Genomic DNA, 167,966 nt, shown 5'->3' on the forward strand with positions numbered 1-167,966 from the left:
TTAGCCGTGGGAGTCTCAAATTGGCGTATTTGGAAAGGGGAGAGGAAATGTCCACGATCGAACAGATTACCGAGCATATCTTGATTATGCATGCAAGTCATGACACGGATCGCCCCATCCTAGCAGCCATTACGGGGGCAAGAAAAACCCTCTTGATCGATGCTGGAAATTCACCAGCGCATGCCGCGTTGTTTCGTCAGGAGTTGCAAAGGCTAGGCGTTCGTCTTCCAGATCTGCTCATACTGACTCATTGGCACTGGGATCATACATTCGGAATGTCAGCATGGGATCTACCTACCATCGCGCAGGCAAAAACCGCACATTCATTGAGCAAACTGATGGGGCTGGAATGGTCGGATGAAGTCATGGAACAGCTCTGTAAGGAGAAGATCATCAATGCCAGCACGATGGCGAACATCAAAAAAGAGTACGGAATGAACCGGGACTTGATCCGAATAGTCGAGCCGGATATCCTATTCGATGAATCGATCACGATCGACCTTGGTGGCGTGACATGTCAGGTGAACCGTGTCGGAGGAGATCATTCGGAAGATTCGTGCTATGTGTACGTAAAAGAGGATCAGACGCTGTTCCTAGGAGATGCCTTGGGTCCCTCTGTCTATGGCGGACCGCGCAGTTATACAGCCTCCCGTTTTCTGCGCGTGTTGAAGCAAGCGTACCAGTCTGAAGCAATCCTATTCGTGGAATCGCACGGTCGGCCATTGGATCGAGCTGCCTTTCAAAAGGAGCTCAGTGATTGGGAGCAGCTAGCTCTGCTCACAGAGCAATATGGGCAAAACAGAGAACGGATCGTAAGCGAGATGTGTACCTTCCTCCAGGTGTCAGAGCTTCCTCATGAATTTTCAGAAGCTCTCGAATGGTTCATGGTAGGGGCTGCCTACCAATGAACCGATTCATCGGGTTGGTACATTCAAGGAATACTCGTAAACAAGCGAAAAGTAGGAATACTGGATTTGACCAGCAACATTTCAGGGCCCAGCGTCATATACGACGAAGGGCTATTTTTTATATGACGAGGTTTTGTAATGAATATTTTTTATATTCAGATTTATATATTGTCGTTTTCCAATCCTACGCTTATAATTCTCCTAGTGCAACAACTTCATATCTTTGGTTATTTTGAAGTGTATACTTCGGAATCGAAACCGAAATTGCTTTCCTGTTTGTAAGTAATGAACCCAAGGAGGCATGACATGAAAAGGAATGAGTGGGAAGCATCGTTTGAAGCATACGTTCAAAGGTTGCTGGATGATTTTCAGGTTCCCGGTGCAATTATTGCCGTGGCCAAAGACGGGGAACTCACTTATGAAAAAGCGTTTGGTTATCGGGACCGAGAAACGCAAGCTCCCATCGATCTGGATACGGTATTTGGCATCGGGTCGATCACGAAGTCGTTTACCTGTATGGCGATCTTGCAGCTTCAGGAAGAAGGGCAGCTTTCCGTACATGATCCGATTATCACCTATTTACCTGAGTTTCGCACACCGAACGAAGCCCAAACAAAGAGCATTACCATACATCATTTCATGACGCACTCCCTCGGGTTTCCACCACTTCCATCTCTCATTCCCGCAATGCTACCCAGCTTACAAGCCGATCCGACAGCAGAACTGTTACTCCAGCATTTTGAAGCAGAATGTCAATATCCGATCGTTTCCTTTGACGCCCTCATGGCATACATGGAAAAGTTCCCCTTTGAGTTGTTAGGGCCTGCGGGGACAGAATTCAGCTATTCGAACGAGGCTTTTGGCTTGCTTGGGGCGATTATTGAGCGTGTCAGCGGCAAAACATACGAAGCTTATGTACAAGAACATCTTTTACAGCCGCTTGGCATGGAAAGAACGGTTTTTCATGTGGAGGAATTAGGCGAGGGTGACAATACGACCATGCTGTACACACCCCGCATGAATGATGGCGTTCGTGAAGTAGTACGTGCCCCCGGTTGGTGGGATGCTCCCTCCATGCGTGCAGCAGGCTTCCTCAAATCGTCCGCACGTGACATGCTTCGGTATGCGGATGTCTATCGGACAGGCGGGCTTTCAAATGGGACGAAAATCATCTCGGATGATAGCGCAGCGCAAATGACTGCCCCGCATGTCCGCATTGATCTGAGTCGCAGCTATGGTTACGGACTTGGCGTGATTCCATTTTCAGAAGATTACACCTTACTGACCCATACCGGCGGCTTAAAAGGGATCACCGCGCAAATGTTCATTGTCCCAGAGGCGGGAGTAACTGGCATTCTTTTGACCAACATGGATGATGCCCCCATTACCAATCTGACATTAGTATTGTTGAACAGCATGTTCGGTCGCCCGCTCGAGACGCAGTTCGCCACGTTCGGCGAATTTGAAGTGCCGCTTGCTTACTTGCAACAATGTCCCGGTACATATAAATCCGGAGAAGGAGACGTAGCAGCGGTCAGATTCGATGAAGCAAATAGACAACTCGAACTCGTCCTAGGCAGTGATGTGTTCCCACTACGTGCCGTTGGCGGTGATACGTTTCTGTTCACGCGCCACAACGTCGATTCGCTCATCCGTTTTGTTCGCAATTCAGACGGTGAAATCAAGCGCTTGGCGATGGGATCGCGGCAATTACCGAAAGCAACCTAACCACAGACAAGGAGGCAGTTCTCATGAAAGTGTTTATTTCTTTGGACATGGAAGGGATCTCCGGACTAAGCGAATGGGAGGATGTCATCCCCGGTCGCAAACATTATGAAGCGGGAAGGCGACTGTTGACACAAGATGTAAATGCGGCCATTGAGGGTGCACTGGAAGCAGGAGCTACCCAAATTATCGTCAATGAATCTCATGGACCGATGAACAATATCATTCTGGAAGAATTGCACCCACAGGCAGATGTCATCCGTGGTTTTTTCAAACCCCTCTGTATGATGCAGGGGATCGACAGCAGCTGCGATGCCGCATTTTTCATCGGTTATCATGGAAAAGCAGGTACAGGAGATGCGGTACTCAATCATACGTTGTCTGGCCTTGCTATCCATCGACTAACCTTAAATGGCAAAGAGGTGGGCGAAGCAGGTTTAAATGCAGCAATCGCAGGAGCCTTTGGTGTCCCTGTCGTACTAGTTACCGGAGATTCCCAAACAGCGAAAGAAGTGGAAGGAGATATCCCTGGAGTCTTTACGGTCGCCGTGAAAACAGGGATAACGGGCCTCTCGTCGCAAGCGATGCATCCTGTTCGTGCGAGAGAGTTGATCCGACAGCAAGCAAAAGAGGCCTTGCTCCATCGCAGTAAAGTTAAACCGCTTGAGCAAAGAGTAGAGAATACGATAGAAGTCGAGTTTACGAAATCACAATTTGCTACAGCTGTCAGCTGGATGCCAGGAATTGAACTCATCGAAGGACGTACGGTACGCTTCCATTCGCATGATCTTGTCAGCATGATGCCCGTCTTGCAAGCGATGCTGTTGATTACTGGGCAAGTGAATCGGATGATTACTGGATAAATAAACAAAAAATGCAGCCCCTCATCACGAGGATGTGCTGCATTTTTTTGTTCGATTTAGGTCAGAGGCTTATGGTTCTTCAAATACGCAAGGGCATGATAAATCATTTCAGCTGCCTCTTCACGCGTGATGGCCTTTTGCGGATGGAGCTTGTTTTCCTTATCCAAGTGGATAATCCCTCTAGACAGAGCTCGTTGAATGGAGCCTTGGTAATCAACGGTGAGCTCATGATTATCTTGGATTTCTACCGGCACTAGTTTGATCATGGGCAAATTACCCTTGGTCTCCATGACTCTCATTAGCTGGTGAATGAACTGTTCTTTTGTCCATTCTGCATTCGGATCGAGATCAGCTGGTAACTCCAATTCGTTCACAGCCGCTATGATCAGACTCTCTGCATACCAAGCATCGTTATCCGCTTTGGAAAAAAAGTCAGTTGCCTGAGGAGCCTTTACAAAACGGATCGCTGCCAGACTCAAGTCAAAAGCATTTACGATCAGTTGAACACCTTGAGCAGCCGTTATCTTTTCGTCAGGTGCAAATTTGCCATCATCTACGCCTTTGATCACACCTTGTTGCTGTAAGGCGAGAATTTTATCTTTCGCTCCCGATTGGGTAAGATCCGTAAAAGGAGTCGTTGCAGCAAAGCTTGGTTGGGCAAATGACACGGTTAACAAAGCAATGATGGAAAGAGACATCATATTTTGTCTGACATTCATGGTATCCACCTCATCAATTTTTGAAGTTTCACTCCATTAGACGAGGAACAATTGGCAACGTTTCCTCTTTCCTTTTACCTGCTTTTGAGCAATCACATCCTATGATAATATTGAGATAATGATAATCGTTATCAAAGAAGGGATTACTTATGTTCAATGCACCCGACAGCATATGCAGTACTAGCAAAGAGAGAACAGATCAATCAGTGACGATTTCTTTCGTACTTCTATCAACTTACAAAGGACCACTGCCTTCTCATGTTGGTACCAAAACATCGAATACACATCTTCTCTTGTTTGTCGAATCTGGAAAAGGTTCTATCTGCATAGGAGAACAAGAGTACCGATTATTCCCTGGGCGATGCTTTCTTAAACCGCCGGGCATGACCATACAAACGGTGGCAGATGAAGGAGAAGAACTGACCGTTTCTGAACTTGAGTTCAGCGGATACAAAGTAACATCCGTTTGTGAGGATGAAAATGTTCATGTGGTAACAGAGCCTTTCTGCTTGCCCGTTTCGGGAGAGTTGAATGAAAGCGAACTAGGACAAGCGATCCGCAACTTATGTGAACGGCATGAAAATCCAGGAGATCGCGATCTATTTTCGTCCCATTGTCAGTTACTATCCATGGTGGAACGAATCTGGGAAGCAAATGAAAGATGGCGGGGCAACGAAAATTTGAAAGCGGTACAGCATACGATCCGCCTTATGGAACAAGACTTTTTCAAGCCTCTCAGTCGTGAAATGCTGTCAAAAGAGGCCGGAATGAGCCCAAGTCATTATTCGACTGTATTTCGCAAAGTGACAGGCAAAAGCCCGATGGAATATTTGGCTGAGATTCGTATCGAGAAAGCAAAGGACAAGCTGTTGACATCAAACGCGCGGATTCGCGATATCGCTCTGGGCGTTGGATATGCCAGCGAGTTTTATTTTAGTAACAAGTTCAAGAAGATGACAGGCATTTCCCCCAGAGAATTTATCAACCAGAACCTCGGGAAAAAGCTGCTAGTGTCGCACCCTGAGGCATTTAGCATGACGCAAACAGTGCCGAGTCGTGTGATTGGACTTTTTGTGGAGGATTACTTGAAAGTGTTTGGGATCAAGCCTTTGGTTCAATTCGCTTCTGGAGGATTTCAACAACGCTATCTGGGATCATTTTTGCGTGAGGTACGACATTTTGACCCCTATGAATCTGATTTTCAAGCCATTCAACAGGAGAAGCCGGATATCATTTTGCTGGGGATTCCACAATTTGCCGAAGAGGGACGATTCGATCGGTTGGCAAACATTGCTCCCACATACCTGTTTGAAAACCCCGTTGATGATTGGCGACAAACGCTGCGCACTGTCGGCAAATTACTAGGCAAAGCATCCGAGGCTGAGCGAGCCATCCATGAATATAACCAGAAGGCTGAAGTAGCGAGAAGTATCCTCAAACATTCGATTGGAGATCGATCGGTCGCATTAGTTCGCGTCTATGCAGATGGGGACATTCGTCTGTATGGAGGACCAAACGGCTATTCCGGGTCTGTACTCTATGGCGACCTCGGTTTACGCCCACCGCCCCTAGTACGTGACCTCATCTGGGGTTCTTCCGAATGGATGAAAAAAATCACGTTCGACATGCTAAGCGAATTGGATGTACAATGTTTGCTAATTGTTGTAGACGAGGCTGGGAGGCAGGAGGCATGGAAAATGACGAGCAGTGAACAGTGGAAAAGCGTTCCTGCCGTACGCGAAGGAAACGTGTATGAAGTGAGATCGGACATATGGATGACGTACGGCCTGCATGCGCATTGCGCAAAAATTGATAACGTACTGGCAGCATTGACAAGTGAGGGAACATACCGAACAAAAGTGTAAAAAACATCGAACATTTCAGCATGTCACTTCTATTGATGGCATGCTAAAATTCTCTTTGTTAATGAGAATCACTATCAACAACAGGGGGATTTATATGCAGAGCCAATCGAAAAGATGGTTGTTCAGCTTTGGTTTCGTTCTGTCCGTTTTACTTGCTGGTTGCGGAGGTGGTTCCGGCAACATAGCCACCACGGAGCCGACTCTCTCATCGGACGCAAGTGCCCAATCCGCTTCAACGGTACGCAAGTTCACACACATGATGGGTGAGATCGAAGTGCCAGCAGAGCCGAAGCAAATTATCGGGTTGTATATGGAGGATTTTCTTGTCTCCTTGGGGATTAAACCTGCAGCGCAGACCACAATTGGCGCTTTCACCTTGAAATATTTGCATGAAAACATCGGAGATCTTCCGAAGCTTGATACGAGTGCGATGAATTTCGAAGCGATCCTGGAGATGGAGCCGGACCTGATATTACTTGGTCTCCCCAATTATGCGCAAAATGACAATTATGCAAAGTATGCCAAGATCGCTCCAACTTATGTATTCGAGGCCGAGGCAGCCAATGATTGGCGAAATACACTGCGCAAGGTCGGGGACTTAATCGGCAAGCGTGAAACTGCGGAGAAAGTGCTGACGGACTATGAACAAAAAATCACTGAGGGAAAACAAAAGCTTGAAAAAGCGATTGGGAAACAAACCGTGGCGTTAGTCCGCGTACGCAGCAATAAAGAAATTCGATTATACGGTGGCCCACAGGGTTATGCTGGGTCGGTACTCTATCAAGATCTTGGGCTCGAGCCTCCAGCTTTGGTGAAAGAGCTTGCCTGGGGCGATAATGCTGGGCATGCGACCATTTCCGCTGAGGTACTGCCAAAGCTTGATGTCGATCATTTGTTTGTCGTAGTGGATGACGGTGGGAAAGAGCTTGCTGAGGAGCTATTCTCGACTAATATATGGAAATCGCTGCCAGCCGTACGTTCTGGTCACGTTTACAAAGTGGCGCCAGATCATTGGATGACCTTTGGACCTATCGCTTACGATCGCAAAGTTGAAGATGTGTTAAATGCACTAGTGAAATAAGTAGCAGAGGAGTGCTGGATTCATGAGTCAAGGAATCGTATCGGATATGACAGCAACGATCCGGAATCGCAGGACGATCCGGGATTTTAATGGGGAGCCAATGAAGGAAGAAACGGTCGTCGAACTATTGCAAGACGCGGCTTGGGCACCGTTTCACTCAGCAAAAGAGCCTTGGCGGTTTATCTTGTTTATGGAAGAAGGGCGCCGAACCTTTGCTGAGGCTGTCATGTTGGCTTACTCGAAGGAAGAGGTTGAAAAGTGGGGCGAAAAGATGATGCATCAATATTGCGAGCTCATGCAAGCGCATCTTTTGATTGTCATCGAAGCAGATCCGCGTCAAAAACAGTTCGAAGATGCTTTCTCGGCGGCAGCAGCGTTCATACAAAATTTGCAGTTGCTAGCTTGGGAGAGAAAGGTCGGCGTAGTCTGGAAGACGAACGATTACAATTGGCATCCGAAGTTTCTGCAAGCCGTTGGTGTTAAGCAGGGAGAGAGAGTTGTGGGCACGTTGCATCTCGGTTATTTCAACGACAACAAAGTTCCGCGGCCGAAGATGCGTACACCGATTCGCGAGCTGCTTACTGTCCATCACGAATAGCTCCTATCCCAATACTTGATAGAAAAAACAATCGGTCCTCCACGTGAGATTGGTTGTTTTTTCTATTTGTTTACAATTAAATGATTTAAGGAAAACTTTATCTTTTGATTACTATTTCATTTAACATTACCTATTATCATTATCATCAGATTGAAAAAGAGCAACGTGCGTTCGAACCATGGAGGAAATGGAAATGAAAAAGCGATTTCTCTTACTAGGTATCCTTTTATTGCTACTGAGTTATCCATACTTGCGACCGCTCGTAGAGGATGTATGGCAAGAAAAAGAGGCAAATGCTGCAGTTGTCCCAAAATACCAAACGATTCGGGTTGAACAAGACCAGATATATCAGGGAGATCTGTTATTGGTCAGCAAATACGATGCATTCCATTCAGAGGGAGTGCCATCCGATGTGATCAATTTGTCTTCGCACAATTATTTGGTTGAGGGTTATCGCTTGCAAGACAATTCCATTGAATTGTCTGAGAAGGCAGCGGAGGCGTTCAACGAAATGGTCAAAACAGCAAGCAGTGACAACGTAAAGCATTTTATGATCAAGAGCGGCTACCAAGGATTGGAAAAGGGACATAACGATACTTTGCCAGATTGTTTTAGCGAACATCATCTGGGTACAGCCTTGGACGTTGCATCCACACAAATGAAAATGGACCAAGCCCCTGAAGGGAAGTGGCTACAAGAAAACGCATGGAAATACGGGTTCATTCTGCGCTATCCGAAGGAAAAGGTCACAATTACTGGCATTCCTTACAATCCTGGGCATTACCGATTTGTAGGTTTGCCGCACAGCGCCATTATGCAAGAGCGTCAATTATCTTTGGAGGAGTACGTGAATTACTTGCGGGAGGCAAAGGAAGTGTCAGGGACGATAAATGGTGGCGACTACAAAATTTATTATTATCCAGTGGCCACTAGCATCATGGTTCAAGTACCGACCAATGGGAAGTATGTGCTTTCAGGCGACAATCAAGAAGGTGTCATTTTGACAGAGTTCCTGTAAATAGAACAGGGAGACAATCATTCCACATCAGAAAAATAAAGACGATTCCGCTATTTAAAGGCCATAAATGCAAAAGGCTGCTGAAGCGCTCAGCAGCCTTTTTTGCCTCTTCCAAGAAGATATTTAAATCACACGTCTTCCAAGCTCAAAGCGTTTTTCCCAGGAAGTCCCTTTGAATTTTGTTGTCGTAACTCCCGGCTTACCGTACGTATGCATTAGCTTATTGTCTCCTGCGTAGATGGCTACATGGGTAATGCGAGAAGAAGAGCTGCCATAGCTACGGAAGAAAACGAGGTCTCCTTTTTGCAGCTGATTTTTCGAGACTTTTTGACCGACTTTGGACTGTTGACGTGAATCTCGCGGCAGATTTACGCCGACCTCTTTAAACACTCGCTGTGTAAAGGAAGAGCAATCGAATGTACGCGTTGTTTTTTTGCTCGATCCGTATTTATAAGGTACACCTTTATACTTCAATCCTTTTGAAATGACCTGATCGGCAATTTGGGAAGAGGAAGCGGAAGTAGTCGTAGCCTCATTTTTATCCTCAGTGTTTGGATCAGAAATAGTTGATGATGAATCAGTTGCATTTGGATCGAATGGAGCAGCGTTATTTTCCGTCTGTTTATTCTGACTATTATCGGTAGTACTTTCCTCAGTGGCTGTCAGGTCGATGTTAGTACCATTTTGCTCATTTGCTGCCTGTTGATTGTTCTGATCGTCAACTGACTGTTTATCCAGATTATGTGTAGTTGTGGTGGTGAGACTTGTCTCTGAAGCCGCGTAGGCTTGTCCGTTCATGAGAAGAGAAGTTCCCATTAAAATAGCTACGACCGTAGTAGTTGTACCTTTCCAGTTTCGCTTTGTCATGATGTTCCTCCTTCTGAATGGTTGATCTTGTTGTGTATTTCTCATCCACGCTCTTATCGTACAGAACAAAACTAAGATTCCCGGTAGAATTTCATGAGAGTTTCCTGAGAAAACTGTTGGTAAGATATTCAAACGGAGATGATTCGTATGCCCACGCCAGATGGAAAAGGCTATTTGTTGCTCGTTGAAGATGAGCATAACTTCGCAAGATACTTACAGTTGGAGTTGGAGAATGAAGGATTTTCGACAGATATTGAATACGATGGGCTTTCAGGATTAGAAAAGGCACTGACGGTTGAGTACGACCTCATCCTCCTCGATGTCATGCTGCCCGAATTATCGGGGATAGAATTATGCCGACGAATTCGGGAAACCAAAGACGTCCCCATTATCATGATCACGGCTCGCGGAGAGGTTCCGGATATCGTCACGGGATTAGACAGTGGAGCCAATGACTACTTGGCTAAGCCGTTTGCAATCGAAGAGTTGTTTGCCCGGATTCGGGCCTTATTGCGTCAGCGGGAATCAAAAGCGAATCAGGAAATACGGATTGACCGATTGCGTATCCAGCCCAACGCTCGGCGTGTGTTCATCGATGAAGAGGAAATTATGTTAACGCCACGCGAGTATGATTTGCTTCATTATCTGGTTCAAAACAAGGAGCAAGCAGTCTCCCGAGAGCAAATTCTCACAGCTGTTTGGGGTTTTGACTTTATGGGGAATACCAACATCGTGGATGTGTATATCCGATATTTGCGGAACAAAATTGAAAGTGATCCATCCGTCAAACTGATTCATACCGTTCGAGGTATTGGATATACACTACGAGATTAGAAGGAGAACGCAGTGCTTACTCATCGCAGATACTCACTCAAATGGAGACTCACGCTGTTATTTAGCTCTGGTATGCTGGTTTTGCTTCTCTTTTTGTCCATTTTTATTTTTTTCAGCACCTCTAATCTCGTCCATCAACATGAGCAAAAATTGCTCAATCAGAAGGCGACAGCTATCGCAGCCGATTTGAAAACGGAAATCACCGAAGAAGCATCACTAACGATTACCTATTTGACTCGTTTGTTAACCAATTACGCTGACGTCAATCAATTCATAAACATTAGCGACCAAAACGGCAAGGAAATCGCTTCGATACAGGGAGCCAATTGGAGAACAGAGCCTGAAGTCTATTATGAAAGGACCTTGGTCGCAAAAGAACCTGTACAACTGCCGTTCACATCGGAGATTCTATATGTGCAAATTTCTACGACGACGGAAGCGCTTGAATGGTATTTTTCCATCTTGCTGACGATTCTTTTTCTCTCATCCTTTTTTACCTTGCTTCTTTCGGCGATCGGTGGCTATTGGTTGAGTAACTGGGGACTCAAGCCTCTCGATCATCTTATCCAGCAAATCCATTCCATTTTCCCTCAACGTCTTTCCCAAAGAATTCATCATCATCACGTAGAGACCGAAATCTACGAGCTGATCCACGCCTTTAATCTGCTGTTAGATCGCATGGAAGAAGCAATAGTCTATCAGCAGCGATTCGTCACAGATGCATCACACGAGTTGCGTACACCGCTTTCTATTATTGAAGGGTATGTGAGTCTTCTGCAAAGATGGGGGCAGCACAAGCCCGAAGTAAGGGACGAAGCACTCGCTGCTGTTCAACAGGAGTGTAAACGACTTTTCAAACTCATTGATGACCTGCTGTCTCTAGCCAAAATGCAGCATACCTCTCAGCTAGGGTCAACGAAACTCGTACAGCCATTAACTCCTCTGCTCCTTGAAGTAAAGCAAGCTTGGGTACCCATTTTCCCTCCACAAATTAAGCTGCTTTTTGAATGGGAAGAATCTCTTGTTCTTTTTATGGATCGGGAGCGGATTCGACAGTTATTGGACATCCTTTTGGACAATGCAAGGAAATACACAGATGAAGGACAAGTGAAGGTGCGAGCATATGGCGATGAAGAGGCTGTGCACATTGTAGTAGAGGATACCGGGATCGGTATTCAAGCAAAAGAGATTCCCCACCTTTTTAAGCGATTCTACCGAGTGGACAAATCCCGTGCTCGAAAAAGGGGAGGAAGCGGGATCGGTCTGGCCATCGCCCAAGCGATTGTCGCAGATCACGAGGGGAGCATCACGATTTCTCCTTCGGCGGAAAGAGGCTTGATTGTTCATATTTTGTTGAAAAAAGCGGGGATGATTTGACTACATGGATGAATATCGATAGGGCTCTGTGCGCGTTTTCCAAGAAACCGGTCATCAGATCGGGAGTGCATTCCAGAGCCTTTGTTTCTCATAGATTTGTGGAGGAATATCACAAAAGCAGCTTGCGGGTACTTGACTTTTCTGGGGAGGATAATCCCGTATCCGCTGCCAAAGCGTGGGCGGAAGCTGCATCCGACGAGACGAACAAGCGTAAGCAACAATTCCAGGGGCCGTGTACGATACGCTTCATTCTTTTGCCTCCATAATCTTATTGACTCGTACAGAAGCTTTTCTCATAATCAGAAAAAGGGATTAATTTCCTTATATGAAAAGATCTTCTCTTGTATTTCATTAAAAAATGTGAGGTTGATGTCGAAATGTTAACCATCGACAGCATCGAGGCAGTCATTCAAAGATCGTTTGACCAAACGAAAGTCCCGGGGTTTGCCATAGCCGTTGTCAAGGGTGAGGAAATCGTCTATGCCAAAGGCTTCGGCAGCACCAATCTGGAGGAAGGCGGTGCACCTGTCACTCCTGATACGATTTTTCGAATCGGTTCTGTTAGCAAGCCGCTTACGGGAAGCGCTATCATGCGGCTGGTGGAGGCGGGAAAGGTAGACCTGGATGAGCCTATCTTAAGCTACATACCCGAATTTTGCCTCAGTGATCCGGAGGCAACCGACAAAGTCACACTGCGGATGCTGCTGAATCACACGACCGGGTTGCCAGATGGAGGCGACATGGTCGGCAAGAGAGACCAAGGGGCACTGGAAGAGTATGTCCGGGAAGTCATTCCTCAGCTATCTCTGATTGCTCCCCCCGGATTTTTGCACTCTTACAGCAACCACCATCTGAATCTTGCTGGTTATGTAGCCGAACGCGTGACAGTCACGCCTTTTTCCCAATTCATGAAAGAGTGGCTTTTCGACCCACTCAATATGAGTCGGACCATGTACGATCCTCTGATAGCGATGACGTATCCGTTGGCGCTCTCCCATGATCGCCATCCGGACGGAACTTTACGCGTCCAGCACAACTTTCCGGAAAACGCGGCGAACTACCCGTCCTATTTCGGAATGTCCAGCGTTCTTGATATGGCTAAATTTTCAATCATGCACCTGAATAATGGCCGCTTTGGTGATGTGCAAGTTTTGTCTCCTGAATCCATTGAGGAAATGCATTCGTTTCAGGCGGATCGTTTCACTTTGTCAGGACTAGCGAGCGGGCTGACCTTTTTCACGGATACCTACAAGGGGGTTCCCATTATCAAGCACGCGGGCGCCATCAGTACGTACAACAGCACGCTTCTGCTTCAACCAGAGCATAGACTCGGTATCGTTACACTCTCGTCCCAAGATTACGGCTGGGAGGAGGCACATGAGATTCTCAGTCTGCTGCTCGAACTGCATGAAGAGAAACCACAGGTGTTCGCGGCAGCGAGCTTCCATGAGTCATCCATTGATGAATCAGGATGGCAAAGCTGTGAGGGAGCATATATCGGTTCTCTCCGGGGAGCGGCCATCGTCTCCATATCTGACAACCAGTTATTTTTGAAATTGAATGGGGAAGAAAGACCACTGAATTACGTCAGAGACCATTTCTTCGTCACCTGCGATGGCGAGAATAACCCGCTTGACAATGTCGGATTTATTAGCGGTGAAGGAGAAGCTGCGCCATTCATTATGATCAATGGTTCGCCATGCCAGCGAACGATCGAGACGTTGTTTCAGTCCGATCCGTCCGCATGGCAAGCGTTTGAAGGAAATTATACAAACGAGGTCCTCCATTTTTCGTTCATTCTTAGGGACGAAACACCCGTATTTATCGACGAGGATACGGAAATCACCTGCGTTCCAATTAGAGACAACCTGTTTTTCGCAGATGGATTTGGGCTACTGGAGTTTACGGAAGAAAACGGTGTCATCCTCCTGACGATTCAGGGCACATGGCGTTTTTTCAAAGGGTGATTGCGTAAAGGAATAACACGAACGCTACTATAAGTGTTTCTAGCAATTATTATTGAGACAATAGATTGATAATAGAAACGAGGGGCTGTCTAAAAAAGTAAAGAAGGTGAGGAAAATCATTTCGTTTTCCTCACCTTCCCTTTTGGTTTGAGAAAAGTGGTTGACCCAGTACCAGCGTAGCTGACACAGAACGCAAAGTAGGTTGATAACACCACAGAAATACCCTGTAGCCACGACAAAAACGGTGGTGTTCGGTATGTACAAAGGCAGGATTGGCGGATTATATTGAACGAAATATGGACGGAAATGTTTTTCTTATCGACAGATACGATAGTGCAATAAACCAAAAACAGTCTAACACTTTATTTTCGTGTTATTGACTGGTTTTTGGTTTATAAAGCCCGATTAGTCTACATTGGAGTTAAGATAATAACCGCGTTTTGCTGGCGGTACCCCTTGGTTGAAGTGTTCAAAGGTTTCATTACTCGTGATCCCATGTAACCTGCGAACTCCTTAGGCAAATTCAATCATCGAGTTTCCCTATGATAACCATAGGGGATTTGTAATTGTTCCGAAAGATAGTCGATCCTATAATCAAATACGTAGCAATGCTACATAAAATCAATAGGAGCTGATTCCAAATGTTAAAAGCCATTTTTTATCATGCAGGTTGCCCAGTATGTGTAGATGCGGAGCAAGTTGTCCTAGACTACCTGGATCAAACAAAGCTCGAAATCGAAATTGTCCACCTTGGTACAGAGCGGAATCGAACTGAGGAAGCAGAGCAGGCTGGTATTCAATCCGTACCTGCTCTCGTGCTTGGCGGGAACGTCTACCACATCAACTTTGGGGCAAGCCTGGAAGATGTGAAAAACGGCTAAGTTTGAAAAAGGGGGTGCTTTTGAGGGCCTCCTTTTTCCTATGCTTTTACACGACCATATTTCCATTTACAATGGATAGAAAAATGGAACATGGAAGGTAAGAAAAAACATGATGTTTGATCCCCAACAACGTAAGGAAAATCGCTCAGCCCGTATCATGATGGCTCTCTTTCGGATGTCCCAGGCGATAAAAAAAGTGACGCAGGCAGAGAGTGATGAACAGGGATTGTCACCCGTACAAATTCAAGCGCTGCTGTTCACTTTCTATACGAGAAGCGACATGGCTTCCATTGGAAACTTTGCCAAGGCAATCGGAACGACGCATGTGACAGCCGTAAAGATTATCAATGGACTCGTAAAGAAAGGGCACATGACAAAAGCACCTAAAACAGAAGATCGTCGAGTGACCCTGCTTCAATTGACTGAAAAGGGAAAAGAAGCTGCATCGAGGCTTGAAAAATGGGGGTACACACTGGAGGAAGCCCTTCATTCGATTCCAGATGAGATACTAGAAGATTTCGAGCTCGCGCTCGGCTCCGTTATCACAGCGATGCAAAGACATTGCCATCTGGTGGTAGCAGAGCCCTGTCTTGGCTGCATCCATTTTCGGCCGAATACAGGTGATTCCCATACACCCCATTATTGCGCGTTCATTGAAAAGTATCTCACGCACGAAGCATCCTTGAAAGAATGCCCCGAGCATATTTCCTCTGGGAAAGACTAGATAATCATAGGTAATACCTATCGAAATGATAACAATAACGCTATTGAACAATCATTTGCCTCATCATAAACTGATCTTGATTCCCGCATCATTGAACATCAGCACGTTTAACCGTAGTGATTAATTGCTCCATAAAAACTCGGCTTGCTGCACATAAATACTTGTTTTTCCGGTAAACAATACCGATTTGCGCCGTGATATTGGGCTGTTGTATCGGAATCGTACGGATCCGTTTATCATCGATATAGTCGAGGTAGCCTTTCGAAAGTACCGTGACACCTACACCTTGTCCGACCATATTCGTAATGGATTCCATAGTGGTCATCTCCAAGACAGGCTGTGGCGTGAATCCAAGCTGACGACACTTTTCGTCGATCAACTGACGTAAAAAGTACGTGTTGGGCAATAAAATGGAGGGGGTTTCTTTTAAAATCGCAAGCGGAACAAATGGTTCCTTCGCGATCGGATGCTCCACAGGTACCCCTAGGGCCAGATTTTCTGTAAGGAGCGGAATAGTTTCCAGATCGTCATGCTCCATAGGCAAGAAGACAATGCCTACATCCAACTCGTTTTTCAAAAGTCCTTCATAAATATCGCCGGTTCTCATCCCGAAAATAGATAATTCGACCTTCGGATAACGCTGGTGAAACTCGATAACAGTAGGCGGAAGCAAGTAATTGACGACCGTCAGCAGTACGCCAATTTTTAATGCGCCTCTGCTTAAACCTTGCAGCTCGCTTATCGCTGCACGTGCCTGGGACAACTCATGAAATACATTATAGCTATGGTGAAGCAATGTTTTGCCTGCTTCCGTCATAACCGTTCGTTTGCCGACACGATCAAACAATGGCATACCGATTTCATGCTCAAGCAGACGGATTTGCTGACTGAGTGAAGGCTGCGTAATGCCCAATTTCTCGGCTGCGCGAGTAAAATTCAACTCCTGGCACAGTGCCATAAAGTACTCTAATTGCTTGAGCTCCAACGACCATCCCTCCGGTGATTCATGATCTAACAATAGGTTTTTCCTATTATTATAGAGCAAACCATTATCAATTTATATGAATGTCGTGCACAATGCACATTTCCATGAAAGAATGAGGTGATCTCTTGTGAATATCGAAATCCTTTCAATAAATGTAGGGAAGCCCAAACAGGTACAGTATCAAAACAAAGAGGTTTCTACTGGTATTTACAAAACTCCGACGACAAAAGCTCTTTATTTATCCTTTTTGAACTTGGAGGGGGATGGGCAAGCAGATCTTGTCCACCATGGAGGGAAGGAAAAGGCTGTATGCGTCTATCCCTATGAGCACTATCCATTCTGGGAAGCTGAATTACAAAGAGAACTGGCAATCGGTGCATTCGGAGAAAATCTGACGATCAGGGGATTAGTAGAAACAGACGTTTGTATCGGTGACACCTTTCAGCTAGGGGAAGCAGTCGTACAAGTCAGTCAACCGAGACAGCCCTGTTACAAATTGTCTGTGCGATACGGTGTACCTGAAATGTTGATTAAGGTCCAAGAGACCGGCTATACTGGCTTTTATTTTCGCGTGCTAAAAGAAGGGCTTGTGTCTCATACGGATGGATTGACAAGACTCTCTTCGCATCCAAAATCGATAACGGTCTCTTATGCAAACCGAATCATGCATCAAGAGAAAGACAATATCGACGGCATGAAAAAGCTGTTGGAAGTAGAGGAACTGTCCTCAAATTGGCGAACGACCTTTACCAAACGATTATCCGGCATAGAAATTGATACCCGTAAAAGGATGACCGGCAACCAATCATAACTACAGTATAGGCAAGGAAGAACGTGGAATATCCTCACCCATTATCCACAACGCAACTGCATATGATGAACCATCTGAATTTGCTCTTCAGAATAGTTACCTGTTATTACGTAGCCACATAGGCTAAAGGGTAAATCCTTTACACTGGAGAGGAGATTGAGATGTACAACAGCTATTACCATCACTATCAATGGTATTATCCCGTGCTTGCCAGCTGGAATAACAACCATTTTCACTATGGTTGGAGCCCTCATTATTACAACTGGAGCCATGCGAATGGGAATCGAAACTGGAATCGTTATCAGAATACCATCGAATTGAGAGATTATGGGCCAAAGCCATTTGTCGTGAATATTGAGCAAGCCACAAAGCAAAACAACACATTCCGTATGGCATTATGGACAGGGAAGCACTTGCAGGTGACGCTGATGAGTATAAATGTTGGAGACGACATCGGTTTAGAAAATCATCCAAATACGGATCAATTCATCCGAGTAGAAGAAGGTCAAGGACTTGTTCGGATGGGGGATCGACAAGATCATTTAGATTTTGAACAAAGAGTCAACGATAATGATGCCATCATGGTCCCTGCGGGCACATGGCACAATCTCATCAATACAGGTAATAAGCCGCTAAAAGTATATTCCATCTACGCGCCACCTCATCATCCATTTGGCACCGTTCATGAGACGAAAGCCAGTGCCATGGCTTCTGAGCAAAGCCCTCAATAAGAATCGAGTCGATAGGAAATGGTTCCAGACATCATAGAAACCACCTCTAGAAATGGTCAGGTGGTTTTTCTTGTTTGGACTCCAGCTTTTCTTACATAATCCGACCTGTATTAAGGCAGCGACTTAAAAAGATAGGGGAAGGCATCCCGCTCTTATTTAAGGGGCGGTATCTTTTTAGTGGGATAGATATTTTTTCAAGGATATTTTCGACAAACATAGAATATTAACGTTATTCACAATCTTTGTTTAAGGAAGGTATAAACCTATGGATAAAGAAGCTCTGCGAATCAACCTTAGACAAGAACAGATCAACACGAAAGAGCTGCTTCAGTCACTTGTTGAAACGACTACAGACGCCATTTCAATTAGGGACATGCAGGGTAATATACTTTTTGTGAATAGTGCTTTTGAAAAAATCTATGGTTGGACATATCAAGATCTCCTGAATGACCCGTACTGTCTCGTACCTGAAGATCTCATAAACGAAACAAAAGAAATTTTTCACGAGATTAAATTTGAAGGAAAAAATATTACGGGCTATGAGACCGTGCGTCAACGAAAAAATGGTCAAATCGTTCAGGTTGGTCTAACTGCTTCTCCTATAAGAGATACAGAAGGTAGTATCGTAGGCACTTCAGTCATCGCCAGAGATATTACGGACCGCAAAATGGCTGAAGAAGCACTCGTGAATAGCGAGGCAAAGTACCGCATCCTTGTAGAAAATACCAGCGATGTTATTTGTCAACATGATGTACACATGAATAATCTTTTTGTATCTCCTTCTATCGAGCAGCACTTGGGATATACACCGGATGAATTTCTTCAAACGAATAGTTTTGAACTCATCCACCCCGAGGATGTAAAAATCGTGAACGATCTGCGTTCTTTTATCTCTACGCATCCCCAAAATGTTCAAATGGAGATCAGATTACGCCATAAAAATGGATCTTGGGTGTATTGGGAGTCACGCTGTGTTCCGATCATGTCTGAGAACAAAGAGGTTGATAGCTTTCTGTTCGTTTCACGTAATATCACAGAGCGAAAACAGTCTGAAGAAGCTCTGCGCAAGAGCGAAGAACAGTATAGATTCATTGCCGAACACACAGCAGACTTCATATCTGTGATTGATAAGGACGGTCACGTATCGTATAGTTCACCTTCACATCTGAAGAAATTAGGCACGAGCCAAATTATCATTCAAAACATACATCCAGAAGATGCATCACTCGTCTATGAGCGCTTTTCGACTATGCTTCAATTCCATATACCCATTACATGTGAGTATCGATACAAACTGGAAAACGAGAAATGGATCTACCTCGAATCAAGAGGGATGCCTTTTTTTAGCTCGGATGGCGAAAGTCAGTACTTCATCAACGTTACACGTGATATTACGGAAAGGAAGCAAAACGAAGAACTTCTCAGGAGAACAGAGAAGCTGTCAGTAGTCGGGGAATTGGCTGCAAGTATCGCGCATGAAATAAGGAATCCTCTCACGTCATTAAAAGGCTTCATTCAGTATTTACAGCCTACACTGTCGGAGGTCTCTACTTATACAGACATTATGTTGTCAGAGCTGGATCGAATCAACTTTATCGTGAGTGAGCTGCTTGTACTGGCCAAACCGCAAACTCTTCATGTGAAGCGGATTCTTTTACACCCCCTCATTGAAAGTGTGGTAAAGTTTCTCGAATCAGAAGCGAATCTAAACAACATCACGATCCACACAATATTTAGCCATATACCGATAGCGATCAATGGGGAAGAAAATCAAATAAAACAAGTCTTTATCAATATACTGAAGAATTCCCTTGACGCTATCACGGCGAATGGCGAAATCCGCATAGAAACCACATGTCTACATAGTAATCACGTGCTGATTCGCTTTACCGATAATGGATGTGGCATTTCCCAGGAGTTGCTGTCCAGGCTCGGCGAACCATTTTATACCACGAAGGATAAAGGAACAGGCTTAGGTTTACTTGTCAGCAATAAAATAATGAAAGATCATCAAGGCAGCATCACCATTTCAAGTGAGATCAACAAAGGTACCATCGTGGATATCATGTTACCCATTTCGAAATAAGAAGGTGATCCTAGTGAATTTGCAACTATTGGCGCTTGATGGGGTTTGGCATTGGCATGATGATTGAGGCTCATTTAGGCGTAGCCACGTTATGGTAGTAACAGCTCTACTATTCCGTCTACAGATCTTACAGGATAGTTTCACATCTTGACTCCATTTTGGGGCTGCCTTCGGGTAGCTTCTTTTTGTGGGGATGTTACTAGTCTATTTCGAGAAGGAATCGTTAGTTTTTAAGACTAGCATTTATTTTTTCCATAAATTTACAATCCGTTCTCGTCTTGTTCTGGTTCACTTCAAGAAAACAACTGGTTATAATTGGAAAAAATAGCGAAGGAGGGTAAGGAAATGAGAGCTACATATAAGTTTGCTCGTAATATTCTCATGCCTGATCGTCAAAACGTTTCTTGCTCAGGCAACGCTAGATGGAAACTGTTTACTTTTGGACATGCCTGCTGACTATTTGGATGTAAGATTTTGGGAACATACTAACTAGACGTACCTATCCAGTACTTTAGTAACGGTGATCGCTCATTCAACTTGCAACGGTTGTGTTCGATTTGTTCACGTTTCAGCGAGTCTGGTTTTTTTTAAACACATACTTCAATATTTTGGTAATCAATCAGACTTGACATTACTAAATAATAGGAGTGTTGTAAAAATGAACAGTAAAGTTAAAAGCTCAACAAACCCTAATAGTTTGTATTACAAAGTAGATGACGTCGTTATGGAACGAGGCGAAGGAATCTATCTCTATGATCAAGATGGAAAAAAATATTTTGACTGCGCATCAGCTACGTTTAATTTGAATTTAGGTTACAGCAATCAGGAAGTGATTAATGTAGTAAAAGATCAAATGGACAAGCTTATTCATGTCACTTCTTCTTATCAGACAGAGGAGGTAAATGCATTAGCACAAAAACTTGTTGAAATTGCTCCTAGTAATCTTACAAGAGCACACCCAAAAGTTGGCGGTGGTTCAGAAGCGAATGAGGGTGCTATAAAAATTGCACAGTACAATACTGGAAAGCGTGATGTCATATCTTTGTTCCGCAGTCATTTGGGACAAACATATATGATGTCGGCCCTTTCAGGAAATTCTTTTCGAAGAGAACCGTTTCCACCTCAAATTTCATTTGGACTGCAAGTTCCAGATCCTTATTGCCTACGTTGTTTTTATAATCAGAAATCTGAGTCTTGTGCAATGTTATGCGTGGAGAGAATTAACGATTTTATTGAGTATGCGAGTACGGGGAATGTTGCGGCTATTATGGTTGAGCCAATATCAGGAAATGGGGGCAACATCGTTCCACCTAAGGGATATTTCAAGGCATTGAAAAAATTATGTGATGAGCACGATATTGCATTAATTTTTGATGAAATACAAACGGGGTTTGGTAGAACAGGTAAAATGTTTGCTGCCGAATATTTTGATGTACAACCGAATATGATGACAGTTGCTAAAGGGTTAGGTGGAACTGGCTTCCAAGTTGCAGCGATTCTTACTGAAGAGAAGTATGTAGGTATGCCTGGTCACCATCATTCTTTTACTTATGGCTCGAACGTCATGGCATCTGCAGCAGCCTGTGCTACGATTGATATTTTACGAAGACCTGGATTTTTAGAAAATGTAACCGTGGTCGGAGATTATATTATGAGTCGTTTAGAAGAAATGAAAGAAAGATTTCAGTTTATTGGAGATGTAAGAGGCGTAGGTTTAATGATTGGCGTCGAAATCGTAAAAGATAATTTTGAACCTGATGTCGAGCTTACCAATCATATTGCAAAACGTGCTATGGATCATGGCATCATTCTGAGAACATCTAGATATGGCTACGGAAATGTCTTCAAGATTCGTCCACCTCTTACTATCACTTTAAGCGAGGCAGAAGAACTATGCTATAAATTAACTCGCCTATTGGAGGAAATTTAATGAAAGACTATATTATAGAGTTGGGTAAATATGTATATCAAAAAGTAAAAAATCAAAAAGGGACTTTGAAGAACCGCATCGTTAATGGGTATTCTCCAGGTGGAGACGCACAGTTTAATATTGATACTGCAGCAGAAAATGCGGTTCTTGATTATATCTCTAATCAGAAAGAGCCTGTCGCATTTTATACGGAAGATGGTGGGTTTAAAGTTTTTGGAGATGACCCAAATTATATTTTAATTGTAGACCCAATTGATGGTACTCGTCCTGCCGCTGCGGGGCTTGAAATGTCTTGTATTTCAATTGCTCTCGCAAAATATAAGGACAATTGTAAAATCAAAGATATTGAATATGCTTTTTTAATGGAACTAAAAACAGGAAACTATATGTATAGCGATATTTTTTCAAGTTCTATCGAGTTCGAAGGTTATAATAGTGAGTTACCAAACTTAAGTCATGGAAAAGACATTAAGAACATGTTCTGGAGTTTTGAGTTTAACGGTCATCCGACCAAGTTAATGATTGAATCTTACGGGCATTTGATTGATAATTCCGCCAATAACGGTGGTGTATTTATATTTAATAGCGCTTCCTACTCTATCTCACGAATTATTACAGGTCAGATGGACGCCTATGTGGATATTGGAAATAGACTATTGAAAGACTATCCGGAATTGCTTTCAGATTTTCAAAGAGTAGGGAATGGACAAGTGTTACATCTCTTTCCATATGATATAGCTGCCAGTGTGTTTTTAGCAAAAAAGGCAGGAGTTATTATTACTGACGCATATGGTAATGATTTGGATGAAACTTTATTAACCGACCTTAGCTATAACAACCAACAGTCGTGTATAGCAGCTTCAACCAAAGAATTACACCAAAATATATTGGAACAAATTATTTGGAAACGGAGCGAAGAACAGTATGAAAGCATTGGTATGGACCGATAATGAAATTTTAGAATATAGAGAAGTGGAAGAACCTCAAATCAAAAAGAACAATGATGTGAAAATTAAAATTTATGGAACTGGCATATGTGGAACGGATTTGAACGTATTCAAGGGAAAGTTGCGCGCTGTTCCAAATATGATTATGGGACATGAATCAGTTGGAGTCGTGGTAGAAATAGGGGAAGATGTGAAAAATGTAAGTGTAGGAGATCGTGTGGTAATCGATCCTACCCAATTTTGCGGAAAATGTTATTACTGCAGGAAGGGTTTAACGTGCTATTGTGAAGATTTTGATGCGTGGCAGTTGGGTATCGGTTCTCATGGGACTTTTGGAGAATATTACGTTGGAGAAGATAGATTCGTTTATAAATTACCTGATTCAATGGAATGGGAGAGAGCTACTTTAATTGAGCCTCTTTCATGTGTACTTAGCGTTATTGAAAAAGCGAATATAAAACCAGAAGATTCCGTTCTAGTTTTAGGGTGTGGGCCAATTGGATTGTTGGTTCAGATGATTGCTCGAAAACTGGCTAGAATTACAGTTGCCACAGAAATTAGTTCTTTTAGAACAGAAGCTGCTCGCAAAATAACCAATTATGTATATCATCCTCAAGAACTTACCTTAGAAGAAATTTACCGAATTAACCAAGGAAGAAAATTCGATGTTATTTTTGATGCCATAGGTAATCAATTGGATTGGGCCTATCCACTTATTGAAAAAGGTGGACGACTTGTTCCGATGGGTTTTGATGATACTTATGAGTTTAAGATTAAACCTTTTGAATTATTATCAAAAGGTATTACGATTATAGGAACAGGGGAAGCGCATCATATGATGGAAAAAGCGTTATCGTGCGCGATAGACCTTCCAGAATTATCTAGCTTGATAACAGAGAAAGTATTACTTGAAAATTTTGATACAGCTATTAACAACTTAATGGGATTTGATCCAGCTACGAACGAAAGAAAAGAGATTACGTCTATTAAAACTATTTTGGTCTCAGCACCTTCCGGTATATAAGAAAGGCTCGTGAGAATATAACAAGGACCTTTTGCGAGGTTCTTGTTATATTCTATATCAGGCTTATTGGGTAACCAATATAAGGAAAAGGAGGAGAGATTGTTGGCAAAACGTTTACTTTGGATAAGCTTCTTCTCGTATATGTTAATTGCTTTTACGTTAGTGATTATCGGTGCAATCCTTCCTGAGATTCTCGATCACTATAAGCAAAATTATAGCAATGGCGGTTTACTCGTCTTTGGTCAATTTGTAGGTTTTTTACTTGGTGTACTTAGCATGCCTCTCTTAGTAAAGAAACTAGGGCGCAAAAATGTGGTTGTCCTTGGCTTAATTATGATTAGTCTTGAGTTTTTTGCATTCTTTTTACCGAATTGGTATTTGTTATTTCCGTTAGTTGGAATAGCTGGATTTGGAGCTGGATTAGCTGAATCTTGTATTGGTGCAATTATTTTAGTTACGTTTCAAGAGAAACAAGCAAACGCAATGGGGAAATTAGAAGTTGCTTTTGGACTCGGAGCGTTATTCATGCCTCTTTTCTCTAGTGCACTTATAAGTAAGGGTATTTGGGAATATGCATTTATCATTTTAGGATTGAGTTCATTTTTAGTTATGCTTGGTTGGCGATTAATGTCTTTTGGTGAACTTGATGAATATTTAATAAAGGAGAATGAAACTAGTATAGCAGTTAATAAAGAAAAGGGTTCTTATACGAAAAAGACCTTTTTCATTATTGCGTTTTCGGCAATATATTTCTTCTGTTATGGTGGGAGCGAAGTCTCTATTGTTCATTTTTTACCTTCAATTTTTATGGAAGAATGGGGAGTTTCGAACTCTCTTGCGACAATAACGGTAACGATTTATTGGCTGGCTATGGTAATAGGACGTGCGTTAACTGGTTATATCTCTGAAAAGCTTACTTTTAACATGTTTTTACTTATAATTAATGTTGGAAGTCTAGTTGTACTTGTATTGTTCACTCTCAGTGAGAGTGTCTGGTTTAGCTTCGTTCTCTGTTTTTTCCTTGGTTTATTTATGGCGGCGATGTTTGCGATTGCTTTAATTATTACCAACTTGTATTTTCCTGGGCAAACTGAAAAGACAACGAGCATATTATTAGCCGCAAATGGACTTGGGGGATCATTAATTCCAATTGTTATCGGACAGAGTATGGATAAGTATCCTGCTCAAGTTACTTTTTGGCTATTTGCCAGCATCATGTTAATCATGTTGATGTTGATCATTGGAATTAAGATTTTGGGAAATGCTCATGTATCAGTGATACGAGAAGAGGATCATAAAGCTTAGAGCGACTCCTGGCAAAACCGTATGGAAGGCTTTAGACCAAAAACAAAAGAAAAAGGGTGCTCAAATTGAGTACCCTTTTTGACTTTGTTGCACCTTGCGTTCAGCTATATACGAACCGATTCCCAAAATTAAGCCCAGTCCTACGAGCAGGGCACCGACCCACGGGAGGGAGGTAATATCCAGATGAGTAATCACCCACCCTCCAATGAAAGCTCCAGCTGCATTTCCTAGATTTCCGGCAGAATGACTGGAGGTAGAAGCAAGCGCTGGGGCATTCTGAGCGAGGTTCATCACACGCACTTGCAACCCTGGAAATACAGCGAAAGAAGCAGCTCCCCATAGAAAAATGGTAATTACGGCAGAGATCGGACTATTTACGGTAAACGTAAACAGCGTGAGAATGATGCATATGGTCAAGTAAAGTCCGAGTATGGAAGGCATCAGCTTCCAATCGGCAAGCTTTCCGCCGACGATATTGCCGATGGTCACACCACAGCCGAAGAGAACAAGAATCCACGTTACATGATACTCAGCAAAACCGGTAATTTGCGTCAGCAGTGGCGTAATATACGTAAATACGGTGAATAGACCTGCGTTGCCTAGTGCTCCGATCAGGAGGTACAAAAGGAGCTTAGGCTTGAGAAGAGCAGTAATTTGCCCAGTGATACTCCCCGTGTTTTCTTGCCGCATGTTTGGGACGAAAATAAGTATTCCAATCAGTGCTATGATTCCCATAATCGCAATAGAGCCAAATGAGGATCGCCACCCCATGTGTTGACCGATGAAAGTCCCCAGAGGGACACCAATAATATTGGCGATCGTTAGACCTGCCATCATAATGGAAACGGCTGCGGCACGTTTGTCAGGACTTACGAGACTGGAGGCTACAACAGCCCCGACTCCAAAGAATGTCCCATGCGTCAAAGCGGTTATCATGCGTGCCGCCATCAATATTGCATAGTTTGGAGCAAAAACAGAGATTCCGTTTCCGAGAATAAATAGAACCATAAGTAGACAGAGTAGCTTCTTTTGGGGAATTCGGTGGGTGAGGACTGTCAGTATTGGTGCACCGACTGCTACTCCAAGCGCATACATGGTAATGAGCTGACCCGCAGATGAGATACTGACATCCAAATCCTCTGCAACATTCGGCAGCAGACCCATGATGACAAATTCCGTCATTCCGATTGCAAAAGAACCCGCGGTAAGAGAGAGCAAAGAGATAGAAGACTTTTCTTTGTTGACCTGTTTCTTGGTGGTACGTTGAGATAACGCCATGATGTCAATACAACCTTTCTGCAGAATAAAATCCGGTTTCCATTGTCGTTTGATAGTTGCGGGTAAAGATTACCTGTTCTCTATTGTTTAGTCAAGGTATTCTTCTTCGGTATATATGTAAAAACCTTTACCAGACGAAGGTGTTGACAGAGAACCAAATGCTGGTTATTATTTACTCATTGTTAATCGTAATCGTTACGGTTTATTTTTTTTGATACAAATCGTAATGATTTCGTTTTGAACGAGGATATTTAGCTGCACATCAAAATTGGTAAGAGGGTAGATTGTGATGAAACGGGAAATCGATTTTATAAAGTTTAATCCCACACAAAATATGACCATTCTTGTGAAAAACAATCATCCAGCAGAAGAGTATACGCACATCGCTTCAAAAATTATGTCCTACGATAGTGTCCATGCTGAACAAGTGGGGTTTATCGAAAAACCGAATAAATATGGAGCGGCAGCACTTCTGCAAATGGCTGGGGGCGAGTTTTGCGGCAATGCATGCATGGCATTAGCGTCGTTTATTGCGCATGAAAATGGTCTACAGCATAATGCTTTGACCGAAATTGTTTTAGAAGCTTCAGGTACAGATCATCTCGTTGCTTGTCGAGTAAAAAGAATCGAAGACGAATATTACTGCCAAGTTTCGATGCCTCTTCCTAAAAAGATCGAGCAGCAGTCAATCAACTATGATGGCGATGAAATGAAAGTAGCGATTGTGAGGTATGCTGATTTCTTTCACATCGTGATTGAAGTAGACCAATTCAATGAGGCTGTGAGAAAAAGTGCGCAATCTTTAGCCAAGCTGCTTGGAGTAACTGTAGGGGCAAATCTGATCGGGATGCTATTGTATCAGCCAGATTCGAATGAATTGGCTCCGCTTATCTTTGTTCCGCCATTAGATAGCATGATCTGGGAAAGAGGTTGTGGGTCAGGTACTGCTTCACTGGGAGCCTATCTGGCTTGGAAAAAGCAAGGCAATATCGATGCTCGAATCAGGCAACCAGGAGGCACAATTCATGTGACGGCCAATTGGCAAAGAGAAGAAGTAACAAGCCTGAAAATTGAGGGGGCAGTCGGAATCGTGGCACGAGGCAAAGCATTCATCGAGATACAAGATACTGTTTGAGGTGTCACCATTTATGAAGCAAGGGGAGAACGGAATGAATAGCCCAGAACAGTTGCAACAACATTTGACTGCATTTCTTGAAAGGTTCAACCATTTAGCAGATCGATATGACGGCACCATCCAGCACAGCTCGAAGTTAGAAAAGATCATAGATGAGTATTCTACATTCATAACGGATGAAAGAAACAGTGACGCTTGGGAGAAGCTTGAACAGTTAAAAGTAAGTCAGTTGTACCAGCTGGTGGAGGATGTAAGGAAATCGTCGGCGATTTGCGTTGCGATTATGGAGAAATATCGTGCACTGAAGCTGCTGGATGGGATTGCCGATAAGACCGACTACTTTCAAAACATAGAATCTTGCATTGAAGAAGAATTTGGGAGTTTCCAAGTTACTGTTGATTCTAAGGTGTTGATGGTTGGTTCAGGATCATTTCCCATGACACCATTGTTGATTGCGAAGCGAACTGGAGCGGAAGTGGTTGGTATCGACATTGATGGCGAGGCAATCGAATTAGGACGGAGTGTTGTAGAAAGGCTGGGAAGTGGATTGCCTATCCGCTTGGAGAAAGAATTTGTGGAACGACTTGATGTGACGAAGGATGCAACCCATATCATTTTTAGTTCGACAGTTGCAAATAAATATGACCTGCTGGAACAATTGCATCCATTGACAAATGACCAAGTGATCGTCGCGATGAGATACGGCAATAACATGAAGTCCCTGTTTAACTACCCCATGAGAGAGGTAGATGTGCGGAAATGGAGACTGATTGAAACCATCTTGCGTCCCAACCATGTGTTTGATATTGCTTTGTATCAAAAAGAATCGGCTGCATGCTGATCGTAAAAGGAGGTTTCTATGGGTGCTTTGAAACGAGTTTTGCTATTGGGAACAGGTCCTGCTTCCATTCAAATGGCTGTCCTGCTAAAAAAACAAGGGGATTGCTGCATTGGGATCGTTGGGCGTGAATCTGTTCGTTCCGAATCATTCTTTACGGCACTAAAACAAAGTAGCGAGCAAATTTTCGTAGATATTCAAAATGAAAAACATCAAAATCTGAAAGGCGAATGCCAGATCGATCATGTATTCCACGGATATGAGACCGTTACAGGGGAATGGGATACCTTCCTATTATCTGTTACAACAGATGCTTATATAGAGGTTTTACAACAAATCCATGATCAGGTTTTACAGCAAATAAAGTGCATCGTTTTAGTTTCTCCGACCTTTGGTTCCAACAGTTTACTACGCCATTATCTAAACAGTATTCATTCAAATGCGGAGATTATCAGTTTTTCTACATACCTTGGTGATACACGCTGGTTCCATGATAAACCCTCCAATCGTGTCATAACGACAGGGGTTAAGAAAAAAGTTTATATTGGCTCGACGTACTCTCCCTCCCAGTATATAAAAAGATTTTGTGAGTTATATGAGCAAGTAGGTATCGATTTGGAAGTCATGGACTCTCCGTTCGAGGCGGAAACGAGAAACATATCACTGTATGTGCATCCGCCACTATTTATGAATGATTTCTCTCTTCGCGTGATATTTGGAGAGGAAACAAACAAAAAGTATGTATACAAAATGTTTCCAGAGGGTCCCATCACGCAATATCTCATTCGCGATATGCTGGCCCAATGGAAAGAGATCACAAATGTGGTGGAAAAGCTCAATATGAAAGGGGTCAATTTGTTGAAGTTCATGACAGATGATAACTATCCGGTGAGACTGGAGAGCCTATCACGTGATGATATCGAAAATTTCGTTCATTTTGAAACGATTCAGCAAGAGTATTTATTGTTCATTCGGTATACCTCGCTGCTGATCGATCCTTTTTCGGAGCCAGATTCAGATGGAAGATACTTCGATTTTTCTGCTGTCCCGATCAGGAAAATGTTTGTCAATAGAGAAGGGTATTGGGATATCCCGCGCATGCCAAAGGAAGATTACTATCGGATAAAAATCATACAGGGCATTGCAAGATTTATAGATGTCAGTTGCCCGACCATCGATACATTCATTGATACTTACGAGCGTAAAATTTCGGAAGTTGCGCGAACACGTGAGGGCGAACGGTTATCGGATGCATTCGTGGTGCAAAGTTATGAGGAAGACTTGAAGATGATAGGCAGTGAGATTGGGAAGGGCATAGGCTCAAAGAAACCACACTAGCACGTATTTTTAGGAGGAAATGATATGACAAGAAGAATGAGATTTTTAGTAAGGACTTTCATGGTCTCAATCGTACTGCTGGTTGGCTGCAGTAACAGTGATGCGGCAAAAACAGAGTCAACCGATACAGGGAAAGAGATTGTATATGCCACCTCGAAAGATATTAACGATATGAACCCCCATTTTTACTCCGGCTCCATGCCAGCACAAGGGATGGTATACGAGTCGTTAGTAGAAAATACAGCAGATGGGATCAAACCATCATTAGCTGAATCTTGGGAAATTTCAGGTGATGGAAAGGTGTACACGTTTCATTTGAGAAAAAACGTGATGTTTCATGATGGAGAGCCGTTTAATGCGGAAGCAGTGAAAAAGAATATAGAAGCGGTGCAAAGCAATGCAAGCAAGCATTCCTGGATCAAGCTATCAACAAAGATCATGGACTGCAAGGTACTTGATGAGTATACCGTTGAACTGGTCTTATCCGAACCGTATTACCCGACGCTGGTCGAATTGTCGATGACGAGACCTTATGTATTCATCTCGCCCAAAAACTTTGTGAACGGGGGAACCAAAGATGGCGTCAATGGTTATAACGGAACAGGCCCCTATAAGCTCGCTCTGCATAAAGTCGATCAGTATGCTGTATTTGAAGCGAATGAAAATTACTGGGGCGGCGCGCCCAAAGTAAAGAAAATCACAGCCAAAGTACTTCCCGCAGGAGAATCTACGTTCTTGGCACTGCAAAAGGGAGAAGTCAACTTTGTATTTACGGATGATCGGGGCGCCAATAGTCTCGATGTAGAAGCCATGAATCAATTCGCTGCATCTGGTGAACACCAAATCATTCGCAGTCAACCCATGAATACAGGCATAATTGTTGCCAATAGCAGTAAATCGGAGAGCCCTGTACATGAAACGGCTGTGCGTGAAGCGTTTTGGCACGCGATCGACAGAGAAACCATCAGCAAACAAATATTTGAAGGTACTGAACAAGCAGCCTATACCCTATTCTCTTCTAATGTTCATTACGCCAATGTGAAATTAGAGAAGCGGGGATACGATTTGGAAAAAGCGAAGAAGATTTTGGAGGAGGCAGGCTGGGTTATCGGCAATGTGGGCGAAATCAGAACGAAAGACGGAAAGCCATTAGTCATGAAGCTTTATTATGATGTGAATTCGTCCACGCAAAAAACGCAGGCTGAACTGATTCAAAATACGGGAAAAAAGATTGGGATCGATCTGGAGATTATTGGCGAGGAGTCTTCTTCGATTGCGAAGAGAAGGTCTACAGGTGACTATGACCTGCTTTTCAATCAAACATGGGGACTCGCGTATGATCCACAGAGCACAATCGCTGCTTTTACTTCCAAGTCTTCCTATTACCATACGACAAGAGGCATCTCACAAGCTGATGAGCTCTATAAAAAAATCGAACAAGTAATGGTTTCGACTGATGAGGAAAAGAGAAAATCGTTATATGCCGATATTTTGACCATTGTCCATGAGGAAGCCGTATTTATTCCGATTACGAATGGAAGAGTCACGATCATGGCTCCGAAAAACTTGCAGGGCATCTCGTTTAAGCAAACGCAATTCGAGCTTCCATTTGAGCGGATGTACTTTGAATAAATACACAAAAGGAGCTTGCTATGGGCAGTTATATCACCAAAAGGTTATTGATATCGATTCCTTTGGTCCTGGTCATATCGTTTGTAACGTTTGGCTTCATTCATCTATCTCCCTTGGACCCCGCCGAAGTGGTGCTGCATTCGCAAGGCATACCCACCATAACAGATGAGTTACTTGCGCAAACAAGGGCAAAACTGGGCATGGACCAACCCTTTCTGACTCGTTACCTTAACTGGGTTGTCTCATGCTTGCAGCTAGATTTTGGAGATTCATATGTAACGGGAAAACCCGTGTGGTCTATGCTAGGACCAGCCTTTCTCCATACCTTAAAGCTGACGTTGGTTTCGACATTTGCCATTGTAGTACTGTCCATCGTATTGGGAGTGGCATGCGCGTTGAATGCAGGCAAATGGGTGGACAAATCAGTTAGAGGCATTTCGTTTTGCCTGACATCTATGCCGTCCTATTGGCTCGCAGCTCTACTGATCTGGTATTTTTCCGTCAAGCTGGATTTGCTTCCAACAAGCGGAATGGAGTCGTACAAAAGCTATATATTGCCCGTGATTGTGATAACCATCAGCTATGCTGGCATTTATTTTCGAATGATCAGAAGTTCCATGTTAAGCAACATGAATGAAGACTATGTTCTATACGCCAGGGCATCAGGTTTAACGGAGAAGAAAATCACGATGCACATTCTCAGAAATTCATTGCAGGTGTCTATTTCCGTATTTTGCATGGCGGTTCCTATTATTTTGGGAAGCACAGTCGTTGTGGAAAACATCTTTGCTTGGCCGGGACTTGGAACTTTAAGTGTCAAATCCATTTTAAGCAGAGATTTCCCGATCATCCAAGCCTATGTTCTTGTGCTGGCAGTCTCTTTTATTCTGTTCAACACGGTTTCTGACATCATCAATGCAGCGTTGAACCCCAAATTAAGGGATGGTCTCTAGATGAAGCAATTACAAAATGTGTGGCAAGACAAGGTAGCAGTCTTATCTTTATCCATTATTACGGTGACGACAGTAGCAGGGATATTTGCGCCTTTCGTTGCGCCGCATGATCCCGAAGAAGTACATATGGAGCTTCGGTTTGCATCCGCATCATGGGAATATCTTTTGGGCAACGACCACCTGGGGCGCTGCATTTTATCCAGACTGATTTACGGCATTCGTCCCAGCATGCTATGGGTCTTCGCTGCCCTGCTCCTATCCGTATCGATTGGCTCGATTGTAGGCGTTCTTGCAGGCTACTTCCGAGGAAAAACAGATGCTTTCTTGATGCGCGTTTGCGATGTGATCCTTTCCTTTCCAGGATATGTAATGACTTTGGCTATCATTGGCATTTTGGGCGTAGGGTTTGAAAATATTATCATCGCCTTTGTATTGATAAAATGGGCGTGGTTTGCTCGAATCATCAGAACGTCTGTCATGCAATATGCGGAAGCGGACTATGTAAAATTCTCAAAGGCTATCGGTGCAAGCAATTTGGGCATCATGATCAGGCACATTGTTCCGGTTACACTACCCGACATTGCAGTCATTTCAAGCAGTTCATTTGGTTCGATGATTTTGCAAATATCGGGGTTCTCCTTCCTCGGTTTAGGTATTCAAGCCCCGGAAGCAGAGTGGGGGATGATGTTAAATGAAGCGAGGGAAGTCATGTTTTCACGCCCGGAAATGATGTTAGTTCCTGGCTTGACCATCGTGATCGTAGTATCGGCCATTAACTATTTGTCCGACACGCTTCAAGTAGTTTTAGATCCCAAATTAATGACTTCGAGCCATAAGCTGCAAGGATTAGAAACAGCCTCTGTCGTTAAGCTCGAAGGAAAGGCGGGAGCATAACGGATGACGAACATTTTAGAGGTAAAAAACCTGAAAATCTGGGATAGTCGCAATGAACGAGTGATTGTTCCAAATAGTTCATTCCATGTAAAGCAGGGAAGCTGCTTGGCTATTGTAGGAGAAAGCGGAAGCGGGAAGTCGGTGACTTGCAAGGCCATCATGAGATTAAATAAAGCCGGGATTCGCCAATCGGGAGACATTCTGCTCCGAGGAATAAACCTGATGGAGCTTTCAGAACAAGAGATGAGGAAAAAGAGGGGAAAACAGCTTTGCATGATTTTGCAGAGCAGCATGCGTGCCTTTGATCCCTCTTGTGTGGTGGGCGTTCATCTACAGGAGACGCTTGTGGAACATTTTGGCTGGAGCCGTGAAGAAATCACAACCAAAATGAAAAATGCCATGGAAAGCGTAAGGCTGAAAAACCCGATCGAGGTGATGAATACGTATCCTCATCAGTTGTCAGGTGGGATGCTGCAACGAGTCATGATTGCGCTCACCATCGTATTGGAGCCTGACATCATTATTGCTGATGAACCGACGACAGCACTCGATACAGTCTCGCAGTTCGAAGTCGTTGAACAGTTCCGGCAATTACGCGAACGAATGGGCTGCTCGATGATCTTCATTTCTCACGATTTAGGGATCGTCAAATTAATGGCAGATGACGTTCTCGTGATGAAAGAAGGAGAAATTGTTGAGAACGGGACGACCCAAGCCATCTTCTCTGAACCTCAGCATACCTATACCCGTTACTTACTCTCCACGAAGCTTGCGCTGAATCAACATTTTAAGAGAATTATGGGGGGAGTTAGCGTTGCTGAAGGTTGATCACGTTGAGAAATCATACGAAAAAGGTGGATTGTTCTTAAGGAAAAGAGAGCATGTGTTGAAAAACATTAGCTTCGAATGCAAGCCTGGAGAATGTCTCGGCATTATCGGAGAAAGCGGAAGCGGTAAATCAACATTAGGACGATTGCTATTGGGAGTTGAAAGGCCAGATCGAGGTACCATCTTGTTTGCGGGCAAAAAAGTAGAGGACCGAAGAGTGAGAACAGGGAACATCAGTGCTGTATTTCAAGATTACACTTCCTCGATTAATCCATTTTATACGGTTGAGGACGCGATTCGGGAGCCTTTGCAAATGAAAAGAAAGGGACGAGAAGATGTTCGGAGTGAGATTGACCATTTATTAAGTCAAGTGGGGTTAGATCCTTCCTATCGAAAGAAATATCCTCATGAGTTATCAGGGGGGGAGGCTCAGCGGGTATGTATAGCGAGAGCCATTTCAACAGAACCGAAATGCATTCTATTCGATGAAGCAATCAGTTCACTGGACGGGTCTGTGCAAATGCAAGTGCTTGAATTATTGAAAAACTTGAGAAAACGTTACGACATGAGCTATATCTTCATCACCCATGATATACAGGCTGCTGCCTATATTTGCGATAGAGTGATCATCATTCGAAATGGTGAGATCGAAGAAATCGTGAAGGTTGAACAATTAAAAGATGTTCAGTCCACATATACAAAGAAACTGCTGCAGATGATTATTGCTTAAAATCAGAGGAAGGAGCAAGAGCTATGAGAGGGGCTCTGTCTTGGCCATTTTTACGATTATATATGTTGACTCTGTTGTATTTTAGCGCGAACTCTATTCTGAATGTCATTATTCCCTTGAAGGGTGCTGAGTTGGGCGCGACCAATACAACGATTGGGCTCGTTATGGGAGCGTATCTGTTTACAACCATGTTTTTCCGGCCGTGGGCAGGCCATATCATCCAGAAACATGGACCAATCAAAGTGCTCCGCACGATTCTTATTTTCAATGGAGCAGCTCTCATTTTATATACGTTTACGGAATTAGAGGGCTTTATCGTTGCCCGTATTCTGCAAGGCGTGTGTACCGCTTTTTTCTCCATGGCTTTACAGCTAGGGATTATTGATGCGTTGCCAGAAAAGGATCGTTCACAAGGGATTTCCATGTATTCCTTATGCGCTTATTTGCCTGGTATTCTGGGGCCACTACTCGCTTTAGGCATCTGGCAAGCGGGGGACAGTTATTATTTTACAGTTGCTATGGTCACCATTGCGATCCTTACAGGAGTGGTGGGATATAGTGCCAAAATGGACCAAAAAGTGGCCGAGCCTGCTCCGGGTCAGACAGAACAAGGAGCAACCATGTTTGGTTCCGTGAGCCAATTAGTCAAAAACCCGATATTATGTAAATGCAGCGTCCTGATGTTGGCGGCATCTATTATATTTGGCGCTGTCACAACCTTTATACCGCTATACGCTGTACAAATCAACTACGGGAATGCGGGAATTTTCCTGATGCTTCAGGCAGGAACCGTCGTATTATCGCGGCTTGTATGGAGAAAGAAAATCCCGTCAGACGGCACGTGGCGTTCATCTTTTATGGTGGGAATTATGCTCACTCTTGCAACAGCGGCGTTAAGTGTAAGCCTTTCTATCGTGGGTGGAGCAGTCTTTTTCTACGTAGGAGCCATATTAATGGGAATTGCTCAAGCACTTCTCTATCCTACGTTAACTACGTATTTAACCTTTGTTCTGCCGAAAACGGATCGTAACGTGTTAATCGGGTTATTCATCGCGATGGCCGATTTGGGTGTTTCTCTGGGAGGAGTCATCATGGGGCCAGTCGCCGATTTTTTCTCTTATTCATTTATGTATATGATTTGCGCAATTGTAGGCGTGACGATGATCATTTTTGCCTATGAACGAAGCAAAACTTCTGTTGAGTTACGATAACTGTTATCTGTAAATCGTCGTTGGACACGTTGGAGAATATTCAGGTGGCAAGCCGAGTACATGCTAGGGGATGATACCTAGCCGTTACTCGGCTTTTTCATACGCAGATGTAGTCAAAACGCAGTATCTATTTGATCATCATTTAGCGTCACATAAGATAGGGGAAGGTACCTATTTGAAAGGTGCTCCCCGTCTCTTACGATTGAATCATTGAAGAAATACGAGCAAAGATAGATGACAGAAATGATCTCTAGAAACTATTCAGTATGGAGGACCTACTATGAATCTATGTCCCACTTTATTTGAACGGTATGGTGATGAAGGGAAGACGATGGATAACGGTTATCTGAAGCAAATCTTCGACCACTTGCAGGACGGGATTATTCTCATGGATCAGGAACGAAAAATTATGGTGATGAATCCATCCGCCGAGAAAATGACTGGCTGGAAACGAGGAGAAAAGGTGCCGTACTGCTCCTACTGCCAAAACAGGAGGCTGGAAGAGGGAGAGGATCGTTGTTATTTGCTCGCCAAACGGGAGGTTCCCTACTTTCTTTCTGCGATGCCCACGTATGAAGGGCGGTACGTCGACATGGAGATGAGCACGGCTGTCATCTATGAAAATGGCGAACAAAGCAAGCAGGATGTCCTCTTGGTCTTGAAAGATATGACGGTCAAGAAAAAAGAAGAGGAGGTCAGAATATCCAAGCAGGTTCTGCAAAAAACGCTAGAAGCCCAAGAAAACGAACACAAGCGCCTGGCCCAGGAGCTGCATGATGGCGTAGGACAATCCTTGTATTCCGTTTCGGTAGGCATTCAAGCCATTCAAGCGCGGATCAACCAGGAAGGACAATTCCGCGAATTCATGCAAGAGATCGTGAATGAATTGGAAAAAGCGATACAAGACGTCAAGCTCTATTCTTTACAGCTGCGTCCACATAGTCTCGATCAACTGGGGCTGATTCCTACGGTTCGGCATCTTGTTTCTAACTTAAACAAAGCACATCAGGATGTCTCTATAACCTTTTCCTATAGCAATGTCAGTGATCATTTTCAGCCAATCTTGGAAATTAATCTGTACCGTGTCATCCAAGAAGCCCTACATAATGCACTGAAATACGCGAAGGCGACACTCATTGAAGTCATCCTGTACAAGGAAGACGACCAACTGACTTTGCTGATTCAGGACAATGGAATCGGATTTGCTCGCGATCAGGTTCAGGTCGGTCTGGGACTCAAACATATGGAAGAACGAGTGGATCAGATGGAGGGGAGTCTTCAGATTCAATCCGTACTCCACGAAGGTACATCGATCAAGGTAACGGTACTGGGACAAGGAGGGAGAGCAGTGTGATACGGGTGCTTTTGGTTGATGACCACACCATGATTCGGAAGGGATTGCGTGTCCTTCTCGAAAGTTACTCTCAAATAAAAATAGTCGGAGAAAGTCATACTGGCAACGACGCCATCCTTAAGGCCAATCAGTTGGAACCTGATGTGGTACTGATGGATTTGTCGTTGCCGAATGGGTTGGATGGGTTTACAGCGAGCAATGAAATTCGCAAGTCGAATCCTTTCGTGAAGATTGTCATATTAACCATGCATGACGAGGAGATTTTTGTCCAGAAGGCCATTAACGTCGGAGTCCATGGGTACATTTTAAAAAACAGCCATGGCGAGCTGCTGTTTCAAGCCATTATGGAGGTGTACAGGGGCAAGCGCTTTTACAAAACTTCCGTGTCGCAAGAGATCATCAAACGATGGCTGAAATCAGATGCAAAAAAATTGCCTTCTGTCTTAACAGTACGTGAAAAGGAGCTTGTCAGACTCACTGTGCTTGGCTATACCAATAAGGAAATCGCAGATAAGCTGTTGATCAGCGTCAAAACCGTGGAGAACCACAAGACGAATATCATGCAGAAGCTACAGCTCGATACCAAGCATCAATTGATCCAATATGCTATTAAAAATAGATATCTCGATCTGGCGTTTTAATAGCCTAATTCAAAAAGTAGGGGACTTCCCCTATATGGAAAAAATGAAAGAGGAATAAACTGAATGATAGAGATTGCACCTCTTGAACAATCATCATACGAATGGAAACGATATCGTCGTCGAAGGAGGAAGCATGGCAAAACAAGTTCATTATTCCATTGTCATTGTGGGAGCAGGCTCAGCCGGTATCTCTGTTGCTGCTCGTATCGTCCGGGCTTCCAAAAGGCTCAAGGGACAAGTCGCCATCATCGATCCCGCATCCAAGCATTACTATCAGCCATTGTGGACATTAGTTGGAGGTGGTGCCGCAAAAAAAGAAGAATCCGAGCGTGACCTATCCTCTCTAATCCCCGCAGGCGTCGACTGGATTTGTGATGCGGTCACGATGTTTCAACCGGAACAACACAAGCTCAGTACGGAGCAGGGAAGCATCTTTTCCTATGACTATCTCGTAGTGGCTGCTGGTCTGCAAATAGATTGGGATGGGGTGAAGGGCCTAAAGGATGCCGTTGGCAAGAACGGCGTTTGTAGCAACTACGCATATCACACGGTAGATAGTACATGGGAAGCCATCCGGAGTTTTAAAGGCGGCACTGCCATTTTTACACACCCGAATACACCCGTAAAGTGCGGCGGAGCTCCTCAGAAAATCATGTATCTGGCCGATGAGTATTTCCGTAAGCTACAGGTTCGCAACCAATCAGAGATCATTTTTGCATCGGCGAAAGGAAGTATTTTTGACGTTCCCACGTATGCAAATACCCTCAATGACGTCATTCGGCGCAAAAACATCGAAACCAGGTACAAGCAAAACCTCATAGAAGTGCGGGCGGATACCAAAGAAGCCGTATTCGAGAATCTGGACACCAAAGAACAGGCAGTATGGAAGTATGACATACTTCATGTGACCCCTCCCATGAAAGCACCTGATTTCATTAAAAACAGTACATTGGCAGACGCAGGAGGTTGGGTCGATGTCGATCCATACACGCTTGTGCACAAAAGATTCCCTACTATTTTTGGCATTGGCGATTGCGCGAATCTTCCCACTTCCAAAACCGGAGCTGCTATTCGCAAACAGGCGCCAGTCGTCGTGAAAAACCTGCTCGCCCTGATCAATGGTTATCCATTGGAGGCAAAGTACGACGGTTATACATCCTGCCCGCTCGTAACGGGGTACAACAAGCTGGTACTGGCCGAATTTGATTACAACCAGATGCCGTGTGAAACCTTTCCTTTTGACCAGTCTGAAGAGAGATTCAGTATGTACCTGATGAAAAGAGAACTGCTTCCCATTCTTTATTGGAATGGCATGTTAAAAGGTTTGATGTAAGGCGGCGTTGAAAGAGAGGGGGAGAGCAACATTTTAAACGATAGGAAGGAACAGAGCAGCTCTGACATGTTTTTGGAGGATTTGTCTGATCCAGAAGTTCAGGAAGCGATCACTGTATTGATCCGAAAGCTCCCGAAAATAAAAGATACCGTCCTGGCAGCTGAAGAGGGACTTGAAGTAGCCACATCGATCTTACGCGATCAGGAATCACTACGGTATCTGTTTGAACGAGTGGATGGTCAACTGTCCCGTTTCTTTGTGGAAAAAGAATCGATAGACGCCCTGTTCACTTTGCTTGAAAAGATGCCCAAGCTCGTTAAGTATGTCAGCGTTCTCGAACAAGCTGCTGATTTTTTGGAGAGCCTCGGAAAGGATAAACAATCACAGCAATATGTGCTTGCTGGTATGAAAGCGTATATCGCTCCTGTATCCTCCCAAGTGGAGCACGGGGTGGCTGTCATCCGGGAAGCAAAGGTGCGAGCTGAAGGTAACAGCGAACCGGTTTCCGTATTTCGTCTTTTCAAGCTCATGAAGGATCCCACCGTCCAAAAAACACTTCGATTTACCCAATCGCTCCTCGAAGTACTCGCGGAAAAATCAAAGAAATAAGATACGTGTAAAAGGAGGAATGAACCAATGCTGTTGCGTTACTTTTATGATGAAAAGCTGGCACATGCATCTTATCTCGTCGGTTGCCAAAAAACCGGTGAGGCCATTGTCATCGATCCCAGCCGGAATCTAGCTCCATATTTTCAAGTTGCCAAGGCAGAAGGGGTTTCCATTGTAGCCGCCACCGAAACACACATTCACGCTGATTTTGTATCGGGTGCCCGCGAACTGGGCGCAGTTTATCAAGCGAAGCTGTTTTTATCCAATGAGGGCGATGAAGATTGGAAATATCAATACTTGGAAGGTTTGAACCATCAGCTTGTTCACGATGGGGATCGCTTTTTTATCGGAAACTTGCTGTTTGAAGTCATGCATACCCCTGGCCATACACCCGAAAGCATCTCCTTCCTTTTGACGGACCTCGGTGGTCATGCAGATCGGCCCATTGGGATCTTCACGGGAGATTTCGTCTTTGTCGGCGATATCGGCAGACCGGACTTGCTCGAAAAAGCGGCGGGAATAAAGGGGACGTCCGATTCAGGTGCAAGAGACATGTTTCAGTCTCTCCAAAAATTCAAGCAATTGCCGGATTATATGCAGGTATGGCCAGCTCATGGCGCAGGAAGTGCTTGCGGGAAAGCATTGGGGGCCGTACCGTCTTCCACCGTCGGTTATGAAAAGCTCTTTAACTGGGCAATGTCACACACCAATGAAGAGGAATTCGTCCATGCACTTCTGGATGGACAACCAGAGCCGCCAAAGTATTTTGCAGTGATGAAACGCGTGAATAAAGAAGGCCCTGCGTTGCTCAAGGAACTCCCTGTGGTCCAAGAGTTCAACTCACTTGAACCGGTAGAGGATTTCCTGGAAAACGGACAGATTCTCGATACGCGTCCTTTCCAGCAATTTGCGAAGGGGCATCTGGCGGGAACACTCCACATTCCTTTTAACAAGTCATTTGCCAATTGGGCGGGATGGATTGTCGATTACAATCGAGCGGTTCATGTCTTGGCTACCCCTGATGAGCTGAACGAGATTTTGCAAGCCTTACATTCCGTAGGGATTGATAATGTCGAGAGCTTTATCGACAGCGGCAAGCTAATGGAAAGGGAAGCGTCTTCGCTCGAGACAATCGATGAGGTTACACCGTTGGAGATTGCAGAAAGGGTGGAAAAGGGAGAGCTTCACGTAGTAGATGTACGTAATCTCACTGAGTGGAACGAAGGGCACATTCGGGATGCACAGCACATCATGCTCGGTACGCTCACAATGCGGCTGGATGAGATTCCTCACGATAAGCCGCTTCTTGTACAGTGCCGTTCCGGTGCCCGCTCTGCCATTGGGGCAAGCATTCTGAAGGCAAACGGATTCAAGGATGTAATGAATTTGAGCGGCGGAATCTTGAAATGGCAAATAGACGGTCTGGCCCTCGCAGATCGAGGATAATACCAGGCGAGGTATTGCAAAGGGTGAGCGTATGACTATCGACCTTATGATCACACTGTTTGTTATCGGTTTCACGGGATCGTTTATCTCTGGTCTCGTCGGAATCGGGGGATCCATCATCAAGTATCCGATGCTCCTGTACATTCCGCCCGCCCTTGGATTCGTTGCTTACACAGCTCACGAAGTATCTGGAATAAGTGCAGTCCAAGTATTTTTTGCCACTCTAGCTGCTGTTTGGGCTCTGCGCAAAGATAAGCTTATTCATTACCAGCTCGTTCTGTACATGGGAAGTGCCATTATTGTCGGGAGTTTGCTTGGAGGATATGGAGGAAAATATCTGTCCGCAGATGCCATTAATATCGTTTACGCCATTCTGGCTACCATTGCTGTAACCATAATGTTCCTGCCAAAAAAGCGGATTGACGAACAAGAACAGTCTGAAGTTACTTTTCACAAACCAACAGCCGTTTTATCCGCTTTGATTGTCGGAGTCTCTTCCGGAATTGTCGGGGCAGCTGGGGCTTTTATTTTGGTTCCCATCATGCTGGTGATCCTCAAGATTCCGACAAGAGTTACGATTGCTTCTTCTCTTGCCATCACCTTTCTTTCTTCCATCGGTTCGACTGTAGGGAAATGGATGGCGGGGGACATATTGCTGTGGCCATCTGTGGTTATGGTAATCGCTAGCATCATGGCAGCGCCCATCGGTACGAAGGTCAGCAAACGGTTGAACACCCGGATTCTCCAGACCATTCTTGCCTTGCTGATCCTTGGTACCACGATTAAGATTTGGGTTGACATCCTCCTACAAAAATAAAGAAAAATCAATTGTCATGGAACAGCGTTGACATATCCGAGTAAAGTGATAAGATAAAAAATAATTTTACGATGAAATTAAATTTCATAGAATATTCTTATCAAGAGTGGTGGAGGGACTGGCCCGATGAAACCCGGCAACCTTGGTTTAATTGACCTTACGGTGCCAATTCCTGCGGATGTATTCTGCGAGATAAGAAGGTGGGAACCGTGCAATCGCCCCTCTTCTTTTCGGAGAGGGGATTTTTATATTTATAATCCGTAGTATTCATATCTTTTTACTTTGTGTTATGTAAGGAGGAAACAACATGCTTCATTATGCGGTCAAGCGTGGCTTTCTCATGATCGTTACGCTGTGGATTATTGTCACGGTGACGTTTGTGACCATGCACCTGATTCCGGGTGACCCGTTCGCGTCTGACGCCAAAATGCTTCCGGAAGAAGTGGTGAAGAATATGCGGGCGGAGTACAACTTGGATCAGCCAATCACGGTACAGTACCTGCTCTATCTGAAAGGATTGTTGCAATTTGACCTGGGGCCCTCTATCCAGTCCAAGACGAGGGATGTGAACACGCTGATTGCGGAGGGCTTTCCCGCCTCGGCTATTCTGGGAATCCAGTCGTTTATTGTAGCGTTGGCGGGTGGAATCACACTAGGAATCGTAGCGGCGCTCTATCACAATCGGACATTGGATTTCATGTCTATGTTTGCAGCCATCATCGGAATCTCCGTCCCCAGTTTTATTCTGGCACCACTATTGATCAAGTACATGGCAGTCAAATGGGAGTTATTGCCCGTCGCTGCGTGGGGGAGCTGGGAGCACTCGATTCTTCCTACGCTTGCGCTCGCCATCGGTCCGCTTGCCATTATCGCCCGCTTCGTACGAGCCAGCATGCTTGAAGTTTGGCAGCAGGAATACATAAGCACGGCGGAGGCGAAAGGGCTTGGCACCTTTTCCATCGTCGTCAGACATGGGATGCGCAATGCCATGTTGCCAGTGCTTACCTTTGTCGGACCGCTGTTTGCCAACCTGCTGACTGGAACCTTCGTAGTGGAAAAGATTTTCGCCATTCCTGGGCTCGGCAAATACTTCGTGGAAAGCATTTTTAACCGCGATTATCCCGTGATTTTGGGAATGACAGTGTTTTACAGCTTTGTACTCATTTTTACTTTGTACATCATCGACCTGTTGTATCGGGTGATTGACCCGCGCATCAGATTGACGAGTGGAGGGAAGTAGCAAGATGGCCAATCAAGCAACACAACTGGATTCCCTGTTTCGACCGGTCGACCGGAACCGACTTTCCGAAGAAAATCGGGAACGTCCCAGTCTTGGGTATTGGCAGGAGATATTGCAGCGGATAAGCCGCAATAAGTTGGCGATGCTCGGGTTCTTCCTGCTCATGGCAGTGGTGACCCTGTCGATCATCGGTCCGATGCTAGTTCCCCACAGCCCGCATGAACAGTCGTTGACGAATGGAAATCTGCCGCTGTCGAGCGAGCATTGGTTTGGAACGGATGACCTGGGCCGCGACATGTGGGCACGTACTTGGATGGGAGGCCGTATCTCTTTGTTTATTGGTGTGGCGGCAGCAGCCATCGACCTAGTGATCGGAGTATGCATCGGCGGGATATCCGGTTACATGGCTGGAAGGAACAAGCTAGGCGACCGTGTGGACAACATCCTGATGCGGTTGGCTGAAATACTCTACAGCATTCCGTATCTGCTGGTGGTAATTCTGCTGATGGTGGTTCTGGAGCCTGGACTCACAACGATTATTATTGCCCTTTCGCTAACCGGCTGGGTCGGCATGGCCCGCCTGGTCAGAGGACAAATCATGCAGATCAAACGGCAGGAATTTGTGCTAGCCGCAGAAAAGCTGGGAACCTCCCATGCCAAGATCATCATTAAACATCTGCTGCCGAATACGCTCGGCGTCATCATCGTCAACCTGACCTTTACGATTCCGCACGCGATTTTCGCCGAGTCGTTTCTCAGCTTTCTTGGACTGGGTGTGCAAGCACCAACTGCCAGCTGGGGAACGATGGCCAACGACGCGCTGGCTGTTATGCTTGGCGGGCAGTGGTGGCGGCTGTTTTTTCCGGGATTCATGATTTCTCTAACCATGTTCGCGTGCAACGCGCTCGGGGACGGTTTGCAGGACGCACTGGACCCGCGGATCAGAAAATGAGGGGGAGTACATCATGAAGCCATTGTTGGAAGTAGATCAGTTGCACGTCTCCTTTCGCACGTACGGCGGAGAGGTGCAGGCAGTAAGAGGCGTTTCTTTTTCTGTGAAGGAGGGAGAGACGCTGGCAATTGTCGGGGAAAGCGGCTGTGGAAAAAGTGTGACCGCTCGGGCGTTGATGGGGATGATTCCTCCGCGATCCGGTCAGGTAAAAAGCGGCAGCATTCGGTTTCGTGGGCGTGAGCTGACTGGGCTGACGAAGCTGGAATGGCAACAGGTTCGCGGCTCGCAGATCGGCATGATCTTCCAGGATCCGATGACCTCGCTGAACCCCACGATGAAGATTGGTCTGCAGATTGCTGAAGGGCTGATCAAGCATCGAAAGCAGACGAAGGCGCAAGCAAAAGAAGAGACGCTGAAACTGCTTGCGAGAGTCGGCATTCCGGAGGTGGCGAGACGGTTTGAACAGTATCCACACGAGCTAAGCGGAGGCATGAGGCAGCGTGTCGGAATCGCCATGGCACTTGCCTGCCATCCGCAGCTGATTATTGCCGACGAACCGACGACGGCGCTGGACGTGACCATTCAGGCACAGATCCTTCGTCTGATGAAGGACTTGCAGCAGCAGTTGAATACCTCGATCATTCTGATCACCCACGATCTGGGCGTAGTCGCAGAGGTGGCCGACCATGTAGCGGTCATGTACGCAGGTGTAGTGGTGGAGAGCGGCCCAGTGGGAGAAATCTTTGACAACCCGCGCCATCCATACACGCAAGGGCTGTTGCAGTCTGTACCGCGTCTCGTTGCAGGTAAAAAAGAGCGGCTGATCCCCATCGATGGGACCCCACCGGATCTGTTTCGTCCTCCTGCTGGTTGTCCATTCGCTGCCCGTTGCCCGTTTACGATGGAAATTTGCCTGGATCATATGCCACAAGCGAAAACGTATTTCGATCGGCATGAAGCGAGCTGCTGGCTGAACGACCCGCGTGCCCAAAGAGCAGAATCGTGGATGGTAGCAGGGAGGGAGACACATGTTTGACAACATTGTGAGAGTGGAGAATCTCGCCAAGTCGTTTGAGATTGGCGGCGGCCAACGTGTTCGGGCTGTTGACCGTGTCTCTTTTGAAATCAGGCGAGGAGAGACGCTCGGAATCGTCGGAGAAAGCGGCTGCGGCAAGTCTACACTGGGCAGGACTATTGTGGGACTGTACCCGGCTACTGCGGGGCACATCCTGTTTCAAGGCAAAGACATTGCCAGGATGGATAGACGTGAGCGACGGGAAGCAAACCGCCACATGCAGCTGATCTTCCAAGATCCGCAAGCCTCGCTTAATCCGCGTTTACGGGTGGGCGACATCATCGCCGAAGGAATAGACTCCTATGGACTGGCAAAAGGAAAAGCCCGGGAAGAACGCATCTATAAGCTGCTGGAGCTGGTAGGACTGCACCCAAGCCACGCAAAGCGCTTTCCGCATGAATTCAGCGGTGGTCAGCGACAACGTATCGGAATTGCCCGCGCGCTTGCGGTGGAGCCCAGCTTTATCGTGGCAGACGAGTCCATTTCCGCTCTGGATGTGTCCATTCAGGCGCAAATCGTCAATCTGCTGGCCGATCTTCAGGCAGAGCGGTACATCACCTATCTGTTTATCGCCCATGACTTGTCGATGGTGAAGCACATCAGCGACAGGATCGGCGTGATGTACCTGGGGAAGATGATGGAGCTGGCACCGAGCGAGGAGTTGTTTGCCGCGCCGCTACATCCGTACACGCAGGCCTTGATCTCGGCCATGCCGGTCTCCCATCCTGCCCAGCGAGAAGAGCGGGAGCAGATTGTACTGACCGGAGAACCGCCCAGCCCGATTCATCCGCCAAGCGGTTGCCCGTTTCGCACCAGATGTCCGGTGGCCCAAAGCGTATGCGCCGAAACAGCGCCGGACTGGAAGGAGGTGAGGCAGGGACACTGGATCGCTTGCCATCTTGTACAGTAGACAGAGGAGAACAAGGAGGAAACCATCAATGAAAAAGGGATTGCTTACTTTTGCCACACTACTGGCGCTCGCTGTGCCTGCGCTTTCTGCGTGCGGCAGCGATAAACCGGCTGCTTCTTCCAATCAACAGACGAGTGCAGCCGTCAAACAAGTCATTACCGCTAACCTTCGGGGTGAACCGTACACATTAGACCCGGCATTCGCTTCCGATACCACCTCGTACTGGGTGATCGACCATCTGTACGAAGGATTGTATCGATACAGCCAAAATGGAGACATCAGCGAAGGCGCAGCCGAAAAGGTGCAAGTCTCTCCGGACGGCAAAACCTACACGTTTACCCTCCGCCCCGAGATGAAATGGTCCAACGGCGATCCGTTGACGGCGCATGACTACGAATACTCTTGGAAGCGCGTGCTGAACCCGCAGACTGCCGCCTATGAACCATCCGCGCTCTACTACATACAAGGCGCAGAAGCGTACAACACGGGAAAAGGCAGCGCGGATGACGTTCAGATCAAAGCAAAGGATGACCGCACACTCATCGTCGGACTGAAAGACCCCATCACCTATTTCCCGAAAATCATGATGAGTCGCGCCTATCTGCCGGTGAACAAAAAAGTCGCGAATGCGGACAAAAACTGGGCGGCGGAAGCGAAAGGTATCGTGACCAATGGCGCGTACACCGTGGAGAGCTGGGACCACAATAGTCAGCTGACAATCGCCAAAAGCCAGAACTACTGGGAGAAAGACAAAGTAACGATGGACACCGTCCACTTCAAGATGGTGAACGAAGCGACTACCTACTACCAGATGTTTAAAACGGGAGCACTTGACCTGATTGACTCCTTGCCGATCGACGTGATTGAGCAGGAAAAAGAAAAAGAAGAGTACAAATCATTCCCGGACTACAGCATTTATACGTACACGTTCAACGTAGAGGAAAAACCATTCACCAATGCGAAAGTTCGTCAGGCCTTTTCCTACGCAATCGACCGGGATATCCTGACGAAAAACGTGACCAAGGGAGGTCAGCTCCCAGCGTACGGTTATACGCCATTCGGGGTGAAAACTCCTTCGGGCAAGGACTTCCGAGAAGAAGTTGCACCTTACTATCAGTTTGATCCGGCAAAGGCGAAGCAGCTCCTAGCTGAAGGCTTGAAGGAAGAAGGTTGGACAGAGCTTCCGCCGATTACACTGAAATACAGCACAGCGGAGAACCACAAGAAGATCGCCGAGGCCTTACAGGAAATGTTCAAGCAGAACTTGGGCGTACAGGTGAAGCTGGAAAATCAGGAGTGGAAAACATACATCGATACATTCAAGCAGAAAAACTTCCAAATTGCGCGCATGGGCTGGGGCGGCGATTACCTCGATCCGCTCGCGATGCTGGAGTTGTACACGGGGAAAAGCTCCCGGAACTTCACCAACTGGGCCAACCCAACGTTTGACGAACTGATCGAAAAAGCAAAGGTCGAACAAAACGAGGAAGCACGTATGAAGCTTCTGCACGACGCTGAAACTATTTTGATGCAGGACATGCCAGTGATCCCGATATTTTTCAATAACGAAAACTACCTCAACAGCAAAAAGATCGAAGGCATCCGCTTTAGTGTAACCGGCACACCGGACCTGCGCTGGGCGAAAAGAGTAACCGAGTAACCTCAACAAGGAGCAGTTTACCTAGAGTAACTGCTCTTTGTTTATGGACTCAATAAAAGGCTTATTGCGGAAGTCGTTTCCCAAATGATGAAAGTATTCTAAAATCTAGAATAAAGGAGGATACATGACGATCTAACGAAAGTGTTTTAGGGCATATTACTGGCATTTCTCGATTGCAGGTTTAAAGAGTTTGATGTCTTACCGGATTTCATCTGTTGCAATCCTAATATGGATTGGTTTTTTCGACTGAAAATTGCCAGATTATACTGAACTTGATTCACCTAACACGAACGAAGAGGTGGAAATAAATGACGATAACGATACATTCAAAAGAGTTCATCAATCGCCGTCAAAGACTCGCGGAAAAAATGCCTGATCACAGCGCACTTGTACTGTTTTCAGGGGTTGTCAAGACACGCAGCCATGACGATAAATATCCGTTTTCACCGGACCGCAACTTCTATTATCTAACCGGCATTTCGCGCAGCAACCTCATTCTCATGATCACGAAACGCGCTGGCACCGTGACCGAAACGTTATTTCTTCAGCGCCCAAATGAACTGGAAGCGAAATGGACAGGGGCCGTCTTATCGGATCAAGAGGCCAAAGAGCAGTCTGGTATCGAACACTTTGACTATCTCGATGAGTGGCCCGAGTCATTTGGAACCTTTGTGAGGCGCTGCGAAGGTAAAGGCTCGCTCTATCTTGACTTGTATCGCTGTCTGTGGAACGATGAGCTGACCCCTGCGGAGACTTTTGCCGAAGACGCGCAGAAGAAATACCGGACCCTGCCGATTCACGATGCGGGCTCATGGCTGAAAGAACTGCGAATGGTGAAGAGCCCGGCAGAGATCGAAGAAATCAGACGTGCGATTGCGATCACGGATAAAGCAATCCGGCGCATGTGGTCGCATGCACGTCCTGGAATCATGGAATATGAGCTAGAGGCGCACTATGATTTCACGTTGAAGTCGCATGGTGTTCGCGAGCTTCCTTATTTACCCATTATTGCTAGCGGAATCAATGCTACTGTCTTGCACTATGAAGCGAATAATCAGCCTGCGGAAGATGGTGACTTGGTCCTCCTCGACCTCGGTGCTGCATCGAGCTACTATGCCGCTGATATTTCGCGAACGTTTCCCGTGAATGGTCGCTTTACAGAACGTCAGAAAGCGATCTATCAACTCGTACTCGAAGCAGAAATCAAAACCATCGAAGCAGTGAAGCCTGGTGTCACACTTCCACAACTAAATGATGTCACGAAACAAGTCTTGACAGATGGCCTGCTACGTCTCGGTCTCATCCAAGAGAGCAGTGAGCTGTCCAAATACTACTATCATTCCGTGTCTCATCACCTTGGACTGGATACGCACGATATCCCGGATTACAGTACTGCCATGCAACCCGGTATGGTGATCACGATTGAACCTGGTCTGTACATAGAGGAAGAAGCGATTGGCATTCGGATTGAAGATAATGTGCTAGTAACTGAAGAAGGCTGCGAGGTGCTCTCATCGCAGATCCCGAAGAAGATCGAAGAAGTGGAATTGTTGATCGGGAAAAAGGAATAGTGAACGTTTCGGATCTAACCATAACAGTCTCTGTTATGGTTATTTGCAAGGGAGCCCCTTTGCAAAAACTATTAAAATGATAAAGAAATGTTTCGGGCACCTTCCATAATAAACCATTTGATTGTAAAATAAAGGAAAAACAAGAGGGTGATCCATTATGGGGGGACTGGTAGGGACATTGCACCAGTCGCTGCGGTCAGAAATCGAACAACATCGGAGAGCGCGCGGTTATACATTGAGCAAACTGGGTGATTTAACTGGTATTAATCCTGGAACATTGAGCGAGATTCTAAATGGAAATCCGCCTCGTGCTATCACCATAGGTCAATTAGACGCTCTAGCTGCGGTGTTTGGCCATGAGCCAGGCTGGTTGTATGAACTATACCCCGATGAATGTTTATATGAAAGGAAAATCTCACGCCCTCGATTGATACCTTACTTGATACGAAGCGCTGAGAATGGGCGAAAGGATTGCATTGAAGCTGTCGCCTCCCAATTGCTGGAGAATCCCAAAAATATCTCCATCCTTTTTACTGTTGCAGAGCAATTATACGAGGATGGGAAACTAGAAAAGGCGGTGCCATTCTATGAGTACGTGATTGAGAACGAGAAAGACAGCTACTCTACCCAGTTTGTGACGAGTCATTATCGGTTATTTCAGGCAATACTCGGGACAAATGCTGATGAAAATGAGAAGGCTGTTATTTGCTTTTCTCCCTATCGAAAGCGATTACCAGAAACTGATCAGTTAGACGCCTTATTAAATTTGGCGAAGGTTAGTTTCACGTTACAAAAATGGAGTGAGGCGGAAACTTACGCAGATGAGCTAAGAGCGCTCTCCAAAATTATCTATCAAGATGAGCTGCAAAAACGAAGAAAAAATCGATCGGCAGAGTTGATAAAAACAGAACGTCCGCTCGTTTACTATTACGGAATGGGCTATCTATATAAAGGATTGGTCCTAGAGATGCAAGGGGGTTATACGCAATCAAAAGAATATGTACAAGCATACGCTGATTTGCATTGGTTTGAACTTCTTGACGATGAGGGGAGAAGAATCGTTGAGCGGTTTGCTGTCTTTGCAAAGGCGAATTTTTACACACTAGAAGTATTAATGGGGAATGAAGAAATCATTAAGGATTATACCGACTACCTGGCAGAACAGCCAGTTGAAATACTGCCGGGCCTCGTTACGATTATGGAAGCTGCGAATAAATACCATTTTTGTGTGGATGAGGTTTTAGTACGCCTCTCTGAAGATATTGCTAGATTCCATGAACGTACCTTGTTGGTGAATATGGTTCAGCACCTTCAATATCGATATCACAAAGCAAAATATGATTTTGCAAAGGGACGCATGGAAAGTGGACTCAATGAAATCCTCCACTGTTTAGTTCTATCGGATTTGATGAATCGACATCATGATGCACTATTATGTGTACAGTTATTTGAGAAATATCGACATCTTGCTTCGCCATCACAAATCATCCAATATCAAGCAATTGTAATAGGAGAAAAGAAGGCCGAAGCTACATTCTTAAACTAGTATGGAAGACGATGTATCCTTAGGGATGCAAAAAAATGAGATAAGTAGAGAGGATGTATAAAAAATGAAATATGTATTACTAGCACTCCTTCTAGCGTTTGGATTTAGCAGTGGTATCGTTCACGAACCCCAAAAGTCTGACGCGCCACACGTTATTAATTATCAACATGGTGCAGATTTTTAGGAAAAGTTGATCAGACACAAAAAAACATCCTTTCGATAGGATGTTTTTTTCTATTCAATTTTTTCTTAGTTGGTGAATTCTTGCATATTGATTTATAGTTATTAATGTCATAATTTGTAAATCATAGGAGGTGCTTAACATAAAAACTATCGCAAGTTCATTAGAAAGGGACGTCCCTGTGCCCCCAGGAATAACCCCGAAAAGAGAAGCAGAAGGTGCCTCTAAAAGCAAGTGTACGATCTGGGGTGCTGGAAAAGAAGCAAGTCGCCATCACTTAGATTTAGAAAAAAGCATCGAACAACTCCGACAGCAAATGATTGAAATGGCAGGAAAACATGGTCTTTCAAGTGACGCCGTTTTGGGTGTGAGCCAACAATTGGACAAATATATTATGATGGCGCAAAACAACCATAAAACGTTTAGCATTTGGTGAAGGATTCATGATAAGCCAACTAAAATAGGATTGCAAAAGAGGAACCCTTGGAAAAGTGGGTTCTTTTTTCTTTCCTATTACCGCTGGGTCGAATGCTATCCGCTACTGCGCAGGAACCACCGAAGGATGAAAAATCCAGTACGGTGGTTCTTTTTTTCTATCGTCTTCCATGCCATCATTATAGACGGGGGCGATGAAGGATGTTCCAGGATTTCAAGCTTGTTGGTGACCGTCCAGTTGCGATACAAGTGAAAGAATACGTCAAACGTTTAATAATCAAAGGCGCGCTTCAGGCGGATCAGAGGCTGCCCTCCACACGAGAAATGAGCGGCCTGTTAAAGGTGAGCCGTAATACAGTCATAGCCGCCTATGAAGGGCTAGAGGATGACGGGTTTACGTATGCGATTCCCGGCAAAGGCAGCTATGTTACCGCTATGGTAGGCCATTTAGCTGCAGATAACGGAGGAGCTGACGGCTCCATCGTCTGGCAAATCGACTGGGAAGCACGAATGAACGAATATGCTGTATCGGCTGTAGAGCTGGATAGAATGAAGCAGGGTATTCGCGCCAATAAAGGAACCATCTCGTTCACAAGCATTGCCCCGGATGAACAGTTGTTTGATCTGGGGGATGTAAAGCGAGCCTTTATGGATCGAATGGCAATCGAAGGGCAGGTGCTGCTCAACTACGGCTATGCCAAGGGCTACAAGCCACTGATCGATTACTTGATGCGATATATGGAGAATAAGGGCGTCGATTTAAGCGGCAAAGACATGCTGATTACAAGCGGGTTTACGGAAGGCTTTGACATTATGTTGTCGGCACTGCGCCCTTCTGCGCGCCGTGGAGCAGCCATTTGTGAAAATCCGACTCATCATACAGCAATCAAGAATTTGAAGCTGCACGGATTTGAGATTACAGGCATCCCGATGGAGAGTGATGGTATTGATGTGGAGCAGCTTGAGGCGGTGTTGCAGAAGCAGACAAACGGCTTCGATTTAGCCTACTTGACACCTTCCTATCACAATCCTACAGGCATTGTCATGTCGCCGGCGAAGCGCAGTGCTGTCATGAAATTAATGATGCGCTATCAGATTCCGGTGATTGAGGATGGATTCAACGAGGAGCTGCGCTATTCTGGAGCACATGTTGCGCCATTAATCGCGACAGCAGGGCAAGGAAACGGAGTCATCTATATTGGTAGCTTCTCCAAGGTATTGTTCCCTGGTTTGCGAGTGGGCTGGGTACTTGGAGACATGGCGCTGATCGACAATCTGGAAAGCATTAAGCGTGCTCGTACCATTCATACATCCACCATTGATCAATCGATCTTATATCAATATTTGCTTAATGGAAATTTCGATAAGTATGTAAAAAAAGCCCGTATGGAATATAAGCGCAAATATGAACTGACGAAGGCATGCTGTGAAGCACATCTCCCTCTGGCGCATCTGTCTGGCGACGGAGGCTTGCATTTGTTTCTTACCTTTCCATCAGGCGTAGATACACGCCAGCTGCTAGAAGCTTGCACAGAACAGGGTGTCATTTTTACACCAGGAGACAAATTTTTTATTCAAGAAGGAACAGGGACAAATACGTTGCGACTTGGTTTTTCACGAGTAACGGATGCAAATATTGAGCGAGGTATTCAGATCATCGGCAAACAGGTACGTCGCTTTCTAAAGGCATAACGATTACAAAAGACACAACCATTTAAATGAAAAAAGAGGTGTCATCATGAAGATAGGCGTTATTATGGGTGGTATTTCTTCTGAGCGTGAGGTTTCTCTACAGACAGGTCAAGAGATGATCAATCATTTGGATCGCAGTCGCTATGAGGCAGTTCCCATTGTCGTCAAGCAGCGAGCGGATGTAATTACACAGGTTCAGCAGGCAGGCATCGATTGCGTGCTATTGGCACTGCATGGCCAGTATGGCGAGGATGGCACGGTACAGGGAGCGCTGGAGACACTGGGCATTCCATATACAGGAAGTGGTGTCCTGGCAAGCAGCCTATGTATGAATAAGCAACTGTCCAAGATGCTGCTGAACACGGCGGGTATGCATACGCCTGCAGGTCTTTACTGGCAGGATGTCTATGATCCGCAGGCGGTGGAGCAAATGGGTTACCCGGTTATTGTGAAGCCAAACATGGGCGGATCCAGCATCGGTACCCAGCTCGTGCATAATGAGAGGGAGCTGCTGTCTGCTGTTCAGGAGGCAAGCCATTTGGATCAAGGGATCTTGATTGAGCCCTATTTGAAAGGGACAGAGCTTACCTGCGCGATTTTGGATGGGGAGGTATTACCGATTATCGGCATTCACTCCGCGCATTCAGAGTGGTTCGACTACAGAGCGAAATATGAGGACGGCGGCGCGGAGGAGAAGGTTATCCACCTTCCTCCCGATATTGAACAGCGTGTGCGCGAAGCGGCGCTTACCAGCTACCGATTGCTGCAGTGTAAGGTCTATGCTAGAGTCGATGTGATTTTATGTCAGGATATACCTTATGTGCTAGAAGTGAACACATTACCGGGGATGACTGCCAACAGCCTGTTTCCCAAAAGTGCAGCAGCAGCAGGGATGACCTTTGCACAGCTGCTGGACCGGATTATTGCTAGCTCGCTCCACGAGCGGAAACAGGAATGGGGAATGGTGATCTAACGGAAGAGAAACCCTACATGTAGTAGGGTTTCTCTTTGCTTTTAAAAAGGAGAGACATTTTTCTCGTTCTTTTCATTGACTTGAATAATGAATGACTATGGAACACTTTACCATTCGATCTCCAATGTTCCTATAAATGTGCGGCCTGTCTGCTTTAAAAATAAGAGTATCCTCAGGTTCCACTACATAAACCTGTTCATTGACAACAACCTCTAGCGTGCCTTCATTTACGAGAATAAATTCCTCAACCCCTGTTGAATGCGGATCTGCTATATGCTCACATCCTGGTTCAAGGGTTACTGAGAAGATCTCAAACTGTTGTTCAGGATTATACGGTACCAGTGGATACACACGATACTGCCCATTATTTTCAACAATTGGATTTACTTCCTTCTTTTTCACAATCGTAACAGACGGCTTGTATTGACTAACGAGTGAAGAAAAGGATAAGCGTAGCCCGCTCGCTATTTTCCAAAGAGTTGTGATTGTTGGAGCAGACTTCCCTCTTTCAATTTGTCCTAACATCGTTTTGCTAACTCCTGTGATTTCAGCAGTTTTATCCAAGCTCAAGTTTCTTTCTTTCCGAATACGCTTTATGTTCTCGCCAATATTTGTGTGAAATTCTTCCATCAAAATGCCCCCCAAATAATTCAGACGTTATATTGCACGTGTGTGCTTTATATTTTACAATCAGGCTATATATAGTTTGAAGCGTGCACTATATAGTCCAAAATATACGAAAAGAGGCGCTATGTCTATGGAGAATACGATTTTAGCAGGCGTTCATCAAGCGATTGGTAACACTCCCATGGTCCATCTTTCTAGGCTTACAGAAAATCTCGATGGAAATATTTTCGCCAAACTGGAATATCTAAATCCGGGCTTTAGCAAAAAGGATAGAATCGCTTTGCAGATCATTGAAGAGGCTGAGAAGACCGGAATATTAAAACCAAATGACACCGTTGTGGAATTAACGAGTGGCAATACAGGGACTGGGTTGGCTATTGTTTGCGGAGTCAAGGGATATAAATTCGTTGCTGTCATGTCAAAAGGCAATTCATTGGAGCGAGCGAGGATGATGAGAGCACTGGGAGCAGAAGTTGTTTTAGTAGACCAAGCGCCTGGTTCCCCTATCGGGCAAGTCTCAGGAGAAGACCTTGCGAAAGTAGAAGAAGTAGCACAGCAACTAACAAAAGAAAGAAATGCATTTCGTGCAGACCAATTTCATCACAGTGGCAATATTCATGCTCATGAATATCACACGGGGGAAGAAATATGGAAACAGACGAATGGAAAAGTAGATGTTTTCCTTGATTTTGCGGGTTCCGGTGGTACTTTTACAGGTTGTGCAAAAGCGTTAAAAAAGAATAATCCCAACATTCGGTGTTATTTAATTGAACCGTATACCGCTCCCTTTTACTCTGGTAAAACCGCTACTAACCTCAATCACAAGATCCAAGGTGGGGGATACTCCATGGATTTACCTCTTTTGGATAAAAGCTTAGTTACAGACTACCTCCATGTTACAGATGAAGAAGCGACACAAGTTACTAGAGAACTGGCAAAAAAAGAAGGAATATTTGCAGGTTTTTCTTCAGGAGCAAATGTGGCGGCTGCCTTACAACTTTTGAAAGGGAACGAAAAAGGGGCAAATATTGTGCTAACGATTAATGATTCAGGCCTTAAATATCTAAGCACGGATCTATATGAATAAGTGCAAACTGTCCAATCATGTGAGTATGCAACAGGGCGTTCATTCTGTTCATAGATTACCGCTGGATTGTTTTGTCTGATGAGTCGAAAAATGAAACACTGGACTGTCTCTGGCAAAATTCCGGCTCAGTCATTTTTTACGATAAACGTATGATCATGACTCATATTGCCCCTTGAATCTCAAGTTACTTGAGGTTTTATAATTGACTAGGAGGTGTTGTAACGTGTACGCAAATGCAAGGAACAGATTAGACACCACACAAAATCAAAAGTTCTTCATAGGACAAGTGGCGAAAATCACAGGATCTTCTGTACCCACTGTTCGTTATTATGACGAGATCGGCCTGCTTTCACCTGCTGAGATAACTCCTGGAGGTCATCGTATGTATACGGCAGAGGAAATATGGCGGTTAAAACTGATCCTAACCCTTCGCTATCTAAACTTTGGCATTGATGAGATTAAGAGAATGTTAGCTGGGGATATACCTGTTGATATGGCGATAGAATGGCAAATTGAAGCTTTGGACATCCAAATGCGTACGCTTGCCAGCATGAAATCCATTTTGGAACAAACAAAGCAGAATAAGGGGGGAAATGATTCTCTGAGCTATATGCACGAGCTAATTGAATCAATTTCTTCTGATGCATTGGAACGGGAAAAGTTTATTTTGGAAAAAATGTTCTCGTCCGTTTTTCCTGAACAATTTCCGATAGAATGGCGAGAAATATTTTTACTAGGAGTGAACGTCTCTTCATTGCTGGAAGGCAAGCTTTCGGCAGCACAAACGGCAGCATTAGATGAGTTGGAGGAAATGTTTAATGATCCACAGATTGTCCGGGAGATGAAGCATGATGTTATGTCCTTCTTGGAGGTAGTTCACCTGCCTAAAATCAGTGTTGAGATGTGGAGCGCCAGAATGCTTACCAACCATAAGCAGTTGTTGAAGGCAGCGGAGCAACATGCAACGCCAGACAGTCCTGTCGTACAGGAGAATATTCAAGAGTATGTCGTGATGTTTGCCGATGTTGACGAACTCCCTGTCTCGCATTCATTTTTCCGTCGGTTTGCTGAAAGGATGCTTGCAAGCCAATCAGAAAATCTCGAACGTTTCAGAAGAATTTGTTCTATCCTGTATCCTAGTCTGCAATCGTATATGAAAACAAATGAATTGTTCTACCAAGCATTACAGTGGAAGCTTCAACAACTGGATAAAGAGTAAATGTACTCTTTGCTCCAGCTTGCGAAGGAGGTGAAATCATCTGTCATCGGTCAAAAAGAAAAGTGAAGGAGGTGGTATGCTGACATATGAAGAAAAACAAACGAAAAAAGTACAATGTCTTTTTGGGGGGATTGGTCACTCTATCTATGGCCCTTGTGACTGGTTGCAGCACGCAAACGACTGCGCCAGCCGACCAACAAGAGAGTGCCAAACCAAAAACGGGCGGAACCATTACAGTAGCTTACCCTTATGAACCGGATACGTTAGACGCTCACATGTCTGTTGGATCTGCTGGGGTCTATACCTGGTTGCTCGGTGGATCACTACTATATAAGGATCCTGCCACAAACGAATACAAGCCTTCTCTCGCAAGTGACTATAATATTTCTGAGGATGGAAAAACATGGACCTTCACGATCCGTTCTGGGATTACTTTTCACGATGGGACACCTTTGACTGCAAAAAGTTTTAAAGACGCCTTCGATCGTGTTCTCAATCCGCAGACAAAAGCAAAAACAGCCGCTGAAGTAATGGCTCCCATAAAAAGTGTGAAAGCGCCAGACGATCAGACTCTCATTCTGGAACTACATGAACCCAATGCTGCCTTTCGCGATGCGCTAGCGAATTCTATCACGCAGCCGTTATCGTTGAAAGCGATTGAAAAGGCTGGAGAGGATTACGGCCGGAATCCTGTAGGAGTAGGGCCGTGGAAGTTTGAGAGCTGGAAAACGGGCGAAGGTGTCACCTATGTTAGAAATGAAGCTTTTCAGTGGGGAGAGCCCTATTATGAAAATCAAGGTCCTCCTAGAGTCGGCAAACTTGTCATAAAAGCGATTGCTGACAGCCAGCTCAGAATGTCAGCGCTAGAGAGTGGTGCTATCGATGTAGCAACGGAAGTACCTGTAAAAGACGCGAATCATTATCGGAATAATCCGAACTATCAAGTTGTAGAGCGCTTACGTCCTGGAGTTGGCTTACTTCTGGAGATGAATCTGACGAGACCGGAGTTCCAAGATATTCAGGTACGTAAAGCATTTAATATGCTCGTCAATAAAGAAGCCATTGTCCAAGCTGTTACGCAGGGAGAAGGCGAAGTCGCCCATACGCCGTTATCTCCAACTACGCTAGGGTATGACAAATCCGTAGAGAAGTACGGGTACCAGTATAATGTGGACGAAGCAAAGAAACTGTTGGACGACGCTGGTTGGAAAGTAAACGGAAGTGGTGTGAGAGAAAAGGACGGAAAAACACTTAGTCTGAATTTGCTGAGTACTGCAGATTTAGATAAGGAAGCCCAATTGCTCCAATCCATGCTAGGAGAAGCGGGTATCCACATGATGATTCAGAATCTAGAAATAGCAGGGTATATGCAGGAAGTCGTCAAAGGAAATTTTGATGTAACGCTGATATCGGGCGCCTATGATGACCCTGATATTTTATATTTTTATTTTCACTCCAGCGGTGCTTACAACCTGTCTGGGGTAAAAGATGATAAGCTGGATGCTCTCCTTTTGAAAGGGCGAACAACCATACAGATTGATGCCAGAAAGCAAGTGTATATGGATGTACAAAAGCATCTGATTGAGCAAGCGTATGTTGTCCCTATCTATTACGATAAGGCCTTTACTGTCATTAATTCTCGAGTAAAAGGAGTAAAGTGGGCATCTGTCATGCCGACATATAATGATAGCTGGATCGAGAACTAATTTCATGTCAACAAAGGAGAGAAGCGCATGCAAAATAACGGATGGATAGATTCTTTTGAAAAGTATGCTCAAAACATGGTAACAGAGAGCCAGGTTCCTGGTGTTTGTATGGGATTAGCAAAAGATGGTCAAATCTTCTATGATAACGGATTTGGCTTCCGTGATGTGGAACGGCAGTTAGGAGTTACGCTCGATACGGTATTTGGAATTGGATCCATAACAAAATCCTTTACCTGTGTGGCGATCATGCAATTACAGGAAGCTGGTAAGTTATCCGTACATGACCCTGTTGTCAAATATTTGCCGGAGTTCCGTCTGAAAAATCTTGATGTGGGGCAAATCACGATTCATCATTTTATGACGAATACGAGTGGGATTCCTCCCTTGTCAACGTTTTTTGCAAGTGTGATGCGAAGCTTGGAAGAGAGCGAAGTAGAAGACTTTCCATTATTGCATGACCAGACAGATGATACGCTACCAATCGATACGTACGAAGACCTGATGAGTGTTATTTCTACATTAGATTTAGAGCTTTTAGGGCCACCAGGTACAGAGTTCAGTTATTCCAATGATTGTTTCGCCTTGCTGGGAGCGATCATTACACGCGTCAGCGGGAAGTCGTATGAGGCCTATGTCAAGGAGCATATCATTGATCCAATCGGGATGGAGCACACGAGCTTTTTCCTAGAAGAGCTAAGTGGGTATGAAAATATTACAAATCTGTATATCAAGCGAGACAGAGGCGATCACAAGGAAGTGATCCCATCGCCAAATTGGTGGGATACTCCCGCTTCCCGGGCGGCCGGATTCCTAAAATCAACGGTGCGGGATATGCTGCGATATACGGACATGTTCTGCAAAAGTGGGCTTACAGCAGGGGGAAAACGTATCCTGTCACCTGAAAGTGTACAACAAATGATGACCCCTTATTTTCCGACTGATATGGTACCTGGTCAATTTTACGGGTATGGCTTGGTCATAACCTCTGACTACTACGGAAAAAAATTAGTTGAACATAGTGGTGGTATTAAAGGGGTTGCGGCTCAAATGTGCTTCTTTCCCGAAACAGGACTAGCCGGAGTCGCACTGTCCAATCTAGAATTGTCGCCGGTTTTGGCGGTGATGTCCGGTGCGCTAAATAGTCTGGAAAACCGCCCTCCAGAATCCTCTCATCTGGAGAGCAAGCATGATTTCCTATCCGAGGAAGCTATGCATCCATTCGTAGGGGATTATCAATCTAGTGAGTTTGGTACATTGCCGATTAGATTGGAAAATGGTCAACTGGTGCTCTCTTTTTTGGGAGAAAACTACGTAATGAGACCATTTGCTGAAGATATTTTTGTCATCCGGGGATTTGGAACAGATTTCTCCGCACGGTTTATCAGGAGTGAAAATCATGAGATTGTTCGAATGGCATTTGGGGGGAGACAATTTCATATTCATGATAAAAAAACGAGTGGGGGAAACGACAAATGACACAGCGAGCCAACGTAAGTGATGCGAGATGCCGCCAGCTTGATGAGCTTTTTTCTACGCTTGCCGAACAAAACAATTGGAACGGCAACATCTTGATTTTGGAAGAAGGGAAACCTTATTATCAAAATTCCATAGGAATGGCCAATCTGGAAACGGCTGAAAGATTGTCACCAGATTCGGTATTTGAACTCGCATCAGTTTCAAAGGCATTTACAGCAATGAGCATCATGATCTTGCAAGAGCAAGGAAAGCTCGACTATACAGATAAAGTTGACGACCTCCTTCCAAATTTTCCTTATGCCGATATTACGGTAGAGAATCTACTCGTACACACATCCGGTTTGCCTGATTACATGGAGTTGTTTTCTGAATGTTGGGATAAAACGCGAGTGGCTACGAATCAAGACATACTCGATCAGCTAATCAAGCATCAACCCGCTGTGTTGTTTCAACCCAATGAAAAGCATACGTACAGTAATACCGGCTATGCTTTATTGGCTTCTATCGTAGAACACGTAGCTGAAACACGATTTGCCGATTTCTTGCAGCAACAGATATTTCAACCACTAGGTATGCAAAACACGAAAGTGTACAACCGAAGATATTCTCCTGAGTTGATCCAGCATTACGCCTATGGATACGTGTATTCTGCTCAATCTGAAGCATTTATGTTACCGGATGAATCAAGTGAGCATGATTTTGTTATTTATCTGGATGGCATTCAGGGAGACGGTGCGATCAGTTCAACACTGGATGACTTGCGTAAGTGGGACAGAGCACTTTACACAGAAAAGCTGGTAAAAAAAGAAACGCTAGAGAGAGCGTTTTCCCCTGTGCAGCTTACTGACAACAGTTTTTCTCATTATGGTTATGGCTGGCGGCTGCGTGAAAATCAGGTGACAGGAAAAGTCGTGCATCACAGTGGAGGCTGGCCGGGGTATCGAAGCTACTTGATACGATATATTCAAGCAGATAAAACGATTATTTATCTCACAAACGTGGATCAGGAACGTGAGTTGACGGAAATGGCTGTAGGGACAATCGAGAATATTTTATTTGAACGACCGTATGACATTCCGTAGCCATTAGCAGATAGTTAAAAGAGGAGCCGCCATCGACGGTTCCTCTTTTTCTTCTTACACAAGCATTTTTTTCACCAATTGTGTCCGGTTGCTGACATCCATCTTGTCAAAGATCGATTTCAAATGCTTTTTTACCGTGACTTCGCTCAAATACAAGCGGCCAGCGATTTCCGCGTTCGTCAATCCCTCCAGAACAAGGGCGGCCACTTCCTGTTCTCGTGCCGTCAGCATGCTAATGTCCAACGTTGTGACTATACCCGGTGATGCAGTTGGAGTAGGAGCTGGAATCGCTTCTTCCTCCAGGCGCAAATCCGCATCCAGTCCGGACCGTTTTAGTAGCTTTTGCAAATAAGCGGGTAGATGTTCGCCTTGCGTATCACGGAAAAATACGAGGGAGGGTGTTACTCCGTCATAGTTGGTGTGGGTAGCAAATTCGGCAATATCAAATCCCAAACTTTCGTGGGCGGCTTTGAAAAAAGGAAATGGTGCAGGTGAACACAACAAAAATTCTCCGGTGAACATCAAACCGTGCAGCATATGGCCAATGGCTGTATGTTGGGAAACATCCTCGTAATCGTCTTGATGAATCGTGTGAATAAACCAGCCTGCCCGTGTGTCTTCCGGCACGCTGAAGCGTTCTAGCGCTTGTTTGGATAGAGCGGTGAAATAGGAACGAGAGCCGGAGTGTTCCATCAGGTAAGGAAGGGTTTTTTCGTTGATAGGAACAACTGCGGCAAGTGCCGAGATCGCTCCATTTTCCTTGCGCAGAACGCGAAGCACGTCATATCCCAGCGAGAATAAGCGGTCAAGATCAAGCCAATTCAACGGGTACAACGTTTGCTCCGCTGTCAGGTGAAAATCAAAATGGCGGTTTGTATGCGGATCGAACAGCTTGATCGTTTTAGGGGAGGGACAGCGCCGCTGATTGCGGATATACTCCAGTAGTTCTTCCCGATGACCAGTGTGGATCGATTCGAATGGTTTGGGTAATGGATCGAACCAATTTAAAAAGGCGCGGATGAGTGCGTCACCTAAAAAGAAGGTAAGCTCCAAAGCCTCTGGTGTGCGGACCGAATGAGCTGACTTGGTGAACTTCTCATAATAATAGTGAACGGCCCGCTTCTGCAAATCTGCAAAATGAAGCGGTGTCCGTGACCTCATATCCTGGGCGATGGATTCTCTCATCAAGGAATGAATCGTCCAGCTACTGTCCACTTTCCGTACAAACGAAAATCGGATCAATTGGAAAAACTCGGACGCCGTGATTTCCCTTTTCAATAAAAACGACACATTATCCTGATTGAAGTGCCGCAATACGGCGGCTGCTTCCACGAGAGGACGCAAATGCTCCCCGGGAACTTCGCGCAGCCATTGGCTTACGACGAAGGGTAGAGTATCCATCTCCTCGTAAAAAGTACCGTTTCCTTCCTGATCTTTAGGCTGCAAGGTAAAGGACAGCAATGAAAGGGTAAGGGGATGCCCTTTGGAACGCCGCCACATTTCTTGGATGATACTTGGTTCAAAAATATGACAGTAATGGGCATACCGCTCGACAGCATCGTAAGGAAGATGGGGTATGGGGACCCTGCTGATGAAGTGCCTCCAACCGGGCGATAGAAGCCAAGCTTCAGACAGCGGATGCCGCCCTGCGATCACGATCAGAATATTGGCGCTTAATCGTTTGAAAAAATATTCGCGCAGCCAATGGTCCAAGCCGTCCAAGTTCTCGTAAATGTCGAGAAAGAGGACAAGTCTCTGATCAGCTGCTTTTTCATTCAGCTTCGAAACGCATTCCTCCAACAATTGGGAAGGATGCTGCTCATCTCCCTTGTGATAAACGTGCAATGCCTGCAAAATATGCAGGCAAAAATCAGAAGGCGTGTGCCAAAATTGCTCACTGTCCAAAGAGAGAGTAGCTGCTTGACGCAGATGAGCTTGCCGCCTGAGCTCGTCGAGCAAATAGCTTTTTCCTACACCTGCGGTCCCGAAGAGATTCATGATTTTTTTGGAGCGCCGCTCATCCGCAAGCAACTTCAAAAAATGAAGGATTTCCTCGGTTCGTCCTACCAACAGACGACTTTCCAGCTCTTCAAGGCTATCCTGATAATTCATAGCATCACCCGCTCCATCACAAGGTTTTCCTATTTCTTCCTACGATTTTACTACGCTTCTTTTATGCTGGGTACTCATATTTATCGCAAGGGTATCCTTTTGGATACATCCTTTCGAGTAATATCGAGACCAGTATTCTCGGTGTTAGGATGAAACAGGCGAGTCAATACGAAAGGATGGAGGGAACATGTCAAAGCTAAGCCGCTTGGGTCACATTTCCTTATATGCACATGATGTTCGCAGATTGGCCTCATTTTATGAAACCGCACTTGAACTGGCAGTGGTGAACCCTGGCGACGAAACGGCATGCTTGGCGATTGATCCGCAATCGGGCAGGCACGATTTGCTCATCCTGAACAATCCACATCATGTGCATCTGGCATTTTGGGTAGATACGCTGGATGACTTCAAGGAAGTGTGGGCGAGGCTTACGAAACACGGTATTTTGGCACATGGTCCGTATGTGGAGAGCGAAAATGCACGTTTTTCTTTTCTTGATCCAGAAGGCAATCATGTGGAAATCATATGGGCACATCAACGACAGACACCACATCCCCAACGAAGAAAAATCAGCTTTCGGGAGTTAGAGGAATTCGGCGTTTGCGAAGAATGATCGTCCGTGCAATGGAGACTGGCTCGCACAAACTATTTCATTCATTGTGATAAAGGAGAGGAAAAAAGAATGTCATCTTCTACAAGCACTTTCACTTCAGGGGGAAATACGCTCGGGATCACGACCATGGCCGTAAATCCGGCATCCTTCCAAGCAGCACCCCAAATGGTTCAAGATCGAATGACGTATCACAAAGCGGTGCTAGAGTCCTTCGGGGTTACGTCTCTGTCCAGTCTGGGGTCGCTCAAGATCAGGGGGACAATAGTACCTCAGTCGGGATTGACGAAACCAAGCCCCACTCTCGTCAGTGGGAATACCATGATTCAGTCTGCGTATCGAATCGACGCTGCCAAATCTACACCAACGTTGCAAATGTTGAGCGGAAAAGCGGAACTGTTGCAAACCATCCCGTTTCCGAAAAAAATGACGGCTACATTAGCTGCTCCGTCTCCGGCTTCGGCCTTGAATATATCGGTGGACACCGCCTATTGGGCCGCATCGGAAATTTATATCGAGGATGGAACCAATGTTATTTTGAAATATCCGCAACGCTACTTGATCATCATCGCCGAAAAGTTGACAGTCGGACAGAATGTTACGTTTACATGGGAGCGTCCTTATCGCTATGTTCCAGCCAAACGCCAAAAACCAATAACACCGTCAGATGCACCGATGTCTTCGACACTTGCAGGCATTCCGGGGACATCTGGAACACATGGATTGCCCGGAGACCGTGGATTCGACGGCGCTGCTGCTCCTGAACTCGAATTGTGGGTCCTCAATATGGCAGGACGTCCTCATTTTGACTTGAAAGGGCAAGATGGCACACAAGGTGGGCCTGGGCAAGACGGAGAAGATGGTGGTAGAGGAGGAAAAGGCAAGCCAGCTGAATTGGATTGGGCAGGATTTTGCAAAGCCGGAGCAGGAGCCGGTGGAAACGGCGGGCGCGGCGGTGCTGCGGGATACGGAGGTCCGGGAGGCAATGGCGGCGCTGGCGGGCGATTGACCTTGTACGCGCCACAAACCATCATCCAAAATTATTCGCAAGGCTTTGCGATTACGATTGAGGGGGGCAGCCCGGGGGCAGGCGGAATCCCTGGCAATCCAGGAGCAGGCGGACCGGGTGGCGCTGTGGGTGACACCAAGAATGGAAAATTCGGTACGGCATGTGGTCCCGGGCCGAGAACGGCAGGTCAACCAGGAGCGCAGGGTTCATACGCCGATGCCGGTCGTACCGGATATGCGGGAGGCAGATTATCTGATCCTGTCAGCTTTCGAGCCATTGACGCAGATGAATTCAGACGCAAGCTCTTGGAGCCGTCGATCAGCCATGTATCCCCGCTCTATGCATTCGCAGGTGATACAGTGACGCTGGAAGGAAGTCGTTATACCAAAACCGATGTCGTACTGATCGATGGTACGGAAACCAAAACCCAGGTCGTAAGTGATACCAGGCTCCATTTTGTCTTGCCTTTTGTGACAGGAGGCTCCCATACCCTTCAGGTTCGACAATCAGATATGACTCTCTCCAGCAAGGCATCCGTCTACGTGAAGCCACAAGTCATTTCCGCCCAGCAGGAAAATCAAGTGAAAACACGGGTGAGACCTGGACAAAAAATGATCGTGAACGGAAGCGGTTTTTCCGAAGGGACACTCGTCTTGGTAAACAACCAAGAAATGCCCGATGTACAGATGTTAAGTTCGACGCAAATGGAATTTACCTTGATTCGACCAGCGGATGTTGAGAGCAATCCAGCGGGTGAGCAGGTGACCCTGAAAGTGCGGCTTTCCGATGGGACACCTTCCAATGAAATTCCACTGACCCTAGAAACCTTCCATATGCTCGTGATGGGCGATTCCGTGAGCTGGGGGCAAGGCTTGCAAGAGCATGAGAAGTTTTATTCCATCGTGGGTGCTGCCGTTCAAGCGAGAGAAGGAAATATCAAGCAATATACACAAGTACTCGCTCATTCCGGCGCCATTATTGGAGTTGGTAAAGATGAAGTTCATGCACCTGTTGACGGCGAGGTTCCTACCTCTTATCCGACGATCCTGCAGCAATGCGCTGATTTCTCCGGTGAGCCTGACATGGTTGACTTGATCCTTTTAGACGGGGGCATGAACGATGTCGATGTTCGGACAGTTCTGAATCCTTTCCATCCAGCAGATTTAACACAGTTGTTCGAAGACCATTTGTATAAGGGAATGAAAAGATTGCTGGAGGACGTTACGAATAAATTCACGAACGCCAAAATTATCGTCACCGGGTACTATGCACCTGTTTCGGAAAAAAGCGATATGACAGCGGTGGAAGCACTGCTGATCGGCGTAGGGGCCATTGTCGGAGGAGTCGGTGGTGGTGCAGCCGGAGGAATTCTCGGTGCGGCTGAGTTGGAAAAGGTATACAAGCGCAGCGCCCAGCTTGAAGCAGAATCGAAGGTCTTCCTGCGTAAAGCCATCGATGAGAGAAATGCACAGCTTGGTAAACAGCGTATCTTTTTCGCTGATCCGAATTTTGGTCCCGAGCACGCGGCTCTGACGGATGACCCCTATGTATTTGGCATCAATTTGGACCTGACTCCTCAAGACCTGATCGCAGCCGAGCGCCTCGTCTCCTGCACAGAAGCAGGGTGCACGGGCTTGGATTTCGAGATTTGCAAGCGCGCCTCTATTGGTCATCCCAATCAAAAGGGTGCACAGGCGTACGCGAACGCAATTTTGCCTTTACTGTAAGCAAGCAAAATTATTGTTGCAGTGATACTGAAATGCTGTTGGAGGAACTGATGTTCCCTGACAGCTTTTTCATTTGTATGGCGGGGTGTACTCATTTGACACCCCCAGATCCGATAAGATCGATGTTCACCTTGATATTCCAATCGAGCCTGGGATAAATGTCTTTCCATTTTTCCCAATCTTTATCCCCATGGTAATGAGTGGCCCGATAGCGTAATCCGAAACCGATAGGATCGACTTTAAGAGACTGGAGTTTTCGAAGCACGTGAAGATAGCGTTTCGCTGTTTCTGTTTCCGCTTCCTCCTTATAACGGTTCCATTGTGAATGATAGAAAGACTGCTTCGACTCCTCTGATATTCCTCTTATTCGAACATTCATCGTAAGTTTAGGCGCAGAATCATTTCGTTCATCGAAGTCGTACGAATATCCAAAAGAAGACACATTCAAAGCAAATTGGGCCTTATCCGTCTTGGTTTCGATATCAAAGTTCCGGATTTTCTTGGATAATTCATTAAATATCCGCGTTTCTTCCGGATTTAATATCGCTTTGATTTTCTCCTTGTCAAAGATGGCCACTTGATCAATCAAGTACGTATCTTTCAGCGGACGAATAATCGGCAAATATGGATCCAATCCTTTTTCACTTAACCGCCGGTGAAAATCAAACAAAAATTCGGTTACGATATAAGACGATTCGGTTCCCTCCTGGTCGAAGCTCATGATCAGACTGTCTGCAGGTAGCCGCTCGGACTTGGGTCTCACATTCAACACCTGCTCCGCCGACGGGTAGCCTAGCGCCATGAATGCAATCCCTTGGATCTCTGGTCTCCGTAGAAACCAATCGATCGTGACCTTATCCAGTCGTTCCTCGCCCAGTTTTTTTCCGAATACAATCATTTTGGTCTGCGAAAAATCGAGCTCTTTATCCACCTTAGATTTTAAGTGCCGAACCGCTTCTGTCATGGTGGACGCATCGTCGCTGATAAGATGAAACGTATTTGATTGGCCTGGTTGTATTTGCGAAGTCGGAATGGCGAGCTTCAACGATACGTGATAAGGCTTTTCTTTTATTTCCGACTTATCGACGCCGATCGCCATGACTAAATAACGTTTATCAATGTCTTTGAATCCGCAGCCCGTAAGCAAATACAATACCGACAGCCAAACCAAGACGTGTTTCACAAAGTCTTCCTCCACTTGCTAAGCATGAAAACCGAAAGGACGATAACAATATCAATTGGTGAACGTATCATCATCCAATAAGAAGATACCGTGAATAGATCGTCTTCCCCCAACCAATTTCCAACAATCACTGTACCTATGCCAAATACTGCACAGCATATCGCGTTAGGAAGCACGGAGTTGACCGCTGATGTATTGGCGTGATGCCCCGGGAGACAACCGCTAATCATTTCAGATCCAACATGCCAAGTGGTCATGGCGAATAAATAGGAGATACCTAAATAAATGAGCAAAAAGATATAAACGACACGTTCGATAAATGCATACTTCATCCGAACCGCATCCGCCGTAGCAACCCATGTGAAAATATAATCATTCACGCCGTCCGTACCCAAAATGCCAATAGGCACAAAAAATGCTGTCAGCAGTATGCAAAAGCCAAGACAGGGTACCGCCCAGCGATGCTGAATCGTTTGTACACCGGTAAACGCGCGATTAAAGATGGCCAAGCTGATATATCCTGTTACCGCATAAGTCGAGACGGATAAGCTTTTCCAGCTGGGAAGAATCCACGTGTAATCGATCATTGCTCTTACTTCATCGAAGTTCATATTTTGGTTCGTATACGCTTTGAAAATCGAAAACAAGAGTAACGGCAAACTCAGAACCAGAATCAGTTCCGTGCTGTACAGAACCGTTTTGGTTGATTGCAAGGCACCGAAGCTCGCTACCATGACGAAAAGAATCAACGGTATATAGATCGGTGTTTTGGGGATGAGATATCTGGATACGATGAAAGAATAATTGATTAAGACAAGCGCTCCCGAAATAAACGACACGCTGCCCAGAAGCAGTAACAACGGAATAGAAATGGTCTTGGGTAACGATTGCTTCAGGATTTCTGGCAACCCCTGACCGCGAAACTTCAACATAGAGCTGGTGAAGATGTACATGAAAATGCCCCCGATGATCGGACCGAGTATCATGGACAGAATCGCGCCGTCATAACGCTCGTCCATCAGAATACGCGGTACAAAAAGGATGGCATTGATCAGCATGGACAGTGTCACAAAATAAAAAAAATAACGGGACAACCCTTTCACCTGCTCTTTTTGGCTTCTCCTATGAAAAGCTTCAAATAGGGTCGACCGAAGCTTCGCAAACTAACTGCATAAATAAGGAAACAAAATAATCCTGTCAACACCCCAGTCAATCCAAAAAAAATGGCCATCACGACAAGTGGAAATTTAATCACCCGCAAAGCAAAGTTCATGGTATTGATTGGAATCATGAAATTGGAAATCGCAACCACCGAGGCCACGATGATCATAATACTGCTTACCAATCCCGCCATTTGTGCGGCTTGTCCCAAAATCAGACCTCCTACTGTGGTGGCCATAGAACCTATGTATTTTGGCAGACGAATGCTTGCTTCGGTGAGAGCCTCGATTAAAAAAAGCATGAAGAACACTTCATAAAAGGATGGATAAGGAACAGCCGCACGACTACCTGCGATCTCGATCGCCAATTGCGCACGAAATATTTCGGGATTATACGATACAGTCGCTACGTACAAAGCTGGAAGAGAGGTGGTGAGGAACGCTCCGATATATCTCAATATCATAAGTGGTCTGGCGAACCATGGGATATCATAAATGTCATCCATCGATGCCATGAAATCGTAAAAAACCGCAGGCACTATGATGGCAAAAGGGGTTCCGTTAAGAATCAGTACGACTTTTCCTTTGCTTAGATTAAATACAACTCTGTCTGGCCTCTCCGAGACCATGGCAGTCGGCAACAAATTAAATCTTTTCGTGATCAGCATTTGAACTTGATTCGAAGCCTGCACCACTTCCGCGTCAATTTGCATCAATTTGTTCTCCAGGCGCAAAAGAACGTCGTCATCCACCTTGGATTTATCATAGATCATTGCTAATTGGGTTTGGCTCACGGTACCGATTTTCATGTATGCGACCTGTAAATCCTGTAACGGGTAACGGGTTCGAATCATTTGAATGTTCGTTGCGATATCCTCGGAAAAGGCAATTTGAGGTCCCTGTAATACGTATTCGATTGTCGCTTCTTGCGGTTTGGAAGTGGGGGGATTTTTAACTTCGATTGCACAGGTTTCATGAGGGAGAAACAGCAAGGCATAACCTTGAATGAGCTTGTCTGCCAATCGATCGTTGTCTTGAATATGCACATACCCAGGCATTGTCTTCAATACCGCTTTAAACGCTGATAAATTATGGCTTTCGATAAAGGAATGTACGATTGTGCGGTGAATCTTGGCAGAATCACACATCGTGGACAAATAGACCAAATGAGCCGTTTCTTCATTTAGGTTGAGCTTCCTGGTTACGAGATCTCCTGCATGAGCTAGCCCTTGAATATAGTTCTTCAGGTTGAAGTCTTGCATGAGATTCGCTCCCTTATCCATTACATCCTGAATATAGGCTTCCATCCTCATAGAAAATTATGCATAGAGTGGAATACGGCCCCATTACTTGCTACACAAAAAATGTATATCCTTTCATATTTTCGGCAGAATAAGTTCGAATACAAGGAGGGAGAAAGAATGGCAGGGCGATCATACTCGATTCAAATCAACGATCAAACGTACGAGGCAGAGCAAGGACAAAGTATTTTGGATGTTGCAGCTTCCCATGATTGTTATATCCCTCACATCTGTAAACATCCCAATCTTCAGCCGATTCAGACATGCGATACCTGTTTGGTGGAAGTGAATGGCCAGTTAGTTCGATCCTGCGCCACGACGAGTGAACCAGGAATGATCGTGAATACAAAGTCAGACTTCGTCAAAGAAGCACAGCTGGAGGCTATGTCGCGCATTTTAAGAAATCATGAACTGTATTGTACAGTCTGTGACAATAACAACGGGAACTGTGTGGTTCATAACACGGCAGAATACCTGGAAATTGAGCATCAGAAGTATGAATTTAAACCGAAACCGTATCCACCCGATCTTTCCCATCCGATGTACCGCTATGAACCGGATCAATGCATACTTTGCGGTCGATGTGTGGAAGCCTGTCAGGATCTTCAGGTCAGCGAAGTGCTTTCTATTGACTGGAACCGTGAGAATCCTCGTGTGATCTGGGACAACGATGTGCCCATTGATCAATCTTCCTGTGTTTCCTGCGGGCATTGTGTATCTGTATGCCCATGCAATGCGTTAATGGAAAAATCGATGCTCGGTGAAGCTGGCTACATGACTGGTATCCCAGCAAACGTTCTGGAGCCTATGATCAATATCACCAAAGAAGTGGAGCCTGGATACAAAGAAATTTTTGCCGTATCTGAAATAGAGGCAAGCATGCGAAAAAGCCGGATCAAGCGAACGAAAACAGTCTGTACCTTTTGCGGCGTTGGCTGTAGTTTTGAAGTTTGGACCAAAGGTCGTAAAATCTTGAAAATTGAACCACAAGTAGAAGCTCCCGTAAATGGCGTCTCTACTTGTGTAAAAGGAAAATGGGGATGGGATTTCGTAAACAGCGAAGAGCGCTTGACCAAGCCGCTTATTCGCAGCGGGGATACGTTCGTAGAAACAACCTGGGAAGAAGCTCTTACCTTTATCAGCAATAAGCTTACAGAGATAAAAGGAAAATACGGGCCAGACTCAATTGGCCTCATCGCCTCATCTAAATGCACCAATGAGGAAAATTACATATTCCAAAAATTTGCCCGTGCAGTAATCCAAACAAATAACGTAGACAATTGCTCCCGGTATTGTCAGTCGCCTGCTTCCATGGCCTTGATGCGGACGGTGGGCTATTCTGGTGATTCTGGAACCATTCAAGACATCGCAAGTGCTGGTTTCGTACTCGTAATTGGGGCTAATCCGGCTGAATCTCATCCCGTGCTGACAACCCGTGTAAAAAGAGCTCATAAGCTGTTTGGACAAAAGCTGGCGGTCGCCGATTTGCGGAAAAACGAATTGGCTCAAAAAGCGGATTTGTATCTACACCCAAAACCAGGCTCAGATCTCGTATGGATTTCGGCTATTACCAAGTACATCATCGATCAGGGCTGGCAAGCAATGGATTTTCTTGAAACCAGAGTAAACGGTTATGAAGAATACGTCCAATCGTTGCAGAAATTCACGCTCGATTATGCAGAAGAAGTAACCGGGTTAAGTAAGGAAGAGATGATCAAGCTGGCTACAATGATTCATGAAGCGGACGGTACGTGTATCCTGTGGGCGATGGGTGTCACCCAGCATGTTGCCGGAACGGATACCAGTACAGCAATCTGCAACCTGCTGTTGGTTACAGGGAACTTCGGTCGAGCTGGCGCAGGAGCATATCCACTGCGTGGACATAACAATGTGCAAGGAGCCTGTGATTTCGGCACGATGCCCGCATGGTACCCCGGTTACCAGCCTGTGCAGGACACCGGGGCAAGAGCTCGTTTCGAAAAGGCTTGGGGTGTGACATTACCAAAAGATCCAGGGTTTAATAACCATCAAATGGTAGAGGGAATATTTGACGGGAAATTGAAGGCTATGTATTTGTTCGGGGAAGATATGGCTGTCATTGACTCCAATATCAATCACGTCGACTCCGCCTTTGAGAAGCTAGAGCTATTCGTTGTTCAAGATATCTTTTTCACCAAAACGGCCCATTTTGCCGATGTCGTGTTACCTGCCTCACCCAGCTTGGAGAAAGACGGCACCTTCGTTAACACAGAGCGGCGGATTCAACGGTTACACAAAGTGTTTGAGCCGTTGGGAGAATCAAAACCAGACTGGGTAATCATTCGAGATCTTGCTAACAAGATGGGAGCCAACTGGAACTATATGCATCCAAGTGAAATTATGGCGGAAGCTGCTAGCTTGTCTCCGATGTTTGCAGGTGTCAGTTACGAGCGACTCGACGGCTGGAACAGCCAATTATGGCCTGTAAAGCCTGATGGAGAAGGAACTCCTTTACTCTACACAGAGCGCTTCCCATTTCCAGATGGAAAGGCAAGATTGATTCAGCTTGATTGGACCCCGCCGATGTTTACACTAACCAAGGAATTCGATTTGCATCTGAACAATGGCCGTTTACTGGAACATTTCCATGAAGGAAATATGACATATAAGTCAGAGGGAATCTCACACAAGGTTCCCAATCCGTGGCTTGAAGTTTCTCCAGACCTGGCCGTCGAGAGAGGAATCAAGGATGGTGCTCTGGTCCGCCTTTCTTCTCCGTATGGACAAGTCGAAGTACGCGTATTAGTAACAGATCGTGTGAAAGGAAACGAGTTGTATTTGACGATGAATACGTCAAAAGACAAACAATCTGTCAATCGACTTACCAGCAGTTATCACGACAAAATGACACATACGCCAAACTACAAAGAAATGGGAGTGAAAATGGACATCCTAGAACGAGAAGGAGAACCACCGCTTCCGCGAGTGAATTATCGTTTCGGAAACCGACAACCACAATTTGGCGTTCGAGTAGAAGAGAAATGGAAGCGCGACGATTGGATTTCAATCCCCGACTTACTTGGAACAGGAGGACAAGCCGATGGCCAAAGCGATTTCAAACATTGAACGATATATGCCAAGTCCAGAGGAAGAACGACATCAGGCCATACAGCAGGTGCTTGATGCCGTGAGTGAAAACCATCAGGCATTGATTACTCTTTTGGACATTGTAAAAGAATTACAAGAGATTGGTGTGTTGGATATCCTCCAAGGGGCTTTAAAGAACCGGCATGATATTGGGGTGATCGCAGTGTCGCAGCTCAATAAACCGGGTATGCATCACATGATGAAAAACGGGATGAACGCACTCCAGTTCGTAGGCAAGTTGCAACCTGACAAACTACAGAACATCTTGAACGCCGTCGATCATGGACTAGACAGGATGACGGATACCAAAAACGATAAACCGATGGGCTTGTTAGGAATGAGTAAGGCCATGATGGAGCCGAATGTCACATTGGCCCTCAGTTCTATGATCAATTTCCTGCGAGGAATGGGCGAGGGAATGAATCATGCAGAGAAGCAGGTTCATTAAGCGTGACAACAAGGAGACCTAACCATGCATACAGACAGAATCTCTGTTAAGGGAATGAAGGATGAAAATGATGCGGAAAAAGTGAGCAAAACCCTGCACAGCGTATGGGGCATACAGCAGGTAGAGGTGAGCCTACTAAAAGGAGAAGCACTCGTTTCCTATGATGAAAAAGCAGCGTCATTTGTTGATTTTCAACAGGCAATTCGCGATTTGGGATATGAAGTGGCTTTTTCTGATGCCCCCTTTCATGCGGATTTGAAATAAGAAGGTATTTTGGAGGCAGATATCATGTCAAGAGTATGTGAAGTATGTGGACGGGTAGAAGACAATCCTTCACTAGAAAAGGAGACGGAGACACACTCTACGCAGCAGATAAGCATTTTGCATGTATGTGAAAGCTGCATAGCAGATCGGCAGCATCTACATTTTTAATAGGGGTGGTACTGCCGAAATGAAAATCTGCATGTGAACAATCCTTCCATAAAAAAAGTTGGCTTTCCATGGAGATCCGGTGATATAATGTAGACGTAAATGATCATTGATGGTTAGTAATGACGAATTGCTCAATCATCCTGATCTCACTCATATGTACGTTGGGACGGATAACGAGTATCTTTGGATGCTTAGGAATTAGCCCACCATTAAACAATTTGCGCATGTTCATGCCCAGGTTGTTTGATGGTGGGCTTTTATTATTTTCTTGGAGGTCTTAGAGGGTATGAAAAAAATCAGTTTTGAATTAAATGGAGTGAAGCATGAAGCAGAGGAAGGAACCCGGATTCTGGATTATCTACTGCAGCAAGAAATAGAGCATCCTCACATCTGTTATTCACCCATTTTAGGGCCTATTCAAACTTGCGATACGTGCATGTGTGAGATTGACGGGAAAATTATGCGAGCGTGCTCGACTCCTATCGAGGAAGGCATGCACATCCTTACCTCCTCCGAACTGGCAAAAGGCGCACAGGCAGAAGCAATGGACCGGATCCTGGAAAACCACATGCTGTATTGTACCGTCTGCGACAACAACAACGGAAATTGTCGGGTGCACAATACGGCAGAGCTGCTCGAAATTGACCATCAAACACGCCCGTTCCGAGAAAAAAAGGAAGAAGTAGATATGTCGCATCCCTTCTATCGTTATGATCCCGATCAATGCATTCTCTGTGGACGTTGCACGGAGGTTTGTCAGGATTTACAGGTAAATGAGACGCTCACCATCGATTGGGAACGAGAGATTCCAAGAGTGATCTGGGATGACAATAAATCGATTAATGACTCTTCTTGTGTGTCTTGCGGTCAGTGTGTGACGGTCTGTCCATGCAATGCACTGATGGAGAAATCCATGCTCGGGGAAGCTGGCTTTCTATCAGGGATTAAAAAAGACCTGTTGAATCCGATGATCGATCTCATTAAAGAAGTCGAGCCTGGCTACAGCAGCATTTTCGCTATCTCTGAAGTGGAGGCGGCCATGCGGGAAACGCGGACCAAGAAAACCAAAACCGTTTGTACGTTCTGCGGCGTAGGCTGTTCGTTTGAGGTATGGACCAAAGGTCGCCACATTCTAAAAGTGGAACCAACGGAAGACTCTCCAGTCAACAGTGTCTCTACTTGTGTTAAGGGCAAGTTCGGTTGGGATTTTGTTAACAGTGATCAGCGCTTGACTACACCATTGATTCGAAAAGGAGACGCATTTGTACCAGCTACATGGGATGAGGCACTCTCAATGATTGCCGAGCGAATGAGTTCCATCAAGCAAAACTACGGAGGCAACGCGCTGGGATTCGTAAGCTCATCCAAAACAACCAATGAAGATGCGTACCTCATGCAAAAACTGGCGCGCCAGGTGTTCGAATCAAACAATATTGACAACTGCTCAAGGTATTGCCAGTCACCAGCTACTGATGGCTTGCTGGCAACGGTAGGACACGGTGGGGACTCAGGTACCATTCAAGATATTGCAAGTGCCGGGCTAGTCATCATCGTCGGAGCGAATCCAACAGAAGGCCATCCTGTGTTGGCAACACGGGTCAAACGGGCAAAGAAATTATACGGTCAAAAACTGATTGTCTCTGATCTGCGCAAGCATGAAATGGCAGAACGATCCGATCTTTTCCTTCATCCAACACAAGGAACCGATTTTGTCTGGCTGACGGCCGTCGCGAAGTACATCATCGATCAAGACTGGCATGACAAAGCCTTTATCCAAAAGCGGGTAAACGATTTTGATGATTATCGTAAAATGCTTGAAACTTATACGCTGGATTACGCAGTGGAAGTAACGGGGCTGTCTAGAGAACAGTTGATTCAAACAGCCAAAATGATTCACGAAGCAGATGGCACTTGCATCCTGTGGGGAATGGGCGTAACTCAAAATATCGCGGGTTCGCATACGTCTGCGGCTATCTCCAACCTCTTGCTAGTCACAGGAAACTACGGCCGATCAGGAGCAGGAGCCTATCCATTGCGTGGACACAACAACGTACAAGGCGCTTGCGACATGGGGACACTCCCTACCTGGCTTCCAGGGTATCAGCCTATTACGGCTGATGCGGCGAGAGCCAAATTTGAAAAGGCGTATGGCGTAACGATCTCTAACAAGCCGGGCCTAACCAATATCGAAATGCTGGAAGCGGTAGAGAAAGGCGAACTAAAAGCCATGTACCTGATGGGTGAAGACATGGCTTGGGTCGATTCCAACGCCAACCACGTGCATGATACTCTCAGCAAGCTTGAATTCTTTGTCGTACAAGACGTATTCCTGACCAAAACCGCTCAATTTGCAGATATTGTGCTACCTGCGTCTCCATCCCTGGAAAAAGAGGGTACCTTTGTGAATACCGAGAGACGTATCCAGCGGTTGTATCAAGTATTGGAACCACTGGGAGATTCAAAACCAGACTGGTCGATCATCCAACTGATCGCACAGCGTATGGGTGCAAACTGGAATTACCAACACCCTGGTGAGATCATGGACGAAATTGCGAGCCTGGCACCGATTTATGCTGGAGTTTCGTACGATCGTTTAGAAGGATGGAACAGCTTGCTATGGCCCGTACAACAAGATGGTACTGACGAGCCGCTTCTGTACAAAGAACAATTCAACTTCCCAGACAAAAAAGCAAGATTTTCGCTCGTTGAATATGTCCGGCCTATGGAGTATTCATCGGAATTTGATCTTACCTTGAACAACGGACGACTACTGGAGCATTTCCATGAAGGAAATATGACGAACAAATCAAAGGGCATCCAATATAAGCTACCGGAAGTGTTTGTGGAGGTTTCCCCTGAGCTTGCCAGTGAGCGGGGGCTAAAAGACGGTTCCTTAGTTCGACTCGTCTCTCCATACGGTGCGATTAAGCTTCGTGTCCTCGTGACAGATCGAGTAAGCGGTAAAGAATTGTATGTACCCATGCACTCTGTCAGCCATGAAAATGCCATTAACCTTTTGACTGGCAGCGTCGGGGACGTTCGCACGCAAACCCCTGCATACAAGCAAACAAAGGTATGCATGGAGTTTCTCAAAGAAAAAGGAATGACTCCACTGCCTATGTATAATCCCCGTTATGCCAAGCGAAACCCTCAGATGGGTGTCCAAGTAGAACGCAAATGGGCCAGAGAAGATTATGAACCGATTGCAGATGTAAACTTTGTGGGAGGTAAAAAATAATGGCAAGACCGATTACGAAAGTGGTTGAACCCGTTCTTACCGAAAAGGAAAAACAAGATCAAACAGTGGAAAGTGTCATACAAGCACTCGCCAAAAATCCGGAAGGGATCCAAGCAACGATCAAACTGCTCCAAGAACTCCATGAAAGTGGAATTCTTGGAGCGCTCAACGCCGCCGTCGAGGCGAAGGAAGATATTGCGAAGATTGTAGTAGGGCAAATGGTGCGTCCTCCTGTCACCAATATGATGAACAATGCGATGGCTGCCGCAGGTGGGTTAACCGAGCTAGATCCTGAAATGACAAAAAAACTGATGAGCGGTGTTACAAAGGGGCTTCAAAGGGCTGATGATGCTCTTCGCTCTGGAGAAAAGGTTGGGATTTTCGATTTGATGAAAGCTCTTCGCGATCCTGACATCAATCGAGCGATGGGTTTTGGTATTAACCTGCTGAAAGGATTAGGAGAGGGCTTAAAGGAATGATGAAAGAGACATTGATTGTGCACTTCTATCAACGGATGCTAAATATTTCACTCATCATTCTGGGACTGGTCTTGAGCTTCTATCTTGTACGCGAACTGTATTTCATTGTGACCGCTGCACTTCTTGGTAATACTAACGTTCATGATATTTTAGAGGAAGTCTTAGCCTTTTTCCTATACTTTGTTTTTGTTTCTATGATCATCAAATATTTCAAGGAAGAGTATCACTTTCCGCTACAATACCTCATCTATATCGGCATTACTGGCACGATACGTTTTATCATCGTCAATCGTGATGAGGCAATGAATAATCTAATTCTATCGCTAGTGATTCTTATCCTGATCATTTGTTACATGTTGTTGGCTCCTCGTAAAAACAAACTAGCGGATGAAAGGAGAACATCGAATGACGAAAAACCTCGAACATCAATTCAGCATGCTGGTTCGTGAGATACGAAAAGAATACGTCGGTAACGGTCCAAAAGAAATCGTTACACGTTTTTGTGGTCCATGGGTGATCTGTGAGATGAAAGGGAACCTGACCAATGTAGAAAAGTTTATGATTCTATCTGAAGAAGGCAGACGAATGGTTCACGATGCGCGCACAAAGCTCGTGAAGAACATTTACAATGACCCTGCGGTAGTAGCAAAACTCGAGGATATCATCCATGCAAAGATTTTGCGGATTTTTTCAGATATCAGTATCGAAGAGGATATTGCGATGACTGTCTATGTATTAGATAGATCAATTTCTTGATCAGTATAGGAGGGAAGGAGAGAAACGCTCGTGATTCAACCGGTGTGCGTTTTATCACATGTCCTGCACTATGAAAATGGTACGATGAATCGCAGAAGTAGAAAGGGGGAAGGCCAGTGAAGCCAAGTGAATTGGTGGACGCTTTTGGTCGTGTCCATGACTATTTACGCATTTCGGTAACGGATCGTTGCAACTTGCGGTGTGTCTACTGCATGCCTGCTGATGGAATGGTATTTGAACCAGATGAAAATATCCTGTCATTGGACGAAATCACCGAGATTGTGAGGGTTTTGGCCGAAATGGGTGTCAAAAAAGTAAGGCTGACAGGTGGAGAACCATTGGTCCGCAAAGGAATCGAAAATTTGGTATCCGCGATAGCGGGCATTCCAGGCATCGAAGATATTGCGTTGACTACCAATGGTATTTTCTTGGCGAAAAAGGCCGAAAAATTGAAAGCAGCAGGCTTGAACCGTGTGAATATCAGTCTGGATACACTGAGAGCGGATCGTTTTTCGCTCATTACCCGCGGTGGAGATGTCCACAGAGTAATGGAAAGCATAGCAGCATGCCAACAAGTAGGGATTGATCCTATTAAATTGAATGTTGTTCTTATGAAGGATATCAACGATGACGAAATTGAAGATTTTCTTCGTCTTACGATAGATAGCCATATACAAGTTCGATTTATAGAGTACATGCCGATCGGCCACAACGACATGAGATGGAAGCAATCTTATCTGCCATTGTCCACCGTATTGGAACGCTGTCATCAATTGGGTTGGAAAGTGACCGAGAGTCATAATGTGCAGGGCAACGGACCCGCACAGACTTTTCGAATGGAAGGCACGAAGGGGAGTTTTGGACTTATTCATCCCGTGAGTGATCATTTCTGCGAAACTTGTAACCGGCTTCGTTTGACAGCGGATGGAAACATAAAGCCCTGCTTATATTGGTCGGATGAGTTTAACGTTCGTAAGTGCATTGGAGATGATGAAGCGGTACGACAGCTCTTTTTCCGAGCATTGAATATCAAACCAAAGAATCACGAAATGGCTAAGGCTTTAGTTGATGAGAGTCAGTCACATGTACCAACAGGTAGGCGCATGTCTCAAATTGGAGGGTAGTGTAAACGAACATGGACAGAGTAGAAAACGTGAATCGATTTCGCCGAAATGCAGTTCAAGTCGTGGAAGCGCAGCACAGAATTGAGCAGCATTTGAACCTTCTGGGTGTGGAAGAAGTCTCATTGGAAAATGCCTACAGTCGTACGTTGGCGGAAGATATGATTGCGCCTGACAACATGCCTCATTTCCGGCGTTCCGGGATGGATGGTTTCGCGATCATGTCCAGTTCTACTCGTGGAGCATCACCTGAATCTCCTGTTCTTTTGGAAGTGATCGACAATATTCCGTGTGGCGCGCTTCCTACAAAAGAAATATCGCCAACTACTGCCTCGCGAATCATGACGGGTGCCATGGTACCTGTAAGAGCAGACGCAGTCATCATGTTGGAAATGACAGAAGATTTCGAGGAGCAGGGCAAAACATACATTTCGATAAGAAAAGAGATCCTTCCTGGGCAGAATCTGACTCCGATTGGCCACGAAATCACAGAGGGCGAATGTGTCCTTCAAAAAGGTACAGAAATACTCGCTGGTGAGACCGCATTGTTGGCTACATTCGGTTTCTCTCGCGTCAAAGTATACAGGCGCCCAACCATCGCGATTTTTGCGACAGGTTCAGAGCTTTTACCTGTAGATGCGTCACTTTGCCCAGGTAAAATTCGAAACAGTAACTCTTACATGCTGGCGGCACTAATTCGGGAGGCAGGAGGGATTCCGCTACTGATGGGCTCCATCCCAGACGATCCGGACCAAGCACAAACTCTTATTCTTAAAGCTTTTTCCGCTGCGGATTTCGTGATCACAACAGGTGGAGTATCGGTAGGAGACTACGATATTCTCGTAGATATATTTGAAAAATGGGAAGGGAAGGTCTTGTTTAACAAAGTAGCGATGCGACCCGGAAGCCCTACGTCCGCAGGGGTTTGGAATGATCAATTTTTGTTTGCCTTGTCAGGTAATCCAGGAGCGTGCTTTGTTGGTTTTGAGCTGTTCGTTCGTCCCGTTATCTTGGGTATGCAGGGTATTCAACATCGTTACATGCGGGAAATTACTGCTTTCTTAGGCGAAGACTTTAAAAAGGTAAATGCGTATCCTCGCTATGTTCGCGGAAAGTCGTATGTAATCGATGGCAAGGTGTTCGTAAAGCCTGTCGGGATGGATCAATCAAGCGTTACGGTATCCATTAGAGATTCCGATTGCTTGATCAAGATTCCACCTGGAGGAAAGGGAATGCTACAGGGTGAACTTGTCTGTGCCTTGATGCTTAGAGGATAATACTCACCTTGCGGGTGCTTTGGTGAAAGTAACGGCTGTCCATTGGAAATAATAGGTAGGGGAAGCGTATGTTGTAAGCGTGAACAGCCAGAAGCGAAGATATCCTTCTGAATGGTACAATGTAAAGATAAGTAGAAATGAATACTATCGGAAGGATGTTTGGCATGAGCGAATCTAATCAGGAGTATATCGTAATCTCCGGTGCGAGGGAAAACAATCTCAAGAATGTATCCTTGCGCATTCCCAAGCGGAAAATTACGATCTTCACCGGTGTATCTGGATCTGGCAAGTCATCGATCGTCTTCGATACGATCGCAGCAGAATCCACGCGATTGCTGAATGAGAACTTCAGCATGTTCGTGCGCAATTTCCTGCCCCGTTATCCGCAGCCGGATACGGACGCGATCGAGAACCTAAGCATGGCGGTTATCGTGGACCAGAAGCGGCTGGGCGGCGGTTCCCATTCCACGATGGGCACGATTACCGATATTTCTCCCATTCTTCGCCTGTTCTTCTCCCGAATAGGTCAACCCAATGTTGGACAAGCGCATATGTTCTCCTTTAATGACCCCCAAGGCATGTGTCCCGAATGCAACGGGATCGGTCGCAGTCTGAGCGTCGACATGAGCAAGGCGCTGGATATGGAAAAGTCGTTGAATGAAGGGGCAATCATGCTGCCGGACTATAAGGTAGACGGCATGGAATGGAATATGCTTGTGCAGACGGGCTTCGATCCCGCCAAGAAGCTGAGCGATTATTCGGATGAAGAGCTTGAGCAGCTGTTGTACGCCAAGGCGAGGAAAGTGGAGATGCAATTCGCTGGGAAAGCCGTGAATATTACAGTAGAAGGCGTCATTGAGAAGTTCACCAACAAATACATCAAGCAGGATCTAAAGGCGAAATCTGAGCGTACACAAAAAGCGGTTGCGCCGTTCATTTCCGAAGGTTCTTGCTCCAGCTGTCATGGGGCAAGACTCAATCAGGCCGCACTGAACTGCAAAATCAATGGCCTCAACATTGCAGAGATGTCTTCTATGGAGGTCGGTCGGCTCATCCGCGTCATTCAGGAGATTGACGATTCGGTCGCCGCACCGATGGTCAAGTCGCTGACGGAACGGTTGCAGCATCTAGTGGATATCGGACTAGACTACTTGACGCTAGATCGTGAGACGGATACCTTGTCCGGCGGCGAATCGCAGCGTGTCAAGATGGTGAAGCATCTGAGCGGCAGTCTGGTGGATGTTACTTACATTTTTGATGAGCCCAGCGTTGGTTTACACCCCCGTGATGTGCACCGGTTAAATGAATTGCTTCAGAAGCTGCGCGACAAAGGCAATACCGTCATTGTCGTCGAGCATGATCCCGATGTGATCAAGGTGGCAGATTATATCGTCGACGTCGGGCCGCATGCCGGCAGCCACGGTGGTACCATCGTGTATGAAGGTAGCTTCGAAGGTCTGCTGGACTCAGGGACACTGACAGGCACCCATATGAAGCGGCCGCTCCAACTGAAGGAAGATTCCAGGAAGCCGTCCGGCAAGCTGTCCATCGAGGATGCCACACTGCACAACTTGCGGAACGTGAGTGTTGATATTCCAACCGGAGTGCTGACCGTAGTTACGGGTGTCGCCGGCTCAGGCAAGAGTACGCTGATTAACGAAGTATTCCTTAGCAACCATCCAGATGCGATCGTCATCGACCAATCGGCGGTAGGCGTATCAACACGCTCGAATCCCGCGACCTACACAGGGATCATGGATGATGTACGCAAGGCGTTTGCTTCCGCGAACAAGGTCAACCAAGGCTTGTTCAGCTTCAACTCCAAGGGGGCTTGCGAGAACTGCCAAGGGCTGGGTGTTGTGTATACAGACCTTGCATTCCTGGAAAGCGTCAAGCTGCCATGCGAAATATGCGGAGGTAGACGGTTCAAGGAAGAGGTACTTGCATACAAGCTAAACGGCAAGTCAATTGCAGAAGTGCTGGAGATGACGGTGGAGCAGGCATTGGAATTTTTTGAGCTAAAAGAGGTTGTGCGGAAGCTTCAGGCGATGAGTGATGTGGGGCTGAACTATATTACACTCGGCCAGCCACTCAGCACACTTTCAGGCGGGGAATGCCAGCGCATCAAGCTGGCAAGCGAACTGCATAAGAAGGGCAGCATCTACGTGATGGACGAGCCAACAACTGGCCTACATATGTCAGATATCGGTCACCTTCTGGGGATCATGAACCGCCTCGTGGATGCCGGCAATACGGTAATCGTCATCGAGCACAACCTTGATGTGATCAGCCAAGCGGATTGGATTATCGATATGGGACCGGACGGAGGCAGCAACGGCGGTCAGGTGGTCTTCGAGGGCACACCTCCGCAAATCATCCATGCGGAACAGTCGATCACTGGAAGATATTTGAAGTAATGCATCAAATCCACTTAACGAATTCAGATCTCCTCATGGGAAACCGGAGGAGATTTTTGTTATGCCAGAAACAAATGTCAGAAAATAAAAAATAATCTTGACATTGAATCGGATGATTAGTAAATTGGTGATTACAAGTAACCTATCGATCGATCGATCGACAAAACCCAAAAAGCAGATGGGTAGCCGCTACAACTAACTGGACTTGTGAGACTCTAGTTTCCTGCAATCATCAGTAGAAAGGAGCGCGCTTTTTTGACGAAAGAAAAAATATTTCAAGCAGCATTACGGCTATTCGCAAGAAAAGGTTTTGAAGCAACCAGCATACGTGATATTGCTCTAGAAGCAGAGGTAACCTCCTCCACCCTCTATCATTACATGAAAACAAAAGAGGATCTGCTCGTTGCCATCATGCAAGAAGGGTTACAGACCCTTCTTGGAAATGCAAAGGAAGTGCTCGCTGAGCTTGAAGCGCCCGAACAACAATTGGCAGCGTTTGTACAGCTTCATGTTACCAGCCATGCCATTAACAAGCTAACAGCGCTAGTAGTAGATACCGAGTTCCGTGCGCTGACAGGAAATACGCGCGTAGAAATTGCCAGGTTGCGCAGTGAATATGAGCTCCTCTGGCAGCGTATTTTAACGGGCGGATTAGAGGGGGGCGTATTTGCGATAGAAAATACCAAGCTTGCCGTCCTGGCTTTGCTTCAAATGTGCACGGGTGTCGCCCATTGGTACTCGCCCGATGGCCCAAATTCATTGGAAGAAATCAGCTTGAATTTTTCCGATATGGCGCTTGCACTCGTTCAGGCAAAGCGAAACGGTCAGCAACTGACTGTCTCCGATTTGGATCTGCCTGAACCCGCTCGTTTTTTTACGAAACCATGGCTGGGGGCTGCTGCGCATGAACATTCTTGATGCCCGTGTCCGCTTGCCACAGCAGTTCCGCGAGGCACGCATAGGTGAAATGCGAAATGAGTACGTCGCTCAATATGATGCGGTGTTACAAGTAAGCTCGACTATCGCGAAAACGCTCGACGATTTGATTCAAGAAATGAAAGAATCAGGAGTAGACCACGCCATTATGCATGCAGAATACGAATTCGGCGAGGATGGGGATGCACTGAATGAAGCATTGGCAAAAGTCATATCAGATCACACCGAGCTCTTCTCAGGATTCGGTACGATTTCAATGGAGCATTTCAGACCGATGCGCGCTGTCCAACAAGTGAGCCGCATCAGAGAGCTGGGCTTTCTGGGAGTAAACATCCAGCCTGCATTTTTTGAGATGCCGATCGATGATCGCAAATTATATCCCGTATACGCAAAGGCTGCCGAGTTAGGCTTGGCAGTAGCCATTCATACGGGAATTAATTATTCGATGATTCATCCCATCCGGAATGAACACCCGCTGTTGCTGGATCAAGTCGCCTGTGATTTTTCAGAATTAACATTGATCGCGTGTCATGGGGGGTGGCCCTGGGTGCCTGAAATGGTTGCCGTAGCGCGCAAGCACCCCAATGTTCTGATAGATTTGGGCGGGCTTTCTCCAAAGTATTTGGGGGTGCATGGAGCAGGGTGGGAGATGATGTACAGGTTAGCAAACAACCTCTTGCAAGATCAAATCCTCTTTGCAACAGACTGGCCTGTGTTTCCTCTGAAACGCGCGATTGCAGAATGGAAGGAATTAAGCATAAAGCCCGAGGTGCTAGAAAAGGTGCTCGGTTCGAATGCAAAAGCATTGTTTTCCAAAATAAAGGCGGAGGTAAAAAAGAATGACAACACGTAAGGCGGTGGTAGAGTGTGAGATCCATCAAGAGATAGGCTGGATTTACCTGAATCGCCCCGAGCGGTTAAATGCGGTGATTCCACAATTGGTAGAGGAGCTGTATGGATCGCTCGATAAGTTGGAACGGGCAGGAGTAAGGGCAGCAATCCTGGCTGGCCGCGGGAATGCATTTTGTGCAGGACATGATTTGCGTCATGAAGAAAAGCCTGCAAATGAGGCTGAGCTCCGTTATAATATACAGAAAATTCAGGATATAACACGAAAGATCCAGCGTGTTCCTTTCCCGGTGATCGCTGCGGTCCATGGTTATGCATTAGGAGCAGGGTGTGAGTTTGCGCTCGGATGCGATTTGATCATCGCCGCTCAAGATGCCGAATTCGGCTTTCCGGAAGTGAGTGTGGGACTTAGTGTTACCGGAGGAATCTCGCATATCCTTCCCATCGCGATTGGACTGGTCCGGGCGAAAGAATTGCTGTTTTCGGGCGAAAGGTTTGGTGCATCGCAAGCACTGCATCTAGGACTCATCAACAAGGTAGTGGATCATAAAGTGTTAGCTGAAGAAGCTGACAAGTGTGCGAAACGGTTAGCTGAGCTCCCGCAAGTAGCGCTTGCAAAAGCCAAATTTGCGCTAAATCGCGGGGCACAATGCGATCTGGAGGCGGCTTTTGAATTGGAGATCGAGCATGCGCTGGCAACTGTGCAAACGATCGAATCCAAGCAGGCGGCTGAATGGTTCCGAAAAAAAGGATCGGTATAGAGAAGGAGGGCTGAAACCTTTTGGACATGCAAGAAATCAAGTCTTTGACGGCACGGGCGGCCAAACGATGGGGAGAAAAAATCGGGCTTGTCTTTGATGAATGGAATGAACAACTGTCATTTAAGGAGATAGAAGACCGTTCCAACCAGATCGCCAACATGCTCCAAGTGCTGGGCGTAGGCTATGGGGATCGGGTAGCCGTCATGCTGAGGAACCAGCCGGAATTCCCGCTTACCTGGCTGGCGTTGGCAAAACTGGGCGCGACTATAGTGCCGATAAATGTAAATTACAAAGAGTACGATGCACAGTATATCCTCCACCACTCCGAAGCAATCGTTATTGTAACTTCACAAGAGTTTATATCCCTGCTACAGAAGATCAGACCTTCCTTACAAACCCTCAAAACAATCCTCTCAGTAGACCAATCAGACGATCCCAACATTGTCGATTTCAGAACGATGTGTGAAACAGCGCCCACGACTCCAACAGCGCTTACCGTTTTTCCTGAAACTTTAGTCAACATCCAATATACATCCGGCACGACAGGCTTCCCCAAGGGGTGTATGCTTTCACATGAATATTGGCTCACCATAGCAAGAAAGATGGTCGAGCAGCATCCCAATTTGACCAATTCAGATGTACTGTTAACGGCGCAGCCCTTTTATTATATGGACCCGCAATGGAATTTGCTGGGTGCGATCGCTGTGGGGGCACAGCTTGTGGTTCTCGATCGATTTCATCCCTCTACATTTTGGAAGAAAGTACGACAATATGGCGTTACCTTTTTCTACTGCCTGGGGATCATGCCCACGCTAATGGTCAAAGCACCACGCTCGCCATTAGACAGGGAAAATAACGTTCGCACCATCCTTTGCTCGGCCATTCCCCCGCATCTGCACCGCGAATTGGAAGAGCGATGGGGCGCGCCATGGTATGAGGTTTTTGGCATGACAGAAACAGGTGGAGATATTTCGGTAAAACCACAAGATCATGACCGATTGCTCGGAACAGGCTGCATCGGAAACCCGGATAAAGACCGGACTGTCCGCATTGTTGATATTCACAACCGCCCCGTTTCGAGGGGCGAGGTAGGCGAGCTTCTCCTACGGGGCTTGGGGATGATGGATGGCTACTATAAAGATCCTGATGCGACTTGCGCTGCCTTTCAGGGCGGCTGGTTCCACACCGGAGATTTGGTGCGAATGGACGAAGACGGATACATCTATTATGTCGGCAGAAAAAAGGAGATGATTCGCCGGAGCGGGGAAAATATTTCGGCTGCTGAGGTTGAGGAAGTCATGAAAATGCATCCGGCTGTGCAATTTGCTGCCTGCCTTCCAGTGAAAGACGAAATACGCGGGGAAGAAATCAAGGCATACGTGGTAGTGAAAGCGGGCCAAACGGTGCCTCCTCATGAATTGATCTCTTATTGCACCGAGCATCTTGCTTACTACAAGGTTCCACGATATTGGGAATACCGCAGTGAATTGCCTCGTACCCCATCTGAGCGTATAGCCAAGCATGTACTGGCGAACGAAAAAGCAGATCTTCGCATCGGTTCCTATGATCGCATGGATGATAGCTGGAGATAACAGGCAAATGGAGAGGAAGATATGGATGAATAGTTGGGTAAAGGTACTGAAAGAGCTGACAGAGGCTTCCGGAGTTCCCGGACAAGAACAGGAAGTGCGAGAATTAATGCACACGTACTTGGAACCGCTTACAGAAGAAGTGTTCACAGATAATCTGGGAAGCATCATCGGGCGGAAAACAGGCCTGGCCAATGGACCCAAAATCATGATGATGGGCCATATGGATGAAGTGGGGTTCATGGTAACACGTGTCATGAAGGATGGATTCGTCGCCTTCCAGCCGCTTGGTGGCTGGTGGTCGCAGGTGATGCTGGCACAGCGCGTGAACATTAAAACACGCAAAGGGGATATTGTCGGCGTAATCGGGTCAAAACCGCCACATCTGCTGTCTTCGGAAGAACGAAAGAAAGTGGTTGAGATCGAGCGGATGTTCATCGATATCGGAGCATCCAGTGCAGAACAGGCAAAGGAGCTGGGAATTCGCCCAGGTGATCCGATTGTGCCGATCTGCCCTTTCACGGTGATGGCGAATGACAAGATGTATATGGCAAAAGCGCTCGATAATCGCGGGGGGTGCCTGACAGCCATTGAAGTAATGAAACAGTTACAACAAACGGATCACCCCAACATCGTATTTAGCGGCGCTACTGCACAAGAAGAAGTGGGATGCCGCGGCGCATTCACGAGCACATATATGGTGCAGCCAGATATATTCATTGCATTGGAGACGGGGATAACGTTTGACACGCCGGGAAGCGCTGACTCTCCTAATTTGCCTGATATCAAGTGCGGTGGCGGGCCTACGATTGGTCTATTCGACGGCTCGCTCGTGCCCAATCGGAAATTGCGGGATCTGTTATTTGATACGGCTGAAGAGGAAGGCATCCCGTATCAATATGCTGCTATTGCAGGTGCGGGTACGGACGCAGGAGCTGCTCATATGGTTGGCAAAGGGGCTCCATCCATCGTCATTGCAATCCCTGCGCGCTACATTCACAGTCACGCTTCGATTCTCCATCATGATGATGTGGAAAATACGGTGAAATTGCTGACGGCTCTCGTCAAAAAGCTGGATCAAAAAACGGTTGATTGGCTCAGATCGTAGGAGGCAAGGATATGTCCCAAACAAGGGAGAGTGGTGTCATTCATGGGGAGAAGAAAGCAGGAAACCGCCACGTTTGTGAGCATTGTCCTTTCCTGTTTCGTACTGCTGGCAAGCGTGGCCGGCTGCGGGACGCTTGCTACGAAACCAGATACTGATGAAGGAAAAAAAGATGCCAATATATCCGAGAAAAAGGGCGGGACGATCACCGTTGCGATTCCCAGTGAACCAGATACACTGGATGTCCACAAATCGACAGCGTTAAGCACAGAGGGGGTCGCGCTCAATCTAGGGGGGGCTCTCCTTTATAGAGATCCCCAAACAAACGAGGTCAAGCCCCATCTGGCCGAATCGTACTCCATTTCGGAAGATGGGAAGACATGGACATTTCGCATTCGCCAAGGCGTTACCTTTCATGATGGGACACTGCTTACTGCACAGACGTACAAGCGAACGTTTGAGCGGGCCATGTCTCCGGAAATCGCTCCGAAAGGCGTAGGGATGGTTCTTGGCATCATCAAATCGATCAAAACACCAGATGATCAGACCCTTATTTTGGAGTTGAATGAACCGTCTGCCACGCTCCTCACCTATTTCACTTCCGCGAGCTGGATGCAGCCGCTCTCGGTGGACGCGGTGCAAAAGTTTGGGGATCAATACGGAAGGAATCCGGTCGGTGTCGGTCCATGGAAGATGGAGAGCTGGAAATCAGGAGATTCTATCACGCTGATTCAAAATGATGCGTATCGCTGGGCAACCCCCTTCTTTAAAAATCAAGGACCACCGAGGCCGGACAAATTAGTTCTGAAATTGATTCGAAATCCGCAAACGGCTGTCGCTGCTTTGGAAAGTGGAACCATCGACATCGCTGATCTGCCTGCGAAAGACGCGAAGAAATTCAAGAACAACAATCGTTTTACAGTACTTGAGCAGACAAAGCGCGGCTTGGGGCTGTTTGTCGAGCTGAACTTGAATAACGAGATTTTACAAGATAAAAACGTACGCAAAGCGTTGCAAATGGCAGTAAAGAAAGATGCTATCGTGCAGTCGCATCTGCAAGGCGAAGGAATTGTTGCAGATGGTCCGCTGCCAGCAAATTTGTTCGGATACGATCAATCCATTGCCCAATATGCATACAAATACAACCCCGAGGATGCGGTGAAGCTCTTGGAAGAAGCCGGATGGAAACTGAATGCACAAGGGATAAGGGAGAAAGCAGGAAAACCGCTTCATCTCGAATTGTTGAGTATGGAAGTATGGTCTCAACCTGCCCAGTTGATGCAAGGAATGTTCAAAGCGATTGGGGTAGACGTGAAAATCATTACTCTAGAAGGCAGCGCAGTCGACCAGTTAACTGCTGCCGGCACATTTGACTTGGCTCTAGATGGATACGTCGCTGATGACCCTGATATCTTGTTTCCGTTCATGCATTCAACTCAGATCGGTGGGATGAATCGTTCAGCTATCCATGACAAAACGATCGATTCCTTGCTGGAAAAGGGACAGGTGACGATGAAGAGCGACGATAGAGCGAAAATCTATGAAGATCTTCAGAAGCGAGCTGTGGAGGAGGCGTTTTGGATTCCCATTTACACGGAAAAACGGTTTGTCGTGTTAAACAACCGTGTTCAGGGACTGATGCTTGATCCATCCGGACTGAAATTGTATCAGGACGTGTGGGTTAAGTAAGCGAGGAAACAAAAAACAAGGAGAACAGGTGATGAACAATCAGGAATGGATCGAAAGTTATGAGGAGTTTGTTCAAGGAACAATGATGGGAAGCAAGGTGCCTGGAGCTGCAATTGGAGTGGCAAAAAACGGACAGCTCGTTTATGCCAAAGGCTTCGGCTATCGTGATGCCGAGCAAGGTCAGATAGCGACAGTGGATACTTTGTTCGGAATCGCTTCGATTACGAAATCGTTCACCGCCATTGCGATCATGCAGCTACAGGAAGCGGGAAAACTGACGGTTGCCGATCCTGTTTCCCGTTTATTGCCAGAGTTTCATGTAAAAACGGGAAGTGGAACAGAAGCAATCACGATTCACAACTTTCTAACCCATTCCTCTGGTTTGCCGCCATTATCTTGCGTCGATGAAGCACTCAAGCGTGGGATAAACACCTATGAGGAATTAATGACCTATATGGCACAACTGGAATTTCCTTTATTGGGCGCACCAGGTACGGAGTTCAGTTATTCCAATGATTGCTATACGCTACTGGGAGCAATTGTTGAGCGGGCAAGCGGCAAGCCATATTCGAGGTATGTGAAGGAGCATATTCTCCAACCAGCGGGAATGCAGCATAGTTGCTTTTCTTTGGTGGAGCTGCACGGGTACGAGGATAGGACACCGCTATTTGAGACACCGCCGTTTCAATCATCCGGCGGATTAAAATCAACGCTCACCGACATGATGAGATACACCGAGCTGTTTCGAACGAAAGGTTTGATTGGCAAGGAACGAATTCTTCGCACGGAAAGTGTGCAGCAGATGACCACCCCTTATTTCCGATGCGAACATAACCAATATTACGGGTATGGTGTAGCGATTACACCCAATTTCTACGGTGCTGCGATGCTCGGCCATAGCGGCAGAGAGAAAGGGATTCAAGCCTACATGAGCATCATCCCCGAGAACGGATTGGCTGCCGTGGCGCTCACCAATCTCAGCGGTTCGCCGGCTGCCGCATTGGCACATGGCACGTTTCACTGCATCGAGAATCGTCCGGCGAAATCAACGCATGTCACGTATAAGGAATATGACCTCCCGACAGATCGTCTGCTTGAATATGCGGGCGAGTACGGCTCTATGGAAGGAATTCATCTTCAGGTAAGCGTGGAGGCAGGCACCCTGATCGTAACGGTCGATCATTCGGACTCATTCTCTTTAAAAGCTATCGACGAAGACGTTTTTCTCGCGAACGTTGAAGGGTCGGATCAAACCGTACGCTTTATACGAGACGGAAGTCAAACGGTAATTCGCATGATGGGCTCCTATCGCCAAATTCCCAAGCGAGTTTAGCCGTAACAATGAATACGCATTCTGGAAGAGAGGAGTGAACGAATCATGAAACAGTATTTGTTGAATCGGATGCTATCAGGAGTGATTGTCCTCCTCGGCATTTCCATCTTTTCGTTTGCGCTCGTTCATTTTATTCCTGGAGATCCGGTACGGATCATGTTAGGGGAAAAGGCTACAAAAGCACAAGTGGAACAGTTACGTGAACAAATGGGACTAAATCAGCCCCTTCCTCATCAGTACCTGACCTACATCGAAAAGGTCATTCAAGGGGATTTCGGAACTTCCTTACAAACAGAAAGACCTGTCATCGTGGAAATAATGGAACGGTTTCCGGCAACGGTCAAGCTAGCCTTCGCTGGGATTGGAATCGCGGTCGTGATTGGCTTAACGATGGGAATTATCGCTGCGAAATACAAGAATACGCTCTTGGACTTTATGCTGATGGCGGCAGCTTCGATCGGATTATCGCTGCCGAGCTTCTGGCTGGGGTTAATCATTATCATGTTATTTTCCGTTCAATTAGGCTGGTTTCCAATCGCGGGCGGTACGGGATGGAAGGATCTTGTTTTGCCTGCTTGTACCTTGGGCGTTTTGTCTTCCGCGATGATCAGCAGACTGACGCGTTCAGGTATGGTCGAAGTGCTTTCCCATGATTACATTCGAACGGCACGGGCCAAGGGATTGAGGGAGTCGATAATCCTATTCCGACACGCCTTGTGCAATGTCATGATTCCTGTTGTTACGGTGGTAGGCTTGCAAATCGCGACTCTGCTGGGCGGGGCGGTTATAATCGAACAAGTGTTCAACTGGCCTGGAATCGGCACATTGGCTATTCGTGCGATTTCAGCCCGTGATATTCCGATGATTCAGGGCATTGTGCTGCTTATGGGCTTCGTCTATGTCGTGGTAAATATGATGGTCGACCTCCTCTATGGTTTGATTGATCCGCGTGTCGACCTCATAACGGAAAAGGAGGGGCGGTAACTTGAATGAGGTGACCAAAACCGTCGCACATGGGGCGACGCAAGCCAAATCCCCGATTTTTCCCAAGCTTGCCTTTTGGGGAAAAATCAAGCAACAGCGAGCAGCAAAACTAAGCTTGATGGTGCTTTTACTCATTTCTGTGATCGGAATCATCGGGCCTTGGATCGCTCCTTATGACCCTACTGAAAGTAATTACGAAGCCTTTTTGCAAGGCCCGTCTGCCAAGCATGTTCTCGGAACGGATGCGATCGGCCGCGATTTGTTTTCCCGTATATTATACGGAACGCGCGTTACGCTTGTGGTTGCTGTCATGGCGGTCGGCATCACAGTAGCGGCAGGAACGATGATTGGTGTCATCAGTGCGTATGTGGGAGGATTCATTGATCACCTGCTCATGCGGATTATGGATATTTTGCTCGCCTTGCCGGGGATCATTTTGGCCTTGGCCATTGTCGCGGCGCTTGGACCGAGTCAAACCAATGCGATGATCGCAATCGGTATTTCTTCGATTCCCAGCTTTGCGCGTCTGATCAGGGCAGCGACGCTCGTCATCATGTCGTCTGGATATGTGGAAGCCAGCAGATCGATCGGGACGCCGAGCTGGTGGATCATTCTTTTCCAGGTTCTCCCCAATATTACGAATGTATTGTTCGTTTACATGACACTGTTCGTCGGGGGAGCGATTCTCGATACGGCTGCATTGGGCTTTATCGGCTTGGGTGCGCAGCCGCCGACTCCCGAATGGGGGACCATGTTGAATGAAGGAAAAGATTATTTGTCCGATGCCTGGTGGCTTGCGACATACCCGGGATTGGCCATCACCATTGTCGTGTTGGCAGTAAACCGGTTGGGAGATGCCTTGCGTGATATTTTTGATCCTCGTACGCAAAAGTAAAGGGCAATAAGAGGATTGGAGAGGGGATTTCATTTATGGACAATGTATTGGAAGTGACAGGGCTAACAACCCGGTTCTCGAAAGAGTCGGGTACGATTACGGTTGTTGATCAGCTTGATTTACATGTGAAAAGAGGGGAGACGCTGGGAATTGTCGGAGAATCGGGGTGCGGCAAGAGCGCCACTTCGCTCTCGCTCATGCGACTGTTGGACAATAATGCCACTTTGACTGGAAGCATTCGATTCAACGGGAAAGAAGTACTTACGCTGAGTGAAGCCGAGATGCGCAGTCTCAGAGGCAAGGAAATGGCGATGATTTTTCAGGAACCGATGCATTCGTTAAATCCGGTGTTGACGATCGGCCGACAAATCAGTGAGGTACTGCACGAGCATGAGGGTGATAGCAAAGCGGCGGTAAAGCAACGGGTACTGGATTTGCTTACCGTGGTGGGCATCTCCCGAGCGGAAGAGATTTACAGGGATTACCCGCACCGTTTGTCAGGAGGAATGAGGCAGCGGGTGATGATTGCCATGGCGATCGCATGCAATCCGTCATTACTTATCGCTGATGAACCGACGACCGCATTGGATGTGACCATTCAAGCGCAAATCTTGAATCTGATCAAAAAAATCAGAAAGGATATCGGCATGTCAGTGATCATGATTACGCATGATTTAGGGGTGGTCGCTGAAGTGTGCGACCGCGTCATGGTGATGTATGCGGGACAAGCGATTGAAACAGCGGACGTACGGTCGCTGCTGCGCAATCCGAAGCACCCGTACACCGTAGGATTACTCCAATCGACACCAAGACAACGCGCAAAGAGGCTTCACAGCATAAAAGGTAGTGTGCCGACATCGGAAAACAAACCCAATGGGTGCCGGTTTGCCCCGCGATGCGATAGAGTGATGACGATATGTTGGGAGCGAAATCCTGTGTTCCATCCAGTGGATCAGCATTCATCTTGTCGATGCTGGTTATTTACCCAAGACAAGGATCATGACCAGGAAAGCTCGGTGGTAGGAGGATGACGACTCCAATCCTGGAAGTGAAAGGGCTATGCAAGCTGTTTCGCATGAAAAAAGGGTGGCTTCAACAACCGCATTATGTTCATGCTCTAAACGGGATTGATGTGAGCGTCTATGAAGGAGAAACGCTGGGGATTGTCGGGGAGTCAGGCTGCGGAAAGTCTACATTGGGAAAATGTATTCTGCGTTTGCTGGATCCGGTCCAAGGCGAAATTCGTTTCCAAGGTAACGAAATAGGAAAAATGAACAAAAATGAAGTGCGTGCAGTAAGGCGAAATATGCAAATGGTTTTTCAAAATCCATTTGAAACATTGAACCCGAAACTAACGATCGGGCACATCTTGACGGAGCCGCTGATTGCGCACTGTGTTCCCCGAGAGCAGCGACAAGCGCTACTGGAAGAAACGATAGAGATTGTCGGCATGAGCAAGCAGCATCTATCTCGCTATCCTCACGAATTTTCTGGAGGGCAAAGACAACGAATTGGCATCGCCCGCGCCCTGATTCTTCGGCCAAAACTGATTATCGCAGATGAGCCTGTCTCCGCACTAGATGTGTCGATTCAATCGCAAATCCTTAATTTGCTGCAGGATTTGCAAGAACAATTTTCCTTGACCTATGTCTTCATTTCGCATGATTTGAGCGTAGTCGAGCACATTGCCGATAAAGTGGCGGTCATGTATTTAGGTGAAATCATCGAGTTTGCTGAGAAAGAGAAGCTGTTTGGACGACCGCTGCATCCTTATACACAAGCATTGCTTTCAGCCAAACCCATTACCGATCCTGATGATACGCGAGAGCAAATTGTGTTGTCGGGCGATCTCCCGTCTCCGTCTAATCCCCCGGAAGGATGTAAATTCCATCCGCGCTGCCGTTCCCGCATGGAAATATGCAAAGTCGAGTTGCCAAAGCTGAGTGAAAAAGAAGGGCACTCGGTCGCTTGTCATCTCTATCAATCATTTGCCGCAATCGATTCTTCTTAAAGCAAGGTGACTGCTCCCCAGTCCATCCTGTGGAGCAGTCGCTTGGATGAAATAAGGAACTGATCATTCATGCTTATGCCAAGGCAGGTAATTTGATCGATGCGAATTTGGATAATCCCGGAACCTTTGGTTTGCACAGTAAATCGGATAAAAGGAGGAGCGAAATGTTTGATCTTGGGATCCCGTTTAAAAAAATGAATGGCTGTGGCAATGACTTTATTGTAGTAGATAATCGCAATGGCCTGTTGAACGAGGTTGCGCTTTCAGGCTTTGTCCAAAATGTTTGCAGGCGAGGCACTTCAATTGGTGCCGATGGGTTCATGCTGCTGGAGAACTCCAACATCGCTGATTTTAAGATGAGGTATTTTAACGCAGATGGCAGTGAAGGAGAAATGTGCGGCAACGGTGCAAGGTGCATATCGCGCTTTGCTTACCACATCGGAGCAGCCAAGACGAAGATGAGTTTCGAAACGATGGCCGGCATCTATCAGGCAGAGCTCAATCAAAACGGCGTGAAGGTCAAGTTCCCCGACGTTCAATTGCAAGCGCTGAAGCTGAATCAACCATATGAGTGGGACGGACCGAGCGGCGTCTACCACTACGGTGTTGTCGGAGTTCCCCACACGGTCTGGTTTGTCGAAAATGTTTTCGCGATAGCGGACAACCAGCTCAGAGAATGGGGACGAATGGTCAGAAATGATCAGCAGCAGTTTCCCTATGGTACCAATGTAAATTTTGTGGAACTGATTGATAGGCAAACGCTTAGCATCAGAACCTATGAGCGAGGAGTAGAGGCAGAGACCTACGCGTGCGGTTCCGGATCGACTGCTGCAGCAATCATTGCCGGTATTTTAGGACATGTAGACGCCTCTGTGAACCTGCTTACTCGAGGGGGACTACTTAAAATTTCTTACCATCTCACAGATTATGCTGCCGAATCCGTTTACTTGGAAGGCAACTCAAAGCTGGTAGCAGAAGGACAGTTGTTGCCCGATGCATGGACATGAGAACGCCCCACAACATTGAGATTCATATAGAGATATCAACTAGCCAACACCGGAGCTTCCGATTCCCTTTTTAGCTTGAGCATGATCAAAACCAGAATGCTAGCCATCCCCATTGTTCATTTTATGAGGATGGAGATCACTTCGTTGATTTCATTACTTTGCAGTTATATAACTAAATGGTAATATAATAACCAATAAAAGTAAATTTGATTACTCGGAGGGATTGTATGGACGGAAAGATTCTACAGATGGATGAGTGCCGTATCGTTAGCTTCCAGCGTTATTTGAAACATCCGGTAGAAAAAGTATGGAGAGCGATCACGAGCCCAGAGCAAATTGCCAAATGGTTAACTGCGCAGGCAGAGTTGGATTTGCATGTGGACGGCAAACTTGCATTTCGGTGGGAGAATGGAGATCTCGTACATGGCAATTTCACCAAAGTCGATCCCCCGTACGGGTTGGAGTACACATGGCTAGAGCAAACTTCGGGACACTCCATAGTGCGATGGAGTTTAAAGGAAGAAGGGGACGGCTGCCTTCTTCATCTCACACACACATTTTACGGACCCGCTATTGTTCCCGATTTTTTGGCGGGCTGGCATGTGCATCTTGATGTGTTGGATATCGTCCTTCTTGAACAGTTTCGTCAGTTTCCTTGGGAACGAATGAAGGAAATACGCGAGAAATACGCTTCTCACTTCGGTTAAAAGGGAGGGTTATAATAAGATGGAGACCCTTACTATTCATCATCGAACGTATATAAACGCTTCGCCATTAAAAGTGTTTAGGTTGGGGTGAGGCATTGACTGTACTCAAATTCGTCCCCCATCATGATTTGGCGATACCGATGACAGAGCAGTACGCAAAACGAACGGACAACTTCACGAAATTACAACAATAAAAGCAGGGATTAGAATGAAAACTATGAGTATATTTGAGATTTTGGCTGAGCCGCACAGACGGACTATGCTTGATTTACTGCGTATCCGTGAACGCTCAGTTGGGGAGCTCGTAGACAAGTGCCAATTAAGTCAACCGGGCGTTTCCAAACATCTGCGAATCATGCGGGAAGCTGGTTTGGTTACGGTGCGATCGGTTTCTCAAAAAAGCATCTATTCGATACGGCCGGAACCTCTTCAAGAAATCGATAAATGGCTGGAGTCGTATCGTCACTTCTGGTCGAGCAAGCTGGATGAGCTTGAGGCATTCCTTGACCATGAGAAAGAATAATTGCACAAATATATAGCCCACTCCTCCCGTTGCAAAGAGCAGAGTGGGCTATTTGTGTGCTTCTCCCAAGAAGGTTGGAATTCAATCGAGCAGTTGAGGATCACTCTAAAATTGTAGTAAATGATAGACGCTAAATTTAAGATCGTGGTAGAATTTGTCACGAGATCGTCTCTTTCTTGAATAGGTTTGGTAGTACACGTGCTTCTTCCTATAACGATTGTATTGGAGCTGAGATAGACCATGAAAACGGAGATCATAAATAGATTCATCTCTTACGCACAAGTTGACACACAGTCCAATGAGAGCAGCGAGACTTGTCCCTCAACACCAGGGCAGCTCGTGTTGGCCCAAATGCTCGTAGACGAGCTGAAAGCCATAGGTATGCAGGAAGTGACGATGGATTCGAACGGCTATGTAATGGCAACCCTTCCGGCCAATACAGACAAAGAGATTCCAACAATCGGTTTTCTTGCTCATATGGATACGGCCACCGATTTTACCGGCGCTGGCGTGAAGCCGCAAATCATAGAAAATTATAACGGACAAGACATAGTCTTGAATGAAGCACTGAATATTGTCCTTTCGCCTCGCGATTTTTCAGAGCTGGCTGGCTACAGAGGGCACACGTTAATCACGACAGACGGTACCACATTACTTGGCGCTGACGATAAAGCCGGTATTGCCGAAATCATGACCGCTATGGCTTATCTGATTCGACATCCAGAACTGAAACACGGGAAAGTAAGAGTGGCTTTCACCCCGGATGAAGAAATCGGCAGAGGCCCAGACAAGTTTGATGTGCCCGCCTTCGACGCAGTATATGCCTATACGATGGATGGCGGCCCTCTTGGCGGGATCGAGTACGAGAGCTTTAACGCTGCATCAGCCATCATTACTTGCAAAGGGAAGAACGTTCACCCCGGCACGGCCAAAGATAAAATGGTCAACGCTGCTAAAATAGCCATGGAGCTGCATGGAAGGCTGCCGGCAGATGAAACTCCTGAAATGACGGAAGGCTACGAAGGCTTCTATCATCTAACTTCCATTCAAGGCGACGTCGAGCAAGCACGGCTTCATTATTTGATCCGGGATCACGATCGTAATCGGTTTATGGAGAGAAAGTCCGAGCTGGCTCGTATCGTAGAAGAATTACAGAAAAAGTACGGAGATCAGCGAATTGAGCTCGAAATCAAAGACGAATACTTCAACATGAGGGAAAAGATTGAACCTGTAATGGAAGTAGTGGACGTCGCTAGACAAGCACTAGAAAACCTCGGAATCGTGCCGATTATTCAGCCGATACGCGGTGGCACTGATGGCTCCCAGCTATCCTACATGGGGTTGCCAACACCGAATATTTTCACAGGCGGGGAAAACTACCATGGGCGATTCGAGTATGTTTCAGTAGACAACATGGTCAAGGCTGTGAACACCATCATTGAAATCGTTAAGCTGTACGAGCAAAGATCCTGATGGCGGGGTATCCTTATTAAAACTCATCTTCCTATCAAGGGGTAGAATTTGCTTAGGGGATGTTGTCAGGAGGGAGGGCGCTCATGATGAAAAATCAAAAAAACTTCCGTAAGGGTGGAGACAATCGTACTCATCAGATTCATGCTTTCCAGTATGATCATATTCGAGAAATTGAAAGACACCTCAACATGAAGTGAAAACGATAGAAATAGCAAAGGGCGGATGTCTAGTAGAGACGATTCGCCCTTTGTCATGATTCATTTCAATCTCTTCACCATGTAACTCCATTTTTTCTCTTTGAATAAAATATGTGATAGAAAGCTGCTTTCTCGCAATTGCGTATGGAACGATAATCGCTGGTAAAGTTGCTCTGCCCGGGGGTTTTTGCCTGCGACGTACAAACTTAACTTGTCTAGGCTTGGCTGCGTTTGCGCGAAATTGTGCGCCCACTGCAATAGTAGGTTTCCAATTCCTTTGCCTTGATGATCCGGATGGACAACAACGTCTGTAATATAACATTCTCCAGCCTGTGGTTTATGGTCTAATAAAGATAACCCAATGAACATTTTCAGGAGGTTCCATTTTCCAAAACGACGAAAGTTTTTCCACGAAGGAAGCTGTTGATTCCTCTCAGATTCGGACTTCCACTTGATGGATATCGAACCAATAACTTCTCCATCTTGTAGAGCGACCATTCGCTGACTCGCTGGATCAGCAGGGGAATAGTCAAACATCTTTTCGAAAAAAAGAGCGAGTTCGCCATCATTGAGATTCGTAAGGGCCTGGAATTTACCACGAAATCCGTGAACAAGAAGTTGACCAGTCTGTTGATTGTACATGGAATGCATAGGCTCTATCGTTATCGGTGTTACAGTCATGTTCCGTTACCCCTTTCAGAATTGGTATGCGGCTCGATCAAAGCTTGCAGTTCATAGTGCAGCTGGCTTTGACTAAATAGGGATAAGTAAGATCTTTCAATGAGAATCAAGGGTTCCTGGATAACATAAGACTGTGCTGCAGCATAGGCGTAAAACTGTTCAATCACTTGTTCAAGCTCATCATCTTCATTGATCAGCCTCTGGGTAGAAAGATATTTGCCGCTGGGTAATGAAAAGTCTCCAGGCGCTTCTGTCTCCGTGTATAAAGTTATGGTACTGGAACCATCCTCGATATAATGGATGTCCGATTCGAACAAATTCGGGACAGACTTGGCCCGTTCAGCCAACAGTTTGGCGCTTAGCTTCGTTTGTGAATCCATTTCCAACCAACGTGCCAAATAGGTGGTGTCCCGCCACTTTATTTGGTAGGGATTGGTATGTGATTGAAAATTCTTTTGTTCATGCAAAACCTTTGTTATGAAATGCTGAAGCTCTTGAAGGCGAAGCAATTCTGTATTTATTTCTCTCAAAGAACGATTGAGTAGCTGCCCGTATTGATCTGCAGAATAGGAAGTCATGCATTCTTTAATCGACTGGACAGGCACTCCCAATTTGCGAAGCAACAAAATATGTGCTAGCTGGTAAACTTGATCCATGCTGTACATCCTGTACTGATTGTTATCTAAGTAAGCAGGTAGAAGAACCCCTTTCTCTTCAAAATAACGAATCTGATGAACAGACACATTCATAAGCTTGGCTAATTCGCTAATAGTGATTTCACTCTTCATAAACGTTACTCCTATGGGTGTGGTGGAATATCTCAACCATATACCTTAGGTCAGACCTAAGGTCAATAGGTACGTTCAAAGAAAGGCTCTTTTGTAGGTGATGCCGATCTGTCATTGACCTTGACACACCATCGTTTTCGGAGATATTATAGATATAACAACTCCTTGATAGTGGAGTAAAACAACCAAGCTTTCATATCCAACAACAAGAAGGCGAACACCATGATTACATTTGGCAATAGTGAAATGACAGGAGGCCGGAGAGTATGGAGAATATTTGGAATGAGAAGTTTCATTCGGAAGAATATTATTACGGGGAAGAACCTAACGTTTTTATTCAACAACAAGCGTTTCGGCTAGAACAAGGTCAAAAAGTGATCGCGTTTGCAGAGGGTGAAGGCCGGAATGCAGTTTTTTTAGCAAAAAGGAATCATGAAGTGACAGCGATTGACTATGCGGAAAGCGGATTGCAAAAAACGAAAAAACTGGCTCTGAAGCATTCCGTTGACGTACATACCCAAAAAATTGACCTTTTGGAAGAGGATGTGCCGAGCGAGGAATATGATGCCGCTATTATGGTATATGGACATTTTCATAAAAATGCTCAGATCACGGTTCTGAATAAAATGAAAAAGGCAATAAAGTCGAAAGGGATTATAATGCTTGAGGTATTCTCGGAGGAACAATTAAAGTATGGTACGGGCGGCCCCCGGGAACTTGAAATGCTTTATGATCCAAAAGAAATTCTTGCTTGGTGCAAAGGTCATGAGGTGATCCATTTCTTTTATGGCGAACAAGAGCGTGTGGCAGGAAAGGCGCACACCGGTTTAGCCCATGTCATTCAACTAGTCGTAAGGAAATGATGGGAATCCGCGCCACTGAATAGCCTTCCAATCAGAGGCAGTTTAGGACTTTATTTTCTCTTCCGTACTGCCTCTTCTTCGAATGAGGGGGGAACCAAGAGAGGAGTGAAAAATGTACAGTTATTCCTCACCATTCATTTGAAACCTGTAATCTGCCAAGAAGAGACGACCTTTTTTTATACCTAGAGCAGCGAGCTCTCCGTTTAGCTCTAGAGCAAAGGTTTTGCCAACCTCATTTCCGGAGTTGGATGCCTTCATGACTTTCGCGATGATATTATTTTCACTGTCGAAAACGTGGGCATCTTGCATTTTTAATGATACCAAGTCAAAAACCTCTTTCTAAGATCAAATTACAATCCTCTGACCTTTCAGGCGGCAGCAAGGATAAATGATCACACCCTTTGAAGACTTAACATGGCTATAATAACTCCTTTTGAATACCCGTTCAATCTACCTTATATTTTCACACTCCTTGTATTTGCGTTTATCATTCCATTACTTGACCTTAGGTCTGACCTAAGGTGTATGGTTAAGATATTCACTTTGAAATTTTTTCACAAGGAGAAGAATAGATGAAAAAGAAAATAATGATTTCCATGATGATCATCGTCTTGCTATTAGGCGGTGCAGGACTTTACATATTGGAGCAAAACAGCTTTGAAATGGTTGAGCAAGCCATTGAAATTCAGACATCGGAAGGCAAATTGACCGGTACATTCGTACTGCCTAAAAACTACACGAACAAATTGGGCTTAGTCTTGTTTATACACGGTGATGGACCTATTGATGCCACGCATGACGATGGCTATAAGCCGCTATGGGAGCGGTTAGCCTCACTTGGTTACGCCTCCCTGTCCCTTAACAAGAGAGAAATGAACGGTTCCGAAGGCAATTGGTTACACCAGAGTATAGATGACCGCGTGGACGAAGCGCGTCAGGCTATTGCTTGGGCCAAAGAGCAGCCGATGATTGACGAGAAACAGATTGGGGTTTGGGGAGCAAGCCAGGCAGGCTGGGTCATTCCAAAGCTCGCCAAGAAGGAACCGCTCGCATTCAGCCTTCTTCTTTCGCCTGCTATTAATTGGGTAAGTCAAGGGCAATACCATACACGCAAAAAGATGGTGAAAGAAGGGTACTCAGAAGCGGAAATGCAAGACAAAGAGGCGTATAACCGGCAAGTACTCACACTTTTGGAAAAACAGGCTTCCTATGAGGAGTATGTAAAAATCGCTCGCGAAAATAGTTTGATGTCAACAGACAGGTGGACATTTGTGAGCAAAAACTTCTTGTCAGATGCCACTGATGACCTTCGCAATTTCAATTCGCCTGTGCTCCTGATTCTGGGTGAAGAAGATATACATGTTGATGTAAAGGATACGGAGAGGGTATATCGCGATATCGTAAAACCCGAGCTGCTAACCGTAGCGGTCTTTCCTGACGCTGATCACTCCATGTTAAGCAAACAAACGGCTAATTCAAATATGCGGGCAGTACTCATTAGTCTCTTCGCTCCGAGACAAATTACGATACCTGGATATATGGATGAAATCGAGCAATTTCTAAAGAAGCTTCCAGAAAGAAGGTGATTTGCTGGTGGCCATGACACTAGGTCAAGGTACAGAATGTGTTCCATGTAAGTCTAATGGATAAGGAAGTGTACATAATGGCAGATCAAGTAAGTAGTGTACCTGTATTTTCTCAAACGATCACTGACTTTTGGCGCGAGCAATTTTTAAACGGTGACGTCCTCTATAGCGATGAAGCTTTTACTGTTGTCAAAAACCCTGCACTTGACGAAGATAGTCGGGTCATGGTGCTGGAAACCTCCGACGGACGTGTTATGGCGGTTTTGACACCTGCGCTGGCTGATAAAATAGGCCTTTCTCAACAACAATCCTTGTCTGAGTCGACCTTTCGCCAGAAATTAAATGAAGCGGGCGTCACACTGCATGGCGCAGATTATCTTTTTTATTTTTCAAAAGCTGATAAGAACGTATTGCTGCAAGAAAACCTCGAAGGTGAATTGCGCCGCCTAACCGAGCAAGATGATACGGTTTTCTCCGCGTTCAGATCTTCCGCATCGGAACAAGACTTGTATGACGCTTATGTGGAATTGGATCACTGGGCGGTGTTCGGCTCTTTTGAAGAAAATCGCCTGGTCAGCGCTGCAAGTATGTATCCATGGGAGGAAGATGCGCAAATTGCAGATCTCGGCGTACTGACTCTGACGTCCTATCGAGGAAAAGGGCACGCCCGCAAAGTGGTGCGTTCCATCTGCAAATACGCCTATGGCCAGGGATACGAACCGCAGTACCGATGCCAACTCGATAACCATGCGTCTACTGCCTTGGCGAAAGCAGCGGGTTTTACACTGTTTGGAAAATGGGAAGTGATTTCTCCGGACTCTACTGACTGAGAATTCCATGTCATGTCTCATAGTGCTCGAACCATTCTTTTTGATCACATGGCAAGAGAACATGATTAACATAAACAAGGATGCGAAGTTGAAACGATTACGCAAAAAAAGCCCACACATTCCGTTATGAGGAGAATAGTGGGCTTTTTGTGATGGAATAGAGGCTAATGAACTGGTGACAAGATCATAATCTAGCCAGTCCCTGCATACGTTAGAATCAGCATTTCGGAAATGAAAGAGTTCATATATTTTATCGTGTTCTTACGATTCCCACTCTGCTGCGATACGATGCCAATCGCAACTGTCCATAAATCCTTAAGCTGAAAAGAGCAAAAAAATGTTGATTTCTCTTATCAACTGCTATATAAATTATTTAGAAGTATTATTATTTAATACTTAATTTAAATGACGGGAGAGGGACAAATGGACTCTATGGCAACCGCTAACACTGGAAAGTGCCCGTTTTCGCACGGTAGCACTACGAATCACAACCCTAGTGCTACGTCGAATAAACACTGGTGGCCCAACCAGTTGAACTTGAACATCCTGCATCAACACGACAGAAAATCTAACCCTATGAGCGAAGACTTCAATTATGCAGAAGAGTTCAAAAAGTTGGACTACCAGGCTCTTAAGCAGGATCTTTATGATCTAATGACAGACAGCCAAGAATGGTGGCCTGCCGACTATGGACATTACGGTCCATTATTTATCCGTATGGCTTGGCACTCCGCTGGTACATATCGTACAGGAGACGGCCGTGGTGGTGCTGGAACTGGCACACAGCGTTTTGCACCACTTAACAGCTGGCCAGACAATGCCAACCTTGATAAAGCCCGTCGACTGCTATGGCCGATCAAACAAAAATATGGCAACAAGATCTCTTGGGCCGACTTGTACATTCTAGCAGGCAATGCTGCAATTGAATCCATGGGCGGTAAGACAATCGGTTTTGGAGGCGGACGCGCGGACGTTTGGCATCCAGAAGAAGATATTTACTGGGGTGCTGAAAAGGAATGGTTAGGAGATAAGCGTTACACCGGCGATCGTGAGCTCGAGAATCCGCTTGCTGCTGTTCAGATGGGGCTTATTTATGTGAACCCGGAAGGTCCGAACGGGAATCCCGATCCGCTTGCAAGCGCTCGCGACATTCGCGAAACCTTCAAACGCATGGGAATGAACGATGAGGAAACCGTTGCACTCGTAGCAGGTGGCCATACGTTTGGTAAGGCACATGGTGCGGGAGATGCTGCTCATGTTGGCCCAGAGCCGGAAGCTGCTCCTGTGGAAACAATGGGCTTAGGATGGCAGAGCTCACACGGTTCCGGTAAAGGTCGCGACTCCATCAGCAGCGGTATTGAAGGTGCTTGGACGGCAAATCCGACACAATGGGATAACGGTTTCTTTGAACTATTGTTTGGCTATGAATGGGAGCTTACCAAGAGCCCGGCAGGCGCACACCAGTGGGCTGCTATAAATCCTGCTGATGAACATCTTGCACCAGATGCAGAAGATGCATCCGTTCGTGTTCCAACGATGATGACCACTGCGGATATGGCATTGCGTGTGGATCCAGCATACGAAAAGATATCTCGGCGCTACTATGAGAATCCAGAGGAGTTTGCAAATGCATTTGCTCTTGCATGGTTCAAACTTACACACCGCGACATGGGTCCTCGTGCAAGATATCTCGGCCCAGAAGTTCCAGCAGAAGATTTTATCTGGCAAGATCCTGTACCCGCTGCTGAATATGAATTAACAGATGCAGATGTAGCAGAACTGAAAACAAGGATCTTAGACTCGGGTCTTACCATAAGCGATCTGGTAACAACTGCTTGGGCTTCTGCTTGTACCTTTCGTGGCTCAGACATGCGTGGCGGCGCCAATGGTGCTCGGGTCCGTCTTGCTCCACAGAAGGAGTGGGAAGTAAATGAGCCCAAACAACTCGAAAAAGTGCTGACGATCCTGGGAGTCATTCAAGAGGACTTTGGTAAGAAAGTCAGCATGGCCGATTTAATTGTACTAGGCGGTAGTGCCGCAGTTGAAAAAGCTGCTCAAGATGCTGGCTTTGATGTAACGGTTCCTTTTACTCCTGGACGTGGCGATGCAACACAAGAGCAAACAGATGCAGAAAACTTTGCCGTACTCGAACCAATCGCTGATGGTTTCCGGAACTATCAGAAGAAGCAGTATAGTGTAAGTCCTGCAGAGCTCCTGGTAGACAAGGCACAGCTACTAAACCTTACGGCACCAGAAATGACTGCGCTTGTTGGCGGTATGCGAGTGATAGGTACAAACCACGGTGACACACAACACGGTGTATTCACGGATCGTGTAGGCGCACTCACGAACGACTTCTTTATTAACTTGCTAGACATGGGAATACAGTGGAAGCCTGTAGATGGAGGCGTATTTGAAGGACGTGATCACAAAACAGGTGAAGTCGTGCGTACAGCGACTGTTGTTGACCTCGTGTTCGGTTCAAACTCTGTTCTGCGTGCCATTGCAGAAGTTTATGCCCAAGACGATAACAAAGAAAAGTTTGTGCGTGACTTCATAGCTGCATGGGTGAAGGTAATGAATGCCGATCGTTTCGAACTCCATAAAAGCGTAATCTGAAAATGTAAAGCAAAGAACCGTATTCATACGGTTCTTTTTGTTTTCCTATAGTAATTTCTTGAGACGATTTCTTTATTACGAGAGACAAGCCATGTTTCATTGGAGTTTTTTCAATGAGATATGGTTTTTTCTGTTCAAAAAAACGTTAAGCTTAAAAATATAAAAAAACTCTAAAAATTTTTAAAAAATACCCTTTACTGGAAATTATTTCTAATTTATTATTGTAAGCGTAACCAAGCACTTACAAACGCGCGTGAAGTTCTGGCTACGAACAAAAAAATAGAGGAGGAACAAAAAATGCAAAAAGATCTATTTGATTTGGATGTTCAAGTAAAAGAGGTAAATCAAGTTCAATCAGATTCAGTGTTGAGCGACCTCATTTGCACTATAGGCTGCTCAGTTACTTGGTGCCAAAGCAACTGCTGCTAATTTAGGTTGACGCTGGAGGAGCATCGCGATAAGCGATGTTCTTCCTTTATAGTCTCACTTCATGCATGGGAAAGAGGGGTATGAATGGCCAAGCAAATTTTAGAAAGGGAGCTGACTACTCGCTACCGTGAGAACAAGAAGGAGGGAAACCTATATGCCTCAGCAGACTTTTTTATGCTACGGGTACCACTGTATCCTATAGAAATCTTCTATGAATTAAATAAAACCAGTGATTATCTGGCTGCTATAAAGGAATATGCGAGGGATGAAAAGGTACGAGAAGCTATTCTCATCTCTAGTCCATCTCTGTACGAAGCATTGCCGAATTTAGAAGGCGATCCGACTTCTCGAAAGACCAAGCAGGCACTATCTAGTTTTGTTCGTTTTTTGTTAAGGATGAGTACCCGTTCTACCCCATATGGCTTATTCGCTGGTGTTGCTATGGGCTCATTCACTGACAAGACAAACGTCTCGTTGAAAGACTCACATTTTCATCAAAAACGCACACGTCCAGATATGGAGTGGTTGCTTGCAATCATTCAGAGAGTAGAGCAACGACTTGATGTAGTAAAACAGTTGAAAGTACAACGAAATCACGCTTCGGTGCAGCTCGGTGGGCGAATGGAGCTTACTTTTGCCACTGAATACGGTCAAATGAAACGGTTAGATGGTAAACAAAAAGAGAGAATTTCAATCCGTGCTACAGAAGTTGTGCATGCCGTGTTTGATCTGGCAAAACAGCCGATCCGATTTGAACAATTAATTGCTAGGTTGATGGAAAAGTACCCTGAGGCGGGGGAACAGAAAGTAACCGGACTCCTGTGGCAATTATTTTCTCAAGAATTTTTGATTAGTGAATTACGTCCACCACTCACAGTAGCCACTCCATTTGATTATGTGATGGAGCGCCTTGCGTTACTTGATGGTGTACAGGATATATATTCGGAATTAACTGCGATTCAAGCAAAAATGAACCAATACGATAGACATCCTATAGGTACTGGTATACAAGACTTTCAAGAATTGATTGCGCAGATGAAGGATCTTGAAGCCAGCATGATGCCCGTACAAGTAGACCTCCATATAGGTAATCACAACGCATCTTTACACAAGGGTATAGGTGAAGAAGTAGCAAAAGCGGTGGAATGTCTGTGGCGAATGTCTTTACCACAACGAGGAGCGTCCCATCTAAGAAGCTACCATAGGGACTTTTTAGAGAAATACGGAACATCGAGAGAAGTCCCCGTTTTGGAGCTTCTTAGTGATGAGGTTGGTCTAGGAGCACCCGCAGGATATATGTTTCCACAAAGTAGTCGAAGAGAGCCAGTATCGCCTCTCAAGTATTCTGATAAGCGTGAAGCTAGATTGATGAGAAAAGTAGTTCATGCGATTGCAACAAAAACGAGAGAAATAGAAATTACGAATGATCTTCTCGACCAACTAGATACAGAGCTAGTCGATACGAAATACGCACCAGATTCCTTGGAAATGTACGTGGAGGTCATCGCACCCTCACAGGAAGCAATCGATCAAGGAGACTATCTACTAGAGGTAGCACCCATGCCTGGTTCAGCTAAGGTGGGCCAATCGTTTGGTAGATTCCTCGATATACTCGGACCAGAAGCGATAGAGAAACATGAACAGATTCATAATCAAGTACAGGGACAGCATGAAGATGTGATCTTTGTTGATGCCAATTATCTTTCACCCGTTGGACGACATGCCAATATCGTTCTCCATCCATCCCTCAGCCGATATGAACTGGCCATTGGCACGAATTGTTCTGAGAAGGCTCAGCATATCCTTCAGCTTGAGGATATTGTAGTAGGCGCCACAATAGAGCATTTCTATCTGAAATCCCGTACACATGGAAAGAAACTAGTTATCTCATCGGATAATATGCTTAATTTCAAGAATGCTCCAAATATTTATCGTTTCTTGCGTGAAGTCTCTATGGAAAATGAACGTCTTTGGAACCCATTCTCTTGGGGGAATATGGATGCTTCCCCGTATTTGCCACGTGTTCGATATGGAAAAACCATCTTATCCCCTGCTATATGGAAGCTGATACCAGATTCTCTGGGACTGAAGGGAGATCCGAAAGAAGACAAGATCTGGAATGAGGCTTTTACTAAGTGGAGAATGGAGTGGGATCTACCACGATATGTGTACATGGCATTCGGTGACAACCGTATTTTGTTAGATTTGGATAATCCTTATCATGTAGAAGAGTTGCGTACAGAATTGTTCAAGTCAAATAACATTCAACTCCGTGAAAAAATCGGGGGTACAGAAGAATATTGGGTCACTGGACCAGATGGGCATTTTTCCATGGAATGTGTAGTTCCATTACTGAGGAGACCACCTATAGAGAAGAAAATAAATATCCCCTCGTATCGAAATGAAAATGTTCTATCTAAGGAGCAATACTTAAAATTCCCTGGAAGTGATTGGCTGTTTTTAAAACTGTATGGGGGCCACCAGAGACAGGATGAATTTATCGTTGATCAGATCCATGCGTTTGCGGATTCCATGGTTAAAAAAGGAGTAGCAGACGAATGGTTTTTCATGCGATATGTAGACCCGGACCATCATATTCGCCTCCGTTTTCACGGCAAGCCCGAAAAGCTTATGCAGGAGATTTTCGCAGAACTTTACCCTTGGATTCAAGAGTGTCAACGAGAGGGATTTATTCAAAGAATGGTCATTGATACGTATGATCGCGAAGTAGAAAGATACGGTGGACCATCGATCATGGCTGATGCGGAGCGAGTATTTGCTAAAGATAGCCAGACGACTGCGAATCTTTTGAGATTCTTGCGGTTGCATCAAACGTATCTACCTGACTATGTTTTGGCAACGATTAGTATCATTGACATGATGACTAGATTCGGACTTCGTTTTGAACAGCAACTGGCTTGGATGGAAATGCGTGTGAAAAAGGATGCCCAGAGAGAAGAGTTCCGAAAATGGCGTAAACCATTGCTTACTCTCGCTGATCCGCGGAACGATTGGCAAGGATTGCGTAGTCATCCAAGCGGGGAAGCCATTCGTGAAGCGATGGCCTTGAGAGCGGATGTATTGGAGGATTTCGGAAGGCTTGTAGTTGAGTGTGAACAAAACCATTCATTGTGGAGTTCTCCATCGATGGTCATGGGTAGCTTGATCCATTTGCATTGCAATCGCTTATTTGGAGTAAGGCGAGAGATGGAAGATAAATCCATGGCCTTTGTACGCCATACTTTACACAGCCAGCTTCACTGGAGGGAGAATGCTGGTGACTCCATTTAAGGAAAACAGCAATCGATTAGACACGATTCGAAATGTATTTGCTTCCTTCTCTCATTGGCCGAGTGTTTTTCGTTTACTGTATCAAACAAATCCTCGGTACTTTGCGAATGTTATGATATTGACGATTCTAAGTAGCTTGATTCCTGTAGGCGTGATTATTGCCACGCAATCATTAATTGATGCGGCCGTAGCCATCTCTTCGGGAGGGGGAATCGTTCCGCTTTTCATCGCGTTTGGTCTTTTCGCGTTTCTAGCCGTGATCCGCGATATTCTCAAACATGTTGATCTGGTCTACAAAACGTTGTATCAAGAACTGCTATCCAATCATGTCAATCTGTTGATCATGCAAAAAGCTACACGACTTCCTTATTCCAGTTTTGAGGATGCAGGAATCTATGACCAGCTTCAACGGGCAAAGCAAGATTCCACGTTTCGCCCCTATCAGTTATTTCAACAGGTGATAAGTATTATTAGTAATGTGATTGTATTACTGTCTGTTTCCGCTATGCTGATCACTTGGAAGTGGTGGCTAGCTCTTATTTTGCTCTTGCTACCTATCTGTTCGACTTTCTCTTTTATTCGATTGGGACAAGAGGAATTCATGATTGATCACAACCGCGCTTCTGATCGTCGTAAGCAATATTATCTGATGCATTTATTGACCAGCGATTCATCAGTAAAAGAACTAAAAACCTTTCAGCTAGGCCCATTTCTGGTCGATAGATATCGGAAGTATTACGAGCGATTTTTTAATCAAGACAAAGCAATGGTGATTAAAAGGACAAAGGTGGCGCTTGGGTTTCAGGCCCTGTCTCTCATTGCTGTAGTAGCGATGCAGTCGTATGTCGTATGGGAAACGATGTTAGGTACGATTGCAGTTGGCAGCTTAATCGCGTTTATCCAGGCGATTTCTTACACTCAAACAACGTCCACAGATCTTATGCAAACGATCTTTAACATGTATCAAAACAATCTGTACATTAGTCAGTTATTCACATTTTTATCTGTGCCAGATGAGAAAAGATTAGCAGTAGCAGAAAGCGTTCCTTTTGAGAAGGACGCGTCTGGTTTAGAGTTTCGCAATGTCTCGTTCAAATATCAAGGTGTGGATGCCTACGCGTTACGGAATGTAAGCTTCGCCATTCGTCCAGGAGAAACGCTGGCATTAGTAGGAGAGAACGGATCAGGAAAATCGACAATCGTAAAATTAATTACGCAATTGTATCAACCGACAGAAGGCGAAATATTGTTTGATGGTAAGCCGATTTCCCATTATGAGGAGAATGAATGGCGCCAAAAAATTAGCGCCTTGTTCCAAGATTTTATTAAATATGAGATGGCAGTCAATGAAAACATCGGCTTTGGTAACTATCGAAAAGCTGATGATGAAGCAGCCATTATCGATGCAAGCAAACAGGCCGGAGCAGATGAAATGATTAAACGTTTTCCACAACAATTTCATACACAGCTTGGCAAATGGTTTGCGGAGGGGTATCAGATTTCGGGAGGGCAGTGGCAGCGTATCGCCATCTCCCGCGCTTACATGCGTGATGCTGCTTTATACATTCTTGACGAGCCAACAGCAGCACTAGATCCTCAAGCAGAGCAAGAAGTATTCACTCGGTTCCGTGAATTGACCCAGAATAAAATGGGCTTATTTATTTCCCATCGATTCTCAACTGTTCGATATGCCAACCAGATTCTTGTCCTAAAACAAGGAGAGATCATTGAAGCGGGTACGCATAAGGAACTACTGGCAGAAGACGGCGTTTATGCATCTCTTTTTCATATACAGGCTTCTTTTTATTTGGAAGAAACGGATGAATCGACAAGACAGATGGTCGGACAAATGTAAAAGAGAGAGGGAGAGTATGGAGACAAATAAACCGGTGGTTACGACTAAGCATGCATGGGAAGGGATTCAAAATGAAGAGCTAAGAACAAAGGCTTTATCTACTGCACTAAAGGTAGCCGCGCGTTTGAGAGATCCCATTCAGGTAGAAAAAGTCGTGATGAACAAAGATAACATAAGTGTCGCAGGACCGATTCATCAACATCCTTGGGGGGCTGCTACTCTTTCTCACGGATATCCTGGCACGATACTCTTTTTCGCTGAGTTAGATCGACATTTCCCTGATAAAGGCTGGAATCTTATAGCTCATGATCATCTTCTTGCTCTTCAAGAGAAAATTAAGGCAGTAGGGATTTCTAGTGAGTCCATGTGTGGTGGAGTAGCAGGTATTTGCTTTGCTACGCTGGTAGCTTCACGCAATCGAGAGCATTATCAACGCTTTCTTGGACAACTGGATCAATTGCTCGCTACACGAACAGCGGTCATCCTTGAAGAAGAGTATGTCCTTGATAAAAAAAGAGGGGGAAGTAATCCTCATATCTATGATGCTATTAAAGGTGTAGCAGGCATTGGACGGTACTTACTAGCAAGTAAACAGATTGATGTTCTTCACTCTGCGTTACAGGATGTTTTGCGATATCTCGTATATCTAAGCCAACCTAGAGAATATGAAGATGGTATAAAAATACCAGGGTGGTACTTGACTCAAGAGATGCAATATTTAGACAAGGATAAACAGATGTATCCGAAAGGCAATTTTAACGTAGGTCTTGCTCATGGAATTCCTGGACCACTAGCTTTATTATCACTTGCTCTAAGAGAAGGAGTAGAAGTATCTGGTCAGAGGGAGGCAATACGTAACATAGCTGAATGGCTCGTGCGGTGGAAGGAACAGGACGCTAGTGGGATTATGTGGAGAGGTAGAGTGAAATTAGAGGAAGAGCTAGGGGAAGAAGTACTTTCCCAACACTCGTTTCGACGTGATGCATGGTGCTATGGCACACCAGGGGTAGCTCGTTCACTCTATCTAGCCGGTGAAGCTTTGCAAGATTCAGCTTATTGTAATCTGGCTATTCAAGCTTACGAGGATGTTTTCAAGAGATCAGAAAGCGATTGGAATCTCTACGCAGATACGTTTTGTCATGGAAAAGCGGGACTTTTGCAAATGACGCTTAGAATGGCAACAACTACAGATGACGAACGCTATCAACCACATATCGCGTATTTAGCTAAGTGCCTAGTCGATAATTTTAATCCGTCGCTTCCTTTTGGTTATCAAGATATAGAACCAAATGGTGATGGAAAAGTAGGGCTTAATAAGGCAGGTGCCCTTGAAGGTGCAGCTGGTATTGGTCTTGCTCTTCTTTCTGCAAGCAGTGATCAAGAGCCATTATGGGATCAGCCATTCCTGTTGGCCTAGAAGAGGAGAAATCGAGAGATGACACACGATCCATTTCTAAAGGAGAAGAACCTTTTGGTCGGCATATCAGGCTCGATTGCCGTTATAGGAGTGTCTGCTTATCTTAGTATGTTTCGATCCCTGTTCAAAGAGGTAAAAGTAGTAATGACAGAACAGGCCGAAACGCTCGTCCCACCGTCTACGATTTTGTTTTTCTGTGACGAGATATTTACAGATGAAGAGCCTGGTCTTGAGAAAAAAATGAACCACGTTGAGTTAGCACGTTGGGCAGATCTGTTCGTTGTTTTGCCAGCGACGACGAATGTCATTGGACAAGCTGCTAACGGAATTGCCCCAAACTTGCTAACCTCCACTATTCTAGCGCATCCAAAACCAGTTATGTTTTTTCCAAATATGAATCGCCTTATGTGGACGAAAAATGTGGTTCAGCGAAATGTAAATCAGCTTCGAGAGGACGGTCACATCGTTGTGGATCCAGTAGAAGCTATGGCTTATGAAGTAGCATCTGGCACCATGCAGCCTAACTTCATCTTGCCACAGGGACCAGCGGTGATGCAGGAAATAAAAAGTGTATTACTTGAACGAGAGAAAAGCACAACTCCTTCTGTATAAGGAGCATTTTGAACGATGGTGTAGCTGTAGAGAGAAAAGACTGCTTCGGCTTCTTGTGCCAGTGAAGCAGTCTTTTTTGTATATTCGCAAGCGAACCACCTGAATCCAATCCTTTACCTGAACTTCTTTTCGCTTTATTATGCTACTTGTAGCCGTAGTGAAATGAAAGAAGTAGAATTTACAACTTAGAGACAACTGAAAGATACTTTTTACATATTGCCCCTATATTCTATAACTGTAACAAAGGTTTCGTGCACAAACCAAAAACAAAAAATTTTAGGAGGCATTACTATGAACAAAAAAAGTATTCTCGTTTTTTCAATGGCACTATCAATTATAGGCGGTGCTACAGCAGCTGTATATGCAAGCGATAACGCGGTTCATTCTACTAAAAACAAGGTCGTAACGTTGGCAAGCAAAGAAGGAAATGGCACAAATCAAACCACTACAAATCATGTAGTCAAAGTAGCAAATGGAAAGATTAGTGATGAAGAAGCGGTAAAAATTGCAACCAAAGCTCTAAAAGATTATATGGGGCTTGACGCGAAATCTTTTGGTGAGGCACGTGTTAATAGAACGAACGCGCAAGAAGATTTTACATTTTTTATGGATTTATATTCAAAAGAAGATGCAGCTGTATTAAAAGAAAACGCCAAAAAAGAAACGGCAAATGTTATCGTTGTACAGTTTGTTCGTGCTGAAGACTTAAACCAGCCAATGGCTGCTTCTAATCGCATTGTCATAAATGAAAAAACAGGTGAAATTGTTTCTTTAACTGCTTTCACTAATGAAGCTCGAAGCTTAGAGACAACAATCGATGATGCGAAAGTTAAATCTGCGGTCATCAACTTTTTTGATAAACAACAGAAAAATGTTAGGGAAAATACGCTGAAGGTTAGCAAGACTGCTAATTCCGGAACCATACGTGTTCTTTGCGATCTGGAAGATGGAAGGGATGTAACAGTGACAATTAGTCTGAAGAATTATTCAGTATCTAGTTACGAGATTAATTATGATAGACTAATCCCTCTACCTTCCGAAGAAAAAGATTACCGTGAGAATTTCAGAGAACTGAAAGTGAATGAAAATTGATTTTGTAGGACTGGTTAGATGGAGTAAGTGCCCTTAATGGTACTTACTCCATCTAACCGTTACAAAAGGAATGAGGTAAAAACAGAATGATTAAAATTTTAGTTGTTGAAGATGATATCGCAGTAGCAAATTTAATAAAATTGAATTTGAATACGGCAAATTATGAGAGTTCAATCGCTTTTAATGGAGAGGAAGCCCTACGTGTAATTGAAAGCGATCGTTTTGATCTAATTCTTTTGGATGTTATGCTTCCAAAAGTTGATGGATTTACTTTATTTGAAAAAATTAAACCTTTAGGGATACCTGTCATTTTTTTAACTGCGAAAAGTTCAGTTGCAGATAAGGTGTATGGATTAAAAGCGGGAGTAGATGACTATATTACGAAACCCTTTGAAGGAATTGAATTACTGGCCAGGATTGAAAATGTATTGAGGCATTACAATAAAAAAAGCAACATCATAAATTTTAAAGACACTGAGGTACACTTGCAAGAAATGCAGGTGAAAAAGAACGGTGAAATGATTGAGCTTACCTTGAAAGAGTTCGAGTTATTGGTGTTTTTAGTACAAAATAAAAACATCGTATTAACCAGGGAAAAATTAATAGAAAAAATTTGGGGATATGACTACATTGGCGAGACTCGGACGATAGACAACCATATACAAAAGCTAAGAAAAAAGCTGGAATGGAAAGATGAAATTAAAACAGTATTTAAGTTGGGATATAGGCTGGAGGAATAAATGAAATTTTGGCAGAGGATATTTTTATGTACATTAATCATATTTGAAATCTTTTTTGTACCAGCATCCATATACCTGATTGATAGCAGCTTTGAACTAAATCTCAATATGGAGATCCGTTCCGGAATAAGTGAACAGGATCGATTTGCTAACTCTTTAGAATCAAATCTATATCTGCTTAAAGTTCAAAAATCTTCAAACCCGGATACTGAAGGAGTTGGCAAACAAAACATAGATTCAATGATTAGTACTTACTTGAACAACCTCGGAGAACAGGATGTATATCTGGATGTAATAGATGAAAATAATAAGGTTATTTTCAGTCATTTTAAAAACAACAAGATAACTCTTACTCATCGAGAAGAATTAAACATCCCATCAGATAAAGTAAATTACATTATACGGGATTTAGGGGAGAAGACTTACTTATTTATAGCTAAGAATATTTCCTTGGAAAATAATCACTATAAGGTTTCTTACGTTAAAGATATTTCGAGTGTTTATGAAAATAGAAAAGACTTATTAAGCCTTTTAATCAAGTTAAATGCTCTTATTTCAGCAATTTTGGTCATCGTTACCATACTCATGAGCATGTTTATAGTAAAACCGATTAATAAACTTATTAAGTCAACAAGAATAATTGCAAGCGGGAATTTCAGCGAAAGAGTAAAGGTGAAATCGAATGATGAAATCGGGTTGTTAGCGGAAAATTTCAACTTGATGGCCGTTGATGTAGAAGATAAAGTAAACCAACTTAAAAAAACTTCAGAAGACAAGCAAAGATTTATCGATAACCTGGTACATGAGCTAAGGACTCCCTTAACTTCGATCATAGGCTATGCGGATTATTTACGAACGAATAAATATGATGAAAAGACTTATATCAACTCATTAAGCTTTATCTATGAAGAAGGAAAGCGACTAGAGAAACTGACATTTAAGCTTATGGAGCTCATTGTTTTGCGAAAAGAAGATTTTGAGTTGAAAAAGGGAAAACTTGACGAACTTTTTGTGGAAATCAAAAATTCCTTTATTCCAAAGCTGAACATAAAGAATATTGATCTGGAAATATCGACGGAGCATCTTAGTGTTTTAATGGATAAGGATTTGATGAAAATTTTACTTGCAAACCTGATAGACAATGCGATTAAAGCATCGAAGAACAACGATAAAATACTTCTACGTTCATACAGAAATACTGAGTCAAAAATTATTCTGGAAGTGAAAGATACAGGGATCGGTATTCCTGATGACGACATAACAAAAGTCTTTGAGCCATTCTTTATGTCCGACAAATCGAGATCGAGAGCGAATGGAGGAGGGCTCGGGCTCGGACTTTCATTATGTAAGGAGATCGCGAAAATTCATGACGCTGAAATAAGAATAGAAAGTAAGCTCGGTGAAGGTACAATGATACAATTGGTTTTTCATTGTTAACAACCTTCAACGAAAAACTCTTGTCTAACTTTAATAGAATATTGGAGCATTGCGTATCGGAAAAAACAGACCAAGACTGTATTGTACAAGTTTTGGTCTGTTTTTGTTGATGCTCCAAAGAAATCCGTTAACCGCAATGTCATTCCTACGCTCCAATTTGTTCTTCCGATAGTAGTAGGTTGCTTCAAGGATGCCGACAATACCATATTAGAAGGGAAATATTTACATACAATTCACGAATGCTGTAAAATACTGTAAGCCAGATGTTTCTGGTTTTATTGCTGTGGAGGTGAAATTTTAATGTGGGGACAGGAAAGACGGTTCAACGATCATTACGTTCGGAGATTGAACATCACCTGAAAGAACGTGGTTACACACTGAAATTATCTCCTCATATGGGGCAGAAAAAAGTAGGCTACTTTTCTCTGTCTATACACAAAAAAAAGAATAGGTGGAGGAAAAAATGAGAAGCGAAAATCCCGATCAGTTTTACAGATTATCTCATGCACAAAAAAGAATCTGGTATATCGAAAATCTGTATCCTGACACCAGCATAAATTTGCAAACGATAAGTTCGTATGTTCAACAAGACATTAACTTTGAAGTCCTTGAAGAAGCCATTACTCTTTTCATGCGAAAGCATGAAAGTATCCGGCTGAGGTTATCTTCTGTTGATGGAGAAATCAAACAGTATTTTTCTGACTTTGATCCCATTCATTTTGAAACCATTTATTTTAATATGTACGAAAATCCGTGGGAGGAATTTGACCGAAGATTATTAGCGAAGGAATATTTTCAACACAACATGCTTGATACCCCGTTGTTCGCAATTTATTTTTTCAAAATTGAGGATAGACAAGGATTTATTTTTAAAATACACCATATCATTTCAGATGGATGGTCAAATGCATTATTTGTTAATTTCATTTGGGATTACTATCAAGCACAGGGAGACCCATCCCTACAATCGTCTTTACTAGATACATTTCATAATCACACATTCTCCTATATCGATTATTTGGAAAAAGAGGCTGCATACTTAGATTCTTCAGATAGGTTTATCAAAAATGAGAATTTTTGGCTAGAAAAATATGCAGATTTACCAGAAAGAGCAATGACTGATAGTAAGCAGATAAAAGCCAATCGGAAAACGTATCTGTTTACCGATGAACAATCTGCATCTATTCGAAACTTTATTAGTGACAATCAAAAATCGTACAATACTTTCTTTACTTCAGTCATGTATGTCTATCTGCATAAAGTTTATAATATTGAGGATATTGTTTTAGGTACTCCTGTATACAACAGAGCGGGCAAAGAAGAGCGAGCCCTTTTTGGCATGTGTACATCTACCCTACCACTTAGACTGAAGAGTTCCCCTAACGTAACCATTTCCGAGCTGATGACTTATGTCCACCAAGAGACTAAACGTTCTTATATTCATCAAAAATATCCGTTTGATCTATTGTTTCCCATATTACAAACAAAGCACGGTAATCTTGAAAGTCTACATGATGTTACATTGAATTTTTTGAATTCCAAGTCTTTTCATAAAATCAATGGAGTACCTGTTATTTCAGAATGGCATTTCACTGGACAACAAATCGAACCACTTCAGGTAAGCATACGTGAAGGGAATGAACATAAGCTTACCCTGTATATAGATTATAAAACGGACCAATTCAGCGATGAGGAAATCGATCTCATTTATTGGAGATTGAAGTGTATTATTAGTGAAATTCTCGACAAGAAAAACATCAGATTGAAGGAATTGCAACTGTTGGACCAGTCAGAAAGAAAGGTGCTTCTGGAAGACTTCAACGATACAGAGAAAGAATTGAAGAAGAAGAGTGTTCATGAGATGTTTGCAGAGCAAGCTTCTTTGACACCCGATAACATAGCTATTGTATTCAAAGAAAGATCGCTAACCTATGCGGAGTTGGATAGGAAAACGAATCAATTGGCCCGATTACTACAAGCGAAGGGAGTCGGCGAGGAGAGTGTTGTAGGGGTCATGATGGTTCGTTCAGACCTTTATTTATTAAGTATCCTGGCCATATTGAAAACGGGAGCGGTCATTCTGCCTCTTGATCCCGATTATCCTCAGGAACGAATTCGATACATGCTTAATGACAGCCGTCCAATTCTTATACTCACAGATGGCTCTAAGTTAGAGGAACTATATGATGAACAAACGGTACTCTCCATAGATCAAGCACTCACTTCTGCAACAGGTATGTCATCTTCCCATGTGCTACGATCTAGAAAAGATCCCGGTCCTCTATATATTATTTATACTTCTGGCTCCACCGGGACGCCGAAAGGAATTATTATTGAACACGGTACAATAACAAATCTAATTCAATGGCAACAGACTGAAATGATGACGGACCTTCCCTACCCTAAGATACTCCAGTTTGCTTCCATTAACTTCGATGTCTGCTATCAAGAAATTTTCAGTGCGTTATTATGTGGCGCCGAGCTACATGTAATACCAGATGAGCAAAAGGGGAATCCCGAAGCAGTCGTTCAGTTTATTGCAGAGAATGAACTAGAAGTCGTATATTTTTCTACCGCCTATCTAAAATATGTGGCTTCAGAAATAGATTTATTAAAAGGTTTGTTTAAAGGCAGGTTACGTCACCTCATTGTCGCTGGCGAACAATTGGTTATTAATCCAGATCTGAGATCATTTTTACAAGAAAATGAAGTAATACTACATAATCATTATGGTCCGTCGGAAACACATGTAGTTACTGCACTTGCTATTCACCCGAAATCTGGCAATGTCCCAAGTATTCCATCTATAGGACGTCCCATTTGGAATACCGGGATATATATCATAAGTCCGGATTTTGACTTGCAACCAATCGGCGTGTCCGGTGAATTATGCATTAGTGGCGTAGGACTTGCTCGTAGCTATGTTAACCTTCCTGACATGACGTCAGAGAAATTCATTACTAACCCATTTGATCCGGAAAAAAGAATGTATCGGACAGGCGACCTAGCAAGGTGGTTGCCAGATGGGAATATTGAATATTTAGGACGTATGGACAATCAGGTTAAAATCCGTGGATTTCGCGTTGAGCTTGGAGAAGTGGAAACACATCTTCTGGATATTGAATCCATAAAGGAAACAGTGGTAGTACCCTGGAAAGATGTATATGGTCAGGTACAACTTTGCGCATATTTCGTTGATGATGGGCACTGGACGCCTCGCCAACTAAGAACGATCCTTTCTAAAGAACTACCTGGATATATGATCCCTTCCTGCTACATACGTATGGAGCGATTGCCACTCACTGCAAACGGGAAGGTCGACTCAAAAGCACTGCCTGCCCCGGAAACAAGCATGCTTACTGAAGAGGAGGGCGTAGGTCCCCGAAATGCACTGGAACAAAAACTCCATGAGGTATGGCAGGATGTACTACAAATACAAAGCATCAGTATTGAGGACAATTTCTTTGATATAGGGGGCCATTCACTAAGGGCTGCTACTCTGGTGACCAAGCTTCATAAAGAGTTGCATATCAACCTTAGTTTGCGAGAAGTTTTTCAGACCCAAACCATCGAGCAAATGGCTCAAGTTATTAGAGGCAAAGAGAAAGTCGTCTACACCGCCATTCCCGTAATCGAAGACAGGGAGTCGTACCCATTGTCTTCCGCTCAAAAACGTATGTATATATTAAACCACTTAGAGGATGGAAAACTTATTTACAATATGCCTGGCATGCTGTTGATCGAGGGATTGCTATGTCGATTCCGTCTGGAGACTGCATTCCGCGATTTAATCTCACGTCATGAAACCCTGCGAACCGGCTTTGAGATGGTAGAAGGGGAGCCTTCGCAACGAATATATCGGGAAGTGGACTTTGCTTTGGACTTTCATATAGCTTGTGAGGAGGAAGCAACGAAACTGTTCAGGACATTCATTCGTCCATTTGATCTTAAGAAGGCACCGCTTTTGAGGGTTGGGCTCATTCAAATAACGAGTGAACGCCATCTTCTATTTATTGACATGCATCACATCATAGCGGATGGGGTTTCCATATCGATCCTACTGAGGGATCTTGTTCACTTATATAATGGGACAAAGTTGCCTGATCTACGGATTCAGTACAAAGACTACGCCGTGTGGCAGCAATCGAACTTGCAGGATATCATGAAACGGCAAGAGGCATATTGGCTGGATGTGCTAAGCGGAGATCTCCCGAATCTAGAGTTGCCTTTGGATTATTCACGACCGTCTATTCAAACTTACAACGGGCAAACTTTCCGATTTGTGATCGAAGCTCAGACGAGAGAGGGAATTCGGCATCTCTCGGAGGATACCGGAACGACATTGTTCATGGTACTACTCGCGGTCTATACTCTCATGCTTCATAAATATACGGGGCAGGAAGATATCATTGTGGGTACGCCAATTGCGGGTAGATCCCATGAGGACCTTTATCCACTGATGGGCATGTTTGTGAACACGCTCGCTATCCGAAGCTACCCGAGGGGTGATCAATCATTTCTATCTTTTCTCGAAGAAGTTAGACAAACGACGCTAGGAGCTTTCGAACATCAAGACTATCCGTTTGATCAGTTGGTAGATAGACTGCAAATTCAGCGGGATGTCAGCCGTAACCCAGTGTTTAATACGTTGTTTACTTTGCATAATGAGATAAATCTTGATGTGCAAATGGATGGTTTACTGTTGAAACGGTACCCTAGCGATTATTCGATATCAAAATTTGATTTGAGTTTTGACGTAACTGAATGCGAGAACGGGTTGGAGTGCAGTTTTGAATATGCTACTGCCTTGTTCGATCCAGATACGATCGAGCGAATGGCTAAGCACTATAGTCAATTAATCAGATCTATTGTGGAAGATCCTTCAACAAAGCTTGCTCACATCCGAATGATAACACCAGCGGAAGAGACAAAGATTCTTCATGAATTTAGCAGTCCTGAATATGCCAATTATTCACGGGAGAAGACGATCAACATCTTGTTTGAGGAGCAGGTAGTACGAACGCCTGAACAGATTGCGGTGTGGTTCGAAGGGGAACGGATTACTTACAAGGAGCTTAATGAAAAGGCCAATCGGCTGGCTCGCACATTACGGGCTCAATGTGTGCAACCAGATCAGTTAGTAGGTATACTTGCGGAACGTTCGCTGGAGATGATTATTGGTATTTTAGCAGTCCTCAAATCAGGAGGCGCCTTTGTGCCAATAGATCCCGGATATCCTGCGGAGCGCATCGAGTTTATGCTAGAGGATTCGCAGGTTGAAGTGCTCCTTGCACAAACCCACTTGAAGGAGAAGGCTTTCTTTGCAGGCAGGTGGATCATGCTAGATGAATCAGTGTCTTATGCTGAAGAGAGCACGAACCTCGTGTCGATCCATGCGCCGACGAATCTGGGCTATGTCATATACACTTCAGGAACGACCGGACGACCAAAGGGCGTCATGATTGAACATCAGCAAATGATGGTGATGGCAAGTGCTTGGAATCAAGCGTACCAATTGGAGAATGCGGCTATTAGGTGGCTACAAACGGCAAGCTTTTCATTCGATGTCTTTACCGGCGACTGGATACGTGCTCTCTTATTCGGTGGTGAACTGATCCTTTGCTCCAGCTATGCGAGGCTCAATCCAGCAGAAATGTATGAATTGTTTCGGAAGCATAACATTCAAGCGTGGGATACAACACCAGCAATAGTCATCCCATTTATGGATTATGTTTATGAAAATCGCTTAGACATCGATAGTCTTCAGTTACTTGTCATAGGAGCAGATCATTTTCCAGTAGAAGAATATCTCAAATTGTTCAAACGGTACGGTACACATATGAGAATTCTTAACAGCTATGGAGTGACTGAGACGTGTATCGATGCTTGCTATTTTGAACAGTCGACATTCAAACCACTTATGCGTGTACCAATTGGCAAAGCTTTGCCGTCGGTTCATCTGTACATTCTAAATGCGGAGTTAGCACCTCAGCCTATCGGTGTTGTTGGAGAGTTATATATAGGTGGTGACTGCGTAGGTCGGGGGTATTTCAACGATTTAGTAAAAACGTCTCAAAAATTTGTGGACAATCCTTACCAGCTAAACGGAAAGATATACAGGACAGGAGATTTGGCAAGATGGTTACCTGACGGGAATGTCGAATATTTGGGACGGTTAGACGACCAGATCAAATTCAACGGTTACCGGATCGAGTTGGGTGAAATTGAATCGCAGTTATTGAGCATAGTTGGTATAAAACGTGCTATTGCTATCACACGTGATGAATACGAGCAGAAGAGGCTGTGCGCCTATTTTGTTGGAGATCGGCCTTATTCTAGTAACGAACTTAGGGATGCTCTCTTGGAAAAACTGCCCGCATACATGATACCGACACACTTTGTACAACTACCCCAGCTACCACTGACTCCGAATGGGAAAGTTGATCGTAAAGCCCTACCTGCACCTTCAGGGAGGCGAATGACCGAAAGTTCGTATGAATCTCCAAGAAATACGGTGGAAAGCGTTCTCGTATCGATATGGCAGAGTGTTCTAGGCGTCGAAAAAATCGGGATCAGAGATCATTTTTTTGAACTAGGGGGCGACTCGATTAAATCGATTCAGGTTGCTTCCAGACTGTATCAAGCGGGATACAGGCTAAACGTAAAAGATTTATTTAAATATACGACTATCGCCAAAATAAGCGCCTTTATCGTTCCTGTTAGCAGAGTAGCGGAACAAGGAACGGTGGAGGGACCAAGTAAACTTACACCGATTCAACATTGGTTTAATCAAGTATGGACTGTTGATCCACATCATTTTAACCAAGCGGTCATGCTATTTCGGAAGCAGGGGTGGGACGAAGGTTCACTCTGCGAAGCATTGGAAAAGATCGTCGTACATCACGATGCGCTGCGAACGGTACTAAGGGAATCAGAAACTGGGGTAGAAGCTTGGATACGGGGCGTTCAGGAAGGTGAACTATTTAGTTTAGAGGTATTTGATTTCAGGAATATGAAAAATCCAGCACAATATATAGAGATTCATGCTAACGAGATCCAAAGTAGTATTTGCCTAAAAAACGGTCCGTTGGTGAAGGGTGGTTTGTTCCGCTGCGTGGACGGAGACCATTTGCTTATTGTCATCCATCATTTCGTGGTGGACGGGATTTCATGGAGGATCCTGCTTGATGATTTGGCAACAGGTTATGAGCAATCTCTTGCTGGTGATACTATTTGTTTGCCGAAAAAAACGGATTCCTTCCGAGATTGGACAGAACAGTTGTCCCTCTTCTCTCAGAGCTCTTTATTCCAGAGTGATCGGGAGTACTGGAGGCAGGGTGGCAGGTTCCAGCACGAATGCTTGCTAGCAAAAAACACCCAAGAGATGCCAGTGGCCAAAGACATTAAAAACGTAATCGTTCTGTTGAACAACGTGGAAACAGAACAGCTTTTAAAGCTGACGCACCGAGCATACAATACGGAAGTGAACGATCTTCTCCTGACGGCACTAGGCTTGGCGATTCACCATTGGACGGGTATGAAACATGTGCTAATTAATCTGGAGAGTCATGGCCGGGAAGGTATTCCTGTAGATCTTGATATTTCCCGTACCGTGGGTTGGTTCACAAGCGAGTTTCCTGTTTATTTGGAGATAAGGGAAGATCTCTCAATTGGCATGCAAATCAAGTATGTAAAAGAACAGCTTCGCCAAATTCCACATAAAGGAATGGGCTTCGGTATTGAGAAATACCTGAATCCATTCCACCACGGCGATGATTTAGCATTCGCGCCAGAAATCAGCTTTAACTATCTGGGTCAATTCGATCAAAACCAACATAATAGCATTTTCCAGCAATCTCCTTTTTCAAGTGGAAACCTTGTTAGCCCTCGTTCCTACAGTACGTACTCGATCGATATCAACGGAGTGGTGTCAAACGGCACACTTTCATTTGTTATCAGTTACAACACGATACAATACGATATGGAAGAGATAGAGAGTTTTGCTGTGCTACTGAAAGAAAGTCTCCAAGCAGTTATAAGTCATTGTGTGGGGAAAGAAAAACCGGAGTTGACTCCTAGCGATATTGGTATGAAGGGAATGACTATTGAGGCGTTAGACTTATTGGCGGATAGAATTTCTCCTCGTGGTCAGCTTGAGAATGTGTATACGCTCACGCCGATGCAAAAGGGGATTCTTTTTCAAAGCCTATTGGAACCTTCCACTTATTTTAGTGAATTGTCATTTGATTTTCACGGGGCATTGGATATCGACCATTTTAAGCGAAGTCTTGACTGCTTCATTCAAAGGCACGAGGCGCTTCGCACCAACTTTCTCCTCGGAGGAAATGGAGAATATCAGCAGGTAGTATTCAAAAAAAGACAAAGTGAGTTTTTGTACCGGGATTTAACAGAAATGGAGAAGGACCATCAGGAGCAATATATCTCCAATCTGATCATAGAGGAAAAAGCTAGAGGCTTCGACCTAGGTACGGATACGCTTTTGCGGGTTTTCGTTCTACGTAAGGAAGAACAAGTATACCAGATGATCTGGAATACGCATCATATCATCATGGATGGCTGGAGTTTGTCTTTGATGTTAAATGAAATATTCGACACGTATTCCATTTTGATGAGAAATGAGCTGCCGAGGGATGTCGAAACTGTTTCATTTAGTAGATATATTGCGTGGTTGGATCAGCAGGATGAGAAAGCAGCTGTTCATTACTGGCGCGAGTATTTGGCAGGATTCGAATATAGCACAGAGCTCCCCTTTGGCTTAACTTCTAGCGGGGCAGATGGCTATGTTTCTAAACAATTGAGATTTAATCTAGGCAAAGAATGGAGCCAACGATTACAAGAGATGGCAAGTAAGCACGAGGTGACACTAAATACATTAATACAAACGGCATGGGGGATTTTGCTTCAGAAATATAACAACCATGCGGATGTCATTTTTGGTAGTGTCGTGTCCGGTAGACCGGCAGAGTTGAGGGGCGTGGAGAGCATCATTGGCCTCTTTATCAATACCATTCCGGTACGAATCAAAGCCGAGGAAACAGATTCTTTTGCAGATGTTATGAGAAAGACACAAGAGCAGGCTTTGGCCTCACTTGCGTATGACACATACCCGCTCTATGAAATTCAAACCCTTAGCGACCAGAGGCAGGACTTGATCAAGCATTTGATGGTCTTCGAAAATTATCCGATGGACAAGCAGTTGGAGCAGTTTGGTAACGACGGAGGAGCGTCTTTTGCCCTTCGTAACATAAAGTCAGCAGAACAAACAAACTATGACTTTAATGTGATTATCGTACCATCTGAGGATATCGAGGTTTGCTTTGGCTACAATGCTAGTGTGTACAATGAATCAGATGTAGTCTCGATACAAAAGCATTGGATGTATCTCCTTGCGCAAATTATGGAGAATCCATACATTCACTTACCTGAATTGGAGCTTCTTGCAGAGAAGGATAAGCGTAAGATCAGAGAAGAATTTAATTCTCAGGTATGTGAATATCCGCGCAAAACGACGATACACGGTTTGTTCGAGGGTCAGGTAGAGCGAACGCCAGATATGACTGCAGTGGTGTATGAAGACAAGCACCTCACCTACCGCGAGCTGAACGAGAAGTCGAACAGATTGGCCCGGAAACTTCGATCACAAGGAGTCAAGCCAGATCACTTGGTCGGACTCATGGTTGAGCGGTCAATCGAAATGATTGTGGGTGTGCTGGCGATATTGAAAGCAGGAGGCGCCTTTGTACCGATCGATCCGAATTATCCAGAAGAACGGATAAATTATATGCTGGCAGATTCAGGAGCAAAGCATTTGCTGTTGCAAAACCACCTGAAGGATCGGGTTGTGTTTGACGGCAAGAGGATAACACTTGGCGAAGAAAGTGGGGACGGAGAAGACGGTTCTAACTTAGCTCAGGTGGCAGAAATAAATCATCTGGCGTATGTGATTTATACTTCAGGAACAACCGGGAAGCCGAAAGGAGTTATGCTTGAACATCGAGGCGTATGCAACCTAAAAGCATTGTTTGATCAAAAGCTCTCAATCCGTGAGCATGACAACGTGATACAGTTCGCCAGCCTGTCCTTTGACGCTTCTGTTTGGGAAATTTTTCAAGCGCTATTTTGTGGGGCGACTTTATTTGTACCCACAAACGCCACAATCCTTAACTTTCAACTATTTGAAAGGTATATGGCGGAGCATCGCATTTCCATCGCGACATTACCACCATCATATGCAACTTATTTAGATCCAAAGCAGATGTCTCATTTAAGGGTATTAATAACGGCTGGTTCGGCATCTTCTCCACAATTGGTGTTAAAGTGGAGCCCACATCTGATGTACTTCAATGCGTATGGACCGACGGAAGATTCAATCGCAACTACGATTGGGTCAGTAGTATTGGATCCGACTGGAAGTAGTAAGATTTCGATCGGCTGCCCGATTTCAAATCATCAGGTCTATATTCTGGATGCTTTCAGAAATTTGCAGCCTGTAGGTGTTGTGGGAGAACTGTGCATCGCTGGGGTCGGCTTAGCTCGCGGGTATCTGGGGAGTCCCGCTTTGACGTTGGAAAAGTTTGTGGAAAATCCATTTGTACCTGGAGAGAGAATGTACCGTTCTGGTGATCTCGCTAGATGGCTACCGGATGGTAGTCTTGAATATGTAGGAAGGATCGACCAACAAGTGAAAATTCGGGGATATCGGATTGAACTTGGCGAGGTGGAAGAGAAGCTGCTGGGGATAGATGGGGTTCTCGAAGCAGTGGCGATATCCAGAGAAGACGAAGCGGGACAAGCTTATTTATGCGCCTATTTCACAGGTGATCAAAAACGAACGTTTAATGAACTAAGAGTCGAGCTGTCCAAGCAGTTACCGCAGTATATGCTTCCGTCCTATCTTATGAAGCTGGAGCGTTTTCCTCTCACTCCAAATGGGAAAGTGGATCGTAAATTGTTGCCTAAACCGGCGGATACGTTGAAAGATACAGACGTACCAGTTGCTGCAAGTACGCAGACGCAAGCTCGGTTGATAGGTCTATTTGCTGAGGTCCTAGGAATCCCTGAAGAACAAATTGGTATTTACAGTAATTTTTTTGAACTTGGTGGTCATTCCTTGATGATTCTAAATTTGTTGACCAAGTCCTTTTTACTGAATTGGAATCTGAATATCAAGGATTTCTACGATTTCCATACAATAGAGGAAATCGCAGCGAAAATAGACGGAAAATCAAGTGGGAAAACAGGGATAGATGATACGCAAATCGAATGGATTGATCTTCGTGGAGAATTACATCAGGAGACACAGTCCAAAGTCCTAAGACGTACGCTAGGCGAGGTTTTGTTACTAGGGGCGACCGGTTTTCTTGGAATTCATGTGCTCTACGAGCTTCTTACCAAAACAGATGCCTCAATCCATTGTATTATTCGCGGTAGTAATCGAACGATGGTCTTTAACCGATTAAAGGATAAAATGCGGTTTTATTACAAGTCTACAAGTGAGGTACAGTTGCAAGCCTGGTTTGAGCGGATTCGTGTGTATGCTGGTGATATTTCCGACAGCGGTTTAGGGATTGAGCTAGAAGAGCTTCTACGGCTGGGAGACACAATAGATACGGTTATCAATACGGCAGCACTGGTCAAACATTTTGGATTCGAAGAAGATTTTGATAAATCGAATGTGCTAATCGTACAGAATTTGGTGGATTTCTGCTTATATAATCAGATTCCGCTTCATCATGTATCCACGATGAGTGTATCTGGCTCTACTGTCCCAGGGGATTCTCCAGGTGTTGTTACTTTCACAGAAAACGATTTCTATGTAGGTCAAAATTATAAGGATAATGTGTACATCCGATCTAAGTTTGAGGCGGAGAAATTGATCTACGAAAAGCTGAAGAAAGGATTAAGAGGTTCTGTTTATCGTGTGGGGAATTTAACAGGGAGATTTTCGGACGGCGTCTTCCAAGAGAATATCGAGGAAAACATGTTCTATATGAATTTGAAGTCTATAATGGAAACAGGTATTATGTCTTCGGAAATGTTGAGTCAGCCTGTGGAGTTTACACCCGTTGATATTTGCGCAGAGGCCATTGTATCCATCATACAAACGGAAACAGAAGGAAAAACGTTTCATATATATAACCATCATTATGTATTGGGGCAACGTTTGTATGATGCTTTCCAAGCGAGTGGATTTTCAATTAGGGTAATGGCAGCGGAAGACTTGGAGCGATACATCGAGCAAACACTGAGAGGAGATGGAGGATCAGGAAGTTTTGGGGTCAGGATGTTGTATGCCAAGAATGAGGGAACGACAGATCAGCAGCTACCAAGGATTGTCCAGCAATCGACATTCACGATAGCGTATCTGAAAAAGTTGAATTTTGAATATCCGGAAATAGATTTGCCATACCTGCGTAATTTGCTTGACTATATCCTCTTGGTCAACTACGTTCGGAAGACGTAAGATCTTGTATTAAAGGGGCTGTCTAAAAAGTCCCGAAATAGTAAAGAAGCTAGGGAATTTTCTCTAGCTTCTTTTTTGTCCCGATCAGCAAAGTTAGCTCATCCGTCCACTACTTTATGTTCTAGTCTAAAACTATATTTTCACCGAACAGCATGATCATACAAATATCGGATGTTGTCTTTTGGCTTGTACATATAGGTTACTCGGAGTCATTGAGAAACCGATCTGTGGTGTAAGGGGGGGCTGGTCTTCGGGAATGTGTAAAGTAAAGCGACTAAGAAGCAGCGAAAGGACCGTGCTAATTTCCATGATGGCAAAATTCATACCTATACAACTTCGAGGACCAAGACCGAACGGGAAATAAACATAAGGAGATGGGGCTGGAGAGCCAGGAAGAAACCGTTCTGGAAGAAATTGATTTGGTTTCTCAAAATAACGCTCATCACGGTGAAGTATGTATTGAGGTATATAGATATCACTTGCCTGTGGGTACATAACGCCATGGATGTTCACATCTTCTGTAGCTTCCCTAGTAAGTGCCCAAGAGGGGGGGTACAGTCTCAAAGATTCTTTGATAACGGCAGATGTATACACCAATCCATTTAAGGTATGGATATCTGGTGACCGATCCCCACATTCGTAGGTTTTTGCTTCCTGCACGATGTTCTCTATGCATTCGGGATGCTGACAGAGTAAATATAACGTCCATGTCAAAGCGGACGCTGTTGTTTCAAAACTTGCTGCTGTCATTGACATGATTTGATCACGGATAGCTTCATTGGACATATCAGACTCCATCAATGTGGCGAGTAGAGTATGTCTGGACTGTTTTGGATTAGAGCGATACTTTTCCATCATGCCATAAACAATTTTGTCTAGCTCTCTAATAATATTTCTAGGGTTTTTGACAGAAAGAGATGGTGTGTTTTGGTGCCGCATGAGCTCGCTGATTTTCCATATTCCATTAATGAATGGTTCAATATCTTGTTCGATTTCATATCCGAAAAGAGACCGATTTGTGATGCGAAGTACAAGCCTGGCCATCTCATGATTAATATTTATCATCCCACCGTTACTCCAATGATCTAGCATTGCATTGGTTTCACGAACCATAATCTTGACATAACTAGCAATATCACTCGCTCGAAAATGAGGATTCATCATTGTCCTTGCTTTCCGATGCTGATCTCCGTCAGTGGTTATAATGCCGTCCCCGAGCAGCATAATTTTAACTAACCGTGCACCACGTCCTTTTACGAAAAGATGATGTTGAGTAACTAAAACTTCCTTGATGTCATCGGGATGAAGTAAAAAATACATACTTTTTCCACTTTTTTGATGTAATCGAATCACATCGGTTTGTCTTGCCTTTTCTGTAAGAAATGCGAGGGGATCAACCGTATAAGCTGAAAGCTCTTCCTCAATTAACCGTCTGTTCATTTTTTCATCTCCTCTAATTAAGACAGTAACCATGCTATCAAACTAGGGTGGTAGTTAAATCTATAAAAGTAAAATAATTACTATAATTCAAATTTATCTTACTCTAAATGTAAAAAAACTACTACAGATAGTTTTGTTAGAATGGTGAAAATGCTGAAAGGAGTCATATTTCTTTATCCTACCGATCAGTCCAAAATTGCTTTTGCTCGAAAAATTGGCTGCGAATAGCTAATGAGAATGTAAGCAAAGGGCACTTGGACTGGTACGCACCGTTTGATTATGAAGGCATTCCATTTTATATCATCCAATTTAACAAGATGACGCATGATCCATTAAAACTTTATTGGTGGCCAAAAAGCATACAAGAAAAAATTGAATGAACCTGTCCTTTTGATACGACTAAAAAAAGGCGAAATTATCGGTATGAAACCGTTATATATGGTGAAACCCCACTGCAAGCTGCAATGAGAAAATTCAATATCCTTTAGTAACAATAATTTAATACTTAACGAACGAAAAATTACTTGCGGGAAATGATCCGCGAGTTTTTCGTTTCAAAAGAGTGACATATCAGTATTTGCCTTGTTTTGCCGTAATCACGCTTAGAGATCCCTTCATTTAATAAAAAATCCTATATTTTTAAAAGTTTTTTTAAGATTGATTCAAAAAATGTTTTTGTTTACCGGATATGATGATGAAACAGAATGATACTTTGGAAATCCAATTGAGGTGATCAATGAAAATGCAAAAAAACAGTATGTTTGCACCAAAAATCTAAATGTGGGAGATTTACGATGAAAAAAGGGATAACAACTATTTCTGTCTTAATAATTGGGGCTATAAGTGTTTATTTGCTCGGTTTCAAAACGAATTTTGATTCTGTAAGCCCCACTTCACAAACGCAGACAGCATCACACACAATGAGCATGGGCTCAACCGATCCGAAAGCGATACCGATCACATCTTTAGTTGCACCGAAAACGAATGCACCTGTCAAAACATTCAATTTAACAGCGGAAATAGCCAATATTCGTTTGGGTAATGGAAAAACCATCGAAGCATGGACGTACAATGGAACCTCTCCAGGTCCTGAAATTCGTGTAAAACAAGGGGAGCGGGTGGTTGTCAATTTGACCAATAAACTGCCAGTGAGTTTAACCATCCATTGGCATGGTTTAGATATCCCTGCAGCAGTGGATGGGGTAGCCGGAGTAACACAAGATGCTGTAAAACCTGGTGGCACGTATACGTATACCTTCAATGCTGACCAAGTGGGCACATACTGGTATCATTCCCATCAAAACAGTGCCTTGCAGACAGAGCGAGGTCTATTTGGAACGATTGTTGTTGAACCGAAGCAGGCGATCGTTACCTACGACAAGGATTACACGATAGCATTACACGAATGGGATACAAAAGAGAATGGTAATGATTCAAGGGATAACGGCAATGACAATGACGATAATAATAATTTTGACAAACGAAATAAGAAGGATGGTAACAAAAATCAATTTGATTCTAACAGATTTCATGAAGGTAATACTGCAAAAAGATCCTCTGAATCATATGGTGTGAACGACCGCAAGATGACCCCTTCTACAAAACAATGGGAGGCTTTATCAGATCAGAATGACTATGACGTTTTTACGCTCAATGGAACGAGTGAGGGACTGCATCTAGACGCAAAAGCAGGAGAACTGGTCCGCCTTCGCCTCGTCAATACGGGGAATCAGACCCATCTAATGACAGTTCCAGGCGTACGTTTTCAGGTGATAGCTCTGGATGGGCGTGATCTTGTCGGCGGAACACCTATCGAAAATACTTTGCTGCCAATTGGGCCTGGCCAGCGATATGACATTAGTTTCAGAATGCCGCAAAAGGGCAGTGTACAGCTTATTAATGCTGATCCTTCTAAACAGGCTAATCAAATGATGTCCGCAACGATTGGAAACGGAGAACCAACCGCCTTTAACATTGACCCGAAGAACTTCATCTGGTTCGATTTTTCGAAATACGGTACTCCCCAAAAGGGAATGTTCACGGTGGATTCGAAGTTCACCAAAACGTATGAAATGGATCTATCCGAGGGTTTAGGCTTGTTAAATGGACAAAAGGAATGGGTTTACACCATCAATGGAAAAGCCGCACCGGACATTCCGCCGATTGAAATGAAGAAAGGTGATTCCGTTAAAGTCGTACTAAGAAACAAAGGAAAAGACATCCATCCGATGCATTTGCATGGACATACATTCCAAGTGATTTCAAAGAACGGGAAACCTCTTGAGGGAAGCCCAGTGTATCTCGATACAATTAATATATTCCCGGGAGAGACCTATGAGATTGCGATGAAAGCTAATAATCCGGGCTTATGGATGCTCCACTGCCATAATCTCAAGCATGCTGCTAATGGTATGCATACCATGATGAATTACGACGGAATATCCACACCATTTACAGTTGGAGACCATTCAGGGAATCATCCCGAGTAATCAGGAAAATCAGTTGGATAAGTGATCAATTCATAGAGTTATTCTGTCATGTGTTACGTTTATCTTTACACTCTTGCTAGGCAGTGCTGTTGTATCAGTTCATGTAAATGTTCTGAGAACCTCTCCGTCAATAGTAGAGGTTCTCCCAACTATAAAAATAGGACGTGAGTTCAGTTGCAAACACATCAAGGAAGCACTTTAGGTATGTGGAAATACATTCTCTTTTTCGTGGTATGTACGCTTTTTCTATTTTCACAGTCGGTCTTTGCCCACACCGGTTTAAAAACATCCAGCCCGCAAGACAAGCAAACCGTTGAAGAAGTTAGAGAAATCGTCCTGGAGTTTAACACAAAAGTTGAGCAGAAAAGCACATATTCTCTCGCTAATGAAAAAGGGGAAACAATTGAAATCGGAAGCATCCAAATTGACGGGAAAACAATGAAATCTGAAGTGGTCGATACTTTGGAAGACGGGAGCTATACCGTAAACTGGAAAATTGTTGGAGCAGATGGTCATCCAATTGATGGCAAGTTCTCTTTTACCGTAAAAAATCCAAACGAAACACAAACACCCGTTCTAGATAATACCAACGAATCTGGTAGCTCATCTGCAACGACTGCACCTGTTGAGGCAACAGCCGTCACGCAAACTTCTTTTACGGGAAACATTGCTATAATCGAAGTTACCATACTTGTCGTATTGGCATTGCTTTGCTTGGTCTACGTCTTCCGGAACAAGGTGAGGTAATGTTTACACTGAGTGAAATCGCTTTTTATACATGCCTTACCTTGCACATGGGTACTCTGTTCTTGCAGCTCATATCTGATGGGAGCAAACCGCATATTCTAGTGCCTAGAAACATTCAGCTAGTTACAATTGGAGGGATTGCAGTCTTCACCTTCCTGCCTGTTCTTCGGGTGATACTTGCAGTTATATGCGGGCTGATTCTGACAATGGGATGGGGAAGTCACGCAGCATCTGTTGTAGAAGGAAGAGGATTTATCACACATTCTCTTCATGTACTTTCCCTTAGTCTGTGGATTGGGATCTTGATTGTAGTTGCTTGGTTTTCAAAAGGAAACGCTAACTGGCTTTGTTTCTTGGCTTAGTTTCATCCGATCGCAATGATTTGCTCGGGCGTTACCCTTGCCACTGGCATTATTTTGACTCTGTTCATAGCTCCAGAGTATATGAATGCAGTGATTCTTCCATATGGTCAGGCACTGCTAATCAAACATCTGTTGTTTCTACCGTTGCTTTTGTTTGGTTTTGTCAGCGGTTTTTTACTCAAGAAACGAGTCAAGGCACAACCGGATTTCTCACCTGTTTTCTGGTTGCGCGCAGAAAGTGTTTTTGTATTGGGTATCTTTGCAGCCACCGGCTACATGGGGCAACTGGAGCCTCCTCACGATGTAGCAACATCCTTACAGATGACCAATACGTCTCCATTGTTTACTCTTCTGTATCAAGGACAAATGATAGGAAATCCTGATCTGTCACTGACCGTAACTCCCATCGGATTACTTTTGACAGTGGTAACTATCTTGTTTGGAAGTTTGATTCTTTTTTCGTATGTCAGGAAGATGTCGACTCTGTTCAGTGTAGGCATGGGATTATTGCAGGCAATTTCCGGGTATTTTGCGTTAATGATGAGTATTCAATAAGAAAGAAGGATTATCATTGCTCATTTCTCTCGTTTGTTTATTTCGAAAAAAGGATAAACTAAACCAAAAAGAGTAAATGACTTATCGTCAAAAACGTAGATCATCATTCTTATCGGTAATCTTTGTAATCACTATTCTGTTAGTCAGCAAGATTTTTTAGTACGATGTAAGAATCACACGGGGTTTCTCTGTATTGATGTTGAAAGTAATTCCGATGAAAAAGCCAGCGTTCCAACCGACTATCGAGAAGCAACGAGATGCGGTCGTTAACAAAATGGAGATGATTTGGAAGATCCCCAATGCAGGGTTCCCGTACGTTATTAATCACATCCGTTTATTGTTTTTCTAATTCTAAAAAGCACGAGGGATGTGGAGGATGCCCAATGTCAATACGTATTCGTCTACTATTATCGTATATTGTGATGTCCATATTTCCACTGGTGATATTTTTCCTGGCCATCATGCTAGTCAGTCTTGTTTACTTCGGTGATTTTCGAATCACTGAGGAGGTTTTCGAGTTGAAGGGAGGTTACAACCATGACCAGATTGGACAGAGAGATTCTCTAGATGAAGACGATGTCTTTACTGAACTTAAAGTCTTGTCCCAATTTGCACCGCACAAGCTGCAAGACCCCGAGTTTATAACGGCAACAGATCAATCTTTGAACAGCATTAACGCAGGACTCATCATCCGAAATCAACATCAGGTAACATATGTATCTCCTTTTCTGAAGGACCCCGCGATTATCGCAGCCCTTCCAGCAGTTGGCTCGTCTGTCAAACAAGACCCGGAAATTCGGCTTGATAGTCGTTTCTTTTACTATAAGCAACTGAACTATTACTCGGAAACAAACGAAATAATCAGCATTTATTTGCTGAAGGACTTGAGTACGATGGAACATGCCACGCGAAAATTTTATCCGTTCATCTTTACTGCCTTGTTGTTTGCGTTAGTGCTGACGAACGGGGGACTCACCTATTTCGTGTCGAGAAGTATTATTCGACCGATAGATAATTTAAAATGTGCAGCAGAGAAAATCAAAAGCGGCAATCTGGACTCCAGTGTGGCTGTAATCTCCAAGGACGAGATTGGCGAACTCGGCTCCGCATTTGAAGAAATGCGTGAACAGCTCAAATATTCGCGCGATAGGCAAATCCTTTACGAAGAGAATCGTAAAGAACTAATCTCTAATATTTCCCATGATTTAAAAACGCCGATTATGGCGATCAAAGGATACGTCCAAGGTATTCAAGATGGCGTGGCACGTACACCTGAAAAATTGAACCGATACCTGCAAGTCATTTATAAGAAAGTGTTTGACATGGATCGGTTGGTCGATGATTTGTTCTTGTTCTCAAAGCTTGACTTGAAACAAGAACCGTTCACATATGAACCTGTAGAAATCCACGACTACCTGTCCGATTGTATTGAGGAACTGCAGTTGGAGGTAGAGGAACGGGGTATAGTAATTGAACGAATAGGAGAAGGACAAGCACCACTTTATGTGCTGGCTGATCGGAATAAACTGAAACGAGTGATCACGAATATTATCTGGAACAGTGTGAAATACATGGATAAGGAAGATGGGTACATCGGAGTTCGAACGTATTTGGTTGGAGATATGGTCACGATCGATATCGGGGATAATGGTCCAGGTATAGAAGCAGATGCGCTACCATACATTTTTGAACGATTTTATCGTGTTGAACAATCAAGAAATACCAAAACAGGCGGGAGTGGATTAGGATTGTCTATCGCACAACAGATCATTCATGAACATGGCGGAAAAATCTGGGCAACTAGTGAAAGAAACAACGGGACAATCATTTCTTTTACGTTAAAAAAAGTGGTAAGTAAAGAGGGTGACGGAATTGCGAAAGATTTTGATCGTTGAAGATGAACCAAGTATTGCAGAGCTCGCAAAAGATTATTTGGAAGTAAACGGTTATTCCGTTGACATCGAGCAATCTGGAGAAAAGGGCTTGCAAAGAGCGCTTATGCATAATTATGACTTGCTGATTCTAGACATTATGCTGCCGAAGGTAGACGGCTATGAAATCTGCAGACAAGTACGTGATCACAAGGATATCCCTATCCTCATGGTTTCCGCCAAAAGGGAGGAAATCGATAAAATCAAAGGTTTGGGATTCGGAGCTGATGATTACATCATTAAACCTTTTGGCCCCAGCGAACTGGTGGCACGGGTAAATGCCCATCTTTCTCGATATGATCGTTTAACAGGAAAACGAGATAAGAATAAGGATGAGGTTTACATTCGAGGGTTATTTATCGATAAGGTATCACGTAGAGTATTGATCAACGGGCTCGAGATCACGTTGACAGCTAAGGAGTTCGACTTGTTGACTTTTATGGCTGAGCATCCGGACAGAGTATTCAGCAAAGATCAATTGTTTGAGCGAGTATGGGGGATGGAGGCCTCAGGAGATACGACCACCGTTGCTGTACACATTAAAAAGCTACGCCAAAAGATTGAATTGGATCCATTCGATCAACCTTATGTTGAGACCATTTGGGGAGTGGGGTATCGGTTTACGAAATGATAAAAGAAACAGAATGGTGTATGCTTCCAACAGTACATCAAACCATATGAAATAAAGATACTAATCGTTATGACCCCAGTTCTGGATTGTCTTAAGTCATCCAGAACCTAGGGGTATTTTCTTGTATGCTGTCCAGCGAACTGTAACTGAGAAAATACCATAAACCAGTGAAATAAAAAGTACTTTTTGTTTTACATAAAAGTCGAAAGATGAACGCGCGAACATGGTTCTATTGCAAAATTCGTCTTATTATTAGAAATTTTGTCGATACCTTTGATCTGACAGTGAAACATAATATTTTTACTACATATACTAAATTTCATCGAAATATGAATTATCACGTGATTCATTTGAAAGAATAAGTTCACAAAATAAGCTAATACTATGTGAGAATTTCTATATTCTACACCATTTTCAGACCTGATTAAAACGCTGAATACGGTAGAAAGCCGAATTCGGGATGTTAGATAGGCTTGTTCAAAGTTGTCTACTTTACATGGGTAAGATCAAAATTCATCGGTAAACCGATTTTCACCTATGATGCATGAATACTGTTAATTATTGTAAAAATAAAATGAGGAGTCGATTTCTTTCATTGAATATATGTCGTTTTTTGTAAAATAAAAACTGTAAATAAAAACAATTGTTAACTTTTAGAATCATTGCTATAGTTATAGCGAAAACTAAATATCGTGTACAAACAGGTGCAGATAACGGGATATAGGTTATCTGCTTAAAAGGGAAGTTCGGTTAGAGTCCGGCGCTGTCCCGCAACTGTATTTGGGAGCGATTCGAGGATACCACTGTTTTCATTCTAATGGAAATGGGAAGGCTCGAAAAGCGATGATCATAAGCCAGGAGACCTGCCTGTTTCAGCACACATCGTTATACCTACGAGGATAGGGGGTGTTAAGTGCGAAATGAGCGAGCGTGCTTAAAATTTTTCATTTTAACATGCTTATTTCAGTATCCCATTCGCGCCTTAACAACTTCTTTGGAAGTTGTTTTTTTATTGGCCGATTATGGATGGCGTGGCGAAGGAGGGTTTCTTTGTTCGGATCAATCGAATACTTTACCAATTTTTTTAAATCAAGCATCATGAACAATCTCATCGTGGAAACCCCCTCTACGATGATTGCTACTTATACCCAGCTACACGATGAGATCATAAAACGAGTGGACCGGTCAGAAGACAAAGAAAGGTACTTGCGAAATCTTGATACCGCATTCAAGCATATGAAAGAAATTCTATTTGGCTTGGGGGACGAACACAATGGGAGCTGAAGAGAGATTTTTTCCAGGACTGGATGGTGTAGTGGCGGCAGAAACTAGGATTTCCTTTCTTGATACCGTACAGGGAGAAATTGTGATCAAAGGTTACGATCTTATCGAGTTGTCCAAGACGAGAAGCTACGTAGAAATCGTCCATCTTTTGCTTGATGAAGCACTTCCGAATGCAGAACAAAAAGCAGAAGTGGAATCGAAGCTGAAGCAGGAGTACGACCTACCGGCTGAAGTACTGAATATTATCAAGCTTTTGCCTGAACACACTCATCCTATGGATGGCTTGCGAACAGGACTCTCCGCTCTATCTGGCTACGATTCTCAACTGGATGATTGCACGCGAGCGGTGAATGTAAATCGAGCATACAAGCTGCTAGGAAAAGTACCAGGCATTGTAGCGAATAGCTACCGGATCATTAACAAGCAGGAGCCGATTTCTCCACTTCAGGAGCTGTCGTACAGTGCGAACTTTTTTTACATGATAACAGGCAAACAGCCAACCGCGTTGGAAGAAAGCATTTTTGATCGCTCACTTGTGTTGTACAGTGAGCATGAGATGCCCAATTCCACATTTACTGCGAGAGTGATTGCCTCCACACTTTCCGATCTGTATGGTGCTCTGACAGGAGCAGTAGCATCTTTGAAAGGAAACTTGCACGGCGGTGCAAATGAAGCAGTGATGCACATGCTTCTGGAAGCAGGGACGGTTTCGAATTTTGAAGAGTTGCTTGAAACAAAATTGCGCAATAAAGATCGGATCATGGGATTTGGTCATCGTGTGTACATGAAGAAAATGGACCCGCGGGCGCTCCTGATGAAAGAAGCTTTGCAACAATTATGCGACGCAAAAGGTGACGATCTGCTGTATCGCATGTGCGAAGCCGGAGAAAAAATCATGGAGCGGGAAAAAGGGATTTACCCGAATCTCGATTATTATGCAGCTCCCGTGTACTGGATGCTTGGGATTCCCATTCCGCTGTACACACCGATCTTTTTCTCCGCCAGAACGGTTGGATTATGTGCGCATGTCATTGAACAGCACAACCATAATCGCCTTTTTAGACCGCGCGTTCATTACATCGGCAAGCGGCGTGCCTAACACCGAAACTAGCATAAAGACTAGGAATATCACAAAAACAAATAGCAATGAAAGGGATGATTCACTTGTTAAAGCTGAATGAACGATCAAAAACAGACGCGTTACTCGAAGAACTCACTGATTACGTGCTTCATAAAGAAATTGACAGCGAGGAGGCATTCCAGACTGCGCGTTATGTCTTGCTCGACACACTCGGATGCGGAATTTTGGCGCTCAGCTATCCGGAGTGCACGAAATTGCTTGGGCCGATTGTGCCAGGCACAGTCGTACCAAACGGCACTCGGGTACCTGGTACTTCATTCGTTCTTGATCCTGTACGAGGCGCTTTCAATATTGGATGCATGATCCGCTGGCTCGATTATAACGACACGTGGCTTGCCGCAGAATGGGGGCATCCATCGGACAATCTTGGTGGTATCCTGGCGGTTGCTGACTACTTGAGTCGGGTGCGAATCGCTGAGGGCCAAGAGCCATTGCTTATGCGAGAAGTACTGGAAATGATGGTGAAGGCACATGAAATTCAAGGCGTTTTGGCACTAGAAAACAGCTTGAACCGCGTAGGCTTGGATCACGTATTTTTTGTAAAAATTGCAACCACAGCAGTTGTAGCAAAAATGCTTGGTGGAAGTCGGGACGAAATTATCAACGCCTTATCGAACGCATGGGTAGACAATTCGAGCCTGCGTACTTACAGGCATGCTCCGAATACAGGTTCCCGCAAATCATGGGCAGCAGGGGATGCTACTAGCCGGGGAGTTCACCTAGCCATGATGGCTCTCAAAGGAGAAATGGGTTATCCGACAGCCCTTTCAGCACCGGGATGGGGCTTCCAGGATGTCCTGTTCAACAAGAAAGAAGTGAAGCTAGCGCGACCCCTTGATTCTTATGTGATGGAGCATGTTCTGTTCAAAGTATCGTTCCCTGCGGAATTCCATGCACAAACCGCCGCTGAATGTGCTGTCAAACTGCATCCTCATGTGAAGAACCGTATCGAGGATATAGATCGGATCATCATCACCACGCACGAATCCGCCATTCGTATTATCGATAAGGTAGGTCCGCTACACAATCCGGCTGATCGTGATCATTGCCTGCAATACATTACGGCGATTGCCTTGATCAAAGGTGATATCACAGCTGAGCATTACGAAGATGAAATGGCTTCCGATCCGATTATCGACCGATTGCGCGAGAAAATGGAAGTGGTTGAAAACAAACAGTACAGCATCGATTATCTCGATCCGAGCAAACGCTCAATCGCTAACGCGGTTCAGGTCGTTTTCAAAGACGGCTCATCCACGGAGCTTGAAGAGTGCGAGTATCCGTTGGGACATCGTTTCCGCAGAGAGGAAGCGATTCCGAAAATTATCGAGAAGTTTTCGAACAACTTAAGGACCCATTACCCAATCAAGCAACAGCAAAAAATTGAAGCAGGATGCGCTGATCAGAAAGCATTGGAGAAAATGAGTGTACCGGAATTTGTCAATCTGTTTCTGAATTGAGGAGGAGGGAAGCCATTTGGCTTGGATCGTAGACCAATCTTTCAGCCAACAGGAGCTGGCAGATCAATTGCGTAGGTTAATCGCAGCATCAGACATTTTGCAGATTCCTGGCGCACATGATGCTATGGCTGCGCTCGTTGCCAAACAAGCAGGATTTTCTGCCCTGTACCTGTCAGGTGCTGCCTACACGGCAAGCAGAGGGCTTCCTGATTTGGGAATCGTCACGTCAACGGAAGTGGCCGACCGGGCAAGGGATCTCATCCGTGCCACGAACCTACCTTTGTTGGTGGATATCGATACAGGATTTGGCGGTGTTTTGAATGTAGCCCGTACCGCGAGAGAAATGTTCGAAGCCAACGTGGCAGCTGTACAGATTGAAGACCAGCAGTTGCCGAAAAAATGCGGCCATTTAAACGGGAAACAGCTGGTCACAACGGAGGAAATGGTCCAAAAAATAAAGGTCATCAAAGAAGTGGCACCATCACTGCTTGTCATTGCCCGTACGGATGCACGTGCAGAGGAAGGAGTGGAAGGAGCCATCCAACGCGCTTTGGCTTATGTAGAGGCAGGTGCAGATGTGATCTTTCCGGAAGCGCTTCAGTCCGAGGAAGAATTTCGGTTTTTCGCGCAAAAGGTGTCTGTACCATTGCTTGCCAACATGACCGAATTTGGAAAAACTCCTTATTATTCTGCAGAACAATTTGCGGACATGGGGTACCGGATGGTGATTTATCCCGTGACGTCTTTACGTGTAGCCGCTAAAGCGTATGAACGGATCTTTCAGATGATTCGGATGCAAGGGTCGCAACAGGAAGGGTTGCCTGATATGCAAATGAGAAGCGAACTCTATCAGGCTATCTCCTATGACAAATTTGAGAATTTGGACAACCAGATTGCAAAAACGGTTTTGTCCAAGGAACAATAGGCCCACGCACGTTCACATGTAGAAATGAAAAAAAAATAGAAAGGCGATGATTAGCATTCTGGGCAAAACCTCATGTCTTGATGTGAATACAATCATCGCCTTTTTTCTTTCGTCAATCAGGAAGGCGGGAGGACAGGATGAAACAAACAGAGCTTCGCTGGAATCAGTTATTTTTGCTGCAAACCGAGGAGTACCTACATTTGTTTACGCCGGAAGATTTTACGGACGAAGAACAGCTGATCTCGAAAACGACGGAACGGTTTGTCAAAAAAGAAGTGGTGCCTCAATTGCCATCTATTGAACAGCAGAATCATGAAGCCACCTGCAGGCTGTTTGAAAAAGCAGGCGAGCTCGGGCTGCTTGGTATTGAGGTACCAGAGGCGTATGGCGGTCTTTCCCTGAATAAAAAGGTTGCCGGGCTCGTTGCGGAAAAAATGGGATTCGGCGGCTCTTTCAGTGTATCCTTTAACATTCATGCTGGAGTGGGCACCCTGCCCTACGTATATTTCGCATCTGAGAAACAAAAGTGTAAGTACTTGCCGAAGCTCTCTTCTGGGGAATGGATCGGCGCATACGCATTGACGGAATCAGGTGCAGGCTCGGATGCGCTTAGTGCGAAAACGAGCGCAGTACGAAACGAGGACGGCACAGAATGGTTGCTGAATGGTGAAAAACAGTGGATTACGAATGCACAAGTCGCCGATGTATACGTCGTCTTTGCCAGCACGAGCATGGGAATGACGGCCTTTATCGTGGAAAGATCGTTTAACGGCGTCTCGGTCGGCCCGGAAGAAAAGAAAATGGGCATTAAGGGGTCCTCGACAGCGACCCTGATTTTGGATCAAGTGCGCATCCCGAACGACAATGTACTTGGGACAGCTGGTGTGGGGCATCGAGTTGCATTGAATATTTTGAATATGGCGCGCCTCAAGCTGGCTTTTTCCAACATTGGCGCGGCCAAGCAAGCGCTTGAACTAGCTGTAAATTATGGGACAGAGCGCAAGCAGTTTCGCAAGGAGCTAGTCGAATTCACGATGATTCAGGAAAAGATCGCCAACATGACGACAGCCATCTATGGAGCAGAGAGCTCTGCCTACCGAACGGCTGGCGCACTCGATGACGTCATCGATTCGTTTGCCACTAGCGATAACTGGATGGAGAAAATCGCAGATTATGCAATGGAATGTGCGATAAATAAAATCAATAGCTCAGAAGTGCTTGATGCGATTGTCGATGAGGCTGTCCAAATTCACGGTGGATATGGGTATATGCAGGAGTACGAGGTGGAACGGCTATACCGCGATGCAAGAATCAGCCGGATTTTCGAAGGAACGAATGAAATAAATCGATTGACTGTCTCCAAAATTTTAGTAAAGAAATTTATTCAGCAACAACCGATGATGAGGGAGCCGGAAACCGTCGTACATGCAGGAAGGAACGAAGCATTTATTCAACTGTCAAAACGCATGCTGTATCGAAGCCTGGACTCGATTACCCATTCTTCATTACCGATTGAAGATGAGCAAGAGTATATGCGGTTGCTGGCAGACATCATAAAAGACATTTATGTGATGGAATCCGCCCTTCTGCGAACGAGCAAGGGAATCGCCAAAAATGGGGCGGAGTCCGGGGAGATGAAGCAGTTGGTGACAGATGTATTATGCGAAGAGGGCTATCGACGTGTGGAAGAATCAGCCGTCTCCATCATTTCCGCGGCGGCAACTGATGAACAGAACAGAAAACAGTTACTGGATGAAATTCGCCATCTTCCTGCGCCGCTTTACACGAACTTGTTTGTCAAAAAACGTACAATCGCCAAAGAGATCATTAAGCGTACCCACTATTTTGTCTAAATGGAGGGATGTCCAATGAAAAAAATCGGTTTTATCGGCCTCGGTAATATGGGTCTTCCTATGTCAAAAAACTTGATTGAATCAAACTTTTCAGTGTACGGGTCAGATCTGAATAAGGCTGCCGAAGCTCAATTCGAACAAGCAGGAGGCATCATTGGCTTCTCTGCTGCGCAAATGATTGGTGTATGTGATGTCATCTTTACGAGTTTACCCTCCTCTGATGCTGTCAAAGAAATCTATCTTCGCCAAGGGGGACTGGTTGACAGCAGTCAGCCTGGCATTCTGTTGATCGATACAAGCACGGTAGCTCCTGAAATCAATCAAACCATCGAGGAGGCGGCTTTGTCTAAAGGCATCGACTTTTTGGCAGCCCCTGTCAGTGGAGGAGTCATCGGTGCCGTCAATCGCACACTAACCTTTATGGTTGGCGGTCCGAAGCTAGCGTTTGAGCGTTCACTGCCGATCCTGAACGAGCTTGGCGCAAACATTTTTCACGTCAGCGAGCAGATTGACAGCGGCACCGCAACAAAGCTCATAAACAACCTTCTCATAGGCTTCTATACAGCAGGAGTCGCGGAAGCGCTCACGTTAGCGAAGCAAAGCAATCTCGATCTGGAAAAGCTGTTCGACATGCTGAATGTTAGCTACGGCCAGAGTCGTATTTACGAACGCAATTACAAAAGCTTTATCGCCAATGACGATTATGCACCAGGTTTTTCCTTGAAGCTGTTGCGCAAAGACCTCGGTTTCGCATTAGGGCTGGCGGAGAAACAACAGCTTGATTTGCCCATCAGCAAAATGCTCTTTGCCTTGTATGAGGAAGCGGAGAAGAGCGGATATGGAGAAAAAGACATGTCTGTTCTGTATCAAAAAATCAGCGGGAAAACGAATGCTGCGCAATAAGAAACGGAGGAATGTGACATGAACATGGCGGGCGTGAAAAAAGTGCAGAATCATATGGGAGGTCAGTGGGTAGATTCCACGGGTACAGAGATAGAAGCGGTGCCCAACCCAGCCACCGGTGAGATTATTGCGTTTGTACCCTTGTCAGCAAAAACGGATGTGGATCGTGCCGTAGAGATTGCCCAGCTTGCCTATCATACATGGTCGGAAGTACCCGTTCCCAATCGAGCGAGATACTTGTACAAATACCTCCAGTTGTTGCAGGAGCAGAAAGAGAAATTGGCCCAGATTATTACGATGGAAAATGGAAAGACGTTGAAGGATGCACGCGGTGAGGTACAGCGCGGAATCGAGGCTGTCGAGCTGGCGACAACGACGCCCAATCTCATGATGGGTGATGCTCTACCTTCTATTGCAGAAGGTATCGATGGAACCATTTGGCGCTATCCGCTGGGAGTCGTGGCTGGAATTACGCCATTTAATTTCCCCATGATGATCCCGCTCTGGATGTTTCCGCTCGCTATCGCATGCGGGAATACGTTTGTCCTGAAAGCATCAGAGCGAACGCCGATATTGGCTGGAGAGCTTGTCGAGCTGTTTTATGAGGCAGGGTTTCCGAATGGTGTTCTGAACCTCGTTCATGGCGGGAAAGAGGTCGTCAACCGCTTGCTGGAGCATCCCGAGGTTCAAGCGATTTCCTTTGTCGGGTCAGAACAGGTTGCCAGACATGTCTATCAAACCGGAACAGCGCACGGAAAGCGAGTGCAAGCGCTGGCAGGTGCTAAAAATCATGCGATTGTCATGCCCGATTGCCATCTGGAAAAAACGGTGCAAGGTGTTGTCGGAGCCGCATTCGGCAGCAGTGGTCAGCGTTGTATGGCTTGCTCGGTGGTGGCTGTGGTCGATGAAATCGCCGATTCGTTCATGGATGCGCTCGTATCAGAAACACGCAAGCTGCAGGTGGGAGACGGACGTTTGGAACAAAACTTCGTAGGTCCGGTAATCCGCGAAGTCCACAAAGATCGTGTGCTTCGCTATATCGATAGCGGCGTGGAAGAAGGCGCTACCTTGCTGGTAGACGGTCGGCAGGTGGAAACAGACGTATCTGGCTATTTTGTAGGGGCGACGATCTTCGATAATGTGACGCCACAGATGAAGATATGGCAGGACGAAATTTTCGCTCCCGTCCTTTCTGTCGTCAGGGTAAAAAGTCTAGAGGAAGGCATCGAGCTGACCAATCAATCCCGGTTTGCAAACGGAGCCGTCATCTATACATCCAGCGGCAAGCATGTTCAGAATTTCCGTAAAAAAATCGATGCGGGCTTGATCGGTGTGAATGTGAATATCCCTGCACCGATGGCATTTTTTTCATTCGCCGGGAATAAAGCGTCCTTCTACGGTGATCTCGGTACTAACGGCAAAGACGGGGTGCAATTTTATACCCGCAAAAAAGTAGTAACGGAACGCTGGTTTTAAAAAATCAGAAGGGATGAGAGAGATGGACTTACGATTTGTTAAAGTGAAGAACGAACATTATGTTACAACGATTGAACTGAATCATGCACCAGCAAATACGTTGTCATCTTCGTGCATCAATGAATTGCGTGCCTTGTTTGCGGCGCTCACAGATGATGATGACACGAGAGCTATCATCGTGACGGGGGCAGGCCGATTTTTTGTGGCAGGGGCAGATATTAAAGAATTTGTATCTGCTTTGGGAGACGAGGAAAAAGCTTTGTCCATGGCAGAGGCCGGTCAGGCACTATGCAATGAAATCGAGGCAATGAATAAACCGGTGATCGCCGCGATTAATGGTCCTGCCCTTGGGGGCGGATTGGAACTTGCTATGGGGTGTCATTTCCGGATCGCTTCAGAGACTGCTATCCTTGGCTTGCCCGAGTTGAAGTTGGGGCTGATACCGTCATTTGGCGGGACCCAGCGTCTGAGCAAGCTGACAAACAAAGCGACTGCACTACGCCTCATTTTAACGAGCAAGCAATTGAGCGCTTCGGAAGCAGCCGAGATCGGCCTCGTACAGATGGTTGTCTCCCCAGAAGAATTGATACAGACAGCGGTTGCTATCGCACAGTCATTTATAGACGGGAAAAGCATGACCAGCATTTCACGCGCTGTAGAATGCATCATGCACGGATATGACGAGCCATTGGATGCCAGTCTGGACCGCGAGCGGAAACGATTTGCGGAACTTTTTTTAACAGCGGATGCGAAAGAAGGCATTCAAGCGTTCGTTGAAAAACGTTCGCCACAATTTTCCCATTCATGAAAGGAGAGACCATGATGACGGACGAGGTGCTGTTTTGCGTCAGTGAAAATGGAGTAGCTACCATTACGCTGAATCGGCCCAAAGCTCTCAATTCACTGACGTATGACATGCTAATTGCGATCGGGGATAAATTGAAAGAATGGGCGGCAGACGACCATATACAGGTCGTCGTCATGAAAGGAGCCGGGACAAAAGGCTTTTGTGCGGGCGGTGATATTAAATCTCTTTATGAGGCCGCGTCTAGTCAAGATGCCATGCATCAAGCAGAGCATTTTTTTGAAGTAGAGTATCAGGTTGATCAGATGATCTATACGTATGAAAAACCCATTATCGCGTGTCTTGACGGCATCGTGATGGGAGGTGGAGTAGGTTTGACCTATGGGGCACGCCATAAAATCGTGACAGAGCGGACAAAATGGGCCATGCCAGAGATGAACATCGGATTTTTCCCCGACGTAGGCGCTGCCTATTTTTTAAACAAGGCTCCCGGACATATAGGGCGATACCTGGCAATGACTGCAACCGTCATCCAGGCTCAAGATGTCATATATATCCATGGTGCAGATGTCTACATGACCAGCGAATCGATGCAAAGCTTTCTTGCCCATCTGGAACAGGTTGAGTGGGAACTCAATAATGCCGATGCCACGCTCAATCAATTGCTTCATGAACATTCCGAGAAACCTGCACAGGAAAGCGAGCTTCCATTACTACAGAAGCAGATTGATCACTATTTTTCGTTTGAAAAGGTAGAAGAGATAATCTGTGCATGCGAAAAGGACCAAAGCGATTTTGCCAGGACAACAAAGGAGACACTCCTGTCAAAATCGCCAGCATCACTAAAAATTACGTTAAAGCAACTGACGGAAGGCAAACTTAAATCGTTGTCGGATTGCTTTGCCACAGATCTAGTGTTAGCAAATAACTTCTTGCGGCATCGTGACTTTTTTGAAGGGGTCCGGTCCGTGCTCATCGATAAGGATCAGGAGCCACTTTATATGTACCGATCATTAGCGGATGTTTCCGAAGAAATGGTAGAGAGCTTTTTCGAGAGAAGCATCAAAAAATGAAGAAATAGGAGGGGCGGCATGGAAAGTCTTATTTCTATGCCGCCCTTACATACGTAATACGATGGAGTGGAAGCAAAAACTAGTAGTTAGTATGCTGCCTTTGTTAAGTGACGAGTCACATGATCAAGGTTATTCTAGCGAGGAGTTTAGCTTAGTATGACGAATTTATCTTGGAAAAAGTACTTGGGAGGTAAAGCTGTTTTGAATGACTATATAGTAACAATGAGAAAGTACATTGGTCATGAAACTCTTTTAACTGTTGGCTGTGGGGCAATAATCGAAGACGACTGCGGACGAATTCTACTACAACAAAAAAGAGATATTTGGGGTCTTCCTGGAGGTCTTCTGGAAATTGGGGAAACATTCGAAGAGACTGTCAGAAGGGAAGTGTTAGAGGAAACTAATCTCAAAATCAGTCAAATAAAGTTGTTTGGAATATATTCCGGAAAGAATGGTTTTGCTCAATATGCAAATGGAGACAAAGTTTTTAGTGTACAGATTATTTTTCACGTAACAAAATACGAAGGTACAGTTCAAGGAAATGAGGAAAGTACACGACTTCAATTCATACATAAGAAGGATATTCCAAGTAGCCTAAACCCTCATCAAGCCCCATTTATTTTAGACTGGTTACATGGAATACAGCCACCAATAATTAAGTGAATTTTTCACTAACGAGTAGGATAAGAGTTTCAAGAGCGAAATCGGGAAGTTGTAAAATTACCAAATTGGGAATTCCCTTTTCTAAACTAACCTTAATGATACGATACAAAAATTGACGGAACATATACAGAAAGATACCGTCAATTTAATTGCTCATGCATGCAGTTCACTTCCTTCTATGAAATTTCATTCCACTTTCATTTTAGTTTTTTAGAAACTATCAGATCAGGTAAATGTAAAAACCCGGCAACAACAGTAAGTATACTACGTGTATTTTAATTCACCAAGAATTATGGGTGATTAAAAATTCGCTAACAGTAGCGGTTCCTCAACCTCTCGACTTTTGGGACGCGCTAGCGGGCGTCGTCCCTCACTGACGACATGAACGTAAAAGATATTGCCACGTGTGTCATCCAATTTTTCGCGGCTGACTTTTGGTTTGAATTATTTGCTCAACCGGTTGCCGTCGAGAAGCAAAATGCCTATCGACATATGGATATGGAAGCACGGTTGTTAGCGATTGGAGGACAGGAAGCCTATCAACAAATCAGGATACTCAAGCAAAGTGGCATCAAAACAGAACCTGCTTTTGCCGAGTACTTTCATATTCCGGGTGACGATCCTTATGAGGCATTGTTCCAATTGGAGCCGTTAACAGAACAGGAATTACGCCAAAAGGTTCAGCTCCTCATGAATCGTTAATCCATCAACAAAGACCCGACCTCTACTTTTTGAATGCAGGAAGGGTCATCATTTTTGGGACTGCCCACTTTCGTAGATACCGGATAAACGCCCATCTCGCTGGATTCACTATCATTATGCTTTCCTTACACTATTTGTCCAGTCAATTCTAGATCATTTTGCATATTCTAAAGTGCCGACTGTGAAGAATGAATAAAATCAATGGTTTGTATTTAGAAATGTCCGCATTCTTAATTTTATTCTCATAGTTCGATGCAGAAAATGATCGATATTGGAAGGACTGATAACGTGTCCAAAAAGAGTATTTTTGATTACATCGTGATAGGTGCCGGAACTGCTGGCGGGGTAATCGCCAAAAAGTTAACCGATGATAAACATACCTCTGTACTTGTCCTTGAAGCAGGAACAAATATGACGAATGAGCTAAGTAACCCTAGCATTCTTGCCACCATTAATACAACCCGCGGTAACAGGTTTAGTTTTAATGTTACTTCTGAAATAGAACAAATTATTGCTCGTCCACTTATTTCAACAAATGGTCGCGTCATAGGTGGCAGCTCAGAAATTAGTGACATGTACTCCGTACGTGGGAGTAGAGAGCTGTATGACCAGTGGGCTAGTCTTGTTGGAAACCAATGGAGTTACAACCAGATTAGCTCCCTATTTGTAGAAAATGAAACCTATACAGGAGCGACACAAAACCCTAACGAACGGGGAACAAAAGGTCCGATCTTTTTAAGACAACAGATAATTCCCCCTGATGGATTGATCAGTACGTTAGTTCAAGCAACAAACACTGTTTTGGGTACACCGATTGTTGAGGACTATAATACCGGCATAAGGGATTGTACATTTTACAAAGCGCAATTTATTCAAAAAGAGGTTAGCCCCGGTCAATTTGTCCGATCCTCAACAGCAACAGGCTATTTAAATGACCAGATTGTCACCCAAGGAGATCAATTCCATCCCGATGAGTTTGGGGTTGGCCGAAGAAAGTTGGTCATTTTAGCTAAAGCAACCGTCAACAAAGTGTTATTTAAGAAGAAAAAGGGAACACCCACCGCAGTTGGAGTGGAATTTGTCAAAGACGGGGTTTCCCACAAAAAGTTTGCCCGCAGAGGCATCATCCTCTCAGCTGGCTTTTTTTCCTCGGTCATTCTCCAACGTTCAGGGATCGGTGGCTCGAATGAATTGGTTAAAGCGGGTATCCGAACCTTAGTCGAGAGCCCTCATGTCGGTCACAATCTGCAAGCTCAAGGTTATGTTGGACTGGGGTTTGAAATAGATACCTCCCAAATTCTTCCGATTTTTTTTACCGATCCCAACATGCCGTTTGCTCTAGGTGCTTTCCAAGCAGAGAATCCATTGAATCCAGTAGAAGGTCGTCGTCTCCAACTGTTCGGAATCCCTTCCCCATTTTTTATCCCTGCTCCAGATGTGCTCAGCAACGGTTGGAGTTTAGATTTAACTTTCCAAACCAACCCTAGTATCATGAGTTTTGGCATTGTAGATCTAAATACGAGAAGCAAGGGTACGGCGCTAGTGGAACATAGCGATCCAGAGGCTTACCCATCCCTTAACTTCAATCCGATACAAGATCCCGATGACCTATCGTATATGGTCGATCAATATAAGAGGATTTATAATATTATTGTTGAAGCTAGAGATCCACTGAAATATCCAAATAACGGCATCGGGAAGGTTGTATACCCTCCAGAGAGTATATTCCTGTTACCTGACAACGATCCTAACAAACAACAGCAGCTTGAGAATTATGTCAAAGCATCCTACACGAACTTCTCTGTTGGCGGGCAGTGTCGGATGGGACGGACGATTCAAGAAGGGGTTGTCGATGGATTCCTCAATGTGTTTGGTACCAAAAATCTTAAAGTTGCCGATCTGTCTATTGCACCTCTTTTACCGGATGGTCAGCCGTCCACCGCTGCTCAGATGATCGGACTAAATGCGGTGCGTTTTATTCGAGAGGATTCCTCTTCATATGTAATGACAGATGAGGAACTTGAAGATTATGAAGAGGAACTTGAAAAAAAATAAATTTAAATATTTGATCAACTACTGTGAGGGACTGCTTGCGCAGTCCTTTTTATTCAACTAAATGCGACGGGTTCGATAGCTTAGCAAATACATCAGACGCGGCTGGAATCAAGATGGAGTAGACAGTCTGCTTTACCGAAATTTATATATCGAGCAATCATCAAAAATGAAGTATAGACTAAAGGGTTAGAAATTTCAATTAACAGTGACACCTAGGAGTAGGAGATTTTCTACACCAGTGCTTACTCAGAATTTGAATCTGCTGGTGAACATCGCGATGTATCCTTATGCTGTGCACCATCTACAGGCCAAGTCGCAATTGATTTTGAATCTTGGTAAAAGTAAACATAGGTATTGAATACATCAAACACGAACGAAAGGCAAAGGGTTCAAATTATTACACTCAAAGCATTATTTAAGCAATGGCTTAGAGACAATGAGTCGTCAATGGATTCTGTCCCTACCCATCTTGTAAAGTCGTCTATTTCAATGATTTGCAAACATATAAGCAGGTTAAAAGTATCGACTTATCATATCAGAAGGATTAGAGCGTAGTGGTTCCTGTTTGTTATTATTTCCGCCCAACTGATCGTGTTCGTGAGTAAATGGATTTGGTTGTGAAGTTAATAACCGACAAGGAGCCTGCTGTATAGAGAATGTAACAGTGTTTATCAGGAGTCTCAATATGAGTTAGCACCATACATTCAAAAAGACCACAACTTGCTCACATCTTGTGGTCTTCATAGTTTATTGGTGGCGTAAAACTTTAAAAGATTATTTACAGCGTCCTTAAAACTGGATCACGATACGATCCAAGGATGCATACAGCAGCTTGTGGTATTTCTTGGTCTGATAGCTTTTCTGCAAAACCCAAAAGCGTTGATACTGAGCCCTTTGAGGAGGAGGCTAAACTCCTTGCAGGAATTACTGATTTAGGTGAAAATAGCTTCGCGCTTGATGAAGAGTGGTACTTGAATTTGGGACACTTCCACCTGCACGTTTTAGTATCTCTTTCACCAAATCTCCTTTAGCATTTGTGTATCCCGTACGGTCATGGTGAAACCGTTGTGCAAGTTCTAACTTCAAGTCACCGTACATTTTAGTTTCCTCTGGATGACTTCTCAAATAATCCCGAAACAGGATATGCCGTTGGTATTCGACGTTATCTGATGTACACACATACAGGTGATGCCAAGGTACATTATCGGGGGGAATAAATGCCTCCCGCCCAGAAACTCCTAAGTCGCCTTCATGAACATAGCCAAGGGTGGCGAGCCTTTTAATGGCTAAATTCACATCAGCTTGTGTAGACACGACCACATCCATATCAACAATCGGTTTAGCCTGCTAACCCTGGAACTGATGTACTTCCGACATGTTCTATAGTGACCACAAGACCGCTCAAAGTCGGAAGCACAAAGCCACGTAACGTTTTAAACAATCGTGTCCAATCAGGATCATATTGTACAACTATTACATTTGATCCCATAGGCACTTCCTCACATTATTCAGTCTTATATACTGTCTCAACGCTTAAATTATATTAAATCGGGCCTTATTTCACAAAATCATTTCGGTATGTCTTGAAAAATCCTTACAGATTATTAGGTAAGCTCTACGCTACAATGTGTTACGCTATCCGCTGATACTAAACCAGTGTAAGCCTCGGGTCGGGTAGAGCAAATGCGAATGGCAGAACAACAAGAAGTGTGGCAACTCGATTGATTGGTGGATTGAGAATACCGGCTTTGGTCCTTAGCTAAAATATTCGCTCATGAAGTGAAATCATCCGTCTTGCCTTTCAAAAAAAGAACGTAAACGTATGAAAATGAAAAAAATCAGTTTGGAAAAGAGAAAGGAATACATCTGGAATTTCGAGTGGACAAATTCTATATTTGGTATTATGATTTATTAATTCGAACTACATATTGTGACGGATTAGGTGTATTCGTTCATTAACGAATCTTAAAAGGGAAGTTCGGTGTAAATCCGACACGGTCCCGCCGCTGTATTGGTGAGTCTCATGTAAGATGTCACTGGGTAAACCCGGGAAGACACATCGAGATGTTGAACCTAAGTCAGAAGACCTGCCTATTCCTTGAACACTGTCAACCTACGGGAGATAGGGAGGTGTACGTGGCTTGCTGGGTGACGTCTGTTCAGTTATTCTTTATTGCGCGTAAAGCATCTTCTCTTAAAAGAGTAAGATGCTTTTTTTGTTGTCGATGACAAAGTCTAAAAAATGAGGTATTTAACATGAATCCACAAAGGTTACATTCTTTCACTCTCCTGCTGGTACCACTGTTTCTTCTAGCCGCACTTTTCGCAGGTTGCAGCAGCAATGTATCACAAAATAGTAACAGCCATTCAAAAACGCTAACTTTTTCCTGGTCTGAAGACATCGGGAACTTAAATCCCCATACATATCTTCCTAATCAGTTTTTCACCCAAGCTATGGTGTATGAATCACTGGTAGCTTACGGTGAAGGTGGAAAAATAGAGCCGTGGTTAGCGGAAAAATGGGAGATGTCCCCAGACGGTAAGGAGTATTTGTTCCATCTAAGAAAGGACATCAAATTTTCAGACGGTTCAACTTTTAATGCTGCAGTAGTGAAAAAGAATTTTGATGCCGTGCTTGGGAATGCCAAAGAACATGAGTGGCTGGAACTAATAAATCAGATCAAAAGCACGGAAGTTGTTGATGAATTTCGCTTTAAAATGATCTTGAAAAATTCGTATTATCCAGCCCTTCAGGAACTAACTCTCATCAGACCATTGCGATTTTTAGGTGAAGCAGGTTTTCCAGATAATGGAAAAACATTTGAAGGGATCAAAAAGCCGATTGGTACAGGACCATGGGTATTAAGCGAGTACAAGAGAGGCGAATTCGCTACTTTTACAAGGAATGACCTTTACTGGGGAACCAAGCCCAAAATAAATAAAATCGTTGTAAAAGTAATTCCTGATGGCGAGGCAAGAGTATTGGCTTTTGAGAACAAGGAAATTGATCTGATTTTCGGCAACGGATTAATTAGTCAGGATTCTTTTAAATTCTTAAAGGATACTGGAAATTATGAAACTCATCTGTCAGAGCCGACATCAACGAGAATCGTACAGCTTAATTCCAACCGGGGGGCCACTAAGGACTTGAAAGTACGAATGGCGATACAGCATGCCTTTAACAAGCAAGCAGTGATCGATAGGGTGTTTTACGGGTTGGAGAAAAAGTCTGATACCTTGTTTTCGACCAATTTTCCCTATTCTGATGTTCATGTAAAACCCTATGAATACGATGTTGAGAGAGCGAAGCAACTGTTAGATGAAGCTGGATGGAAAGAAGTCCCCGGAAAAGAATTTAGAGAGAAAGACGGAAAGCCTTTGGAATTACAGTTACTGTTTATCAGCACGCATAACATTCAAAAGGCGGTTGCAGAAGTGATCCAGGGAGATTTACGAAAAGTAGGTATCAATGTGAAATTGACTGGACAAGAGGAAGAGGCTCACTGGAAAACTGCGTTCCAAGGAGAGTTTGAACTGCTTTTTAACGAATCTTGGGGCGCGCCTTATGATCCGCACTCCTATGTGTCAGCTATGAGTAAAGCCGCAGAACAAGGAAATACGGATTACCTAATTCAGTTAGGCTTACCGATGAAGAAAGACATGGACCAAAAAATAGGAAAAGTCTTATTAAGTACGGATGAAAACGTCAGAAGGGCACTGTATGCTGATATTTTAACTACCCTGCATGAACAGGCAGTGTATCTACCTATATCGTATCAGTCTAATATGGCGGTATATCACAAAAATGTGAGCGGAGTTAACTTTATGCCGCAGCCATACGAAGTTCCCTTTACAACGATTGACGTACAGTAATTGAGGTACAAGATATGATCTGGTTTATTGTAAAACGTCTTTCGATGCTTATCCCCATACTATTTGGTATTTCCTTACTAACGTTTCTATTAATACGCCTAGCTCCTGGCGATCCAGCCGAAGCATACTTGAGACTATCACATATTCCTCCTACCAATCAGGCGATTCAAGAGATGAATGTCAAATTGGGATTGGATAAACCCTTGATTGTTCAATATGTCGATTGGTTGGGAAAAGTTGTACGGTTGGACTTTGGAATTTCATATGTGTCGAAACAGCCTGTATGGGATGAGTTGATGTTATACTTTCCGGCAACGCTTCAGCTCACAATAACGGCAGTCATCTTGACAGTTTGCATAAGTGTTCCAATCGGGATTTTTTCTGCGCTCTACAAAGGTGGGATGTTTGACCATTTAAGCAGGATTTTATCGTTTGTGGGGGCATCCATGCCAACCTTCTGGCTAGGATTTCTCTTCATGTATTTCTTTTCTATTAAATTAGATCTATTGCCTGTAGTAGGGAGGGGATCACTTGCGCACTTGGTGCTCCCTTCCCTGACACTCGCTTTTGCGTACATCTCGACCTATACACGCTTGCTAAGAACAAGTATGCTGGAAAACTTACATCAACCATTTGTCTTCTACGCGAGAGTCAGGGGTTTGCAAGAACGGGTGATCATCGGTAGACATGTTTTGAAAATGGCTTTGCTCCCGGTCGTTACTGCATTTGGCATGACCATTGGAAACATGCTAACTGGAGCGTTCATAGTAGAAAGTATCTTCGCTTGGCCAGGATTGGGAAGGTTTTTTGTTTCCGCGCTCTCTCACCGAGACTATCCTGTGGTTCAGTCTTGTATCTTGCTTATGGGGGTTATTTTTGTCGTCTGTAATCTGTTGGTAGACATTGCATACGGTTTACTGGACCCGCGGATTCGATGGAAAGGGGAGCGTTAGGGATGCTTCGAATGTTGATGGTAAGGCTGTTTCAAAAAAAGGCGCTACTATTCAGTGGTGCCATCATTCTCATCATGTTCGTTCTTGTCCTTTTCGCACCAGTATTAGCCCCCCATGATCCCAACATAATTGATATTGAGCACAAACTGCAAGCACCTTCATGGGATTTTCCTCTTGGCACTGATCACTTGGGCAGATGTATATTATCCAGATTGATCTTTGGAACAAGGGTATCATTGGGTACCGCTTTTCTCGTGATGGTGGTCACCATGATCATCAGTATTTTCATTGGGACTTATGCAGGCTATAAAGGTGGCCGGATCGATTACCTGTTCATGCGTATCTGTGACGTCTTGTTGGCATTTCCAAGCTTGTTTCTTGCACTAGCCTTGATTGGTATTTTGGGGCCAGGGCCGCTGAATCTTTTCCTTGCGATGGTACTTGTACAGTGGGTTTTTTATGCACGAATAATACGCGGCATGGTCCTTAGTGTAAAAGAGCAAAACTATATCTTGGCTGCAAAAGTATCAGGGACACCTGGACCAATGATAGTCATCAGGCATATTTTCCCTGTTATTCTATCTCAAGTAGCCGTATTGTTCTTTATGGACATCGGAGGGATTATTTTAACGATTTCCGGACTATCTTTTCTAGGGCTTGGCATTCAGCCCCCAACAGCGGAGTGGGGTGCAATGATTAATGACAGCAAGCAGTTCTTTAGAAGCCATCCGTCATTAATGATGTATCCAGGCTTGATGATATTGACAATCGTCATGGCTTTTAATTTGTTTGGGGACACCTTGCGGGATGCTCTCGATGTAAGACAAGACTAGGAGAATCGGATATGACAACACAATCGATCATGACGGTAAACGATTTGCACGTCCATGTATCAACGGACCACTGTCAGGTGCCCATTTTGAATGGAGTGAGCTTTGATCTTCAGGCGGGAAAAGTGTTTGGCCTTGTCGGAGAGAGTGGATCAGGTAAAACTATGACGTGTTTGGCCTTGGTAAACCTTTTGCCAAATAAGAGCAAGGTCGTCCGAGGGAGCATCAAGTTGAAGAATAAAGACCTTCGAAACCTTTCAGCTAGCGAAATGAGGCAGATTCGCGGCAAAGAGATCGCCATGATTATGCAGAACCCCATGTCTGCTTTTAATCCTGTGGTTACAATCGGTCAACATTTTCGGGAGACACTTAGAACCCATCTTCAGGTAACTCAAAAGCAGGCAGAAGAGATGGCCATTGCCTATCTAGAACTGATGCAGCTGCCCCGACCCGATCTATTGCTAAAGCAATACCCGTTTCAGCTAAGCGGCGGAATGCTGCAACGTGTCATGATAGCCATCGCTGTTTCTCTACAGCCCTCCATCATCATTGCCGATGAGCCTACAACAGCACTAGATGCGACAAATCAACTGCAAATTTTAGACCAACTCAATATGCTGCGCAAAGAATACAACACCAGTATATTATTGGTTTCGCATGATCTTGGTGCAATTGCCTATCTTGCCGATGAAGTCGCAGTGATGAATAGCGGTAATATCGTGGAGAGAGCACCAGTCTCTACGTTATTTAACAGACCCTCACATCCATATACCAAGGCTCTGCTAGAGTCTCGACTATCGTTGTCGAGGAAAGCATGCGAAACATTAGAATGAAGATAAAGGTGAATGAAGAATGAGCTTGCTCGAGATTAAAGGTATTAGCAAGACTTACCCGATTGAAACCACATTATGGGGGAAGGGTAAACGTCTTGAAGCAGTGAAAAACGTCTCTCTGACTCTCCATGAGGGAACCTGCTTAGGTCTGGTGGGGGAAAGTGGATCAGGGAAGAGCACACTTGGAAAGATGATTCTTGGGTTGGAAAGACCGGATCAAGGAGAGATATTCTTTCAAGGTAAAAACCTTTTTCAACTAGCAGCCAAAGAACAAAAAGAACTTCGCCAAAATCTTCAAGTCGTTTTCCAAGATTGCTACAGCTCCGTCAATCCTAGACTATCTATCGGCAACATTATCGCAGAGCCCATCAAAAATTATGAGAAGCTCACGCCGGCTGAGGAGAAAAAAAGAGTTGGAGAGCTTCTGGAGAAAGTGGGGTTGTCGCCTGGAAACATGGATAAATATCCTCATCAATTAAGCGGCGGGCAGCTTCAGAGAGTAAACATCGCAAGAGCCATTGCTCTTCATCCGAAACTCATTGTGCTCGACGAAGCAGTGAGCAGTCTGGATGTCTTCGTACAGGCTCAAATATTAGATCTTTTAGCCGACCTAAAGAAAGAGTTTCAACTGGCCTACCTGTTCATTACACACGATTTACAGGCTGTACATTACATGGCGGACCGTCTTGCGGTGATGTATAAAGGGCAAATCATTGAGATGTTGGATGACATCAAGCAGCTTAACCAGTTAGAGCACCCCATATCTAGAAAATTGTTGTCATCCATGTTGCCGTTACACCCGAGAGGTTAGGCTTCCTCTATATAAACTAAGTTGAGACAATAACAGTCAAATTCCGAGTGTATTCAGACTACATTTACGGGTAATCCCAGCGTAGCTATTACCAAGTGCCAACTCGTTAAACTGGAAATTTATTGATAACCTCGTTATATTCAAACTGCGCATCAGTGATTGACAGCTTTGAATATATCTCAAGTGATTTACGACTTTCATGACCGGAATATGGCTGAATCAACGCATCGTCGATTCCTTGCTTTTTCAACCAGGTCAGCAGAAAGTGACGGAGCTTGTGCGGTGATAAATTTTGAGTGAATCCGGCTTCCTCGGAATATTTGGCCAAAATCTTTCGGATTCCCCGATCCGTGTATTTTTTCTTCCAGGAGGACTCAAATACATACACAGCCTGTTTCTTTTTCATGGTATCTCCGTGCATGGCCAACAGCTCCTTAAAAGCCTGTGGGAAAGGTACGATTCGATCCTTACTGCCCTTTCCTTTGTTGATCCGGATCTGACAGTAGTGAAAATCGATGTCCGCCAACTTGATATTGATTAATTCGCTGACACGAACACCGGTATACATCAGCGTTTTTAAGATCATCATGTCCTGAAAGTTTTTTGCTTTCCAAACCACCTCATAATACCGTTTTAACTCCTCTTCCGTAGGGACATAGGGGAGTTTCTTTGATGCTTTAGGAACCTCTATTTCCAGTTCATCTCGTAGGTGTTGAAACAACCTTTTTAAATAAGCATAGTCTGGTCGTTCTGCCCGCAGGTATTTTGCTAGTTCGCGGGCTTTCTTTTTTGCAGATACACGTTTGTCACTCATGCTAGTTCACCTTCTAATAATAAGCGCTCTTTCATGTCCAACCGGAATGTTCCATACGGATTAACGTGCGTATAAATTAACGGGGTTAGGGCACGGAAATCCTCTGGAGCCATCAGGTCAAACCATTTCTTCTCCGATAAAATATTTTGAAACATGATGGTGTTGATATATACCAAGCAATTTTGCAGCAAATGCAAAGATAGAACGGCCATTTCCTGATCTTCCATGCGATTCGTGGCGATTTCTCCGCCCTTGCCATAGAAGATAAAGCTGTTGGCCGAGTTCCAGTTCTCTACGACATTTAAACCTTCATTGATTTCGCGGCGTAGCTCCTCTGAGTGTAAATAATTGCAAAGGAAGATCGTTTTTACTGCTTTCCCCAACTCTCCTAAAACTTGATACGTCGGATGTTTCAGGTTATTTCGTGTGAATCGTTTCAGGATGGCTTCAGTCTCTGCTGTCCCTAAACGCAGAGCTGTAGCATACTTCATCATTTGGTCATACTGCTGTTGGATCAGCTCCCAGTTGATTGGACGTGTCAGTACCGGTTGCAAATTGGGATAAGCATCTGTCATTCCAGGCTCAGGGCGATATAACTTTTGAGAGTGGATCGCTTTTAATCGTGGCATGAGTTGGAATCCGAGCAGATGGCAAAAAGCAAAGGCAACTTCACTTTGGCCGTGTGAATCTACATAGTTTTTCTCCACTTCCATATCCGTACAATGCCGGAGTAATCCTTCGATCATAGCAGCAATCTCAGATGAGGAGCATGATTTGAGCTGTGAATAGATACACGTTGAATTTTTCTCCACATGCCAGTAAATCATCACGCCACGGCCGCGGTACCGGATATGCCACTCCGTCATAAGGTTCTGATCCCAGGCTCCGAACTTCTTCGAGTCTGAAGCGCAAGAAGTTGTACCTTCGCCCCATATTTCTAGCATGCGGATCTGAAAAATAGCATTCACCACTTCAGCAATGGCATTACGAAGGTTGTCTTTGTGAATGAACTTGCGCCGGACATAGAGAAGATCCTTATAACTTTCTCCATGATCACCGGCACTGACTCGTTTTAAGCCGGTGTTGGTTCCTAAACCGTAAAGAGAAAGTATCAATCGCTTTTGCAGCGTTTCACGATCTAAAATCTCACGATTGGCCACCGTCTTGAATTGTTCCGTAAACGAAACGCGCAAGTCCGTCTCTTTTAAAATGTCCAGCAGGCTTGTCATCGGCCAGCGGCGTGCAATTTCGGCTTTAACCCGCGCTAAATTTAATGGCTCTGCCTGTGGTTCCAATGGAGTGACGGAAATCCAGCCGGTGCCTTTTTCCGTAATCCGTACTTTGGGGTTCTTTGGCATCCCGGCATTGAGCTTTGCTAGTCCTTGGATCATTTCTTGTTTAAGTGCAGCAATAAAAGAATCCGCATCTAACGGCTGATTCAATGCTTTGTAGTTTTCTTCCCGGCGTTCCTCAAAATCGGATGGAAGATCCTCATCCGGATTCCGGTATCGGTTAGCACCGGCTACCCAAATTTCTTTGCAACGTAATTTATCCCGAAGCATCTGCAAGGTGCTGATCTCATAGTTAATTCGGTTAATCCGTTCCTGTCCTTTGTCGTCTTTTTCGATAATAATTTCTTTGTACGCAATACGGATTACACCATCTATCGGAATGTCATTAGTTAAAGGGAAATAATGTAGGCCGGTATTCGCATACTTTTTTATCAACTCCAATGCACGAATCACTGGACGATGAACGTCATTGTTTGAACGGAAATCAAGAATACTGAGGATCTCTGGAACCATCCGACGGTAATGGCTGCCATAGGAGGCACGGATGACATTATGGATTTTTTCACGGTAAGCCGGTCCAGTATGTTTAAATTCTTTGACGAGATCCTTCAAAGTTTGCTCGTTGACCACTGGGAATAATACTTCTTTAATGATTCCATCTGGATGGTTGATAGCTGTTTGTGCTAGATTGAACAAGATTCCGTACTTGTTGCTGACACGTCGTAAATCCTTCAGGATTTCCTTTTCTACCTTACGTTCTGCTCGAACACCAATACGATGAACGATCTGGATAAGGAGATCGACTAGGTTATCCGATATTTCCATGCTCCGAAGCCAGAAGAAAGCCGACAGCAACGTATACCGAATCGGTGCGGGATGACGGCGCAGTTCCCGGATGTCTTCTGTAGACACACGTTGCCGATATTTCTTCAAAACTTTTAGAGGGGTATCTTTAAAGGTTGTCCGGAAGTTACAAATTTCGAATCGTGCGCAACTTATTGATTTCTTTTAATACACTCTCAAGCCCTGCTCGTCCGGGATCAGCTTTTAGTTCGTTAAAGGAAATCTGTCGATTTTCGTGCTGCTCTAGTTCTTCCTCGTCGTCTAGTACAGTAATGCTTTCTATCAGCACATCCAATTTAGCCAATGAAGGCACTGGTAACTTTTGAAAAGTTGTTTGGAAGAATTGTTCTTCATATGTGTGTATAGCTGAACGAATTAACCGTTCGACCCGATCTGGAGTGGGCGGTTCCACTTTCAAGTCCCGGAAATACCCATATACAGCCTCTTTGAGATATTCAAACTCTTGATTATGATGAAGGACATGTTGGCATAGCCAATCCGTGACTCTTGGTACATCCTCTACAGTTGCTTTTCGAAAACCATAGTACTCCCGAATTTGCACGCGGTGACGTTTAATGGTCCGGCCGTTCCAGTCATACTGTGCATATACTCCAGGTTCCAATGAAAGCTGTTTTGCAATGTAAGCCAGGACTACTTTGGGAATTTCGAACTTATTGTTTGGAAAACGTGCCTCATATTGAAAAAACTTAAGAAGGGCTGCAAATCCAAGTTTTGTCTCGCCTAATTTGTATTCAATTAACGCAAGTTCGTGTGGGAGTAAGGTAAAATGCTCGATTAACTCATCTAATTCCCAATTTCGTTTCATGAAATCCTCCTATCTATAAAGTTCCTAAAAACACTAGTACCGGAACAAATTTGATAAGATCAGTATAAATTTCATGGTAGAAATATATAATTAAGGACATAAAATCTACGAAGTTCCATATACCAATCAAAAATCGGAACTTAAAGATTCGATACCTGGGCGTGTTCCGCGATAAACTTATGAAATGAACTCCGAAAAGAATTATTTGATCGAAAAGACCAATAATTGTAAAATGATTGTAAATAAATGTAAACATTACTTCGCTTTGTATTTTGGGAGGACGTGATTATCATGGAGTTACAAGAAACACAACAACGAAGTTTACTCAAAGTATAACCTGATTTCTTTAAATTTTGCTCAAGTTCTGATCGTAACGGAACGTTTTGTGATGAGCCAATACCGACTGTTTCGAGCGTTACAAGGAGGTGATGCTGAGGAAAACTAGGAAGCTGTGATTCGGTTTGGTATCTATCGAAAGAGACTGCCGGAAAATCATCAGATGGATGCTCTGCTTCAATTGGCTAATACATGTTTTTCCTTACACAGATGCGCAGAAGTTGAAAAATACGCTGACGAACTAAGACAATTAGCTACTCTAGTTTATCAAGATGAGCTACGCAAACAACAAAACAATAGAGGTGATGAGCCTTTAAAAACGGATCGCCACTTGGTTGTTTACTATGGGCAAGGATACCTCTTGAAGGCCGCAGCATTAGTGCAGTAGGAAAAATACGCAGAAGCTAAACCATATATTGAAAGTTATTCTGAACTTGGCTGGTTTTAGCTTTTAGATGAGGTTGGTTTTGTTGAGGTGGCCAAATTTCGTAAATGGCCTCACCATATCAAAAAAAAATGTACGTTTAGACACAATCTGGACATATTTTAAAGTGTTTGCTGTACGTTAAGAATATTTTTCAGTTAAATAAGGACTATTTGGCGCTGGAAAATCAATGATTTTTAAAATGTCAACTGGAATATTTCTTTCACCAATGGACATTACATTTAAATTTCTTATGAATTAAGCTTACTCCCCTTTCTCAGGGGATGGGCAAATATACCCTATACAAGCGATCACACATGTTACGACAAAAAAGAAAGATACAAGGAGGTTTATACATGAATCAAAATTCCAATAACAATGAAAATGAAATCATGGATACTGGTTCTCAGCCAAGGTACCCCCTTGCGCAGGCACCAGGTTCTGAATTCCAAGGGATGAATTATAAAGATGGAGAACAGAATCCCTCTGTTCGTCAACAGGAAGCAGTTACAGACGCTGCACTCCAAACTACATCAGAAGTTACCCAAACCCTTATAAATGCCGGGAATACCACCAGCACTTTGGGATTATCATCATGGAAGATAGCAGGCGGGATTCTTTCAGCTATCTCCAAAATACTATGGAGGACTATTGCAAATCAACAACAATGGGAAGAGATGATAGATGCAGTAGAAATTCTTATTAAAAAAGCGCTAAATCAACAAAAGTATGAGGTAGCAATAGCTCAATTAGAGGGATTACAAGCTGTGGTGGATAGATATATAAAAGCGCTAGATGATTTACACGCAAACCCTACGAATCAGGATTTGCAAAATGAAGTACTTATGAGGTGGGACGCCGCTGATACCACTTTTATAACTGCCATGCCACAATTTAGTCCTGGCACAACAGGAGGGGAATCACAAATTCTATTACTCGCTGTTTATGCGCAAGCAGCGAACCTTCACTTGCTGTTATTACGAGATGCTGTGCAATTCGGAGCACAATGGGGGATGGACTCCGCTACAATTGAAACCAATTATGACGAACTCCTAGATAGGCTGAATCAATATAACGATTATTGCGTGAATACGTACAACAGTGGAATACAACAATCCCGAAACTTACAAGCAGATTTATCTAACTATGATCAGTACCCATGGACACGAGATAATCAATCAGCTTATTCTAGTTTCCGTGATGCTAAAGGAGAATATAAAGGTACAGAAAATTGGAATTTATATAATAAGTTTCGAAAAGAGATGACCATTATGGCATTAGATATTACTTCCTTCTGGTCACTATATAATCCATATAACTACCCATTACCAGTTAAAACTGAACTAACACGAGAATTGTTCACAGATATCAGAGGAACAACTTGGAGATCAGATAACAATTTAAATACGATAGATGATATAGAGGCCCGTATGGTTGGAAATCGAAACGCACACTTATTTACTTGGTTAAAACAGATGAATTTTTATATGAAATATAAGGGGAAAGATTCTGATACCACCCATGGTAACCTTATGGTAGGATTGGAAAAAACAGTGCAAACAACTCTTGGGCCGGATCAAAAACCTCCGATAGAAGGGCAGAATACAAATTATGATAGCGTTGAACGCCCTGGAGTTAATATTACAGAATATTATTGGAATGTTGCGGAAACTAAACAGTGGTTTGAAACAAGACGACTAACATTAAGGGTAAGTACTGGTATCGTATCAGCAGACTTGGGAACGGTAGATTTTGAATTATGGGACCGCGGTCACCCTGGCTACCGGGATTATATATATGGCAAAAGTCATAGATCAAATTCTATTAAGGATCATCGATTATCATGGGTGAAATTTGAGCCTGTATATCAGGGCTGCCCTTTCGTATGGTCTAATGAAAGACAACTAAGTGCTTTATTATTTGGTTGGACACACAACAGTGTCGATCCAAACAATACGATAGTTACAGATCAAATTACCCAAATTCCAGCGGTGAAGGCGTACTGGAATCGAGGTGCTTTTTCCGTTGAGAAGGGACCCGGTTCTACAGGAGGGGATCTCGTTAAATTAAGCCCTTCTGGCGAAGTGTCAATCAAGGTAAGACCATCAAGTCCTGGTAAAGTTTCGTATCGTGTTCGCATTCGATATGCGGCTGTAGCGAATGGTAAACTCAATGTCAAAAAGTACGTTAGTAGTATACATGCATCTATAACTTATGATTATATACAAACGACTGCTGGTAATCTTACGTATTCATCGTTCCAATATTTAGATGTTTACAATTTCGTTCTAGCAGAATCTCAATTTGAGGTCTGGCTCACCAATGAGAGCGGTGGTCCTATCTATATCGACAAAATCGAATTTCATTCCATTTGAGCTTTAGAAAAGGCAAGAAAGGCAGTGAACGGTCTGTTTCAAAGTTAAAAAAGGCAGAAACAGGTATTAATAAACGTCTGTCAATTATTCAGGCACCCATTCGGAGGAACAAAGATTCTTCGAGAAATCTCTGGATCGACGCACAGAAACAGGCATAGACGCAAATGAGCCGTCAAAGCAGAAAAAGCCGTGGAGCTGACGTATGCGAATAGCAGAATGCTCGCAGCGTTCCAGCTAATCTCTTCGGATCTTGGCCAGCAGCTGCTCATCAGTAAGGCTTGCCGTTCCATACGTTATTGGCTCCCGTGGGGCACGTATACAAGTAAAAGAGGCCAGTATTTCCTGAGTGTGAACTGTTACCCGTTAG

Annotated in this window: 130 protein-coding genes, 1 pseudogene and 3 riboswitches; of the genes and pseudogenes, 113 read left to right on the top strand and 18 right to left on the bottom strand. The window is 44.6% G+C overall.

Annotation, left to right across the window (positions count from 1 at the left end):
- The 3 genes from C7R93_RS11795 to C7R93_RS11805 form a co-directional block, all read left to right on the top strand.
- Window positions 1-908, top strand: a 908-nt coding sequence (locus tag C7R93_RS11795) for an MBL fold metallo-hydrolase (protein WP_341866930.1), incomplete at its 5' end; no start/stop codon positions are given.
- Window positions 909-1,214: 306 nt separating this feature from the next.
- Complete coding sequence (locus C7R93_RS11800; RefSeq protein ID WP_106838983.1) at window positions 1,215-2,636, top strand: serine hydrolase domain-containing protein; 1,422 nt, start codon at window positions 1,215-1,217, stop codon at window positions 2,634-2,636.
- Window positions 2,637-2,659: 23 nt separating this feature from the next.
- A complete protein-coding gene (locus C7R93_RS11805) occupies window positions 2,660-3,496 on the top strand; it encodes a M55 family metallopeptidase (protein ID WP_106838984.1) in 837 nt (278 codons plus the stop codon).
- A 56-nt stretch (window positions 3,497-3,552) separates the two neighbouring features.
- On the opposite strand, the gene C7R93_RS11810 is transcribed toward C7R93_RS11805, so the two are convergent.
- Window positions 3,553-4,215: an S-layer homology domain-containing protein gene (locus C7R93_RS11810; protein ID WP_106838985.1), complete on the bottom strand. Its 663-nt coding sequence runs from the start codon at window positions 4,213-4,215 to the stop codon at window positions 3,553-3,555.
- Between the two features lie 149 nt (window positions 4,216-4,364).
- On the opposite strand from C7R93_RS11810, the gene C7R93_RS11815 reads away from it, so the two are divergent.
- The 4 genes from C7R93_RS11815 to C7R93_RS11830 all read left to right on the top strand — a co-directional run bounded on the left by C7R93_RS11815 (window position 4,365) and on the right by C7R93_RS11830 (window position 8,777).
- Window positions 4,365-6,080: an AraC family transcriptional regulator gene (locus tag C7R93_RS11815; protein WP_106838986.1), complete on the top strand. Its 1,716-nt coding sequence runs from the start codon at window positions 4,365-4,367 to the stop codon at window positions 6,078-6,080.
- A 94-nt stretch (window positions 6,081-6,174) separates the two neighbouring features.
- Window positions 6,175-7,161, top strand: a complete 987-nt coding sequence (locus tag C7R93_RS11820; RefSeq protein WP_158264017.1) for an ABC transporter substrate-binding protein — start codon at window positions 6,175-6,177, stop codon at window positions 7,159-7,161.
- Between the two features lie 22 nt (window positions 7,162-7,183).
- Window positions 7,184-7,759, top strand: coding sequence for a nitroreductase family protein (locus C7R93_RS11825; protein WP_106838988.1), 576 nt, complete (start codon window positions 7,184-7,186; stop codon window positions 7,757-7,759).
- 193 nt (window positions 7,760-7,952) lie between these two features.
- Window positions 7,953-8,777: a M15 family metallopeptidase gene (locus C7R93_RS11830; protein WP_106838989.1), complete on the top strand. Its 825-nt coding sequence runs from the start codon at window positions 7,953-7,955 to the stop codon at window positions 8,775-8,777.
- Window positions 8,778-8,900: 123 nt separating this feature from the next.
- On the opposite strand, the gene C7R93_RS11835 is transcribed toward C7R93_RS11830, so the two are convergent.
- Window positions 8,901-9,644: a C40 family peptidase gene (locus C7R93_RS11835; protein WP_106838990.1), complete on the bottom strand. Its 744-nt coding sequence runs from the start codon at window positions 9,642-9,644 to the stop codon at window positions 8,901-8,903.
- Window positions 9,645-9,791: 147 nt separating this feature from the next.
- On the opposite strand from C7R93_RS11835, the gene C7R93_RS11840 reads away from it, so the two are divergent.
- A complete protein-coding gene (locus C7R93_RS11840; RefSeq protein ID WP_106838991.1) occupies window positions 9,792-10,478 on the top strand; it encodes a response regulator transcription factor in 687 nt (228 codons plus the stop codon).
- A gap of 12 nt (window positions 10,479-10,490) precedes the next feature.
- Window positions 10,491-11,855: a sensor histidine kinase gene (locus tag C7R93_RS11845; protein WP_106838992.1), complete on the top strand. Its 1,365-nt coding sequence runs from the start codon at window positions 10,491-10,493 to the stop codon at window positions 11,853-11,855.
- Between the two features lie 109 nt (window positions 11,856-11,964).
- On the opposite strand, the gene C7R93_RS30025 is transcribed toward C7R93_RS11845, so the two are convergent.
- Window positions 11,965-12,105, bottom strand: a complete 141-nt coding sequence (locus tag C7R93_RS30025) for a hypothetical protein (RefSeq protein WP_158264018.1) — start codon at window positions 12,103-12,105, stop codon at window positions 11,965-11,967.
- Between the two features lie 127 nt (window positions 12,106-12,232).
- Between C7R93_RS30025 and C7R93_RS11850 the strand changes: the two genes are divergently transcribed.
- The 3 genes from C7R93_RS11850 to C7R93_RS11860 all read left to right on the top strand — a co-directional run bounded on the left by C7R93_RS11850 (window position 12,233) and on the right by C7R93_RS11860 (window position 15,427).
- On the top strand, window positions 12,233-13,822 hold the full coding sequence (locus tag C7R93_RS11850; protein WP_106838993.1) for a serine hydrolase domain-containing protein: 1,590 nt from the start codon (window positions 12,233-12,235) through the stop codon (window positions 13,820-13,822).
- Window positions 13,823-14,463: 641 nt separating this feature from the next.
- Window positions 14,464-14,703: a thioredoxin family protein gene (locus C7R93_RS11855; protein ID WP_106838994.1), complete on the top strand. Its 240-nt coding sequence runs from the start codon at window positions 14,464-14,466 to the stop codon at window positions 14,701-14,703.
- A gap of 109 nt (window positions 14,704-14,812) precedes the next feature.
- Window positions 14,813-15,427 (top strand): MarR family winged helix-turn-helix transcriptional regulator, encoded by a 615-nt coding sequence (locus C7R93_RS11860; protein ID WP_106838995.1) that lies wholly within the window; start codon window positions 14,813-14,815, stop codon window positions 15,425-15,427.
- Window positions 15,428-15,515: 88 nt separating this feature from the next.
- Here C7R93_RS11860 and C7R93_RS11865 read toward each other — a convergent pair whose 3' ends face one another.
- Complete coding sequence (locus C7R93_RS11865; protein WP_106838996.1) at window positions 15,516-16,412, bottom strand: LysR substrate-binding domain-containing protein; 897 nt, start codon at window positions 16,410-16,412, stop codon at window positions 15,516-15,518.
- Between the two features lie 127 nt (window positions 16,413-16,539).
- Here C7R93_RS11865 and C7R93_RS11870 point away from each other — a divergent pair, with 127 nt between their 5' ends.
- The 7 genes from C7R93_RS11870 to C7R93_RS11900 all read left to right on the top strand — a co-directional run bounded on the left by C7R93_RS11870 (window position 16,540) and on the right by C7R93_RS11900 (window position 25,246).
- The gene (locus tag C7R93_RS11870; protein WP_106838997.1) at window positions 16,540-17,223 is read left to right on the top strand and encodes an MOSC domain-containing protein; all 684 of its coding nucleotides are present in this window, start codon (window positions 16,540-16,542) and stop codon (window positions 17,221-17,223) included.
- 161 nt (window positions 17,224-17,384) lie between these two features.
- A complete protein-coding gene (locus C7R93_RS11875) occupies window positions 17,385-17,954 on the top strand; it encodes a cupin domain-containing protein (RefSeq protein ID WP_106838998.1) in 570 nt (189 codons plus the stop codon).
- A 265-nt stretch (window positions 17,955-18,219) separates the two neighbouring features.
- The gene (locus C7R93_RS11880) at window positions 18,220-20,040 is read left to right on the top strand and encodes a PAS domain-containing sensor histidine kinase (protein WP_106838999.1); all 1,821 of its coding nucleotides are present in this window, start codon (window positions 18,220-18,222) and stop codon (window positions 20,038-20,040) included.
- A 658-nt stretch (window positions 20,041-20,698) separates the two neighbouring features.
- Complete coding sequence (locus C7R93_RS11885) at window positions 20,699-21,970, top strand: aspartate aminotransferase family protein (protein ID WP_106839000.1); 1,272 nt, start codon at window positions 20,699-20,701, stop codon at window positions 21,968-21,970.
- Complete coding sequence (locus C7R93_RS11890; RefSeq protein WP_106839001.1) at window positions 21,970-22,920, top strand: inositol monophosphatase family protein; 951 nt, start codon at window positions 21,970-21,972, stop codon at window positions 22,918-22,920. Before C7R93_RS11885 ends, C7R93_RS11890 begins: the two co-directional genes overlap by 1 nt.
- Window positions 22,895-23,941, top strand: coding sequence for a zinc-dependent alcohol dehydrogenase (locus tag C7R93_RS11895; protein WP_106839002.1), 1,047 nt, complete (start codon window positions 22,895-22,897; stop codon window positions 23,939-23,941). The genes C7R93_RS11890 and C7R93_RS11895 overlap by 26 nt, the downstream gene beginning before the upstream one ends.
- Before the next feature lie 102 nt (window positions 23,942-24,043).
- A complete protein-coding gene (locus C7R93_RS11900) occupies window positions 24,044-25,246 on the top strand; it encodes an MFS transporter (RefSeq protein WP_106839003.1) in 1,203 nt (400 codons plus the stop codon).
- A gap of 60 nt (window positions 25,247-25,306) precedes the next feature.
- On the opposite strand, the gene C7R93_RS11905 is transcribed toward C7R93_RS11900, so the two are convergent.
- Window positions 25,307-26,524 (bottom strand): MFS transporter, encoded by a 1,218-nt coding sequence (locus tag C7R93_RS11905; protein WP_106839004.1) that lies wholly within the window; start codon window positions 26,522-26,524, stop codon window positions 25,307-25,309.
- Between the two features lie 289 nt (window positions 26,525-26,813).
- On the opposite strand from C7R93_RS11905, the gene C7R93_RS11910 reads away from it, so the two are divergent.
- The 25 genes from C7R93_RS11910 (at window position 26,814) to C7R93_RS12030 (ending at window position 54,518) form a co-directional block, all read left to right on the top strand.
- On the top strand, window positions 26,814-27,659 hold the full coding sequence (locus C7R93_RS11910) for a histidine racemase CntK family protein (RefSeq protein ID WP_106839005.1): 846 nt from the start codon (window positions 26,814-26,816) through the stop codon (window positions 27,657-27,659).
- A 34-nt stretch (window positions 27,660-27,693) separates the two neighbouring features.
- Entirely contained in the window at window positions 27,694-28,500 is an 807-nt protein-coding gene (locus C7R93_RS11915; RefSeq protein WP_106839103.1) for a class I SAM-dependent methyltransferase, read from the top strand.
- Between the two features lie 18 nt (window positions 28,501-28,518).
- Window positions 28,519-29,835 (top strand): opine metallophore biosynthesis dehydrogenase, encoded by a 1,317-nt coding sequence (locus C7R93_RS11920; RefSeq protein ID WP_106839006.1) that lies wholly within the window; start codon window positions 28,519-28,521, stop codon window positions 29,833-29,835.
- 24 nt (window positions 29,836-29,859) lie between these two features.
- Window positions 29,860-31,467, top strand: coding sequence for a staphylopine-dependent metal ABC transporter substrate-binding lipoprotein (cntA, locus tag C7R93_RS11925; protein ID WP_106839007.1), 1,608 nt, complete (start codon window positions 29,860-29,862; stop codon window positions 31,465-31,467).
- A 20-nt stretch (window positions 31,468-31,487) separates the two neighbouring features.
- On the top strand, window positions 31,488-32,420 hold the full coding sequence (gene opp1B / locus C7R93_RS11930; RefSeq protein ID WP_106839008.1) for a nickel/cobalt ABC transporter permease: 933 nt from the start codon (window positions 31,488-31,490) through the stop codon (window positions 32,418-32,420).
- Window positions 32,421-33,314, top strand: a complete 894-nt coding sequence (cntC, locus tag C7R93_RS11935) for a staphylopine uptake ABC transporter permease subunit CntC (RefSeq protein WP_106839009.1) — start codon at window positions 32,421-32,423, stop codon at window positions 33,312-33,314.
- A gap of 3 nt (window positions 33,315-33,317) precedes the next feature.
- Window positions 33,318-34,142: a staphylopine uptake ABC transporter ATP-binding protein CntD gene (gene cntD, locus C7R93_RS11940; protein ID WP_106839010.1), complete on the top strand. Its 825-nt coding sequence runs from the start codon at window positions 33,318-33,320 to the stop codon at window positions 34,140-34,142.
- Window positions 34,129-34,872 (top strand): ABC transporter ATP-binding protein, encoded by a 744-nt coding sequence (locus C7R93_RS11945; RefSeq protein ID WP_106839011.1) that lies wholly within the window; start codon window positions 34,129-34,131, stop codon window positions 34,870-34,872. Before cntD ends, C7R93_RS11945 begins: the two co-directional genes overlap by 14 nt.
- A gap of 23 nt (window positions 34,873-34,895) precedes the next feature.
- A complete protein-coding gene (gene cntE, locus C7R93_RS11950; RefSeq protein WP_106839012.1) occupies window positions 34,896-36,083 on the top strand; it encodes a staphylopine family metallophore export MFS transporter CntE in 1,188 nt (395 codons plus the stop codon).
- A 280-nt stretch (window positions 36,084-36,363) separates the two neighbouring features.
- Complete coding sequence (locus tag C7R93_RS11955) at window positions 36,364-37,437, top strand: sensor histidine kinase (protein ID WP_106839013.1); 1,074 nt, start codon at window positions 36,364-36,366, stop codon at window positions 37,435-37,437.
- Window positions 37,434-38,078 carry a response regulator gene (locus C7R93_RS11960; protein ID WP_106839014.1) on the top strand — a complete coding sequence of 215 codons (645 nt, stop codon included), beginning with the start codon at window positions 37,434-37,436 and terminating at the stop codon, window positions 38,076-38,078. Before C7R93_RS11955 ends, C7R93_RS11960 begins: the two co-directional genes overlap by 4 nt.
- Before the next feature lie 133 nt (window positions 38,079-38,211).
- A complete protein-coding gene (locus C7R93_RS11965; RefSeq protein ID WP_106839104.1) occupies window positions 38,212-39,411 on the top strand; it encodes an FAD/NAD(P)-binding oxidoreductase in 1,200 nt (399 codons plus the stop codon).
- Window positions 39,412-39,477: 66 nt separating this feature from the next.
- Window positions 39,478-40,020 carry a DUF1641 domain-containing protein gene (locus C7R93_RS11970; protein ID WP_106839015.1) on the top strand — a complete coding sequence of 181 codons (543 nt, stop codon included), beginning with the start codon at window positions 39,478-39,480 and terminating at the stop codon, window positions 40,018-40,020.
- 27 nt (window positions 40,021-40,047) lie between these two features.
- Window positions 40,048-41,466 (top strand): MBL fold metallo-hydrolase, encoded by a 1,419-nt coding sequence (locus C7R93_RS11975; protein ID WP_106839016.1) that lies wholly within the window; start codon window positions 40,048-40,050, stop codon window positions 41,464-41,466.
- A gap of 31 nt (window positions 41,467-41,497) precedes the next feature.
- Window positions 41,498-42,283: a sulfite exporter TauE/SafE family protein gene (locus tag C7R93_RS11980; protein WP_106839017.1), complete on the top strand. Its 786-nt coding sequence runs from the start codon at window positions 41,498-41,500 to the stop codon at window positions 42,281-42,283.
- Window positions 42,284-42,377: 94 nt separating this feature from the next.
- Window positions 42,378-42,482: riboswitch (SAM riboswitch) on the top strand.
- A gap of 108 nt (window positions 42,483-42,590) precedes the next feature.
- Window positions 42,591-43,523: an ABC transporter permease gene (locus tag C7R93_RS11985; protein WP_106839018.1), complete on the top strand. Its 933-nt coding sequence runs from the start codon at window positions 42,591-42,593 to the stop codon at window positions 43,521-43,523.
- 4 nt (window positions 43,524-43,527) lie between these two features.
- Window positions 43,528-44,475 (top strand): ABC transporter permease, encoded by a 948-nt coding sequence (locus C7R93_RS11990; protein WP_106839019.1) that lies wholly within the window; start codon window positions 43,528-43,530, stop codon window positions 44,473-44,475.
- Window positions 44,476-44,488: 13 nt separating this feature from the next.
- Complete coding sequence (locus C7R93_RS11995; protein ID WP_106839020.1) at window positions 44,489-45,511, top strand: ABC transporter ATP-binding protein; 1,023 nt, start codon at window positions 44,489-44,491, stop codon at window positions 45,509-45,511.
- Complete coding sequence (locus C7R93_RS12000; RefSeq protein ID WP_106839021.1) at window positions 45,504-46,460, top strand: ABC transporter ATP-binding protein; 957 nt, start codon at window positions 45,504-45,506, stop codon at window positions 46,458-46,460. The genes C7R93_RS11995 and C7R93_RS12000 overlap by 8 nt, the downstream gene beginning before the upstream one ends.
- A 28-nt stretch (window positions 46,461-46,488) precedes the next feature.
- Entirely contained in the window at window positions 46,489-48,120 is a 1,632-nt protein-coding gene (locus C7R93_RS12005; RefSeq protein WP_106839022.1) for a peptide ABC transporter substrate-binding protein, read from the top strand.
- Between the two features lie 308 nt (window positions 48,121-48,428).
- Entirely contained in the window at window positions 48,429-49,691 is a 1,263-nt protein-coding gene (locus tag C7R93_RS12010) for an aminopeptidase P family protein (protein ID WP_106839023.1), read from the top strand.
- A gap of 157 nt (window positions 49,692-49,848) precedes the next feature.
- Window positions 49,849-51,237, top strand: coding sequence for a helix-turn-helix domain-containing protein (locus C7R93_RS12015; RefSeq protein WP_106839024.1), 1,389 nt, complete (start codon window positions 49,849-49,851; stop codon window positions 51,235-51,237).
- A gap of 362 nt (window positions 51,238-51,599) precedes the next feature.
- Window positions 51,600-51,854 carry an aspartyl-phosphate phosphatase Spo0E family protein gene (locus C7R93_RS12020; RefSeq protein WP_106839025.1) on the top strand — a complete coding sequence of 85 codons (255 nt, stop codon included), beginning with the start codon at window positions 51,600-51,602 and terminating at the stop codon, window positions 51,852-51,854.
- Between the two features lie 200 nt (window positions 51,855-52,054).
- Window positions 52,055-53,545: an aminotransferase-like domain-containing protein gene (locus C7R93_RS12025; RefSeq protein WP_106839026.1), complete on the top strand. Its 1,491-nt coding sequence runs from the start codon at window positions 52,055-52,057 to the stop codon at window positions 53,543-53,545.
- A gap of 46 nt (window positions 53,546-53,591) precedes the next feature.
- Window positions 53,592-54,518, top strand: a complete 927-nt coding sequence (locus tag C7R93_RS12030) for a D-alanine--D-alanine ligase (protein ID WP_106839027.1) — start codon at window positions 53,592-53,594, stop codon at window positions 54,516-54,518.
- A gap of 72 nt (window positions 54,519-54,590) precedes the next feature.
- Here C7R93_RS12030 and C7R93_RS12035 read toward each other — a convergent pair whose 3' ends face one another.
- A complete protein-coding gene (locus C7R93_RS12035; RefSeq protein ID WP_106839028.1) occupies window positions 54,591-55,148 on the bottom strand; it encodes a helix-turn-helix domain-containing protein in 558 nt (185 codons plus the stop codon).
- Window positions 55,149-55,275: 127 nt separating this feature from the next.
- On the opposite strand from C7R93_RS12035, the gene C7R93_RS12040 reads away from it, so the two are divergent.
- The 5 genes from C7R93_RS12040 (at window position 55,276) to C7R93_RS12060 (ending at window position 61,715) form a co-directional block, all read left to right on the top strand.
- Window positions 55,276-56,232 (top strand): PLP-dependent cysteine synthase family protein, encoded by a 957-nt coding sequence (locus C7R93_RS12040; protein WP_106839029.1) that lies wholly within the window; start codon window positions 55,276-55,278, stop codon window positions 56,230-56,232.
- Window positions 56,233-56,455: 223 nt separating this feature from the next.
- Window positions 56,456-57,451 (top strand): MerR family transcriptional regulator, encoded by a 996-nt coding sequence (locus C7R93_RS12045; protein ID WP_106839030.1) that lies wholly within the window; start codon window positions 56,456-56,458, stop codon window positions 57,449-57,451.
- Between the two features lie 86 nt (window positions 57,452-57,537).
- Window positions 57,538-59,157 (top strand): ABC transporter substrate-binding protein, encoded by a 1,620-nt coding sequence (locus C7R93_RS12050; protein WP_106839031.1) that lies wholly within the window; start codon window positions 57,538-57,540, stop codon window positions 59,155-59,157.
- A gap of 27 nt (window positions 59,158-59,184) precedes the next feature.
- Window positions 59,185-60,633 carry a serine hydrolase domain-containing protein gene (locus tag C7R93_RS12055; protein WP_106839032.1) on the top strand — a complete coding sequence of 483 codons (1,449 nt, stop codon included), beginning with the start codon at window positions 59,185-59,187 and terminating at the stop codon, window positions 60,631-60,633.
- Complete coding sequence (locus C7R93_RS12060; protein ID WP_106839033.1) at window positions 60,630-61,715, top strand: serine hydrolase domain-containing protein; 1,086 nt, start codon at window positions 60,630-60,632, stop codon at window positions 61,713-61,715. Before C7R93_RS12055 ends, C7R93_RS12060 begins: the two co-directional genes overlap by 4 nt.
- Window positions 61,716-61,769: 54 nt before the next feature.
- Here C7R93_RS12060 and C7R93_RS12065 read toward each other — a convergent pair whose 3' ends face one another.
- Window positions 61,770-63,827, bottom strand: a complete 2,058-nt coding sequence (locus tag C7R93_RS12065) for a LuxR C-terminal-related transcriptional regulator (protein ID WP_106839034.1) — start codon at window positions 63,825-63,827, stop codon at window positions 61,770-61,772.
- A gap of 187 nt (window positions 63,828-64,014) precedes the next feature.
- On the opposite strand from C7R93_RS12065, the gene C7R93_RS12070 reads away from it, so the two are divergent.
- Window positions 64,015-64,440 carry a VOC family protein gene (locus tag C7R93_RS12070; protein ID WP_106839035.1) on the top strand — a complete coding sequence of 142 codons (426 nt, stop codon included), beginning with the start codon at window positions 64,015-64,017 and terminating at the stop codon, window positions 64,438-64,440.
- 69 nt (window positions 64,441-64,509) lie between these two features.
- Window positions 64,510-67,173 (top strand): IPT/TIG domain-containing protein, encoded by a 2,664-nt coding sequence (locus tag C7R93_RS12075; protein WP_106839036.1) that lies wholly within the window; start codon window positions 64,510-64,512, stop codon window positions 67,171-67,173.
- Window positions 67,174-67,264: 91 nt separating this feature from the next.
- Here the strand turns inward: C7R93_RS12075 and C7R93_RS12080 are convergent, their stop codons facing one another.
- The 3 genes from C7R93_RS12080 to C7R93_RS12090 are packed head-to-tail and all read right to left on the bottom strand — an operon-like array spanning window position 67,265 to window position 70,778.
- Window positions 67,265-68,356 carry a Ger(x)C family spore germination protein gene (locus C7R93_RS12080; RefSeq protein WP_158264019.1) on the bottom strand — a complete coding sequence of 364 codons (1,092 nt, stop codon included), beginning with the start codon at window positions 68,354-68,356 and terminating at the stop codon, window positions 67,265-67,267.
- The gene (locus C7R93_RS12085) at window positions 68,353-69,450 is read right to left on the bottom strand and encodes a GerAB/ArcD/ProY family transporter (protein ID WP_244191518.1); all 1,098 of its coding nucleotides are present in this window, start codon (window positions 69,448-69,450) and stop codon (window positions 68,353-68,355) included. Before C7R93_RS12085 ends, C7R93_RS12080 begins: the two co-directional genes overlap by 4 nt.
- 5 nt (window positions 69,451-69,455) lie before the next feature.
- Entirely contained in the window at window positions 69,456-70,778 is a 1,323-nt protein-coding gene (locus C7R93_RS12090) for a spore germination protein (RefSeq protein ID WP_158264020.1), read from the bottom strand.
- Window positions 70,779-70,937: 159 nt separating this feature from the next.
- Between C7R93_RS12090 and fdhF (C7R93_RS12095) the strand changes: the two genes are divergently transcribed.
- From fdhF (C7R93_RS12095) to pepT, 25 genes are all read left to right on the top strand, one after another.
- Window positions 70,938-73,922 (top strand): formate dehydrogenase subunit alpha, encoded by a 2,985-nt coding sequence (fdhF, locus tag C7R93_RS12095; protein WP_106839039.1) that lies wholly within the window; start codon window positions 70,938-70,940, stop codon window positions 73,920-73,922.
- On the top strand, window positions 73,897-74,391 hold the full coding sequence (locus tag C7R93_RS12100) for a helical membrane plugin domain-containing protein (RefSeq protein ID WP_106839040.1): 495 nt from the start codon (window positions 73,897-73,899) through the stop codon (window positions 74,389-74,391). Before fdhF (C7R93_RS12095) ends, C7R93_RS12100 begins: the two co-directional genes overlap by 26 nt.
- Window positions 74,392-74,415: 24 nt before the next feature.
- Window positions 74,416-74,655, top strand: coding sequence for a heavy-metal-associated domain-containing protein (locus tag C7R93_RS12105; RefSeq protein ID WP_106839041.1), 240 nt, complete (start codon window positions 74,416-74,418; stop codon window positions 74,653-74,655).
- 454 nt (window positions 74,656-75,109) lie between these two features.
- Window positions 75,110-78,061, top strand: coding sequence for a formate dehydrogenase subunit alpha (fdhF, locus tag C7R93_RS12110; protein WP_106839042.1), 2,952 nt, complete (start codon window positions 75,110-75,112; stop codon window positions 78,059-78,061).
- Window positions 78,061-78,540 carry a helical membrane plugin domain-containing protein gene (locus tag C7R93_RS12115; protein WP_106839043.1) on the top strand — a complete coding sequence of 160 codons (480 nt, stop codon included), beginning with the start codon at window positions 78,061-78,063 and terminating at the stop codon, window positions 78,538-78,540. Before fdhF (C7R93_RS12110) ends, C7R93_RS12115 begins: the two co-directional genes overlap by 1 nt.
- The gene (locus C7R93_RS12120) at window positions 78,537-78,989 is read left to right on the top strand and encodes a phosphate-starvation-inducible protein PsiE (RefSeq protein WP_106839044.1); all 453 of its coding nucleotides are present in this window, start codon (window positions 78,537-78,539) and stop codon (window positions 78,987-78,989) included. The genes C7R93_RS12115 and C7R93_RS12120 overlap by 4 nt, the downstream gene beginning before the upstream one ends.
- Window positions 78,946-79,296, top strand: coding sequence for a Na-translocating system protein MpsC family protein (locus C7R93_RS12125; RefSeq protein ID WP_106839045.1), 351 nt, complete (start codon window positions 78,946-78,948; stop codon window positions 79,294-79,296). Before C7R93_RS12120 ends, C7R93_RS12125 begins: the two co-directional genes overlap by 44 nt.
- Before the next feature lie 116 nt (window positions 79,297-79,412).
- Window positions 79,413-80,420, top strand: coding sequence for a GTP 3',8-cyclase MoaA (gene moaA / locus C7R93_RS12130; protein WP_106839046.1), 1,008 nt, complete (start codon window positions 79,413-79,415; stop codon window positions 80,418-80,420).
- Window positions 80,421-80,431: 11 nt separating this feature from the next.
- Window positions 80,432-81,694 (top strand): molybdopterin molybdotransferase MoeA, encoded by a 1,263-nt coding sequence (locus tag C7R93_RS12135; protein WP_167402457.1) that lies wholly within the window; start codon window positions 80,432-80,434, stop codon window positions 81,692-81,694.
- 164 nt (window positions 81,695-81,858) lie between these two features.
- Complete coding sequence (locus tag C7R93_RS12140; protein WP_106839047.1) at window positions 81,859-84,111, top strand: ATP-binding cassette domain-containing protein; 2,253 nt, start codon at window positions 81,859-81,861, stop codon at window positions 84,109-84,111.
- A gap of 255 nt (window positions 84,112-84,366) precedes the next feature.
- Window positions 84,367-85,029, top strand: a complete 663-nt coding sequence (locus tag C7R93_RS12145; RefSeq protein ID WP_106839048.1) for a TetR/AcrR family transcriptional regulator — start codon at window positions 84,367-84,369, stop codon at window positions 85,027-85,029.
- The gene (locus C7R93_RS12150; protein ID WP_106839049.1) at window positions 85,016-85,900 is read left to right on the top strand and encodes an amidohydrolase family protein; all 885 of its coding nucleotides are present in this window, start codon (window positions 85,016-85,018) and stop codon (window positions 85,898-85,900) included. Before C7R93_RS12145 ends, C7R93_RS12150 begins: the two co-directional genes overlap by 14 nt.
- Window positions 85,887-86,657 carry an enoyl-CoA hydratase/isomerase family protein gene (locus C7R93_RS12155; RefSeq protein WP_106839050.1) on the top strand — a complete coding sequence of 257 codons (771 nt, stop codon included), beginning with the start codon at window positions 85,887-85,889 and terminating at the stop codon, window positions 86,655-86,657. Before C7R93_RS12150 ends, C7R93_RS12155 begins: the two co-directional genes overlap by 14 nt.
- 26 nt (window positions 86,658-86,683) lie before the next feature.
- Window positions 86,684-88,249: an AMP-binding protein gene (locus tag C7R93_RS12160; RefSeq protein WP_244191522.1), complete on the top strand. Its 1,566-nt coding sequence runs from the start codon at window positions 86,684-86,686 to the stop codon at window positions 88,247-88,249.
- Window positions 88,250-88,274: 25 nt separating this feature from the next.
- Window positions 88,275-89,354: a M42 family metallopeptidase gene (locus C7R93_RS12165; protein WP_106839052.1), complete on the top strand. Its 1,080-nt coding sequence runs from the start codon at window positions 88,275-88,277 to the stop codon at window positions 89,352-89,354.
- A gap of 42 nt (window positions 89,355-89,396) precedes the next feature.
- A complete protein-coding gene (locus C7R93_RS12170) occupies window positions 89,397-91,040 on the top strand; it encodes an ABC transporter substrate-binding protein (RefSeq protein WP_106839053.1) in 1,644 nt (547 codons plus the stop codon).
- Window positions 91,041-91,071: 31 nt separating this feature from the next.
- Window positions 91,072-92,373, top strand: a complete 1,302-nt coding sequence (locus C7R93_RS12175; RefSeq protein WP_106839054.1) for a serine hydrolase domain-containing protein — start codon at window positions 91,072-91,074, stop codon at window positions 92,371-92,373.
- A gap of 45 nt (window positions 92,374-92,418) precedes the next feature.
- Window positions 92,419-93,357: a nickel ABC transporter permease gene (nikB, locus tag C7R93_RS12180; RefSeq protein ID WP_106839055.1), complete on the top strand. Its 939-nt coding sequence runs from the start codon at window positions 92,419-92,421 to the stop codon at window positions 93,355-93,357.
- Between the two features lies 1 nt (window position 93,358).
- Window positions 93,359-94,252 carry an ABC transporter permease gene (locus C7R93_RS12185; RefSeq protein ID WP_106839056.1) on the top strand — a complete coding sequence of 298 codons (894 nt, stop codon included), beginning with the start codon at window positions 93,359-93,361 and terminating at the stop codon, window positions 94,250-94,252.
- Window positions 94,253-94,287: 35 nt separating this feature from the next.
- Complete coding sequence (locus C7R93_RS12190) at window positions 94,288-95,283, top strand: ABC transporter ATP-binding protein (RefSeq protein WP_106839057.1); 996 nt, start codon at window positions 94,288-94,290, stop codon at window positions 95,281-95,283.
- Window positions 95,280-96,263: an ABC transporter ATP-binding protein gene (locus C7R93_RS12195; protein ID WP_106839058.1), complete on the top strand. Its 984-nt coding sequence runs from the start codon at window positions 95,280-95,282 to the stop codon at window positions 96,261-96,263. The genes C7R93_RS12190 and C7R93_RS12195 overlap by 4 nt, the downstream gene beginning before the upstream one ends.
- Before the next feature lie 164 nt (window positions 96,264-96,427).
- Window positions 96,428-97,270 carry a diaminopimelate epimerase gene (dapF, locus tag C7R93_RS12200; protein ID WP_106839059.1) on the top strand — a complete coding sequence of 281 codons (843 nt, stop codon included), beginning with the start codon at window positions 96,428-96,430 and terminating at the stop codon, window positions 97,268-97,270.
- Between the two features lie 227 nt (window positions 97,271-97,497).
- Window positions 97,498-97,977, top strand: a complete 480-nt coding sequence (locus tag C7R93_RS12205) for an SRPBCC family protein (protein WP_106839060.1) — start codon at window positions 97,498-97,500, stop codon at window positions 97,975-97,977.
- Between the two features lie 208 nt (window positions 97,978-98,185).
- The gene (locus C7R93_RS12210) at window positions 98,186-98,500 is read left to right on the top strand and encodes an ArsR/SmtB family transcription factor (protein WP_106839061.1); all 315 of its coding nucleotides are present in this window, start codon (window positions 98,186-98,188) and stop codon (window positions 98,498-98,500) included.
- Window positions 98,501-98,740: 240 nt separating this feature from the next.
- A complete protein-coding gene (gene pepT, locus C7R93_RS12215) occupies window positions 98,741-99,973 on the top strand; it encodes a peptidase T (RefSeq protein ID WP_106839062.1) in 1,233 nt (410 codons plus the stop codon).
- 257 nt (window positions 99,974-100,230) lie between these two features.
- Here the strand turns inward: pepT and C7R93_RS12220 are convergent, their stop codons facing one another.
- Together C7R93_RS12220 and C7R93_RS12225 are read right to left on the bottom strand one after the other, a co-directional pair.
- Window positions 100,231-100,851 carry a GNAT family N-acetyltransferase gene (locus C7R93_RS12220; protein ID WP_106839063.1) on the bottom strand — a complete coding sequence of 207 codons (621 nt, stop codon included), beginning with the start codon at window positions 100,849-100,851 and terminating at the stop codon, window positions 100,231-100,233.
- A complete protein-coding gene (locus C7R93_RS12225) occupies window positions 100,848-101,639 on the bottom strand; it encodes a MerR family transcriptional regulator (RefSeq protein WP_106839064.1) in 792 nt (263 codons plus the stop codon). Before C7R93_RS12225 ends, C7R93_RS12220 begins: the two co-directional genes overlap by 4 nt.
- A 266-nt stretch (window positions 101,640-101,905) precedes the next feature.
- On the opposite strand from C7R93_RS12225, the gene C7R93_RS12230 reads away from it, so the two are divergent.
- Window positions 101,906-102,502, top strand: a complete 597-nt coding sequence (locus C7R93_RS12230; RefSeq protein WP_106839065.1) for a class I SAM-dependent methyltransferase — start codon at window positions 101,906-101,908, stop codon at window positions 102,500-102,502.
- 120 nt (window positions 102,503-102,622) lie between these two features.
- Here the strand turns inward: C7R93_RS12230 and C7R93_RS12235 are convergent, their stop codons facing one another.
- On the bottom strand, window positions 102,623-102,826 hold the full coding sequence (locus C7R93_RS12235) for a hypothetical protein (RefSeq protein ID WP_106839066.1): 204 nt from the start codon (window positions 102,824-102,826) through the stop codon (window positions 102,623-102,625).
- A 248-nt stretch (window positions 102,827-103,074) separates the two neighbouring features.
- Here C7R93_RS12235 and C7R93_RS12240 point away from each other — a divergent pair, with 248 nt between their 5' ends.
- The 12 genes from C7R93_RS12240 (at window position 103,075) to C7R93_RS12295 (ending at window position 130,894) form a co-directional block, all read left to right on the top strand.
- On the top strand, window positions 103,075-104,088 hold the full coding sequence (locus C7R93_RS12240; protein ID WP_106839067.1) for an alpha/beta hydrolase family protein: 1,014 nt from the start codon (window positions 103,075-103,077) through the stop codon (window positions 104,086-104,088).
- A gap of 77 nt (window positions 104,089-104,165) precedes the next feature.
- Window positions 104,166-104,918, top strand: a complete 753-nt coding sequence (locus tag C7R93_RS12245; RefSeq protein WP_106839068.1) for a GNAT family N-acetyltransferase — start codon at window positions 104,166-104,168, stop codon at window positions 104,916-104,918.
- A 423-nt stretch (window positions 104,919-105,341) separates the two neighbouring features.
- Window positions 105,342-107,537, top strand: coding sequence for a catalase/peroxidase HPI (katG, locus tag C7R93_RS12250; RefSeq protein WP_106839069.1), 2,196 nt, complete (start codon window positions 105,342-105,344; stop codon window positions 107,535-107,537).
- 297 nt (window positions 107,538-107,834) lie between these two features.
- A complete protein-coding gene (locus C7R93_RS12255) occupies window positions 107,835-107,966 on the top strand; it encodes a gallidermin family lantibiotic (RefSeq protein WP_106839070.1) in 132 nt (43 codons plus the stop codon).
- Between the two features lie 84 nt (window positions 107,967-108,050).
- Complete coding sequence (locus tag C7R93_RS12260) at window positions 108,051-111,257, top strand: lantibiotic dehydratase (protein ID WP_106839071.1); 3,207 nt, start codon at window positions 108,051-108,053, stop codon at window positions 111,255-111,257.
- Window positions 111,238-113,112 carry an ABC transporter ATP-binding protein gene (locus tag C7R93_RS12265; RefSeq protein ID WP_167402458.1) on the top strand — a complete coding sequence of 625 codons (1,875 nt, stop codon included), beginning with the start codon at window positions 111,238-111,240 and terminating at the stop codon, window positions 113,110-113,112. The genes C7R93_RS12260 and C7R93_RS12265 overlap by 20 nt, the downstream gene beginning before the upstream one ends.
- 16 nt (window positions 113,113-113,128) lie before the next feature.
- On the top strand, window positions 113,129-114,529 hold the full coding sequence (locus C7R93_RS12270; RefSeq protein ID WP_106839072.1) for a lanthionine synthetase C family protein: 1,401 nt from the start codon (window positions 113,129-113,131) through the stop codon (window positions 114,527-114,529).
- Window positions 114,530-114,547: 18 nt separating this feature from the next.
- Window positions 114,548-115,141, top strand: coding sequence for a flavoprotein (locus C7R93_RS12275; RefSeq protein WP_106839073.1), 594 nt, complete (start codon window positions 114,548-114,550; stop codon window positions 115,139-115,141).
- Window positions 115,142-115,432: 291 nt separating this feature from the next.
- On the top strand, window positions 115,433-116,233 hold the full coding sequence (locus C7R93_RS12280; protein ID WP_106839074.1) for a hypothetical protein: 801 nt from the start codon (window positions 115,433-115,435) through the stop codon (window positions 116,231-116,233).
- Window positions 116,234-116,319: 86 nt separating this feature from the next.
- Window positions 116,320-116,973 carry a response regulator transcription factor gene (locus C7R93_RS12285; protein WP_106839075.1) on the top strand — a complete coding sequence of 218 codons (654 nt, stop codon included), beginning with the start codon at window positions 116,320-116,322 and terminating at the stop codon, window positions 116,971-116,973.
- Window positions 116,974-118,410, top strand: a complete 1,437-nt coding sequence (locus C7R93_RS12290) for a sensor histidine kinase (RefSeq protein WP_106839076.1) — start codon at window positions 116,974-116,976, stop codon at window positions 118,408-118,410. It abuts the gene before it with no gap.
- Window positions 118,411-118,873: 463 nt separating this feature from the next.
- A complete protein-coding gene (locus tag C7R93_RS12295) occupies window positions 118,874-130,894 on the top strand; it encodes a non-ribosomal peptide synthetase (RefSeq protein WP_106839077.1) in 12,021 nt (4,006 codons plus the stop codon).
- 156 nt (window positions 130,895-131,050) lie between these two features.
- On the opposite strand, the gene C7R93_RS12300 is transcribed toward C7R93_RS12295, so the two are convergent.
- A complete protein-coding gene (locus C7R93_RS12300) occupies window positions 131,051-132,334 on the bottom strand; it encodes a cytochrome P450 (RefSeq protein WP_158264021.1) in 1,284 nt (427 codons plus the stop codon).
- Between the two features lie 794 nt (window positions 132,335-133,128).
- Here C7R93_RS12300 and C7R93_RS12305 point away from each other — a divergent pair.
- The 18 genes from C7R93_RS12305 to C7R93_RS12395 all read left to right on the top strand — a co-directional run bounded on the left by C7R93_RS12305 (window position 133,129) and on the right by C7R93_RS12395 (window position 153,389).
- Window positions 133,129-134,823 (top strand): multicopper oxidase family protein, encoded by a 1,695-nt coding sequence (locus tag C7R93_RS12305; RefSeq protein WP_244191519.1) that lies wholly within the window; start codon window positions 133,129-133,131, stop codon window positions 134,821-134,823.
- Window positions 134,824-134,997: 174 nt separating this feature from the next.
- Window positions 134,998-135,570 carry a copper resistance CopC family protein gene (locus C7R93_RS12310; protein ID WP_146142426.1) on the top strand — a complete coding sequence of 191 codons (573 nt, stop codon included), beginning with the start codon at window positions 134,998-135,000 and terminating at the stop codon, window positions 135,568-135,570.
- Between the two features lie 371 nt (window positions 135,571-135,941).
- Window positions 135,942-136,487, top strand: coding sequence for a CopD family protein (locus C7R93_RS12320; protein WP_341866931.1), 546 nt, complete (start codon window positions 135,942-135,944; stop codon window positions 136,485-136,487).
- A gap of 193 nt (window positions 136,488-136,680) precedes the next feature.
- Window positions 136,681-136,836 (top strand): hypothetical protein, encoded by a 156-nt coding sequence (locus tag C7R93_RS30030; RefSeq protein ID WP_158264022.1) that lies wholly within the window; start codon window positions 136,681-136,683, stop codon window positions 136,834-136,836.
- Window positions 136,837-136,870: 34 nt separating this feature from the next.
- On the top strand, window positions 136,871-138,382 hold the full coding sequence (locus tag C7R93_RS12325; RefSeq protein WP_106839082.1) for a sensor histidine kinase: 1,512 nt from the start codon (window positions 136,871-136,873) through the stop codon (window positions 138,380-138,382).
- Window positions 138,360-139,049, top strand: a complete 690-nt coding sequence (locus C7R93_RS12330) for a response regulator transcription factor (RefSeq protein ID WP_208637813.1) — start codon at window positions 138,360-138,362, stop codon at window positions 139,047-139,049. Before C7R93_RS12325 ends, C7R93_RS12330 begins: the two co-directional genes overlap by 23 nt.
- A 685-nt stretch (window positions 139,050-139,734) precedes the next feature.
- A riboswitch (cobalamin riboswitch) is annotated at window positions 139,735-139,934 on the top strand.
- A gap of 165 nt (window positions 139,935-140,099) precedes the next feature.
- Window positions 140,100-140,333: a hypothetical protein gene (locus C7R93_RS12335; RefSeq protein WP_106839084.1), complete on the top strand. Its 234-nt coding sequence runs from the start codon at window positions 140,100-140,102 to the stop codon at window positions 140,331-140,333.
- The gene (gene mmgD, locus C7R93_RS12340; RefSeq protein WP_106839085.1) at window positions 140,323-141,432 is read left to right on the top strand and encodes a citrate synthase; all 1,110 of its coding nucleotides are present in this window, start codon (window positions 140,323-140,325) and stop codon (window positions 141,430-141,432) included. The genes C7R93_RS12335 and mmgD overlap by 11 nt, the downstream gene beginning before the upstream one ends.
- Before the next feature lie 65 nt (window positions 141,433-141,497).
- Complete coding sequence (locus C7R93_RS12345; protein ID WP_106839108.1) at window positions 141,498-142,934, top strand: bifunctional 2-methylcitrate dehydratase/aconitate hydratase; 1,437 nt, start codon at window positions 141,498-141,500, stop codon at window positions 142,932-142,934.
- 16 nt (window positions 142,935-142,950) lie between these two features.
- Window positions 142,951-143,859 carry a methylisocitrate lyase gene (gene prpB, locus C7R93_RS12350; RefSeq protein WP_106839086.1) on the top strand — a complete coding sequence of 303 codons (909 nt, stop codon included), beginning with the start codon at window positions 142,951-142,953 and terminating at the stop codon, window positions 143,857-143,859.
- Between the two features lie 137 nt (window positions 143,860-143,996).
- Window positions 143,997-145,712: an acyl-CoA dehydrogenase family protein gene (locus tag C7R93_RS12355; RefSeq protein ID WP_106839087.1), complete on the top strand. Its 1,716-nt coding sequence runs from the start codon at window positions 143,997-143,999 to the stop codon at window positions 145,710-145,712.
- A gap of 15 nt (window positions 145,713-145,727) precedes the next feature.
- Window positions 145,728-146,615, top strand: a complete 888-nt coding sequence (locus tag C7R93_RS12360; RefSeq protein ID WP_106839088.1) for an NAD(P)-dependent oxidoreductase — start codon at window positions 145,728-145,730, stop codon at window positions 146,613-146,615.
- Window positions 146,616-146,633: 18 nt separating this feature from the next.
- Entirely contained in the window at window positions 146,634-148,091 is a 1,458-nt protein-coding gene (locus tag C7R93_RS12365) for a CoA-acylating methylmalonate-semialdehyde dehydrogenase (protein ID WP_106839089.1), read from the top strand.
- A 22-nt stretch (window positions 148,092-148,113) separates the two neighbouring features.
- Entirely contained in the window at window positions 148,114-148,899 is a 786-nt protein-coding gene (locus C7R93_RS12370; protein ID WP_106839090.1) for an enoyl-CoA hydratase-related protein, read from the top strand.
- Between the two features lie 14 nt (window positions 148,900-148,913).
- Complete coding sequence (locus C7R93_RS12375; protein WP_106839091.1) at window positions 148,914-149,969, top strand: enoyl-CoA hydratase/isomerase family protein; 1,056 nt, start codon at window positions 148,914-148,916, stop codon at window positions 149,967-149,969.
- A 156-nt stretch (window positions 149,970-150,125) separates the two neighbouring features.
- Window positions 150,126-150,632 carry an NUDIX hydrolase gene (locus tag C7R93_RS12380; RefSeq protein ID WP_208637814.1) on the top strand — a complete coding sequence of 169 codons (507 nt, stop codon included), beginning with the start codon at window positions 150,126-150,128 and terminating at the stop codon, window positions 150,630-150,632.
- Between the two features lie 381 nt (window positions 150,633-151,013).
- Window positions 151,014-151,334: a DUF4269 domain-containing protein gene (locus C7R93_RS12385; protein WP_244191520.1), complete on the top strand. Its 321-nt coding sequence runs from the start codon at window positions 151,014-151,016 to the stop codon at window positions 151,332-151,334.
- A gap of 288 nt (window positions 151,335-151,622) precedes the next feature.
- Window positions 151,623-153,389 carry a GMC family oxidoreductase gene (locus C7R93_RS12395; protein WP_425266732.1) on the top strand — a complete coding sequence of 589 codons (1,767 nt, stop codon included), beginning with the start codon at window positions 151,623-151,625 and terminating at the stop codon, window positions 153,387-153,389.
- Window positions 153,390-154,313: 924 nt separating this feature from the next.
- Here C7R93_RS12395 and C7R93_RS12400 read toward each other — a convergent pair.
- Together C7R93_RS12400 and C7R93_RS31130 are read right to left on the bottom strand one after the other, a co-directional pair.
- Window positions 154,314-154,703 carry a GrpB family protein gene (locus C7R93_RS12400; RefSeq protein WP_279629446.1) on the bottom strand — a complete coding sequence of 130 codons (390 nt, stop codon included), beginning with the start codon at window positions 154,701-154,703 and terminating at the stop codon, window positions 154,314-154,316.
- A gap of 25 nt (window positions 154,704-154,728) precedes the next feature.
- Window positions 154,729-154,878: a GrpB family protein gene (locus C7R93_RS31130; RefSeq protein ID WP_425266733.1), complete on the bottom strand. Its 150-nt coding sequence runs from the start codon at window positions 154,876-154,878 to the stop codon at window positions 154,729-154,731.
- A gap of 434 nt (window positions 154,879-155,312) precedes the next feature.
- Window positions 155,313-155,498, top strand: a riboswitch (cobalamin riboswitch).
- Between the two features lie 147 nt (window positions 155,499-155,645).
- Between C7R93_RS31130 and nikA the strand changes: the two genes are divergently transcribed.
- From nikA to nikE, 5 genes are read left to right on the top strand one after another with little or no spacing between them, the layout of a single operon-like run.
- On the top strand, window positions 155,646-157,262 hold the full coding sequence (gene nikA / locus C7R93_RS12405) for a nickel ABC transporter substrate-binding protein (protein ID WP_106839093.1): 1,617 nt from the start codon (window positions 155,646-155,648) through the stop codon (window positions 157,260-157,262).
- Window positions 157,263-157,276: 14 nt separating this feature from the next.
- Window positions 157,277-158,215: a nickel ABC transporter permease gene (gene nikB / locus C7R93_RS12410; protein WP_106839094.1), complete on the top strand. Its 939-nt coding sequence runs from the start codon at window positions 157,277-157,279 to the stop codon at window positions 158,213-158,215.
- A gap of 2 nt (window positions 158,216-158,217) precedes the next feature.
- Window positions 158,218-159,048: a nickel transporter permease gene (nikC, locus tag C7R93_RS12415; RefSeq protein WP_106839095.1), complete on the top strand. Its 831-nt coding sequence runs from the start codon at window positions 158,218-158,220 to the stop codon at window positions 159,046-159,048.
- An 11-nt stretch (window positions 159,049-159,059) separates the two neighbouring features.
- Entirely contained in the window at window positions 159,060-159,878 is an 819-nt protein-coding gene (locus tag C7R93_RS12420) for an ABC transporter ATP-binding protein (protein WP_106839096.1), read from the top strand.
- A gap of 19 nt (window positions 159,879-159,897) precedes the next feature.
- The gene (gene nikE / locus C7R93_RS12425) at window positions 159,898-160,689 is read left to right on the top strand and encodes a nickel import ATP-binding protein NikE (protein ID WP_106839097.1); all 792 of its coding nucleotides are present in this window, start codon (window positions 159,898-159,900) and stop codon (window positions 160,687-160,689) included.
- 106 nt (window positions 160,690-160,795) lie between these two features.
- Here the strand turns inward: nikE and C7R93_RS12430 are convergent, their stop codons facing one another.
- Both C7R93_RS12430 and C7R93_RS12435 read right to left on the bottom strand, forming a co-directional pair.
- Window positions 160,796-161,503 (bottom strand): tyrosine-type recombinase/integrase, encoded by a 708-nt coding sequence (locus tag C7R93_RS12430; protein ID WP_106839098.1) that lies wholly within the window; start codon window positions 161,501-161,503, stop codon window positions 160,796-160,798.
- Window positions 161,500-164,464: pseudogene (locus C7R93_RS12435) on the bottom strand (Tn3 family transposase). The gene C7R93_RS12430 and the pseudogene C7R93_RS12435 overlap by 4 nt, the downstream one beginning before the upstream one ends.
- A gap of 1,116 nt (window positions 164,465-165,580) precedes the next feature.
- Here C7R93_RS12435 and C7R93_RS12445 point away from each other — a divergent pair.
- Complete coding sequence (locus C7R93_RS12445; RefSeq protein WP_158264023.1) at window positions 165,581-167,599, top strand: insecticidal delta-endotoxin Cry8Ea1 family protein; 2,019 nt, start codon at window positions 165,581-165,583, stop codon at window positions 167,597-167,599.
- Window positions 167,600-167,966 lie beyond the last annotated feature (367 nt).

Source organism: Brevibacillus fortis, assembly GCF_003013395.1.
GTDB lineage: Bacteria > Bacillota > Bacilli > Brevibacillales > Brevibacillaceae > Brevibacillus > Brevibacillus fortis.

What these genes read in the sequence shown, in the direction of transcription:
- C7R93_RS11800 (WP_106838983.1), top strand. Translation starts at nt 1,215, where the DNA reads ATGAAAAGGAATGAGTGGGAAGCATCGTTTGAAGCATACGTTCAAAGG.
- C7R93_RS11805 (WP_106838984.1), top strand. Translation starts at nt 2,660, where the DNA reads ATGAAAGTGTTTATTTCTTTGGACATGGAAGGGATCTCCGGACTAAGC.
- C7R93_RS11810 (WP_106838985.1), bottom strand. Translation starts at nt 4,215, where the DNA reads ATGAATGTCAGACAAAATATGATGTCTCTTTCCATCATTGCTTTGTTA.
- C7R93_RS11815 (WP_106838986.1), top strand. Translation starts at nt 4,365, where the DNA reads ATGTTCAATGCACCCGACAGCATATGCAGTACTAGCAAAGAGAGAACA.
- C7R93_RS11820 (WP_158264017.1), top strand. Translation starts at nt 6,175, where the DNA reads ATGCAGAGCCAATCGAAAAGATGGTTGTTCAGCTTTGGTTTCGTTCTG.
- C7R93_RS11825 (WP_106838988.1), top strand. Translation starts at nt 7,184, where the DNA reads ATGAGTCAAGGAATCGTATCGGATATGACAGCAACGATCCGGAATCGC.
- C7R93_RS11830 (WP_106838989.1), top strand. Translation starts at nt 7,953, where the DNA reads ATGAAAAAGCGATTTCTCTTACTAGGTATCCTTTTATTGCTACTGAGT.
- C7R93_RS11835 (WP_106838990.1), bottom strand. Translation starts at nt 9,644, where the DNA reads ATGACAAAGCGAAACTGGAAAGGTACAACTACTACGGTCGTAGCTATT.
- C7R93_RS11840 (WP_106838991.1), top strand. Translation starts at nt 9,792, where the DNA reads ATGCCCACGCCAGATGGAAAAGGCTATTTGTTGCTCGTTGAAGATGAG.
- C7R93_RS30025 (WP_158264018.1), bottom strand. Translation starts at nt 12,105, where the DNA reads ATGAAGCGTATCGTACACGGCCCCTGGAATTGTTGCTTACGCTTGTTC.
- C7R93_RS11850 (WP_106838993.1), top strand. Translation starts at nt 12,233, where the DNA reads ATGTTAACCATCGACAGCATCGAGGCAGTCATTCAAAGATCGTTTGAC.
- C7R93_RS11855 (WP_106838994.1), top strand. Translation starts at nt 14,464, where the DNA reads ATGTTAAAAGCCATTTTTTATCATGCAGGTTGCCCAGTATGTGTAGAT.
- C7R93_RS11860 (WP_106838995.1), top strand. Translation starts at nt 14,813, where the DNA reads ATGATGTTTGATCCCCAACAACGTAAGGAAAATCGCTCAGCCCGTATC.
- C7R93_RS11875 (WP_106838998.1), top strand. Translation starts at nt 17,385, where the DNA reads ATGTACAACAGCTATTACCATCACTATCAATGGTATTATCCCGTGCTT.
- C7R93_RS11880 (WP_106838999.1), top strand. Translation starts at nt 18,220, where the DNA reads ATGGATAAAGAAGCTCTGCGAATCAACCTTAGACAAGAACAGATCAAC.
- C7R93_RS11885 (WP_106839000.1), top strand. Translation starts at nt 20,699, where the DNA reads ATGAACAGTAAAGTTAAAAGCTCAACAAACCCTAATAGTTTGTATTAC.
- C7R93_RS11890 (WP_106839001.1), top strand. Translation starts at nt 21,970, where the DNA reads ATGAAAGACTATATTATAGAGTTGGGTAAATATGTATATCAAAAAGTA.
- C7R93_RS11895 (WP_106839002.1), top strand. Translation starts at nt 22,895, where the DNA reads ATGAAAGCATTGGTATGGACCGATAATGAAATTTTAGAATATAGAGAA.
- C7R93_RS11905 (WP_106839004.1), bottom strand. Translation starts at nt 26,524, where the DNA reads ATGGCGTTATCTCAACGTACCACCAAGAAACAGGTCAACAAAGAAAAG.
- C7R93_RS11910 (WP_106839005.1), top strand. Translation starts at nt 26,814, where the DNA reads ATGAAACGGGAAATCGATTTTATAAAGTTTAATCCCACACAAAATATG.
- C7R93_RS11915 (WP_106839103.1), top strand. Translation starts at nt 27,694, where the DNA reads ATGAATAGCCCAGAACAGTTGCAACAACATTTGACTGCATTTCTTGAA.
- C7R93_RS11920 (WP_106839006.1), top strand. Translation starts at nt 28,519, where the DNA reads ATGGGTGCTTTGAAACGAGTTTTGCTATTGGGAACAGGTCCTGCTTCC.
- cntA (WP_106839007.1), top strand. Translation starts at nt 29,860, where the DNA reads ATGACAAGAAGAATGAGATTTTTAGTAAGGACTTTCATGGTCTCAATC.
- opp1B (WP_106839008.1), top strand. Translation starts at nt 31,488, where the DNA reads ATGGGCAGTTATATCACCAAAAGGTTATTGATATCGATTCCTTTGGTC.
- cntC (WP_106839009.1), top strand. Translation starts at nt 32,421, where the DNA reads ATGAAGCAATTACAAAATGTGTGGCAAGACAAGGTAGCAGTCTTATCT.
- cntD (WP_106839010.1), top strand. Translation starts at nt 33,318, where the DNA reads ATGACGAACATTTTAGAGGTAAAAAACCTGAAAATCTGGGATAGTCGC.
- cntE (WP_106839012.1), top strand. Translation starts at nt 34,896, where the DNA reads ATGAGAGGGGCTCTGTCTTGGCCATTTTTACGATTATATATGTTGACT.
- C7R93_RS11955 (WP_106839013.1), top strand. Translation starts at nt 36,364, where the DNA reads ATGAATCTATGTCCCACTTTATTTGAACGGTATGGTGATGAAGGGAAG.
- C7R93_RS11965 (WP_106839104.1), top strand. Translation starts at nt 38,212, where the DNA reads ATGGCAAAACAAGTTCATTATTCCATTGTCATTGTGGGAGCAGGCTCA.
- C7R93_RS11970 (WP_106839015.1), top strand. Translation starts at nt 39,478, where the DNA reads ATGTTTTTGGAGGATTTGTCTGATCCAGAAGTTCAGGAAGCGATCACT.
- C7R93_RS11975 (WP_106839016.1), top strand. Translation starts at nt 40,048, where the DNA reads ATGCTGTTGCGTTACTTTTATGATGAAAAGCTGGCACATGCATCTTAT.
- C7R93_RS11980 (WP_106839017.1), top strand. Translation starts at nt 41,498, where the DNA reads ATGACTATCGACCTTATGATCACACTGTTTGTTATCGGTTTCACGGGA.
- C7R93_RS11985 (WP_106839018.1), top strand. Translation starts at nt 42,591, where the DNA reads ATGCTTCATTATGCGGTCAAGCGTGGCTTTCTCATGATCGTTACGCTG.
- C7R93_RS11990 (WP_106839019.1), top strand. Translation starts at nt 43,528, where the DNA reads ATGGCCAATCAAGCAACACAACTGGATTCCCTGTTTCGACCGGTCGAC.
- C7R93_RS11995 (WP_106839020.1), top strand. Translation starts at nt 44,489, where the DNA reads ATGAAGCCATTGTTGGAAGTAGATCAGTTGCACGTCTCCTTTCGCACG.
- C7R93_RS12000 (WP_106839021.1), top strand. Translation starts at nt 45,504, where the DNA reads ATGTTTGACAACATTGTGAGAGTGGAGAATCTCGCCAAGTCGTTTGAG.
- C7R93_RS12005 (WP_106839022.1), top strand. Translation starts at nt 46,489, where the DNA reads ATGAAAAAGGGATTGCTTACTTTTGCCACACTACTGGCGCTCGCTGTG.
- C7R93_RS12010 (WP_106839023.1), top strand. Translation starts at nt 48,429, where the DNA reads ATGACGATAACGATACATTCAAAAGAGTTCATCAATCGCCGTCAAAGA.
- C7R93_RS12015 (WP_106839024.1), top strand. Translation starts at nt 49,849, where the DNA reads ATGGGGGGACTGGTAGGGACATTGCACCAGTCGCTGCGGTCAGAAATC.
- C7R93_RS12025 (WP_106839026.1), top strand. Translation starts at nt 52,055, where the DNA reads ATGTTCCAGGATTTCAAGCTTGTTGGTGACCGTCCAGTTGCGATACAA.
- C7R93_RS12030 (WP_106839027.1), top strand. Translation starts at nt 53,592, where the DNA reads ATGAAGATAGGCGTTATTATGGGTGGTATTTCTTCTGAGCGTGAGGTT.
- C7R93_RS12035 (WP_106839028.1), bottom strand. Translation starts at nt 55,148, where the DNA reads ATGGAAGAATTTCACACAAATATTGGCGAGAACATAAAGCGTATTCGG.
- C7R93_RS12040 (WP_106839029.1), top strand. Translation starts at nt 55,276, where the DNA reads ATGGAGAATACGATTTTAGCAGGCGTTCATCAAGCGATTGGTAACACT.
- C7R93_RS12050 (WP_106839031.1), top strand. Translation starts at nt 57,538, where the DNA reads ATGAAGAAAAACAAACGAAAAAAGTACAATGTCTTTTTGGGGGGATTG.
- C7R93_RS12055 (WP_106839032.1), top strand. Translation starts at nt 59,185, where the DNA reads ATGCAAAATAACGGATGGATAGATTCTTTTGAAAAGTATGCTCAAAAC.
- C7R93_RS12060 (WP_106839033.1), top strand. Translation starts at nt 60,630, where the DNA reads ATGACACAGCGAGCCAACGTAAGTGATGCGAGATGCCGCCAGCTTGAT.
- C7R93_RS12065 (WP_106839034.1), bottom strand. Translation starts at nt 63,827, where the DNA reads ATGAATTATCAGGATAGCCTTGAAGAGCTGGAAAGTCGTCTGTTGGTA.
- C7R93_RS12070 (WP_106839035.1), top strand. Translation starts at nt 64,015, where the DNA reads ATGTCAAAGCTAAGCCGCTTGGGTCACATTTCCTTATATGCACATGAT.
- C7R93_RS12075 (WP_106839036.1), top strand. Translation starts at nt 64,510, where the DNA reads ATGTCATCTTCTACAAGCACTTTCACTTCAGGGGGAAATACGCTCGGG.
- C7R93_RS12090 (WP_158264020.1), bottom strand. Translation starts at nt 70,778, where the DNA reads ATGCAAGACTTCAACCTGAAGAACTATATTCAAGGGCTAGCTCATGCA.
- fdhF (WP_106839039.1), top strand. Translation starts at nt 70,938, where the DNA reads ATGGCAGGGCGATCATACTCGATTCAAATCAACGATCAAACGTACGAG.
- C7R93_RS12100 (WP_106839040.1), top strand. Translation starts at nt 73,897, where the DNA reads ATGGCCAAAGCGATTTCAAACATTGAACGATATATGCCAAGTCCAGAG.
- C7R93_RS12105 (WP_106839041.1), top strand. Translation starts at nt 74,416, where the DNA reads ATGCATACAGACAGAATCTCTGTTAAGGGAATGAAGGATGAAAATGAT.
- fdhF (WP_106839042.1), top strand. Translation starts at nt 75,110, where the DNA reads ATGAAAAAAATCAGTTTTGAATTAAATGGAGTGAAGCATGAAGCAGAG.
- C7R93_RS12115 (WP_106839043.1), top strand. Translation starts at nt 78,061, where the DNA reads ATGGCAAGACCGATTACGAAAGTGGTTGAACCCGTTCTTACCGAAAAG.
- C7R93_RS12120 (WP_106839044.1), top strand. Translation starts at nt 78,537, where the DNA reads ATGATGAAAGAGACATTGATTGTGCACTTCTATCAACGGATGCTAAAT.
- C7R93_RS12125 (WP_106839045.1), top strand. Translation starts at nt 78,946, where the DNA reads ATGACGAAAAACCTCGAACATCAATTCAGCATGCTGGTTCGTGAGATA.
- C7R93_RS12135 (WP_167402457.1), top strand. Translation starts at nt 80,432, where the DNA reads ATGGACAGAGTAGAAAACGTGAATCGATTTCGCCGAAATGCAGTTCAA.
- C7R93_RS12140 (WP_106839047.1), top strand. Translation starts at nt 81,859, where the DNA reads ATGAGCGAATCTAATCAGGAGTATATCGTAATCTCCGGTGCGAGGGAA.
- C7R93_RS12150 (WP_106839049.1), top strand. Translation starts at nt 85,016, where the DNA reads ATGAACATTCTTGATGCCCGTGTCCGCTTGCCACAGCAGTTCCGCGAG.
- C7R93_RS12155 (WP_106839050.1), top strand. Translation starts at nt 85,887, where the DNA reads ATGACAACACGTAAGGCGGTGGTAGAGTGTGAGATCCATCAAGAGATA.
- C7R93_RS12160 (WP_244191522.1), top strand. Translation starts at nt 86,684, where the DNA reads ATGCAAGAAATCAAGTCTTTGACGGCACGGGCGGCCAAACGATGGGGA.
- C7R93_RS12165 (WP_106839052.1), top strand. Translation starts at nt 88,275, where the DNA reads ATGAATAGTTGGGTAAAGGTACTGAAAGAGCTGACAGAGGCTTCCGGA.
- C7R93_RS12170 (WP_106839053.1), top strand. Translation starts at nt 89,397, where the DNA reads ATGGGGAGAAGAAAGCAGGAAACCGCCACGTTTGTGAGCATTGTCCTT.
- C7R93_RS12175 (WP_106839054.1), top strand. Translation starts at nt 91,072, where the DNA reads ATGAACAATCAGGAATGGATCGAAAGTTATGAGGAGTTTGTTCAAGGA.
- nikB (WP_106839055.1), top strand. Translation starts at nt 92,419, where the DNA reads ATGAAACAGTATTTGTTGAATCGGATGCTATCAGGAGTGATTGTCCTC.
- C7R93_RS12190 (WP_106839057.1), top strand. Translation starts at nt 94,288, where the DNA reads ATGGACAATGTATTGGAAGTGACAGGGCTAACAACCCGGTTCTCGAAA.
- C7R93_RS12195 (WP_106839058.1), top strand. Translation starts at nt 95,280, where the DNA reads ATGACGACTCCAATCCTGGAAGTGAAAGGGCTATGCAAGCTGTTTCGC.
- dapF (WP_106839059.1), top strand. Translation starts at nt 96,428, where the DNA reads ATGTTTGATCTTGGGATCCCGTTTAAAAAAATGAATGGCTGTGGCAAT.
- C7R93_RS12205 (WP_106839060.1), top strand. Translation starts at nt 97,498, where the DNA reads ATGGACGGAAAGATTCTACAGATGGATGAGTGCCGTATCGTTAGCTTC.
- C7R93_RS12210 (WP_106839061.1), top strand. Translation starts at nt 98,186, where the DNA reads ATGAAAACTATGAGTATATTTGAGATTTTGGCTGAGCCGCACAGACGG.
- pepT (WP_106839062.1), top strand. Translation starts at nt 98,741, where the DNA reads ATGAAAACGGAGATCATAAATAGATTCATCTCTTACGCACAAGTTGAC.
- C7R93_RS12220 (WP_106839063.1), bottom strand. Translation starts at nt 100,851, where the DNA reads ATGACTGTAACACCGATAACGATAGAGCCTATGCATTCCATGTACAAT.
- C7R93_RS12225 (WP_106839064.1), bottom strand. Translation starts at nt 101,639, where the DNA reads ATGAAGAGTGAAATCACTATTAGCGAATTAGCCAAGCTTATGAATGTG.
- C7R93_RS12230 (WP_106839065.1), top strand. Translation starts at nt 101,906, where the DNA reads ATGGAGAATATTTGGAATGAGAAGTTTCATTCGGAAGAATATTATTAC.
- C7R93_RS12240 (WP_106839067.1), top strand. Translation starts at nt 103,075, where the DNA reads ATGAAAAAGAAAATAATGATTTCCATGATGATCATCGTCTTGCTATTA.
- C7R93_RS12245 (WP_106839068.1), top strand. Translation starts at nt 104,166, where the DNA reads ATGGCAGATCAAGTAAGTAGTGTACCTGTATTTTCTCAAACGATCACT.
- katG (WP_106839069.1), top strand. Translation starts at nt 105,342, where the DNA reads ATGGACTCTATGGCAACCGCTAACACTGGAAAGTGCCCGTTTTCGCAC.
- C7R93_RS12255 (WP_106839070.1), top strand. Translation starts at nt 107,835, where the DNA reads ATGCAAAAAGATCTATTTGATTTGGATGTTCAAGTAAAAGAGGTAAAT.
- C7R93_RS12260 (WP_106839071.1), top strand. Translation starts at nt 108,051, where the DNA reads ATGGCCAAGCAAATTTTAGAAAGGGAGCTGACTACTCGCTACCGTGAG.
- C7R93_RS12265 (WP_167402458.1), top strand. Translation starts at nt 111,238, where the DNA reads ATGCTGGTGACTCCATTTAAGGAAAACAGCAATCGATTAGACACGATT.
- C7R93_RS12270 (WP_106839072.1), top strand. Translation starts at nt 113,129, where the DNA reads ATGGAGACAAATAAACCGGTGGTTACGACTAAGCATGCATGGGAAGGG.
- C7R93_RS12275 (WP_106839073.1), top strand. Translation starts at nt 114,548, where the DNA reads ATGACACACGATCCATTTCTAAAGGAGAAGAACCTTTTGGTCGGCATA.
- C7R93_RS12280 (WP_106839074.1), top strand. Translation starts at nt 115,433, where the DNA reads ATGAACAAAAAAAGTATTCTCGTTTTTTCAATGGCACTATCAATTATA.
- C7R93_RS12285 (WP_106839075.1), top strand. Translation starts at nt 116,320, where the DNA reads ATGATTAAAATTTTAGTTGTTGAAGATGATATCGCAGTAGCAAATTTA.
- C7R93_RS12290 (WP_106839076.1), top strand. Translation starts at nt 116,974, where the DNA reads ATGAAATTTTGGCAGAGGATATTTTTATGTACATTAATCATATTTGAA.
- C7R93_RS12295 (WP_106839077.1), top strand. Translation starts at nt 118,874, where the DNA reads ATGAGAAGCGAAAATCCCGATCAGTTTTACAGATTATCTCATGCACAA.
- C7R93_RS12300 (WP_158264021.1), bottom strand. Translation starts at nt 132,334, where the DNA reads ATGAACAGACGGTTAATTGAGGAAGAGCTTTCAGCTTATACGGTTGAT.
- C7R93_RS12305 (WP_244191519.1), top strand. Translation starts at nt 133,129, where the DNA reads ATGAAAAAAGGGATAACAACTATTTCTGTCTTAATAATTGGGGCTATA.
- C7R93_RS12325 (WP_106839082.1), top strand. Translation starts at nt 136,871, where the DNA reads ATGTCAATACGTATTCGTCTACTATTATCGTATATTGTGATGTCCATA.
- mmgD (WP_106839085.1), top strand. Translation starts at nt 140,323, where the DNA reads ATGGGAGCTGAAGAGAGATTTTTTCCAGGACTGGATGGTGTAGTGGCG.
- C7R93_RS12355 (WP_106839087.1), top strand. Translation starts at nt 143,997, where the DNA reads ATGAAACAAACAGAGCTTCGCTGGAATCAGTTATTTTTGCTGCAAACC.
- C7R93_RS12360 (WP_106839088.1), top strand. Translation starts at nt 145,728, where the DNA reads ATGAAAAAAATCGGTTTTATCGGCCTCGGTAATATGGGTCTTCCTATG.
- C7R93_RS12365 (WP_106839089.1), top strand. Translation starts at nt 146,634, where the DNA reads ATGAACATGGCGGGCGTGAAAAAAGTGCAGAATCATATGGGAGGTCAG.
- C7R93_RS12370 (WP_106839090.1), top strand. Translation starts at nt 148,114, where the DNA reads ATGGACTTACGATTTGTTAAAGTGAAGAACGAACATTATGTTACAACG.
- C7R93_RS12375 (WP_106839091.1), top strand. Translation starts at nt 148,914, where the DNA reads ATGACGGACGAGGTGCTGTTTTGCGTCAGTGAAAATGGAGTAGCTACC.
- C7R93_RS12380 (WP_208637814.1), top strand. Translation starts at nt 150,126, where the DNA reads ATGACGAATTTATCTTGGAAAAAGTACTTGGGAGGTAAAGCTGTTTTG.
- C7R93_RS12385 (WP_244191520.1), top strand. Translation starts at nt 151,014, where the DNA reads ATGAACGTAAAAGATATTGCCACGTGTGTCATCCAATTTTTCGCGGCT.
- C7R93_RS31130 (WP_425266733.1), bottom strand. Translation starts at nt 154,878, where the DNA reads ATGGGATCAAATGTAATAGTTGTACAATATGATCCTGATTGGACACGA.
- nikA (WP_106839093.1), top strand. Translation starts at nt 155,646, where the DNA reads ATGAATCCACAAAGGTTACATTCTTTCACTCTCCTGCTGGTACCACTG.
- nikB (WP_106839094.1), top strand. Translation starts at nt 157,277, where the DNA reads ATGATCTGGTTTATTGTAAAACGTCTTTCGATGCTTATCCCCATACTA.
- nikC (WP_106839095.1), top strand. Translation starts at nt 158,218, where the DNA reads ATGCTTCGAATGTTGATGGTAAGGCTGTTTCAAAAAAAGGCGCTACTA.
- C7R93_RS12420 (WP_106839096.1), top strand. Translation starts at nt 159,060, where the DNA reads ATGACAACACAATCGATCATGACGGTAAACGATTTGCACGTCCATGTA.
- nikE (WP_106839097.1), top strand. Translation starts at nt 159,898, where the DNA reads ATGAGCTTGCTCGAGATTAAAGGTATTAGCAAGACTTACCCGATTGAA.
- C7R93_RS12430 (WP_106839098.1), bottom strand. Translation starts at nt 161,503, where the DNA reads ATGAGTGACAAACGTGTATCTGCAAAAAAGAAAGCCCGCGAACTAGCA.
- C7R93_RS12445 (WP_158264023.1), top strand. Translation starts at nt 165,581, where the DNA reads ATGAATCAAAATTCCAATAACAATGAAAATGAAATCATGGATACTGGT.